The sequence below is a fragment of the Xanthomonas sp. NCPPB 2250 genome (assembly GCF_056725265.1).
The window spans coordinates 522,501-753,186 of sequence record NZ_CM161520.1; the positions used below are offsets into that span (position 1 = coordinate 522,501).

Consider the following 230,686-nt stretch of genomic DNA (forward strand, 5'->3'; position numbering starts at 1 on the left):
AACGGGGCTAAGCAGTGAACCGAAGCTTGGGGTGCATCGCGATAAGCGATGCGCGGTAGAGGAGCGTTCCGTAAGCCTGCGAAGGTGGATTGAGAAGTCTGCTGGAGGTATCGGAAGTGCGAATGCTGACATGAGTAACGACAATGCGGGTGAAAAACCCGCACGCCGAAAGCCCAAGGTTTCCTTGCGCAACGTTAATCGGCGCAGGGTGAGTCGGCCCCTAAGGCGAGGGCGAAAGCCGTAGTCGATGGGAAGCAGGTTAATATTCCTGCACCTCGCGTAAGTGCGATGGAGGGACGGAGAAGGTTAGGTGTACCGGGCGTTGGTTGTCCCGGGGAAAGGCGGTAGGTTTGGATCTTTGGCAAATCCGGGATCCTTTAAGACCGAGCACCGAGACGAGTCTTTTAGACGAAGTCACTGATACCACGCTTCCAGGAAAAGCTCCTAAGCTTCAGCTTACGCAGACCGTACCGTAAACCGACACAGGTGGGTAGGATGAGAATTCTCAGGCGCTTGAGAGAACTCGGGTGAAGGAACTAGGCAACATGGCACCGTAACTTCGGGAGAAGGTGCACCCTTTTTGGTGGCTCGTGCGAGCTATAGCTGAAGAGGGTCGCAGAAACCAGGCCGCTGCGACTGTTTATCAAAAACACAGCACTCTGCAAACACGAAAGTGGACGTATAGGGTGTGACGCCTGCCCGGTGCTGGAAGGTTAATTGATGGGGTCAGCCGCAAGGCGAAGCTCTTGATCGAAGCCCCAGTAAACGGCGGCCGTAACTATAACGGTCCTAAGGTAGCGAAATTCCTTGTCGGGTAAGTTCCGACCTGCACGAATGGCGTAACGACAGCGGCGCTGTCTCCACCCGAGACTCAGTGAAATTGAAATCGCTGTGAAGATGCAGCGTTCCCGTGGCAAGACGGAAAGACCCCGTGAACCTTTACTATAGCTTTACACTGAACGTTGAGTTCGTCTGTGTAGGATAGGTGGGAGGCTATGAAACTGTGGCGCTAGCTGCAGTGGAGCCATCCTTGAAATACCACCCTGTCGTGCTTGACGTTCTAACCTAGGTCCGTAATCCGGATCGGGGACCGTGTATGGTGGGTAGTTTGACTGGGGCGGTCTCCTCCTAAAGAGTAACGGAGGAGCACGAAGGTACGCTCAGCGCGGTCGGACATCGCGCACTGTGTGCAAAGGCATAAGCGTGCTTGACTGCAAGATCGACGGATCAAGCAGGTACGAAAGTAGGTCTTAGTGATCCGGTGGTTCTGTATGGAAGGGCCATCGCTCAACGGATAAAAGGTACTCCGGGGATAACAGGCTGATACCGCCCAAGAGTTCATATCGACGGCGGTGTTTGGCACCTCGATGTCGGCTCATCACATCCTGGGGCTGTAGTCGGTCCCAAGGGTATGGCTGTTCGCCATTTAAAGTGGTACGCGAGCTGGGTTCAGAACGTCGTGAGACAGTTCGGTCCCTATCTGCCATGGGCGTTGGAGATTTGAGAGGGGCTGCTCCTAGTACGAGAGGACCGGAGTGGACGAACCTCTGGTGTTCCGGTTGTCACGCCAGTGGCATTGCCGGGTAGCTATGTTCGGAAGCGATAACCGCTGAAAGCATCTAAGCGGGAAGCGCGCCTCAAGATGAGATCTCCCGGGACACAAGTCCCCTAAAGGAACCATGTAGACTACGTGGTTGATAGGTCAGGTGTGTAAGTGCAGCAATGCATTGAGCTAACTGATACTAATGATCCGTGCGGCTTGACCATATAACCTCAAGATGCTTCCTCGAAGCATCCCTTAGCGCGACACACGTCGATCGCTCTCACTCGCTCGCTACATCACACCCTATGAGAGGCTGGCGCCTGCCGTCCTCGGTCACACGACCGATCGACCGCACGGCGACACTCCAACCGTCTCCCTGGTGAAATTAGCGCTGTGGAACCACCCGATCCCATCCCGAACTCGGAAGTGAAACGCAGCTGCGCCGATGGTAGTGTGGCTCAAGCCATGCGAGAGTAGGTCATCGCCAGGGGCTTTACCCCAAATCCCCGTCCCACAAGGACGGGGATTTTTTATTGCGCGTGCGAAAAACCAAAGCAACGCGAGCAGGCGATCGGGGACGGGCGAAACCGCGTTCTTCCTTCTCCCGTCGGGACCATGGCCCTTTCTCGGGGGAAGGGGCCCCGCAGGGGCGGATGAGGGGGCCGGCGAAGCCTCGCAATGCCGGATCGGCGAAGCGCTGCGCGCGCCGTACCCTCACCCCAACCCCTCTCCCGAGGGGAGAGGGGCTCGGTTCTCCCTTCTCCCGTCGGGAACGGCTCCCTTTATCTGACGAAGCCTGGCCAAGCGTCAGAATCGGCCTTGCAGCTGGAGCCACATAGACCTGCACGCATTGAATGCCTGCACGCACGATCGCCATCGTGTCCGCTGCACGAGTTACGTCGTCTTCTGTACCGCGTGTTTTATCGATTGCTACAGGTCGATCGCCGCTTCCCAGCGAACACCGCTGAGCGAAGCGAGCGCCCTGATGGCGCTGTACGACCTAGTCCGTGCTCAAGCACGCGCTGAGCCACTGGGCGCGCCGGCAAGGTGCGCATGCGGCAAGGCATGCCACGGCTTCCTGGGCGTCGGTTGTCGAAAGCGGCAACGGGCATCTGCCAAGGCCTACTGCACTATCGAACCGACTCTGCGTCCAAAATGGGCGGAGTATGTAAGCGATCCTGCGACTGTCATCGGACACATTGCGCGCACTTCCTGGTTCGCGCTTCTCATCGATTGCAGATCCGCTCACGTGCAACCTGCCGATGAATGCCGGTCGGCGCGTCCACATGTCATCGTCAAGTGCATTGGCGTTCAGCCCAACATGTGCGCCAGTCCGCACTCGGCGACGCGTTTTGACGACGCGCATCGCACCGTTCCATGCGGCGATGCGTCTCTTTCATGGCCCGCCGCTTAGACTTTTCCCCCTCAGGCGACCGCGTAGGCATCGAGTGCTCTACATGCGCACCGCCCTTCGGCCCCTTTCACCCACCACGAGGCCTTTCCCCATGAGCCAAGCCAATGGATACGCCGCCAAGGCATCCGATCAGCCGCTGACCCCGTTCACCTTCGAGCGCCGCGCGCTTGGTGCGCACGACGTCAGTATCGAGATCCTCTACTGTGGCGTCTGCCACTCGGATCTGCACACCGCCCGCAACGAGTGGCACAACACCCAGTATCCGTCGGTGCCGGGCCATGAAATCGTCGGTCGCATCACCGCGGTGGGCGACCAGGTCAGTGCCTTCAAGGTCGGCGATCTTGCCGGTGTCGGCTGCATGGTCGACAGCTGCCGGCATTGCGCGTCCTGCGCCGATGGCGAGGAGCAGTACTGCGAGAACGGCTTCGTCGGCACCTACAACGGTCCGATGTTCGGCGGCGAGAACACGTATGGCGGCTACTCCGATCACATCGTGGTCGACGAGAAATACACGCTGCATATTCGCCACGATGCCGAGCAACTGGCGGCGGTGGCGCCGCTGCTGTGCGCCGGCATCACCACCTATTCGCCGCTGAATCACTGGAAGGTCGGCCCGGGCAAGAAGGTCGGCATCGTCGGGCTGGGCGGCCTCGGGCACATGGGCGTGAAGATTGCCCATGCCATGGGTGCGCACGTGGTGCTGTTCACCACCTCGGCCGGCAAGCGCGAGGACGCGCTGCGCCTGGGCGCGAGCGAGGTGGTGGTGTCGAAGAATGCCGACGAGATGGCGGCGCACACCAACAGCTTCGATTTCATCCTCAACACCGTCGCCGCGCCGCACGATCTGGATGCGTTCCTGACCCTGCTCAAGCGCGATGGCACCATGACCCTGGTCGGCGCGCCGGCCGAGCCGCATCCGTCGCCGACGGTCTTCAACCTGATCATGAAGCGGCGCCAATTGGCCGGTTCGCTGATCGGCGGTATTCGCGAGACGCAGGAGATGCTGGATTTCTGCGCCAAGCACGGCATCGTGTCCGACATCGAAACGATCGAGATGGCGCAGATCAACGAGGCCTACGAGCGCATGCTCAAGGGCGACGTGAAGTACCGCTTCGTCATCGACATGGCCAGCCTGGGGCAGGCCAAGCAAGCGGCCTGAGCGGCTGTTCGCGGTAGCAGTCGGCTACCGCGGGACACATCGCGCGTCGTGGCGTGACCATGGAAGCCCGGGCAGAAGCATGCCCGGGCTTTTTGTTATTGGAAGCGTACCGCTTGGATCGTGACGTGCCGCGAGGGCAACGAATCCATCGCCTCCAGGCGACAGGTCGCGGCATCTGAGGGACGCAGTCACCCAGGCACCGGATGATCGAGGCAGCCGATGCGTAGAGCAGTGCATGGACGCAGGGCTCGCCACGCGCCTTAGGGGCGATGCTCCGAGACGGCCGCGAATGCGGGTTGCCGCGGGCGAAGAAGATCGTAAAAAACGCCAATCCGATTCGTTACGTTACAGATGGACAGATAGACGGAGAGAGGGACAGCCTACGATTGCGCGTTGCACATCGATGGGGCCCCGGACATCCAAGCGACCGGTGCGCTATCCGCCGTTGTAGGAGCGGCTTCAGCCGCGACAAGATATATCGGTAGCCCGTCGCGGCTGAAGCCGCTCCTACAGATATGTCCTGTCGTTGTTCAAGGCGCCATGAAGCCACTCTGTAACGGCTCACATCGTAGCGCGCCGTCTGATTGCAGCCTGACAGCGGCGATCGAGATGCAATGCCGTCGTGTCCCGCACGCCGTACGCCGCACGCCGCACGCGTGACGGAGGCCACAGACGACAACGGCGCCGAAGCGCCGTTGCCATGGAACCGGAGGATGTGGAGCCGCTTACTTGCTGCTGGCAGGCTCCGCTGTCGGCAACGACGTCGGCCTGCCCATCATCTTGTCGCGTGCGGCCTTGAACGGATTGTCCGCGTACCAGTTCGGCCAGCTGTCGCCGGCGGCCAGTTCCTTGCCAACGCCGTACACCGCCTGCAGGTCGTCCATCACACCGTCGAGCTTCCAGGTCGCCGGGTCGTACTCGTCGGCTGGCGTGTGGTAGCGCTTGGCGTACTCGGCTGCCGCACGGCGTCCTGCTTCGATGCCGCCGTCGACCAGGTCTTCGCCGCCGTCGATGTACAGCGCGGGCACGCCCGCCTTGGCGAAGTTGAAGTGATCCGAACGGAAGTAGAACCCGCTCTGCGGCGCGTCTTCGGCGTGCAGCACGCGGCCTTGCGCGGCGGCGATCGGCTTGAGCAGGTCTTCCAGCTGCGAGCTGCCGAACCCGTTGACCACCAGGTCCTTGGCGCGCCCGGCCACCGGCATCGCATCCAGGTTGATGACGCCGGCAATCTTGTTCAGCGGAAAGGTCGGATGTGCCACGTAGTACTTGGAACCGAGCAGCCCCGATTCCTCGAGCGTCACCGCCAGGAACACCACCGAGCGCTCGGGCTTGGGCTGCTGGTGCGCGAACGCCTCGGCGATTTCCAGGATGCCGGCCACGCCGGTGGCGTTGTCGACCGCGCCGTTGTAGATGTTGTCGCCGGGCTCGCCCTCGTGCTTGCCCAGGTGATCCCAGTGCGCCATGTACAGCACCGCCTCGTCGGCACGGCTGCTGCCGGGCAGCACGCCGACCACGTTGCGCGAGGTCTTCTCGGCGATGGTGCTCTTCAGGTCCACCGAGAGCTTGGCTTTCAGCGGGATGGGCTTGAACCCGCGCTTGCTGGCGTCCTTGTAGGCCTGCGCCAGGTCCAGGCCGGCGTCGGCGAACAGTTGCTTGGCCGCCTCGGCGGTGAGCCAGCCCTGCACCGGAATGCGCGGCTCCGGATCGTCCTTCGCCGGCAGGTCGTACTGCGCGCCTGACCAGGAGTTCTTGACCACGTCCCAGCCGTAGCTGGCGCCGGGCGTGTCGTGCACGATCAATGCGGCGGCGGCGCCCTTGCGCGCGGCTTCCTCGAACTTGTAGGTCCAGCGCCCGTAGTAGGTCATGCGCTTGCCTTCGAACAGGCTGCCATCGCCGGTGTGGAAGCCGGGGTCGTTGACGAACATCACCACGGTCTTGCCCTTCCAGTCCTGGCCGGCATAGTCGTTCCACTTCTGCTCCGGCGCGTCCACGCCGTAGCCGACGAAGACCATGTCGCTGCCATCGAGCTTGACCTCGGGCTGGCCGGTGCGCGTGCCCACCACCATGTCGGTGCCGAAGGCGAGTTGCCGCGCCGCGCCGTCGTGGGCGATGGTGAGCGTGGTGCCGGGCGCCGCGGTGGTCTCGGTCATCGCCACGTCCTGGAACCAGCTGTCGCCGTTGCCCGGTTGCAGGCCGATGCGCTGCATCTGGTCGCGGATGTAGGCGACCGTCTTGTCTTCGCCAGGCGTGCCCGGACCGCGACCCTCGAAGGCGTCGGAGGACAGCGTCTTGACCAGTTCGGCGAAGTCGGCCGGCGCGATCCCGGTGGAAAACGTATGCGCGGGCGCCGCAGCGGGGGCCGGCGCAGCGGCCGGCGGCGCGGCGTTTGCCGCCGGGGCGGGCGCTTCGCGTTTGCACGCGGTCAACGCCGCCGCTGCGGCCAGGCACAGCACGAGCTTGCGGGACATGGGGGCTCCTGATGGCGAGGGAACCCCGGATTCTATAGGCAAGCCGCACGCGCCCGGGTGGGCGCGTCGCCGCGGCATGACTCAGTTGTTCGGCGCGGTGTCGCCGTCGAAGGGCAGCGCGGTGGCGCCGGTGATCGGCCCGGTCTTGGCGCTGCGGTGCACGTACAGGGTGACTTCGCGTTCGAAGCGCAGCGGACCGTCGATCACCGCACGCGGGCCGATGATGACCCGCGGCTTGCGCGCCGGCTTGAACGACATGCTGAAGCTGGGCTTGTTGATCGAGATGCCGCCGCCGACATGCGAATCGTGGCCGACGGTGATGTCGCCGTTGACTGTCTCGATGCCCTTGTCCAACTGCGTGGCGACCACGCCGATGCTGCCGTTGACGCTTTCGATGCCGCCGTCGACGCGGCCGCCGCGGTCGACGAAGATGCCGCCGTTGACGGTTTCGATGGAACCGGCGACCTGCGCGCGCTCGGCGATGGTGATGCCGCCGTTGACCGTGGACAGCCCCTTGGTCTGCGCGCCGTCGGCGACCTTGACGCTGCCGTTGACCGTTTCCACGCTGCCCACCTGGGCGCCGGACTGGACGGTGATGCTGCCGTTGACCGTTTCCAGATCGCCGTACTGCTTGCCGGCGTCGGCGGTGATGCTGCCGTTGACCTTGCTGATGCCCTCGCCCGCGAACGCCGGGCCGGCCGTCAGGGCCAGCGCCAGCACAACCGCCAGATGCATGCGTTTCATCCTTCACCTCCCGGGCGCCGGCGATGCGGCCGCAATCAATCGTGGGGCGATCACAACACGCTTCGCTACAATCCACACCTGCCTGAAGTCACTGGACCCTCGCTTGCCCGCAGCCGCTCCTGTCCCATCGCATTCCGCCGCGCCCCGCGCGGCCGGGCGGCGTGCGCCCGGGCACTGGCGCGGCCTTGTGCGCAGCCTGCTGGCGCTGACGTGGCTGCTGACCGCCGGAGTGGCCGCGGCGCAGAATCCGCGCGAGGCCGAGAAGCGCCTGGAAAAGGTGCGCAGCGAGCTGAAGAGCGTGGCCGAGGAGCGCCGGCAACTGGAAGGCAAGCGCGGCGACGCCGCACGCCAGTTGCGCGAGGCCGACGAAAAGGTCGCCGTCACCGGCCGCAGCCTGGCGCAGACGCAACAGGCGCTGCAGCGGCACCAGCAGACCCTGGCCGAGCTCGAACGCAAGCGCGATGGCCTGCGCAGTGGCTTGACGCGCCAGCGCGCCGAACTGGCGCAGCTGCTGCGCGCCGCCTATGCCATCGGCGGCAATGCGCCGCTGAAGCTGCTGCTGGCGCAGGACCGCGTGGCCGATGCCAACCGCCTGCTGGCCTATCACCGCTATCTGCAGCGCGAGCGCGCGCAGCGCATCGCGACCTTGACCCACGAGTTGCAGGCGCTGGAACAGGTGCAGCGCGAGGTCGTCGAACAGAAGCAGCAACTGAGCGAGGCCCAGCGCCGTCAGCAGGAACAGGCCCAGGCGCTGCAGCGCGACCGCAAGCAGCGCGCCAGCGTGGTCTCGGAACTGGACCAGCGCTACCAGGACCGCAGCGAACGCGAGAAGGCGCTGGGCCAGGACGCCAAGGCGCTGGAAACCCTGCTCGCCAACCTGCGTGCCGCCGCCGCCCGTGCCGAGGCCGAGCGCCGCGCCGCGGCCAGGCGTGAGGCGGCGGAACAGGCGGCGCAGGCCAAGGCCGCGGCGAAGGCCGGACGTGGCGGCGGCAAGATACCGCCCAAGGTGGTCGCTTCGGCACCGCCGCTGAAGGTCGGTGGCCTGGGCTGGCCGCTGTCGGGCGACCTGATCGCGCGCTACGGCGGGCGGCTGCCCGATGGGCGCACCAGCAGCGGCGTGCTGATCGCCGCGCCCGCCGGCAGCACCGTCACCGCGGTCGCCGACGGCACGGTGGTGTTCTCCGACTGGATGACCGGCTACGGCATGATCCTGATCGTGGACCACGGCAATGGCTACATGAGCCTGTACGCACACAACGACACCCTGCTGCGCGACGCCGGCGCCAAGGTCAAGCGCGGCGATGCGGTGGCCAAGGTCGGCAATTCCGGCGGCCAGGGGCGCCCGGCGCTGTACTTCGAACTGCGCCGCAACGGCCAGCCGGTGGATCCATCGTCGTGGCTGCAGCGCCGCTGAGCCACGCTGCTACGGCGCGTTCAACGCGAATTTAGCTCGGCTTCGCGCATAATCCGGACAACCGCGCCGTGCACGGTGCGGGTCTTCCCCAATCGGAGTGCTTCATGCGCGTAGTCCTGTCCGCAGCCCTGTTGCTCGCTCTGGCGCCGCTGCCGTCGATGGCGCAACGCGCCGAGGCGCAGACGCCCACGGCCCCGGCGGCCAGCGCCGACGATCCGGATTCCACCGAATCGGCCAGTGCCAAGGTGCCGCTGGACGAGATCCGCCGCTACGTGGCGGTCTACAACGCGGTGAAGGAAGCCTACGTCGATCCGGTCGACGACAAGAAGCTGATGCAGTCCGCCATCCGTGGCCTGCTGCTGGACCTGGATCCGCACAGCACGTATTTCAGCAAGGAAGACGCCGAAGCCTTCGACGAGCAGACCAGCGGCGCCTACGACGGCATCGGCGTGGAGCTGCTGCAGCTGCCGGACAACACGCTCAAGGTGGTGTCGCCGATCGACGACACGCCAGCCGCGCGCGCCGGCCTGCGTTCGGGCGACATCATCATCGCCATCGACGGCAAGCCGATCAGCGCGGTCAAGGCGATGGAGCCGCTGCGCGGCGAGTCGGGCAGCAAGGTCGTGCTGACCATCGCCCGCGACAAGGTCGCCAAGCCGTTCGACGTGACCCTGACCCGGCAGACCATCCGCGTGGCCAGCGTGCGCAGCCGCATGCTCGAACCGGGCTACGGCTACATCCGCATCAGCACCTTCCAGGCCGACACCGGCGCCGATTTCCACAAGCAGTTGCAGCAGTTGCAGGCGCAGGCCGGCGGCAAGCTGCGCGGCCTGGTGCTGGACCTGCGCAGCAATCCGGGCGGCCTGCTGACCGCGGCGGTGCAGGTGGCCGACGACGTGCTCGACAAGGGCACCATCGTCAGCACCCGCGGGCGCATCTCGGTCAGCGATTCCAAGTTCGACGCCACCCCCGGCGACCTGCTCAACGGCGCGCCGATGGTGGTGCTGGTGGATGCCGGTTCGGCCAGCGCTTCGGAAGTGCTGGCCGGTGCGCTGCGCGACAACAAGCGCGCGCGCATCGTCGGCAGCCGCACCTTCGGCAAGGGCTCGGTGCAGACCGTGCTGCCGCTGGACAATGGCGACTCGGTCAAGCTGACCACGGCGCGGTACTACACCCCCAGCGGCAAGTCGATCCAGGCCAGCGGCATCGTGCCCGACGTGGTGCTGCATCCGGAGGCCAGCGCGGACGATGCCGACAAGCCGGCGGCGATCGCCGACTACAGCGAAGCGACCCTGCCGGGCCACCTGCATGGCGACGACGAGGGCGCCGAGGGCTACACCGCCGGCGACGTGCTGCCGGGCGATGGTCCGATCGCGCAGGCGCTGGCCGAACTGAAGCAGCCCGGCGCGGTGGCGCGGGCGGCCGCGGCGGCACCGGCCGGCAAGGGCAAGGCCAAGCCGGCGCACAAGCCGGCGGGCGCGGCGCCGAAGGCCGCCCCGGCGAAGCCGCCGGCGGCGGAACCGGCCAAGCCCGAGCCCACCAGGTCCGAACCTGCCAAGACCGAGTCCGACAAGACCGGCTCCGACAAGACCGGCTCCGACAAGAACGCGCCTGCGCCGGCCTCGGGCACCTGAGCCGGCGGCGGCCCACCTCGCCATCGGGCGCGGCGTGGCCGCTGCGCGGTGGCGGCCAGCCGCTCAGTCGGCGACGGTAAGGACTTCGGGATTGGCCAGGCGCTGCGGCGTGCCGGCGGCGAAGGCCAGCACGTTGTCGAAGGCGGCGCCGAAATACAGCTCGTAGCTGTCCTGTTCGACGTAGCCCAGGTGCGGCGTCGCCAGCACCCGCGGATGCCGCAGCAGCGGATGCTGCGGATCCAGCACCGGCTCCTGTTCGAACACGTCCAGCGCTGCCTGTCCCGGGCGTCCGGCGTCCAGCGCGGCCAGCGCGGCCAGCAGCGCGCCGGGCGCGATGAGTTCGGCACGGCTGCTGTTGACCAGCAGCGCGTCGGGTTTCATCCGCAGCAGGTCGTCCAGTCCGATCTGGTGGCGGGTGGCCGCGACCAGGCGGCGATGCAGCGTCAGCACGTCGCTCTCGGCGAACAACGCCTCGCGGCTGGCGGCGACCGCGAAGCCGTCGGCGCGCGCCTGCGCACAACTGTCCTCGCCGCCCCACACCTGCACGCGCATGCCGAAGGCACGCCCGTAGGCGGCGACGCGGCGGCCGATCTTGCCGTAGCTCCAGATGCCCAGCGTCAACCCGTCTAGGCAGCGGCCCAGCTGCGCATCGCCGGTGGCCTGCCAGTGTCCGGCCCGCAGCGCATCGCGGTAGGCGGGCAGGCGCCGGCTGGCGGCCATCAGCAGCGCCCAGGTCAGTTCCGCCGGTGCCACCGGCGAACCGACGCCTTCGGCCACGGCCACGCCGCGCGCGGTGCAGGCAGCCAGGTCGATGTGCTCGCCGATCCGTCCGGTCTGGCTGATCAGGCGCAGCTCCGGCAGTTGCGCCAGCAAGGCGGCGTCGATGCGGGTGCGCTCGCGGATCAGCACCAGCGCCTCGGCCTCGGCGGCGTGCCGAACGAAGGCCTCGCGGTCGGGCGCCAGCGCGGTCAGCACCTGCACGCTGTGCGCCTGTAGCCGCGCGAAGCAGGGCAGGTGGCGCACCGCATCCTGATAGTCGTCGGCGATCAGGATGCGCATCGGCTCAGCGTGGCTTGCCGGGCATCGGGAACGGCGTGACCACCTTCTCGCCGGTGGCCGCGTCGCGGATCGTCGATTGGCCCTTCTTCTCCACTTCCTCGATGCGCACGATGCTCTGCATCGGCAGGTGCAGCGTCTTGGTGTCGCCGAACTCCTCGCGCAGGCGTTCCTCGGTGGGGTCGATCACCAGCCCGTCGTGCACGTCGAACACCAGCGTGCCGATTTCGGTGAAGCCCCACAGATGGCTGCTGCCGACGTGCTGGCAATACAGCTCGTAGACCTTGCCGTGGTTGAGGAAGGTCACTTTGTACAGGTGCTTGAACATGCGCGCAGTATACGGGCGCCGTTGCCGCAGGCGGCTCAGAAGCCCTTGCGCTTGCGCAGCCGCCGCGCGATCGCCGCGCGCACGTACAGCCCGTAGACCATGCCGAAGGCGAAGCCGGCCAGGTGCGCCGACCACGCCACCATGCCGAAGGCCGGGCCGATGTAGGCGAACACCACCTGCAGCGCGGCCCAGGTGCCGATCAGCAGCGAGGCCGGGGCGCGCACGAATTCCAGGAACAGCCCCAGCGGCAGCACCACGCCGAGCTTGGCTCGCGGGAACAGCGCCAGGTAGGTGCCGATCAGCGCCGAGACCGCGCCGCTGGCGCCGATGATCACCCGGTCCGGGGTGCCGACCGCGAAGACCGCGGCCAGGTTGGAGATGGCTCCGCCGCCCAGGAACAGCAGCAGGAACCGCCACGGCCCCAGCACGCGCTCGGCGGGCAGGCCGAAGATCAGCAGGAACACCAGGTTGCCGAGCAGGTGCGACCAATCGGCGTGCAGGAACAGGGCGGTGAACAGGCGCAGCACGCTGCCGTCCTGCACCGTCGCCAGCCAGTCGCGCGGGCTGCCGACCCCGGCCGAGAGCGCGCCCCAGTCCAGCCACAGGGTGGCGCGCGCCTCGTCGGGGCGGCTGATCGACCACAGGAAGGCCAGCCACATCGCCGCGAACAACAACGGCGTGGCCCAGCGCAGCGTGGTGCGTTCGCGGGAGGGAATGGAAACGAACATGCGAGGGAACGGGGGAGCCGGAGACCGCCAGGGACGCCACGATAACGGCTTCATCCGGCTGAACGCACGCCGACTCCACACGAAGCTGAACGCATCATGTCGTTATTGTTTAGTTAACGGTGCGGGGTATACTCGCATACGGCGTCGTATGTCGGGAGGGGACTCCGGCGCGCATTCCTGGGCTTTTGGGGCCCCGGGCTGCGCAGGCGCGAACACAGACAATTCGTCTTCCGGAGAAAAACTAGCCATGCAAAACGCAACCCAGTTCGTCCGTTTCACCGCTCTGGCCGTCGGCATCGTCGGCGCGCTGGCCATGGGCCAGGCGCACGGCGCCGCGTTCCAGCTCAAGGAGAACAGCGCCAAGGGTCTGGGCCGCGCGTTCGCCGGCTCCGGTAGCGCCCCCGGCGATGCCTCGATCATCGCCGTGAACCCGGCCGGCATGCGCCAGCTCGACGGCAAGGTGTTCCAGGCCGACGTCAGCGCCATCCAGTTCTCGGCCAAGTACCAGGGCAACGGCGGCACCTACGCCAACGGCCAGCCGATCTCCGGTGGCCGTGGCGGCGACGCCGGCATGATCGCGCCGGTCCCGGCCGCGTACTTCCACATGCCGTTCGGCGAAAACAACAACATGCACTTCGGCACCTCGCTGACCGTGCCGTTCGGCTTCAAGACCGAGTACGACCGCGACTGGGTCGGCCGCTACAACGGCGTGAAGACCGAACTGCAGGCGATCGACCTGAACTTCGCCTTCTCCTACGACGTCAACCCGTACGTGTCCTTCGGCGCGTCCGTGTTCGCCGAGCGCCTGGACATCGAACTGAGCAACGCCATCGACTTCGGCACCGTCCTGGCCTCGCGCCGCGTGCCGGGCTTCGCGCCGGGCAGCGCCGACGGTTTCTCGCGCATCAAGGGCGACAACACCGCGGTCGGCTTCACCCTGGGCGGCCTGTTCAGCGTCGACGAGCACACCCACATCGGCTTCAGCTACCGCTCGCAGGTCGAGCACAAGATCACCGACGGCGACGCCGACTTCACCGTGCCGGGCAATGCCGCCACCGTGCTGGCCTTCGCCGCGCCGGGGACCTTCGTCGACACCAAGGGCCGTGCCACGGTCAAGCTGCCGGCCAGCGCCACCGCCAGCTTCACCCACGACATCAACGAGCAGTGGACGGTGATGGCCGACGTCACCCGCACCGCCTGGAGCAAGTTCGACAAGGTCACCGTCGACTTCGCCTCCAACCAGCCCGACAGCGTGCTGGACTTCTCGTACCGCGACACCACCTTCGTGTCGCTGGGCGCCGACTACCGCATGAGCGACACGCTGACCCTGCGTGGCGGCCTGGCCTACGACCAGACCCCGACCACCGACCAGCACCGCGACGTGCGCGTGCCGGACGCGAGCCGCAAGTGGGTCTCGCTGGGTCTGACCTGGAAGCCGTCCGAGCAGACCGAGTACAGCTTCGGCTACACCCACCTGTTCACCAACGATCCGAGCATCGCCACCACCAGCGCTACCGGCAACCGCCTGGTCGGCGACTACGACGTGAGCGGCAACGTGCTGGCGGCCTCGGTCAACTACAAGTTCTGATCGCAGGCGCTTCGCAGTTCCACGAAAAAGCCCCGCTTCGGCGGGGCTTTTTTTTGCCTGTCCGCGGCGCATGGCGTGCGCTGCGGCAGGCTGCGCTCGGCGCAGGTTCCGGGCGGAACGCTGCGCCGAAGCGGGCCGGTCAGTCGCCCAGGGTCAGCAGCGAGGCGTTGCCGCCGGCGGCGGTGGTGTTGACCGTCACCACCTTCTCGGTGGCGAAGCGCAGCAGGTAGTGCGGGCCGCCGGCCTTGGGGCCGGTGCCGGACAGGCCCTGGCCGCCGAACGGCTGCACGCCGACCACCGCGCCGATCTGGTTGCGGTTGACGTAGACGTTGCCCACCGCCACGCGCGAGGCGATGCGCTCGATGGTCTCGTCGATGCGCGAATGCACGCCCAGGGTCAGGCCGTAGCCGGTGGCGTTGATCTGGTCGATCACCGCATCGAGCTGGTCGGCCTTCCAGCGGATCACGTGCAGCACCGGGCCGAAGATCTCGCGCTGCAACTGCGCCAGCGACTGCAGTTCGTAGGCACGCGGGGCGAAGAAGCTGCCGTGCGCGGTAGCGGCGTCGGTGGCGGCCACGGCGATCGCGCGCGCTTCGCGGTCCATGCGTGCGGCGTGGTCGGTGAGGATCTGCAGCGCGTCGGCATCGATCACCGGGCCGACGTCGGTGGACAGCAGGCCGGGGTCGCCGACCTTCAGCTCGGCCATGGCGCCGGCGAGCATGGTCATCACCTTGTCGGCGATGTCGTCCTGCACGAACAGCACGCGTGCGGCCGAGCAGCGCTGGCCGGCGGAGATGAAGGCACTGGAGATCGCGTCCTTGACCACCGCTTCCGGCAGCGACGAGGAGTCGGCGATGAAGGCGTTCTGGCCGCCGGTCTCGGCGATCAGCACGCCGATGGCGGCATCGCGCGCGGCCAGCGCGCGGTTGATCGCGCGGGCGGTGTCGGTGGAGCCGGTGAAGGCGACGCCGGCCACGCGCGGATCGCGGGTCAGCGCGGCGCCGACGGTGGCGCCGTCGCCGGGCAGGAACTGCACCACCGCCTCCGGCACGCCGGCTTCGTGCAGCAGCTTCACCGCGGCATGGCCGACCAGGTTGGTCTGCTCGGCCGGCTTGGCGATGACGCTGTTGCCGGCGGCCAGCGCCGCGGCGACCTGGCCGAGGAAGATGGCCAGCGGGAAGTTCCACGGGCTGATGCACACGAACACGCCGCGGCCGTGCAGCTGCAGTTCGTTGGATTCGCCGGTCGGCCCGGGCAGGCGCTCGGGCGCACCGAACTGCGCGCGCGCCTGGCCGGCGTAGTAGCGCAGGAAATCCACCGCCTCGCGCACTTCGGCGACGCCGTCGGGCAGGGTCTTGCCGGCTTCCTTGACGCACAGCGCCATGAACTCGGGCATGCGCGCTTCCAGCAGGTCGGCGGCGTGTTCGAGGATGGTGGCGCGGCTGGCGGCCGGGGTACGGTTCCAGGCCGGGTAGGCGGCTGCAGCGTTGCTCAGCGCCTTTTCCACGGTGGCGGCATCGGCCGGCTTCCAGTGGCCGACGATCTGGCGATGGTCTGCCGGGTTGGCGACCGGCAGGGCGTCGCCGGCGATCACCGCGCCGGGCACCAGCGGCGCGGCCTGCCAGGGCTTGAGCGCGGTGTTGAGCTGGTCGGCCAGCGCACGCAGATCGTTGTCGTTGGCGAGGTTGGCGCCCATGGAATTCTTCCTGTTGTGGTTCTGGCTGCGCAGCAGATCGACCGGCAGCGGAATCTTCGGATGCGGGATGGAGGCGAACGCGGACACGGCTTCGACCGGATCGCGGATCAGGTCTTCGATGGCCACGTCTTCGTCGGTGATGCGGTTGACGAAGCTGGAGTTGGCGCCGTTCTCCAGCAGGCGCCGCACCAGGTAGGGCAGCAGGTCCTCATGCGAGCCCACCGGCGCGTACACGCGGCAGGGCACGCCGAGGCGGTCGGCGGGGATCACTTCGGCGTAGAGGTCGTCGCCCATGCCGTGCAGCTTCTGGTGTTCGTAGTCGCGGCCGCCGGCGATGGCGCGCACCGCGGCGATGGTCTGCGCGTTGTGGGTGGCGAACATCGGATACAGCGCATCGCTGTGCGCGAACAGGCGCTTGGCGCAGGCCAGGTAGGACACGTCGGTGTTCTGCTTGCGGGTGAACACCGGGTAGCCCGGGTGGCCCTCGACCTGCGCGCGCTTGATCTCCGCGTCCCAGTAGGCGCCCTTGACCAGGCGCACCGGGATGCGGCGGCCGACGCGGCGCGCCAGGTCGGCGAGGAAGTCGATCGTGTACGGCGTGCGCTTCTGGTACGCCTGCACCGCCAGGCCATAGCCTTCCCAGCCGTCCAGCGAGGGATCGGAGAAGGTGGCCTCGATGATGTCCAGCGACAGTTCCAGGCGGTCGGCTTCTTCGGCATCGACCGTGTAGCCGATGCCGTAGGACTTGGCCAGTTGCGCCAGTTCCAGCACGCCCGGCACCAGTTCGGCCATCACCCGCGCGCGCTTGGCGTGCTCGTAGCGCGGATACAGCGCCGAGAGCTTGATCGAGATGCTGGGCGCGGCGAACACCGCGTCCTTGCCGCCGCCCTGCGGGCGCTGCGCGGCGAAATGCTTGCCGATGGCATGGATCGCCTGGCGGTAGGCATCGAGGTAGCGCTGCGCGTCCTTCATGGTCAGCGCGCCTTCGCCGAGCATGTCGAACGAGTAGCGGTAGTGGGCGTTGTCGCCCTTCTTCGAGCGGGTCAGCGCCTCGCCGATGGTCCGGCCCATCACGAACTGGTGGCCCATGATCTTCATCGCCTGGCGCACCGCCAGACGAATCACCGGCTCGCCGACGCGGCCGATCAGGCGCTTGAACGCGCCGGACACGTCGGCGCGGGTGAGGTCGTTGATCTGCACCAGCTTGCCGGTGAGCATCAGGCCCCAGGTCGACGCATTGACCAGGATCGAGTCGCTCTCGCCCATGTGCTTCTTCCAGTCCGCATCGCCGAGCTTGTCGCGGATCAGCTTGTCGGCGGTGTCCTGGTCGGGGATGCGCAGCAGCGCTTCGGCCACGCACATCAGCAGCACGCCTTCCTCGCTGCCGAGGTCGTACTGGCGCATGAAGGCCTCGATCGCGCCCTGGTCCTGGGCGCGGGCGCGCACCCGGGTGACCAGGTCGGCAGCCAGCGCCTGCACCCTGGCCTGGTCGGCCGCGGGCAGGCGCGCCTGCTCGAGCAGTTCGCGTACGTGTTCGGCTTCGTCCTTGAGCCAGGCGGCGGTGATCGCCGCGCGCAGGGCCTGTGGCGCGGGCGGGAGTTCGGGGGACAGCAAGGGCGAAGGAGACGCGGACGGCATCGCCGGGACAGAGCCGGCGCCAGGCAGAGCGTTCATGCGGGAAAGGCCAGGGACAGAGCCCGCTATTTTATGTCAGCGCCTGCACGCGCAGGGGGTTGCCGGCATCGCCATGGCGATGCCGGACGCGTCCAGGCTGAACGTAAATCTTGTTGCGCTACAGCATTTTTTGTGGTGAACGCGCGCTTGCCGCCGCGCAGGCCGGGGGCTACCATCCAGGCGTGCTCGCGGCTCGAGTACGAGCGGTTCGGAAGCGGCGGTTCGACATGATCGAAATGTTTCCGTTTTCTCCGGAGGGGTCGGGTACGCAGCTGCGGCTGCGACCGCCGCGGGCGTTGAATGCCCGGCAATTCGTTCTGTTGTTCGTCGCACTGGCCGGGGCGATGTGGGCCGTGGCTGGGCTGGGGTGGCTCGCCGGCAATGTGTTTGCGCCTGCGTTCGCCCTGTTGCACAGCATCGTGGTGGCGCTCGCGCTGCATTGCTCGTGGCGCGGCGGCGAGCGCGAAGAGGATATCCGGGTGGGTCCGGCCTGCGTGGAAGTGACCCGTCCGAATGCAGGAACGCCGGCGTTCCGCGCCCACCCGCATTGGGTGCGGTTGCGGATCGAAGGCGACGACAGGGTGGTGCTGGCATCCAGCGGCAAGCAGGTCCGGGTCGGCGAATTCCTCGGCCCCGACGAACGCCGGCAACTGGCGCAGACCCTGGAAGGCTTGCTCGCGGCCGTGACCGGCCGCAACCGATGACGCTCCAAGGGGTCTAGGCAATGAAGCAACGCGGCGGGTGGGTGCAACAGGCGGTCAGGGGCGGGATGGCGTTGGCGGCGGCGATGGCCGCACCGCTGGCGTGGGCACAATCGGCCGATCCCAAGCCGTGGCAGCTCAACATGGGCAGGGGCGTCACCCAGAGCGCGCGCAACGCCTACGACGCGCACATGGTCGCGTTGTGGGTGTGCGTGGTCATCGGCGTGCTGGTGTTCGGCGCGATGGCCTACGCGATCTTCAAGTTCCGCAAGTCCAAGGGCGCGGTGCCGGCGCAGTTCAGCCACAACACCAAGGCCGAGATCGTGTGGACGGTGATTCCGGTGCTGATCCTGATCGTGATGGCGTGGCCGGCCACCGCCAAGTTGATCGCGATGTACGACACCCGCGATGCCGAGATGACGGTGAAGGTCACCGGCTACCAGTGGATGTGGCGCTACGAATACCTGGGCGAGAACGTCTCGTTCACCAGCCGCCTGGCGCGCAGTTCCGACCGCCTGCGGCAGAGCGGCGCGGTGCCGACGGCCGAGCACGACCCGCACTACCTGCTGGACGTGGACAACCGGCTGGTGCTGCCGGTGAACACCAAGGTGCGCTTCGTCATCACCGCCGACGACGTCATCCACGCCTGGTGGGTGCCGGCGCTGGGCTGGAAGCAGGACGCCATCCCGGGGATCATCAACGAGGCCTGGACCAGCATCGACACGCCCGGGGTGTACCGCGGCCAGTGCGCCGAACTGTGCGGCAAGGACCACGGCTTCATGCCGATCGTGGTCGAGGCGGTGAGCAAGCAGGACTTCCAGAAGTGGCTGGCATCGCGCAAGCCGGCGCCCGCCGCTGCGCCCGCGCCGGCCACGCCGGCCACGCCGGCGGCGGCCCCGGCTGCTGCGCCGGCCACGGCCGAACCCGCTGCCGCGCCCGCCGACGCCCAGGCGCCGGCAGCGCCGCCGCAGGCGCGGCTGTCGCGTCCTCGTTCCGACTCGCACCTGACCGTGCAAGCCGCCTGATCTCCAGCATTCCTTTTCTGAGGTAGCCGCCATGGCCCATTCGGCAGTCGATCACCACGACGAGCACGGGCATCAGCAGAGCTTCGTCGAGCGTTGGTTCTTCTCGACCAACCACAAGGACATCGGCACGCTGTACCTGCTCTTCAGCTTCACCATGTTCGTCATCGGTGCGGCGATGAGCGTGGTGATCCGCGCCGAACTGGCGCAGCCGGGCCTGCAGTTCGTCAAGCCCGAGTTCTTCAACCAGATGACCACCGTGCACGCGCTGGTGATGATCTTCGGCGGGGTGATGCCGGCGTTCGTCGGCCTGGCCAACTGGATGATCCCGCTGCAGATCGGCGCGCCGGACATGGCGCTGCCGCGCATGAACAACTGGTCGTTCTGGCTGCTGCCGGTGGCCTTCACCCTGCTGCTGCTGACCCTGTTCCTGCCCGGCGGCGCGCCGGCCGGCGGCTGGACCATGTATCCGCCGCTGATGCTGCAGGGCGGCTACAACGTCGCCTTCTCGGTATTCGCCATCCACGTCGCCGGCATCAGCTCGATCATGGGCGCGATCAACATCATCGCCACCGTGCTCAACATGCGCGCGCCCGGCATCGACCTGCTGAAGATGCCGATCTTCTGCTGGGCCTGGCTGATCACCGCGTTCCTGCTGATCGCGGTGATGCCGGTGCTGGCCGGCGCGGTGACCATGCTGCTCACCGACAAGTTCTTCGGCACCTCGTTCTTCAGCGCCGCCGGCGGCGGCGACCCGGTGATGTACCAGCACATCTTCTGGTTCTTCGGGCATCCCGAGGTCTACATCATGATCCTGCCGGCGTTCGGCGTGATCAGCGAAATCATCCCGACCTTCAGCCGCAAGCCGCTGTTCGGCTACCAGGCGATGGTCTACGCGATCGCGGCGATCGCGTTCCTGAGCTTCATCGTCTGGGCGCACCACATGTTCACCGTGGGCATGCCGTTGGGCGGCGAGATCTACTTCATGTTCGCCACCATGCTGATCTCCATCCCGACCGGGGTGAAGGTGTTCAACTGGGTCAGCACCATGTGGCAGGGCTCGATGACGTTCGAGTCGCCGATGCTGTGGTCCATCGCCTTCGTCATCCTGTTCACCATCGGCGGTTTCTCCGGGCTGATGCTGGCGATCGTGCCGGCCGACTTCCAGTACCACGACACCTATTTCGTGGTCGCGCACTTCCACTACGTGCTGGTCACCGGCGCGGTGTTCGCGCTGATCGCGGCGGTGTACTACTGGTGGCCGAAGTGGACCGGGCGCATGTACAACGAGGCCTGGGCCAAGTTCCACTTCTGGTGGACGATGCTGTTCGTCAACCTGCTGTTCTTCCCGCAGCACTTCCTCGGCCTGGCCGGCATGCCGCGGCGCATCCCCGACTACAACGTGGTGTTCGCCGACTGGAACCTGGTCAGCTCGATCGGCGCGTTCGGCATGTTCGTGACCCCGTTCCTGATGGCCGGCATCCTGCTGGCGTCGCTGCGCAACGGCGCACGCGCCGAAGCGCGTTCGTGGGAAGGCGCGCGCGGTCTGGAGTGGACGGTGCCGTCGCCGGCGCCGGCGCACACCTTCACCCTGCCGCCGGTCATCAAGCCCGGCGACCTGGCCCACGACGACATCAGCCACTGATGACCGCGCAACCGCCGCTCGACGACCTGGTCCTGCGCCGCAAACGTGCGGTGCGCACCGCGCTGGTGGTCGGCGCGGTGGCGCTGGCGATCTACGTCACCTTCGTCCTCTCGGGGGTGCTGGGCCGATGAACGCGCCAGCGCCGCAGGTGCACAGCAGTGCCGGGCTGTTCAAGCTGGTCGGCGTGGCGCTGGCGGTGTTCGTGCTGACCTTCTCGCTGGTGCCGCTGTACCGCATCGCCTGCGAGAAGGTGTTCGGCGTGCGCCTGGAGCGCGGCCCCGGCGAAGGCCCGCAGGCCGGCAAGCCGCTGGCGGGCAAGCGCACGGTGACGGTGCAGTTCGATGGCGGGGTGAACTCCAAGCTGCCGTGGTCGTTCCATCCGGAGCAACTGACCATGCAGGTGGTGCCGGGCGAGCTCAACGAGGCGCTGTACTACGCGCACAACGATGGCGCGCACGCCATCGTCGGCAGTGCGGTGCCGTCGGTGGCGCCGGCACGCGCCTCCGGCTACTTCACCAAGACCGAGTGCTTCTGCTTCACCGCGCAGACCCTGCAGGCCGGCGAGAAACGCGACATGCCGGTGCGCTTCATCGTTGACCCGAACCTGCCCAGCGACATCTCCACCATCACCCTGTCCTATACCTTCTACAAGAACGATGCGCTGAGCGCGGAACTGGGATCGCCGAAACTGGCCGGTTCCGCGCGCGCGGCTCCCTGACCCGACCGGAATGCCTGCCATGGCCCAGCCCAGCACCGACGCCACCGCCAACGCCTACTACGTGCCCAGCCAGAGTCGCTGGCCGTTCATCGGCTCGATCGCGATGTTCGTGACTATGATCGGCGTGGCCAGTTGGCTCAACGACGCGTCCTGGGGCAAGTGGACCTTCTTCACCGGCATCGCGATGCTGGTGGCGACGCTGTTCATGTGGTTCGGCGACGTGATCCGCGAATCGATCGCCGGGCACTACAACCGCCAGGTCGACGTGTCGTTCCGCATGGGCATGGTGTGGTTCATCTTCTCCGAGGTGATGTTCTTCGGCGCCTTCTTCGGTGCGCTGTTCTACACCCGCACCTTCATCCTGCCGTGGCTGGGCGGCGAGGGCGACGGGGTGATGACCAACGCGCTGCTGTGGGACGGCTACTCCGCCGCCTGGCCGACCAACGGCCCCGGCGGCATCGGCGGCCAGTTCCAGACCATCCCGGCCTGGGGCCTGCCGCTGATCAACACGCTGATCCTGCTCAGCTCCGGCGTGACCCTGACCATCGCCCACCACGCGCTCAAGGCCGGCCAGCGCACCCGGCTGATGGTGTTCCAGGCGCTGACCGTCGCGCTGGGCTGCACCTTCCTGTACTTCCAGGCCGAGGAGTACATGCATGCCTACAAGGAGCTCAACCTGACCCTGGGTTCGGGCATCTACGGCTCGACCTTCTTCATGCTCACCGGCTTCCACGGCGCGCACGTGCTGCTGGGCACGATCATGCTGCTGGTGATGCTGCTGCGGATCAGCCGCGGGCACTTCAGCCGCGACAACCACTTCGCCTTCGAAGCGGCGGCGTGGTACTGGCACTTCGTCGACGTGGTGTGGCTGGCGCTGTTCCTGTTCGTCTATGTGCTTTGACGGCGGGGATTGGGGAGTCAGGATTGGGGATTGGTGGGTTCCTGCGCGTGCCGGCGTCTCTGGCGGCGGCATCGTTGTAGGAGCGGCTTTAGCCGCGATGCGTTACCGGTAAGGCGTCGCGGCTGAAGCCGCTCCTACAAGGAATAGCGATTTTTACTGGCGGCTTGCGTGCACGGTGCATATGCGGACGGCATGCTGCCATCCCGAATCCCGAATCCCGAATCCCGAAAGCAACGTCTACCGCCCGAGCCCATGGGGCTTGATCGTGCCCGTATAGATGCCCAGGATCACCAGCAGGATCAGGCACACCGATAGGCCGATGCGCCAGGTCAACGCGTTCACCGTGCGCTTGCTCTGGCCGCGGTCCACCAACAGGTAGTACAGGCCGGCGCCCAGGTTCCACAGGATGAGCAGCAGGAACGCGACGATCAGCAAAGTCTTCAGCGAGTCGTTCATGGGCGTCTCGGCACATGGTGTGTCCGCATTATGACCCTCGCCGCTGCCTCGCGCGTGGATGCGCGCCGGCGCATGCCGTTGTGGCTGGGCTGGAGCGTAGCGTTGGCGGTAGCGCTGGGCTTCTGCGCGCTGGGCCGCTGGCAACTGCAACGCATGCACGAGAAACAGGCGCTGCTGGCGCAGGCGGCACATGTGCGTGATCGCCCGCAGACGCTGGCCGATGCGCTGCGCGCGACGCCGCCGGGACAGTTGCGCTGGGTGCATGGCGCCGGCCGCTTCCTGCCTGGCCAGATCCTGCTCGACAACCAGCTGCGGCAGGGCCGCAGCGGGGTGAAGGTGTACCAGCCGTTCCTGGCCGACGGCGCGGCGGCGCCGCTGCTGGTGGAACTGGGCTGGCTGCCGCTGCCGGCCGATCGCGCGCTGCCGGCGCCGGCGCCACTGCAGGGCCGCTACACGCTGGTCGGCCTGCTCGGACCGGCGCCGTCGCATGGACTGGCGCTGGGTCCGGCGCTGGTCGCGGCGCCGTCGCCGCAGCGCTGGCTGGCGATGCGCATCGAGCCGGGAGCGATCGGCGAGGCGCTCGGCCGCCGCGACATTTTGTCGCAGGTGCTGCGGCTGGATCCGGCCCTGCCGCTGGGCTATCCGCGCGACCTGGACCTGCTGCCGAACACGCTGCCGCCCGAGCGCCACTTGGGTTACGCGGTGCAATGGTTCGGCCTGGCGCTGGCGGTGCTGGTCACCGCGGCGCTGCTCAGCTGGCGCGCGCGCAGGGGACGGGGCGGGCGCTGAGCGCGCGCGCATGAGAAAATCCCCGGCATGAATGCTCCCACCCCGGCCCCGCGCCCGGCGGCCGCACGCGGCCGCTGGCCGCTGATCGTGTTGTTCGTCCTGTTCTTCGGCTCGATGCTGGTCGCCGGCGCGTTGCGCTTTTCCGGCTGGCAGCCGGCCGCCAGCCGCAACCACGGCGAACTGCTGCAGCCGCCGGCCGATCTGCGCGCGCTGCAGCCGCGGCTGGCCGACGGCCGCGTCTACGCCTGGGAGCCGCAGCGGCGGCTGTGGCGCATCGCGCTGGCGCCGCCGGCGGACTGCGGCAGCGCCTGCGATGCGCTGGCGCGCGACCTGGACAAGGTCTGGCAGCTGTTCGGCCACGACGCCGACCACGTGCAGATCCTGTGGATCGGCACGCCGCCGGCCGCCGCCCAGGCCCTGCCGCAGGTGCAGGCGCTGCGCGCGGATCCGGCGCTGCTGGCGGCGCTGCCGCGGGTGCGCGATGCGGCCGGCGTGCCGGTCTACGTCATCGATCCGAACGGTTTCGTGGTGCTGCGCTATGCCCCCGGGTTCGACCCGGCCGGGCTGCGTGCGGACCTGGCGAAACTGCTGAAACTCCTGTGAGCCGCTCCCTATGACCTTGTTCGCGCGCCCGGCGCTGTTCCGGCATTTCCACCGCATGGCCTGGCTGGCGGCGCTGTTCACCGCCAGCACCATCATGTTCGGCTCGTTCGTGCGCCTGTCCGATGCGGGCATGAGCTGCCCGGACTGGCCGACCTGCTACGGCCGCATCACCTGGCCGCAGACCAGTGCCGAAGCCGACACCCATGCCGCCAGCAAGATCCGGCCGCTGGAGACGCACAAGGCCTGGCGCGAGCAGATCCACCGCTTCCTGGCCGGTGCGCTGGGCGTGGAGGTGCTGGTGCTGTCGCTGCTGGCGGCGCGGCGGCGCCGGCTCGGCATCGCCCAGATCGTCACGGCGGCGGCGCTGGTGGCGCTGTCGATCCCGCTGTACATGTCCGGCTGGCCGGGGCTGGCGATGCTGGTGGCGGTCGGCGGCGAGGCGATCCTGCTGCTGGCGGCGCTGCGCTGGTCCAACGACGACCTGGCCCGTGCCGCGGTGCTGACGCTGTCGGTGGTGATCTTCCAGGCCTTGCTGGGCATGTGGACGGTGACCCTGCTGCTCAAGCCGATCGTGGTGATGGGGCATCTGCTGGGCGGCTTGCTGATGTTCTCGCTGCTGGTGTGGATGGCCTGGCGCGCCACCCACCTGCCGATCACCCTGGCCGATGCGCCACGCCTGAAGTGGCTGCTGCGCCTGGGCGTGGCGGTGCTGGTGCTGCAGATCGCGCTGGGCGGCTGGGTCAGCGCCAACTACGCGGCGCTGGCCTGCGGCGGCGGCAGCTGGTCGGCCGACAACTTCCCGCGCTGCGTCAGCCAGTGGTGGCCGCCGCACGATTTCCGCGAGGGCTTCACCCTGTGGCGCGGCATCGGCGTGGACTACGAAGGCGGCGTGCTCGACGGCGCGGCGCGCATCGCGATCCAGATGGCGCACCGGATGATGGCGGTGGTGGTGGCGGCGTACCTGCTGTGGCTGAGCTGGCGCCTGAGCCGCACGCCGGGCATGCGCGGCTGGGCCGCGGCGCTGGCGCTGCTGCTGGTCGCGCAGGTGTGCCTGGGCATCCTCAACGTCAAGCTCGCGCTGCCCCTGCCGGTGGCGGTGCTGCACAACGCCGGCGCGGTGGCGCTGCTGTTCGTGCTGGTGTCGTTGCTGGCGCGCTTGCGGGCGCCGCAATGAGCGCGCACCGCGTCCATTGGCGCGACTACTGGGACCTGACCAAGCCCAAGGTCGTGGCGCTGATCGTGTTCACCGCCCTGGTCGGCATGTGCCTGGCGATTCCGGGGCTGCCGACCTGGGCGCAGGTGCGCACCGGCCTGCTCGGCTTCTTCGGCATCTGGCTGGCGGCCTCGGCGGCGGCGGCGATCAACCAGTTGCTGGACGCGCGCATCGACGCGCAGATGGCGCGCACCTCCTGGCGCCCCCTGGTGGTGGGCAAGGTGCTGCCGTGGCAGGTGCTGCTGTTCGCCACCCTGCTGACCGCGCTGTCGATGACCGTGCTGGTGGTGTGGGTCAACTGGATCACCGCGGTGCTGACCTTCGCCTCGCTGATCGGCTATGCGGTGATCTACACGGTGTTCCTCAAGCGCACCACGCCGCAGAACATCGTCATCGGCGGCCTGGCCGGCGCGGCGCCGCCGCTGCTGGGCTGGGCCGCGATCACCGGCATGCAGGGCCAGTGGGACTGGGCCTATGCCTCGCTGCTGGTGCTGATCATCTTCGTGTGGACGCCGCCGCACTTCTGGGCGCTGGCGATCTTCCGCCGCGCCGACTACGCCAAGGCCTCGATCCCGATGCTGCCGGTCACCCATGGCGTGGCGCATACCCGCCGGCAGATCCTGGTGTACACGGTGCTGCTGGTGGTGGTGACGCTGCTGCCGGTCGCGGTGGGCATGAGCGGGGTGTTCTACCTCGGCGGCACCCTGGTGCTGGACGCGGTGTTCCTCTGGTACGCCTGGCGCATGCTCGACCCGCCGGACGAGATGTTCTCGATGCGCATGTTCGGCTACTCCATCGTGTACCTGATGGCGCTGTTCGCGTTCCTGCTGGTCGATCACTGGATCGCCTGAACCGCGCGTTCAGCCCCCCGCTCAAGTGTTGTCGGTCGTGGTCGCTACCGTACGAACGACCAAAATCGGCAAAGCCGCGGAGACACGTATGTGGGGCAAGAGCAAGCAAGACGCGGCGAAGCTGCAGGCACTGACCGAGCGCCTGCGCGAGGCCGAGGCCGACCGTGACCGCGCCCGTGCGCAGGCCGACAGTGCCCTCGCCAATCTGGACGACATGCACGTCCGTTTCGACCTGGTCACCAAGGCGACCACCGACGGCCTGTGGGAAATGCGGGTGATCGCCGGCGATCCGATCAACCCCGCCAACGAATTCTGGTGGTCCTCGCAGTTCCGCGCGATGCTGGGCTTCTCCTCCGAGCTCGACTTCCCCAACGTGCTCGACAGCTGGGCCTCGCGCCTGCATCCGGACGACAAGCAGGCCACGCTGGACGCGTTCGCCAAGCACCTGGGCGACCGCAGCGGCCAGACTCCGTACGACGTGGACTACCGCCTGCAGCTGAAGAACGGCCAGTACCGCTGGTTCCGCGCGATCGGCACCACCCAGCGCGACGCCCAGGGCTTACCGCTGCGGGTGGCCGGCGCGCTCACCGACATCACCGAGCGGCGCGAGCGCGAGGCGTTCCTGGACGTAGTCCTGACCCGCTTCGAGCTGGGGGCGGACATGCTCAACGACGGCCTGTGGGACATGAGCGTGGTCGCCGGCGATCCGATCAATCCGTCCAACGAGTTCTGGTGGTCGGCGCAGTTCCGTTCGCTGCTGGGCTTCGCCTCCGAGGCCGAGTTCCCCAACGTGCTCGACAGCTGGTCCTCGCGCCTGCATCCGGAAGACGCGCAGCTCGCGCTCAACGCGTTCGCCGCGCACCTCAACGACCGCACCGGCCGCACCGGCTTCGACATCGAATACCGCCTGCAGCTGAAGAACGGCGAGTACCGCTGGTTCCGCGCGCGTGGCCTGACCAAGCGCGCCGCCGACGGCACCCCGCTGCGCGCGGTCGGCGCGTTGCTGGACATCCATGCCGCGCGCCAGCTCGGCGAAGCAGCGCACACCCTGCAGACGGCAGCGGCGGAGATGGTCGACGACAACAGCGACCTGGCCCGGCGCACCGAGCAGCAGGCCGCGGCGCTGGAAGAGGCGGCCAGCTCGATGGAAGAGATCACCGGCACCGTGCAGCGCAATGTCGAGCACGTCGGCCACGCCAACCGCCTGGTGGACGGCGCCAGCGACGTCGCCCAGCGCGGCGGCGACGTGGTGCGCGACGTGGTCCAGACCATGGCCGGCATCGAGAGCGCGTCGCGCAAGATCGCCGACATCATCAGCGTGATCGACGGCATCGCCTTCCAGACCAATATCCTCGCCTTGAACGCGGCGGTGGAAGCGGCACGCGCCGGCGAGCAGGGCCGCGGCTTCGCCGTGGTCGCCACCGAAGTGCGCAGCCTGGCCCAGCGCTGCGCCGATGCGGCCAAGGAAGTGCGCGGCCTGATCGCCGGCTCCAGCGAGCAGGTCGATCGCGGTTCGGCGCTGGTCGCACGCGCCGGCGCCACCATGGAGGAACTGCTCGGCTCGGTGCGCGAAGTGCAGCGCATCATGACCGACATCGCCGGCGCCAGCCGCGAGCAGAGCGCCGGCATCGGCCAGGTCAACCAGATCGTGGTGCAGATGGATACCGCCACGCAGCAGAACGCGGCGCTGGTGGAAAAGATGGCCGAAGCCGCACGTGCGCTGGAAGGGCAGGCGCAAGGCCTGAATGCGCATACCAGCAGCGGCCGACGCCCCGGCAGCCAGGGCGCCGCTCAGCCGGTGGCGCCGGTCCGCGTGGCGGCCTGACCGGAGCCGGCGGCGCGCGCGTTTCGCGCGCCGCCAACGCAAGGCGGTTGCGACCGCCTGCGCGCCGCGTTGCACTGTCGCAGTGCCGATGCCGGGACTGCGACGGCGCCGGTGCAGCGGTCTTGCTCGCGTGGAAGCGTGATGCGGCCGGTGGCGCGCCTTGCGCCCTCACCCCAACCAATGCTGGCAGGTGTCGCCTGCCTGGCTGCCGCAGCTCTGCTGCATCTTGTGCTGCAGCCGCGCGAGCACCGCGCTGCCGTCGTGGCCCTTGCTCCAGGCCTGCAGGGTCTTGGCCAGGGTGTCGAAGCGTTGCCGGGTGCGCTGGTGATAGCCATCCGGCTGGCCGGCCAGTTCTCCGATCACCTGGCCGGCGGCCGCCTCGATCGCCGCCGCATTGTCCGGCTGCAGCCGGACCAGCCCATCGACATAGAGCACGCCCCACTGCACGCGGGTGGCCGGGCCTTGCGCGCTCTCGTAGGCCTTCTTCAGCCAGAAAAGCGCCGTCTGCTTGTCGCCGCGCGCCTCGGCCAGGCCGGCCAGTTCCGGCATGTAGTAATACGGCGTCTTGCTGCGCTGGAGTTCGGCCAGCAGCAGTTGCTCGGCGCCGGCGCTGTCGCCGGCCTCGTCCAGCAGGCCGGCGGCGCTGCTGATCGTGGACTGGCGTTCGTAGTCGGTCGTGGCGGCCTGCTCGGCCCATTGCACACGCTGCTGCACCTTGGCGACCACCGCCGGCGGCAGCGGCGGATGCGGTCCGTCGCCGGCATCGGCCGGCTGGCCTTGCGCCAGGCGTGCCAAGGCGATGTCCGCGGCGGCGGTGTCCAGGCGATCGCTGATCGGCAAGCTGCTGTCGGCGTAGACCTGGTCCAGCGCATGGGTCAGTGCGGCGGACAGCGTGTTGCGCTCGGCGGCGTCGCTGGCCGCGGCCTGCACCAGCTCGCGCGCCGCATAGGTCAGTGTGCTGCGGTTGGCGCGCACTTCGGCCGGGTCGGCCAGCACCGCCTGCAGCAGTGCGCGGTCGGCGGCGCGGTGCTTGGCATCCACCTTGGCAGCCTTGGCCGGATCCTGCGCGGCCAGCGCCAGCAACGCGAAACGGCGCTGCAAGGCCGGCTGCGGCGCGGCCGCGGCCAGGCGCGTGAGCACGTCGGCCGCCTGACCCGGCTTGACCAGTTGGGCCGCATCCACCGCCCAGCCGTATTCGCCGAGCAGGGTCCAGTCGTCGGCGCCGAGCGTGGCCGGCGCCTTCAGCGCTTGCTGCAGCAACTGCGCCGAGGTGGTGGTGCGGGTCGCGGCCACGCGCAGGGCCTCGGCCAGGCGCACGGTATCGCTGTCGCCGGCCAGGCGGGTGATCTCGCTGCGGTCCGGGCGCAGCACGATGATGGTCGGATAGCCCTTGATGCCGAAGCGTTCGCCCCAGGCCTGCGCGCCTTCCGAATCGCCGTCCAGGTGCACCGCGACGAAGGCGCGGGTGCGGGCGATGAACGCCGGGTCCTTGAACAGCGTGGCCTTGAGCCGATTGCAGGGCGGGCACCAGGCCGCGCCCCAGTACAGCAGCACCGGCTTGTCGTGCTCGCGCGCTTCGGCGAAGGCGTCGTCGACGTCGCCCTCGCGCCAGGCGATGCCGGCGCTGTCGGCGGCAGGTGCCGCTGGGGCGGCCTTGGGTGCGGCAGGCGCGGGCGGTTGCTGGCAGGCGCTCAGCGCCAGCAGCGCGGCCAGGCTGGCGGAGATCGTCGCGGAACGGCGGAACATGCGGCTCATGGGGGCACCGGGTGGGGAGGGAGACACGGCGCCGGCCGTGCCGGCCGTCTACTGTACGCAGCCGCCGCCGTCATCGCACATGCCGGCTGCGCATCTGCATATGCCGCCCGCGCGGGTGCTGCGCGGCGCATGACACGCGTTTGCGGCCGCGTCGGCGCAGCGTGCCTGCAGCGCCCGCGACCGCCCCTTGCCGTTCGCCGCTAGCCGGTCGCTTCTGCCTTCGCCGCGCGCGCGTAGCGTTGCGCGATCACCGCGCAGACGATCAGCTGGATCTGGTGGTAGATCATCACCGGCAACACGATCGCGCCGAGGCTGCCGCTGGCGAACAGCACCTTGGCCATCGGCACGCCGGTGGCCAGGCTCTTCTTCGAGCCGCAGAACACGATCGGAATCTCGTCCTCGCGGGAAAAGCCCAGGCGCCGTGCGCCGAATGTGATCAGCGCCATCGCCAGCGCCAGCAGCACCGCGCCGACCACGGCGACGCCGAGCAGTGCCGGCAGCGGCGTCTTGCGCCACAGGCCTTCGACCACCGCGGCGCTGAACGCGGTGTACACCACCAGCAGGATGGTGCTCTGGTCGGTGTAGCGCAGCACCGCGCGGCGGCGTTCGACCCAGCCGCCGATCCAGCGCTGTAGCAGATGGCCGGCGACGAACGGTACCAGCAGCTGCAGCATGATCTTGCCCATCGCCTCCAGCGGATTGGACATGGCGTTCTGCGCGTCGGTCAGCACGCCCATCAGCAGCGGCGTCAGGAACACCCCGAGCAGGCTCGACAGCGAGGCGCTGCACACCGCCGCCGGCACGTTGCCGCCGGCCATCGAGGTGAAGGCGATCGACGACTGCACCGTGGACGGCAGCGTGCACAGGAACAGCACGCCGATGTACAGGTCCGGGGTCAGCAGCCAGTGCGACAGCGGCTTGAACAGCAGGCCCAGCAGCGGGAAGAGGATGAAGGTGGCGGCGAAGATGGTCAGGTGCAGGCGCCAGTGCAGCGCGCCGGCGACGATGGCCTCGCGCGACAGCCGCGCGCCATGCAGGAAGAACAGCGCGGCGATCGCCAGATCGGTGACCACGTCCATCACCGCCGCCGCGCGCCCCTGCACCGGCAGCAGCGAGGCCAGCAGCACCGTGCACAGCAGCGCCAGGGTGAAGGGTTCGATGCGCAGGCGCGCGAGCCAGGACTTGAGCATGGGGAAAAATCGAGCGGGGGAGTCGTGCATTTTAGAAAGCATGGCGCTCGCGCGCGAATCCGGACGCACCACGTAGACAACTCGCAGACATGTTGCGCTGCCGGGCGTTTCGGTCAAATGCGCGTACCGGCAGCTTGCTAGATTGCGGCCACCCGGTCGATGGGGAGCGCGCCGGGCACGCAGGCGCGTCGTGCACGCGTTTGTGCTTCCCGCTCCTCCAGGCATTGCCACGGATTAGGAGCTTGCACATGTCGTACGACCAGTATCAGACCGTTTTCGCGCTTTCGAGCCTGGCCAACTGGGTCAGCCGCCGGCATGGCGTCGCCTCGGCGATACAGGCCGACTATCAACGGGTGTTGCATGCAACGCTCGGTTCGGAGCCGGCAAAAACGGCGATCGGTACCTGGGACGTGGTGTGGGGACCGCAAATCTGGCAAGCGAAGGATTCGGTGCGCTCGGATAACGCGATGTTCGTCGCCAAGTCGAGCGACGTGAATGGCATTGCCGGCGATGTGTATGTGGTGGCGATCTGCGCGACCAATTCGTCTTCGCCCTACGATTGGTTGGTGGAGGATTTCGACGTCGCTTCCACGGTCGAATTCGCGAAATACGACCCGTTGGCGTCGTCTCGACCCGTTGCGGCGGGCAAGCTGATTCTGCCGAAGACCCCCGTCGTTTCCATGGGGACCGCCCTGGGTGTCTGGCACCTGCTCAATATGGTGAGTCCCGCCTCGGCGGCGGCCCCCGGCACAACGCTCGACGCGTTCCTGAAAACCGTGGAGCAAAGCGGCGCAACGGTGATCTTCACCGGGCATAGCCTGGGCGGCGCGTTGTCGCCGACCATGGCGACCTGGTTCAAGAGCAGAGGCCTGCTCGCAGGTTGCAAGGATGTGTACTGCTATGCCACCGCTGGCGCCACGCCGGGAAATGCGGCGTTCGCGGAAGTGTGCGCACAGATGCTGCCGCCGCCGACCATCGGCGAGAAGCCGTATCAGGCATGGAATCACGACATGTGGAATACGCTCGACGTGGTGCCGCATGCCTGGGTAACGGAGATGCTGAGCGAGATCCCTCACATCTACGACAACGGAATGATTCCGGGCGTGGAGGCGTTCGTCTTCCTGGCGCGGATCAATGCGCTGGCGTCCGGCATCACCTATAGCCAGATCGCGAATCAATCCTTGCAGGGGACACGCAGCGGCTCCCCGCCGACGGACACATTCGCGTTTCTCAAGCAGATGGCAATCCAGCACGGAACCGCATACCAAACGCTGATCGCCGATTGGCTGAAGCCGGTCGTGCCGTTGGGTTACGCGCTGCGCAGTGCGGAGATCGATACCGATGCGTTGTTGCAGGTGCAGGCGACCCGTCTGGACGAGGCTGCTGCCGGCATACGCGCGCTACAGGCAAAGGATCGTGCGGCGTTCACAGCGTCCACCGCTGCTGCGGGCGGCTGATGGTCTTGACCGACGGCTGGCTGCAGGGACGATGTTTGGCATCGCGCCGGCCACCTACATTGCGTGGCTGGCGCCGATGCTTGAAGCATTGGCGCATCGCAGCTAATGCAGCCCCGCACGCGCCTTCAACAGTTCCCGCAGCTCGTACTTGTCGGTCTCGTCCAAACCTTGCGCGCGCTGCTTGGCCTGCAGTTCGTCCAGGCGCTGCTGCAGCGTCTGCTTTTCCAACTGCACGACCACGTCATGCAGTTCCTGGCGCCAGCTGGCGGTCTCGCCGGCGATTTCCTGCACCGCCAGCTTCTGCAGCGCGGCCAGTTCCTCGCGTTCGTGGAAGTGTTCGAGCAGGGCGCCGGTGGTGATTTCCGGGCGCGCATGCACGATCTGCAGCAGTTCGATCATCAGCTCGATGCCGGGCAGGCGCAGGCCGGCGAACGGGTAGGGCGGCGGCAGGTCCAGCGCCAGCGACGGTGCCTGCAGCAGGCGCACGATCCCCTCGCGCACCAGGCTGCGCTTGTGCGCCGGGCGCGGCGCGCGCGGCGGCGGCCGGCTCGCCGCGGCCGTGGCGGCCGCCGGTGCGGCGGCGCCGATGCCGGTGAGTTCGGCCAGGCGCTGGCGCATCAAGTCGCCGAAGGCGCCGTCGGGAATCTGCGCCAGCATCGGCCGCGCGCGTTCGGCCAGGCGCGCCTTGCCGTCGAGCGTGCCGAGGTTGATCTCGCGCGAGAGTTCGTCGAAGAAGAACTGCGACAGCGGCGTGGCCTGGACCAGCCGCGCGTCGAAGGCGGCGGCGCCCTCCTTGCGCACGATGGTGTCCGGATCCTCGCCATCGGGCAGGAACAGGAAGAACGCCTGGCGCCCGTCCTTCATCCGCGGCAGCACCGATTCCAGCGCCTTCCAGCCGGCGCGGCGGCCGGCGGCGTCGCCGTCGAAGCAGAAGAACACGTCCGGTGCGTTGCGGAACAGCAGTTCGGCATGGTCTGGCGTGGTCGCGGTGCCTAGCGTCGCCACCGCCTGGGTGACGCCGAACTGGAACAGCGAGACCACGTCCATGTAGCCCTCGACCACGATCAGCCGCTCGATCTTCTGGTTGGCCTGGCGCACCTGCCACAGGCCGTACAGTTCGCGGCCCTTGTGGAACAGCGCGGTCTCCGGCGAGTTCAAGTACTTGGGGCCGTCGTCCTTGTCGAGCACGCGGCCGCCGAAGGCGATGACCCGGCCGCGGCGGTCGAAGATCGGGAACATCACCCGGTCGCGGAACTTGTCGTAGACGTGGCCGCGGTCGTTCTTGGAGAACAGCCCGGCGCGGTCCAGCAGCTTGAGCCGGCGCTCGTCGGTGCCCAGCGCGTCCTTGAGCGCGCCGTAGCCGTCCGGGGCGTAGCCGATCTGGAAGCGCGCGCGGTTCTCCGCGTCCACGCCGCGGCCGTCCAGGTAGGCGCGCGCCTTCTCGCTGCCGTCGAACTGGCGCTGGAAGAACTTGGCCGCCGCTTCCAGCGCGGAGTACAGGTCGCGGTGATCGTCGCCGGCGGCCTGGGCGGCGCCACGCTGCTGGGCGTCGCGCGGGATCTCCATGCCGGCGCGCTTGGCCAACTCGTCGACCGCGTCGAGGAATTCGAGGCGGTCGTAGTTCATCAGGAAGCTGATCGCGGTGCCGTGCGCGCCGCAGCCGAAGCAGTGGTAGAACTGCTTGGTCGGGGACACCGTGAACGAGGCCGAGCGCTCGTCGTGGAACGGGCAGCGCGCCGCGTATTCCTTGCCCTGGCGCTTCAGCGGCACGCGCGTGCCGATCACCTCGACGATGTCGGTGCGTGCAAGCAGGTCGTCGATGAATGCGTCGGGGATGCGGGCCATCCGCATAGGATGCCATGCGCATGCGCCGTCACGCTGGCCGCGCGCGGCCTGCGTGTGGTTCAGCGCCGTGCGGTCAGGGCGTCGGCGGTGCCTGCGCAGCGCTGCGCGGGTCGATCCCGGCAGCGACGAGCTTGCTGTGCGAGCGCAGGCGCTCGTCGATCACCGCGGTGATCAGCGCGCCGACGAAGAACACCACGGTGGCGTAGTAGATCCACACCAGCAGGATCACCAGCGCGCCCATCGAGCCGTAGGCGCTCCCCGGCGCGGCGGTGGCGATGTAAAGGCCGATCGCGTAGCGCCCGGCCACGAACAGGCAGGCGGTGATCGCGCCACCGATGATGGCCTGGCGCCATTCCACCCGGCGGTCGGGCAGGTAGTGGTAGAGCACGGCGAAGGCCAGCACGTAGATCGCCAGGGTCGAGACGTAGCCGACCGCCGGCAGCACCGACGGCATCCGTGCGAACACCACCTGCAGCACGGTGGTCAGGATCATCGAGATCAGCAGCAGGAAGCCCAGCCCCAGCACCACGCCGAAGGAGAACACGCGCTTCTTCAGCCAGGCCATGATGCCGTCCAGGCGCTGCTTGTCGGTGCGGAAGATCAGGTTCAGCGCGTTCTGCAGCTGCGCAAAGACCGCGGTGGCGCCGACGAACAGCAGCAGGGTGCTCCACAGCCCCGCCAGCGAGCCCACGCTGGGCTGGTTCTTGGCGTTGTCGATCACCGTCTGCGCGACTTCGCGCGCGCCGTGCCCGGCCAGTTGCCCGATCTGCGCGATCAACGCTTCCTGCGCCTGCGGATACAGCGAGGCGGTGAGCCACAGCAGCAGCACCAGCAGCGGCGCCAGCGACAGCAGGGCGTAGAACGACAGCGACGCCGCCTGGGTCATCACGTCGATCTCGACGAAGCGCCGCACCAGCGCAGCCGGCAGGCTCTGCTGCAGGCGGTCGAGATGTTTGTGCAGGCGATCGGACGACAGGGGCATGGACATGGGCGCGGGACCTTCGGCGCGCGGCGTCGCAACGCCGGTCCCGCACTGCGCGCAGAAGGGGGCGCGGGCTTGCCGGCGTTGTAGCAGCCCGTCGCCGAAAGGCGGGTGAAGCCCGTCGTACGCGCTAACGTATCGGTGCGGTCAGCCGGCCAACTGCTTCTTGACCAGTACCGAGACCTGGCCCATGTCGGCCTTGCCCGCGAGCATCGGCTTGAGCACGCCCATCAGCTTGCCCATGTCGGCCGGGCCAGCGGCGCCGGTCTGCGCGATCGCCGCCTGGATCGCGGCGACGATCTCGGCCTCGCCCATCTTGCTCGGCAGGTAGCGCTCGATCACCACGATCTCCTCGCGCTCCACCTGGGCCAGGTCGTCGCGGCCGGCGGCCTCGTACTGGCTCACCGAGTCCTTGCGCTGCTTGACCATCTTGTCCATCACCGCGATCACCGCGGCGTCGTCCATCTCCACGCGCTCGTCCACTTCCTTCTGCTTGATCGCGGCGTTGATCAGCCGGATCACGCACAGGCTGTGCTTGTCGCCGGACTTCATCGCGGCCTTCATGTCGTCGGTGAGCTGCTGCTTGAGGGTCATGAGGGGCTCCACAGGGAAGAGAACAGGGGGAAGGGCATTCTAGGCAAGCGCGCTGGCGCTGGCCGTGGCCGAGGCGGCACGCGGGTGCCGAGGAACAGGGATGGGGCCGATGCCCCGCGGGGGGCGGAGCGCCTGGCCCAGGCGGAAGACGCACAAAAAGCCGGCCACGCTTGCGCGTGCCGGCTTCGTGGGCTTACCGTAGCGGATGCCGAAACCGGCACACCCCGCTACCGCAGGCCGCGATCCTCAGTACAGACGCTGGCGCTTGGTGACGTCGCGCGAGGTGCGACGCAGCTGGCGCTTCACCGCGGCAGCGGCCTTGCGCTTGCGTTCCTGGGTCGGCTTTTCGTAGAACTCGCGCTTGCGGGTTTCGGCCAGCACGCCGGCCTTTTCGCAGGTGCGCTTGAAGCGACGGAGCGCAAACTCGAAGGGCTCGTTCTCGCGGACTTTAACGCTGGGCATGGAATCTCCGGGACACAATGGTGACCGGGTCACGCCCGGCGAGCCGCACATTATAGCGACAGTTTCCGCGGCTGCAAGCACCCCGTTTGGCCTGCCGCCGATTCGGCCGCACAATGCAGTCCATGAACGTTCTCGGCATCGAATCCAGTTGCGACGAAACCGGCGTCGCCGTCTACGACACCAGCCGCTCCGGGGCGGCCGCGCTGCGCGCCCACGCGCTGTACAGCCAGATCGCCCTGCACGCCGAATACGGTGGGGTGGTGCCGGAGCTGGCCAGCCGCGACCACGTGCGCAAGCTGCTGCCGCTGATCCGCCAGACCCTGGCCGAGGCCGGCCTGCAGGTGCGCGACCTGGACGGGGTGGCCTACACCGCCGGCCCGGGCCTGGTCGGCGCGCTGCTGGTCGGTGCCGGCGTGGCCCGGGCCCTGGCCTGGGCGCTGGAGGTGCCGGCAATCGGCGTGCATCACATGGAAGGCCACCTGCTGGCGCCGCTGATGGAGGATCCGGACCCGTTGCACGGCGCGCCGGCGCCGCCGTTCGTGGCACTGCTGGTCTCCGGCGGCCACACCCAGTTGATCGCGGTGGAGGCGATCGGCCGTTATCGCCTGCTCGGCGAGACCCTCGACGACGCCGCCGGCGAGGCCTTCGACAAGACCGCCAAGCTGATGGGGCTGCCGTATCCCGGCGGCCCGCAACTGGCCGCGCTGGCCACGCAGGGCACCTCGGGGCGGTTCCGCTTCGCGCGGCCGATGACCGACCGGCCCGGCCTGGACTTCAGCTTTTCCGGGCTCAAGACCCAGGTGCTGCTGGCCTGGCGCGACAGCGACCAGTCCGAGACGGTGCGCGCCGACATCGCCCGCGGCTTCGAGGATGCGGTGGTGGACACGCTGGCGATCAAATGCGAACGCGCGCTGGAGGCCGCCGGCAGCGACACCATCGTGGTCGCCGGCGGCGTCGGCGCCAACCTGCGCCTGCGCGCCAAGCTGCAGGCGATGGCGCAGGCCCGCGGCGGCCGTGCCTGCTTCCCGCGCCCGGCGCTGTGCACCGACAACGGCGCGATGATCGCCTTCGCCGGCGCCCTGCGCCTGCAGGCCGGCCTGCACGACGCCGCGTCGGCTGTGCAGGTGACGCCGCGCTGGGACATGGCGACGCTGCCGCCGTTGGCGGCGGCGCGGGAGTCGGGAGTCGGGATTGGGGATTCGTAAAGCGGCTCACGCGCCGCTTTTGCCGTTGCTCTTACCATTCCCGAATCCCCATTCCCCAATCCCTGCTCCTCATGGATAAAGTCTTCATCGAAGGTCTGGAAATCGACGCGCTGATCGGCATCTACGATTGGGAGCGGCGGATCCGGCAGACGCTGCGCTTCGATCTGGAAATGGGCTTCGACAACCGCAAGCCCGCGGCCAGCGACGACATCGCCGACACGCTCAACTACAAGGCGGTGAGCAAGCGCCTGGTGGAGCTGGTCGAGCAGTCCGGCTACGGCCTGGTCGAGACCCTGGCCGAGCGTTGCGCGGCGGCGGTGCTGGACGAGTTCGACGTGCAGTGGCTGCGGCTGAAGCTGAGCAAGCCGGGCGCGGTGCGCGGCGCGCAGGCGGTGGGGGTCATCATCGAGCGCAGCCGCGCATGACGGTGCAGGAGTTGCCTCCGTTCGCCAGCGCTTCGGTGTCGCTGCCCGGCGCACGTTTCTTCGCCGACCTGCAGCACACCCTGGCGCCGTATCCCTGGGCCTACGACGCGATGGTGATCGTGGCGCTGCTGCTGGCGGCGTGGCTGGCCAACTGGGTGACCAAACGCATCCTGCTGCGCGGGCTGCGGCGGGCGCTGCGCGCCACCGTGCTCAGCGACAAGGAAGTGAAGCTGAGCGTGATCCCGCGCCTGGCCAACGTGATCCCGGCGCTGGTGCTGTCGCTGGGCATCGGCGCGGTGCCGCACCTGCCGGCGGCGATGGTCAGCGTGGTGCGCAACGTCTGCGCCGCCTTCATCGTGCTGACCGTGGCGCTGGCCCTGTCGCGTGTGCTGGACCTGCTCAACCACGTCTACGAGCGGCGCCCCGACGCGCACAACAAGCCGATCAAGGGCTACATGCAGTTGCTCAAGATCGTGCTCGGCGTGGTCGCCGCGGTACTGATGGTGTCGGTGCTGGTCGACAAGTCGCCGGTGATCCTGCTGTCGGGCGTGGGCGCGATGATGGCGGTGCTGATCCTGGTGTTCCAGGACACGCTGCTGTCGCTGGTGGCCAGTGTCACCATCAGTTCCAACGACATGGTCCGCGTCGGCGACTGGATCGAGATGCCGCAGCAGAACGCCGACGGCGACGTGATCGACATCGCGCTGCATACGGTCAAGGTCCAGAACTGGGACAAGACCATCACCACCATCCCGACCAAGAAGCTGATCAGCGACTCGTTCAAGAACTGGCGCGGGATGAGCGAGGCCGGTGGGCGCCGGATCAAGCGCGCGCTGTACCTGGACCAGCACAGCGTGCGCTTCCTCGACGCCGCCGAGATCGAACAGATGCGGCAGTTGACCGTGCTGCGCGAGTACATCGACCGCAAGCGCGATGAACTCGGCGCCTGGAACGGGGCGCTGGCCGAACGCGGGGTGGCGCCGATCAACGGCCGCCGGATCACCAACCTTGGCACCTTCCGCGCCTACGTCGAGCACTACCTGCGCGCCAGCCCGCACGTGCGCCAGGACATGACCCTGCTGGTGCGGCAGTTGGAACCCGGCGCCAACGGCCTGCCGCTGGAGCTGTACTGCTTCGCCAACGACACCCGCTGGGCGATGTACGAGCAGATTCAGGCGGATCTGTTCGACCACCTGCTGGCGATCCTGCCCAATTTCGACCTGCGCGTGTTCCAGGCCTCCAGCGACGCGATGTTCATGGACAGCGCGCGGATCCGCCGCGCCCCGGACGCCATGCCGCCGCCAGTGGCTTGACGGCTGTCACGTCTGCGGGCATGTTGCGGGACAACATGCCGGCGCCTCTCGCCGCCGGCCCGCAGCAACAAGGGGCGCGATGGACTGGAGCAAGTACCGCACGGCCACCTTCGACGAGCTGATCCAGTCCGACGGGCAGCCACGTCCGGCCGCGCGCCGGGTCATCGAGTACCTGTCCAGCCTCAGCGGACGCGAATTGTCCGAACGCCAGCTCGCCGCCGACGTCGCCGCGCGGGTCATGGGCATCACCTTCACCGTCTACTCCGACGGCCGCAACGTCGACCGCACGCTGCCGTTCGACCTGATCCCGCGGGTGATCCCGCTGCACGAATGGCAGCGCACCGAGGCCGGGCTGAAGCAGCGCATGCGCGCGCTCAACCTGTTCATCGGCGACATCTACGGCGCCCAGCGCATCGTCAAGGACAAGGTGTTCCCGGCGATGCTGCTGGAGCACTCGGTGAACTTCCGCCCGCAGTGCGTGGGCATCACCCCGGCGCTGGGGGTGTGGGCGCACGTGTGCGGTTCGGACCTGGTGCGCGACGCCGACGGCACGCTGTACGCGCTGGAGGACAACCTGCGCATCCCCAGCGGCGTGTCGTACATGCTCGAGAACCGCATGGTCGCCAAGCGGGTGTTCCCGGAACTGTTCGAGACCAGTGCGATCCTGCCGGTGGACGACTACCCGGCGCAGCTCTACGACACCCTGGCCGCGCTGTCGCCGCGCCCGGGCGACCAGCCGGTGATCGCGCTGCTGACTCCGGGCATCTTCAACAGCGCCTATTTCGAACACGCCTACCTGGCGCAGGCGATGGGCATCGAACTGGTCGAGGGCGACGACCTGTTCGTGGCCGACGACGACTGCACCTACATGCGTACCGTGTACGGACCGCGCCGGGTCGACGTGATCTACCGCCGGGTCGACGACCTGTTCCTGGATCCGGAAGCGTTCCGCGCCGATTCGGTGCTGGGCGTGGCCGGGCTGATCCGCAGTTGGCGTGCCGGCAAGGTGGCGCTGGCCAATGCGCCGGGCGCCGGCGTGGCCGACGACAAGGTGGTGTTCGCCTACGTGCCGAAGATGATCCGCTACTACCTGGACGAGGAGCCGATCCTGCCCAACGTGCCCAGCTACCTGTGCCACGACGACAAGGACCGCCAGTACGTGCTCGAGCACCTGGACGAACTGGTGGTGAAGCCGGCCAACGAGTCCGGCGGCTACGGCATGCTGATCGGCCCGCGCTCGACCACGCGCCAGCGCGAGCAGTTCCGCAAGCTGATCCTGGCCGACCCGCGCAACTACATGGCGCAGCCGACCCTGGGCCTGTCCACCGCGCCGATCGTGACCGAGGCCGGGCCGGCGCCGCGGCACCTGGACCTGCGCCCGTTCATCCTGTCCCGCGAGGACGTCTACGTCACCACCGGCGGGTTGACCCGGGTGGCGATGGAGGAGGGCTCGCTGGTGGTCAATTCCTCGCAGGGCGGCGGCGCCAAGGACACCTGGGTGGTGGACCTGGACGAGGAGCTGGACTGATGCTCTCGCGCGTTGCCGACAACCTCTACTGGTTCAGCCGCTACGTGCGCCGCGCCGAGACCACCGCGCGGCTGGTCGGGGTGGGCAGCCTGCTGCAGCTGGACCTGCCGCGCTCGGTGCGCTTCGCCTGGCGGCCGATGATCGACACGGTCGGCGCCGGCGAGATCTTCGCGCTGTGGTTCCCCAATGCCGGCGACGACGTCGGCGACGCCGACGTGGTGCGCTTCCTGCTGCTGGACGAGCGCAATCCGTCCTCGCTGCGCAGTTCGGTGCAGTACGCGCGCGAACTGCTGCGCAGCATCCGCGACACCCTGCCGCAGGAGATCTGGGAGGCGGTCAACGACTTGCACCTGTACATCGACGCCAACGGCGAGCGCAGCGTCGGCCGCCGCTACCGCATGGAGTTCCTGGGCCACGTGACCGACGCCTGCCTGAAGGTGTCCGGGCTGCTGACCGCCAACGTCAGCCGCGACATCGGCTTCCAGTTCCTGCGCCTGGGCACGGCGATCGAACAGGCCGACATGACCACGCGCATCATCGATGCCGGCGCCTCGGGTCTGATCACCCCGCGCAAGGCCGACGACCGCGAGGCCTACCAAGCCATGCAGTGGATGAGCGTGCTGCGCGCGCAGGCCGCCTACCAGATGTACCGCCGGCACGTGCGCCAGCGCGTCACCGGCGAGCAGGCGCTGCGCTTCCTGCTGCAGAACAACGACTTCCCGCGCAGCGTGCAGTTCTGCCTGGTCCGCGCCCAGCACATCCTGCCGACCATGCCGCCGCGGCCGCCGGTGGAGCGCGCGCTGATGCGCATCAGCGGGCTGGTGCGCAACGCCGACCCGGCGTACCTGGCGCAGCACAACCCGGCCGGGTTCATGGACGAGATCCAGACCCATCTCGGCCACCTGCACAGCGCCATCGCCGAGGCCTACTTCAGCTCCTGAGCTGAGGCGGGTGGCCTGCGCGCCGCGCCAGCGGCCGGTCGCGGCGATCCGGGATCCACGCCGGGCCGGGCCGGGTCCGGCTTTCCCTCGAGTCCCCCTAGGCGGCGCCCCTTCGCCGGCGTATGGTGCGCGGCGGCCGGGCCGGACCCGGTCGGTAGACAGTTTTATGAATAGGCGATTCCGGCGCCGGAACTTGCCCCATCGACTGGCCGCAGAGCTAGAATTGGCGGCTATGTAAACGTTTTCTCAAAGGACCCCATGGCTTCGGATCGTATCGAATCGCTCATCGCCCGCATGACCGTCGAGGAGAAGGTCGGCCAGCTCGGCGTCTTCGCCGACATGGTGCGCCCGTTCGCCCCCGACGTGAATCCGGAAGCCAACGTCCGCAATGCCGACGAGGTGCTGCAGCAGGTGCGCGCCGGCCGGGTCGGCTCGCTGTTCAACGGCGTCGGCGCGGAACTGGGGCGGCGCATCCAGCAGGTGGCGCTGGAGGAGAGCCGGCTGGGGATCCCGGTGATCCTGGCCGCGGACGTGATCCATGGCATGCGCACGGTGTTCCCGATCCCGCTGGGCGAGGCCGCCAGCTTCGAGCCGGAACTGGCCGAGCGCACCGCGCGCGCCACCGCGGTCGAGGCCACCGCCGCCGGCATCCACTGGACCTACGCGCCGGCGGTGGACATCGCCCGCGACCAGCGCTGGGGCCGCGGCGCCGAAGGCGCCGGCGAGGACGTGGTGCTGGGCTGCGCCTTCGCTGCCGCGCGCGTGCGCGGCTTCCATGGGCCGGACCTGCGCGCCGACGACGCGCTGCTGGCCACGCCCAAGCATTTCGCCGCCTACGGCGCGGTCGCCGCCGGCATGGAGTACGCCAGCGTCGACATCTCCCCGCAGACCCTGCGCGACGTGCACCTGCCGCCGTTCCAGGCCGCCTTCGAGGCCGGCGCGCTGAGCGTGATGACCTCCTTCAACGACATCAACGGCGTGCCGGCCAGCGCCAACCATGAACTGCTGACCGAGATCCTGCGCGGCGAATGGAAATTCCCCGGCGTGGTGATCTCCGACTACACCGCCGACATGGAGCTGATCGCGCACGGCTATGCCGCCGACGAGCGCGACGCGACCAAGAAGGCGTTCCTGGCCGGCATGGACATGAGCATGCAGAGCGGCTTCTACGCCGCGCACCTGCCGTCGCTGGTGGAGGACGGCGAGGTGCCGATGGCGCTGCTGGATGCCTCGGTGCGCCGCGTGCTGGAACTGAAGGAGGCGATCGGCCTGCTCGACGATCCGTACCGTTCGCTGGACCCGGCGCGCGAGGCCGACCCGTCGCACATCGCCGCGCACGACGCGCTGGCGCGCGACGCGGCGCGGCGTTCGATCGTGCTGCTGAAGAACGACGGCCCGGTGCTGCCGCTGCGCAAGCAGGGCCAGAAGATCGCGCTCATCGGCCCGTTCGTGCAGGACCGCGACAATATCGAGGGCTGCTGGACCCTGTTCGGCGACAAGAGCCGCTACGTGACCCTGGAAGCCGGCGTGCGCGCCGCGCTGGACGACGCGCAGGCGCTGACCGTGGTGCCCGGTTGCGGCCTGGAAGCGCCGCTGGATGGCGGCATCGAGGCCGCGGTGGCCGCCGCGCGCGCCGCCGACGTGGTGGTGCTGGCGCTGGGCGAGCCGCAGCGCTACAGCGGCGAGGCGCAGTCGCGCACGCAGATCGTGCTGCCGCCGGCGCAGCAGGCGCTGGCCGAGGCGGTCGCCGCCACCGGCACGCCGCTGGTGGTGCTGCTGCGCAACGGCCGCGCGCTGGCGCTGCAGGGCGCGGTGCGCGACGCCGCGGCGATCGCGGTGACCTGGTACCTGGGCACGCAGACCGGCCCGGCGGTGGCCGACGTGCTGTTCGGCGACTACAACCCGTCCGCGCGCCTGCCGGTGAGCTTCCCGCTCGACGCCGGGCAGCAGCCGTACTTCTACAACCACCCGCGCACCGGCCGGCCGGAACTGCCGACGATGAGCGAGTTCAAGTCGCGCTGGCGCGAGGTGCCGAACGCGCCGCTGTATCCGTTCGGCCATGGCCTCGGCTACACCCAGTTCGCCTACGGCGTGCCGCAGCTCGACCGCACCCAGGTCGGCTGGGACGACACCCTGACCGTGACCACGCGCATCGACAACGTCGGCGAGCGCGAGGGCGAGGAAGTGGTGCAGTTGTACATCCACGACCGCGTCGCCAGCCGGGTGCGCCCGGTGCGCGAGCTGAAGGCGTTCCGCAAGGTGCGGCTGGCGGCGGGCGAGGGCATCGAGGTCAGCTTCACTCTCGACCGTCACGCGCTGGCCTTCACCGGCCGCGACGGGCACTGCACGGCCGAGCCGGGCCTGTTCGACCTGTGGGTGTGCGCGTCCTCGGCCAGCGGCGAGCCGGTCGCCTTCGAGCTGCTGCCCGGTTGAGCCGGGCGCAGTGACAGCCGTCGCCGACGTGGGCGTGACGCCGATGGTGACTCAGCCGCGCGGATTGCCCTGATCCGGAGGCAGCGCCATGCCGCCCGGAGGACGCGCGCTGGCTGCTCTTGCAGCCACTTTCATGGTCTGGCGTGCCCCAGTGGGGCCGCAATGGGCGCCTGTCGTGGGGGCGGGCGCTTGTGCTCGTCGCGACTGTGATCGGGTGCGTAACTCGCCGCTTTCCTCTACCTTATGCATTCAGGTTGCGTTGTCGGGATGCGCGCTGCGCCTCGCTCATGCGCCGATCCTGGTCTTCCCTCATCACAAGGAATTTCTCATGCAAGCTGCGCCCAAGACCTCCGCCGCCTTTATCGCTGCCTCCTGGGGGGCGTTGCTGCTGGGCACGGGCGGGTTCCTGATCGGCTTGTGGAATGCCGAAATGATGTTGAACGAGAAGGGGTATTACTTCACGGTCCTGCTGTTCGGCCTGTTCTCCGCGGTCTCGTTGCAAAAGAGCGTGCGCGACCGCGTCGAGGACATTCCGGTCAGCGGGTTGTATTACTCGATCTGCTGGTTCTCGGTGATCGCGGCGCTGGTGCTGTTGGCAGTCGGTCTGTTCAATGCAACCTTGTTGCTGAGCGAGAAAGGCTTCTATGCCATGGCCTTCGCGCTTAGCCTGTTCGGTGCAGTGGCGGTGCAGAAGAACACCCGCGATGCTGTGGGGGCCGGTCAAGGCGGCAAGCGCCACGTCGGGCAGACGCTGCCGCCTCCGCTGGAGTGATCCGGTCTGGCGCGCTGCCCCGGGCGGGCAGACCGCTGCCGTCGTGACCGCGACCACGGCTTGGCCGCGGCATGCTTGCCGTGCACGCGCGCTCTGCTAGGTTCGGGATTCGACCCCAACCGATAGGTGCACGTCATGCGAACTCCCCTGGGTTTGGCTTGCGCGCTGGCCATGGGCCTGGCGATCTCCGCGGCGCACGCCGCGCCCGCCGATACGGCCCCCGCCGCCGAGCGGCGCGGCGACTGGCCGTTCTCGGCGACGCCGGTCGCCACCTTCAACGAGCCGTGGGCGATGAGTTTTCTGCCCGACGGAACTGCCCTGATCAGCGAGAAGGGCGGCACGCTCAGGCGCATCGACCCGGTCAGCGGCCACACCGGCACGGTCAGCGGCGTCCCCACTGTGGCCTATGGCGGTCAGGGTGGCCTCGGTGACGTGCTGCCGCATCCGGGCTTCGCCAAGAACGGCTGGGTCTACCTGAGCTACGCCGAACCCGGCAGCGGCGACACCCGCGGCGCGGCGGTGATGCGCGCCAAGCTGACCCTGGACAGCAGCGGCGGCGGCACCCTGTCGCAGCAGCAGGTGATCTGGCGGCAGCAGCCCAAGGTGTCCGGCAACGGCCACTTCGGCCACCGGCTGGCGTTCGGCCCGGATGGCAAGCTGTGGATCAGTTCCAGCGAGCGGCAGAAGTTCGATCCGGCGCAGGACATGAGCGGCAACCTGGGCAAGATCGTGCGCCTCAACGACGACGGCAGCGTGCCGGCCGACAATCCGTTCGCGAACCGCGGCGGCGTCGCCGCGCAGGTGTGGTCGCTGGGTCACCGCAACGTGCTTGGTCTGGCCTTCGACGCCAATGGTCGGTTGTGGGAGCACGAAATGGGCCCGGCCGGCGGCGACGAACTCAACCTGATCCAGCGCGGCGCCAACTACGGCTACCCGATCGTGTCCAATGGCGACCATTACGACGGTCGCCCGATCCCCGACCACAGCACGCGCCCGGAATTCGCCGCGCCCAAGGTGAGCTGGACGCCGGTGATCTCGCCGGCCGGCTTCGTCATCTACAACGGCAGCCGTTTCCCGCAATGGCGCGGCAACGGCTTCATCGGCGGCCTGTCCTCGCAATCGCTGGTGCGGATCGAGTTCAACGGCGAGACCGCACGCGAGGCCGCCCGCTACGACATGGGCAAGCGCATCCGCGAAGTGGAGCAGGGGCCGGATGGCGCGCTGTGGCTGCTGGAGGACGGCGCCGGTGGGCGGTTGCTGAAGTTGCAGCCGCTGGAGAGTTGAGGAGTGCACCCCGCAGCGGCGGGTTACGCCGCTGCTGGGTGAGCGGCGTGGGTCTCGCGCGCCTGCCGATGCGTCGGTGCCGGCGGGCGTGGAGTGCGTCATGAACAACCCCGTGCTGCCCTCGTAGGAGCGGCTTCAGCCGCGACGGGCGTTACCGGGAAAGCCCATCGCGGCTGAAGCCGCTGCTACAACCCGCTCCTACAATCGTGGAACGCGGCGCGCTCGCCTTATTCGCCGTTGCCGGCCCGCTCCCAGGCGCGACGCACCGCGTGGCGGGCCTTGCTCCAGCTCAGCGTCTGCGAGCCCTTGTTCTGGTCCCAGTCGCGGTGCAGTTCCGCTTCCACCTGCTCGTAGGCGCGGTTGAAGTCGCGGATGCGCGCCTCGTGGCCGGCGTGGTAGGCGGGCTCGTAGTCCTCGAACCGCTCGCCTTCGCTGTAATAGGGCTCGTCGGCGAAGCGATCGCGCCAGTACCGCGAGACGCTGTTGCGGTCCTCGTCGTTGGGCGCACGGCCGGGAATCTGATACGGAACGCTCATCGTGGGTCTCCGTTGCGGTGAATACGCCCCACGCTAGTCAGACGCCCGTTAAGCCGGTCCCTGCGCGGCGTGATCGCGCTATGAAACATTCATGCCTTTTGGCAGGCTGCGCCGACGCTCACGGTGGCTTACGATCCGCCGCGACATCCCTCTCTTTCCGGCAGACCCATGGCCGCCACCGGCATCGCCTTGTTGACCCCGTACCTGGCCACGGCCGGCGTCGGCTGGCTGTATTACCGGCGCATCCGCCGCTACTTCGGCCGCCAGCCCTGGCAGCCACGGCGCACCAGCGTGCGGTTGGGGTTCCTGCTGCTGGTCGCGGCCTTGCTGGCGTGGCTGGCCGTGCACCTGCCCGCCGTGCGCCTGGGCATGGGGTTGGGCGCGGTGGGTGGCGCGGCGCTGGGCGCCTTCGCCCTGCACCACACGCGCATCGAGCTGCAGGACGGCGCGCGCTGGTACACGCCCAATCCGTGGATCGGCGCCGCGCTGAGCGTGCTGTTGCTCGGGCGCCTGGCTTGGCGCTGGGCGAGCGGCGCGTTCTCCGGCGGCAGCGCGGAAACCCTGCAGAACGCCAGTCCGCTGACCATGAGCATCGCCGCGGCGCTGATCGCCTATGGGCTGGTGTACGCCGCGGGCCTGTTGGTGCGCATGCGGTCGCTGGCGCCAGCCGCCTGACGAACGCGCCTGCCGATGACGACGCCATGGCGGCGGGTCTTCGGGCCGTGCAGCCGCGTTAGTACGGAACTGCGCAACGGAGCGCGTCTCGCGCCAGGCCTGGCCCTGCCGGCGTAATGTCAGTGTGCGGCAGCCGCCGCCTCGTAAGGCAAGGCCGTGGTGCCGGCTGCGCGCATCGGCGCATCGGCGGCGTCCAACTGTTCCGGCTCGCCTTCGATCACCACCAGGATGCGTCCGGCCTCGATTTCCTCTTCGAAGTTGCGCCGCACCGGGTCCGGCACGGTGGACCCGACCAGGGCCGAGGACCAACTGCCGACCAGGGCGCCGGCGATGGCCATGACCCCGGCACCGGCCAGGGTGATGCCCAGCGGCGGCACCGCGATCGCCGCCAGCCCGGCCAGCAGCCCGGCCGCACCGCCGCCCAGGGCGCCACGCGCCGCGGCCGGCACGGTGTCGGTCTTGCCTTCCTTGCGGTCGTCGGGGATCGCTTCCAGTTCGATGTCGCCGCGCGCGACCAGCGACAGATCGTCGTTGTCGAGACCGGCGCTGCGCGCGGCCTGCAGCGCACGCGTGGCGGTGGGCAGATCCGGAGCGCTGTAGACGCGGCGTCGTTTCATGGCGGGCGGCTCTCGCTGGTGGGTGTCCAGCGTCCGGGCGCCGCGGTTATCCGCGCGTGACCTGCGCGCAAGGCGGTGTGAAGGCGTTCACGCCGCGTCCTTGCGCGGGAACCGGTAGAACAGCGCGCCGATCAGCAGCGCCACGCCCGCGGCGGCCAGGTTCTGCCAGCTGGCGCTGAGCAGCAGCGCCAGCGCCAGCAACAACGCCGCCAGCGGAATCAGCGGCCCGCCCGGCAGCCGCAGCGCGCCGGGTCGATCGCGATAGCGCCGTGCCAGCACCAGCACCGCCGCGGCGGTGCCGATGTAGGCGAACAGGCGGGTGACCATCGACAGCAGCGCCAGTTGCACGAACGAGCCGGACAGGGCCAACGCCAGCGACAGCACGCCTTGCAGCAGGATCGCCGCGGCCGGCGTGCGGAAGCGCGGATGCACCCGCGCCAGGAACGCCGGGCCGTAGCCGTCCTTGGCCAGCGCGAACAGGAAGCGCGGCCCCAGCATCACCGTGTTGCTGGTGGTGCCGAGGATGGAGATGGTGGCGCCCACGGTGAGGATCAGCGCCAGCGCCTCGCCGCCGAAGCCGCTGGCGGCATCGGCCAGTGGCGTCGCCGATTGCGCCACGTTGGGCAGCGTGCCCTGCGCCACCACCTGCACCGCGGCATAGATCAGGGTGACGGTGACGATCATGGTGATCAGCGCGAACGGCACGTCGCGGCGCGGATTGCGGTATTCGCCCGCGGCGGCCGGGATGTTCTCGAAGCCGGCGTAGGCGAACAGCAGCAGCAACGCCGCCTCGCCGAGGTTGCCGACATCGCGCGGGTCCGGGGTCTTGCCCGAGAACGCCCACGACCAGTCCACGTAGAACACGCCGATCGCCACGAACAGCAGCAGCGGCACCAGCTTGCCGATCACCAGCGCCACGCCGGTGCGCGCAGCCGACTTCACCCCGATCACGTTGATCGCGGTGAGCAGGCCGAGCGAGCCGACCACGATGCCCAGGCGTGCACCGCCCCCAGCCGCGGCCGGCCAGAAGCGCACCACCGCATCGGCCAGGCCGTTGCTCAGCGCCGCTGCCGAACTGATCCGGGTCAGCCAGATCATCCAGCCGATCTCGAAGCCGGCGAAGCGGCCGAACGCCTCGCGCGCATACAGATAGCTGCCGCCGGGTTCGTCGAAGTAGCTGGCGGCCTGCGCGTAGCACAGCACCAGCAGGGCCACCGCCACACCAGCCAGCAGCACCGCCCACAGGCTCAGCGGCCCGAGCAGGGCGGCGGTGGCCGCGGGCAGCAGATAGATGCCGCTGCCGATCACGTCGTTGATCGACAGCCCGACGATCTGCCAGCGGCTGACCGCACGCACCAGCCCGGGTTGCGGCGCCTGGCTCACGGTGCCGGCTCCACGGCCGGCAATGCCCAGTCGGCCCGAAGGCGCTGGTAGGCACTGCGCGGCAACAGCACGAACATCGGCGGGGCGGACGGCCGCAGCCATGCCAGCAGCCGCTGCATGTCGGCCGGCTGCATCGCGGTGCAGCCGGCGGTGGGCGCGCCGGGCGCGCGCCACAGGTGGGCGAAGATGCAACTGCCGGCGCCGGGCGTGGCCTGCGCGTTGTGCTGGATCACGAAGCCTTCGCGGTAGCGCTGGTCGCCGGCGTGTTGCAGGTCCAGGCGCATCGGTTCGGTGGACCCGGCGACCGCGGCGCTGCCGACCTTGTCGGCATCGACGATCTGGTTGTACAACGGCGATTCGGGCACATCGATGCAGTAGTTGCTCTGCTGCATCGCCTGGTAGGGCATGGCGCTGTCGATGCGCGGCGCATAGCCGAAGGCCTCGCCGATGGTGAAGACGCCGGCTGGGCTGCGGCCATCGCCTTCGCGTTTCTGCGGGCCGTCGTCCTGCGCCGGATGCAGGCCCAGGCCCCAGGCGCTGCCGTGACTGCCGAGGCTCACGTCGAAGGCCTTGCCCTGCGCGCGCCAGCCTTGCGCGTCGCGCTCGAACGCCTGCAGTTTGCCCTGCGGGCTGTCCCAGTCCGGCGCCAGCACCAGGATCAGCTGCTGCGCGCGCTGCACGGCCGGCACGGCGGCGTTGTCGGCGGCCATGCCGGGCGCGGCGATCAGGGCACACAGCAGGGCCAGGCCGATGCGCCAGGCGCGGTGGCGGCTGGCGTGCAGTGGCGCGGCAGGGGACCGATGGAGCAGGGGCATGGGCATCTCCGGGGCGGCATGGGCGCGATGGACGCGCCATGGGTGAACGGTAGCGCAGTTGCGAGGCGGATGGCGTGCGCTGGTGCCGTTGGCTTGCCGGCAACTAGGCCGATGCAGTGGATGGTGGGTGATGTCTGTGCTGGTGACGTGTGGGCGGTGGTATGGGTGTTGTGTCGTGAGTGCCCGCGCTGCACCAGGGCAAGCTGATCCATGCCGTTGCCGTTGCCGTTGCCGTTGCCGTTGCGGTTGCGGTTGCGGTTGCCGTTGCCGTTGCTGTCGCTGTTGCTCCTGCTCTTGCTCTTGCTCTTGCTTCTGTTGTTGCTGTTGTTCTGGCTTTTGACTTACCGGGTTCCCTTCCGAAGCGGCGAACCAGGCGGGAAAAACCCGAAGGGCGGCGCACAGGGACGTGCGCCGTCCGCGGCAGGGGCAGGATGCCCCTTCCGCGGATCCCGTCTGGTTCGCGGACCCGGAGCGCGCAGCGCGGAGGGCGCGTAGGCAGGGCGCGCTTTCTTTTGGTTACCTTTTCTTTGCGCGAGCAAAGAAGCGCTTCTCAGCAGCCGAAGGCTGATCAAAGTAACTCGCCCGCAAGGGCGAAAGCCTTTAAAGCCTTTGCTGTTGCTGTTGCTATTGCTGTTGCTGCTACCGTTGCTTGAAGTTTGTCTGTCGGACGAGAAGATCTGTAGGAGCGGCTTCAGCCGCGACAGACACAACGGACTCTCGCTGTCGCGGCTGAAGCCGCTCCTACAATCCAGCCGCCGCCGTAGGAGCAGGTGCAAGAGCAAAGCTTTCGCCTGGCGGCGAGTCACTTTTCTTTGCTTGTGCAAAGAAAAGTAACCAAAAGAAAGCACACCCTGCCTCGCGCCCTCCGCGCTAACGCGCTCCGGGTCCGCGTCCATCCCGGGGATCCGCGGAAGGGGCATCCTGCCCCTGCCGCGGACGGCGCACGTCCTTGTGCGCCGCCCCTTCGGGGTTTTTCCCCGTGATGGCCGCCGCTTCGGAAGGGGACCCGGTAAGTCATAAGCAACAGCAACAGCCGAAGCAGCAAGAGCAGCAGCAACAGCGACGGCCGAAGCAGCAACAGCAACAGCAAGAGCAAGAGCAAAGCAATCGACGGCAGTAAGCTTTTGCGTAACGCCTAAGACGCAGGCGTCCCTCTGTCCCGCCCTTCCAGTCTCTCGCTCGACGGCGAGCAGCTAGCGAACCAGCAGCGGCCGCGACACGGAATCGCGCGTGATCAAGCGGTGCGGCACCACGTGATTGACGCTGACGCGCTCCACGCCAGCCCCCTGCCGGATCTCCCGCAGCAGCAGATCGATGGCCGTGTCGGTCATGTCCGCCACCGGTTGATGGATGGTCGTCAGCTCCGGCCACACCATCGTCGACGCTGAGGTGTCGTCGAACCCCACCACCGACAGATCCTCCGGCACCTTCAGGCGGCGGCGATGCGCTACCGACACCACCGCCGAGGCCATGTCGTCGTTGCTCGCGAAAATCGCAGTGGGGCGCGGCTGCAACGCCAACAGCCGTTCGGCGGCCTCGAGTCCGGCGCGATAGGTGAAGTCGCCCGGCTGCACGAGCGCGGCGTCGTAGTCGATGCCCGCATCCGCCAGGGCATCCCGGTAACCCTGCCAGCGGTGCGCACTGGCGGTCTGGTTCGGGTCGCCGGTGATGTAGCCGATGCGCGTATGCCCGTGCGCGATCAGGTGCGACACCATGTCATGGCTGGCACGGCGATCGTCGATGTGCACGCAGGACAGCCTGTCGCTGAACCGGCTCGACGCAATGGAGACGACGGGAATCCCGGCGTCGACGAACACGGCGACGATGGCTTTCGATTCGCACAAGGGCGCGGGGAGAATCACGCCGGCCACGCTGCTGCAGAGCGTGCGTGCGGCCTCGCGGCGTGCCCGCGGACCCAGTCCGTCCCACGTGGCGATCACCAGTTGCGCCGCCACGCGGGTGGAACCGCGCAGCGCGCCGACCAGCAGTTCGCGCAGATAGCTGGAGCTGGGGTTGGTGTAGATCAACGCGATGCAGGTGTGCTGCGCGGCGGCGAGCGCGCTGGCGGCCGGGTTGGGCCGGTAGTCCAGTGCGCGCACGCTGCGCATCACCCGCTCGCGCGTGCTCTCGCGCACGCCGGCGTGACCGTGGGTGACGCGCGAGACGGTCATCGGCGAGACGCCCGCATGCGCCGCGACGTCGTCGATGGTGATGGCGTTCCCTCTTCGACGCGTCGTTTTGGGGGTGTTCTTCAAGGAATGCCGTCCTTTGTTGCGACGCATGATGACAAGCGATGTCCCGGGTGCGTAGTCTGCGCCGTGACGCGATGATAGCGCTATCAATCAGCGGCAGTCGGGCTCGGGGGGAGCCTTTATCGCGCGTCGTCTGGCAATCCTGAAACGGAGTTTTGAGTCGCAGCGACCGTAGAGCGCGCTGCGATGTTCGGCGTGGAAGACGGGCATCGCCCGTGCGTGCCTCTTAGGGGAGGGGCGGTACATCCATCGATCGCATGTCAGAGGGGAGAGTCATGAGCGCTTCTATGTTTCGTCGTAGCCCAGACCTGGGGGCTCGTCCATGAGCCGCACGCTGGCGAAGTTCAAATCCAGGGCCATGTTCACCTTCGTCGGTGGCGTCCTGGTCATCAATCCCGCATTCGCACAGGACGCGTCGACGCCGGCGCCGGCGGCCGAGCAACAGGCGCAGAGCAGCCCGACGCAGCTGGACACGGTCCAGGTCACCGGCCTGCGCAACAGCCTCAGCCAGGCGATGGACATCAAGCGCGACGCCCCGGGCGTGGTGGATGCCATCAGTGCCGAAGACATCGGCAAGTTCCCCGATACCAACCTGGCCGAGTCGCTGCAGCGCATCACCGGCATCTCCATCGAACGGCGCGATGGCGAGGGCGCCCAAGTCACCGCGCGCGGCTTCGGCCCGCAATTCAACATGGTGACGCTCAACGGGCGGCAGATGCCGGGCGCCGATGCGTTCGGCGCTGCCGGGCAGGTCGCCATCGGCGGCGTCGACGGCGGTACCCGCGCCTTCAACTTCGCCCAGCTGGCTGCCGAAGCGATCAATGGCATCGAGGTCTACAAGACCAGCCAGGCCAACATGCCCAGCGGCGGCATCGGCGCCACCATCAACATCCTGACCGCGCGCCCCTTCGACCACCAGGGCATCGTCGCCAGTGCCGGCGCCAAGGCCGTCTCCGACCGCAGCCAGCCGTTCGACAACGACATCACCCCGGAACTGTCGGGCATCTTCAGCTACAGCAATCCGGACAAGACCTTCGGCGTCGGCGTGAGCGCGAGTTACCAGAAGCGCAAGGGCGGCTCGGTGCAGGCCACCGAGAACTACTGGAACGTACAGCCGTGGACCGGCTCGATGCCCGGCAATCCGACCGTGGTCAATGCGCCGCAGATCGGCGCGCTGTACGCCCGCCCGAACGACCTGCGCTATGCGTTCTCCGAGTTCGAACGCGAGCGCGTCAACGGCCAGGCGGTGCTGCAGTTCGCGCCCACCGACAGCCTGACCCTGACCCTGGACTACACCTACTCGACCAACGAGATCACCGAGAATCGCGGCGAGCAGGGCATGTGGCTGCAGAACAGCAATTACACCGATGTGACGTTCGATACCAGCGGCGCGGTGGCCGTGCCGACCTACATCCGCGAGATCGCCGGCACCAAGGATTTCGGCCTGGAACAGCAGCGCAGCATGCAGAAGTACAAGCTGGGCTCGCTCGGCCTGAATGCGGTGTGGAACGTGACCGACCGGCTCAAGCTCAGCTTCGACGCGCACGACTCGAAGAACGAGAGCCGTCCGAACGATCCGCTGACCGGCGGCGGCTCCATCTTCATGAGCATCGCCGGCACCAACAACTGCTCCACCGGGCCGCACTGCGGCGGCTCCTGGGTGCAGGAGCTGAACTTCAACAACGGCCTGCCGATCGGCACCCAGGTCTGGTATCCGAGCGACGCTGCTGCCGCGGCCAACGTCAACGGCGTGGTCAACCCGGGCTTCGTGCCGGGCGAGATCGGTTCGCAGGTGCTGCGGGTCAATTCGCAGAGCCAGATCAGCCAGATCAAGCAGGCCCGCATCGACGGCGAGTGGAGCTTTGATCAGGGCCGCTTCCAGTTCGGCGTGGACAGCAACAAGTCGACCACCCATCGCATCCAGGCCGCCGAGGCGTATTCCACGCTGGGCGACTGGGGCGTGGCCAACGTCGACCGCGATACCGCCGGCGGCCTGATGAACCTGATGCAGCCGGTCAACATCATCGGCCTGTTCCATGACTACAACGGCACGAGTTGGCCGGCATGGCGCGGCGATGCGGGCCGGCTGGCGGAATGGGCGGCCAGCCAGTACGGCGTCGGCCTGGGCGTGAGCCCGCAGCGCGCCGCCGACAACTTCGTGGAGGAGAAGACCCGCTCGGCGTATTTCCAGGTCGAACTGGATGGCGAACTGGCCGGTCGGCGCACCAATACCCGGCTCGGCGTGCGCTACGAAACCACCGATGTGGTGTCGACCTCGGTCATCGCCACGCCCGAAGCGATCGAATGGCAGTCCAACAACGACTTCCGCGTGGTGCTGTCCAACGAGCAGCAACCCTTCAGCGAGAAGACCACGTACAGCTACATCCTGCCCAACCTGGATTTCAGCATCGACCTCACCGACACGCTGAAGGGCCGCGTCTCGTTCGGCAAGAGCATCGCGCGCGCGCCGATCGGCAATCTGTATGCCGGCCCCGGGGCGCAGCAGCCGTTCGGCTCGGTGCTGATCGATCCGTCCTCGCGCGCCAGCGGCACGGCGCAGAATCCGTCGCTGAAGCCGCTGGAGTCCGACAACCTCGACCTGGCGCTGGAGTGGTACTTCGCCGATGCGAGCTACCTGTCGGTGACGTACTGGAACAAGTCGGTCAACAACTTCATCGGCAACACCGTCGTGCAGGAGAATCTGTACGGCCTGCGCGATCCCACCTCGGGTCCGGACGCGAAGTCGGCGCTGGCGTTCCTTACCAGCGGTGCCTGCCTCGCCCAGGTCGGCCCGGCCAATGCGGCGGCCTGCTCGGCCAACGACACTTCGCTGTTCACCGCGCTGGCCCTGCTGCGCAACAACCCGGCCGGCCTGGCCGCCTACAACGGCACCGGCGCGCAGGTGCTGGCGACCGAAGCGGCCTACGATCTGTACGGCGAGGCCGACGATCCGCTGTACGAGTTCAACGTCAACCGTCCGATCAACCAGAACCAGGCCAAGCTGCACGGCTGGGAGCTGGGCGGGCAGTACTTCCTCGGCGACACCGGGTTCGGCATCCTCGCCAACTACACCATCGTCAAGGGCGACGTCGGCTACGACAATGGCGGCGACCCGGGCATCGACCAGTTCGCGCTGACCGGCCTGAGCGACACCGCCAACGCGGTGCTGATGTACGAGAAGTACGGCTGGTCGGTGCGCCTGGCGTGGAATTGGCGCGACCAGTACCTGATCCTGGCCAACCAGGGCACCAGCCGCAATCCGTACTATGTGGAACCCTACGAGCAGTGGGATCTCAGCGTGAACTACACGTTGAACGATCACTGGTCGTTCGGCCTGGAGGCGATCAACCTGACCGGCGAGGACGTGCGCTGGCGCTCGCGCACCTCGAAGATGATCGTGAAGCTGGCCGACCAGAGCCCGCGTTATATGCTGGGTGTGCGTTACAAGTTCTGAAGAAGCGGGGAGTCCTTCTTCGCATGTCGCACGGGTGTCGCCGCTGTTGCGGCGGCACCTTGTGCCGGGCTCCAGAGGGGAGTGCGCATCACCATGCCGCGTTACGAGATGCTCAACAACATCGCCCATCGCGACCTGCGCGTGGCCACCGACTTCGGCCCGGAGTTCGGCGACGCGGTGGGCATGGTGCCGGCCTACCCCAGCGAGTACGCGGAGCTGCAGCGGGAATACCCGATTTTCCTGCGCAAGGATCCAGCGACGGGAGAGTGGCAGTCCGTTGCGTTGCTGGGGTTCGAGCAGCACGAGAACCTGTTCCTGCAGGACCGGCGCTGGATGGCCTCCTATCTCCCCGGCGCGGCGGCCAAGGGGCCGTTCCTGATCGGCTTCCAGGAGCAGCGCATCGACGGCGTGCTGACCCAGGACGCGGTGTTGCACGTGGACATGGAGCATCCGCGGGTGACGGCGATGCAGGGCGAGCCGGTATTCCTGCCGCAGGGCGGCAACACGCCCTATCTCGACCACATCGCCGGCGTGCTGCGCGGAATCCACGAAGGCCATGCATTCGGCGCGGAGATGTTTGCTGCGCTCGATGCACACGGCTTGATCCAGCCGGTCGCGCTCGACGTGCAGCTCGATGCGCAGCACCGCGTCGGCGTCAACGGCCTGCACGCGATCGACCGCGAACGCCTGGCCCAGTTGGACGGCGCCGCGCTGGCCGCGCTCAACCGCGCCGGCTATCTGGAAGGCGCGTACCTGATGCTGGCCTCGCTGCACAACATGCGCCGCCTGATCGCCGAGAAGCAGCGACGCCTGCGCCTGCAGGATGCCGCCGGCGCGGCAGGCAGGAACTGAGCGTGCCGGACGGCGCAGCCATGCGGACACTGGAAGGCGTGCAGCCCACCGCGCTGCCGCTGCATGAACTAGTGGCGGCCGGGGAGCCGGTGGTCTTGCGCGGCATCGCGCGCGACTGGGGACTGGTCCAGGCCGGCTTGCGCTCCACGCAGGACGCACTGGCGTACCTGCGCGGTTTCGAGACGGGCGTACCCGTTTCGTATTCCTTCGGCGAACCCGGGATCGAGGGACGCCCGTTCTACAACGCCGATTTCACCCAATTGAACTTCGAGGTCCGCCGCGGACCGCTGACGCAGGTGCTGGACGCGATCGCCGCCACCTTCGAGGATCCGCGGCCGCCCACCTACTATGTCGCGTCGCTGCCGGTCGAGCGGGCGCTGCCGGGGTTCGCGCAGGCCAACGACGCCGGACTGGCAAGGCAGCGCATCGATGCGCCGCCGAGCATCTGGATCGGCAACCGGGTGACGGCGTCCTGCCATTTCGACACGCCGGACAACCTGGCCTGCTGTGCGGTGGGCCGGCGCCGCGTCACCCTGTTTCCGCCGGAGCAGATCGACAACCTGTATCCGGGGCCGCTGGAGCCGACGCCGGGCGGCCAGGTGGTAAGCGTGGTGGATTTTGACCGCCCCGACTTCGCGCGTTATCCGCGTTTCCGCGATGCGCTGGCCAGCGCGCAGCATGTCGAGCTGGAGCCGGGCGATGCGCTGTTCATCCCCAGCATGTGGTGGCACCACGTGCGCAGCCTGGCGCCGTTCAACGTGCTGGTGAACTACTGGTGGCGCAGTGCGCCGGCGTTCCTGCCCTCGCCGCTGACGGCGTTGCAGCACGCCATGTGGGCGCTGCGCGATCTGCCGGCGCGCGAGAAACAGGCCTGGGCCAAGCTCTTCGACTACTACGTGTTCGGCCCCGGCGAACGTGCAGGCCAGCACCTGCCCGAGGCCGCCCGGGGCGAACTGGCGCCGTTCGACGAGGCACGCGCGCGCCGCACGCGTGCGCAGTTGCTGGCGCGGCTCAATCGCTGATGGGGAGCTTGCCGTGAACCTTGCCAACACGACGGACGGACGCATCCGCAAGGTCGTCATCGCCGGCGGCGGCACCGCGGGCTGGCTGGCCGGCTGTGCGCTGGCGCACCAGTTCCGCGATCGCCTGGACATCACCCTGGTGGAGTCCGAGCAGATCGGCACCGTGGGCGTCGGCGAGTCGACCGTGCCGCCGATCCGCACCTTCCACCGCTTCCTGCAGATCGACGAGCAGGAGTTCCTGCGCGCCGTGGCCGGCACGTTCAAGCTGTCGATCTCGTTCGAACATTGGCGCCGTCCCGGCGACCGCTTCATCCATCCGTTCGGCACCATCGGGCAGGGCACCTGGGCCACGCCGTTCCATCATTTCTGGCTGGACAGCCTGCGCCGCGGCATGCCGTCGGACCTGGGCGATTTCTGCCTGGAAAGCATCGCCTCGCGTGCGGACAGGTTCTCGCTGGAGACACAGCCGCAGGTCAACTACGCCTATCACTTCGATGCCGCGCTCTACGCCAAATTCCTGCGCAGGAAGGCCGAAGGCCATGGCCTGCGCCGGGTCGAAGGGCAGATCCGCGAGGTGCGGCAGCATGCGCACGACGGCTCCGTCGCGTCGCTGCTGCTGGAAGACGGGCAGCTCATCGAGGGCGACCTGTTCATCGACTGCACCGGCTTCCGCGGCCTGCTGACCGAGCAGACCCTGCACACCGGCTACGAGGACTGGCGCGACTGGTTGCCCAGCGATCGCGCCGTTGCGGTGCAGACCGAGGCGGTCGCGCCGCCGGTGCCCTATACCCGTGCCATCGCGCACGAGGCCGGGTGGCGTTGGCATATCGCCCTGCAGCACCGGGTCGGCTGCGGACTGGTGTTCTCCAGCCGCCACATGTCCGACGACGAGGCGCATGCCAAGCTGCTGCGCGACGTCGACGGCCCGCCGTTGCGCGATCCGTGGCTGGTGCCGTTCCGCAGCGGGCGCAGGCTGAAGGCCTGGAACAAGAACGTGGTGGCGCTGGGCCTGGCCAGCGGCTTCATCGAGCCGCTGGAATCGACCAGCATCCACCTGACCATCAGTGCCGTGGTGCGGCTGATCCAGCTGTTTCCAAGCGACGGCATCAGCCCGGCGCTGGTGGAGCTGTACAACACGGTCAGCCGCCAGGAGATGGAGCACGTGCGCGACTTCATCATCCTGCACTACCACGCCACCCAACGCGACGAGCCGATGTGGAAAGCCTGCCGCGAGATGGCGCTGCCCGAGTCGCTGGCGATCCGGTTGCGCGCCTGGCGCGAGCGCGCGCACGCCTGGCAGGACCCCGGCGAACTGTTCCGCGTGGACTCCTGGACCAGCGTGTTGCTGGGGCAGGGCATCCAGCCGGGGCCGCCGCACCCGCTGGCCGCCACCCTCGACGACGCCGATCTGCGCACGCTGCTGGCGCGGATCCGCCAGCCGCTGCAGCAGGCGAGTGCGGCGATGCCATCGCAGGCGGAGTTCATCGAACGCTATTGCAAGGCGTCGCCGGACGTCTGGCAGCGGAGCGTGTCCCTGGCGTAACAGCACACACGCTGTTGTCCAAAAATGATAGCGCTAACTAGAAGTGGAGGCGACGTGGAAGAGCGGGAACTGGTGGCCGGAATCGATGCGGGGACGCAGAGCCTGAAGGTCGTGGTCTACGACCCGGTCGGGCGCAGCGTCGTGGCCAGCAGCAGTGCGCCGCTGGAGTTGCATTCCGCCGCCGATGGCAGCCGTGAACAAAACCCGACCGACTGGGTCGCGGCCCTGCAGGCCTGCTTCCAGGCCATCGCTCCGTCGCTGCGCTCGCGCCTCGCCGCGTTGGCGGTGTCGGGCCAGCAGCATGGCTTCGTTCCGGTCGATGCGGCAGGCGAGGTGCTGGCACCGGCCAAGCTGTGGTGCGACACCAGCACCGCGGCCGAGTGCGGGCAGATCATGGACGCGGTCGGCGGCGTGGCGCGCACCATCGCACTGGCGGGCAATCCGATCCTCACCGGCTACACCGCCTCCAAGCTGCCCTGGACCAAGACGCACCGGCCCGAGGCCTATGCACGGCTCGCCACCATTCTGCTGCCGCACGACTACCTCAACTTCGTGCTGACCGGCCAGCGCTTCTGCGAATACGGCGATGCGTCGGGCACGGGCTGGCTGGACGTGCGCACGCGCACCTGGTCGACCGACCTGCTGCGCGCCACCGATCCGCAGCGCGACCTGGCGGACTGCCTGCCGCGCTTCGCCGCGCCGGATGCCTTGTTCGACATCGCACCGGCCGCGGCCAGCCTGTTCGGCCTGCCGACGACGCTGAAGGTCGCCGTCGGCGGCGGCGACAACATGATGGCGGCCATCGGCACCGGCTGCGTCGTGCCCGGTCGCCTGGCGATGAGCCTGGGCACCTCGGGCACCCTGTTCGCCTACTCCGACACGCCGGTGGTCGATCCGGACGGTGCGTGGGCCGCGTTCTGCTCGTCGACCGGCGGCTGGCTGCCGCTGATCTGCACGATGAACTGCACCGTGGCGACCGAACAGGTCGCCGCCGCATTCGGCTTCAGCACCCGCGATGGCGACACGCATCTGCAGGCCACCACGCCCGGTGCAGACGGCCTGGTGATGCTGCCGTTCCTCAATGGCGAGCGCACGCCGGACCTGCCGTTGGGCAAGGGCCTGCTGGCGGGCCTGGACACGGCCAACATGACCCCGGCCCACCTCTATCGCGCGGCGATGGAAGGGGCGACCTACAGCCTGAAGTACGGCTTCGACGCGTTCGTGCGCGCCGGCATGCAGTTCGAGCGCATCGTGCTGACCGGCGGCGGCAGCAACAGCGGCGCGTGGCGGCAGCTGGTGGCCGATGTGTTCGGCCTGCCGGTGGACGTGCCGACGCAGCCGGAAGGCGCGGCGTTCGGTGCGGCCTTGCAGGCGCTGTGGGCCGTCGGCCTGGCGCGCGGCGATGCCGCCTCGATCGCCGACATCGCGCAGCGGCACGTGGCGGTGGATCCGCAACGGTCCGCCCGCCCGGATCCGGCGCGCACCCAGGCCTATGCCGCGGCCTATGCGCGCTTCCTGCGCCATCTCGACGCCTGCCTGCCGCTGTTCCGCGGCTGATTTCCCGTTTCGCACGCCCTCCCACCACGACAGGAACCCGCACCATGCATACCCAGCCCTTTATCGGCGCCAAGGAATACTTCCCCGGCATCGGCTGCATCCCCTTCGAAGGCCGCGGCTCGGACAACCCGCTGGCCTTCAAGGTCTATGACGCGAACAAGGTCGTCGGCGGCAAGACCATGCAGGATCACCTGCGCTTCGCAGTCTGCTACTGGCACACCTTCTGCAATGCCGGGCAGGATCCGTTCGGCCCGGGGACGCGCCACTTCCCGTGGGAGGGCGGCGCGCCGATGGCCAGCGCCGAGGCGAAGGTGGATGCGGCGTTCGAGTTCTTCACCAAGCTCGGCGTGCCGTACTGGTGCTTCCACGACATCGACCTGGCGCCGGACGCCGACGATGCCGGACAGTACGAGAAGAACCTCAAGCACATGGTCGGCCTGGCCAAGGCGCGCCAGGATGCGACCGGGATGAAGCTGCTGTGGGGCACGGCCAATCTGTTCTCGCATCCGCGCTACATGAACGGTGCCGCGACCAATCCCGATTTCGCCGTGGTGGCGCGCGCCGCGGTGCAGGTCAAGGCGGCGCTGGAGGCGACGGTGGAACTGGGCGGCGAACACTACGTGTTCTGGGGCGGCCGCGAAGGCTACGCCTCGCTGGTCAACACGCAGATGAAGCGCGAACTCGAGCACTTCGCGCGCTTCCTCACCATGGCGCGCGACTACGGCCGCAGCATCGGCCTGAAGGGCAACTTCCTGATCGAGCCCAAGCCGATGGAGCCGATGAAGCACCAGTACGACTTCGACAGCGCGACGGTGGCGGGCTTCCTGAAGCAGCACGGCCTGGACAAGGACTTCAAGCTCAACATCGAAGCCAACCACGCCACGCTGTCCGGCCACACCTTCGAACACGACCTGCAGGTCGCCTCCGACCACGGCCTGCTGGGCAGCATCGACGCCAACCGCGGCAATGCGCAGAACGGTTGGGATACCGACCAGTTCCCCACCGACCTGTACGACACCGTCGGCGCCATGCTGGTGGTGCTGCGCCAGGGCGGCCTGGAAGGCGGCCTGAACTTCGACGCCAAGGTGCGTCGCGAGTCCACCGAGCTCGAGGATCTGTTCATCGCCCACATCGGTGGCATGGACGCGTTCGCCCGCGGGCTGGAAGTCGCCCATGCGCTGCTCAACGACTCGCCGTGGGAGCAGTGGCGCCAGGAGCGCTATGCCAGCTTCGACAGCGGCGCCGGCCAGGACTTCGCGCGTGGCGCGCTCGGCCTCGCCGAGCTCGCCGCATTGGGCGCGAAGGGCGGCGAGCCGCGGCAGATCAGCGGCCGCCAGGAGCGCTACGAGAACCTGATCAACCAGTACCTGCTGCGCTGAGCGCGGCGGCAAGGAGAGCGCCGTGACCGACACCCATTCCACACGCAACACCGGCGCGCTGCTGGCCGGGCTGCTGCTCGCGCTTGCGGTCTGCAAGGGCGACGTCCAGGCCGCGGCGCCTGCCAAGGCGAATGCCAGCGCCTGGCCCAGCGTGACCTGGCCGCTGCCCGAGGATCCCGCGCTGGAAAAGCGCCTCAGCGACCTGATCGCCACCATGACGGTGGAGGAGAAGGTCGGCCAACTGGTGCAGGGCGATATCGGCAGCCTCACTCCGGAGGATGTGCGCAAATATCGCCTGGGGTCGATCCTGGCCGGCGGCAATTCCGATCCCGGCGGCCGCTACGACGCCGCGCCGGCCGAGTGGCTGGCGCTGGCCGATGCGTTCTATGCGGCGTCGATGGACACGTCGCAGGGCGGCAAGGCGATTCCGGTGCTGTTCGGCATCGATGCCGTGCACGGGCAGAGCAACATCGTCGGCGCCACCCTGTTCCCGCACAACATCGGCCTGGGCGCGACCCGCAACCCGGAACTGCTGCGACGGATCGGCGAAATCACCGCACTGGAAACGCGTGCCACCGGCATGGAATGGACCTTCGCGCCGACCGTGGCGGTGCCGCAGGACGACCGCTGGGGGCGTACGTACGAGGGCTATTCCGAGTCGCCGGACGTGGTGGCCAGCTACGCGGGGGCGATGGTCGAGGGGCTGCAGGGCAAGGTGGGCACGCCGGACTTCCTCGATGGCCGCCATGTGATCGCCTCGGTCAAGCATTTCCTGGGCGATGGCGGCACCACCGACGGCCGCGACCAGGGCGACACCAGGATCGGTGAGGCCGACCTGGTCCGCATCCACGCCGCCGGCTATCCCCCGGCCATCGCCGCAGGCGCGCAGACCGCGATGGCCTCGTTCAACAGCGTCAACGGCGAAAAGATGCACGGCCACAAGGCCTACCTGACCGATGCGCTGAAGGGACGCATGCACTTCGGCGGCTTCGTGGTCGGCGACTGGAACGGCCACGGCCAGGTCAAGGGTTGCACGCCCACCGATTGCCCCGCCACCATCAACGCCGGCTTGGACATGGCCATGGCCTCGGACAGTTGGAGGGGGTTCTACACCACCACGCTGGCGGCGGCGAAGAACGGCACCATCTCGCAACAGCGCCTGGACGATGCGGTGCGCCGGATCCTGCGGGTCAAGATGCGGCTGGGCCTGTTCGAGGCGGGCAAGCCGTCGTCGCGTGCGGTCGGTGGCCAGTTCGCGCTGATCGGTGCGCCGGCGCATCGCGCGGTGGCACGGCAGGCGGTGCGCGAGTCGCTGGTGCTGCTGAAGAACCAGGGCGGCGTGCTGCCGCTGTCGCCGACGCAACGCATCCTGGTGGCCGGCGACGGCGCCAACGACGTCGGCAAGCAAGCCGGCGGCTGGACGTTGAACTGGCAGGGCACCGGCACCACCCGCAAGGACTTCCCGAACGCGGACACCATCTACGAGGGTTTCGCGCAGCAGGCCAAGGCCGCAGGTGGCGAGGCCATGCTGTCGGTGGATGGCACGTACACCACCAGGCCGGACGTGGCGGTGGTGGTCTTCGGCGAGAACCCCTATGCGGAGTTCCAGGGCGATCGGCCGACCCTGGCGTACAAGCCGGGCGACGACACCGACCTGGCGCTGATCAAGCGGCTCAAGGCCGATGGCATTCCCGTGGTTGCCGTGTTCCTCAGCGGGCGCCCGCTGTGGGTCAACCGCGAACTCAACGCCGCCGATGCCTTCGTGGCGGCGTGGCTGCCGGGTTCGGAAGGTGCGGGTATCGCCGACGTGCTGCTGCGCAACCCGCAGGGCGGCGTGCAGCACGACTTCAAGGGCAAGCTGAGTTTCAGTTGGCCGCGCACGGCCACGCAATACGCCAACAACGTGGGGCAGAAGGGCTACGACCCGCTGTTCGCCTTCGGCTTTGGCCTGCGCTATGCCGACAACGGCAATCTGGCCAGGTTGCCCGAGGTATCCGGCCTCACCGGTAACGAAGGTGCGGCCGGGGTGTTCTTCGTCCGCGGCGCGGCCGGCCCGGGCATGGCGCTGCGCCTGGAAGGCAGCACCGGCCAGGGCGTCACCGTCACCGGCGTGCCGGAATCGCTCGACGGCGCGCTGCTCAAGGTCACCGGCGTGGACCACCTGGCGCAGGAGGATGGCCGCCGCCTCGCCTGGGCGGGTGGGCGCGAGGCGGTGGTCGCGCTGCAGTCGCATACGCCGCTGGACCTGCAGCGCGAAAGCAACGGCGACCTGATGCTGGTGACCACGCTGCGCGTGGACGCCGCCCCGCAGGGCGAGGCGTGGCTGGCGGTCGGCTGCGGCAGCGGCTGCACGGCGCGGGTGGCGATCGGACCGACGCTGGCAGCCCTGCCGGTCGGCCAGTGGAAGCGCGTGGGCGTGCCGCTCAAGTGCCTGGCGGCGGCCGGCGCGGATCTGAGCAAGCTGGACCGCCCCTGGGCGTTGACCACGGCGGGCGCGATGACGCTGTCGGTGTCGCGGGTGGCGCTCGGCGCGTTGAACGAAGCGGAGAGCACCGTCGCATGCCCGAGCGCGTGAGCCTGCGTGCTGCGTCAGCGCCCCTTGGGTGGGCCGGCGACCGAACCGCGCAGCACCAGCCGGTGCGGGACCACGTGGTCGCTGGACACGCGTGCGTCGTCGCGCTTGCGACGGATGCTGCGCAGCAGGATGTCGATGGCGGCATCGGCCATCGAGGCGATCGGTTGGTGGATGGTGGTGAGCTCCGGCCAGACGGTGGTGGCGGCCGAGGTGTCGTCGAAGCCGACCACCGACAGGTCGCGCGGCACTTCCAGGCCGCGCCGGTGCGCGACGGAGATCGCCGCCGCGCCCATGTCGTCGTTGCTGGCGAAGATCGCGGTCGGCGGCCGTCGGTGCGACAGCAGCTTTTCGGCGGCGGCCAACCCCGAGCGGTAGGTGTAGTCGCCCTGCTGGACCAGGCCGGGTTCGACCTTCAGCCCGGCCTCCTGCAGCGCGGTGACGAAGCCCTCGTAGCGCCGCGCGCTGGCGCTGAGGTCCTGGCGCCCGCGGATGAAGCCGATGCGCCGGTGGCCGTGCTGGATCAGATGCTCGGCCATCTCCTTGCCCGCATGGAAGTCGTCGATGCGCACGCAGGAGATCGCGTCGCTGAGACGCCCGGCGGCGATCGCGATCACCGGGATGCCGGCCTTCACCAGTTCGCTCACCGCCGCCTGCGATTCGCACAACGGCGGCGGCAGGATCACGCCATCCACGCGCCCGCCCAGGGCACGTGCGGCCTTGCGCTCGGCGTCGGGGTCCAGGTCTTCCCAGTAGTGGATGACCAACTGGATGGCGGCGTTGGACGCGACGCGCAGCAAGCCGACCAGCAGCTCGCGCAGGTAGGCGCCGCTGGGATTGGTGTAGATCAGGGCGATGCGGGTGTGCTGCGCGGCGGCCAGCGAACTGGCGGCCAGGTTGGGCGTGTAACCCAGCTCGCGCACCGCGCGCATCACGCGCTCGCGCGTGGCATCGCGCACCTTGCCCTGGTTGATCGCGCGCGACACCGTCATCGGCGAAACCCCGGCCAAGGCCGCCACCTCGTCGATCGTCACCCCGCTGGTCTTGCGGCGGACCGCTTTCTTCGGCTTGTCCAAAACGCGTTCCCTTTGTTGTTCCTGACGCTGCCGCGCCGCGGGTACGCCGTCAGCTTACAAGGTTTGCTGGCGGCGCTTGGGCGCCGTCCGTATGTCATGCGGTGTCAGTGGATGGCGTGTGCTGCCATGGTGCTGATGGCCTGCGCGTGCAGCGTGCGCGCGGAGGACGGCGCTGCGCTATGGCTGCGTTACCTGCCCTCGCAAGGCGCCGCAGGTGCGGATGACGCCGCGCACCTGTACGAGGTGGTGGCGCCGGCGCGGACGCCGACGCAGCGTGTGGCGCGCGACGAGCTGGTGCGTGGCCTCACCGGCCTGCTGGGGCGCGCCCCGGCGACGCGTGCTTCCGCAAGCGGCGATCATGCGGTGGTGCTGGGCACGCCGCAGTCGTCGCCAGCGCTCGTGCCGTTCCGCGAGGAGATCGCGTCGTTGGGCGAGGAGGGCTACCTGCTCAAGCGCACCCGCATCGACGGGCACGCGGTGGTGCTGGTGGCGGGACGCCGGGACATCGGCGTGTTGTACGGGGTGTTCCATCTGCTGCGATTGCTGCAGACCGGCGCGCCGCTGGACGCACTCGCGGTGCATGAGTCGCCACGGATCCAACGGCGCGTGCTCGACCATTGGGACGACCTGGACGGCCATGTCGAGCGTGGCTATGCGGGGCGCTCCTTGTGGGACTGGCAAAGCCTGCCGGAATGGCGCGACCCGCGTTACACCGACTACGCGCGCGCCAACGCCTCGATCGGCATCAACGGCACCGTGCTCAACAACGTCAACGCCAACGCGCAGAGCCTGGCGCCGGTCTATCTCGACAAGGCGGCGGCGCTGGCGGACGTGTTCCGGCCCTACGACATCCGCGTCTACCTGAGCGCACGCTTCAGCGCCCCCATCGAGTTGGGCGGGTTGAAGACCGCCGATCCGCGCGACCCGGCCGTGCAGCGCTGGTGGCGCGACAAGGCCGATGAGATCTATGCGCGCATTCCGGATTTCGGCGGCTTCCTGGTCAAGGCCAATTCGGAAGGCCAGCCCGGCCCGCAGGACTATGGCCGTTCGCATGCCGACGGCGCCAACCTGCTGGCCGATGCGCTGGCGCCGCACGGCGGCGTGGTGATGTGGCGGGCCTTCGTCTACGCCCACGACGTGCCGGTGGACCGCGCCATGCAGGCGTATACCGAGTTCGTCGGCCTCGACGGCGCCTTCCGCCCGAGCGTGATCGTGCAGGTCAAGAACGGCCCCATCGATTTCCAGCCGCGCGAGCCCTTCCATCCGCTGTTCGGCGCCATGCCGCGCACGCCGCTGATGCTGGAATTCCAGATCACCAAGGAGTATCTCGGCTTCGCCACGCACCTGGTGTACCTGGGGCCGTTGTACGAGGAAGTGCTGCGGGCCGACACCCACGCGCGCGGCGCAGGTTCCACGGTGGCGGACGTGGTGGACGGCTCGCTGGAAGGCCATGCCCTGACCGGCATCGCCGGCGTCGCCAACATCGGCAACGACCGCAGCTGGAGCGGCTCGCACTTCGAGCAGGCCAACTGGTATGCCTTCGGTCGTCTCGCCTGGAATCCGCACCAATCCGCCCGCGCCATCGCCGCGGAATGGGCGGCGATGACCTTTTCGCCGGCGTCCGAGGTGGTGCAGCCCATCGTCGGGATGATGATGGGCTCGCGCGAGGCCGCGGTGAACTACATGACCCCGCTGGGCCTGCACCACCTGATGGCGCGCGGCCACCACTACGGCCCCGGCCCCTGGGTGGACGGCGGCCCGCGCGCGGACTGGACCTCGGTGTACTACCACCGCGCCGATCGCGACGGCATCGGCTTCGACCGCACCGCCCGCGGCAGCAATGCGGTGAGCCAGTACGCGCCGGACGTGGCGGCCGTGTATGGCGATCCGGCGCGGGTGCCCGAGTCGCTGCTGCTGTGGTTCCACCATGTGCCGTGGGACCACCGCATGGCCTCGGGGCGCCCACTATGGGACGAACTGGTCGGCCGTTATGCGCTGGGCGTGCGCCAGGTGCAGGCCATGCAGGCCACCTGGGACGGCCTGCGCGGCAAGGTGGACGACGAGCGGCATGCGCAGGTGGCGGCGTTCCTGCGCATCCAGTTGCGCGAGGCGCAGTGGTGGCGCGATGCCAGCGTGGCGTACTTCCAGTCGGTGAGCGGACGGCCGTTGCCTGCAGGCGAAGCACCGCCGCCGCATCCGCTGGCCTGGTACCAGGCGCTGCAGTTTCCTTCCGCACCCGGAGATGGACGATGAAGCCGACCATGTGGAGGGGCTGGCTGCTGGCGGCGGCCTTGGCAGGCTGCGCCACGCCCTGCATGGCGCAGCACGCGGTGCCACCGCTGTTGCATCCGCTGTTCCAGGACCACGCCGTGCTGCAGCGCGACCGGCCGCTGCCGGTGTGGGGCCATGCCGCGCCGGGTGCCACGGTGTCTGTGACCTTCGCGCGGCAGTCGGTCAGCGCACGTGCCGACGCCGGCGGCCGCTGGCGTGCCACGCTCAAGCCGGTCGCTGCCGGTGGGCCTTACGACATGACCGTGCGCGCGGGACAGGATCGCCAGGTCGTGCGCGATGTGCTGATCGGCGATGTCTGGCTGTGTTCGGGGCAGTCGAACATGGAGCTGCCGGTGTGACGCGCGCTGGATGCGAGCCGCGAACTGACCGCGGCCGCCCAGCCGAACATCCGCCTGTTCACCGTGCCGAAAGCCGCGGCGGTGACGCCGCAGGATGCATTCGCGGCCGCCTTCGCGTGGCAACCCGCATCGCCGGAGACGGTGCGGGAGTTTTCCGCCGCCTGCTTCTACTTCGCGCGCGAGCTGCAGAAGACGGTCAAGGTGCCGATGGGGCTGATCCAGGCGGCCTGGGGCGGCGCGCGGATCGAGGCCTGGACCAGCGCCGATGCGCTGCGCGCACAGGGCGGCATGGACGAGGCGCTGGACGTGCTGGCGCTGTATGCCACCGATACCGTCGCCGCGAGCGCACGCTGGGGCCGGCACTGGCAGCAGTGGTGGGCCACGCGCGCCGGTGCCACGCCGGGCGATACGCCCTGGCAGCCCGGCGCGGACCGCACCGGGTGGCAGGACGCGCCGGCCGCGCTCGGCGCCTGGGAGCGCTGGGGCGTGCCCGCGCTCGCCGACTACAACGGCATGGTCTGGTACCGCACGCAGGTCACCCTGACCGCCGCGCAGGCGGCGCAGGGTGCACGGCTGGTGCTGGGGCCGGTCGATGAGACGGACATGACCTGGGTCAATGGCGTGGCCGTGGGCAGCCAGAACGCACCGAGCGATCCACGCCGATATGCGCTCCCGCCCGGCCTGTTGCAGGCGGGCAGCAACACGGTGGTCGTCAACGTGCTGGATACCTACGGCGAGGGTGGACTGGCAGGCCCCGCGAGTGCCCACGCCGTGCAGTTGGACGATGGCACGCGGATCGTCCTCGATGGGCATTGGCAGTACCGTGTGGCACCCGATCCACAGGCCCCGCCGCTGGCGCCGTGGCACGCGGCCTCCGGCATGTCGACGCTGTACAACGGCATGATCGCGCCGCTGGGCAACGACGGCCTGCGCGGGATCGTGTGGTACCAGGGCGAATCCAACACCGGCGACGGCGCGGCCTATGCAACGCGGTTGCGTGGCTTGCGCGACGACTGGCGCCGTCAATTCGGTGCAAAGATGCCGCTGCTGGTGGTGCAGCTCGCCGGCTACGGCCTGCCGCCCCAGGCACCGACGGAGAGCGGCTGGGCGCAGGTGCGCGAGGCGCAGCGCCGCGTCGCGGCCGAAGGCCCGCACAGCGGGCTTGCGGTGGCCATCGACATCGGCGATGCCTACGACATCCATCCGCCCAACAAGCAGGAACTGGGGCGGCGCCTGGCGCGGGTGGCGCGCCACGTGGTCTACGGCGAGCGCGCGCTGGCGCCGTCCGGCCCGATCCCGCGCTCGGCAGCGCGCACGCAGGCCGGGGTGCGCATCGTGTTCGACGACGTCGACGGCCGCCTGGTCACGACCGGGGCGAGCGGCCCCATCGGCTTCGAACTCTGCGATGCCCAGGCGCAGCGCTGCACGTATGCCGACGCGGCGCTGGACGGGCACACCGTCGTCCTGCGCAGTCCTCAGGCCGCCGCCGCCGCCGCCGCCGCCGCGCGCGTGCGCTACTGCTGGGCCGACGGCCCGGTCTGCACGCTGCGCGACAGTGCCGGTGCGCCGGCAGGACCGTTCGAGCTCTCACTCTCCGAAGGAGTTCCCTGATGCGCCCGTTGCTCGCCACGGCCGTCCTGCTGTTGTCCGCTGCGCTGCAACCGCTGTGGGCGGCACCTGCGCCACCGGTCTACTTCGACTGGTTCGACTACGCCGGGCACGACGCGGCCTTCGATGCGCCGTTGCCTGCCGGGCATTACCGCAACCCGATCCTGGCCGGTTTCCACGCCGACCCGAGCATCGTCCGCGCGAACGGACGGTTCTACCTGGTCAATTCCAGCTTCACCTACTTCCCCGGCATCCCGGTGTTCGAGAGCGTCGATCTGGTGCACTGGAAACAGATCGGCAACGTGATCGACCGGCCGACGCAAGTCGACTTCGATGGCCTCAGCGTGTCGCGCGGCATCTTCGCGCCGGCCATCGCCCACCACGACGGCGTGTTCTACGTGGTCACCACCGCCGTGGACAGCGGCGGCAACTTCATCGCCAGCGCGCGCGATCCCGCCGGGCCCTGGTCGGATCCGCACTGGCTGCCGGGCATCGGTGGCATCGACCCGTCGCTGTTCTTCGACGCCGACGGTCGCGTCTATCTGCTCAACAACGACGTGCCGCCCGGTCCGCCGCGCTACGACGGCCATCGCGCGATCTGGATGCAGCAACTCGACCTGGCGACCTTCACCCCGGTGGGGCCGCGCAAGGTGCTGATCGACGGCGGGGTGGAGCCGGCGAAGAACCCGATCTGGATCGAGGGGCCGCACCTGTATCGCCGCGACGGCTGGTACTACCTCTCCGATGCCGAGGGCGGCACCGGGCCGCAGCACTCCCAGGTGGTGCTGCGCAGCCGCGACGTGTGGGGTCCCTACGTGCCGTACGCAGGCAATCCCATCCTCACCCAGCGCGACCTGCCCGACGAGCGGCCGCTGCCGATCGCCAATGCCGGGCATGCGGACATGCTGGAAGGGCCGGACGGTTCCTGGTGGGCCGTGTTCCTCGCCAGCCGCACCTACGACGTGCGCCACTACAACACCGGGCGCGAGACCTACCTGCTGCCGGTGCAGTGGCGCGACGGCTGGCCGGTGATCCTGCCGGCCGGGCAGGCCATCCCCTATGCGGTCAAGGCGCCGTCGTGGATGCAGGGCGAGGCGTCGCAGGCGCCGTCCACCGGCAACTTCGTCGAGCGCGACGAGTTCGATGCGCCGACGCTTGGCCGCGGCTGGTTGCGCGTGCGCGTGCCCAGGCAGGACTGGGCGGACCTGCGCACGCGTCCGGGCAGCCTGGCCGTGCATCCGCTGCCGGAGAACCTGGACACCTTGCGCAACCCCGCCTTCCTGGGGCGCCGCCAGCAGCATCTGCGCTTCGAGGCCAGCACCGCACTGACGCGGCCGGCGGCGGGCGTGGCGGCAGGGCTTGCGGCGTTCCAGAACGAGGATTGGTGGTACTTCCTTGGCGTGCGCCGCGTGGGCCGCGATCGCGTGACGGTCTTCCTCGAAGCGCGCGCGGGCAAGGGCGCAACCAGGACGCTGGCCAGCCGCGAACTGGACGCGTCCAGCGCGCTGCGCCTGAAGATCTCCGGTGACGAAGGAAAGTACGCGTTCGCCTTCGACGCCGGCACGGGGCAAGGCTGGCAGACCCTCGCCGATGATGTCGACGGGACGGTGTTGAGTACGGATCGGGCAGGCGGCTTCGTAGGCGCACTGCTCGGTCCTTTCGCGCGCGACGAGCGCGCCTCGAGGAGCAAATGATGATGCGCAGGTCTTCCTTTCGTCGCGGCGTTCGTGGCCGCCTGTTCCGCACGCTGGCCCTGTGCGCCGCCATCACCCTGGCCGGCGTCGGCCATGCCGCGGACACCCCGCCGTGGCAAGACACCTCCGCCAGCTTCGAGACCCGGGCGGCGGCGCTGGTCGCGCAGATGACCCTGGAAGAGAAAGCGGCGCAGATGCAGAACGCCGCGCCGGCGATCGACCGCCTGGGCGTGCCGGCCTACGACTGGTGGAACGAAGCGCTGCACGGCGTGGCGCGGGCCGGCCAGGCCACCGTGTTTCCGCAGGCCATCGGACTGGCCGCCACCTTCGACGTGCCGTTGATGGGGCAGGTGGCCACCACCATCAGCGACGAGGCGCGCGCCAAGCACCATCAGTTCCTCCGCGAGGGCGCGCATGGCCGCTACCAGGGGCTGACCTTCTGGTCGCCGAACATCAACATCTTCCGCGACCCGCGCTGGGGCCGCGGCCAGGAAACCTACGGCGAGGATCCCTATCTCACCGCGCGCATGGGCGTGGCCTTCGTGCAGGGGCTGCAGGGCGACGATCCGGTGTACCGCAAGCTCGATGCCACCGCCAAGCATTTCGCCGTGCACAGCGGCCCGGAGGCCGACCGTCACCACTTCGACGCCCGCCCCAGCAAGCGCGACCTCTACGACACCTACCTGCCGGCGTTCGAGGCGCTGGTGAAGGAGGGCAAGGTGGACGCGGTGATGGGCGCCTACAACCGCGTATACGGCGAGTCCGCCAGCGCCAGCCAGTTCCTGCTGCGCGACGTACTGCGCCGCGACTGGGGCTTCACCGGCTACGTGGTGTCGGACTGCTGGGCCATCGTCGATATCTGGAAGCATCACCATCTGGCGCCCAGCCGCGAGGCGGCCGCGGCACTGGCGGTCAAGAACGGCACCGAACTGGAGTGCGGCCAGGAATACGCCACGCTGCCGGCGGCGGTACGCCAGGGACTCATCCGCGAAGCGGAGATCGACGACGCGGTGACGCGCCTGTTCACCGCGCGCATGCGGCTGGGCATGTTCGACCCGCCCGAGCGCGTGCGCTGGGCGCGGATCCCCGCCTCGGCGAATCAGGCACCCGCGCACGATGCGCTGGCGCTGCAGGCCGCGCAAAAATCGCTGGTGCTGCTGAAGAACGATGGCGTGCTGCCGCTGTCGCGCGACCTCAAGCGCATCGCCGTGGTCGGCCCGACCGCCGACGACACCATGGCCTTGCTCGGCAACTACTTCGGCACGCCAGCGGCCCCGGTGACCATCCTGCAGGGCATCCGCGACGCGGCCAAGGGCATCGAGGTGCGCTATGCGCGCGGCGTGGATCTGGTCGAAGGGCGCGACGATCCGGGCGCCACGCCGCTGATCGAAGCGGCGTATCTGCGGCCTTCGGCGAATTCGCCGGAACGCGGCCTGCGTGGCGAATACTTCCGCACGCCCGATCTCTCTGGGACGCCGGCGCTGGTTCGCACCGACGCGCAGATCGGCTTCCGCTGGGACCGCGGCTCGCCGACCGACAACCTGCTGGCCCGCGGCGAAGCGGGGCCGGGGCAGGGCATTCCCAACGATCATTTCAGCATCCGCTGGAGCGGCCAGCTGCTGCCGCCGGTCTCGGGCCGCTACCGGATCGAGGCGGCCGCCGACGATGGCTTCCGTCTCTATGTGGACGGCAAGCTGGTGCTGGATCACTGGACCGACAGCGACCGCATGCGCGCCGACGGCGTGGATCTGGACCTGCAGGCGGACCGTGCCTATGCGGTGAAGCTGGAGTACTACGACGCCGAGCGCGACGCCGGCGTGCGCCTGGGCTGGCGCATGCCCGGGGCGAAGCCGCCGTTCGAGGAGGCGCTCGATGCCGCGCGCAACGCGGACGTGGTGGTGTTCGTCGGCGGCCTGACCGGCGATGTCGAGGGCGAAGAGATGAAGGTCGACTACCCGGGCTTCGCCGGCGGCGACCGCACCGACCTGCGCCTGCCTGCGCCGCAGCGCGCCTTGCTGGAAGCGCTGCACGCCACCGGCAAGCCGGTGGTGATGGTGCTGACCGGCGGCTCGGCGCTGGCGGTGGAGTGGGCGCAGGCGCATCTGTCGGCGATCCTAATGAGTTGGTATCCCGGGCAGCGCGGCGGCACCGCGGTGGGCCAGGCGCTGTTCGGCGAGGTCAATCCCGCGGGCCGCCTGCCGGTGACGTTCTACAGGGCGGATCAGGCGCTGCCGGCCTTCGACGATTACGCGATGGAAGGCCGCACCTACCGCTACTTCCGCGGCACCCCGCTGTATCCGTTCGGCCACGGCCTGTCGTACACGCGCTTCGACTACGGCAAGCTACGCGTGGATGCGCCGCGCATCGCCGACGACGGACGCCTCAAGGTGCAGGTGGAGGTGGCCAACACCGGCAAGCGCGCCGGCGACGAAGTCGCGCAGCTATACGTGCGGCGGCTGGCGGCCGCACCCGGCGACGCGCAGCAGGCGCTGCGCGGCTTCCAGCGCGTGCGCCTGGCCCCGGGCGAACGGCGGACCCTGACCTTCGAGCTGGACGCGCAACAGGCGCTGCGCCAGTACGACGATGCGCGCGGCACCTACGTCGTGCCGGCAGGGAGCTACGAAGTACGGATCGGTGGTTCCAGCGCCGATGCCCGCGTGCGTGGGCGCTTCACCTTGGAGGCACGCCGTGACTGAGCCCCGCAGTGCGGAGACCGCCGTGCACGTGCTGTCGGTGCGGGAGAAGCTGGGCTACAGCCTGGGCGACCTGGCGGCGAACCTGATCTTCCAGACGCTGATCACCTACCTGGCCTTCTTCTACACCGACGTGTACCGATTGCCGGCCGCCACGGCGGCAACGATCATCTTCGTGATCGGCCTGCTGGGCGCCTTCGTGTTCACCCCGCTGATCGGCATTGCCGCCGACCGCACGGCCACCCGCTGGGGCAAGTTCCGGCCCTGGATCCTGTGGACGGCGATCCCGTTCGGCGTGCTGTCGCTGCTCGCCTTCAGTACGCCGGAGCTGGGCGCGCGCGGCAAGGTGCTGTACGCCCTGACCACCTACGGCCTGCTGATGCTGGTGTACGCGGCCAACAACCTGCCGTACTCGGCGCTCAGCGGCGTGCTCACCGGCAACATGGCCCAGCGCAACAGCCTGTCGGCCTACCGCTTCGTGGCGGTGATGATCGCGCAGTTCATCATCCAGGTGCTGCTGTTGCCGCTGGTGCTGATCCTGGGCGACGGCGACAACGTGCGCGGCTTCGAGCGCCTGATGACGGTGTTCGCGGTGGTGGGCACGCTGTTCTTCCTGATCACCTTCGCCACCACCCGCGAGCGCATCGTCCCGGCCAAGGAACAGAGCGCCGGCGTGCTGCAGGACCTGTCCGACCTGCTGCACAACCGGCCGTGGAAGGTGATGCTGGCGCTGACCGTGCTGGTCTTCGTCAACCTGGCACTGAAGGGCGGCACCTACATCTACTATTTCCAGTACTACCTGAGCGAGGCCGCGCTGGCGGGCTTTCTCGACGCCTCCGGCTTCAACGGCTTCATCGGCGGCGTCAATGCGCTGCTCGGCGGCTGGGGCCTGTCCGGCTTCACCTGGCCACAGGATCCGGCGACCTCTGCCTTCAGCCTGTTCAACGCCTGCGGCATTCTGTGCATGATCCTGGGCATCGGCTTCTCCCGGCCCCTGGCCGACCGCTTCGGCAAGCGCGATGCCTTCGGCGGCGCGTTGCTGGTCTCCACCCTGTTCCTGCTGGCGTTCTACGTGTTTCCGCCCACGGCGATCGGCGTGGCCTTCGGCGCCTTCATGCTGCACGGCTTCTGCTACGGCATCACCATTCCCTTGCTGTGGGCGATGATCGCCGACGTCGCCGACTACTCGGAATGGAAGAACCACCGCCGCGCCACCGCGATCATCTTCTCGGCGATGCTGTGCGGGCTGAAGATCGGGCTCAGCATCGGCGGCGCGCTGGTCGCCGGCATCCTCGCGCACCACGGCTACCAGGCGGGCGCCGAACAGCAGCCGCAGGCCGTGGTGGACGGCATCCGCCTGACCGTGAGCGTGTATAGCGCCATTCCGTTCCTGGTCGCGGTGGCGCTGTTGTTCTTCTACCGGATCGACAAGCGCATGGAACGTCGCATCGAACACGATCTGCAGGCGCGGCGCCAGGGAAGCGACGTGAGTGACCTCAGCGACCTGGGCCACCTCGCGGCACGCGCCATCTCACAACCGCTGGTCACCCATATCTACACGGCCGATCCGTCGGCCCATGTGTTCGAGGGACGCCTGTACCTCTATCCGTCGCACGACATCGACAGCGGCGCGCCGTTCGACGACGACGGAGGGCATTTCGGCATGGAGGACTATCACGTGCTGCGCATGGACACGCCCGAAGGCGCGGTCACCGACTGCGGCGTCGCCCTGCATGTGCGCGACGTGCCCTGGGCCAGCAGGCAGATGTGGGCGCCGGACGCGGCTACCCGCGACGGCCGCTATTACCTGTACTTCCCCGCCAAGGACACGCAGGGTCTGTTCCGCATCGGCGTGGCGGTGGCCGATCGCCCGGAAGGCCCGTTCGCCGCCGAACCCGAGCCGATCGCGGGCACCTACTCGATCGACCCGGCCGTGTTCGAGGACGACGACGGCACGCACTACCTGTGCTTCGGCGGCATCTGGGGCGGCCAGCTGCAGAAGTACCGCGACGACCGCTACGACGCGGCACACACTGAACCCGAAGGCGATGCGCCGGCACTGGGTCCGCGCATCGCCAGGCTGGACTCGGGTATGACGCAGCTGGCGGAGCGCACGCGGGAAATCGTCATCCTCGACGAGCACGGACAACCGCTGCGCGCCGACGACCACGCGCGCCGCTTCTTCGAGGGACCGTGGCTGCACAAGGACCAGGGCCGGTATTACCTGTCGTACTCCACCGGCGACACGCACCTGCTGTGCTACGCCATTGGTGACAGTCCGTATGGCCCGTTCACCTATCGCGGCGTGCTGTTGAAGCCGGTAGTGGGCTGGACCACGCACCACTCCATCTGTGCGTTCCAGGGGCGCTGGTTTCTGTTCTACCACGACGCCCTGTTGTCCGGCGGCGTGACCCACCTGCGCTCGGTCAAGTGCACACCGCTGCACGTCGAGCCGGATGGGAGCATCCGCACTGTCGATCCCTATGGAGGCTGAAAGGCCGTGGTCTAGTGACATTGCGCCGCCTGCGGAGTTGGCGGGCGGCGCATTGGCCTCCTCTAGGCGTCGGCTGCCATGCAGCCGAGGCGAGCGAAGTGCTATGCGTTCCGATGGCGCGATGCGTCGGGACTGAAGTCCCTCCCACAGTGCACTCGATGTGTTCCCCGCGAGCCCCTGTGGGAGCGACTTCGGTCGCGACGAGTTAAGCCATCCAATGACCGATTGCGACAGCAGTCGGGACTGAAGTCCCTCCCACAGTGCACCCGGCAGGCTCCCCGCAAGCCCCTGTGGGAGCGACTTCAGTCGCGACCAGTGAAGCCATCCAATAACCGATTGCGACAGCAGTCGGGACTTAAGTCCCTCCCACAATTGCGACAGCCAGCCAGCCAGGCGCGGCGCCGTTACACCAACCGCGGCAACAGCTCCAACCCCCGGATCTCGCGAATCCCCAACCCCGGCGCCTCGCCGATGCGGATCTGCGCCTCGTCGAACTGCACGCCGCCCACCACCGGGTCGAACGCGCCCAGCGACGGCCCGTCCAGGTCCACCTTGGTGATGACGTCCGCGCGCGCCACCGCCAGGTGCGCCGCCGCGGCCACGCCGATGCTCGATTCGAGCATGCAGCCGATCATGCACGGCACGCCGTACACCGCCGCGATGTCGGCGATGCGCAGCGCGTTGGACAGGCCGCCGGCCTTCATCAGCTTGATGTTGACGATGTCCGCCGCGCGCCGCTGCAGCAGCGCGATCGCCTGCGCCGGCGAGAACACGCTTTCGTCGGCCATCACCGGGGTCTGCACGCGCTCGGTCACGTACTGCAGGCCGTCCACGTCGCCAGCCTTGACCGGCTGCTCCAGCAGTTCCAGCGTGACCCCGGCATGTTCCAGTGCGTGCATCGCCTGCACCGCCTGCTTCGGCGTCCAGCCCTGGTTGGCGTCCAGCCGCAGTTGCGCGCGATCGCCGACCGCGGCGTGGATCGCCTTGACCCGCGCGATGTCCTCGGCGAGATCGGTGCCGATCTTGATCTTCAGTGCCACGAAACCGCGCGCCAGCGCCGACAGCGCGTCGGCCACCATCGTGTCCACGGCATTCACGCTGATGGTCAGGTCGGTGGTCAGGTGCGGCGTACCGCCGCCGAGCAGCCGGTACAGCGGCGCGCCGTGCTGCTGCGCCCACAGGTCGTGCACGGCGATCTCCAGCGCCGCCTTGGCGCTGCTGTTGTGTTCCAGCGCGCCCTGGATCAGGCCGCGCAGGCGCTGCAGGTCGGCGATGTCCTCGCCGATCAGGCGCGGTGCCAGGCAGCGTTCGATCGCCGCGATGATCGATCCGTGGGTGTCGCCGGTGATCGGCGGGGTGGCCGGGGCGCTGCCATGGCCGATCCGGCCATCGTCGGTGTGGACCATGACCACCACGTCCTCGATCGCCTGCACGGTGCGCAGCGCGGTCTTGAACGGGGTCTTCAGCGGCACGCGCAGCATGCCCAGGCGGATCTCGGTGATCTTCATTCGGCGGTCGGCGCGTGCAGGCGCTGGATGCGGGTGATGCGGTCGATGAAGGGCGTGCCGTCGCCGAGCAGCAGCGGTTCCAGCGGCGTCACCGACACACCGTTGAGGCGCACGCGTTGCACCTGCCCGGCGGCGTCGCGGTAGCTGGCGCCGGCCACGTCGTGGATCACCCAGGTCTGGCCGTCTTCGTGGCCGATCACCAGCATCACGTGGCCGGGGATGTAGACCAGGTCGCCGACGCGCAGTTGCGCCAGCGCCTGTTGCCGCTGCGGCAGCGGGTCGGTCGCGGCGTAGGGCACGGGCGCAAGCGCCGGGCTGCGCGCCTGGTCGCCGGTGTTGCGCGGCAGCTCGATGCCGAGGCTGCGATGCAGATCGACGACGAAGCCGCTGCAGTCGCGCGCGTCGTAACTGTTGCCCCAGCCGTAGCGCTCGCCGAGGAACTTGAACGCCTGCTGCAGCAGCATCTGCGGCGTGGCCGGCAGCGGCGCCTCGGCGACGTCGGCGCTGCGCGGCACCAGCGCCGGCACCAGTTGCAGGCGTCCGTCGCGGTCGCGCAAAGGCAGCTGCACCACGTAGGCGGCCAGCGGCGACTGGCCGTTGATTACCTGCTGCGGTGGCCAGTCGCGCAGCAGCGGCAGCACGCTGCCCATGTCCAGGGCCACCTGCGAGGCGGCCGGCAGCTCCGGGGTGAACACGGTGGCCGCGCGCGCACCGGTCACCAGCAGCCGCGGTGTGCGCTGCGCGTACGCCAGCACGCTGGTGCGGTCACTCTCGGCCACGCGGTCGCGGGCGATCCACGCGGCATAGTTGTTCGCCAGCACGAACAGCCACTGCCCATCGGCGCTGGCGTGCAGGATCGCCACCGGGCTGCCCGGATACAGCGCCGATTCCTGGAAGCGGTCGATGTCGCGATCGGCGCGGTCGCTGAACACACGCTCGGCGGTCGGGAAGCGCCGCAGGTCGGCGCGTTGCACCACCAGCGCGTAGCGCGGCTGCACCTGCGTCGGCAGCGCATCCAGCGCCAGCGCGCGCTGCAGCGCCTGCAATCGCGCGGCGTCGAGTGCGCCGCCCTGGATGTCGTAGAGCGTGCGCGTCGGCGGCGCCGACAGCGCCAGGATCCGCGCGCGCACCTGCGCGCCGGGCAGTTGCGCCGGCAGAGCCGCCAGATCGTGCATCGACGGATCGTCGCGCAGCAGTCGGGCGTTGAACGCGGCGCGCTGCGTCGCCTCCAGCAGCGGGGGCGACGCCGCCGGCAGCCGCGCGATCCAGTGCGCGGCCTGCAACTGCGCCGGCTGTGCCTGCAGCGGCATGGCCTCGGTGGCGCGTGCCGTGGCGAAGGCGCCGCTCGCCGCCGCGGCGAGCAACAGGCACAGGCCGCGCATCGTGATCATGGGATCCCACTGTCTGGAAAGAAGGCCGGCGCTTGCTGCGCGCCGACGCCAGGATCTTCGATTCCCGGTTTTTTCCTGTCAAGGCGCTGCGTTGACAGGTTTTGCGAGCGCGTGTTACATCCGAATGCGCGGGGGGCGCGTGGCGATAGCGCTGGGGAACGTGCAAGCACCGCACGGCAGCGCCGCGTCCGCTCGGCAGCATGCAGGAACCCGCAACACGATGGCCGCGTACCGCGCACGGGTCATCGCCGTGTGCGTGGACGCCAGGGACAGGCGCTCGGCCGTGGCCGCGCCCGCGGCGTTCGCGCCATCCACCCGCGCCATGCAGGAGAGCCGCGTGCCCATGCGAATCGTTCGTCGTCCTTTTCCCTTGTGGTCCGTGCGCGTGGCGCTGGCGTCGCTGACGACGCTGGTCGCGGCGTTGCCGGCCGCGGCGCAGGAACAGGCGGCGACGCCGCGCGATCTCGATGCGGTGCTGGTCACCGGCTCGCGCATCGCCCGCGCGCAGGTGGAAGGTCCGGCGCCGGTCACCGTCATCACCGCCGAGGACATCCGCAAGCAGGGTTTCGGCACGGTGTGGGAATCGCTGGGCACGCTGACCCAGTTCAGCGGCAGCACCTTCAACGAGAGCGACCAGACCGGCAGTTCGCCCAACGGCCAGTACCTCAACCTGCGCGGGCTGGGGCCGGGCTATCAGTTGATCCTGCTCAACGGCAAGCGCATGGCCGACTACCCGCAACCCTACGGCGCCAACGGCACCGCGGTCAGCCTGGGCAGCATCCCCGCGGCGGCGGTGGAGCGCATCGAGGTGATGAGCGGCGGCGCCTCGGCCATCTACGGCTCCGACGCGGTGGCCGGCGTGGTCAACATCATCACCAAGCGCGATTTCCAGGGCGACAGCCTACGCGTGCGTGCCGGCACCACCACCCGCGGCGGTGGCGACAGCGGGCAACTGCAGTGGACCGGCGGTCGCCGCGGCGAGGGCTGGAGTGTCACCTACGCCTTCGAGCGGCTGGATCGCGAACCCATCGTCGCCCGCCAGCGCGACTTCATGGATTCCTACGACGACCATCCGGCCAACAAGGCCGACCCCAGCTCGCCCAACGTGTCCATCTCCGGCGTCTACCTGCGCCGCGGCACCACCTATCTGTGGCCGCAGGCGGGCACGCTGTCGACCTCGCCGCAGGCGCTGGCCGCGGCCTGCACCGCGACCAATCCGGCCTTCCGGGCCTACCGCACCAGCGACAGCCTGCCCGCGCCCAACCGCTGCGGTGCGTTCGACTACTACGCCGGGCGCTCGGTGCAGAACGGCTACGGCAAGACTTCCGCCTACTTGGCCGGCGATGCCGAGCTCGGCCACGACGTCACCGCCTACGCGCAACTGCTGGCCAACCGTTCCGAGGACAAGAGCTCCAGCCAGACCCACTACTACATCGGCGAAGGCGCGTTCACCGCCTACGATCCGGACCTGGGCCTGGTCACCGCGCAGCGCATCTTCCTGCCGGACGAGGTCGGCGGCATCAAGACCATCGACTACGACGAGCGCAGCTGGAATCTCAATGCCGGCGTCCGCGGCAAAGCGCTCGGCGGGCGCTTCGACTGGGACGCCAGCGTGTCGCTGTCGCGCTACGACATCACGACGCGGCGCCCGCGCTTCCTCACCAATGCGGTGCGCGATTACTACTTCGGGCCTGTGCTGGGCTATCGGCCGGACGGCACCGAAATCCGCCGCGTGCGCCCGGACCGGCTGTTCGCGCCCGGCAGCCCGGGGCTGTACCAGCAGCTCACCACCGAGGTGGTCAGCCGCGGCGAATCGGCCACCGACCAGGCCCAGTTCGTGGTCAGCGGCGACCTGTTCGAACTGCCGGCGGGCATGGTGCAGATCGCCACCGTGCTGGAAGCGGCGCGGCAGACCTACGACCTGCAGCCCGACCCGCGCACCACCGTCGACTACACCGGCAGCGAGCGCATCTACAACCTCACCCAGACCCCGGGCGGCGGCCCGCGCAAGCGCTACGCCGCCGGCCTGGAGCTGCGCGTGCCGATCGCCAGCCGGCTCAGCGCCACCCTGGCCGCGCGCTACGACGCCTACGACGACATCACCGCCGTCGATGGCGCGGCCACCTGGCAGGCCGGCCTGGAGTGGCGTCCGTTCGACACCCTGCTGCTGCGCGGCAGCCACGCCACCAGCTTCCGCGCGCCGGACCTGCTGTGGATCTACGCCGGCACCAGTGCCAACAACCCCACTGTGGTCGACGAATACCTGTGCCGTCGCGACGGCCTGGATCCGTTGTCGGCGGCCTGCGCGAGCGCGCACGAGTACCAGACCTTCTCCACCCAGGCGTCCAATCCGCTGCTGCGCGAGGAGACCGGCAAGTCGACCACGCTCGGCGCGGTGTGGGATGCACTGCCGACGCTGTCGCTGAGCCTGGATTACTACCGCATCGAACTCAAGGGCCGGGTCGAAGCCATCTCCAGCGAAACCCTGCTGGAGAACAACGCCAACTGCCTGCTCGGCCGCGACCGCGCCGGCGCCGCGGTGGACACCGCCTCGGCGGCCTGCCGCTTCTACCTGGACGCGGTCACGCGCAGTCCCGGCACCGACCTGACCAGCGAAGGCCAGATCACCGCGTTCAAGACCTTCCCCATCAACCAGTCGCTGATGCGCACAGACGGCGTCGACGCCAGCCTGCGCTACGACCTCGACCTCGGCGCCTGGGGCACGCTCGGCCTGCAGGGCGGGCTGACCCGGGTGCTGCGGATGGAGGTGGCGCAGTTCGCCGGCGCGCGTCCGGTGGACGTGATGAACGACGTCGACTACCTGGCGTTCCGCACGCGCAGCAACTGGCGCGCGAACTGGAGCCGCGGCGACTGGTCGGCCAGCGTGTACGGCTACCGCTACGGCTCGCGGCCCGACTATGCCGAGCGCGGCCGGGTCGCGCCCTACCTGGTGTGGAACCTCGACCTCGCCAAGCAGATCACCGACAAGGCCACCGTGGGCCTGAGCGTGCTCAACGTGTTCGACGCGCTGCACCCGCGCGACGACACCTACACCACCTGGCCGTACTTCCCGCGCGTGTACAGCGCGATCGGCCGGCAGTGGTATGTCAACTTCAACTACCGCTTCTGAGCGTGCGCGTGGCCGTCGACGCGCGCTTGCACGCCGCCGACGCGCCGATTGCGTACGCTTGTGCGTCCCCGACCAGGAAGTGTCCATGACCCGCGTTCCCGTGCCGTCCCTGTCCGCCGTGCGCCGGCTGCTGCTGCTGGGCACGCTCGCGTTGCTCGGGGCCTGCGCGCACGCGCCGCAGCGCAATCCGCTGGCCACCTGGGTGCCGTCGCCGAACTACGACGCGCGCCGGCCGATCCTGATCGTCATCCACTACACCGACCAGCACTCGGTGCAGCAGAGCCTGGATACGCTGCGCTCGCACAACAGCAAGGGCAAGGTCAGCGCGCACTACCTGATCGGCCGCGACGGCACGCGCTACCAGCTGGTCGCCGACCAGGACCGTGCCTGGCACGGCGGCGCCGGGCGCTGGGGCAGCATCACCGACATCAACTCCGCCTCGATCGGCATTGAACTGGACAACGACGGCAAGACCCCGTTCGCGCAGGAACAGATCGCCAGCCTGCTGGTGCTGCTCGAGGACCTGTGCACGCGCCTGCGCATCCCGCGCACCCAGGTGGTCGGCCACGAGGACTTCGCGCCCTCGCGCAAGGTCGACCCGGGTCCGCTGTTCCCGTGGAAGCGCCTGGCCGACGCCGGCTTCGGCCGCTGGCCGGCCGCCGACACGCCGCCGGCGCCCCCCGGCTTCGATCCGTGGCAGGCGCTGGCGCTGATCGGCTACCCGGTCGACGACCGTGCGGCGACCCTGCGCGCCTTCCATCACCACTACCGCGGCAACGACGCTACCGCCTTCGACGACGAAGACCTGCGGATCCTGTACGCGCTGACCCAGCCGCTGCTGGCGCGGCCGCAGCCGGTGCCGGCGATGGAGCCGGACGCGCCCTGAGCCGGGGCGCTGCGGCGTCGGCGCCGGTCTCGGCGGCGTGCACGCCTGTCACTTGGCGTCGCCGTGGTTCTTGGTAGCATCGCGCGCCAACGGACTCCAAAGGATGCAGTGCGATGAGGCGAGGAACCACGGCCCTGTGGGCGGCAACCTTCCTGCTGTTGGGCGGGTGCAAGGACAAGGCCGCCGATGCGCCGGCCGCGGCGCAGACCCCGGCCACGGCGAGCGCGCCCGCATCCGCCGCGCCCGCCGACGCGAGCGCCGCGGCGCAGCCGGCCGCCGCCGAGGTGCCGGCGCCGGGCCAGGTGCTGGCCGACATCTACGGCGTCAAGGGCGACGGCTCGGCCTCCTACGCCATCGACAACGGCGCGGTGGCCAGCTTCTGGTACGGCTACCGCTTCGACCTCGGCGGCAAGCAGTACTACACCGGGTTCGCCAATGCCACCGGCGGCAAGTACGACAAGCCCGGAGACCCGGCCGGCGACCAGGACCTGCCCGACCCGGCAGCGACCGTCAGCATCAGCCAGGCCACCTACGTGCTCGACAGCGCCGGCGGCAAGCCGGCCTGGACCCTGTTCCACGCGCAGCGCTGGGCCGGCGACTTCGGCTCCGACGGCAAGGCCGACACCCTGGACGAGCAGCGCAAGCCGCAGAGCACCGAGACCAAGGACGGCCACCTGCTGCTGGCGCTGCCGACCACCCGTTTCGCCGACGGCATCACCAGTACCGGCTTCGCGGTGTTCACCTTCGACCCGAACAAGAACGATCTCGGCGACTACAAGGGCTGGGTCTACCTGGGCACGGTCGCCGCCGGCGAGGACAACAGCGCCGCCTGCGACGACCAGGGCACCATGAAGTGCGCCACCAGCACCGGCACGCTGAGCTTCGTGCCGCCGACCAGCGGCAGCGTGCCGTCGCTGCGGGTGGCCCTGCAGGGCACGGCGGTGGAGGGGCCGGGCAAGGTCCGCACGCTGGGCCCCGCCGACGCCGTCACCTACACCTACGACCCCGCCAAGCAGCGCTACACCCCGCCGCTGGACCGCTGAACGGGCGGCGCGGGGAGGCGACGCGGCGCGTACGGCGGCGGTGGTTTCGGGCGTAGGACCTGGTTTAAGATGCGCCCCACGGGGCCTGATGATCAGGCGAGTCATTCGCGAGCGGCATGGGATGCTGCACTCGCCCGAAATGCCGGCGTGGATTGCCGGCGTGCGGTTCGCCATGCGCGACCGCCATCACCGCCCCTGCTCGGGGCCGCAGTGCACGTCACCGTCGTTCCGTCCGCAACCGCGCCCGCGGGGAGTCTTCGTGCTCCGCGTCAGGCGTCGCGTCCGCGTCGTGCGTCGCCCATGCCAGGGCGGACGCGGCGGCGGTGCGCGTCGGAATGTGCAGGTGGGTTCTTCCGGCTTCTTCACCGAATACAGGATGTTCTGGACATGTCGAACGACAACAAGCGCGCCGCTCCCGAAGTGCCACCCGATGCGGGCAGCGTGCTGTACCTGATCTACGGCTGGGACGGCGATGGCGCCGTGTCCTACGAGATCGACAACGGTGCCGTGGTGAATTTCTGGGGCGGCCGGCATTTCGAGCTGGACGGCAAGCAGTACTACACCGGTTTCAGCTATGCCACGCCGGGCCAGTACGGCATCGACGATGCGGAAACCTTTCCGAACCCGGGCGAGGGCGTCTCGCTCGGTGCCGCCACCTTCCAGCTGACCACCCCGGGCGGCGAGCGGCCGTGGATGGTGCTGCATGCGCAGCGCTACGTCGGCAGCTTCGGCGCGTATGCGCGTGCCGATGCGTTCGATACCACGCGCGCGCCGCAGCAGCATGCGCTGGGCGACGGCCGGCTGCTGCTGGCCTTGCCGACCACCCGCTTCGGCAACGGCATCACCGAGGCCGGCTTCGCGCTGTTCGTCTTCGATCCCAACCGGCACGACCTCGGCGATTACCGCAGCTGGGTCTACTGCGGCACGGTGGCGGCCGGCGAGGACAACGAGGCGGCCAGCGACCCGGACGGCGTGGTGCCGCACGTGTCCAGCACCGGCACCCTGGAATTCCAGGCGGTGCCCGGCCAGGGCATGCCGGCGCTGCGGGTGGCGCTGCACGGCACCGCGATCGCCGGTCCCGGCCGCGCGCGCCTGCTCGATGGCAGCGACGTCCTGCAGTACGCCTACGACCCGGACAGCGGCCAGTACCAGCCGACGCCCGACGCATGACCCCACGGCGCGCGGCGGCGCGCCGGTGGACGCAGCACCCGATGTTCCGCAGTACGCAATCGTTCTGTTGACCGCGCACTAACAAGCTCATGGACGAGCTCGGTTGACCCAGGCGGCCGCGATGGCCGTACCTCAACCTCAAGGAGTTACACGAGATGGCACGCGATACCACCAAGGCAGAGAATCTCGACATCATCGAGCGGGAAGCCAAGCAGCGGCAGATTCCGGTCGACGATTTCATGCGTTTCGCCTACATCGAAACCGGCGGCCGCTTCGACGAGCAGGCCAGCCGCGGTCCCAACAGCGCCAAGGGCCTGTTCCAGTTCACGCCCGGCGCCGCCAGCGCCTACGGCATCCGCGGTCGCGAGCTCGACGCGGTGGCCAACACCGATGCCGCCGCGCGCATGTACCAGGACAATCGCAACAGCCTGACCCGCCAGCACGAGCGCGACGGCCGCGCTTACCTGTCCGGCAAGGCGCAGCCCGACGGCCTGGACATGTACATGGCGCACCAGCAGGGCGCCGGCGGCTATCGCTCGATCCAGGCCGCGATCGCCACCGGCCACTTCGAGCTGAAGGGCACCCGCGCCAACATCCTCAACAACGTCCCGGGCGAAAAGGACGCGCAGGGCGCGCGCCAGTTCCAGGCCTACACCGGCACCTCGCTGGCCGACTTCAAGAAGCTGTCCGACCAGGACATGGCCAAGGCCTTCGTGAAGTACTGGGACGCCAAGTACGACCACATCGCGATCCCGGAAAAGGGCATCAAGCCGCTCGCCGAGGGCCAGAACGCGCCGGCGCCCGCGCGCACGCCGGCACCGGCCGGCGGCAAGCAGGGCGGCCACGACGGCATCGCGCTGACCGCCGCCTACGACCTGGGCGTCAAGCACGACGACGTGAAGTACGCGATCAACGTCAGCAGCAGCAAGTACTACCACCGCGGCGTGGACGGCAAGCACCTGTCGCAGGGCTACATCGACTGTTCCGGCTGGGTGACCGAGCTGCAGAACGCGACGATGAACGAGATCAACCGCAAGGCCGGCCGCGACGTGTTCACCCAGAAGGACATGCTGGTGCAGGGCATGTCCGGCTCCGGCGAAATCGTCAAGAAGGCCTTCGACAACTCCGGCGTGCTGCTGCAGGGCAAGGACGTGTTCAAGCCCGGCGCGCTGAAGGAAGGCATGGTCATCGGCGTGGATTCGGGCAAGACCGCGCACGAGCACTGGAAGGGCATCGACCACATCATGATGGTCGTGCGCGATCCCAAGAGCGGCGAACTGCTGGTCAGCCAGTCCACCGGCAGCAAGGGCGTCAACACCATGCCGCTGGACGACTACCTGGCCACGCACCAGAACGCCAAGCTGTTCGCCTCCGATCCGCTGGCCAAGGGCCGCGACCTGTTGCAGGACCGCCAGCAGACCCAGGCGCAGAGCCAGGGCACGCAGGAGCCGCGCACGGCGCTGAAGCCGGGCGAGCAGGGCGCCGACGTCAAGGCGATGCAGCAGCGCCTGATCGAACTGGGCGTCAAGGACGACCAGGGCAAGCTGCTCAGCGGCACCGGCTACTACGGCGAGCGCACCCAGCAGGTGGTCGCCAACCTGCAGCGCGAGAAGGGCCTGGCGCCGACCGGCATCGCCGACAAGGCCACCCTGGAGGCGATCGCCAAGCAGCCCGCGCCGGCCAAGGCCGACGCGGCGGCGCTGGCCGACAACCCGCTGTACAAGCAGGCCATGGACCACCTGCAGAAGCAGGGGCCCAACGGCGGCTTCAAGAGCGCCGACGAGATGCAGCGCGCCGCCGGCCAGGTCGCGTTCGAGGCCAAGGTCAGCGGCATGAACCGCATCGACGACCTGGTGCTCAGCGGCGACCGCCGCGGCCTGATCGCCGTGCAGCGCAATCCCGACAATCCGCACGACGTCAATCGTGCCTACGTGGACAGGCAGCAGGCCGCGGCGGTGCCGCTGGAGCGCAGCCAGCAACAACTGGCCGCCGAAACCCAGCGGCAGGCGCAAGAGCAGCAGCAGCCGGATCCGCAGCGCGAGAAGACCCAGACGCCGCGCTGATCGGTCTCGCGGCAACGGCCGCCGTCGCGCGTTGCGCGGCGGTGGTCGTGCGTGGAGATGCCGAGCGCTGCGCAAGACCGCCGTGCATGCGCCGGCGCGACATTGCCCAACGCCGGCCAAACACGATCACCTGCCATCGCGACGTGCGATGGACAGGGTGCACGACGATCGATTAGAACCTCGCCTTCCCGCTCGCGCAAACGACAAGGACGCAATCCGACCATGGCCATCGCCAAGGCGTTTCAACGCTCTTCCCTGCTGCTGTTGTGCGTGGCCGCCGCCGCGTGCAGTGCGCCGTCTTCCAGCCCCAGCCAGACGCAGGCACCGGCCGCTCCGGCGGCGGACACGGCGGCCGCCGCCTCCCCTGCCGCCGCGCACGATGCCGGTACCCAGGCCGATGCGGGCGCGGCCACGCCGGCTGCAGCGGCCGCGGCGCCCACCCCTTCCACCGCTTCAGGAGATTCCCCCGTGCTGCGACCGTCCTACGACACCTGCATCACCGCCGCCGGCGGCGCGACCCCGGCGATGCTGGACTGCATTTCCGACGAACACGCCTACCAGGACCAGCGCCTCAACACCGCCTACAAGGCGGCGATGGCCAAGCTCGGCGAGGCCGAGCAGCACGCGCTGCGCGAGCGGCAGCGCAAGTGGATCGCCGAGCGCGACGAGAAGTGCGTCGCCGATCCGGACGGCGGCCAGGCCGAGCGCGTGGATGCGGCCGAATGCCGGCTGGAAATGACCGCGCACCGCGCCGACGAACTCGAAGCGCACTGATTTCACCCCTGTATCGAACCCGACGCGCGGCGCTTTCCACGCCGCGCGTCCAGCCAAGGAGATAGCGATGAGCGACAAGGATTGGGAACTGGGCCAGACCTCCAAGCACTACGAGACCGGCGGCCGCGGCGCGTCGACCGTGTCCTCTGGCGTCGACGACCCGGGCGGCGTGTCCTACGGCTCGTACCAGATGACCTCGCAGACGACGACCCGTGAGGGCAAGGTCATCAACGGCGGCACCGTTGCCGCGTTCGTCAAGGACAGCAAGTACAGCGACGACTTCGCCGGCCTCAAGCCGGGTTCGGACGCGTTCAGCGCCAAGTGGAAGGAACTGGCCAAGACCGACCCCGGCTTCGGCCAGGAACAGCACGACTACATCAAGCGCACCCACTTCGACAAACTGGTCGACCGGCTCAAGGACAAGGGCATGGACCTGTCCGACCGCGGCCCGGCGGTGCAGGACGCGATGTGGAGCACCGCGGTCCAGTACGGCCCGGGCAGTGACAAGAAGCCGGGCGGGTCCGGCGTGTTCCTGCGCGCGATGGAAGAGAAGTTCGGCAAGCAGGCGGATCTGTCCAAGATTTCCGACAAGGAGATCGTCAGCGCGGTGCAGGACTACAAGGCCGAGCACGTCAAGGAGCTGTTCCCGCGCGTGCACAAGCAGAAGACCCTGGACTCGCTGGAGAACCGCGCCGAGAACGAGAAGGCCGACCTGCTCAAGCTGGCCGACCTCGGCAAGACCGTGGCCAAGCCCGGCGAGCAGCGCGACGGGCACACCGCGCCGAAGCCGCACGACGGCCAGCGCGAGCCGGCCGCGCACAACGGCGTGCTGGCGCGCAATGCGCAGGGCGAGGCGGTGAAGGGCCTGCAGGAGAAACTGGCCACGCTCGGCTACCTGGAGGCCAAGGATGCGATCGGCACCTATGGCCCGAAGACCGAAGCGGCGGTGGAGAAGTTCCAGCAGGACCAGCACCTGAAGGGCGTGGACGGCAAGGCCGGCCCGGAGACGCTGGGCGCGATCGACCGTAGCGTGCAGCGGCAGCAGGGCGTGGAGCAGATGCGGCGCGACAGTCCGCTGTTCGACCAGGCGGTCGCGCAGCTGGAAAAGCAGGGGCGCAACGGTGGCTACGGCGATCGCGAGTCCATGCAGCGTGCGGCCGGGCAGTTGGCGTTCGAGGCCAAGGTCAGCGGCATGTCGCGCATCGACGACCTGGTCGCCAGCACCGATGGCCGCGGCATGATCGCGGTGCAGCGCAATCCGGAGAATGCGCACGACGTGCATCGCGCCTATGTCGACCGCCAGCAGGCGGCGACCGTGCCGCTGGAGCAGAGCCAGCAGCAGCTGGCGGCCGAGACCCAGCGCCAGGCGCAGGAGCGGCAGGTGCAGGACCAACAGCGCACCCAGACCCAGGCGCAAGCCCCCGGGCGCTGACGCGCGCCGCGCAGGGCGGCCATCGGCACGGGCCGGTGGCCGTCCTGCATCCCGCGACCGCGCATCCAGTTGCAAACGCGTCGCGACAGGACAGTGGCGACGGCCATGGCCTATGCTGCGCACATGCCGCATGACCGCCGCTCCCGCCACCGCAGTCCGTCGCGCCCCTGGCGCCGGCATGGCGCGTTGCGCGCGGTCGGCCTGGCGCTCGCGCTCGTGATCGCGGCTGTCGCGCCCGCCGCAGAACCGACCACCTCGCCGGCGACCACGCCGGCGCAGGCGGGACTGGTCGACGTGCACACGCTGGCGCCGGACATCGCGATGGACATCCGCTACGCCGGCCACGACAACTTCACCGGGCGTCCGGTGCCGGGCTACGACGCGCCCAAGTGCTATCTGCTGGCGCCGGCCGCGCAGGCCTTGGCGCAGGTGCAACGCGACCTGCAGGCCAAGGGCTACCGCCTGCAGGTGTTCGACTGCTATCGGCCGCAGCGGTCGGTGCGCGCCTTCGTCGCCTGGGCGCGCGATCCGCAGGATCAGGTCGCCAAGGCGCGTTACTACCCCAAGCTGGAAAAAAGCGTGCTGCTCGGCGACTACATCGCCGAGCGCTCCGGCCACAGCCGTGGCGCCACCGTCGACCTGGGCCTGCTGGACTGCCGCCACGGCGCTTGCCGGGCAGTGGACATGGGCACCGGCTTCGACTTCTTCGACCCCAGCGCGCATACCGACACGCCCACCATCGACGCCAACCAGCGCGCGCATCGTCAGCAGCTCCTGAAGGCGATGGCCGCGCGCGGCTTCGTCAACTATCCGATGGAATGGTGGCACTACACCTTCCAGCCCGAGCCCAGCCCCGGCGTCGCCTTCGACGTGCCGGTGCGCTAGCGCCTCCTCGCCTTCGCTACGGACCATCCATGACCGGCACGCACCAGTTCGTCGACCTGCAATGCCCTTATTGCGGCGAGTGGATCGATGTCGCGCTGGATCCGTCGGTGGACGTGCAGCAGTACGTCGAGGACTGCCAGGTGTGCTGCAAGCCGATGCTGATGACGGTGCGCTGGGACGAGGACGGCGCGCCGGTGGTGAGCGCGATCGCCGAAAACGCCAGTTGATCCGGGCGCCGGCGCGGTGCCTCGTACGCCGATGCGCGACACCCTCTAGACTTGCGGCCTTGCCGACCGAGGACACCCGATGAACCTGCCGCTGCATTTCGGCCTGCTGGGCTCGCTGGAAGCCGGGCTGATCGCCTTGGCGGTCGGCTTCCTGGTGTATGCGCTGTGGCAATGGCTGGGCCGGCGGCTGGGCTGGTCCGAGGGCCAGCAACTGGGCGGCGCCTGCCTGATCGCGGTGGCGGTGTCGGCCGGGATCGACTGCTGGAACCTGTTCTACACCAGCATCGTGCGCCTGGAGTCGCCGCTGTACGCGCGCATCGCCCTGGCCAGCATCCACGATCCGGACGAACTGGGCTCGCGGGTGGTGCTGGAAGTGGCCGGCGCACTCTCCGGCGTGGCCCTGGCGTGGGTCGTATTCAGGGCGCGTTCAAGCGAAAGCGCCGACGACGGCGGTCACGAAACACGCTGAAACAGACATTTTCTTTCTGCAATCCAAACGTCTCGAATGGACGCCTTACTGCTTGCTGACGGAATCCTAACCAGTGCGGTAGCGCGCTGCGCGGACGCCGTGGTTAACGAAGCGTTTTGCGGCAAATTTCGACAGGGAATGGATTCAGTCTGAGACCGGCACGGTAGCGTCGTGTTCCGGAATCGACCGGACATGCCACACCGAGAGAGCCAAGGAGAATCCACCCATGAACATTCGCACCCGCACCCCGCTGATCGGTACCGTCGCCATTCTCGCCGCCGCGCTGGCCCTGCCGGCGTTCGCCCAGGACGCACAGGCCGATGCCGCCGCGCAGGCGCAGACGCAGTCGTCCACCAGCGCCACCGGCCAGAGCGGGCAGGCCGGCGCGGCCTCGGGCGGTGCCCAGACCTGGGCCGACGTGGACGCCGACAAGGACGGCGCCATCAGCAAGCAGGAGGCGCAGGTCAACGCCGGTCTCAGCCAGATCTTCGCGCAGGCCGACGCCAACCACGACGGCAAGCTGACGCCGGACGAATACAAGGCCTACGTCGCCAAGCAGCAGGGCGGCGCGGCGACCGGCAGCGACAGCAACGGCGGCCAGTAACGGGAGCGGTACCGGCACGGCGGTCGCGCGGCGATGAGGACGCGCGCCGCCTGGCCGGGACCGATCCTGGTGCACCACGGGCATCGTGTTGCACGCTGACGCTCCACCACGACGGCGGCCTTGGGCCGCCGTCGTGCGTTGTGCCTTCGGGCAGTGTCTGTCGTCTATTGGTCGGCGACCCGCTGCTATGCTTGGCGGATGACGCCGACACCTACCGCCTTGCGTTCCTCTCCCATCGCCCTGGTCGGTTTCGACGGCGACGACACCCTGTGGAAGAGCGAGGACTATTACCGCGACGCCGAGGCCGCGTTCGAAGCCATCCTCGGCCAGTACCTGGACCTGCAGGACGCCGGCACCCTGCAGCATCTGCTGGCGGTGGAGCGCCGCAACCTCGCGGTGTTCGGCTACGGCGCGAAGGGCATGACCCTGTCGATGATCGAGGCGGCGATCGAGTTGACCGACGCGCGCATTTCCGCGCACGACATCGGGCGCATCGTCGAGATCGGCCGGGCCACCCTGCAGCATCCGGTGGAGGTGATCGCCGGCGTGCGCGAGGCGGTGGCGGCGATCGCCGCCGAGTTCGAGATCGTGCTGATCACCAAGGGCGACCTGTTCCATCAGGAAGCCAAGATCGAACAATCCGGCCTGGGCGAGCTGTTCCCGCGCATTGAAATCGTGTCGGAGAAGGATCCCAAGACCTACGCCAAGGTGCTGTCCGAGTTCGGTATCGGTGCCGAGCGCTTCGTGATGATCGGCAACTCGCTGCGGTCGGACGTGGAGCCGGTGATCGCGCTCGGTGGCTGGGGCATCCACACGCCGTACACCACCACCTGGGCGCACGAGGCCGAGCACGGGCTGTCGGCCGACGAACCGCGCCTGCGCGAAGTGGCCGCGGCCGCGGACTGGCCGCAGGCGGTGGCCGATCTCAACCGGCATGCGGCGAGCCTGCAGCAGGGATGAGCGACTCCGCTGCCTGGCGGAGTTGGTGTGCCGGCCTGGTCGTGTCTCGTAGGAGCGGCTTCAGCCGCGACCAGGCCTTCCCGGTGCAGCCCGGTCGCGGCTGAAGCCGCTCCTTGTATCTGGACATGTCGCCCCTAAACAGGCGTCATGTCTTCCGACTGATCATCGGAGGAGGTGTGGGAGGTCCAGTCGCTCCTAAAGCTTCGAGCTTGCATCGTAGATCGGCTCCGCCCTCCACATGCTGGCCCTTGGGTGTCCGAACGGTATCCAGAGTCCGCCCCCCCGGGCGTGAACTCGCATCGACAAGGCAGGACCGGGCCCAGCGCCGATCATGACCCTGACACGATGGAGGAATCGCACATGTCTCCCGTCATCGGCATCGACGTCGCCAAACGCAGTTTCGATGTGGCCATCGAGCTGACCAATGGCAAGCACCGTACCAAGGCCAAGTTGTCCAACGATGCCAAGGGCTTCCAGGCCCTGCAGGCATGGCTGCAGACGCATGCCCAGTCCGATAGCTGGATCGCCATGGAGGCCACCGGCACCTACCACCAGGCGCTGGCCGAGTTCCTCCACGCACGAGGCTATCGGGTGTGCGTGCTCAACCCGGCACAGACGGCCGCGTACGCACGCAGCCAACTCAGCCGGGTCAAGACCGATCGCAGCGATGCCAAGCTGATCGCCAGCTATGCCCTGCGTCACCGCGAGCAGTTACGCCGTTGGTCCCCTGATCCGCCGGCGCTCAAGCAGCTTAAAGCGCTGGTGCGCCGGCGCCAGGATCTGCAACAGATGCTGCAGATGGAGCGCAACCGGCTGGACGTCGCTCCGGCCCAGGTGAAGGACTCGATCCAGGTCCATCTGGCCGATCTGCAACACCACATCGCCCAGATCGAGCAGGCCATCGATGACCATATCGACCAGGATCCGACCTTGCGTGGGCAGCGCGAGCTGCTGGTGAGCATCCAGGGCATTGCCGACACCAGCGCGGCCTTGATGCTGGCCGAGCTTGGCGATGTGAGGCGCTTCGCCGATGCCTCGGCGGTGACCGCCTTCGCGGGCCTGAATCCGTGCCTGCAGGAGTCGGGCGAGCGCAAAGGCCACGTCTGCATCTCGCGTACCGGCTCGTCCCGCCTGCGCGCGGGCCTGTTCATGCCGGCCCTGGTGGCCATGACCCACAACCCGATCATCCGGGCGCTGAAACAGCGGCTGAGCGAACGCGGCAAAGCCGGCAAGCAGATCGTGTGCGCCGCCATGCGCAAGCTCCTGCACCTGGCCTACGGCGTTCTCAAATCGGGCACGGCGTTCGATCCGAAAAGGGGCCTTGCCTGCTAGGGGGTAAGACGGTATCTACAAAAGCCCGCGATTGCGCCCCGTCGTGCTCTCTTGCTTGGTTCAAACGTTTTGTTGATCCCTGCGCTAGCCGGCCGCAGTCAGTAACACCATGTCCACGCGGTGCTGCCGACAACGGTCTGTCGGTGAGCAGGGGCGCGCTTGCGTCGATGCGCCGCGTGCGCGTGGCCGCGGTGGGCACCACACTGCCGGTCGCCGTGTCACCGAGGCCGCAGTGCGCAGCTGCCGGTTGACCTGCTCCGTCACGCGCGCTGACAGCGCCCGCCGCCTCCGGCAGAATCGGCGCATGCGCCTGCCTCCGTCTCCTGCCGGTCTGTTCCTGTGCGTCGCGCTGTGCATTGCCGGCCCGGCCATGGCGCAGAGCACGGCGGCGTCCGCGCGCGCTCCTGCCGCTGACACTACGGACGCCAAACCGGTGGAGGTGCCCGGCACCGAGGATGCCTGGATCGATCGGCAGTTGCTGGACATCGACCGCTACGCCGCGCGCTACCCCGACAGCTTCCTGGACGAGGTGGCGCGCTACGCGCAGATGCCGCGCGGCTATGCCGAGGTGCTGCTGCGCGATCGGCGCTGGCCGCCGCGCGATGTCTATGTCGCCGCGTTCCTCGCCAAGGCGGCGGGACGGCCCTACCGCGAGGTGGTGCGCGCACGCACGGCCGCCGGCGTCCCGGCCGGCTGGGCGACCGTGGCGAGCGACATGGACGCGCCGCCCGGTTCGCTGGCCTACCGCGCGCTGCGCCATGCCATCGTCGCCAGCTACGACCACTGGGACCGGCCGATCGTGCTGGACGCGCTGTTGCGCCGGCAACTGGGCGACCGCGCCGCACGCGACCGCGCCGCGGCGCAGCCGCAGGACGGGTCGACGCGCACGCAATAAGCGCGGTGCAGCACGACGACACAGAGCGGCCGCCTGCACGTGCGCCCATGTCGTTGCGCGAACGTCCCGTTGCCTGCACGGCATGCAGGCAACGTTATTCATCCACTTCAGCGCGCACGAGCCCCTCTCCCCCCGGGAGAGGGGTTGGGGTGAGGGTCGGGGCGCGCAGCGCCTCACGCAGTTTGGATGCACGAGGCTGCGCCCGGACCCTCATCCGCCCCTGCGGGGCACCTTCTCCCGGCGGGAGGAGGAGACAGCGGTGCCGGCCACTCCCGTGCTGCACCGGTACGCACCGCCCATTCATCCACACTGGCCGCGCGGCGGCCGCGGCGCGAGAATAGGCGTTCTGCCGGCCCTGCTGCCGGCGCCACCGCCGCTCCGGACCGCCCGATGACCAACGCCTTCGTTTCGCCCGACGCTATCCGCAGCCTGTTCGCGCAGGCCATGTCCGACATGTACCGCACCGAGGTGCCGCTGTACGGCACGCTGATGGAGCTGGTGGCGCAGGTCAATGCGCAGACCCTGGCCGCGGACCCGGCACTGGAGGCGCAGTTGCAGCGCAACGACGAACGCGCGCGCCTGGACCAGGAGCGGCACGGCGCGATCCGCGTCGGCACCGCCGAGGAACTGGCCACGCTGCGCCGCCTGTTCGCGGTGATGGGCATGGCGCCGGTCGGCTACTACGACCTGTCGGTGGCCGGCGTGCCGGTGCACTCCACCGCGTTCCGCCCGCTGGAGGCTGCGGCGCTGGCGCGCAATCCGTTCCGCGTGTTCACCTCGCTGCTGCGGCTGGAGCTGATCGAGGACCCGGCGCTGCGCGAACAGGCCGCGCAGATCCTCGCCAAGCGGCGCATCTTCACCGACGGCGCGCTCGCGCTGATCGCGCAATGCGAACGCGACGGCGGCCTGGCCGACGCCGACGCGCAGCGCTTCGTCGCCGAGGCGCTGGAGACCTTCCGCTGGCACAGCGACGCGACCGTGAGCCTGCCGACCTACCGCGCGCTGAGCGAGGCGCACAAGCTGATCGCCGACGTGGTCAGCTTCCACGGCCCGCACATCAACCACCTGACCCCGCGCACCCTGGACATCGACGCGGCGCAGGCGGAAATGCTGCGCCGGGGCATCGACGCCAAGGCGGTGATCGAAGGCCCGCCGCGTCGCGCCTGCCCGATCCTGCTGCGCCAGACCAGCTTCAAGGCGCTGGAGGAAACCGTGCGCTTCCCGGCGGGCGCGGACGGCGCCGAGGCCGGCACCCACACCGCGCGGTTCGGCGAGATCGAACAGCGCGGCCTGGCCCTGACGCCGAAGGGCCGCGCGCTGTACGACGCGTTGCTGGAACGTGCACGCGCCGCCGATGGCAGCGCCAGTGCCGACTACGCCACGCGCCTGCAGGCCGCGTTCGCCGATTTCCCCGACGACTACGCCACCCTGCGCCGCGAGGGCCTGGGTTATTTCCGCTACGCCCTGACCGATGCCGGTCGCGCCGCCGGCGCTGCGGCCCTGGCCGGCAAGCCGGCCGAAGCGCTGATCGCCGACGGCCTGGCCAGCGCCGACCCGATCGTCTATGAGGACTTCCTGCCGGTCAGCGCCGCCGGCATCTTCCAGTCCAACCTCGGCGGCGGCGAACAGCGCGCCTACGCCGCGCACGCCAACCGTGCCGCGTTCGAGCAGGCGCTGGGCGCGACGGTGCACGACGAGTTCGCGATCTACGCCGGTATCGAGCGCGATTCGCTGGAGGCGTTGGCGGGTTGAGGCGGGGATTGGGGAATGGGGATTGGGGAATCGCAACAGCGGTTTCCCATCGTCGTGTCGCCACACGCACACGACTGATGTGGCGGTGCGTTGTGAGTGGGCTGCAGTCCCGATGGTGTCCGAAGCCGAAGACAACAACGCTGCTCACACCACCGCGCGTCGCGGCTGAAGCCGCTCCTACCAGGGCGCGGTCGGCGCGACGGAGACGCTGTGGGAGGGACTTCAGTCCCGACTGCATCCGAAGGCGACCAAACAGCACATCGCCGCATCGCAGCCGAAGTTGCTCCTGCATGAGATGCATGCGCGGTAATGAACCGCGTGCTGTTGCCTAGCCACCGGCGCAGCAGCGCCAGCCTGCGCGATCTCGGCCGCGCAGCCGCATCGAACGCGACTTACCCCGCGTAACGCGCCTTCAGCATGGCATACGCCGAACGCAGCGCCAGTGCTTCGCCACCCGCCGGGCGGCCGGGGCGGTCGCTGTCGTTCCAGGCGTACACGTCCAGGTGCGCCCAGGCCTGCCGTGCCGGCACGAAGCGCTCCAGGTACAGGGCCGCGGTGACTGCGCCGGCCATGCGCGAGCCGGCGTTGGCCAGGTCGGCGACCGAACTGGTGAGGTAGCGCAGGTAGGGGCGCCACAGCGGCATGCGCCAGACCGGGTCGCGGGTGCGCTCGCCGGCGGCGATCCAGGCCTGCGCCAGCGTGTCGTCGTTGCTGAACAGCGCGGGCAGGTCCGGACCCAGGGCGATGCGCGCGGCGCCGGTCAACGTGGCGAAATCCAGGATCGCGTCGGGGCGCTGCTCGCTGGCGTAGGCCAGCGCATCGCACAGCACCAGGCGGCCTTCGGCGTCGGTGTTGTCGATCTCCACGCTGGTGCCCTGGCGGGTGGCGATCACCTCGCCGGGGCGGAACGCGTTCGGGCCGACCGCGTTCTCCACCGCCGGCAGCAGCACGGTCAGCCGCAGCGGCAGCCGCTGCGCCATCACCAGTCCGGCCAGCGCCAGTGCGTGCGCGGCGCCGCCCATGTCCTTCTTCATGTTGCGCATGCCGTCGGCCGGCTTCAGGTCCAGGCCGCCGGTGTCGAAACACACGCCCTTGCCGACCAGCGCCACGTGCGGGTGCGCCTCCTCGCCCCAGCGCAGCACCAGCAGGCGCGGCGCGCGGTGCGAGGCGCGGCCGACCGCGTGGATCGCCGGGAAGTTCTGCTCCAGCAGCGCGTCGCCGACGATGCTCTCGAACTGCGCGCCGTGGTCCTGCGCGATCGCGCGTGCGGCCTCTTCCAACTGCTCCGGCCCCATGTGCTCGGTCGGCGTGTTGACCCAGTCGCGCACGCGCAGGCTGGCGGCGATCAGGTCGCACACTTCGGCCTGCGGCGTGGCCAGCAACTGTGCCGGCAGCCGCGGCGGTTGCTTGTAGCGGGCGAAGCGGTAGCTGCCCAGGCCCCAGCCCAGGTGCAGCGCCGCCAGCGTGTCGGCGTCCAGCGGGCTGTCCACGCGCCAGGTGCTGCCGGCCGGCAGCGCGAACGGCGCATGCGCATAGGCATAGGCATCGCCGCGATCGCCGACGCCCAGCACCGCCGCGGCCACGCCGTCGGCGCCCGGCAGCAGCAGTACGCTGCCCGGCGCGGCCATGAACTGCTGGGTGTCCATCCACGCCACCCACGCCGGCGATTGCGCCGCGCGCCATTCGGCCAGCTGCTCGCGGTCGAGCACGTACAGCGGCAGCGCGTGGGTGGAGGTGTCGGTGAAGCCGGTCGGCAGGGACATCAGCGGATCCTTGGAAGAGGGAGAAGACCGGTGGGCGAGAGGGCGCGGATCAGGCGCGCGCCGCGTCGGCCGGCTGGGTCGCGTCCAGCCAGTCGGCCAGGCCGGTGAGGGTGTCGAAATGCAGGTCGGGTGGGGTCGGCGGATGCCAGGCCTGCGCCTCGCGGTTGATCCAGCAACCGCGCAGGCCAGCCTGCATCGCACCGACCACGTCGATCTCGATATGGTCGCCCACGTGCAGCACCTGTGCGCAGGGCAGGCTCAGGCGCGCGCAGGCGGCGCGGAAGATGCCCGGGTCCGGCTTGGCCGCGCCGTGTTCGCGGGCACTGAGCTGGAAGGCGAAATGGTGGTCCAGGCCGATCGTGGCCAGATCGGCGTTGCCGTTGCTCAGCGCCACCACCGGTACGCGCGCGGCGATGCGCTCCAGCGCGGCGATGCTGTCCGGGTAGCACTCCACCTGGTTGCGCGCGGCATGGAACACCGCATACGCAGGTTCCAGCAAGGCCTCATCGGCGTCGCTGTCCTGCAGCGCACGGCGCAGGGTCAGCCGGCGCAGTTCGCTGAGGTCGTGGTGCAGGTGCGGATGCGCGGCGAACACTTCTTCGCGCAGTTGCCGCATCGCCGCGACCGGGAAGCGCGCGGCGGTGGCCGGGCTGTGCTGCAGCAGCCAGTCGTGCAGCACCTGCTCGATGCGCGCGCCGATCGGCGCGAACGGCCACAGGGTGTCGTCCAGATCCAGCGTGATCGCGCGGACGGGGAAGGTGGGCATGGAAGTCACCGGCGCATTTTACGCCAAGCGCCGCCGCCGCCGCGGGCCGGGCCCGGTAGACAGCACTCGCGCGCTTCCGCCAATCCCCAATCCCGACTCCCCAATCCCGGCCTCACTCCAGCAAGCGCGCCCAACGCTGCATGCCTTCGACCCGCGCCAGCACCATCTTGATGCACACCAGCAGCGGCACCGCCAGCAGCAGGCCGATCATGCCCCACAGCCAGCCGAACAGCATCAGCGCCAGGATCAGCATCAGCGGCGAGATCGCCATGCGCCGGCCGAGCACGATCGGCGTTACCACCTGGCCTTCCAGCGTGTGCAGGGCCAGGTACAGGATCGCCGGCAGTGCCGCGCTCAGCGGTTCGCGGAAGGCGACGAAGCCCATCAGCAGCATCAGTACTGCGCCGATCAACGGCCCCACGTACGGCGCGAAGTTCAGCAGCGCCACCACCGTGCCCCACAGCAGCGCTTCCTGCGGCGGAATGCCCAGGAGGATCAAAATGCCGGCGAAGATCAGGCCGACCAGCGTATTGATCACGGTGATGGTCAGGACGTAGCGCGAGACCTCGCGTTCGATCGAGCGCAGGATCTCGGTAGTGAATTTCTGTTGCTGGCGGCTGGGCAGCAGCGCGATCGCATGGCGCTGCAGATTCTCGCCGAACACCATGAAGAAGAACGTCAGCAACACCACCGCCAGCGCCGAGGCGGCCACCCGCGGGGTCCGCACCAGCGCCTTGTACGGGTCGTCCATCTGCGTGCGGATCACCTGCACGCGGCGTCCGCTCTCGCCGCCGGCGGCGCGGGCGAAGTTCTCCGCGGCCTGGTTGGCCTGCTGCATCGGCTTGGTCAGGTCGCGCACCTGGGTGGCCAGATGGCGCAGCTGTGCCGGCGCCTGCTGCGCCCACTCGGCGGCGGGGCCGGCCAGTTGCACGGTCAGCGTCGTCGCTACCGCTATGCCCGACAGCAGCACCAGCAGCGCGGCCAGGAAGCGCGGCAGGTACAGCCGTTGCAGCATGCGCAGGATCGGGTTGCCGACCAGGGCGAAGAAGGCGGCGAGCAGGATCGGCAGGATCACGTCCTGCGCGGCCCACAGGGTGTAGCAGACCGCCAGGGTGGCCAGCACCACCAGCGAGACCGGTCCGCGCGGGCGCGGTGCGGGGGGGGGCGGCAGGGTGCCGTGCGGCGTGTCGTCGGCGACGGCCGCGGGATCGGGAACTGTGCTCATCGGACCTGCGATGCAGTGGCCGCGGCGCGCGCCGCAGTGCACGCGCCGAACGGCGTCGAAAAGGAAGCGAAGTGTAGGCCGGATCGTGGCCGGCGCGATATCAAGGCGGCGTGGCCGCCGCGTGCGCGCGGCGTGGCGGCCCAGGCCAGCCACGCGCGGATCCCAGGAACGTCAGTCCTGGCCCTGGCGCTCGGACAGGTCGGTCGCCGCTTCGGCCGCGGCGGGTTGCCCGGGGCGGGAGGCCATCGGCGGCCGCGGCGGCTGCGGGCGGGCAGCGGATGGGGGAACGGGTGCAACGGGTGCAACGGGGGGCGGGGCCTGGGTGGCGGCATCCACGGCCGCATCCTGTGCGGTGTCCGCCGCTTCCTCGGCATCGTCGGAGGCGCGCTCGGCGTCGTCGGACGCGCTCTTGGCGGTGGTGGCGTTGATCAGGCTGGAGACCGCGCTGAGCATCTGCAGCCAGCGCGCGCCGCCGAGCTTGCCGACCACGGCCGCCGGTTCGGCGCGACCGACCAGGAAGCCGGTGCCGAGGCCGACGATCACGATCCGCCACGGCGTCCAGCCTTCGCGCCAGACCTGCTGCAGGGTCGTCCAGTGCGTGCGCACTTGCTCCTGGCGTCCTTCCAGCACCGCTTCGGCGCGGGCGATGCGGTGCTGCAATTGCCGCAGGGTCATGGCGTGGCCTCGCGCTTGGCGACATCCTCGTCGCCGTCCTCGTCGTCGCCGCCGATGCCCAGCTTGGCCAACTGGCGGCGGGTGGCGTCGAGCTTGCTCATGTCGAAGTAGCGCAGCGCCTGCCAGGCGCCGAGCGCTGTGACCACCAGGCTGAAGGCCGCGGTCGCCGAGATCGACGCCAGCCACGACCAGCCCATGCGCTGCAGCAGGGCGATCATCGCGCCCATCAGCAGCATCCACGCCGACGCGCCGAACGCCACCGACACGGTCAGCCACACCAGCGCCCGCGCCAGGGCGGCGCGGGCCAGGGCCAGGTCCGCGGCCACCAGCTTGCGCAGCGCGCGGCCGGTATCCAGGGTGGCATTGAGTCCTTCGCGCCCGGCCGTGCCGAGCGCGCGGAAGGATTCCTCCAGCGACGGTGCGGCCGCGGCGTCCGCCGCGGCGCCGTCGGTGCGGGCCTGCTCCTCGCTCACGCGCGGCTTACTTGTCGCCGCCGCTGCGCGCCAGCTTGGCGATGATCCAGCCGGTGGCGAAGGCCACGCCAAACGAGGCCAGCGGACGCTCGCGGATCAGTTCGGCAGCGCTGTCGATCAGGTCGCGGCCTTTGTCCAGCAGCACGTCCACCTGCTCCTTCGCCGCCGCGCCGCCGAACTCGGCCGCCGCCAGCCCGGACAGCGCGCTGTCGGACAGTTCGGCCTTGACGTTGGCCTTGCCCAGCTTCAGTTCTTCGCCGGCGGCACCGGCAGCGCCCTTGATCGCATCGCCGGCGTAGCTGGCCGCGGACTTCAGGTGCGCGCCGGCTTCGCTCAGGTTGTCCTTGAGGTTCTCGGTATTGGTCGGGCTGGCATTCATGGGCATGTCTCCTCTGGGGTTTGGGGGCCTGCCGTCCGCCATCGCGGACGCTGCGCAGAACGGGGCGACACCAATACCATCGGCGGGGTGTACGGGGTGTTAGCTCGTCGCCGCACGCGGTGCGCCATAGTGTCGGCGCTCGCCGGCGAGCAGCCAAGCCCCGGAGGAACTGTCATGCACGCGTACGGCAACCGGAGCGGCCATGCCGGCGTGGTCGCCTACGACAGCGGCCCGGACTGGATCGTGCTGCGCTTCGCCGACGGCGCCACCTACCGCTACGACCGCCAGCATCCCGGCCTGCTGCACGTGATGGAGATGCAGCGCCTGGCCGCGGCCGGGCGCGGCCTCACCACCTATCTCAACCAGCACGTGCGCGACGACTACGCCGCGCGCCTGGCCTGAGCGGCTGGCTCACTGCATGACCAGGTCGGCCTGCGCGCCGCCGCGCACCACGCGCAGCACCAGTTGCGCCGGCTTGCGCGCGAAGTTGGCGCGGTAGCTGGCCAGGTCGGCGAACTCGCCGACCGAGGCGGCCACCACGATGTCGCCGCTGGCCAGGCCGTTGCGCGCCGCACGGCTGCCGCGCGCCACGTTGCCGATCAGCACGCCGGAGATGCCGGACTGGCGCAGCGATTCGGGCAGGTCGGCGAAGGTGGCGCCGCTCAGCCGCGGATCCAGCGACTCGCCGCTGATCGCGCGCGGCTGTTCCTTGAGCGTGGCCTTGAGCTGCAGCGGCTTGCCGTCGCGGCGCACGTCCAGGGTCACCGTGCTGCCCACCGGCTGCAGGCCCTCGTAGTTGTGCAGCGCCTCGGCGCTGTCCAGGCGCTCGCCGTTGGCGCCGGTGATCACGTCGCCCGGCTGCAGCCCGGCGGCCGCGGCCGCCGAGCCGGCCAGCACCCGCGTCACCAGCGCCCCGCGCGGCGCCGACAGGCCCAGGCCCTGCGCCATCTGCGTGGTCAGGTTCTGCGTCTCGATGCCGAAGGTGCCGCGGATCATCACCCCGTTGTTCTTGATCAACTGGTCGACCACCGCGCGCGCCAGGTTCGACGGGATCGCCAGGCCCAGGCCGATGTTGCCGGCCATGCTGCCCTGCGGGTTGAAGCTGGCGGTGTTGATGCCGACCAGTTCGCCGCGCAGGTCCACCAGCGCGCCGCCGGAGTTGCCCGGGTTGATCGAGGCGTCGGTCTGGATGAAGTTCTGGTAGCCCAGGCCGCGGATGCCGTTGCGGCCCATCGCCGAGACGATGCCGGAGGTGACGGTTTGGGTGAAGCCGAACGGGTTGCCGATGGCCGCGACGAAATCGCCCACCCGCAGCTTGTCGCTGTCGCCCAGGCGGATCTCGGTGAGGTTGTCGGCCTTGATCCGGATCAGCGCGATGTCGGTGTCCGCGTCCGAGCCCATGAACTCGGCCTTGAAGCTGCGCCCGTCGGCCAGGGTCACCTGCACGTCGTCGGCGTTCTCCACCACGTGGTGGTTGGTCAGCACGTAGCCGTTCTTCGCGTCGATGATCACGCCCGAACCCAGCGATTCGTTGATGCGCTCCTGCGGGATGTCCGGGAACAGGCGGCGCAGGATCGGGTCGTTGAAGAACGGATTGCGCACCCGCACCACCTGCTTGGTGTTGATGCTCACCACCGCCGGCATCACCTTCTGCAGCATCGGCGCCAGCGATGGCAGCGGCTCGCCGGCCACCGTGGAGGGCAGGCGCGCGGCCCCGGACAGCGGCGGCGCCGCGACCGGCGCGGCCTCGGCGCGGTTGTCCAGTTGCGCATTGAGCGCGGTGGCGGCGAAACCGCCGAAGGCAGCGGCGGCGGTCAGGGTCAGCAGCGTGGGCAGCGGTCGCATGGGGTCGGTTTCCGGGGAGCGCGGGAGACGTGGGGCAGATGGGCGCGCGTGCGCGTAAATCAAGATGAACGCGCGGCGTTTAACCGCCAGTGAAAGCGTTCCGACGCCACCTGCGCAAGGCCGCCAAGGCGCCCCGCGTGCACAGCCGCTCGACGGCGTGTGATCGGCGCGCGACGACGTTGACAGTCGGCCTGCCCGGCGTTAGCGTTCACGCTTGCATTAGCCACTACATGTAGCGGTATCGATTCGGTACGGCACTAGAACTAGGGCTTTCTTCACCAGGACTTCACATCCAGGGGCACGCTCGGCGGTGCATGACGGGACGGTGACAGGGGACGTCGCGAATTCGGGGAATTTCGGTCGGTCGAGGGCTGGCGCCGCGTGCGCTGCCGCGACCGTCGCTGCCGTGCAGCGCAAGTGCGATAGAGACAAGACACACGGCGGATGACCACCCATCCGCCCCATCGGGACAGGTTCGAGGAGAACACAGCAGAATGAGTACGGTGCGCCTGGAAGTCGTCCAGACCGGATCCAAGCACGACCCCATCCCGATGCAGCCGGCGTCGCAGGACATCTGGGACAAGAAGTATCGGCTCAAGACCAAGCAGGGCGAGCCGCTGGATGCCGACATCGACGGCACCTACCTGCGCGTGGCCCGTGCGCTGGCCGACGCCGAGGTCGGCGAGGAGCAGCGCGCCTACTGGTTCGAGCGCTTCGCCTGGGCGCTGCGCCGCGGCGCGATCCCGGCCGGGCGCATCACCTCCAATGCCGGCGCGCAGGAACACAAGCCGGCCACCAGCACGATCAACTGCACCGTGTCCGGCACCATCACCGACTCGATGGACGGCATCCTGGAAAAGGTCCACGAGGCCGGGCTGACCCTCAAGGCCGGCTGCGGCATCGGCTACGAGTTCAGCACGCTGCGCCCGCGCGGCGCGTTCGTGGCCGGCGCCGGCGCCTACACCTCCGGGCCGATGTCGTTCATGGATATCTTCGACAAGATGTGCTTCACCGTGTCCTCGGCCGGCGGCCGCCGCGGCGCGCAGATGGGCACCTTCGACGTGTCCCACCCGGACGTGAAGGACTTCATCCGCGCCAAGCGCGAGGACGGGCGCCTGCGCCAGTTCAACCTGTCGCTGCTGATCACCGACGGCTTCATGCAGGCGGTGGAGCAGGACGCCGACTGGCCGTTGGTATTCCCGGTCAACCGCAAGGAAGAGGCCGACGTCGACCTGGCCGACGCCAGTGCCGTGGTGTGGCGCGACTGGCCCACGCACAAGGACTACATCGTGCGCGACGACGGCCTGGTCGCGTGCAAGGTGTACGGGCACATCCGCGCCCGCCACCTGTGGGACATGATCATGGTCTCCACCTACGACTACGCCGAGCCGGGTTTCATCCTGATCGACCGCGTCAACGAAATGAACAACAACTGGTGGTGCGAGAACATCCGCGCGACCAACCCGTGCGTGACCGCCGATACCTGGGTGCAGACTGCCGAGGGGCCGCGTCAGGTCGCCGATCTGCTGGGAACGCCGTTCCTGGCGCGGGTCGATGGCGGCGACCATGCCACCGGGGCGGAGGGTTTCTTCAAGACCGCGCACAAGCAGGTGGTCCGACTGCAGACGCAGGAAGGTTACGCGCTGCGCCTGACCGCGGACCACCGCGTGCGGCGCGTGGTGCGCCAGACCCGTTGGTCGCTGGACACCCAATGGTGCCAGGCGGACCAACTGGTCGCAGGCGACCGCGTGCTGCTCAACAATCACCGTGCCGGTGCCGAGTGGGGCGGCGCGCGCAGCTACGAGGAAGGGTTCCTCCTCGGCATGCTGGTGGGCGACGGCACGCTCAAGCAGGACGCCGCCGTGCTGTCTGTCTGGTCGCAGGCCGCCGCCGTCAATGCCGGGCCGCAGGCGCCGGTGGCGCTGATGGACGAAGCCCTGCGCTGCGCGCGCAGCCTGCCGCACCGTGCCGACTTCGCCGGCTGGAGCGAGGTGCGCGACCGTGGCGAGTACCGCCTGAAGTCGGCCGCATTACGCGATCTGGCCCTGGAGCTGGGCCTGCGTCCGGGCGACAAGGCGATCACCCCGGCCGTCGAGAAGACCTCCAGCGATTTCCATCGCGGCTTCCTGCGTGGCCTGTTCGACACCGATGGCTCGGTGCAGGGCAGCCAGGAGAAGGGCGTCAGCGTGCGCCTGGCACAGTCCGACCTGGCGCGGCTGGAGGCAGCGCAGCGCATGCTGTTGCGGCTGGGCATCGCCTCGCAGATCTACCGCGACCGGCGTCCCGCCGGCACCGCGTTGCTCCCCGACGGGCATGGCGGCACGCGCGCCTACGCCACCAAGGCGCAGCACGAACTGGTCGTCAGCGGCGACAACCTCGATGCCTTCGCCCAGCGGGTGGGCTTTGCCGACACCGCCAAGGCCAACCGCCTCAAGGCGCTGCTGTCCGGCTACCGGCGCCAGTTGAACCGCGAGCGCTTCGTGGCGACCGTGCAGTCGGTGGCCGCCGATGGCATCGAAGACGTCTACGACGTGCAGGTCCCTGGCATCAACACCTTCGACGGCAACGGCCTGCACGCCCACAATTGCGGCGAGCAACCATTGCCGCCCTACGGCGCCTGCCTGCTCGGCTCGATCAACCTCACCACCTTCGTGCGCGAGCCGTTCACCGAGCGCGCCCGCTTCGACTGGGAGGAATACAAGGAAGTGGTGCGGGTGTTCACCCGCATGCTCGACAACGTGGTCGAGGTCAACGGCCTGCCGCTGCAGCAGCAGCGCGACGAGATCATGCGCAAGCGCCGCCACGGCATGGGTTTCCTCGGCCTGGGCTCGACCATGACCATGCTGCGGATGAAGTACGGCAGCGCCGAGTCCTGCGAGTTCACCGAGTCCATCGCCCGCGAGATGGCCGTGGCCGGCTGGGAGACCGCACTGTCGCTGGCCAAGGAAAAGGGCCCGGCGCCGATCATGCAGGAGACCTTCGAGGTCACCGCGGCGATGCTGCGGCAGCGCCCGGAGATGGCCCGCGACGGCTGGCGCGTCGGTGAGCGCATCGAGGGCCGGCTGCTGCACGCCAGGTACAGCCGCTACATGCAGCGCATCGCCGAAGTGGCGCCGGCGCTGGTCGAGGAACTGGCCGAAGTGGGCGCGCGCTTCACCCACCACAGCTCCATCGCCCCCACCGGCACCATCTCGCTGAGCCTGGCCAACAACGCCTCCAACGGCATCGAGCCGAGCTTCGCCCACCACTACAGCCGCAACGTGATCCGCGAGGGCAAGAAGAGCAAGGAGAAGGTGGACGTGTTCTCCTTCGAGCTGCTGGCCTATCGCCACTTGGTCAACGCCAAGGCGATGCCGTTCGCCGAGGACGCCGCCGCGCGCCTGCCGGACTACTTCATCGCCGCCGACGACATCCACCCCAAGGAACACGTGGACGTGCAGGCCGCCGCGCAGAAGTGGGTGGACAGCTCCATCTCCAAGACCGCCAACGTCCCCACCGACTATCCCTACGAGCAGTTCAAGGACATCTACCGCTACGCCCACCAGCAGGGGCTGAAGGGCTGCACCACGTTCCGCTTCAACCCGGCCGCCTTCCAGGGCGTGCTGGTCAAGGAGGCGGACCTGGAGAACACCACCTACCGCTTCGAACTGGAAGACGGCAGCGTGGTCGAGGTCAAGGGCAACGAACAGATCGAATACGACGGCGAGATGCATACCGCCGCCAATCTGTTCGATGCGCTGAAAGAAGGGTATTACGGCAAGTTCTGACGCCGTCCCGTCTCCCCTTTCGCGCCGGCGGAGGGGAGGGCGGCGGTGGGAGCCCCGGAAGTGCGGCGCGCCGCGCTTCCCCAACGCTTCCCCACCGTCCGCCGAATGTCGCCGTTTCCGGCTCCCCGCTTCGCTGCAATCGGTATAGCATCGCCCGCGTTACATAAACACTGACACCCTGAGGAGGGTTTTATGAGCAATGGGAATGGCGTCACGGCGACGCTGACGCAGGTCGCCGAGAACGTGAAAGAAACCGCCACCAACGTGGGCGAGACCATCGCGGCCACCGCCAGCGAGGCCGTCGCCAGCGTCAAGCAGACCGCCGAGAACGTGCAGAAGCGCGTGCAGGACCAGGTCGCCAAGACCCGCAAGGCGGTGAAGAAGGCCGAGAAGGCCGTGGCCAAGCGCGCCGAGAAGGCCGGCAAGGCGGTCAAGAAGACCGTCGCCAGCGCGCGCCAGAAGCTGGAAGCGGCCAAGGCCAGCGCCCAGGCCGAAGCGGCCGCGCTGACCAAGGGCGGCAAGAAGACCGCCAAGAAGGCGCCGGCGAAGAAGGCCGCTGCCAAGAAGGCCGTTGCGAAGAAGGCCGTCGCCAAGAAGGCCCCGGCCAAGAAAGTGACCGCCAAGAAGGCCGCGCCGAAGAAGGCGGTCAAGAAGGTCGCCGCCAAGAAGGCCGTGACCAAGAAGTCGGTGGTCGCCAAGAAGAGCGCGGTGAAGAAGAGCGTGGGCGCCCGCAAGGCCGTCGCCAAGAAGGCCGTGGGCAAGGCCGCCAAGGCGGTCAAGAAGAGCACCGCCAAGGTCGCCAAGAAGAGCGCCGCGGTGAAGAAGACCGCCGTGCGCAAGGCCGCCGGCAAGAAGGCCGCGGCTACCCGCGCCAAGAAGTAAGCCGTCCCGTCGCACCCTCTCTCCCGTGCGCGGGAGAGAGGCCGGGCCCACGCCCGTCCCGCTCCGCATTCCAGGAACGCACGCCTCATGGCCATCAAGATCGACCAGAAAATCAAGGGCTACGCCGTCGTCACCCCCGAGGACAAGGCGCGCGACGCCGCCGCCGCGGTGCCCGCCTCGTCGATCGACCGTGCCACCGCCGAGGCCGAAGCGCCTGCCGACAACATCATCCACATGCACGAGCGCATCGAGCGCCCGGACGTGCTGATCGGCAGCACCTACAAGATCAAATCGCCGTTGGTGGAACACGCCATGTACGTGACCCTCAACGACATCGTGCTCAACGCCGGCACCGAGCACGAACTGCGCCGCCCGTTCGAAATCTTCGTCAACTCCAAGTCCATGGAGCATTTCCAGTGGATCGTGGCGCTGACCCGCATCATGTCCGCCGTGTTCCGCAAGGGCGGCGACGTCACCTTCCTGGTCGACGAGATGAAGGCCGTGTTCGACCCCAAGGGCGGCTATTTCAAGGCCGGCGGCGTGTACATGCCGTCGCTGGTCGCCGAGCTGGGCAGCATCGTCGAAGAGCACATGAAGTCGATCGGCCTGCTGCACGACCCGGAAATGAGCGACCACCAGCGCGCGCTGATCGCCGAGAAGCGCAAGCAGTACGAAGAACGCTCAAAAAAAAACAGTGAAGTAGGCAAGGCGGTTTCTTCTCCTGCGGGAGAAGGTGCCCGCAGGGCGGATGAGGGTGCGGTGTCCGCCGACTCCACCGCCGACCACGAAGAGGACATCGCCGTCACCGGCGACGGTGCGAGTTTCCCGCCGTCGGCCACGATGTGCCACAAGTGCAATACCAAGGCGCTGGTCATTATGGACGGGTGCGCGACTTGTTTGAATTGTGGTTATTCGAAGTGCGGGTGAAGGGCTGGGTTTGTGGGATGGTGGGGCCTGTATGTAAAAGCACCTGTAAGACGACAACTCAGCACACATAAGGCGCTAGCTAAAACTTTCAATTGGTGCTCCACCCTCGCGGATGAACCCTTTCCGGCCCGCTGAGCTATCAGCTTTTGCGCCAAGGCCGTAGGGAACTGGTGCTTTATGAGCCCTGATCGATAGTCCGCTGCAGGTCGCCGGCACCCAAGTCATTGTTTTATTGGGAGCGCTAGGGGATGTGCAAGCTCAAGGTAAACAGGTATCGATAGAAATGGATTTTTGTTGCACAGCTACATCAGAACTCTGCGGGCTCTTGCTTTGTGTGTTCCACCATGCTAAACATGTGACGCCCGCCTAATTTTAGAAGGTGGGGGTGCAGTTAGCACGCCAGAGGCGTGTCCGCAGCATGCTGCGGACGCCCACCGGAGTGAGGATGCGATGAGGTTGGACAATAGTTCGACTGTGATCGTGACCATAAGTTCCTCCGTAACTTGGCAATACAATGATCTTGTATTTTTGCGGTCAAGTCCGGTAATCGACTGGATGGGTAGGGCACTCTTAGATGGGGCCTGTGCAATAAAAATCAGGGGGGGCAAAGGTCGCCGCAGCCTGCCCCGCCCTGTAGATTCATAGCAGGATTAATTATGAGAAAGGAATCTCCTAAGTCTGCGCTAGAAGCTGCCCAGATCGTCCGCAAGTATGTGCACTTCGACGTTCCTCTTTCAAAGGTCGCATGCGCAAAATTAGTTGCTGATCCTGTCGCTGTGAGTCGACATGCTTTCTATCCATTTCTTCGTCATGACATTATTAGAAAGAAATTAAAGCGTGGCGGATCTGGAAAAGTAGTAAAAAGCTCAAAGATTCGTGAAATTAGGTATGCAGCGCATGCTGACGCAGCTATATATAGCTACTACAATTTTCTCTTGATGGAAAACTACGAGAGGTGCCTTAAAGCCTCACACCTATCGGAGAATGTTACCGCATTTCGTTCTCTATCTAAGTCTAATGTTGATTTTGCAAAAGAAGTTTTCGATTGGATAAGTAGTCACCGGCCTTGTATTGCATTGGGATTTGATGTTCGTGACTTTTTTGGCACTTTAGATCATTTGCTTCTCAAGAGGTCGTGGTGTTCGATACTAGGAACACCTTCATTGCCTCAAGATCACTTTGCGGTTTTTAAATCATTAACGAAGCACGCTTCGGTTGAGCTAATTGCGGCTAGAAAAGCGCTAGGCATAACCCGTAGTCGTTTGGATAAAATAAGTCGACTCTGTGATTCGTCGCATTTTCGCAGCATTATTCGCGGCAATAATCTTGTTTTTGTTAATAATTCCGCGTGCGGAATCCCTCAGGGCTCGCCTATTAGTGCTGCGCTTTCAAATATTTACATGTTTGAATTTGATAAAAAAATAAATGCTGTCGTTGAGTCGCTGGGCGGAGTGTATCGCCGCTATTGCGACGACATTTTGGTTGTGATGCCTGATGTGGAAAATATAGAGCGGCAGGTCTCCCAGCTAATAGAATCAAGTTTGAAGGACTTAAATCTATCAATCCAGGAATCAAAAAACCTGATTTGTCGCTTTGACTCAGAGGGGTGTGATGTTCCTTTGCAGTATCTTGGTCTGGTTTACGACGGAAGGCGTATTTTTCTAAGGTCCTCAGGTGTTGCAAGGTTCTACATTAAAATGCGGAGGGGGGTGAATCAGTTTAAGTGCGCTAAACGTATGGATGGTGGTACAGCCTTGTTGGTGCAAAGGCGTCGCAAGTTGATTAATCGTTATACCGAGCATACTCCTTCTCGGGGAAGGAGCTACTTCAAATATGTGAAGATGGCCGCCAAGAAGACAAATTCGGCCGCCATCAGAAGTCAGCTGAAATCAAGTAGGAAGCGACTCAAGGCACTCATTGAAAAGTAAGTGGCGCTAGTGATGCTGGTGTCAGAATAGAAACATCGAATGTCGGCCTCAGTTCCTGACAGGGGGCATATATGGATCAGCGCCGCTGCCATACGTGCACTGGGATAGGGCGCCAAGATGGACTATCACACCCTCACTCTTGACGCCGTCCAAGCCCTGTACGGCCAACCCGCCGAGCGCGCCGTACGCAAGCAACTCGACCACCTGAACGCCGACTACCAAGCGTTCGTGCAAGCATCGCCGTTCGTGGTGCTGGCTTCTGCCGGTGCCGAGGGACTGGACTGTTCGCCGCGCGGCGATGCGCCGGGATTCGTGCAGGTGCTGGATGCGCGCACGCTGGCGCTGCCGGATCGGCCGGGCAACAACCGCGTCGATACGCTCCGCAATCTACTGCAGGATCCGCGGCTGTCGCTGTTGTTCCTGATTCCTGGCATCGGCGAAACCTTGCGCGTGAACGGCCGTGCCGAGATCCGCGTCGATCCTGATCTGCTGGCGCGGTTCGCGGTCGGCGAGCGCTTGCCGCGCAGCGTGATCGTGGTGCATATCGACGCGGCGTACTTCCATTGCGCCAAGGCGATCGTGCGCTCGCAGCTGTGGGATCCGACGCGGCACTTGCCGCGCGATCGCCTGCCCAGCCCCGGCACCATGCACGCGCATCTGGCCGACGGCGCGTTCGACGGCGAGGCCTACGACCGGGAATTGCCGCAGCGCACCCGGGACGCGCTGTACTAGCTTGACGGGATTGGTATGCGCGCAGCACCGCGCGCATCACGCCGCGCCGGGTTGAACTGCGCGCCGTCGCGTGACGCCGCCACCGATGTCCCTGGTCATGCCACCCTGCTACGGTGCGCCCCTGGTGGGAAGCGGCGGCGACGCCGTTCCGGCGCGCAGCGAACGACAGGGGAGTGTGGATGCGGGAACGTGGGGAACCCTCAGGCGGTTGGGGCGAGTTGCTGCTGGTGATGGCAGTGGCATTCGGGTTGCCGATCTATTGGAGTGCGCTGGCGGTGTTGGCGCCGGTGGTGGAGCCGTCGTTTTCCGACGCGAACCTGTGGGGCATGGTGTTCTACGAGCTGCTGGTGCTGGCGTTGTTGCTGCCGACGCTGTGGTTCCGCGGCTGGACGCCGCAGGCGCTGGGGCTGCAGTGGCAGGCGCGCGACATCGGCGTTGGCCTGGCGCTGTTGGCCGCCTGTCTGGTGGCGACCTATCCGTTGAATCTGTTGAACGACAGCGTGGCGGCCGAGGTGAATCCGTCGATGGACGCGTTGGTGGCCGGGCCGCTGTCGGCGGGCGTGGTGGTGCTGGTCTCGCTGCTCAATCCGATCTTCGAGGAGGTGTTCGTCTGCGCCTATGTGATCCGCGCGCTGGAACGGCGGCATAGCCCGGCGTTCGCGGTGAACGTGAGCGTGGCGATCCGTGCGTCGTACCACCTGTACCAAGGGCCGGTCGGCGCCATCGGCATCGTGGTGGTCGGGCTGATCCTGGGTTGGTGGGTGGCGCGCACCGGGCGGCTGTGGCCGGCGATCGTGGCGCATGCCGCGCTGGATTTGCTGGGATTGATGGTCTACGTCTGATGCGCTGGGCGCGCGCGCCGGCAGGCGGGCGTGCGCCTGCTGATCGCAGCGTCGGCGTGCGAGAGGCAGGCCGCCCATTCCATCGACGACATGCCGCCGGCCACCATGCCTGACCACTCCGGCGACGGTGGCCGTTCGTTAGCTGAATTCGCGGCGGCAGCCTCACTGGCGTGGTCGCTGGCGTAGACAGTTACATTCCTGAACAAGTCGGCGCTTTCGCCGCTGTACGCCACGGCTTACAGTCGAACGACAAGGACGTGTCGCCCGCTGGACAAACGGGGGAAGGTCCGGGGTTCCCCGCTGCCCGATCGCGTCGTCACGGCGCGCGCCGCGCGGGTCGCAACGCTTTCAGGGGAGAAGCGGGATGGCGTCGACCGAGGATCTGCCAGAACCTCATCCGTTGTTCGAGCTGCTGTCGGGCGAGATCAGCGACCGCGAACTGCGCCGCTGCCTGCGTGTGGTGCGCCTGCACCTGGGCATGGACGTGGCGTTCCTGTCGCGCTTCCGGGAAACCGACCGCGTGCTGGATCACGTGGACGGGCCGCCCGATGGGCCGATCCACGAGGGCCAGATTCTGCCGTTCGCCGATGGCTACTGCATGCGCGTGGTGCAGGGCGAGTTGCCGCAACTCATTCCGGATACCTCGTTGGTGCCGGCGGCGCAGTGCATTCCGGCGACGTGGCAGATTCCGATCGGCTCGCACATGAGCGTGCCGATCCAGGTGGGCGGGCGGATCTACGGCACGTTGTGTTGCTTCAGCTTCCTGCCGCGGCACGACCTGGGCGAGCGCGACATCGGCATGCTGCGTGCGTTCGCCGAGATCTTCGCGCTGCGCCTGCACGAGGTGGAGGCGCACAAGCTGGAACGGCAGGCGATGATCGACGAGATCGACGGCGCGCTGGCGGCGGGCGCGCCGCGCATCGTGTTCCAGCCGGTGTTCGCGCTGCAGGGGCTGCGCCTGCATGGGTTCGAGTGCCTGTCGCGTTTCGACGTCGCGCCGCAGCGTGGGCCTGCGCAGTGGTTCCAGCAGGCCGAGCTGGCCGGCGTCGGCATTCGTCTGGAATTGCACGTGCTGGCCAAGGCGCTGGCGTATCTGCGGCGCTTCCCGCCGCAGTACCGGCTCAGCGTGAACATGTCGCCGGAGCTGATGATGTCCGCGTCCCTGGCGGGCCTGCTCGGCGACGACACCGAGGTGACGCGCCTGACCCTGGAGATCACCGAGCACGCCATCGTGCGCAACTACCAGGCCCTGGCGCAGGCACTGGCGCCGCTGCGCGAGCGCGGCGCGCAGGTGGCGGTGGACGATGCCGGCGCCGGCTACGCCAGCATGCGCCACATCCTGCAGCTGCAGCCGGACGTCATCAAGCTCGACATGAGCATCACCCAGTGCATCCATTCCGACCGTAGCCGCCGCGCGCTGGCCAAGGGGCTGACCAACTTCGCCCACGAGATCGGCACGCGGGTGGTGGCCGAAGGTGTGGAGACGGCGCAGGAACTGGACGCGCTGCGCGAGCTGCAGGTCGACCTGGTGCAGGGGTATTTCCTGTCACGGCCGCTATCGGAGGATGCGGCGCTGGACCTGGCGCTGTCCGACGCCGGCTGAGCCGCGGCGCGTCGTTGCGGGCGTGGCGCGATCGATGGGCAGCCTGGCCGATGCAGGCCTGCGGCCCATGCACGCGGCGTCCTCTACCACGGCACCACGCGGCCCAGGTAATCCAGGTAGTGCAGGCCGCCGCGGCCGTGGGCGGCATCGATGGTGTCGAGCAGGGGCGGGATGCTGTCGTCGATGGACAGGCGCGCCTGCGGCCCGCCCATGTCGGTGCGTACCCAGCCGGGTGCCATCAGCAGCAAGGTGTGCGCACTGTCGCGGTGGCGTGCGGCGTAGCTGCGCATCAGCATGTTCAGCGCCGCCTTGCTGCTGCGGTAGATCTCGTACTGGCCATTGCTGTTGTTGGCGATGCTGCCCTGCCCGGACGACATCACGCCGATGCTGCCGGTGTCGCGCACCAGGTCGCGCAAGGTTTCGATGGCGCGCATCGGGCTCAGCGCGTTGGTGACCATGACCCGGACGAACTCGTCGGTGGCGACATCGGCGACGGTCTCGCGATCGTCGTTCTTGACGCCGGCGTTGACGAACAGCAGGTCCAGGATCTCGCCGGCCAGGCGCGCACGCAGCGCGGCCAGCTGCGCCGGGACGGTGATGTCGACGCATTCGATGCGCAGCGTTTGCGGATATTCGGCGGCGAGGCGGTGCAGCGCACTAGGCGTGCCGGCGCGCTCGGTGGCGATGACGCGCCAGCCGCGTCTCAGGTAGCCTTCGGCCATCGCCAGGCCCAGGCCGCGCGAGGCGCCGATCAGCAGGACGGTGGTGTGTGCAGGGGTGTGGGTCATGGTGGTCTCCTCGAGGCCGGCGCGGCCTCGGCACGCGAGGCCCACCAGCGGTCTGCGCACTCTAGGCGCGCATGCCGCCAGGCGGAACGCGCGCCGGATGCATTGAGGCCTTGCATGGGACGCCTGTGTCCGTTCGCCACTGTCGGGAAGCGCGTATGCCGGAACCGGATCTGAATCTGTTGATCGCCCTCGACGCCTTGCTGGCGGAAGCCAGCGTGGCCGGCGCCGCGCGGCGGCTGGGGCTGAGCGCGTCGGCAATGAGCCGGACATTGACCCGGCTGCGCGAAGCGACCGGCGATGCGCTGCTGGTGCGGGCGGGCGGCACGATGGTGGCGACACCGCACGCTCTGCAGCTGCGCGAGCGCGCCCGCGACGCGGTGGAGGCCGCCCGCGCCGTGCTGCGCCCGGCGCCGGCCGATCTGGATCCGGCGACGTTGCAGCGCACCTTCACCGTGCGCGCCAACGACGCCTTCGTGGAGGCGTTCGCGGCCATCCTGGTCGCCGCGGTGGCGGCGTCGGCGCCGCAGGTCCGCCTGCAGTTCGTCGCCAAGGCGCAGAAGAGCGCGGGGCCGCTGCGCGATGGCCTGGCCGATCTGGAAATCGGGGTGCTGGGCGCGATGGGGCCGGAGGTACGCGTGCAGGGCCTGTTTCGCGATCGCTTCGTGGGCGCGGTGCGTAGCGGCCATCCGCTGGCGCGCGACAAGGAGGTGAGTGCGCAGCGCTATGTGGCGTTCGGCCACGTCGTGGCCTCGCGGCGCGGACGGGCGCACGGGCCGGTGGACGCGGCGCTGCAGCAGCTGGGCCTGGTCCGCCATGTCGCGACCGTGGTGCCGAGTTTTTCCGCGGCGCTGGCGGTGGCGCGCGGCTCGGACTTGATCGCATTGGTGCCGGCCTCGTTCATGGCGGCGCAGCCCGACATGCTGCGCGAGCCCGCGCATACGTTTGCGCTCCCCGTGGTCACCGAGCCGATCACGGTGTCGATGCTGTGGCATCCGCGCCTGGAGCACGACGCAGCGCATCGCTGGCTCCGTGGGTTGGTGCTGGCCGAGTTCCGCAGCCGGATGCCGCTACGCTGAGCTGGATGGGCGGCGATGGTCGCAACAGGCAGGGGCAAGGGCGGACACCTGCAACGGCCCGTGCGGCGGCATGCATGCGTACGCTACCGCGGTGATCGCGCAGATCGCGCACTGCCTGCATGCCTCAATCCGCGCCATCGCGTCCTGCGGCGTCACGCACGTCCTGGCGTCGTTGCGCCAGGACGTACGCATCGGCGTACACCGCCGCGTCGTGGCCAGGACTGTACCAGGCACGCCTGCCGTCGCCTCCATGCCGGGTGCGATTCGGCCGAGCGCACAGGCGGTCGCTGCGGGATGCAACATCGGCACTGGCCCGCCGCCGCGGCGATGCCGCACACTTGCCGGCTCTGATCGAAGGCAGGAACAGGCGATGGCACGGCGATACGGATGGAGCGCGATGCTGGTGGGGCTGGTGGCGTTCGCCGCGGCAGCGGCCGGCCCCGCACCCGGCGAATACAGCACCAAGGAAGGCTGGGGCAGCATGCGGGTCACCGAGAAGGGCGGTGCGCGCCAGTTCGACCTGTTGTCGGTCGGCGCCAACGGCCACACCTGCTCGCTGTCGGGCACGCTGCAGGGCGACAAGGCGGAGGTGAACGATGCCGGCGACGTGCCGTGCAAGCTGGCGTTCAAGCCGGTGCCGGGCGGGTTCAACGTGGCCGCGCTGACCGAGGAAAGCTGCCGCGACTATTGCGGCATGCGCGCCAGCTTCGAGGGCGACTACCTGCGGTTGCCGGCCGGCTGCACCGCCGCGGCCAGCAGCCGGCGGCGCGAGGCCTATCTGCAGGACTACCGCGGCAAGCGCTATGACAAGGCGCTGGCCGGCATGCAGGCGTTCGCAGGCGAGTGTGGCGGCTTCCTCAACTGGCTCGATCGCGACCGCTTCGCCAACGACCGCGCCATCACGTTGCTGCGCCTGGGCCGGCCGCAGGAATGCCTGGCGACGCTGGACGGCACCATGGCCGGCCGCAGCCGCGACGAGGCCTCGTTCCAGGCAGAACTGGAAAAGCAGAGCACCATGCTGCCGCCCAGCGACTGGGACGCCTACCTGCCGATCGCCAAGTCCACCTGGTTCAACCGCAAGCTGTGCGAGGCAGCCAAACGCTGACAGACGCTGTGTCGGTGCGGCGCGCGGATGGCCGCTGCACCGGGCGCTGTCTGCCGCTGCGAGACCCGGCGCGGTGGCCGTGGACGTGCCTGCGCTTGGCGTACGGCGCGAGAGACACCGAGGCACCTGGCGCCGTCTTATGGCTCGCTGGTCGCCGGGGCGGCGTGGCGTCGCCGGTTGCCGTGGCCGCGGGCGACTGCGCATACTTCCGGCGACCGATTGCGCATTGGCGCCCTGGAGCAAGGATGATCGATCGACTGCGACGCCTGTTGTCCCGCACCTCGCCGCGCGGGGTCGATACCGCCCACGAGGCTGCAGGGTCGGAGCCCGCGCCCGACGCGCAACCGCGCCATGCACTGCAGCAGCTGTTGCTGCAGGTGCTGCAGCGCGAGGGGCATGCGGCGACCCTGCACGACGAGGTGGTCGTGCTCGGCAACGGCTTGCAACTGCTCACCGAATTGGTGGATCTGGCCGAGCTGCGCAGCGGCGTGCGCACGGCCAGCTGCATTCGCGTGCATCACCGCAGCCTGTTCCCCGACGGGATCGTCGAGTTCCAGCATTCCATCGGCGAGGACACCGACGCGAGTCTGGCCTCGGGCTTCACGACCTGGGCGCGCACCGATCTGGTGGCGCTATCGGAGGCGGTGGCCGCGCCGGCCGATGCGCGCTGCATGACGCTGCAGATGGAGTTCCCGGCCTCGGCCACGGCCGAGGCCGCGGTGCGGCGCACGGTGGTGCTGGGGCCGGTGGCGCACATGAATGGCGACGCCGCGCGGGCCGCGGCGGGCGAGGACACCGAACACGCGTTCTGCCCGTGTTGCCTGTTCACCAACAGCCTGGACGCCTTGATGCCGCTGCTGCAGCGGGATCAGCGCATGCTCGGGATCCGCCTGTTCGCCTCGCGCGACGCCGACGGCGAGGTCGCGGCCGACTGCCGGGTCAACGGCGAGGACTTTCCGGACGGCGTGGCCTGCCTGCGCCGCTACGCCGAGACCTGGCCGGCGCTGGGCGCCATGGAGTTCCGCAAGCAGTATGCGGTGGTGCGCCTGCCGGAGCCGGTGGCGACGGACACCTCGCACTGACGCGTCATCGCGCGCTGCCCGAGTGCGCGCCAGGTGTTGGGTAGCGGCGGTCTAGGCCGCCGCCGCGGCATCCGCCGGCGCGCTGGGCAGTGCCGACGCCACGATGCCGTGCAACTGCGCGGCCAGCGCCTTGCGGTCGCTGCCCGGCGCCACCGCGAGCGGTGCGTGGAAGGTCACCCTGACCACCGCGCCGGACAGGCGCAGGAAGTGCGCGACGTGCGTACCGGCCTGCATCTCGCCGTAGAAGGCGTAGACATCGCGATCGCCGCCTTGCGCGATGGGGTGCCCGTCGACGCTGCGCACCTCCAGCGTGAACGGCTGCAGCGTCCATTGTCGCGCGCCCGGGTCGGCACTGAGGAACAGCGAGAACAGGCTGGACTTGAACGGCGCCACCCGCTCGCCGGAGGAGGTGGTGCCCTCGGCGAACAGCACCACGTCGTGATCCGGGCGCAGTTGCGCGGCCACGGCGGCGGCCACCGCGGCCGCATCCTGGCGGCGCCGGCTGATGAACACGGTCTGCGCCAGCGCGCCGATGTGGCGCATGCCCGGCCAGCGTTCCATGTCGTTCTTGGCGATGAAGCGCGCGCGCAGCAGGCTGCCCAGCACCACGATGTCGAAGTGGGAGATGTGGTTGCCGACGAACAGCGTCCCGCCCGCGTCGCGCGGCGTGCCCACCACCTCGACGCGAATCCCCAACGCGCGCCGCAGGCAGCCGAACCACAGCCGCGGCAGCACGAACGCGGCGCGGCCGCGGGTGAAACGCATCAGCAGCCACTGCGGCGGGATCAGCAGCAGGCTGGCCGCGATGCAGACGGCCAGCCGGACGATGGCGCGCACGCGGCCGATCGGGGTGTCTGCAGCATGTAGGGGCGAAGCGGAAGGCATCGGGATCGCAGGTGAGGGCACGGTCGGCACGCGCGGCGGCGCGCCCGCGGCGATGGTAGCCGAGGCATGTGTACTTGAGCATCCACGGGCGACCTGCCGGCGGTTCGGCGTGCTGTCTGCTCCGCGCGTCGCGGCTGAAGCCGCTCCCACAGGGACTGGCGATGTGCTGGCCGGGGGCACTGTGGGAGGGACTTCAGTCCCGACTGTTTCCAGGAACGGATGGCCTGTCTGCTTCGCTCGTCGCGGCTGAAGCCGCTCCTACGGGAGCTTGCGGTGTGCTGGGCGGGGGCAGTGTGGAGGGACTTCAGTTCCGACTGCTTGCAGGAACGGATTGCTGGTTTGCCTTGCTCGTCGCGGCTGAAGCCGCTCCTACCGGAGCTTGCGGTGTGCTGGCTGGGTGCGTTGTGGGAGGGACTTCAGTCCCGACTGCTTCCAGGATCGGATGGCCGGTCTGCTTCACTCGTCGTGGCTGAAGCCGCTCCTACGGTGATTTGCGGTACGTTTGTCGGGTAGGAGGGCGGTTGCTTGGTCGATGCCCAGCGGTGCTGGGGTCGTCGGCGCTGAAGGGAACCCCATCACCCCCGGGGAGGTGCGCCGTAGGAGCGGCTTCAGCCGCGATGAGGCGTTAGGGGGAAAGTCTGTCGCGGCTGAAGCCGCTCCCACAAGTCAACCTCGCTCACCGAGCCATGGCAAGTGACTAGCGGTGCGCCGATGGCGCGCCTGCAGAGTCTGCTGAGGTCGCCGGCTCAGCGCGCGCTGTCGCCTGTGTGCAGTCCGCACGCTGTGAGATGGCGAACGACGTCAGCGTCCAGTCATGCATGGACGCTTCCTCAACGCCGTAAATCCACGATTGGCGCAGACCGTCGATGCAGCTGGCGATGGCGATGCTGTCGCCGGGCGCGCCCTGGTCGGGCAGCGGCAACGCTACCGGCGCCTGGGTCGGCACGCCGTGCAGCGCACGTGCGTAGGTCAGCATCAGCGGGCCGAGTCGCTCCAGGTTCTGGGCCCGTGCCGGGCCGGCGTCCGATGGCCGATGCTGCGCCAGCCAATCGCGCACCTGCCGCCATTCGGGCGTGCCCGCGGCGTAGGTGTCGGTACTGGACACGCGCAGGCTGTCCGGCACGTCCGGCGCGGCGCAAGCCGCCAGCGGCAGCAGGGCGAGCAGCAGCGTGCCCATGCCCCATCGCGCGTGCCGGGAGCGCGTCTGCCCATTTTCGAACGCATCATCGCCGCACTTGTGCATCCGCCCGCTCCCTGCTGGTTGCCGATGGCGCGACGATAGCACCATCGGTGGCCATGCCTGCCCGCGTGGCCCGGGCATGTCGCCGGCCGCGCTCGCGCTCAGCGTTTGCCGGGGCGATCGGCCAACGAGGCCTGCAGCGCGGTGGCCAATGCCGCGTCGCCGCTGACCAGTGCGCTCCAGCGCAATTCCAGGCCCTTGCGCCGGCCCTTCTCGGTGAGCTTCAGGCCATCCGGGTCCACGGTCAGGGTGTAGTGCACGCCGTCGATCTCCAGTTCGCGACGCAAGGGTTTGTCGAGCGGGGTCATGCGGTGGCTCCCGTTTTCACGATGCGACGAGGGTAGCGGGGCGAAGGTGATGGCAGGTTCTGCAGGCGCGCCGGATGAAGACGCTCAAGATCGCCACCTACAACGTCAACGGCATCCGCAGCCGCTTGCCGCAGCTGCTGCAATGGTTGCAGCGCGAGGCGCCGGACATCGTCGGATTGCAGGAGCTCAAGCGCGTGGATGCGGGCTTTCCGCTCGCCGAGCTGCATGCCGCCGGCTACGGCGCGGTGTGGATGGGGCAGTCGAGCTGGAACGGCGTGGCGCTGCTGGCCAGGGGCTGCGATCCGGTCGAGAGCCGGCGCGGCCTGCCCGGCGATCCGCGCGACACCCAGAGCCGCTACATCGAGGCGATGGCGCACGGCGTGCTGGTCGGTTGCCTGTACCTGCCCAACGGCAATCCGCGCCCGGGTCCGAAATTCGACTACAAGCTGGACTGGTTCGCGCGGCTGCAGCGGCATGCGCAGCAGCTGGTGGCGCTGCCGCATCCGGTGGCCCTGATCGGCGACTTCAACGTGGTGCCCACCGATGCGGACATCTACAACCCGTCCTCGTGGCGGCGCGATGCGCTGCTGCAACCGGAGAGCCGCCAGGCCTATGCCGAGCTGCTGGCGCAGGGCTGGACCGACAGCCTGCGCGAAGTGCACGGCGAGCGTCGCGTGTACACCTTCTGGGATTATTTCCGCCAGCACTGGCAGCGCGATGCCGGGCTGCGCATCGATCACCTGCTGCTGAATCCGCCGCTGGCCGCGCGCCTGCGCGACGCAGGGGTCGACCGCTGGGTACGCGACCTGCCGCATGCCAGCGACCATGCGCCGACCTGGGTCGCGGTGACCGCGTCGCCGGGCCGCGGTGCAGCCGAATCATTGGCCAAGCCGAGGCGCGGCGTCGAGGGCGCTGGAAGCAAGACCACGCGCGGCGCTGCGAAGAAGTCTGCACGTACATCCGCGTCTGGCGCGACGTCGCCAGCGGCGAAGGCGGCAGCGCGGAGCAACGGCAAGACGACGGCCAGGACCGCAGCGAAATCGACTAAGCCAACGCCGGCAGCAAAGGCGACAAGCGCAAAGGCGACAAGCGCAAAGACGACAAGCGCAAAGACGACAAGCGCAAAGGCGACAAGCGCAAAGGCGACAAGCGCAAAGGCGACAAGCGCAAAGGCGACAAGCGCAAAGGCTACAAGCGCAAAGGCGACAAAAGCGAACACGCCGAAAGCGCGCACGCCACGTGTTGCCGCCACGGTGCCGCGGACGCCCGCGCGCGGCGGCAAACGCCGCAAACCATCCCTTCTCCCACCGGGAGAAGGTGGCGCGTAGCGCCGGATGAGGGTACGGCAGAATCGGAAAGACGCAGTCCCGCTATGCCGCCGCGCGGTGTGACCGACGCGGCGGCACGTCGTCCCTTACTTCAACATCTCGGTAAACGCGCGATCGGCCTCGATCACGTCCGGCAGCGCGGCGAACAGCGCGTCCAGGTCCACGTCGTCCAGCAGCGGGCCGGTCACCGCCTGCCGCGCCTGGTCGTTGGCGCCACCGTGGCGTTCCAGCGCGTCGGCGACCAGCGCCGCCTGGGCGACGACCTTCGGCATCGGCTCGCCTTCCGGGGCCTGCAGCGGCCGCGCCTGGAAGGCGATGGCGGTCTGGATCACCTGCGGCAGGTGCCAGCGCCGCGCCAGCTCGGCGCCCACTTCCGGGTAGCCGAAGCCCAGTTGCACGGTCTCGTCGGCGGCGCGGCCGCTGGACGAGGCGTCCGGGTGCAGTTGCGCGGCGTAGTCGGGCGCGCCGGTCTGGATCAGCAGTTCGCCGATGTTGTGCATCATGCCGCAGGTGAAGGCGGTCTCCGCGTCCAGGCCCTTCTGCCGCGCCAGCAGCCGGCACACGCCGGCCACTTCGAAGCTGTGCAGCCAGAACGCGCGCAGGTCGAAATGCGCCGGGGCATGGAACGCGCCGGTCACCGAGGAGGCCAGCACCAGGGTGCGCAAGGTGTTGAAGCCCAGGCGCAGCGCCGCGTCTTCCACCGTGGTGGAATCGCGCGCGCCACGGAAGCGCGCCGAATTGGCCAGCCGCAGCACCTTGGCCGCGATCACCGGGTCCCGCTCGATGTTGCGCGCCACCGCGTCCAGGCTAGTGCCCGGCGCATCGAACTGCAGGATCAGGTCCTGCGCCACCTGTGGAATGGTCGGCAGGGTGTGCAACTGGTCGAACAGCGCCTCTAGCTTCATGGGACCCTCGAAACGGAACGGGAGGCGGGCAGGGCCGGCATCCGGCCACGCCGCCACGGTGGCGGAATGCGCGCATCCTACCGATTCGCGATGGCCGGCGTGTGGATGGCCGGCGTCGCGGCGACGGCCGCGCCCTGGTGCAGCGGTGCGCGCGGCTCAGCCGGCGGTGCGCACGCGCAGGGTCAGGCCCTTGAGGAAGTTGCGCAGCAACTGGTCGCCGCACAGGCGGAAATTCTTGTGCTCCGGCTGCCGGAACAGCGCCGACAGTTCCGGCTTGGACACCGGGAAACCGGCGGCGTCGAAGATCTGGTGCATGTCCACGTCCTTCAGCTGGAACGCCACGCGCAGCTTCTTCAGCACCACGTTGTTGGTGATGCGCGCCTCCACCGGGCGCGGCGGCAGGCTCTCGTCGCGGCCGCGGTAGTGGAACACCAGCCCGTCCAGCACATGCGCCAGCACCGCGTCGCTGCATTCGACGAAGCCGTCTTCGTCCTCCTTCTTCAGCCACGCCGGGATCTGCGCCTTGTCGATCGGGAACGCGGGATCGGCGAGGTGCGCCAGATCGACGATCTTCTGGTCGCTCAGGTCGAGCATGTAGCGGATGGAGCGCAGGATGTCGTTGTTGAGCATGATCGGTGCGGGAGTGCCGGCAGGCCCGGCGAGGGGCGCTAGTCTAGGCGCTGGTCCGCATCAGTGCGTAGACCGCGCAACCCCGGGCCATGGCTGCGGTTCACCGAGGGTGTGCACGCGGCGCGGTTGCATCCGCGGGCGCATGCGCCATCATCGGCGCATGGACCATTCGATTCCCAAGCCGAGCGCGGTGTCCGCGCTGAATCCCCGCCAGGAGCAACTGGTGGCGCTGGTGCGCCAGCAGGGCTATGCAGAGGTGGAAGGGCTGGCGGCGCGCTTCGAGGTGACGCCGCAGACCATCCGCCGCGACCTGACCCTGCTGTGCGAGGCCGGCGTGCTGCGCCGCTACCACGGCGGGGTGAGCCTGCCGTCCAGCGTGGAGAACCTGGCCTACACGGCGCGCAAGTCGCTGCAGGCCCAGGAGAAGCGGCGCATCGCCACGCTGCTGGCGCAGCACATTCCCGACGACGCCTCGCTGTTCATCAACATCGGCACCACCAACGAGGACGTGGCGCGCGCGCTGATGGGCCACAGCGGCCTGCGCGTGATCACCAACAACCTCAACGTCGCGGTGATGATGAGCGCCAATCCCAGCTTCGAGGTGATGGTGGCCGGCGGGCGCGTGCGCGGCCGCGACCAGGGCGTCACCGGCGAGGCCACCATCGAGCTGATCCGCCAGTTCAAGGTGGACTTCGGCGTGATCGGCATTTCCGGCATCGATCCGGACGGCACCCTGCTGGATTTCGACTTCCACGAGGTGCGGGTGGCGCAGGCGATCATCGAGCACTCGCGGCAGGTGTTCCTGGCCGCCGACCACAGCAAGCTCGGCCGCAACGCGATGGTCCGGCTGGGACCGATCGGGCGGGTGCATGCCTGGTTCACCGACCGCGCGCCGCCGGACGAGCTGGCCGCGGTGCTGGATGCGGCCGGCACCCGGGTGTTCGTCGCCGAGGGCGATGCGGCCGACCAGGGCGTGCCGGACCTGGACGCGGCTGCGGATTAAGGGCGCCTCTAACAACCACGCAGGCCATTTGTAGGAGCGGCTTCAGCCGCGAGGCCTTACCGGGAATGCCCGTCGCGGCTGAGCCGCCCCTGCAATCAATCGAGCCAAGACATCCCGCCGCGCTCCGGCAATACGCGTTGTTGGAGGTGTCCTTGAGTCGGCCCGCCGGCCCTGGCGCCGACGCCAGCAGCGGACGGGGCTTATGTTCGAATTATTTCGTTAATGTTGTGTGATGTTGTCTATTCGACACGCCGTACCGCCCCCGTGTGCGCATTTGGCTGTCTACAGTCTAAGTCAGGGAGGGCCTTCGGCCTGTGCTCCGGGGCGCTGTCGACGCCACGCTGCAGTGCAGCGTGATATGTTCGGAAATGTTCGTTTACGATCTTTTCGTCCTCAGTCCTGCGCTCGGCCGCTGTTGCCGAGCCGGACACGACACTTCCGGAGTCGGCTATGCGTGAGACCTACGATGTGCTGGTGGTCGGTGGCGGCATCAACGGCGTGGGCATCGCCCGCGACGCGGTGGGCCGCGGCCTGTCGGTGTGCCTGTGCGAGCGCGACGACCTGGCCGCGCATACCTCCAGCGCCAGCACCAAGCTGATCCACGGCGGCCTGCGCTACCTGGAGCAGTACGAGTTCGCCCTGGTCGGCAAGGCCCTGGCCGAGCGCGAGGTGCTGCTGCGGCTGGCCCCGCACATCATCTGGCCGCTGCGTTTCCTGCTGCCGCACCAGCCGCACCTGCGCCCGGCGTGGATGATCCGCACCGGCCTGTTCCTGTACGACCACCTCGGCCGCGGCCGCCGCACCCTGCCGGGCTCGCGACGCCTGGCGCTGCGCACGCATCCGGTGGGCGCGCCGCTGCGCGATGAGTTCCGCACCGGCTTCGTCTATTCCGATGCCTGGGTGCAGGACGCGCGGCTGGTGGTGCTCAATGCGATGGACGCCGCGCAGCGCGGCGCGCGCATCCTCACCCGCACCCGCTGTGTCGGCGCGCGCCGGGTCGATGGCCTGTGGCAGGTGCAGCTGCAGCACGCCGACGGCCACCGCGAGGAGCTGCGCGCGCGGTCGCTGGTCAATGCCGCCGGGCCGTGGGCGGTGCAGTTCCTGGACGAGGTGGCGCACGTCGGCCACGACCACGCGCTGCGCCTGGTCAAGGGCAGCCACATCGTGGTGCCGCGGCTGTTCGAACACGACCATGCCTACATCTTCCAGCAGCCGGACCGGCGCATCGTCTTCGCCATTCCGTACGAGCAGGACTACACCCTGATCGGCACCACCGACGTCGACTACCACGCCGACCCGGCCGCACCGCGCATCGACGGCGAGGAGACGCGCTACCTGTGCGAGGCGGCCAATCGCTACTTCCGCAAGCAGATCGCCCCGGACGACGTGGTATGGAGCTACAGCGGCGTGCGCCCGCTGCTCGACGACGAGGAGGACAACGCCGCCGAGGTCACCCGCGACTATCTGCTGGAACTGGACGCGCGCGACGGCGCGGCCCTGCTCAACGTGTTCGGCGGCAAGCTCACCACCTACCGCAAGCTGGCCGAGGAGGCGGTGGACCGGCTGACCGCGCATGCCGGGCGCAAGGCGCCGGCCTGGACCGCGCACGGCGCGCCGCTGCCCGGCGGCGAGCGCAACGACATCGCCACGCTGGCGCGCGAGCTGCGCGCGGCGCGGCCGTGGCTGGCCGAGGCCACCGCGCAGCGGCTGGCGCGCAACTACGGCACCCGCGCGGAAACGCTGCTGGGCGACGCCGCCTCGCTGCAGGACCTGGGCCAGCACTTCGGCGCCGACCTGTACCAGGCCGAGGTCGACTACCTGCGCCAGCACGAGTGGGTGGTGGAGGCCGAGGACCTGCTGTGGCGGCGCAGCAAGCTTGGCTTGCGGGTGGACAACGCCGGCCGCCAGCGCCTGGTCGCCTACCTGCAACAGGCGCCGGCCACGCTGGCCGCGGCACCGGCGTGACCAAAACGCTGCCGCCGGCCCGGTTCGGGCCGCGGCGGCACGTGCACAATCGCGCTGCGCCCGGCCCCCGCCGTGGCGCACGAACCTGGACGCAACCGTGGAGGGTAGCAGGCATGGGTGGATCGACAGCGGCAACGACGGCAGGCCGGGAGGCATGGGCATGAGCCGGCAACTGATGGGCGAATTGATTTCCGAGGCGATCGCGATGCTGATCATCATCGCCTTCGGCTGCTCGGTGGCGTGCATGTACGTGCTCTACGACCCCAGCCCCTACCAGCACGCCTACTGGGGCGTGTGCATCGCCTGGGGCCTGGCGGTGACCATCGCCATCTACGTCACCGGCTCGGTGTCCGGCACCCACGCCAATCCGGCGGTGACCCTGGCGCTGGCGCTGTACCGCGGCTTTCCCTGGCCCAAGGTGCTGCCGTACTGGGTGGCCCAGGTGATCGGTGCGTTCCTGGGCGCGTGGATCGTCTACCTGCTGTTTGCGCCGGTGATCGACCACTACAACCAGGCCCAGCATCTCACCCGCGCCGGCGGTGGCGCGGCCGGGGTGTTCTTCACCGCGCCCGGCCTGGCGATCACGCCGATGCACGCGCTGCGCGACCAGGTGATCCTGACCGCGTTCCTGATCTTCGGCATCTTCGCCATCACCGAGCGCTACAACGAGGCCGCGCCCACCGCCAATTCCGGTGCGCTGATCATCGGCCTGCTGGTGGCCACCATCGGCGCGTCGATGGGCTACCTGGAAGCCTGGGCGATCAATCCGGCCCGCGACTTCGGCCCGCGCCTGTTCGCCTACGTCGCCGGCTGGGGCTCCTCGGCGCTACCGTCGGCCGACAACTACTGGTGGATCCCGATTGTTGGCCCGCTGATCGGCGGCGTGATCGGTGGCGCCGCCTACCAGCTGCTGATCTATCCGTTCCTGCCGGCGCGGGTGAAGGCGCTGGAAGAAGAACAGGCTGCCGCGCGCCGCGCCTAGCGCGCTGGCAGCGCCTTCGTTTCCGCGCGCGGCGTGCGCGCCTCCCTAATTCCCCGTTGGCGCCGCGCCCGTGCGCGCGGCGTGCATCCTGCAGGAGTCTCCGATGGAAAAGCAGTTCATCCTGGCCATCGACCAGGGCACCACCAGTTCGCGCGCGATCCTGTTCGACCGCCAGGGCCGCATCGTCGGCATGGCCCAGCGCGAGTTCTCGCAGATCTTTCCGCAGCCGGGCTGGGTCGAGCACAACCCGCGCGAGATCATGACCAGCGTCTACACCACGATCACCGAACTGCTCAACAACCACCAGGTGGACGCCAGCGCGATCGCCGGCATCGGCATCACCAACCAGCGCGAGACCGCGGTGGTTTGGGACCGTGCTACCGGCCAGCCGATCTACAACGCCATCGTCTGGCAGTCGCGGCAGACCAAGGACATCTGCGACCAGCTCAAGGCCGACGGCCACGAGGACATGGTGCGGGCCAAGACCGGCCTGCTGATCGATGCCTATTTCTCCGGCACCAAGGTCAAGTGGATCCTCGACCACGTCGAGGGCGCGCGCGAACGCGCGCAGCGCGGCGAACTGGCCTTCGGCACCATCGACAGCTGGCTGATCTGGAACCTCACCGGCGGCAAGGTCCACGTCACCGACTACACCAATGCCTCGCGCACGCTGCTGTACAACATCCACGAACTGCGCTGGGACGAGGAACTGCTGCAGTTGCTGGACATCCCCGCCTCGATGCTGCCGGAGGTGCGTTCGTCCAGCGAGATCTACGGCAACACCCAGGGCCAGTATTTCTACGGTCACGCGGTGCCGATCGCCGGCATCGCCGGCGACCAGCAGGCGGCGCTGTTCGGCCAGGCCTGCTTCGAACCGGGCATGGCCAAGAACACCTACGGCACCGGCTGTTTCATGCTGATGAACACCGGCGAGAAGGCGGTGGCGTCGAAGAACGGGCTGCTCACCACCATCGCCTGGGGCGTGGACGGCAAGGTGGAGTACGCGCTGGAAGGCGCGATCTTCGTCGCCGGTTCGGTGGTGCAGTGGCTGCGCGACGGCCTGCGCATGCTCGGCAAGGCCAGCGATTCGCAGGCCTACGCCGAGCGTGCCGGCGACAACGATGGCGTGTACTTCGTGCCGGCCTTCGTCGGCCTGGGCGCGCCGTACTGGCGCAGCGACATCCGCGGCGCGGTGTTCGGCCTGACCCGCGGCACGACCAAGGAGCACTTCATCCGCGCCGCGATCGAGTCGATGGCCTACCAGACCCGCGACGTGCTGACCGCGATGCAGGTCGATTCGGGCATCGAACTGAAGGAACTGCGCGCCGACGGTGGCGCCATCGCCAACGACTTCATGGCGCAGTTCCAGAGCGACATCCTGGACGTGCCGGTGCTGCGCCCGGAGGTGGCCGAGACCACCGCGCTGGGTGCGGCCTACCTGGCCGGCCTGGCCACCGGCTTCTGGAAGAATCGCGACGAGATCGCGCAGCAATGGGCGGTGGACCGCCGCTTCGAGCCGGACATGCCGGCCGAGCGCCGCGAAGCGCTGTACGCCGGCTGGCAGCAGGCGGTGGAGGCGACGATGGGGTTCCGGATTCGCTGAGGCGAGCAAGACACGTAGGCGCGGTTTCAATCGCGACCGGGCGCTCCTGGGAAGGCCTGGTCGCGGCTGAAGCCGCTCCTACGACGGTGGGGTGCCTTGCGTCTGTCGGCAGCAAGACCGCTTCATTGTTCGTGCTGCCGCGAAGCTGGCAGCCGCGACTTGAGTCTCGTAGGAGCGGCTTCAGCCGCGACGGGCGTGCCAGCGAAAGCCCGGTCGCCGTGCTTCAATCGCGACCGTCGCCATTCCCGCCAGCGCTTCCCGCACCGCAATCCGCTCGGCGATGGTTCAAACGTACTGCGTCGGCCCACGCGGACCTGGCACCGGGGAGTCGACGTCGCCGACCGGGTCCTGGATCGGCGGGATGGTCGGATCGGTCGGCTGGTCGGGGATCGGATCGATCGGGCGGTCCGGGGTCGGGTCCACGCCCGGATTCGGCACCTGGCCCGGCACCTCGTTCGGTGGCTGCTGCGGGTCCTGGCCAGGATTGGGGGATTGCATGTGCATGAGCCTCTCCGTGCGATGGCGTTCCAGCGTGCGCGCCATGGCAGCGCGTGCGGGTGAAGCGCATGCCAAGGACGGATGAAAGGCGGGCAGATCCGTGCGCCTCGCCGCCGCGATCGGAGTGCCCGCCGCTGGCGCGGACTCCGACGCTCCGGCATGCTGGCGCCGCATGCACCGCTACGATTTGGTCATCTTCGATTTCGACGGCACTCTGGCCGATTCGTTCCCCTGGTTCCTGGCCACGATCAATGGCGTCGCCGACGCGTTCGGTTTTCGCCGCTTCGACGTGGAGCGGCTGGACGAAATCCGTAGCCTGAGCGCGCGCGAGCTGATGGCGCGCAGCAGCCTGCCCTGGTGGCGGGTGCCGGCGGTGGCGCAACGCATGCGCACGCTGATGAGCGCGCAGATCGAGCGCATCGCCCTGTTCGACGGCGTCGCCGAGCTGCTTGCGCAGCTGGCGCAGGCCGGGGTGCAGCTGGCCCTGGTCACCTCCAACAGCCACGCCAACGTCGAGCGCGTGCTCGGCCCCGCGCTGCTCGCGCAGTTCCGCGACGTGCGCTGCGGCGCGGCGGTACTGGGCAAGCGCCGCAAGCTGCGCGCCAGCCTGCGCGCCTGCGGCGTTCCCGCCGCGCGGGCGCTGTGCGTGGGCGACGAGATCCGCGATGCCGAGGCCGCGCGCCAGGCCGGCATCGCCTTCGCCGGTGTCGCCTGGGGCTACACCTTGCCGGCCGCCTTGCAGCCGCACACGCCGCTGCCCTTGCTGCAGCGGCCGGAGGCGCTGCTGGCGCTCGTGCTTGGTCCTGATGACCGCACGCAGCCGCCTGCGCTGCAGGCCGATGCGTGCGGTACCTGCGCGGCCATGGGCCGCGACGCCTGATGTGGCTGCCCGAGGCGATCGGTGCGGTGATCGCGATCGTTTTCCTGGGCAGCGCCGCCCTGTCGATCGGCGCGCTGTATCGCATGGGGCGCAGCCAGGTGACGGATCTGCTGGAGGCTTCGTTCCGCGAGCAGGCGTTCCCTGGCGCGCATGGCCCGTTGCGTGGCAGCGACCTGACCGTGGTCAAGCGATCCAGACAGACCATCGAGGGCAGCTATGGCCATGTGTATTCGATCGCGCCGGGTGCCGCGCTGCAGACCGCCGATGCGTTCTGGTACTGCGTCGGGCCGGGACCGAGCTGGTTCCTGGCCATTCCGGTGGTGACCTCCGGCTTCGGCCAGGCGCAGGTGCAGTGGATCGTGCGGCCGATGACCGAGGGGCGCATGCGCGTGGCGCTGCAGTTCGACCGCAAGGCGACCCGGCTGGCCTTCGGCGCGCGACCGGCCGCGCGCTGAGTCCGCCGACCCGGGCGAGGCAGCCAGGCGCGCGCGGCGCAAAGGCAACTGCTCATCGCGTCGTCGCGCCGTCCATTCTTCCCCGGCGTGCCCAGTGGCATGTGCCGCGACCGACGCTGCGGCATCCAGGGGGCGCACCGGGTGCCTTCGTATTCGGCCACGCCATGCGCCGGCTGGCGCGGCCGGACGCCGAGCGGCATTGCTGCACTGCAGGTTGATTGTTCACTTGTGATTGCTATATTCATATGCGAACAGTCGCGGTGCCCGTTGCCATCCCGGACGTGCATGCTGCGGCCATAACCCACCGCGCCCGATCCCGGGCAGAGGCGTGCCATGCGTAACCCCAGCAATTCCCGTCCCTCGCGCGTCCGTGGGCGATCTGCTGTGGCCGTCATGCCGGGCGTACGCGCATGGCGCTGAGCGCTGTCGCCGCCGACGCCACCCTGGCGCCGCGCGCGCTGGGTCGCAGTGGCGTGCAGCTGTCCACGCTTGGCTTCGGTGCCGCGCCGATCGGCAATCTGTACGCCGAGGTGGACGACGCGGTGGCGCTGGCTGCGGTGGCCGACGCCTATGCCGCCGGCATCCGCCATTTCGACACCGCGCCTTACTACGGCTACGGGCTGAGCGAGCAACGTGTGGGGCAGGGCCTGCGCGGGCTGCCGCGCGCCAGCTACACGCTCTCGACCAAGGTCGGGCGCTGCGTCTACGACGATGCCGCGGCCGCGCCGGGACGCGAGGGCTTCGCCGTGGCCGGGCGCCGCGCCGAATTCGACTACAGCCGCGACGGCGTGCTGCGCGCGTTCGACAGCAGCCTGCAACGGCTCGGCACCGATCATATCGACGTGCTGCTGCTGCACGACATCGGCCGCCTGACCCACGGCGAGCGCCATCCGGCGATGCTGCGGCAGGCGTTGGACGAGGCGCTGCCGACGATGGCCGCGCTGAAGGCGCAGGGCGCATGCCGGGCGATCGGCATCGGCGTCAACGAGGAAGACGTGGCGGTGGAGCTGATGCCGCTGTTCCCGCTCGATTGCGTGATGCTGGCCGGCCGCTACACCCTGCTCGAACAGCACGCCGCGCAGCGGATCATGGCGCAGGCGCTGCAGCGCCAGATCGGCATCCTGGTCGCCGGGCCGTACAGCTCGGGCCTGCTGAGCGATGCGCGCGGGCCGGGCGACACCTACAACTACGCACCGGTGGATCCGGCCACGCTGCAGCACGCGCAGCGCCTGTTCGGGGCCTGCGCGGCGCACGGCGTGGACGTGGGCGCGGTGGCGCTGCAGTTCCCGCTGGCCCATCCCGCGGTGAGCGCGGTGGTCGCGGGCATGCGCACGCCGGCCGAAGTGGCCAGCGCCGCCGCGCGCCTGCGCGCGCCGATTCCCGCTGCGCTGTGGCAACAGTTGCGCGACGACGGCCTGCTGCGCGCGCCGGTGCCGACGCCGTGAACATCGTCGACGCCCATGTGCATTTCTGGCGCCTGGCGCGTGGCGACTATGCCTGGCTGACCCCGGACCTGGGCGTGCTGTACCGCGATTACCTGCCCGAGGACCTGGCCGCGACGTTGGAGGCGCAGGGCGTGACCGCGCTGGTGGCAGTGCAGGCGGCGCAGAGCGAGGCGGAAACGCGCTACCTGCTGCAACTGGCGCAGGCCGAGCCGCGCATCGTCGGCGTGGTCGGCTGGGTGGAGTTCGAGGCCGCCGACGTCGCCGCACGCATCGCCGCGCTGTGCGCCGAAGGCGCAGGCCTGCTCAAGGGACTGCGGCCGATGGTGCAGGACCTGGCCGATCCGCAGTGGCTGGCGCGGCCGCAGCTGGATGCGGCGTTCGACGCGCTGCTGCAGCACGATCTGGCCTTCGACGCGCTGGTGCGGCCGCTGCATCTGCCGGCGCTGCTGGCACGGCTGCAGCGCCATCCGCAGTTGCGCGTGGTGCTGGATCACGCCGCCAAGCCGGCCATCGGCGGCGTCGATTTCCAGGCCTGGGCCGACGGCGTGGCGCAACTGGCGCAGCACCCCAACGTGGTGTGCAAGCTGTCCGGCCTGCTCACCGAACTGCCGGCCGACGCCGCCATCGACGATCCCGCGCTTGCTCCCTACGTGGCGCACCTGTTCGCCTGCTTCGGCGCGCAGCGGCTGCTGTGGGGCAGCGACTGGCCGGTGCTGACCCAGCGCGCCGACTACGCCGCCTGGATGGCGCTGGCGCAGGCCTGGGTCGCGCAGCACGCCGGCGATGATGCCGAGGCGGTGTTCGCAGGCACCGCGCGGCGCGTGTATCGCCTGTCCGATCCGATTGCTTCCTCCCCCACCTGGAGTCCCGCCCCATGACCACGTTCGCGTTCGTTTCCGGGAGCCGCGCATGAGCGGCCGTCTGCAAGGCAAGCGCTGCCTGATCACCGCCGCCGGCGCCGGCATCGGCCGCGAGAGCGCACTGGCCTGCGCGCGCGAAGGCGCGCAGGTGCTGGCCACCGACATCGACGCCGCCGCGCTGCAGGCGCTGGCCGCCGAGGCCGATGGCATCGTCACGCAGACCCTGGACGTCACCGATGCCGCCGCGATCCAGGCGCTGGTGGCGGCGCAGCCGACCTTCGACGTGCTGTTCAACTGCGCGGGCTACGTGCACCAGGGCAGCATCCTCGACTGCGACACGCCGGCGTGGAAGCGCTCGTTCGCGATCAACGTCGATGCGATGTACTACCTGTGCCAGGCGGTGCTGCCGGGCATGCTCGCGCAGGGCCGCGGCAGCATCGTCAACATGTCCTCGGTGGCGTCCAGCATCAAGGGCGTGCCCAATCGCTTCGCCTATGGCGTGACCAAGGCGGCGGTGATCGGCCTGAGCAAGGCCATCGCCGCCGACTACGTGGCCAAGGGCATCCGCTGCAACGCGATCTGCCCGGGCACGATCAAGACGCCGTCGCTGGGCGAGCGGGTCAAGGCACTGGGCGGCGACGAGCAGGCGGTGTGGAAGAGCTTCACCGACCGCCAGCCGATGGGCCGCCTGGGCGACCCGCGCGAGATCGCGCAGCTGGTGGTGTACCTGGCCTCGGACGAATCCTCGTTCACCACCGGCCAGACCCACATCATCGACGGCGGCTGGTCGAACTGACCGCGCCTTCCCCTTTTCGACAGAGGATTTCCCCATGAAACTGCTGCGTTACGGCGAACCCGGCCACGAACGCCCGGCCCTGCTCGATGCCGACGGCCACCTGCGCGACCTCTCGGCGGTGATCGACGACGTCGCCGGCGAACATCTCACCGCCGCCGGCCTGGCCAGGCTGCGCGCGCTCGATCCGACCACGCTGCCGCAGGTGGATGGCGAAGTGCGCTACGGCGCCGCTGTGGGCCGCGTGGGCAAGTTCATCTGCGTCGGGCTGAACTACGCCGACCACGCCGCCGAGTCGGGCATGGCGGTGCCGGAGATGCCGGTGCTGTTCATGAAGGCCACCAGCGCGATCAGCGGTCCCAACGACACCGTGACGATCCCGCGCGGTTCGCTCAAGACCGACTGGGAAGTGGAGCTGGGCGTGGTGATCGGCGATACCGCGCGCGACGTGTCGGTGGAGGACGCGCTGGCGCACGTCGCCGGCTATGCGGTGATCAACGACCTGTCCGAGCGCGCGTTCCAGCTCGAACACGGCGGGCAGTGGGTGAAGGGCAAGAGCTGCGACGGCTTCGGCCCGATCGGCCCGTGGCTGGTCACCGCCGACGAGGTGGCGGACCCGCAGAACCTGTCGATGTGGCTGGAGGTCAACGGCCACCGCTACCAGAACGGCAGCACCCGCACGATGGTGTTCGGCGTGGCCGAGCTGGTCAGCCACATCAGCCGCTACATGACGTTGCTGCCGGGCGATGTGATCAGCACCGGCACGCCGCCGGGCGTGGGCCTGGGGCAGAAGCCGCAGGTGTACCTGAAGCCGGGCGACGTGATGCGGCTGGGCATCGAAGGCCTGGGCGAGCAACGCCAGGCCGTCGTGGCGCATCCGCGCGACGCGCAGTAAACAACGCGCGAGATGCAAAGCCCCTCTCCCCCTGGGAGAGGGGTTGGGGTGAGGGTACGGGGCGAAGCCACCTCGCATTGCATGTGGCTGTCGCTTCCGCGCGAGCGCCACGTCCGCGTGCTGTTACTTCGTTCTTGTTTTTGCAGGGTCGGTGACATCACTGCAGCGCCGCACCCTCACCCCAACCCCTCTCCCGGGGGGAGAGGGGCTGCTTCACCGCTTTTTTGACTTTCCCACCGCCTCACCCACCAGGATCCCCATGAGCAAAATCGTCGCGCTCGAGACCTTCGACGTCCGTTTCCCCACCTCGCGCGAACTGGACGGTTCCGATGCGATGAATCCGGATCCGGATTATTCGGCCGCCTATCTGTGCCTGCGCACCGACGCCGACGACGGCCTCGCCGGCTACGGCCTGGCCTTCACCATCGGCCGCGGCAACGACGTGCAGAGCGCGGCGGTGGCGGCGCTGGCGCATCACGTGGTCGGCCGCGACGTGGAGGCGGTGATCGGCGATCTGGGCGGCTTCGCGCGCAGCCTCACCGACGACTCGCAGCTGCGCTGGCTGGGCCCGGAAAAGGGCGTGATGCACATGGCCATCGGCGCCGTGGTCAACGCCGCCTGGGACATGGCCGCGCGCCGCGCCGGCAAGCCGCTGTGGCGCTTCATCGCCGAGCTGTCGCCGGAGCAGTTGGTGGCCGCGATCGATTTCCGCTACCTGAGCGACGCGCTGACTCCGGACGAGGCGCTGGCCATGTTGCGCGACGCCGAACCGCTGCGCACCGAGCGCATCCAGACCCTGCTCGAACAGGGCTATCCGGCCTACACCACCTCGCCCGGCTGGCTCGGCTATTCCGACGAGAAGCTGGTGCGCCTGGCCAAGGAAGCGGTGGCCGATGGTTTCCGCACCATCAAGCTCAAGGTCGGCGCCAACGTCGAGGACGACATCCGCCGCTGCCGCCTGGCGCGCGCCGCGATCGGCCCGGACATCGCCATGGCGGTGGACGCCAACCAGCGCTGGGACGTGGGCCCGGCGATCGCCTGGATGCGCCAGTTGGCCGAATTCGACATCGCCTGGATCGAGGAGCCGACCAGCCCCGACGACGTGCTCGGCCACGCCGCGATCCGCCGCGGCATTGCCCCGGTGCCGGTGTCCACCGGCGAGCACACCCAGAACCGGGTGGTGTTCAAGCAGTTGCTGCAGGCCGGTGCGGTGGACCTGATCCAGATCGATGCCGCGCGCGTCGGCGGCGTCAACGAGAACCTGGCGATCCTGCTGCTGGCGGCCAAGTTCGGCGTGCGCGTGTTCCCGCATGCCGGCGGCGTGGGCCTGTGCGAACTGGTGCAGCATCTGGCGATGGCCGATTTCGTCGCCATCACCGGCAAGATGGAAGACCGCGCGATCGAGTTCGTCGACCACCTGCACCAGCACTTCGTCGATCCGGTGCGGATCGTGCACGGTCGCTACCTGGCGCCGACCGCACCGGGTTTCTCGGCCGAGATGCATGCGACTTCGGTCAGCGAGTTCCTGTATCCGGATGGCCCGTTCTGGAGCGCGGATCTGGCCGCGCAGGACGGCTGAGGTTTGCAGTGCAGGTGCGTTTCCGCTGACGGAAGCGCACCTGCGGCGTCAAAGCGGTCGCGGCTGAAGCCGCTCCTACGACAGCGCCAGTGGCCCCGGATCGCTTTCCGTAGGAGCGGCTTCAGCCGCGACGAGCGAAGCGGCGATTTAACCGGCTGCACCAGCGGTCAGGACCGACATCTCGAACACAAACGCCTCAGCCCGCGCCCTTGCGCTCCTGTTCCGCCACCGCCGCCTGCAGCGAAAAGATCTGCAGCGCCTCGCGCCATTTTTCGCCGGGCGCCGAGCCGGGCAGGGGTTTCTGGAAGCGCCACATCAGCTCCTCCCACGCCTGCACCCGCGGATCGGCGGCATCGGCGGCGGCCTTGGCCGCGGGCGAATAGTCCTCGTCCACCTCCATCAGCATCACCAGGCGGTCGCCGCAGCGATGGATGTCCAGCGCGCGGATGCCGGCGGCGCGCAGCGAGGCGACGATCTCCGGCCAGACGGTGTCGGGACGGTGCCAGCGTTCGTATTCGGCGATCAGCGCCGGGTCGTCGTGCAGGTCCAGCAGGTAGCAGTGGCGCGGCATGGCTCAGGCTCCGCGGGCAGAGGGAAGGGGCGCCACGCGGTTTCGCGACGCATGCAGCGCGAAGCCGAGGATCACCGCGAAGCCGATCGCAGGCACCGCGAGCGCCCAGTGGATGCCGGCATGGTCGGACACCGCGCCCATCACCGCGGTCAGCGCGGCGCCGCCGATGATCGCCATGACGATCAGCGACGCGCCCAGCTTGCGCGCGTCGTCGTCCAGTCCGTCCAGGCCCAGGGCGAAGATGGTCGGGAACATCACCGACATGAACAGGCTGCTGGCCACCAGCGCATACAGGCCGATCCAGCCGGGCAGCGCCACCGCCACCGCGCACAGCAGCAGGTTGAGCAGGGCGAATACGCCCAGCAGCCGCGCCGGCGCCAGGAAGCGCAGCAGCGCGGTGCCGATGAAGCGGCCGGCCATGAACAGCACCAGCGACAGGGTGAGGAAATCGGCGGCGGTCTTCTCCGGGGTGCCGGGCACGCCGTCCTGCAGGTAGCGGATCAGGTAGCTCCAGATGCCGACCTGCGCGCCGACGTAGAAGAACTGCGCGACCACCGCGAACACGAAGCGGCCATTGCGCCGCAGCTGGCCGAAGCCGCCGGCGCGCGCGCCATCGCCGCCGGCGCGGGTGGCGGGGAAGCGGGTCAGCCCGATCAGCAGCGCCCACAGCAGCACCACCGCACCGATGATCAGGTACGGCGTCTGCACCGCCAGCGACTCGGTGGCGAAGAACGCCTCGCGCGCGGCCGGCGCCATCGCCGCCAGCTCCTGCGGCGTGTGCTCCACGCCGGACAGGATGAAGTGCTGGCCGACCAGGATGCCGGTGATCGAACCCAGCGGGTTGAACGCCTGCGCCAGGTTCAGCCGCCGCGCCGCGCCCTCGGCGGGGCCGAGCACGGTGACCAGCGGGTTGGCGGTGGTTTCCAGGAACGCCAGGCCGCTGGCGATGACGAACAGCGCCAGCAGGAACAGCCAGTAGGTGTGCACCTGCGCGGCGGGGTAGAACAGGAACGCGCCGACCGCGTACAGCAGCAGGCCCAGCACCACCGCCGCCTTGTAGCTGTAGCGGCGCATGAACATCGCCGCCGGGATCGCGAACACGAAGTAGCCCAGGTAGAACGCGCTCTGCACCAGCCCGGCCTGCAGGTCGGTCAGCTCGAAGGCCTTCTTGAACTGCTTGATCAGGATGTCGTTGAGGTTGTTCGCCATGCCCCAGAGAAAGAACAGGCTGACGATCAGGACCAATGGCGCAAGCGCGGTCCGGGTGAGACTGGCGGACGCCGGTGTGGCGGATTCGCTGCTGTAGTGCATTGCCGCCTACCCCTCCCAAGGTGTGCCGAGTCGCGTTCGGATTGTCGGCGGAGCGTACTGCGCCGGCGAGTGCCATGCAAATATAAAATTTGAGTTCATATGTGGATGGCGGTGCGGTGTCGACCTATGCGCTGCAGGCCGCAGGCGGTGCGAGCCGGTGCGGCGTCCCTGTACCCTAGTCCTCTTCACCTGCTGCCGGGTCCTCGACGGAATGACCACCCCCTTGCCCAAGTACCGCGCGCCCGCCCTGGACAAGGGGCTGGACATCCTGGAGCTGCTGGCGCGCGACGGGCGGCCGATGAGCATGGGCGAGATCTCGCAGGGCATCGGCCGCTCGCGCGGCGAGATCTTCCGCATGCTGCAGGTGCTGGAAGAGCGCGGCTACCTGACCCGCACCGCAGGCGAAGGCGGCTACACGCTGACCAACCGCCTGTTCATGCTCGGCATGCAGCAGCCGCGGGTGCAGAACGTCACCGAGGTGGCGCTGCCGGTGATGCGCGCGCTGGCCGATGCGATCCGCCAGCCCTGCCACCTGGTGGCGCCGTCGGACGACCAGATCGTGGTCATCGCGCAGATGGACGTGCCCAGCGACCTCGGCATGGTGGTGCGCCCCGGCCACCGCCGCCCGTTCGCGCATTCCACCTCCGGCCTGGTGCTGTTCGCGTTCCAGCCGGCCGACGCGCAGGCGCAGTTGCTGCAGCGCCTGGACGCCAGCGAGGTGGCCTACGACCGCGCCGCGTTCCTGGCTGCGGCGCAGGAAGTGCACGCGCTGGGCTACAGCATCCATCCCAGCGAGGCGGTGGTCGGCGTGATCGACCTCACCGCGCCGATCCTGCAGCACGGCGTCGCCCGCTACACCCTCACCGTGCCCTTCATCGAACGCCGCCCGCAACCGATCGACGCGCAGGCGGCGATGCGCGCGGTGTGCGATGCCGCGGCGCAGATCAGTGCGGCGCTGGCGTAGGCATCGTGTTCTTGCAAGCCCAAGCCGCTTCGCGGGTCGGCTTGATGCTGGTGCTAGGCCCCCAGATAGGAGACTTCATGGCTATTTTCGGAATCGGCGCCTACTACGACCGCGACATGAGTGGAGAATTCGTCTCTTCAGGAGTCGCCGGTCCCGGTTGGTCCAAAGCTGATGCACCGGAACTGCATCAGTTCATTCAATCGCTGAAGGTCGGCGACATCGTTTATTTGAAATCGTTTGCACCGTCCAGCCAAGACATTCTGATCAAAGCGATCGGCCTAGTGGCAGACCAGCACCTTGTACAAGACAGTCCAGTGGTGTCCGCGGGCAGGAACATCAGATGGGTGGTTACCAAGGAGTTCCGCATCCCCAAACCGAGCGAGCGCCTCAATGTCCGACTCAACACTATGTACGAGGAGTTCAATCCGATCGTACAAGCCGCGATTATCGATCGCTTGCTTGGGGCCAATAGTAGTTAGGCCTTACAGTTCATCCAAGCGTTAGACATCGACATGGATCAACGGAAGCTCGTTCTATACCTTGAGGCTCCGTTTGCTGCGTATGACGCGACTCTCGCACCACCGCGAGATGTCGTTCTTGCTGGCTTGAGTACAGTCTGGCCTTCTGACTACTGGGCAGGACTCGCTATCGGCTGGCTTGAACAAGGGGCGCCAATCGACAGTGAAATAGCTCGGGTACTCGACGCCACGGTCAAGCGACCTTTCTCGCAAAGTTTTCGCCATCGAGCATTCGCATTGGCTAGGTGCTGGTATCGAGCGCGCAATGTCTAGCAACTCGTTCAAGGCTGACGCGCGTATGGCCCGGCACTTTTAGCCGTTTAGCATGTGGGCTAACAGCGTATTCGATCCGCGCTGCTCCGTGGCTCGGCTCAATTCAAACGTTCGAAGGCCTGACTTGGCTGTGGAGATGCTGCGCGCAGGAGACGTCATGAATGACGTACCGCCACCCGTGTGTCGACCATGCGATGCATCCCTCGTGCCGCTGTTCTCGCGCCGCGTACTGTGTACGCGGCAAGGTTAGCGCATACCCGCGCCTGCGCTGCATGCCCACATGTGCGCCACATCGCTGGAATGCGCGCCCATGGTGCGCGTGACTCGATCCCCAGCCTGATCACGTAGTCGCTGCGCGTGCGCGCAAAGCGTTGACCATCGCGCCACCGCTGCGCAGCCTGCAGGGAACACGGCGACACGGACACACGGCATGGCACGGCGGTTTCCCTGGAGTTGGTTGGCGGTGCTGGCGGCCTGCGCGTTGGTGCTGGTGCTGGCCTGGCAGAACCGCGGTCTGCGCGAAGAACGGCGCTGGTTCGTCACCCGCACCACCGAGCCGTATTTGGGCATGTATGTGCCGCGCATCGCCGCTACTACCTTGGACGGTGCGCCGCTGACGCTGGGTGAGCCGGCGGCCGAGCGGCAGGTCCTGTTCTTCTTCACCACCACCTGCCCGTACTGCAAGCGCTCGGCGCCGCAGATGGTGCAGGCCGCACAGCGTCTGGCCGCGCAGCAGCCCGACGTGCAGGTGCTGGGCGTGTGCCAGTGCAGCCCCGCGCAGGCGCGGCGCTACGCCGCCGAGCACGGCTTTACGTTTCCGTTGACCACGTTGACCGACCGCCGCGCGCTGATGCTGTTCCGCGCGCGCAATGTGCCGACGCTGCTGGCGCTGGATCACGAAGGACGCGTGCGCTACGCGCGCGTCGGCGTCTTCGATACCACGGAGCGGATGCAGGACCTGATGGCCGCAGTGGGCCGCACGGATGCGCCACCGGCCTTGGCAACCATCGAGGAGTAAGCCATGAAACAGCGTTGGACAGCGTTACGCAACGGGATGCTTGCGGCCGTGTTCCTGGCCAGCATGGGCTTCGGCGCGGTGCAGGCGACCGCCGGCGACGGCATCGAGAAGGAGGCGGCCTGCAGCGCCTGGGCGTGCCAGCAGGAGTGCGCACCGTTCGGCGGTGAGCTGGGGCCGGGCGGGCCCGGAAAGCCGCTGGTCTGCTACTGCTGCGGCTGAGCCGTGTCCGGAGCCGGCCGCGCCAGGCCGGCTCCGGCATCGGGGCTGCGATGGCGGCGATCACGGATCGCAGTGAGCATCTGCCGCGTTGCGACTCCGTCATCACTCCGCCAACCTGCAAGTCGCTCCCGGTACGCGCGATTGCGCCCTGCATCCTGGCCAGCCGCCGCCGATTCACGCAGGTTTGCGCGCTGGCTGGGCATGGTGGAACGCAGACCAACCAGGAGCGTTCCATGACCTCACCTCTTCATCCCGTCCGCCTGACCATGCTCGCCGCGCTCACCGCCGCGGCGCTGAGCGGCTGCGGCAAGCCTGGCGACCAGGCCTCGCGCACCGCACCTGCCACCTCGCCGGCGCCGACCGCCGCGCCGGTTGGTGGCGAAAGCGGGCGCGCGCCGATCGGTGGCGACGCCTCGGCCAAGGCGATGCTGCAGGTGCTGGAGGGCAATGTGGTGGCGCTGTCCAAGCAGGCGCTGTCGCGCAACGTCAGCAAGACCGTGGCCGACTTCGCCCGCGAGACCATCGCCGTGCACCACGATGCCGACCCGGCCACGGCCGGCAAGGGCGGCCCCGGCGATGCGGAGAAGATCGACGCGCAGGTGGCCAAGGGCCGTGCACAGCTGCAGGCGCTGGGCGATGAAAAGGACAACTCCGCCTACATGAACGCCTACGCGGCGGCAGTGGTGCGGCAGTACTCCGATGCGCTGTCGGTGATCGATGCCGAACTGGTGCCGGCGGCCAAGGAAGACGCCACCCGCCAGGAACTGCAGCAGGCGCGCAAGCGCATCGCCGAGCAACTGGAGCGCGCGCAGGCGCTGGCCTCGGCCCGCTATTGAGCACCTAGCCCCTCTCCCGTCGGGGCGACAGGGTGCGGCCTGCGCGCCACTGGCGCGCGCACCCTGGAGCGCCCGCGCCGCAAGCGCGGGCCGGGGCGCGGAGCGGGGGTTGGAGTGAGGGTACGGCGCGAAGCGACTCGCAGCGTTCTGGGCGCACGAGGCTGCGCCAGTACCCGCATCCGACCCTACGGGGCACCTTCCCCGACAATGAGGGCCTCGCTCCCGAGGGGAGAAGAAACAGCCGCTAGGGCGTGCCATCGATCCCCGCGCATGCCGCAACAAGGAAGGTATCCCGGCGCGCGTGGAGCGGATTGAATACGCCGCGATTGCGTACGCCTGTGCCAAGGACGACTGAGAGCGCATAGCCCCTCTCCCATCGGGAGAGGGGTTGGGGTGAGGGTACGGAGCGAAGCGACTCGCAGAGTTTAAGGCGGACGAGGTGACGCCAGCCTCCTCATCCACCCTGGCGGGCACCGACCTTGAAAATGAGGGGCATGCTCCCGGGCGGGAGAAAAAGCAGCCGCTGAGGCGCGCCATCAATCCCTGAGCATGCCGCGCCGCGATTGCGTGCGCCTGTGGCTAGGAAAAGCGAGGCCGAGCGATGACGCGCCCATGGCGCGTCCACCTACCAAGCCCAACGCGGCATCCCCGGCAACCGGCGACACGCCCTAGCCGTCGGCGGCGATCGCCTTCAACGCCGGCCGCTCCTCGCGCCCATCCGGATGCCGCGCGAAGCGGGTCGGGTCGCTGCCGTGCACCGGCGCCTCGTCCCGCCATGGCCAGCCGCCGAACTGGGTGCGGCGATAGTCGGCCATGGCCTGGGCGATCTCGGCCTGGGTGTTCATCACGAACGGACCGTGTTGGGCCACCGGTTCGGCGATCGGTCGGCCTTGCAGCACCAGGAACTCGCTCGCCTCGCTGTCGCCATTGACCAACTCGACCGCCTGATCGGCGCGCAGCTCGATCGCCGCGTGGCGGGTCACCGAGCGCCCGCCCACGGTCACCGCTGCGCCCTTGAAGAAGTACAGGCTGCGGCGCGTGCCGCGGCCTTGCGCGGCGGGCAGGGTCCAGCGTGCGCCGGGTGCCATGCGGATCGTCCAGATGGCCACATCGGCATCGTCCTGCGCGGCCCACGAATCCGGTGGCGGCGCGAGCGGGCCGCCGGCGCTGCCGGGCGCGGCGTCGACCGGGCCGATGCGGCCGGCCACGCAGGCCACCTCGGTGGTGCGACCGGCGTCGTCGGTGGCGGTGAAGCGCGGCAGGTCTTCCGACCAGAACATGGTGAAGTGCGGCGCGGCCAGCTTGTTGCGCGCCGGCAGGTTCAGCCAGATCTGGAACAGTTCCAGCGGGTTGGGCGCCGCCGTGTCCAGCAGCGGGAACATCTCCGAATGGACGATGCCCGCGCCGGCCGTCACCCACTGCACGTCGCCGGCGCCGAAGCGCGCCGCCGCACCGAGCGAATCGGCATGGTCGATCAGGCCCTTGCGCACGATGGTCACGGTCTCGAAGCCGCGGTGCGGATGACCGGGAAAGCCGGGAATCTCCTCGCCGTGATACATGCTCCAGCCGTCCTTGCGGCTGAAGTCCTGGCCGATGGCGCGGCCGTGCAGGGACGCCGCCGGCCCCATCGCGCCGTTGCCGGCGGGGTAGGCATCGTCGTGGTAGACGCAGAACAGGAACGGGTCGATCGTTTCCCAAGGGAAGCCGAGCGGCTTGATCTGGACGATGGGGTCGGTCATGGAGAGATCCTTCGTGCGAACGCCACCCGAGGTTGAAGGCGGCAACCCTCACGATATGGGGCGATGCCGACGGAACGGAAGGCCAGTCCGAAAGACATCCTGTCCCGCACGGGAAACACTGGGATGCGCCGCCGCCGCGTCCGTGGCGATGGCGCCGGCGCGGTGGCCGGCCGCGTCGCATGCGCCGAGCGAGCGAACCCGGCAGTCAGCGGGGCGCACTGAATGCCTGCTGGGGCGCAACCGCTGATCTGCGCCTGCACGACCCGTGCGTCATTGCACTGTCATCTGCCGCGACCAGCATCGCAGGCTTTTCCGATCCTGCGAGCGCCTGGTGCGTCCCGAACCCTTGCCGGCCCTGTCGCGGCTGTTCCTGCAATGGCGGCCGTCGCTGAGCCGCTATTTCCGCAAGCGCCGCGCCGCGGCCTGGGATGCCGACGACCTGCTGCAGGAAGTGTGGCTGCGGCTGCAGCGCAGCGAGGCGCATGCGCCGGAGATCGCCAATCCCGAAGCCTACCTGTTCACCATCGCCGCCAACCTGATGCGCGAGCACGCGCTGCTGCATCAGCGCAGCAGCCAGCGCGACACCTGCCTGGACGATGTGCTGGAGCGGCTGGCGGTGCCCTGCGAGGCCGATGCACAGGTGCACCGCGCGCAGCGCCGGCAGCGCCTGGCCGAGCTGATGGCGCGGCTGCCGCCGAAGTGCCGCGCGGCGATGGTGCTGCGCTATCGCGACGAACTGGGCTACCAGGAGATCGCCGAGCAGCTGCAGATCTCCAGCCACATGGTCAAGAAGTACATCATCAAGGGCCTGGCGGTATGCCGGCAGGGCATGGCGCGCTATGCGTGAGGATCCGCAGCGCGTCGCCGAGGCGGCCGCGGACTGGTACCTGGCGCAGCGCGAGTCCACGCTGCCGCCGGCGCGGCAGGCCGAATTCCTGGCCTGGCTGCGGCAATCGCCGGCGCACGTGGCCGCCTATCTCGACATCGCGCGGATGCATGGCGACCTGCCGTCCGCGGCGCAGGCGCAGCAGGCCAGCAGTGCGCAGCTGCGCGCGCATGCCTTGCGCAGCGGGGCAGTGGTGGTGCCGTTGCGCCCGGATGTGGACACGCCGACGTTGGTGTCCAACCCGCGCCGTGTCCTGCCACGGCGCAGGCGCTGGCCGCTGGCGGCGGCCGCCGTGCTGGCGCTGGCCGCCGCGGGCGTGGCGTTGCGCCTGAGCGCGCCGGACCCGGTGCAGGCGACGGTGTACCAAGCACCAGCGGACGCGGCGCGCAGCGTCGCCCTGGACGACGGCAGCGTGGTGCAACTGGAGCGCGGCGGCGCGATCGCGGTGCGCTACGGCACGCAGCGTCGCGACATTGCCCTGCTGCGCGGCAAGGCGGTGTTCGATCTCGGCCACGATCCGGCGCGGCCGCTCCGGGTCAGCGTCGGCACGCTGGTGCTGCGCGACGTCGGCACTGTGTTCGGGGTCGACCCGCAGGCCGGCGGCGCGCGCGTCACCGTGCTGCAGGGGCGGGTGCAGGTGTCGCGCGATACCCCGGCGTGGTGGCGCCGCAGCGACCTGCCGTCGGAAGGAGCGACGCTGGCGGACCTGGGCGGCGGCCAGCAGGCGCGGGTGGATGCGCAGGGCCGCGTGCTGGCGCGGCGCGACCACGCCGACATCGCCGACGCCACCGCCTGGCTGCCGGCGCAGGTCGGCGTGCACGATCGCAGCCTGGGCGAGGTGGCGCGGCTGTTCAACGCCTACACCACGCAGCCGCTGCGCATCGCCGACCCGGCGCTGGCGGCGCGGCGGGTCAGCGGCGTGTTCCACCTGCGCGATCCGGAGGCCTTCGTCGCCTATCTGGGCAGCCTGCCGGACGTGCAGGTGCAGCGCGATGCGCACGCGGTGACCATCCGTCACGCACCGGCCCCGCTGTAAGAAAAAATTCATGCAATCGACGGTAGCCGCACGGCGCACCGGGGCACTCCTAGGAAGCATGGCCGTCGCGCAGCACGCGCGGGGCCGCCCTTCCTCCCCTCCGGTGTGATCGTCATGCGCAAGCCTCTCGTCGTCTCCATCGCCCTGCTGTTGGGCAGTCTGTCTTCGCTGCCGGCCTGGTCGGCGCCCGCCGCCACGGCCCAAGCCATCGCGCCCATGCCGCTGGCGCAGGCGCTGGACCAGTTCGCGCGCAGCAGCGGCCTGCAACTGATGTACGACCCGGCGCTGGCCGAAGGCCTGCGCAGCAGCGGCGCGCCGGCCGGCCTGGCGCCGCCGCAGCAGTTGCATGCGCTGCTCGCCGGCACCGGCCTGGACTACCGCATGCTGACGCCTGGCTCGGTCGCCATCGTGCGCAGCAGCGTCGCCGCCGCGCCGGCCGCCGCCCCACGGGCGCCGCGCAGCGCCGCCCCGGCGCATGCCGAGGCCGACGGCGAACACGACGGCCCGCGCGAACTGGCGCCGATCAACGTCACCGCCAACAGCGTCGACACGCTGGCGCCCAGCGCCGCGCCGCTGGAAGCGAGCCAGCCGACCTCGGTGATCGACGAGCGCTTCATCCGCGACGGCCTGCGCCTGAACTCGAACTACGACGACATCATCAAGTACGCGCCCAGCGTGGTCACCACCTCGCCGGAAGGTCCTGGCCTGGGCAAGAACGAAGGCGTCAGCATCCGCGGCTTCCAGGACGGCCAGTTCAACATCACCTTCGACGGCATCCCGTTCGGCGATGCCAGCGATCTGCACCACACCACCTCGGCCTACTTCAACAACCACGTGCTCGGCCAGGCCGAGATCGACCGCGGCCCCGGCGGCGGCGCCACCATCGGCAACGCCACCTTCGGCGGCACCCTGGCGCTGCGCACGCGCAATCCCAGCGAGGTGGACGGCGTCACCGTCTACGGCACCGGCGGCAGCTGGAACACCTGGGCCGGCGGCGTCAGCGCCGACGAGCACATCGGCAACACGCGCGTGTTCGCCGACCTGTCCAAGGAAGCCAGCGATACCTACCTCAAGGGCACCGACGACCGCCGCGAGCACGCCTTCCTCAAGACCGTCAGCGACCTCGGCGAGGCGACCACGCTGACCTTCGTCAGCAGCTACAACCAGGAGCACCAGAACACCGTGCAGGGCGCCACCCGCGCGCAGATCGCGCAGCATGGGTGGCGCTACGGCCTGGGCAACGATCCGACCCTGCAGAACTACACCGGCTACAACGCCGCCGCCTACTACTCCAGCTTCACCTACCTGGGCCTGAGCACGCGCCTGGGCGACTGGGACCTGGACAACAAGGTCTACTACAACAGCTTCGACCACACCGCTTCCAAGACCAGTATCCCCACCAGCGAGAGCGCTGCCGACAACGGCGTGACCTTCTACGGCGCCACCGGCAAGAAGCTGTCCAAGGCCGCCAAGGACGTGCCGGGCAAGCTCTCGGACAACGATTTCCGCGCCTTCGGCGACGTGCTGCGGCTGGCGCGCGACCTCGGCCCGGGCCAGCTGCAGACCGGCGTGTGGGTGGAGCGCAACCTGGACGAGCGCCAGCAGTTGCCGGTGGACATGACGACCGGCGCGGCCAGCGGCACCAAGTACGGCCCGCTGTACAACTACAACCTGCACGACCGCACCGACACCCTGCAGCCCTACCTGCAGTACGACTGGAAGCTCAGCGACAGCCTGACCCTCAGCCCGGGCCTGCGCTACGCGCGGGTGCAGCGCCAGCTCGATGCCGAGCTCAACAAGAGCACGCCGCCGGCGCCCGCGCACAGCACGGCCAGCTACGACGCCACGCTGCCGTCGCTGAGCCTGCACCAGGCCTTCAACGAGCACTGGAGCGGCTACGTGCAGGCCGCGCGCGGTTTCCTGGCGCCGCCGATCGACGTGATCGAACTCAACGGCACGCGCGGACTGCGCCCGGAACTGACCAGCAACTACCAGCTCGGTACCAGCTATGCCGCGCGCGGCCTGACCTTCGGCGCCGACGTCTACTACATCGACTTCAGCAACTACATCAGCCAGACCCTGATCAATACCGACAGCGGCACCGAGAGCGCCTTCGTCAACGGCGGCGGTGCGGTATATCGCGGCGCCGAGGCCGAGGCCACCTACGCGCTGACGCCGATCCTGAGCCTGTACGCCAACGCCAGCTACAACGAGGCCACCTACAAGCACAGCAGCACCCAGGTCGCCGGCACGCCGCGGGTAACCGCCGCCCTGGGCCTGCTGTACAACAGCGGCACCGGCTACTTCGGTTCGTTGATGGAGAAGGTGGTGGGCGCGCAGTACGGCGTGGACAACAGCACCGCGGCCAACGGCACCACCGTGTTCGGCAACGACCAGCGCCTGGGCGGCTACGCCAGCCTGGATGCGGCGCTGGGCTACCGCAGCACGCACGGGCCCTACGGGTTGAAGGGCTACTCGATCAGCATGGACGTCAACAACCTGCTGAACCGGCATGCGCTGATCGGTTACGCCGGCACCCGCTCCTCCGACAACCAGCCGCTGTACTTCGGCCTGGCCGGGCGCGGCGTGTTCCTCGACCTGTCGCTGAAGTTCTGAGGCCCGCCATGTCCGCTTCCCGATTCACATGCGTGCGCAGCGCATGGCGCCTGGCCGCGTTGCTGTACGTCGCCAGCGCCGCCTGGCCGGCGGCCGCATCGCCCAAGCCTGCCGCGGCACCGAACGCGGCGCAGGTACGCCTGACGATCGTGGTGATGCGCCACGGCGTACGTGCACCGACGCAATCGCCAGAAGACCTGGCCAAGTACGCCGCGCAGCCCTGGCCGCAATGGCCGGTGGCGCCGGGCCAGCTCACGGCGCACGGCGCCGCCGGCATGCAGGCGCTGGGTGCACGCTACCGGCAGCGCTGGCTGTCCACGGCGGCACTGGCGCCGGACTGCGCCGCGTCCGGCGCGGTGGTGATCGCCGACAGCACGTCGCGCAACCACGACAGCGCCGCCGCCTTTACCGAAGGGTTGCTGCCGGGATGCCAGGCGCGCTACCTGGCGTTGCCGACGACGCAGAACAATCCGCTGTTCCATTTCGGCAAGGACGAGGACAAGGACGACGATGCGCCCGCACCGCCGCTGCACCTGGACATGGCCACGCGCACGCGGCTGCGCGCGCTGCAGCGTGTGCTGTCCGGCTGTGCGGGTTCGGCCTGCGCTGCGCAGGCTTCGCCGCGCCTGGACGATCCGCAGCGGCTGCAGGATCCGGCGCAGGCGGCCAAGGCCTTGAAGACCGCCGGCAGCCTGTCCGAGAACCTGATGCTGGAATACGCGCAGGGCCTGCCGTTGCCGCAGGTGGCCTGGGGGCGTGCCGATGCCGCGGCGCTGCAGCGGCTGGTCGGCCTGCACAACGCCTCCTTCGCCTACAGCAAGCGGGCGCTGCCGGCGGCGCGTGCCGGCGGCTCCAACCTGCTCGCGCACCTGTTGGCGACGCTGCAGGTGGCGGCCGGGCAGACCCCGGCGGTGGCGCCGCTGGCGCCGGCGGACACGCGCGCGCTGGTGCTGCTCGGCCACGACACCAACCTGGCGCACCTGGCGGGCCTGTTCGGCATCGATCCCGTCGTGCGCGGCCAGCCGGACGCGTATCCGCCAGGCGGTGCGCTGCTGCTGGAGCTGGTGCGGCAGGACGGCGAGGACTTCCTGCAACTGCGCAGCGTGGTGCCGACCCTGCCGGCGCTGCGGGCCAACCGCTTCGACGGTCGCAGCCTGCGCGAGCGGCGCTGGCCGCTGCCCGGCTGCGGCGGCCGCCTGCGCTGCCCGCTCGCGATCGCCCTGCCGGCGTTGCAGGCGCGGCTGGATCCGCAGCGGGTCGAGGCTGCCGTGCCGTCGATGACCGAGTGGCCGGCGCAGGCGGCGCCGGTGGGCGACTAGTTGGCGCCAGCGCTTGACGGCACCGTAGGAGCGGCTTCAGCCGCGACCGGGCGTTCCTGGGTAACGCCTGTCGCGGCTGAAGCCGCTCCTACGCGTGCCACGGGGCCGGGATAAATGCCGCCCGCCGTCACGGACCACTCAGCGCGGAAGGTCGATCATCGCGGTTCCCCCACGCGCCTGCGCCTGCGTGCGCCGCGCTCTTTGCCAGGACCCCGCCATGTCCCCGACCCACGCCGCCGCGCTGCCCGACACCATGACCGCGATCGAAATCCGCCAGCCCGGTGCGCCCGAGGTGCTGGTGCCGGTGCGTGTGCCGCTGCCGCACCCCGGGCGCGGCGAATTGCTGGTGCGGGTGGCCGCGGCCGGCGTCAACCGGCCCGACGTGATGCAGCGCCAGGGCAGCTATCCGCCGCCGCCGGGCGCCTCGCCGCTGCCGGGGCTGGAGTTCGCCGGCGAGGTGGTGGGCCTGGGCGAGGGCGTGGAGCGCTACCGGCTGGGCGACCAGGTCTGCGCGCTGGTCGCCGGCGGCGGCTACGCCGAGTACGCGGTGGTGCACGAGCGCAACGCCCTGCCGGTGCCGGCGGCGCTGAGCCTGACCGAGGCTGCGGCGGTGCCGGAAACCTTCTTCACCGTGTGGACCAACGTGTTCCAGCGCGGTCGCCTGCAGTCCGGCGAAACCTTGCTGGTGCACGGCGGGACCTCCGGCATCGGCAGCGTCGCCACGCTGCTGGGGCGGGCGTTCGGTGCGCGGGTGATCAGCACGGTGGGCTCGGCCGACAAGCGCGCCGCCAGCCTGGCGCTGGGCGCGGAGGCGGCGATCCTCTACCGCGAGGAGGACTTCGTGGCCGAGACCATGCGCCTGACCGAGGGCCGCGGCGCCGACGTGATCGTGGACCTGATCGGCGGCGACTACCTGGCGCGCAACTACCAGGCCGCGGCGCTGGACGGGCGCATCGTGCAGATCGGCATCCAGCAGGGCAAGGTGCGCGAATTGGACCTGATGCCGCTGCTGGCCAAGCGGCTGACCCATACCGGCTCGACCCTGCGTCCGCGTTCGGTGATGGAAAAGGCGGCGATCGCGCGCGAACTGGAGCAGCAGGTGTGGCCGCTGCTGGCGCAGGGCCGCATCAAGCCGCAGGTGGACCGTTGCTTCCCGCTGCAGGAGGCGGCACAGGCGCATGCGCTGATGGAGTCCAGCGCGCATATCGGCAAGATCGTGCTGGTGACTGACGCGCGGTGAACCGGGTATCGGTCGCGGCGACCCGCCTGCCGTGGTAGGAGCGGCTTCAGCCGCGACGGGCTCCACCGGGACGGCCCTCGCGGCTGAAGCCGCTCCTACGCGCGGTTTCGGTCGTGATGGGAGGCCACCCTCGGTCGCCCTCGAGCGCACAGGCGTTCCGCGCCCTCACAGCTGCGCCCACCACTAGCCTTGTAGGAGCGGCTTCAGCCGCGATGGGCTTTACCGGGAACGCCCATCGCGGCTGAAGCCGCTTCGACACCCGGTTCCGGTCGTGATGAGCGGCGCGCTTCGGTCGCGACAGGCAGCCGGCGCATGCGCCGGCGCGCCCATACGGCACGCGGGCCCGCGCCCGCTGCTGGCCCGGTTCAAGCACCGCGCCGTATAGTGCGCCGCACGCGCGGTGGTCCGCGCTTGCCCGTGCCGGTCCCTGCGTGCGCCTGCTGCCCCGTTCCGCGTCGTCTTCTTTCCTATTGCGCTACGCCCTGCTGCTGTTGTGGCTGTGCGCGGCGGTGGCGTCGGCCCAGCCGCAGGACGCCGCCGACGCGCCGCCGGACCCGCAGACCCTGCTGGACAACGCCGCCAAGTCGCTGAAGGACGCGCGCGGCAAGGAAGTGGATGCCGGCAACCAGACCGCCTTCCAGGACCTGGTCACGCAGGTCTCGGACGCCTCCAACGATGCGCAGACCGCCGCCGATGCGCTCTCGCAGCAGTTGGCGCAGGTCAATGCGCGCCTGCAGCAGCTCGGTCCGGCCGCCACCGGCGATTCGCCCGACATCGCCGCACAGCGCAAGGCGCTGACCAAGCAGCGCGACGCCCTGGACTCGGGGGTCAAGCGCGGCAAGCTGATGGTGGTGGAGGCACGGCAGCTGGCCGACGAGATCGAACGCGCGCGCGCCGAGCATTTCAGCCAGGAGCTGTCGCTGCGTTCGCCCTCGCCGCTGTCGCCGGCGCTATGGAAGCAGATCGCCGCCGATTTCCCCGACGACCAGGCCAAGCTGCTGGCGCTGTACACCCTCGGCATGCAGTCGCTGCAGGACGCGATCGCCGAGCATGGCAGCGGCGCGCTGGGCGTCGGCATCGCCATCGCGGTGATCCTGCTGTTCCCGCTGCGCTACCTGCTGCGCTGGCTGGGCAAGCGCTATGCGGTGTCGCGCGCGCCGGGCAGCCGCCTGCGCCGGTCGGGTCTGGCGATCTGGTTCCTGCTGCTGGGCACGTTGACCCCGGGCCTGGCCGCGCTGGCCCTGGCCGAGGCGCTGCGCAGCATCGATGCGGTGCCGGAGCGCCTGGAAGCAGTGCTCAACGGCTTCGTGGTGGTCAGCTTCGCCGCGGCCTTCATGGGTTCGCTCGGCGCCAGCGTGCTGCTGCCGAACCAGCCGAGCTGGCGGCTGTTCCCGATCGACGACGCCACCGCGCGGCGCCTGCGCAAGTACACCTGGGCCACCGCGGCGCTGGCCTGGCTCAGCAGCATGCTGCTGGTGATCAACCAGGCCGCGCGCACCAGCGACTCGGCCACCGTCGCCGCCGACGGCGTGATCGCGCTGGTCTACGGCGTGCTGATCCTGGCCACCCTGACCAGCCTGTCGCGGCTGCGCCGGCGCCAGTACGCCGAAGCGGCGGCGCAGGCCCTGGCCAATGCGCAACCGCCGCCGCCCGGGCAGCACGGCGGCGCGCTGGCGCTGATCGGCGTGCTGGTCAAGGTCGCGGTGGTGGTGGCGCTGCTGGCGGCGCTGCTGGGCTATCTGCACCTGGGCCTGTTCATCACCCGGCAGATCATCTGGATCACCATGATCGTCGGCGCGATCCGCCTGCTGATGACCTTCGCCGACGACTTCGCGCTGTGGCTGTTCGCCAGCGAAGGCCGCATCGGCCGCGCCGCCAATGGCGCGTTCGGGGTGCGCTCGAGCAGCCTGGAGCAGGCCGGGGTGCTGACCTCGGCACTGCTGCGGGTGGTGCTGTTGCTGATCGGCGTCGGCGCGCTGTTGATGCCGTTCGGCACCAACGTCTCGATCGTCTCGGACTGGTTCTCGCTGCTGTCCGATGGCATCCGCCTCAGCGACAAGGTGGTGGTGTATCCGGGCGCGATCGCCCGCGCGGTGCTGGTGCTGCTGCTCGGCCTGGGCGTCATGCAGTACCTGCATCGCTGGCTGACCCAGACCTACCTGCCCAAGACCGAACTGGACGACGGCTCGCGCAACTCGATCAGCACGGTGGCGCGCTATGTCGGCATCATCCTGGCGGCGTTGTGGGCGCTGGCCGCGCTGGGCATCGGCCTGGAGCGGATCGCGCTGGTGGTCAGCGCGCTGTCGGTGGGCATCGGCTTCGGCCTGCAGTCGATCACCCAGAACTTCGTGTCCGGCCTGATCCTGCTCGCCGAGCGCCCGGTCAAGATCGGCGACTGGATCAAGATCGGCGACCAGGAGGGCGACGTGCGCCGGATCAGCGTGCGCGCCACCGAGATCCAGGTCGGCGACCGCTCCACCCTGATCGTCCCCAACTCCGAACTGATCACCAAGACCCTGCGCAACATGACCCTGGCCGGGCCGCTGGGCCGGGTGCAGATCCAGTTCGCCGTGTCGCTGGGCACCGACGTGACCAAACTGCGCGCGCTGCTGCTGGAGCTGTACGCGGCGCACCCGGGCGTGCTGGACGACCCGGCGCCGTCGGTGTTCATCGACTCCATCGCCAACGGCCACGTCACCCTCAACAGCTTCGCCTACGTGGCCTCGCCGCGGCTGACCTACGGCACCCGCAGCGAACTGTTCTTCGCCCTGCTGCAGCGCCTGGCCGAGGAGGGCATCGCCCTGGAGTCGCCGCAGGAAGTGAAGCTGGTGCGTCAGTAGCGGGGATTGGAGATTGGGGATTCGGGATTGGTGGAGCGCAAAGCGGCTTTGGCCGCCAACTGCCGGCGCTGCAGGTCGCGGCTGAAGCCGCTCCTACGCTCTAGCGAATCCCCATTCCCGATTCCCCAATCCCGGCCGTTCAGCGCCTCCCGCGCTCCTCGCGGGCGCGGATGCGTCGGTCGAACAGCACGGCGCTGACCACGATACCCAGGCCCAGGATCACGCCGAGCAGGAACAGCACCATCGCGATCGCCGGGTAGCCGAACAGCTTGCTGCCGGTGTCGATGCGCATCATCTGCGTGGAGGCCAGGATCAATGCGGCGGTGACGATGCCGGCGGCGACGCGGTTGGCGATCTTCTGCAGGCTCTCCATCAGCCGCGACTCTTCCAGCCCGGCCACGCGCACCTGCAGGCGGTTCTCCGCGGCCAGGGTGAGGATGTCCGAGAGCCGGCGCGGGCCTTCGCGCAGCAGCGCCTGCAGTTCCATCGCCTCGCTGGCCAGGTTGGCCGCCGACAGCGACTTCTTCAGGCGCGCGCGCATCACGTGCTGCAACTGGTCCTCGACCACCACGCGCGTGTCCAGGTGCGGCGACAGCGCCCGGCACACCGCTTCCAGGTTGAGCAGGGTCTTGCCCAGCAGGCTCAGCTCGGGCGGGGTGCGCAGGCCGTAGGCGGTGGCGATGCGCACCAGGTCCAGCACCACCCGGCCTTCGGACATGGCATCGTGCGCCGCGTAGCGGGCGATCATCTGCCCGGTCTCGCGCTGGTAGCGCTCCTCGTCGAAATCCTCCAGGCGCGTGCTGAGCGCGATGGTTTCCTCGGCCACTTCCTCGCCGCGGCCGTCGACCGCCGCGAACAGCAGCTTGAGCAGGCGCTCGCGCAGCTTCGGCGGCACGTGCGCGACCATGCCCAGGTCGAAGATCGCCAGGCGTCCGTCGGCGAGCACGCGCAGGTTGCCTGGATGCGGGTCGGCGTGGATCTCGCCGTGCACGAACATCTGGTCCAGGTAGCCGCGCACCAGCGCCGCGGCCAGGTCGTCCATCGGCTGCTCGGTGCGGCGCAGTCCGGAGATCTTGTCCACGCGCACGCCTTCGGCCAGCTGCATGGTCAGCACGCGGCGGCTGCTCAGGTCCCACACCGGTTGCGGCACCCACAGCTGCGGGAACGGGCGCAGGTGCTCGCCGAAGCGCGCCAGGTTCTCGGCCTCGGCCTCGTAGTTCAGTTCGGCCAGCAGCGCCTTACCGAACTCAGCCAGCCAGTCGGCGAAACGGATGCGCCGGCCCAGCCCGGTGAGCTTGTCGGCGGCGCTGGCGAAGCTGCGCAGCACCTCCAGGTCCGAGCGCACCTGCGCGGCCACCTCGGGTTTCTGCACCTTGATCGCCACCGGCGTGCCGTCGCGCAGCGCGGCGCGGTGCACCTGCGCCAGCGAGGCGCTGCCCAGCGGGGTGTCGTCGAAGGCGGAGAACGCCTTGTTGATGCCGACGCCGAGCTCGGCCTCGACGATCTCGCGAATGCGCTCGCTCGGAATCGGCGCGGTGTTCTCCTGCATCCGCTCCAGGGCGGTGGCGAACTCCGGCGGCACCACGTCCGGGCGGGTGGACAGCATCTGCCCGAGCTTGACGAAGGTCGGGCCCAGCGCTTCCAGGTCGGTGACGAACTGTTCCGGCGTGCCTTCCGGCGGCAGCTCGTGCTCGCCCTGGGCAGTCTCCATGTCCATGCCGGAAAACACCCCGGAGCTGCGGTAGCGCAGCAGCAGGCGCAGGATCTGGGTACGGCGGCTGAGGCCGCCGATCACGTGCGGTGCGTCCGCAGCGTCGGGCGTCGCGCTCAAGGTGGACTCCGGGCAAGGATGGGCGCGATCGAGTGTGGCGACGGCCGGGTCATCGCGCGGTGAATCCTGCTGCGCGCATCGCCCGTGCGCCGCTGCCGGGAGGGGAGGGGGCGACGATGGTCGCTGCCTGTGCGACAGGCGCGATCCCGCGCCTCGGGCGCCACGCAGATGGTCTGCCGTCGTCGGCGCGACGCCCGGCGCTGGCGCTGGCGTCCTGGTCATGGTGATGCGTCGTATCCTGCAGCGTTGCGATAGCGAGGGTCGGAGGAAGCGGAATGCGGTGGAGTGAACGGACGGGATCGCTCGGGGCGCGGCGGTGCTCCGGCTTGCGGCGCGGTCGTCGGTGCGATGCGCCGGAGACCGCGCCATGGCACGGCGCGCTGCGCGCACAGGCAAGCGGTGTCGGCATGGCCGTGGCCCGATGAGCCGACGTCGGCTCGCGCTGCTGGCGGCGGTGGTGGTGCTGGCGCTGCTGGTCATGGCCTGGTTGGGCGACGACGGGGCCGGCGTCGCCGCCGAGGTGCGTAGCGCCCTGCGGGCCTTCGCGCGCGCGCTGTTCTGAGGCCACAGGCGGTCGGCCGCCCCTGTTCCGGTGCCGCGGCCCGGCTTACCCTGGGCGCTCCCCGTCACCTGCCCGGAGCGCTGCCATGTCCGTCGTCGTTTTGCCCGCCGTCCGTCGTGCCGCTGTCCTTGCCGCGTGCGCGCTGCTGGCGGTGCTGCTGTCGGCGAATGCGACCGCCGCGGCTGCGCCTCAGCGCTATGCCGGCGAGGATTTCGACGCCAAGGCCTTCGCCGCCAGCAAGCGCCGCAGCTACGCGCTGCAGGACTTTTCCGACCGCTACCGCGCAACGCTTGAAGTGGAGGACAACGACGGGGTGTTCCGGCCCGGGATCGTGCGCGTGTTTGACCGCGGCAATGCCACGCCGCTGCTCGAAGTGGCCTCGCCGGAGCTGGTGCTGGACACCGATGCGAAGAGCGGCAAGGTCAAGGCCAACGTGCACGAGTTGCCATACGGCGAGCAGAGCGTGCTGATCTACGCCGACTTCAATTTCGACGGGATCAAGGATCTGGCGGTGATGGACGGGCAGAACAGCTGCTATCACGGCCCGTCCTACCAGGTGTACCTGGGCACCGCCGACGGCTTCGAGGCCAGCCCCGGTTTCACCGAACTGGCGCAGAGCAACTGCGGCCTGTTCCAGGTGGATGCCAAGGCCCGCGAGATCCACACCATGACCAAGGATGGCTGTTGCTGGCACCAGTACGCGACGTATTCGGTACGCGACGGCGCGCCGCTGCTGGAGCGCGAGGTGGTGGAGGATGCGCGCAGCGAGGGACCGGGCCTGGCGCAGGAGACGGTGTACCGCGACCGTGCCGGCAAGCGCGTGGCCGACACGCACTACCTGTGGGACGAGCAGGGCGGCACCACCGCGGGCGAGCGCAAGATCCTGCTCGAGTTTCGCCTGGCGCCGGCCGGCAAGCGCATCGTGGTGTTCGCCAATGTCGGCGACGGCGGCAGCAGCAAGCCGTTCTATGCGGCGATCGGCGCGCAGCAGCGGGTGGACCTGCTGTATCCGGACGCGCAGGGCGAGGCGATGGACTACGACGCCGACCGCCATCTGCTCAGCTTCGCGCGTGGCGACACCACCTACCGCATCGTCGGCAACGCGCAGGGCGTGCCGCAGCGCATGGATGTGGTGGTGCGCGGCAAGACCCAGCCGCTGGCGCTGCAGCCCGGTTCGGTGCATGGCTCGCTGCAGGCGGTGGCGCAGGTGCTGGAGGCGGCGTCGGCGGAGTAGGGAGCGACGGGGCATTGCTCCGAAGCAGCTGGCGATTCCGGCTTGCGCGCGTCGGGACTGACGTCCCTCCCACAGTGCACCCGGACAGCCCATTGCAGCCCCGATGGCGCCATCTGTAGGAGCGGCTTCAGCCGCGACCGGTGAAGCCTGTCGCGGCTGAAGCCGCTCCTACAACGAGGGGGGCGACACGGCCATCGATCCCTTGTTGCAGCGCATACGGATCTGCCTGCCTGTGCGGTGATGACGCTACGCATGCCATGTGCTGGCTTGTCGTAGGAGCGGCTTCAGCCGCGACAGGCGTTCCCGATAACGCCTGCCGTCCCGGGTGACCCAGGCCTGCCTTGAACCGCGTTGGCCGACATGACCGGCTGCTTCAACGCCAAGCCGCGAACGCGCGCGCCACCGCTTCGGCGCCGGGGTCGATCACGCCGCGCAGTGCGTCCGCGGGTACCGCGGCGGCACGGCCGGCGCCGGCGCGGGTGAGCTGGGCGGTGGCATCGGCGCCTGCGCGGGCGGCGTGCGCGGCGGCCTCCACGTCGGCGCCCTGTGCCAGGGCGTCCAGTGCCGGCAGCAGGGCATCGAGCAGGGTGCGGTCGCCGCGTTGCGCGCCGCCGTAATGCTGCATCCGCGCCACGCCGGCCTGCAGCGCCTGCACCCAGTCGCGTCCGTCCGCCAGTGCACCGGCGGCGGTGGTGAACAGGATCGACAGCAGCACGCCGCTGGAGCCGCCCATGCTGTGTTCGATCGTCGCCGCGAGGCCGCGCGCCAATGCCGCGGCGTCGCCGGTGGCCAGCGCATCGGTGTCCAGCGCCTGCTGCAGGGCGCGCGCGCCGGCGGCGAAGGTGCTGCCGGCGTCGCCGTCGCCGCTGCGCGCATCCAGCGCGTCCAGCTCGGCCTGCGCGGCGATCAGGGCTTGCGCCACCCGGCCCAGGGCCGCTGCGCACCGCGCATCGCGCGCGCCATCGCGGTGGCTGTCGTCGCGCTTCAGTGCCGGCGCAAAGGTCTGCACCGCACGCGGCACACGCACGCCGGGCCAGCCCAGGGTCTGCACCGGTGCCTGCAGCGCGGCCAGCACGTCGGCATCGGCCGGGCCGAGGGTGATCGAGAAACCGTGCATGTCCATCGAGGTCATCAGCGCCGCCGGCACCGGCATCAGCGCGACCCGCGCGACGCCGATGCGCTGCAGCGCCAGCCGCGTCAGCACGCCCAGTTCCTGCGTCGAGCAGCCGCCGAGGTCGTTGAGCATCAGCACCAGCGGCGCGTCGGCGCCGAGGCGGACATCGGCCTGCGCCAGCAGCGGGTCCAGCACCAGCGCCAGCGCCTCTTCCACCGTGCCCGGCTGCACCGGTCGCGCCCCCGGCTCGTTGTGGATGCCCAGCCCCAGTTCCGGTGCGCGACGGCCGGCGTGCTGGCCGGGCACGCTGCAACTGGACAGCGCCATGCCCAGCGACAGCAGGCGGTCGGCGAAGGCCTGGCCGCGCTGCGCCAGTTCGGCCAGCGCCACGCCCTCGCGCGCCAGGTGGCCCACGTACTTGTGCACCAGCACCGTGCCGGCGATGCCGCGCGGCTGCGCGGCGTCGGGCAGGGCGATGTCGTCGGCGACCAGCACGCTGGCCACGTCGATGCCCTCGGCGCGGGCGCGCTCGGCGGCCAGGCCGAAGTTGAGCCGGTCGCCGGTGTAGTTCTTGATCACCAGCAGCACGCCGGGCGCGTCGGCGCAAGCGCGGATCGCCGCCAGCACCGCTTCCACGCCGGGCGAGGCGAACAGGTCGCCGGCGATGGCGCCGCTGAGCATGCCCGGGCCGACAAAGCCGGCATGCGCCGGTTCGTGCCCGGCGCCACCGCCAGACAGCACCGCGACCCGGCGTGGATCGCGCGCGGCCTGCAGCACGATGCGGGTGCCGCTGCCGGTTTCCGAGAGCAGCAGCGGTTGCAGCATGGCCGCGGCCGCGAGGACGTCGTCGACGATGGCGCGGGGGGCGGTGAGGAACTGGTCCATGCGGGTGTCCTGTGCAGGCCGTGCGGCGGTGTGGCGCACGATAGCCGGGCCGGCGTTACGCGCGGTTGAGGCCGGCCTGCTCACGCACCTGGTCGGCGGAATCGGCGAGAATCGCCGCTCACCCCGAATGGAATCCCCGCATGGCCGGCGCCAGCCTGTTCACCCTGCTCGACGACATCGCCACCCTGCTCGACGACGTGTCGCTGCTGACCAAGGTCGCGGCCAAGAAGACCGCCGGCGTGCTCGGCGACGACCTGGCGCTGAACGCGCAGCAGGTGACCGGGGTGAACGCCGACCGCGAACTGCCGGTGGTGTGGGCGGTGGCCAAGGGATCGCTGTTGAACAAGGCGATCCTGGTGCCGGCGGCGCTGGCGATCAGCGCCTGGCTGCCGTGGGCGATCACCCCGCTGATGATGATCGGTGGCGCGTTCCTGTGCTTCGAGGGCGTGGAGAAGCTGGCGCACCGCTTCCTGCATTCGAAGGAGGAGGATGCGGAACGTCACGCGCAGCAGGTGCAGGCGCTGGCCGACCAGCAGGTGGACGTGGTCGCGCTGGAGAAGGACAAGGTCAAGGGCGCGATCCGCACCGACTTCATCCTCTCGGCGGAGATCATCGTGCTGTCGCTGGGCGTGGTCGCCGGCGTGCCGTTCGTGCAGCAGCTCGCGGTGTTGGTGGCGATCGCGCTGGCGATGACCGCCGGCGTCTACGGGCTGGTCGCCGGCATCGTCAAGCTCGACGACCTGGGCCTGTACCTGAGCCGCAAGGGCGCCGCCGCCGCGACGATCGGCCGCGGCATCCTGTGGCTGGCGCCGTGGCTGATGCGCACCCTGTCGATCGCCGGCACCGCGGCGATGTTCCTGGTCGGCGGCGGCATCCTGGTGCACAGCATCGGCCCGCTGCACCACGCCATCGAGGGCATCGTCCCAACCGGCGGGCTGGGCAGCCTGGTGCTGGCCTTGGGGAATGCCGTGGTGGGAATCGTGGCCGGCGCCGTGGTGCTGGCGGTGGTATTGGGCGTGCAGAAGGTGCGGCATAGGGATTAGGGATTGGAGAGTCGGGATTCGTAACAGCGGCGCGCATTCCCGCTTTTGCGAATCCCCAATCCCGACTCTCCAATCCCGAAACACCGACTCCCCAATCCCGCGCCGGCAAAGCCGGCGCTAGTCGGCCGACACCACCCGGTTCTTGCCGGCCTTCTTGGCCTCGTACAGCGCACGGTCGGCGCGGCGGATCAGCGCGTCCTGCGCTTCGCCGGGCTGGCGCAGGGCGACGCCGGCGCTGAAGCTGACGAACACGCGCTGGTCTTCGTGCACTACTGCGCGCTGCGCCAGGGCGCGCTGTACCCGGGTCACCGCTGCGCTGGCCTCGAAGATCGTGCAGTCCGGCATCAGCAGCACGAACTCCTCGCCACCGAAGCGGGCGATGGCATCGCTGGCGCGCAAGGTGGTACGCGCCACCTCCACCACGTGGCGCAGCGCGCTGTCGCCGCCGGGGTGGCCGTAGGTCTCGTTGAGCTGGCGGAAATCGTCCAGGTCCAGCATCGCCACGCACAGTGGCTGCGCGCTGCGCTCGGTGCGCACCAGTTCGCGCACGAACAGGTCGTCCAGGCCACGGCGGTTGAGCGCGCCGGTGAGTTGGTCGACCCGGACCAGGCCGCTGACGTCCTGCAGTTCCTGCTCCAGGCGCAGGATGCGCTGTTCGGCCGCATCCACTTCCTGGCGTGCCGCGATCAGGTGGTCGCGCGCCCGTAGTGCCTGTTCCTGGACGTGGCTGGTGTCCTGCAGCACTTCCTGCAGCAGGCGGTTGAGGTCGGCGATGCTGCGCGCGTCGCGGATGGTCTGCGAATAGTCGGCGATGCGGTCGTGGAATTCGCCGGTGCTGGCGGCCATCCCGTCCAGGTCCGCGACGAAGCTCAGCATCAGGTCCTTCATCGCCTCCTTGGATTCGGCGATGCCCTGCTTGAGCAGGCCCTGCTTGTAGATCACCTCGCGCAGGCTGCCGCGCGCCTCCTCGATCGAGTAGCGGTCCAGCGGCCCGGCGATCAGATCGCGCACCACCGCGATCTGACCCTGCAGCCAACTGGTGTCTTCGAGCAGTTCGCCGACGTTCTCCAGGAGCAGGTCGAACAGGCTCAGCAACAGCGCCTGTTGCTCCTGGCTGTCGTTGGCGCGCAACGCGATCTGGTGGCACAGCTCGCGCACCTGCTGCGCCACCGGCTCCAGCGGTTGCCCGGGACGCCATTGGCGCAGCGCCTCGCCGCTGGCTTCGGCCTCGCCGGCGAGCTCGGGCAGGGTGTGCAGCAGCGCCGCCAGCGCGCCGGCCACGGTCTGCCGCAGCAGGTCGCGCAGGCGCTCGCTGTCGCTGGGCCCGGCCAGCGGGTCGTCGACGTCGATGGTGCGGATGTACTTGTCGATCAGCTGGCGCAACGCGCGGCCGTAGCTGGGCCAGTCGCCGCTGCTCGCCGCCGACTGCAGGCGCCGGCCCATGTCGCCCAGTTCGCCGTGCAGCGAGGCCATGCCGTCGGCGAAGGCGCCGAGCAGGCCCTGCGGCTCGTGCGCCTGCTGGAACAGGCGGATCAGCGCGGCGGTGGCCGCAGCCGGATCGGTGGCCGCCTCCGCGGGCGTCGCCGCAGGGCCGTGCGCGTGCCCATGGCCGTGCCCCTTCGCGCGCGCCGGCAGCCCCGCGGCCGTCGTCGGCGCGGGATCGCGCCGACGTGGCGACAGCAGCTTGCGCAGTCCGCTGATCGGCGGCTCGTCGCGTTGATCCGACATGCCAGCCGGCTCCTCCCCAAGGTCAAGGCGCCGCCCATGCTGGCGCTCAGGAACTGGATATCGGCGCTGGCGGCGCGCGCTTGAGCCGGCGGACGGCGGCTCTGTGAAGCGCACTCCATGGCGGCCGTACCCTCACCCCCGGCCCCTCTCCCGGTGGGAGAGGGGAGCGGCTTGGTCAGGTGGCGCGGTCGCCCTTTCCTTCTCCCTCCGGGACCATGGCCCCCTTTTCGGGGGAAGGTGCCCCGAAGGGGCGGATGAGGGTTGGGGCGCTAGGGAGGTGTCTGGGGGAAGAGGTTCCCTAGCCGTCGCACCCTCACCCCCAACCCCTCTCCCGGTGGGAAAGGGGAGCAACGTGGTCCCTCGGCGCCGGTGCCTTTCCTTCTCCCACCGGGACCATGGCCCCCTTTTCGGGGGAAGGTGCCCCGAAGGGGCGGATGAGGGCGCGAGTTGCTGGGGAGGTGTCTGGGGAAGAAAGCTCCGCGGCGGTCGCACCCTCACCCCCAGCCCCTCTCCCGGAGGGAGAGGGGAGCGCGTGCCGCGGCGCTGTGCAGAACGCGCACGACGCTGGCACTCTGGCGGCCGCGCCTGGCGCCGGCGCGCACACTTCCACGGAGACTGAGCATGGCCGATCCCCGCGAACCGCTGTTGCACCCTGTCCCGATCCTGTCCCTGCGCCCCACGCAGATGACCGTGGGCATGCGCGAGGTGAAGGAGAAGCGCAAGCGCTGGCGCGCGCAGGCCTCCAAGCACAAGCAGGCCGAGCTGCTCGGCAAGCATATGATCCCGGTGGTGCTGGGACCGGACGGCCGCTACTACGTGGTCGATCACCACCATCTGGCGCGGGCGCTGCACGACGAAGGGGTGGAGGACATCCTGGTCACGGTGATCGCCGACCTCAGCATGGTCGACAAGGCCGCGCTGTGGAGCGTGCTGGATCATCGCCGCTGGGCCTATCCCTACGACGCCAAGGGCGAGCGCCGCCCGTTCAAGGACATGCCCACGTCGATCGCCGATCTGAAGGACGATCCCTACCGCAGCCTCGCCGGCGAGGTGCGCCGCGCCGGTGGCTACGCCAAGGACACCACGCCGTTCAGCGAGTTCCTGTGGGCCGACCTGTTCCGCCGCCGGCTGCGGCGCCGCGACGTCAAGGAGGATTTCGCCCGTTCCATGGAGACCGCGCTCGCGCTCGCCAAGAGCAAGGAGGCGAGTTATTTGCCGGGCTGGTGCGGGCCGTTGTCCGACGACTGATCCGGCGTGGCGTCATGCATCGGCCTGCCGCCCAGAAGCGCGTGCAAGGCGCGTTCGACGCGGCCGCCGAACAGCAGGATGACGAAGGCGATGGCCAGCGACACGACCACGATCTGCCACTGGCCGGCGCCGCACATGATGCCGACGCAGGCGGTGAGCCAGACGCAGGCGGCGCTGGTCAGGCCATGCACCCGCACATGTTTCTGGGTGTGATAGATGACGCCGGCGCCGAGGAAACCGATGCCGGTCAGGATGCCCTGGATGACGCGGCTGCCGGCATCGGTGAAGCCGCCCTTGCCGAGCGGGTCGGCCAGCAGCACCACCATCGCGGTGGCCAGGCCGACCAGGCCCAGCGTGCGGATGCCGATCGGCTTGCCGTGCAGGTCGCGGTTCAACCCGATCGCCGCGCCGGCGAGGGCGGCGATCCCCAGGCGCACGGCGATCTCGGACAGGTCGGTCAAGGCAGGTCTCCCGGTGGGTGTGTCGCCGCAGGCGGCCGGCCCATCATAGGCAACCCGTTCGCGGGCACTGCGTGCATGCCGTGGGCCGGCCTCAGAGCGCGGCGCGGACGTCGTCCAGGCTGGGCGGGTTGGCGCCGGCGCGGGTGCAGTTGATCGCCGCGGCGGCCACGCAGAACTGCAGCAGGCGCTCCAGCGCGGCCGGCTCGCTGCCCAGCGCCGCCAGTGCGGCCGGGTCGGGCAACTGCTGCAGCAGCGCCGCCTGGAAGCTGTCGCCGGCGCCGACCGTATCGACCACCTGCACCACGCGGCCGGGCACGCGCGCTTCGCTGTCGCCGCGCCACGCCACCGCGCCGTCGCCGCCGAGGGTCATCACCACCAGCGACGGCCCCTGCTGCAGCCAGCTGCGGGCGATGGCGAACGGATCCTGCTGCGGATAGAGCAGTTCGATGTCCTCCTGGCTGACCTTGACCACGTGCGCCAGCGCGATCCAGCGCGCCAGCCGCGCGCGCCACACCGCCATGTCCGGCTCCACCGTCGGCCGTACGTTCGGGTCCAGCGAGATCAGCCGCTGCCCGCGCTCGCGCTCGGCCAGTGCCTGGAAGGTGCTGGCGGTGGTCTCGGCGACCAAGGTGTAGGAACCGAAATGCAGGCCGCCGACGCGCGCGTCCAGCGCCGGCAGGTCGGCCTCGGTCAGCGCGCGATCGGCGCAGCCGGTGCCGTAGAAGGCGTAGTTGGGCACGCCGCCGGCGTCGAGCGCGACCATCACCAGGGTGGTGGCCTCGCGCTTGTCGATGCAGTAGTCCAGGGCCACGCCCTCACCTTCGAGGGTGGCGCGCAGCTGGCGGCCGAGCGGATCGGTGGACAGGCCGGTGAACAGCGCCGACGGCGCGCCCAGGCGGGCCAGGCCGATCGCCACGTTGAACGGCGAACCGCCCTGGCGCGCGGTCATCCCGACCGAGGTGCCGGCGTAGCCGTCGATGAAGATGTCGTACAAGGCCTCTCCGCACACCACGAACATCGAACCGCTCCTCATAGGTTGCAGCGCGCCGGCCGGCGCGATGGGGCGGCTATTGTGGCGTACCTGCTGCGGCGCGGCGACCGGGTGGGGTGGACTGCTGGGCTGCCATGTGGGATGGGCGCCTGGATGGGCCGCCGTACCCTCATCCGCCCCTGCGGGGCACCTTCTCCCGGTGGGAGAAGGGAAAAGCCAAAGCCCCTCTCCCGTCGGGAGAGGGGTTGGGGTGAGGGTACGAGCGCGCAGCGCCTCATGGTTCCTGGAGACGAGCGGCCGGCGCTGTGCTGGCGCGCTTGGCTGCATGCTGGCGTTCAGGAGTGATGCCTGGCTGGCACCCGTACCCTCATCCGCCCCTGCGGGGCACCTTCCCCCGAAAAGGGGGCCATGGTCCCGGTGGGAGAAGGGAAAAGCCAAAGCCCCTCTCCCCCCGGGAGAGGGGTTGGGGTGAGGGTACGGGCGCGCAGCACCTCATGGTTCCTGGAGACGAGCGGCCGGCGCTGTGCTGGCGCGCTTGGTTGCATGCTGGCGTTTAAGAGCGATGCCTGGCTGGCGCCCGTACCCTCATCCGCCCCTGCGGGGCACCTTCTACCGGTGGGAGAAGGGAGCAGCCAAAGCCCCTCTCCCGTCGGGAGAGGGGTTGGGGTGAGGGTACGGGCGCGCAGCGCCTCATGGACCGCACACCCCACCCACAACGCCTTGCCGCCGCCCCTGCGATAGTCGCCACCTCCCCCCGCCAGCCTCCAAGGACGCCCCATGAACATCCTGCTCGCCGGCGCCACCGGCCTGGTCGGTGGCCATGCGCTGCGCCAGTTGCTGGCCGCCCCTGCCTGCAGCGCGGTGATCGCGCCGACCCGGCGCGCGCTGGCGCTGGTCCATCCGAAGCTGCTCAACCCGGTGCTCGACTTCGACGCGCTGCCGGCGCAGGCGCCGTGGTGGCAGGTACAGGCAGCGATCTGCGCGCTCGGCACCACGATGCGCCAGGCCGGCTCGCGCGAGGCGTTCCGCCGGGTCGATCACGCCTATCCGCTGGCGATCGCGCGGCTGCTGCGCGAGCACGGCGCAGCAGCGTTCGCGCTCAACTCGGCGCTGGGGGCGGATCCGCAGTCATGGGCCTTCTACAACCGGGTCAAGGGCGAGTTGGAACACGACCTGCGCGCGCTCGGCTTTCCGTCGCTGACCCTGGTGCGGCCGGGCCTGATCGGCGGCGAGCGTGCGCAACGGCGCCGCGGCGAGCATGCCGCCAGCGTGGTGTTGCGTGCGCTCGGGCCGCTGCTGCCGCGACGCTACCGGATCAATCCGGCCGAACGCATCGCCGCGGCGCTGGTCGCGGCCGCGCTGCAGCCGCGCCCGGGCGTGCAGGTCGTCGATGCGGCGCAGTTGGTTTAGGAGCTGGGATTGGGGAGTGGGGATTCGGGATTGGAGTGGCGTTCGCGAGTCCGCAGCGTTGCCTGCCAATTGACGTTTAGGCGACTTCTCTGTGCGGTCGTCCGCGGCGTGACGCCGGCGCCAGGCCACATCACAGCTGCATCGCGTGCAGCCCACGCTCGCCGCAGCGCGCTCGCGCGCACTGGACGCGGCCGCAAACCGAGCCTCCTCAGGCGCCCAGCGACTGCCCGCCGTCCACCGCCAGCACCTGGCCGGTGATCCAGCGTGCCTGCGGCGAGGCCAGGAACAGCGCCGCGTTGGCGACATCGTCGATCGCGCCGAAGGCGCCGAACGGAATGCTGGCGCGGATCTGCCGGTACAGCTCGGGCTGCTGCTGGCGGCGTTGCTCCCACAGGCCGCCAGGGAACTCGATGGAGCCGGGTGCGATCGCATTGACCCGGATCCGCTCGCGCGCCAGCTGCGTCGCCAGCGTGGTCGTGTAGTAGTTCAGCGCCGCCTTCGCCGCCGAGTACGCCGGCACCCGCGGCGTCGGGCGCAGGCCGTTGATCGAACTGATGTTGAGGATGCAGCCACGGCCGCTGGCGCGCAGCTGCGGCAACGCGGCGCGGTTGCAGCGCACCGCGGCCATCAGGTCGATGTCGAAGCCGGCCTGCCAGCTCGCATCGTCGTCGCCATGGCCGTAGCCGGAGGCGTTGTTGATCATCACGTCGATGCCACCCAGTGCGTCCGCGGCCTGCGCCACCCAGGTCTGGATCTGCGCGGCGTCGGCCAGGTCGCAGCACTGCGCCGCGACCGGGTGGCCGTGGCGCTGCAACTGCGCGGCGGCGTCGGCCAGCGGCGCGGAACTGCGCGCGCAGATCGCCACGGCGGCGCCATGGCGGGCGAAGGCATCGGCGATCGCCAGGCCGATCCCGCGGCTGGCGCCGGCGACGAGCACGCGGTATCCCGCGAAAGCGGACGGATCGGTCATCGGTGGCTCCTGCATGCCGTGGGGCGTGCGCCGATTATCCGCGCAATCCGCAGCGCGTGGCCGCTTCTGGCACCATGGCGGCCGTCGTACGCGCCGTAAGTCGGTGCGCCCGCCGCGCCGTCGCCCTGCGATGACCGCCGCATTCCCTTTCCAGGATTTCCCGCAGTGAAGAAGACCTACCGGCTCCGCATCGAAGGCAAGCATCCCGACCGCCTGCTCGACGCCGCCAAGCACGACATCCGCAAGTACATCCGCCGCGAGCGCCGCAAGACCTTGCCGGCCGGTGCGGACTACTGGGATTTCGACACCCTGTTCGGCACCGAGGAAGCCACCGCCGCGGTGCTGCCGCCGGCCGAGCTGCTGCGTGCGGTCGACGCGCTGGTCGCCGCCGGCGGCGAGCAGTTCTACGTGGAAATCCGCAGCCGCGCGTGCACGCGGCCGCCGCGGGCCAAGGGTGGCCAGGACGAAAGCGAGCACGATCCCTTCGAGGACTGAGCGCGATCCGGCGCGCCTGTCGCGCCTGGGGCGGCGCCGTGGCAGCGACGTGCGACGCCACGCCACTGCCCGCGCCGTCTGGCATCGCCGCAGCGCTTGCCGCGGTGCTGCAGGCCTTCCAGGCGTTTCTGGCCGGCGGGCTGACTGAGGCACGCGTTGGCGCGGACGCTCCTGGCGTTCTTGGTCGGATCCGTCCGACAAGCCTGCGTCGCATGGCGACACGGTCGTCCTGATGTTCCGGTCGAGAACTTGTCTGATCTCAGCACGCGTCTGTGTCGCGACGGATGCTGCAGCAAAGCGTGGTACAGCCCACGCGGCGCCGCTCAGCCGCTCGCGGGCGGCTCCCCGTCCTGCGCACGCGCCGCGCGCAGCCGGTCCTTCTTGCTCGGTCGCTTGCCCTTGATGCCGCCGGTGGAAGCGGTCGCCTCCGTGGCCACCGCGGTGGCCGGTACCGGCGCAGGCGTCGGCTCGAAACCGGGAATGCGTTCGCGCGGCACGCGCACGCCTTGCCGCTTTTCGATCAGGCGCAGATGCGTCGCGCTGGCCGCGTCGACGAAGCTCAGCGCCTGGCCCTCGGCGCCGGCGCGCGCGCTGCGGCCGATGCGATGGGTGTAGTCCGCGGTGGACCGCGGCAGATCGTAGTTCACCACCACCGGCAGCGCGGCGATGTCGATGCCGCGCGCGGCCAGGTCGGTGGTCACCAGCACCCGCACCTGCTGCTGGCGGAACGCGTCCAGGGTGCGCAGGCGCCGCCCTTGTGCGAGGTCGCCGTGCAGTGGCTGCGCGGCGATGCCGGCCTTGGCCAGCGCCGTGGCGACCTGCTCGGCGCTGCGCCGGCTGGCGACGAACACCAGTGCGCGTGGCCACGCTTCCTGTTCCAGCAGATGCTGCAGCAAGGCCAGGCGACGCCCGTCGTCGACCTCGATGGCGCGCTGGCGCAGCGTCGCCGGGATCGGCGCGGCATCGGTGTCGTCGCCGATTCGCCGCGGCGCGCGCAGCAGGTGCGTGGCCAGCGCCGCGATCGGGGCCGGCAGGGTGGCCGAGAACAGCAGGGTCTGCCGCGTCTGCGGCAGCAACTGCAGCAGCCGCTCCAGCTCGGCGCCGAAGCCCAGGTCAAGCAGGCGATCGGCCTCGTCCAGCACCAGGTGCGCCACCGCGTCCAGTTGCAGCGCGCGCTGCGCCAGCAGGTCGAGCAGGCGCCCGGGCGTGGCCACGACCACGTCGGCGCCGCCGCGCAGCGCCAGCATCTGCGGATTGATCGAGACGCCGCCGACCGCCACCACCACCCGCGGCCGCCGCGGCAATTCCAGGCCCAGCGCGACGAAGGTATCGGCGACCTGCACCGCCAGTTCGCGGGTCGGCACCAGCACCAGCACGCGGGTGGAGCGCGCCGGTCTGGCCGCCTGCGCGCAGGCCTGCAGCAGCGGCAACGCGAACGCCGCGGTCTTGCCGGAACCGGTCTGCGCCATGGCCAGCACATCGTGGCCGGCGACGACGAGCGGTACGGCCTGCTGCTGGATCGGCGTGGGTGTCTGCCAGCCGGCGCGCGCGAGCGCGGCGGCGAAGGCGGGATACAGCGCGGGCGACAGACCGAGGGAAGCGAACGGCATCGGGAGGGGCAGCGAAGGTGAGACTGGACAGTATCGCCGACCCGGCGTACGCGCGGCTTCCGTCGTGACGCGTCTGACGATCGCGCGTCGCGGCTGAAGCCGCTCCCAAAAGGGCTTGCGGCGAACTCGCCGGCTACGCTGTGGGAGGGACTTCAGTCCTGACGCATTGCGCCATCGGAAAGCACGCCGCTTCGCCCGTCGCGGCTGAAGCCGCTCCTACAAGGGCTTGCCGCGAGCTTGCCGGGTGCACTGTGGGAGGGACTTCAGTCCCGACGCATTGCGGCATCGGAAAGCACACCGCTTCGCCCGTCGCTGCTGAAGCCGCTCCTACAAGTGCTTGCGGCGAGCTCGCCGGGTGCACTGTGGGAGGGACTTCAGTCGCAACGCATTGCGCCATCGGAAAGCACGCCGCTTCGCCCATCGCGGCTGAAGCCGCTCCCACAAGGGCTTGCGGCGAGCTCGCCGGGTGCACTGTGGGAGGGACTTCAGTCCCGACGCATTGCGGCATCGGAAAGCACGCCGCTTCGCCCGTCACGGCTGATTCCGAAAAGGGGACAAGAGCCGCTCCTGCGCGACGATCGGCGAGAACAGCTGTTGCCAATCCCCAATCCCCAATCCCCAATCCCCAATCCCGAACTGCAACGCACGGCCATCCACGCGGATGGCCGTGCGCGAGCGGGTACGTTACTGCGGGCAGCTCACGCCGACCGCGGCGAAGGCATTGCGCACCGCGGTCACCGAGCGGCTCAGGTCGCTCGCTGCGGTCTGCACGCCGCAGGCGCCGCTGTTGAAGCTGGTGCTGGGCGTCCAGTACAACTGGTTGGCGCGGGCGAACACTTCGAAGGCGCTGCGCGTGTTCCAGCCGGAGGTGGTGGCCAGGGTGTAGAACGCCTTGTTGTAGACGCCCGAGGAGTAATGCACGTCCAGGCCGCTGCGGTAGTTGGCGGCGTTGTCGATTGAGCTGCCGTCCTGCGTCGGGTTGGCCATGTAGCGCAGCGCACCGTTGGCCTTGAAGATCTCGGTGCCCACCTTGAAGTCGTTCGTGCCCTTGAGGTAGTACTCGGTAGCCTCGCCGGCCATGTCCGAGAACGCCTCGTTGATGCCGCCGGACTGGCCCGAATAGGTGAGGTTGGAATGCTGCTCGGTGAAGCCGTGCGAGACCTCGTGGCCGGCGACGTCGGCACTGACCAGCGGATAGAAGCGCGTGTTGCCGTCGCCGAAGTTCATCGTCGAGCCGTTCCAGAACGCGTTCTCGTAGCGCGTGCCGTAATGCACCCGCATCACCAGTTGGAAGGTCAGCGGTGCCACGCCGACGTAGCTGCGGTACATCTTCTCGATCACGCCGCCGAAGTAGTGCGCGTCGTTGATCGGCGAGTAGCCGCCGTTGATGGTCTTGTAGGTGTTGCGCGGGCAGGTGAATTGGTACGCGGTGGTGCCGGAGCTGCCGCCGTTGAGGTTCACCGACTTGACGTTGCTGTTCTGCATGCGGCAGTTGTCGTCCACCTCCAGGAAGCCGTGGATGCTGTCGCTGCCGTACTCGTACTGGCCGGTCTTGGCGTTGCCGCCGGGGCCGGTGGCGTCGCGCGTGGTCAGCGCGTCCCACTGCTTGAGGATGGCGCCGCTGCGCGCATCCACGATGACGAACGGCCGGCTCGGCGCGCCGCCGTTCGGCGCATCGGCGAAGAACGACACCACGTAGGCCAGGTGCGCGCGGTCGCTGTCGTCGAGGTAGATCATCTGCGGCGCCTGCGCGCGTTCGATGCGGCGCTCGGCCTGCGCGGTGCCCAGCGCGACGCGCTGCGCCAGCAGCAACGCACGGTCGGCCGTCAGCGTGGCGCTGGGCGCATTGGCGGCAGTCGCCGGCAACTCGCTGGCCAGCCCGGCCACCGAACGCCCGAACAGGCTGCGCACGCTGCCGTCGGCGCGCTCGCTGACGATCACCTGCTCGCCCCACACCGGAATGCCGCGGAAGGTCTGCTGGTAGCGGCGGTGCACGGTGCCGTCGGCATCTTCGCTGCTGCCGAGCAACGTGAGCGCGGACTCGGCGTCCAGCCCGATCAGTTCGGCATGGCGCACCGCGGCCGCGGCCGGAATGCCGCCCACGCGCGCGGCGGCGCTGCGGTACTGGGTACCGAGCGTGTCCGGATTCTTGGCGTGCAGATCCACGCGTTGTGCGGCGCTGGCGGAGGTGGCGGCGAGCGCGAGCAGCAGGGAGGGCAGCAGCACCGACGGACGATGACGACGTGGCAGAGTCATGAGCGGAAATCCTCGAACGCAAGAAGGAAGGGCGCGCCGTCGCGGCAGCGGAGCGGCCGTGGCGCGATGCGTGGCATGACGTTCAGGGCAGTGCGGCCGATCGGCGCAGTGCCTCCCCCTGTGCAGCGACCATAACGGCGGCGATGCGTCGCGTGGTAGACAGGTTTTGTTCAGAATTTTGTGTCTACCGAATGCGCGCTGCACGCCGGCGTGATGCGGGATGTGTCGTCGCGGCAGATCGGTGTGTGCTATCCGCGCATGACGCCTGAAACCTGACGTCGCCATGCGCGCGATGCAATGCCGCTCCGTGCAGCGAGGCGTCGAAGCGGCCGATAGCGGCAATCCCAGATCGCCCCGTAATGCGCGGTCGTTGCACTGTGGGAGGGGCTTCAGCCCCGACGCGCTGTGCTGGAGTTGCTCGGGGAATCATTCCGCGATTTGTAGAAGATCGCGGAGAACATGCCCCGTGCCGTGACCTCCTGGGTACCCGCTGCAGAAGGGCTTGAGCCCACCGCTTTTTTGTTCGTCGCGTCGGGACTGAAGTCCCTCCCACAATGGTGGTGCTTCCCACCAGGGTCGTGCATCTACTGCGGCAGGGGCAGCAGATGCACGGCCTGTGTCAGGGCAGTCGGTTGATCTGGACGGTGGGCGCTGCTCAGCCCGGCAGCGCCAGGTCGTCGATCATCGCGCGCAGGAAGCGCGCCGCTTCGCCGCCGGTGCAGGCGCGGTGGTCGAAGCTCAGCGACAGCGGCAGGATTTTGTGCGTCTCCACGCCGCCCATCACCGGTACCAGTTGGTGGCGGGCGCGACCGGCGGCGACGATGGCCACGCACGGCGGCACCACGATCGGCGTGGCGTAGCGGCCGGCGAACATGCCGAAGTTGGAGAGCGAGATGGTGTAACCACTCAGCTCCGAGGCCGGAATGCTGCGCGCTTCCACCTGCTGGCGCAGGCGGTTGATGCCTTCGCGCACGCCGCGTGCATCGAGCATGTCGGCGTTGCGCAGGGCCGGCACGAACAGGCCGTCGTCGGTGTCCACGGCGATGCCGATGTCCACGTGCGCGTGCAGGGTGCGGGTCAATGCCTCGCCGTCGAACCAGGCGTTGAGCGCCGGCACCGCCTGGCAGGCGGCGACGATCGCGCGCACCAGGCGCCCGGTGGTGTCGTTGCCCGGGGCCCATGCGTGCAGGTCGGCATCGTCGTTGAGCGTGGTCAGCACCACCTGGCGCTGCGCCTCGGCCATCACACGCGCCATGTTGCGGCGCACGCCCTTCAGCGGCTCGGGCTGGCCCTGCACGGCCACGCCCGGCGGCTGCGTGCGCATCGGCTTGCCGGCGGCGGAGAGCGGGGTGCGCGCAGGTGCGGCGTGGGGTGTGCGGGCTGGCGCAGGAGCGGCTTCAGCCGCGACGGCAGGACGGCGTGGGGTCGCGGCTGAAGCCGCTCCTACGACGGCGCCGGCCTTCGCCGAACCATCGGCTGCGGCCTGCTTGACGTCGGCCAGGGTGACTGCACCGTCGGCGCCGCTGGCACGTACGCGGCCCAGGTCCACGCCCAGCTTCTTGGCCAGGGCGCGTACCGCCGGCATCGCGCGCACGCCGCCGACCGACACGGCCTGCTCGCTGTGCACGGTGTTGGAGCTCTGCATCGCACCGACCACGGTGCCGGCATCGTCGCGCTCGCCCGCGGCCTGCGCGTTGTCGGAGTCGTGCAGTTCGCCGCCGTCGTCGGAGGCGACCACGCGGTCGTCGGCCGCGGCGGTGTCGGCGCCGGCACCCTTGCCGGACGCGGCCGGCGCCGCGCCGCCGTGGTGATGGCCGGTGTCCTGGCCTTCGGCGCGCTGCGGCAGGTTCGGGTCGGGCGCGAACTGCGCCAGCATGCTGCCGGTGACGACGATGTCGCCCGGCGCGCCGGCCAGCTTCAGCACCTTGCCGGAGACCGGCGAGGGCACTTCGACCACCGCCTTGGCGGTTTCCATCGAGACCAGCGGTTCGTCCAGCCGGATGGTGTCGCCTTCCTTGACGAACCACTCGACGATGGTGGCGTCGGGCAGGCCTTCGCCCAGGTCGGGCAGATTGAAATTCTTGGTTTGGCTCATGTGGTCTCTTCCAGCAGTTCCAGGTCGCGTGCCGGCAGCCAGCCCTGCGTGCCGTCGGCGCGCTCGGCCCACCACCAGTCGCCGTATTCGTGATGCAGGACGACGGTGTCGCCCTGCGCGGCATCGAGTTCGCGCGCGTCGTAGTCGCGCATCGCCACGGCATGGCCGTCGCCGGTCGGCTGCAGCCAGGCCAGCGGCGCCCAGCCGGCGCTGCCGGCGGCGCCGGTGATCCAGACGAACGCCGGCCACTCTTCGTCGCGCACGCCCAGCGCGACCCGCTCGCCGGCGGCGATGCGGATCGGATGCGGATAGGCGGCGCGGTAATCGCTGATCAAACGTGCCTGCATATCAACCCGCGGCCATCGCCCGCTTGGCCGCCGCGACGATCTTGTCGGTGCTCGGCAGGTACTTCATTTCCAGCCGGAACAGCGGGATGTGGGTGTCGTAGCCGGTCACGCGCTGCACCGGCGCGACCAGGTCGTACATCGACTGTTCGGCCAGGCGCGCGGCGATCTCGGCGCCGAAGCCGGCGCTGCGCGGGGCTTCCTGCACGATCACGCAGCGGCCGGTGCGCGCCACCGATTCGGCGATGGTGTCGAAGTCCAGCGGGCGCAGCGTGGCCACGTCGATCACTTCGGCGCTGATGCCGTCGGCGGCGAGCCGGTCGGCGGCCTCCAGCGCTTCCTTGACCTGCGCGCCCCAGGCGACCAGGGTCACGTCGGTGCCGTCGCGCAGCACGAAGCACACGTCCAGCGGCAGCGCCTCGCCGTCGTCGGCGACCACTTCCTTGTACTGCCGGTAGATGCGCTTGGGCTCCATGTAGATCACCGGATCCGGCTCGCGGATCGCCGCCAGCAGCAGGCCGTAGGCGCGCTGCGGCGAGGACGGCAGCACCACGCGCAGGCCCGGCACGTTGGTGAAGATGGATTCGTTGGCTTCGCTGTGGTGTTCCGGCGCGCGGATGCCGCCGCCCCACGGCACGCGCAGCACCATCGGGCAGTGCAGGCGGCCGCGGGTGCGGGTGCGCAGGCGCGCGGCGTGGCAGATCAGGTGATCGACCATCGGGTAGACGAAGCCGTCGAACTGCGCTTCGGCCACCGGCTTCATGCCCTGCGCGGCGAGGCCGACGCTGAGCCCGGCGATGGTGGTCTCGTCCAGCGGGGTGTCGAGCACGCGCTGCGCGCCGAAGCGCTGCTGCAGGCCGGCGGTGGCGCGGAACACGCCGCCGTTGACGCCCACGTCCTCGCCCAGCACCAGCACCGACGGGTCGTGCTGCAGTTCCCAGGCCAGCGCCTGGGTCACCGCTTCGATCAGGGTAATGGGCGTGCTGGTCATCGGGCTGTCTCCGCGCGCGGTGGCGGCGCTGTGGGCGGTGCCGGCCGCAGACGCGGCCGTGTGGTCGGCGAGGCGGGGGCTCAACTCATCCATGGCGCTGCTCCAGGGCGATGGCCTCGGCGCGCTGCGCGAGCAGGTCCGGCGGCGGGTCGGCGTACAGGTAGTCGAACATGGCTTCCACCGGCTGCACCGGGGTTTCCAGGTAGGCGTTGAGTTCGATGTCGGCCAGGCGCGCGCATTCCTGCTTCCACGCCGCTTCCTCGTCCTCGCTCCACAGGCCCTGCGCGCTCAGCCAGGTGCGCAGGCGCAGCAGCGGTTCGCGTTCCCAGGCCTGCTTGACCTCGGCGTCGTCGCGGTAGCGGCGCGCGTCGTCGGCGGTGGTGTGGTCGGACAGGCGGTAGGTCATGAACTCGATCACCGTGCCGCCCTGGCCGGCCAGCGCGCGCTCGCGCGCCTGGCGCATCGCTTCGAGCACGGCGATCAGGTCGTTGCCGTCCACCTGCAGGCAGTGCAGGCCGCCGGCCAGGCCCTTCTGCGCCAGCGTCTGCGCACCGGTCTGCGCGTTGCGCGGCACCGAGATCGCCCAACCGTTGTTGATCACGCACAGGATCAGCGGCAGCTGGTAGGCGCCGGCGGAGTTGAGCGCGGCGTAGAAGTCGGTCTTGGACGAGCCGCCGTCGCCGCAGGTGGCCACCGCCACCTGGGGTTCGCCGCGCAGCTTGAACGCCAGCGCGGCGCCGGCGGCGTGCAGGCACTGGGTGGAGATCGGTACGCAGATCGGAAAGTCGCGGGCGGCGTCGGAATCGCGCTGGAAGTCGCTGCCGCGCTCGTCGCCGCCCCAGTACAGCAGGATCTCGCGCGGGCGCACGCCGCGCATGAACATGGCGCCGTACTCGCGGTAGCTGGGCGCCAGCACGTCGCCGCGGCGCATCGACGCGCCGATGCCGATGTGGGTGGCCTCGTGGCCCAGGCAGGAGGCGTAGGTGCCCAGCTTGCCGGTGCGCTGCAGGGCCACCGCCTTGCTGTCGAAGGTGCGCACGTAGAGCATCTGCTTGAACAGCGCCAGCAGCGTCTGCGGGTTGGCCGAATCGGCCGGAAGCGCGTCGCGGACCGGCTGGCCGCCCGCGTCGAGGTACTGCAGGAACTCAATTTCGAACTGGGCGGCGATGCTCATGGCGATGGCGCTCTCGACAACAAGTTTCAAATGATATGAGTCGGCATGTTAAGGAAGCCGTGCGCAAAAGCCGTCGTGCACCGCAGCACGCGGCGATGCCGTATCGCACAAGAAAAGCGTGGTCGCGCCGCGTTGCCGATTGATGGCGTTGGGTATCGCCGATGTTGCACTGCGATGCATGCCGTTCATGTGCGCGTGGGTGTCCACCGGTGGCGGTGGTAAAGGCCCGCGCTGCGGTGCGCGCGTTGGAGAAGAAATCATCGGGCAAGCACGCAAGGCGCACACGTGCAGGCGCGGCGCGAGAGCGCCTCCCCATCAAGCCGAACAACATTGTCGCGTAGGAGCGGCTTCAGCCGCGATGGGCTTTACCGGGAACGCCCATCGTGGCTGAAGCCGCTCCTGCGTGCGCAAAGAAAAAGGGCGTGGCCTCGCGGCCACGCCCTTCCGGTTGCAGCGGTCGCCGCGATCAGCGGCCGAACAGACGCAGCCCCTCCACGCGGGTGCTCAAGCGCGCGCTGTTGTCGCTGGGGTCGGCATCGGCCGAGGTCGAGCTGGCGCTAGCGCCGATCACGATCTGGCGGTCGGCCGGCAGCGGCCGTGTCGCCAGGCTCAGGCGGAACGCGGCGCTGGCGCCCGGCGCCAGGTCGGCGCCGCTGCGGCACTGGAAGCGCGCGCTGCGCAGGCCGTGGTTCTGCCGCACGCACTGCCAGCCGCGTGGCGGCACCAGCGCGGTCAGGGCGGACAGGGTGCTGCCGTCGATCTCCAGGCTGGCGCCCTGCACCGGCGCATTGCCGTGGTTGCGCACGTCGATGCGGTAGTCGGCGAAGAAGGCGAAGAACGGCAGGGTGGCCGGGCCGTCGATCGACACCGCCAGGTCGCCGGCCGGACGCGCCTGCACCGCCACCGTGGCGCCGCCGCCGTTGTCGCCGGGGTTGGGATCCTCGGTCTGCGAGGCCACCGACGCGGCCAGGCTCAGGCTGCGCCCGACCAGGGCGGTGCCGGCCGGTACCGCCAGTTCGAAGCGCGGCGTGGTGCCGGCGGCGAACTGCGCGGTGCTGCAGGTGACCACAGTCTGCGCAGCCACCTCCGGCGCGGCGCAGTCCCAGCCCGGGGCGGCGGTCACGCTCGGGGCCACCGCCGCGTCCAGGGCGAAGGCGACTGCCGCCGCGCGCGCCGCGTCCGGACCGGCGTTGGCCAGGGTGACGCTGTAGCGGATGGTGTCGCCGGCGTAGACCGAGGCGTTGGCGGCGCTCACGCGCAGGCTCAGGTCGGCGCGCTCCAGCGGCTTGAGCTTGATCAGCACCACCGCCGGGTCGTGGTCGGACAGCCGCGCCGGCGAGTTGGCGTCGTTGCGGGCCACGGCCGGGAAGTCGGCGTTGAGCCGCGCATGGGCTTCGCTGAGACCGGCGATCTGCGCCGAGCGCATCAGCGCACGGTTGGCCAGGATGTGGTCCAGCGATTGCACGTTGCCGTCGTAGGCGTAGGAGTAGCTCTGGTCCGGCGTCGACAGCAGGGTGAGGTTGTACAGCGCCGGATCGACCAGGGTGGCGCCGTCGCCGCCGACCACGGTCTGCGCATCGGGTGCCGGCAGGCCAGTGATGGTGCCCATCGCATCGACGTAGCCGTCGTTGAACTCGAAAGCGTTGAAGTCGCCCATCACCAGCAGCTGCTCGGTCGGATCGGCGGCCTGGCGCGCCTGCAGCAGGTTGGCCAGGAACACCGCCTGCGCCTGGCGCTTGGCGCGGATGCGCTGGCCGCTGGCGTCGTTGGTCTCGGCGCCGTTGAGCGAACGCTGGTGCACCTCGACCACGGTCAGCGGCAGCGCGCGGCCGTCGGCGAAATGCACCACCGCCTTCAGCAGCAGCGGCGGGCGGTCGTTGAGCAGGCTGACGGTGCCGCTGGGCTCGGTCCAGGTGGCGGCCTTGCCTTCCTGGCTCACCGAGACCACCTCGACGCGGGCGATGCCGGCGCCGACCTGCGCGGTCTTGACCAGGAAGCCGACGTCGATGCCGCCCACGTCGTTGCCTTCCTGCAGGTAGGCCACGTACTGCGGATCGGGCTGGCCGGCGGCCACCGCGTCGCGGTTGACGCGGTCGGCCAGGGTCTGCAGCACGCTCAGGTTCTCGATCTCCACGGTGCCGAGGATGTCGGGGGTGTTGAGGTAGTTGCGGATCGCCAGCGAGGCCTTGTTGAGCCGCGCCTGGTAGGCGGCCGCGGTCAGCACCGGTTCGCCGATCGCCGGATCGTTCTGGTCGTCGAAGAAGCGCTCCATGTTGTAGGTGGCGATGTTGACGTCGTCGGCCTGCGGCGCGGGGGCGGCCTTGGGCTGGTCGGCGCCGTCGCACTGCACGGTGGGCGCGGTTTCCGGGTAGATGGTGTAGCGGCGGAAGCTGTAGTCCAGCGGGCCGCTGACGCCGAGCACGGTGCAGCCGGCGGCCACGTCGATGCGCTGGCCGCCGAGACCGGCGCTGCCGACCGCGATCACCTGCGGGCTGGTGTTCCAGCGCGGCACGTCGGCCGGCGAGCCGGCCGGCAGCGCGTCGGGCTGCTGCACGCCGGCGGTGCGCCAGGCGCGCGGCAGGCCGGTGACCACGGCATGGAACACGCCATTGCTGGTGGCGCTGGCGTTGGTCTCGTTGACGTTGCCCAGGGTCGGCGTGTTGACGGTCAGGCTGGGCACGGTGACGCGCATGCCTTCCAGGCGCTCGAGCTGGTCGTAGGCGCCGTTCGGGTCGGGGAAGCGGGTGGTCAGCTCGACCGCGGCCGGCAGCGGATTGCCGGTGGACTGCAGCAGCACCGTCGGCGAGGTCAGCTCGGTCAGCGGCGGCTGGCTGGGGTCGGTGCTGGGCACGTATTCGACCACCGTGGCCTGCACCCGCACCGAATTGCCCACCGCGGCCTCGGCCGGCGGCGCACTGCCGGTGTAGACGTAGATGCCCTCGGAGGTGAGCGGGTCGGCATCGGCCTGGGCGTCGGGCGTCTGCAGGAAGAAGCCGGCGCTGCGCCGTGCGGTGACGATGCCGCTGGTGGCGACCACCTGGCCGACCAGCGGCGAGCGCGCGCCGCTGCCCTGGATGCTGTGGATCGGCACCAGGTTGAAGTCGTCGTTGAGGATCACCCCGCTGGCGGTCAGCGTGGACGGCAGCGCACCGCTGATGCCGGTGATGTCGAGGTAGAAGGTCTCGTCGGGTTCGTTGCTGGTGTCGCCGTTGACCAGCACGCGCACCTCGGCGCTGCTTTCGCCGGCCGGGATGGTCACCTGGGTCGCGGCCAGTGCCTGGTAGTCGCTGCCGGCAGTGGCGGTGCCGTCGCGGGTGGCGACGGTGAAAGTCACACCGGCGCTGCCGGCCGGCTGGCTCAGCGTCACCGTGAACACGAATGCGCTGCTGCCGCTGTCGCCTTCGGCGCGGCTGACGTTGGCCACGCTGGCCACCGGCTGGTTGCCGCCGCCGCACAGGCTGACCGGCGCGGCGCTGTTGCGCGGGGTCGGCGCGCCGGTGGCGAAGTCGGCGTTGTTGTTGTCGCTGTCGGTGCAGCCGCCGTTGCCGCGCAGCACCGCCAGGGTGTTGCTGGGCGCGGCGGTCGGGGCGCTGCCTTCGGCGCAGCTGGCGCTGCTGCCGTAGCCGACGAAGTCGGCGTTGCCGGCCGGGCAGGCGCCGCTGAGTGCGGCGCTGCTCTTGCTCAGCGCGATCTTGCCGGCGCTGCCGCTCATGGCGATGGTGCCGGTGGCGTCGGGCGTGGGCAGCGCGGTGCTGCCGCCGCTGCCGTCGGCCTGCTTGACCAGGTAGTAGCCGCCCGGCGCGATGCTGCCGCTGAGCGTGGTGACCTGCCAGCTGCTGCCGGCGGCCGAGGCGTACTGCACCGACCAGCCGGCCAGGCTCACCGCCTCGCTGCCGTTGTTGTGCAATTCGACGAAATCGCTTTTGTAGGTGGCGCCGCTGTTGCCGCCACCGCCATAGACCTGGCTGATGACCACCTGGGCCTGGGCGTACCCGGCACAACCCAGCGCGCACGACAACACTGCAGCTCGAAGCAGCATGGTTCGCATGAACAAGATCTCCCCAATCCTTGAAGACGTGGACTAACGCACATGACTTGACGGCACCCCCCAGGCGCCGCCGACGATTGTGCCGGAGTTTGTCAGCCGGTGCTGACGAATGTGTGACATTCGTCGCTGCGGTACCCTTGCCGGCCCGGAATGCCCACGCCGCCCATGCCCGTCGAACAGAACCAGCGCCCGCTCGAAGCCGGCATCCACACCGACCTGGAAGGCCGCCTGACCTATGGCGGCTATCTGCGCCTGGACCGGCTGCTGTCGGCGCAGCAGCCGCTGTCGAACCCGCCGCACCACGACGAACTGCTGTTCATCGTCCAGCACCAGACCTCCGAGCTGTGGCTGAAGCTGCTGGCGCACGAACTGCGCGCGGCGATCGGGCACCTGCAGCGCGACGAGGTGTGGCAATGCCGCAAGGTGCTGGCGCGCAGCAAGCAGGTGCTGCGCCTGCTCACCGAGCAGTGGTCGGTGCTGGAGACCCTGACCCCGTCCGAGTACATGGGCTTCCGCGACGTGCTGGGCCCGTCCTCCGGGTTCCAGTCGCTGCAGTACCGCACCATCGAGTTCATGCTCGGCAACAAGAACGCGCAGATGCTGCCGGTGTTCGACCACGACCCGCAGGGCCAGGCGGCGCTGCAGGCGGTGCTGGAGGCGCCCAGCCTGTACGAGGAGTTCCTGCGCTACCTGGCCCGCTTCGGCCATGCGGTGCCGGCGCCGTACCACGCCCGCGACTGGCGCCAGCCGCACGTCAGCGACCCGCTGCTGCGCCCGGTGTTCGAGCGTATCTACGAGAACACCGACCGCTACTGGCGCGAATACGCGCTGTGCGAGGACCTGGTGGACCTGGAGACCCAGTTCCAGCTGTGGCGCTTCCGCCACATGCGCACGGTGATGCGGGTGATCGGCTTCAAGCGCGGCACCGGCGGTTCCAGCGGCGTCGGCTTCCTGCAGCAGGCGCTGGCGCTGACCTTCTTCCCGGAACTGTTCGAGGTGCGGACGTCGGTGGGGCTGGAGAGCCGGGACCCGGGACTTGGGACCCGGGACCCGGGTGGGGCGCCGCAAGCGCCGTAGTGGAGCGCGCGGGCAGGCGCCGCTCGGCCTTGCTGCGCTGCGTCGTGGTCGGAGGCGTTGGTCTTTCCGCGTGGCGTGCCGCATGGACGCGGGCTTGCCGCGTGCGCATCCCGTCTTCTCGCCCGGAATCCCTGGTCTTCGAGGTCCCGCCTTTCCGGGTCCCGGGCCCCGAGTCCCGTCCCCACCACGCATTTGACGCCACGCCGTCGCTCGGTGATCCTCGCCCGTTGCCCGGCCTGGCCGGACGCATCGCCCCAGCCCATCCTGAATACGCAAGGGAACACCGCATGAGCGTTGACGTCGTCGCGTCGAACCACCCCGCCTCACCGCAGCCGCCGTCAGCGCAACCGCCCGAATTCAAGACCCTGCTGGGGCATCCGCGTCCGCTGTGGATGCTGTTCATGACCGAGTTCTGGGAGCGCTTCGCGTTCTACGGCATCCGCTGGGCGCTGGTGCTGTACATCGTGGCGCAGTTCCATGGCGGCCAGGGTTCGGGCCAGGCCTCGGCCAGCGCCACCTACGGCGCCTACCTGGCACTGGTGTACGCGGCGGCGATCTTCGGCGGCTACATCGCCGACCGGGTGCTCGGCTACCAGCGTTCCATCCTGGTCGGTGCGGCGGTGATGTCCACCGGCCTGTTCCTGATCTCCGTGCCCAACCCGCAGATCTTCGAACTGGGCCTTGCCACCGTGGTGGTCGGCAACGGCCTGTTCAAACCCAACATCTCGACCATGGTCGGCAAGCTGTACAGCGCCGCCGATCCGCGTCGCGACAGCGGCTTCACCATCTTCTACATGGGCATCAACCTGGGCGCGATGATCGCGCCGTGGCTGACCCAGCAGCTGGCCGAGAAGGTGTTCGGCACCGAAGCGATGCCGTCCTACAAGATGGTGTTCATCGCCTCGGGCATCGGCATGCTGATCAGCCTGGTGTGGTTCTGGTTCGGCCGCCGCCAGCTCAAGGGCATCGGCGCGCCGTTGCCGGGCGGTGCCGGCGGCATGCGCGTGGTCTACGTGCTGCTGGGCATGCTGGTGGCGGTCCCGGCGGTGTACCTGGCGCTGGCCGCCGGCGCCGAAGTGCTGCAGTGGATCCTCAGCACCATGTTCGTGGCCCTGGCGATCATGTTGCTGGTGGAAGGCATCCGCAACGGCAAGGTCGCGCGCGACAAGGTCATCGCGATGCTGATCATCTTCGCCTTCAACGTGCTGTTCTGGATGTTCTTCGAGCAGGCCGGCAGTTCCTTCACCTTCCTCGCCGACGAGATCGTCAACCGCCAGTTCGGCGACTGGACCTTCCCGACCGCGTGGTTCCAGTCGGTCAACTCGCTGGCGATCATCACCCTGGCGCCGGTCATCGCCTGGATCTGGGTCAAGGCCGGCCGCTTCAATCCGTCGATCTCGCGCAAGTTCGCGCTCGGCCTGGCGTTCAACGGTCTGGCCTTCCTGCTGCTGATGTTCGCGCTGTCGAGCCTGGTCAACGACGCCGGCAAGATCCCGTTCTGGACCCTGTTCATGGTCTACGTCATCCAGTCGGTGGGCGAGCTGTGCCTGTCGCCGATCGGGCTGTCGATGGTGACCAAGCTGGCGCCGGTACGCCTGGTCGGTTTCGGCATGGGCGGCTGGTTCCTGTCCACTGGCATCGGCAACAACCTGTCCGGCATCTTCGCCAGCCATGTCAGCGGCGAAGGCGGCATGACCGTGTCTTCCGCGCTGGGTGGGTATACCTTCGGCTTCTGGGCGCTGCTGGGCGCCGGCGTGGTGCTGTTCCTGATCGCGCCGCTGATCAGCAAGCTGATGCACGGTGTGAAGTAACCTGAGGACGACGCAATGGCGATGAACAAGACGATCTGCGCTGCCCTGGCGGCGATGCTGGCGCTGAGCGCGTGCGGGCAGACCGCGGCGCCGCCCGACGCGCAGGCGCCGGCCAAGCCGCTGGACACCTCGGTGCAGAAGCCGCCGGTGGCCGACCCCAACCAGCCGGTGGCCTCGGGCAATACCCCGGCCGCCGCCGACGTGGCCGCGGCCAAGGCCCTGGGCGCGCAGTTCGATCCGCAGCGCAATCCGGCCGACGACCTGGACACCGCCATGGTCGAGGCCAAGCGCGGCGGCAAGCGCATCCTGCTCGACGTGGGCAACGAGGCGTGCGACTGGTGCCACACCCTGGACACCTTCATCGAGGGCGATGCGGAACTGCGCAGCTTCCGCGACGCCAACTTCGTCTGGGTCAAGGTCAACGTCAGCGACGCCAACAAGAACGAGGCGTTCATGGCGCAATACCCGAAGATCGTCGACTTCCCGCACCTGCTGGTGCTCGACGCCGACGGCAAGCTGCTGCACTCGCAGGTGCTCGCCGACCTGCAGAAGGGCAAGGACTACGACCGCAGGAAGTTCTCGGATTTCCTCAAGGAATGGGCGCCGCCGAAGGCCTGAGCGGCCACGAAGCGCGATTTCCGTGATTTCGTAGGAGCGGCTCTTGCCCCCTTTTGTGGGATCAGCCGCGACTGGGCCTTCAGAGTAATGCCCGGTCGCGGCTGAAGCCGCTCCTACGAGGTCAAAGGCCCGCAGTGCGCGGGCCCCGGCGCCTCAGCGCCCGGTCATGCTCGGCAGACCCTCGGCCGCCAGGCGGTCGATCAGCCGGTTCAGCAGCCGCTGCTCGTCCTCGCTGAAGGGCGCCAGCAGGCGCCGCTCGCATTCCAGCACCATCGGCGCCACCACCTGGTACACCTCCACCCCGGCCGCGGTCAGGTGCAGCACCGAGCGGCGGCGGTCGTCGCCGTGGGTCTCGCGCTGGATGAAGCCGCGCTCCAGCTGCCGCGCCACCGCCCGGCTCACCGCCACCTTGTCCATCGCGGTGCGCTCGGAGACCTCGCCGGCGGACAGCCCCGGATACAGCGCCAGCACCGCCATCACCCGCCACTCGGTCACCGCCATGCCGTAGCGCTCGCCGTAAACGCGGGCGATGTTGCTGCTGATGCGGTTGGACAGCACGCTGATCCGGTACGGCAGGAACCGTTCCAGATCCAGGGAGGGCGAGTCGGGCGTCGGGGCGGGCGTGGCGATCGTCATGCTGCATTGCACCTTGCTGGTGGTTTCACTTGTAACTACAACGGAGGATACTACGGCCATTCTCGCGAGTCTGGCGTCCGTCCGCACCCGAAATTTCGGCCCGGCCGCCGCACCCCGCCCTCCAGGAGACGCGTCATGAGTGCACAACCGCAACATCCGTCGCAGCCGGCCAACCTCGGCATGCAGGTCACCACCTTCGAGAACCCGATGGGCATCGACGGTTTCGAGTTCGTGGAATTCGCCGCGCCGGCCGGGCAGGGCGAGCAGTTGCACGCGTACTTCCGCAGCATGGGCTTCACCGCGGTACTGCGCCATCGCCAGCGCGCGATCACCGTGTACCGCCAGGGCGGGGTCAACTTCCTGGTCAACGAGGAACCGGATTCCTTCGCCGCCGATTTCGCGGCCGCGCACGGCCCCTGCGCCTGCGGCTTCGCGATCCGCTTCCGGCACCCGGCCGACGACGTGTTCGCCAAGGTGCTGGAGAACGGCGGCGAAGCCATCGCCGACAAGGCCGACACCCGCGCGGTACCGGCACCGGTGGTCAAGGGCATCGGCGACTGCATGCTGTACCTGGTCGACCAGTACGGCGAGAAAGGTTCGGTGTACACCGAGTTCGAGCCGGTGCCCGGTGCCGAACAGCACCCGGCCGGCTTCGGCCTGACCTTCATCGACCACCTGACCCACAACCTGTACTTCGGCAACATGCAGCGCTGGTCGGACTACTACGAGCGCCTGTTCAACTTCCGCGAGATCCGCTACTTCGACATCAAGGGCGCCAAGACCGGGCTGGTGTCCAAGGCGATGACCGCGCCGGACGGCGTGGTGCGCATCCCGCTCAACGAGTCGTCCGATCCGAAGAGCCAGATCAACGAGTACCTGGACGCCTACCGCGGCGAAGGCATCCAGCACATCGCCTGCTTCACCGACGACATCTACGAAACGGTCGAGCGCATGCGCGCGGCCGGCGTCGAGTTCCTGGACACGCCGGATACCTATTTCGAGGTGATCGACCAGCGCATCCCCAATCACGGTGAGGACGTGGCGCGGCTGGCGCGCAACAAGATCCTGATCGACGCCGACCTGGAAACCAAGCAGCGCAAGCTGCTGCAGATCTTCACCCAGAACTGCATCGGCCCGATCTTCTTCGAGATCATCCAGCGCAAGGGCAACGAGGGCTTCGGCGAAGGCAACTTCCAGGCGCTGTTCGAGAGTATCGAGCGCGACCAGATGAAGCGTGGCGTGCTCTGAGGGCGGAACGCGGGCGGCGCGCGGAGGCTGGCAGACAGCGGATGCTTGACGCGAGTGGACGCGCATGGCGAGCAGATCCTGACAGCGCGTCGCGGAGACTTCCGACAGCCGCTGTAGCCCCTCTCCCACCGGGAGAGGGGTTGGGGTGAGGGTACGGTGGGGTCATGACGATCAAACCGCCTTTAGCCACCGCCACGCTGACTCACGCACGTCAGCTACGTCGCACCATGACCGACGCCGAGCGCGCACTGTGGAGTCATCTGAGAAGCGGGCAGTTGCAAGGCTTCAAGTTCCGGCGGCAGTACCCGATCCCTCCCTACATCGCTGATTTATGCTGCGTATCAGCGAAGCTGATTATCGAAATCGACGGCGCGCAACATACCGAACCATGCGATGCCACAAGAACGCGTTGGCTGGCATCGCAAGGCTGGCGGGTCATGCGCTTCTGGAACAATGACGTACTGCTTTCGATAGATGCCGTGATCCAGGTGATTTGCGACGCCACTGGGTCGCCGTACCCTCACCCCAACCCCTCTCCCGGTGGGAGAGGGGCTTGATATCCAAGGCTCAAGCATATGCATGACCATCATCGCTACATGTCCGGCTTCGGCAACGAATTCGCCACCGAGGCGGTGCCCGGCGCGTTGCCGGTCGGGCAGAACTCGCCGCAGCGCGTGGCCCACGGCCTGTATGCCGAGCAGTTGTCGGGCACCGCGTTCACCGCGCCGCGCGGCGCCAACCGGCGCAGCTGGCTGTATCGCATCCGGCCGGCGGTGATGCACGGCGGCTTCGTCGCCTACGACCGTGCCGGCGCGTTCCACAACGACTTCCAGCGCGGTCCGGTGCCGCCGGACCAGTTGCGCTGGAGCCCGTTGCCGCTGCCGGAGACGCCGGTGGATTTCGTCGACGGCCTGTACACCATGGCCGGCAACGGCTCGGCCGAAGCGCAGCATGGCGTGGCGGTGCACCTGTATGCGGCCAATGCGTCGATGCAGGGTCGCTTCTTCTACAACGCCGATGCGGAAATGCTGTTGGTCCCGCAGCTCGGCCGACTGCGCCTGTGCACCGAACTTGGCACGCTGGAGGTCGCGCCGCAGGAGATCGCGGTGATCCCGCGCGGCGTGCGCTTCCGCGTGGAACTGCCGGACGGCCCCGCGCGCGGCTACGTGTGCGAGAACTTCGGCGGCCTGCTGCGGCTGCCGGACCTGGGGCCGATCGGTGCCAACGGCCTGGCCAACCCGCGCGACTTCCTGACCCCGGTGGCGGCCTACGAGGAAGACGAGGGCGCGTTCGAGCTGATCGCCAAGTTCCAGGGCCATCTGTGGCGCGCGCCGATCGGGCATTCGCCGCTGGACGTGGTCGCCTGGCACGGCAACTACGCGCCGTACAAGTACGACCTGCGCCGCTTCAACACCATCGGCTCGATCAGCTTCGATCATCCCGATCCCAGCATCTTCACCGTGCTGACCGCGCCCAGCGACACGCCCGGCACCGCCAACATGGATTTCGCGATCTTCCCGCCGCGCTGGCTGGTGGCGCAGCACACCTTCCGGCCGCCGTGGTTCCACCGCAACGTGGCCAGCGAGTTCATGGGCCTGGTGCACGGCGTCTACGACGCCAAGGCCGACGGCTTCGCTCCGGGCGGCGCGTCGCTGCACAACTGCATGAGCGGGCACGGCCCGGATGCGGCCACCTTCGACAAGGCCTCGCAGGCCGACCTGTCGCGGCCGGACGTCATCGCCGACACCATGGCCTTCATGTTCGAGACCCGTGCGGTGCTGCGCCCGACCGCACAGGCGCTGGACGCCGCGCATCGCCAGCGCGACTACCAGCAGTGCTGGCAGGGCCTGCGCCGGCACTTCCGCGCGCCCTGAGCGGGCGCAGCCGCGGCCGCGCCGCTCAGGCTGGTGCCGTGACTGCCGCCGTCACGCACGGCGGCGCTGCGCGTCAGGCGGCCTCCGCCGCGGCCGTCAGCGCGCCGTGCAGCGATGCCGGCAGGATCTCCAACACGCGCTCGCGGATGCGCTGCGCGTAGCGCTCGGAGGTCATCTCCGGCATGGTGCGCAGCGCCAGCGCGATCGCGCGCAGGGTGTCCTGCTCCTCGCGCGCGGCGCGCAACTGCTGCTGCAGGGCAGGCGAGGCCGGATGCCGCTGCAGTTGCAGCAGGTCCAGCAGATACATGCGTGCATTGAGCAGGGCGCGCCGCGGGTCGGCCGGTGGTGGGGGCGCGCTCGCGGCCACCGGTGCGGCGGCGACGCTGCGCCCGTCGTCCAGGTAGCCCTGCTCCAGCAGCCCCTGCACGATCGCATCGGCGCCGCGGCCGCCCAGCGTGGCCAGTTCCTCGACGCTGCGCTGGCCGTCGGCCAGGATCAGCACGCGTCGCTGGCGCATGTCCAGCGGCGCATCGTGCGATTGCAGTGCCGCAAGGGCGAGGGCGGTCTTGCGCGGGTGCATGGCGGCGGGGTCGGTAGGCGCGCAGCGTGGCGCAGCGCGGTGAAATGCCGATGACAGGGGCGATGCGTCGGCGTGTCGGTGCCTGCAGCCGCCTTGTCATCGGCGTGGTCGAACGCCTGGTTCGGGACGCTGTGCCGCGCCGCGCCGCGGCTGCGCGCAGCGTGTCGTCGCCGCCGCGCCGTGCAGCGCAAGCGCATGCACGCTAGCCTATGCGCTGGTCCAGTGAGGAAGTGCGATGAAGCCGATTCAACCAGGCGTGGCGGTGTTGCTGCTCGCGCTCGCCGCCTGCGACCGGCAGCCGCCCGCGCCGCCGGCCGCGCCTCCCGCACCGTCTGCGCCGGCGCAGGCGCCGACCCCGGCACCCGCCACGGCCGACGACGGCGCCTTGCCGCCCCCGGACATCGACCAGCCCGATAGCGACGTGCCGCCGGCACAGGCGCCGGCCTCGGCGCTGCCGCCGGAACTGGCCGCGGACGACCGGCAACTGGCACGCATCGACGGCTACGGCGACCTGCGCCTGGGCATGCCGGCGGCGCAGGCACGCGCCGCCTGGGGCGGCGAGCTCGACGGCCAGCCCAGCGCCGGCAGCAGCTGCTACGTGCTGCGTCCGCGCTGGGCCAAGGGCAACAACCGGTTCGGCCTGATGATCGAAGACGACAAGTTGGTGCGCTACGACGTGCGCACCCCCAAGGAGACCGCGCCCGGCGGCGGCAAGGTCGGCATGGACCTGGCGCAACTGCGCGCGCTGTACGCCGGTCGCGTGGAAGAGCAGCCGCACAAGTACGTGGAGGGCGCCAAGGTGCTGCGCGTGCGCGGCGAGTCCGGCCAGCCTGGCGTGCTGGTGTTCGAGACCGACGCAGCCGGCAAGGCCGTCGCCTGGCGCGTGGGCCTGCCGCCGCAGGTGGATTATGTGGAGGGATGTGGCTGAAGGGCCGGGATTGGGGATTGGGGATTAGGGATTCGCAAGAGCAGCTTTACCGAGCGCCTGAAGGACAAGGGCTTTACATCAGCCATCATGCTGCCTGCCTCCCGCTTTTACGAATCCCCAATCCCGACTCTCCAATCCCGGCGCAGCTCCCCAATCCCTAATGCCGAATCCCTGCCGCAGCAAGCTGCCGCCGCTCGCGCCGCCGCGCACGCCGGGCGTACCAGCGTTCGCGCAGGCAGGAGAAGATCACGTACAGCGCCGGGGTGCTGAGCAGGGTCAGGCTCTGCGAGATCAGCAGGCCGCCGATCATCGCGATGCCGAGCGGGCGGCGCAGCTCCGAGCCTTCGCCCAGGCCCACCGCCAGCGGCACCGCGGCCAGGATCGCCACCATCGTCGTCATCATGATCGGGCGGAAGCGCACGATGCAGGCTTCGCGCGCGGCCTCCAGCGGGGTCTTGCCGTGCTCGCGCTCGGCGACCAGGGCGAAGTCGATCATCATGATCGCGTTCTTCTTGACGATGCCGATCAGCAGCACCAGCGCGATCATCGAGATCACCGACAACTCGGTGCCGGTGACCCACAGCGCCAGCAGCGCGCCCATGCCGGCGGCCGGCAGGGTGGAGAGGATGGTCACCGGGTGCACCAGGCTCTCGTAGAGCATGCCCAGCACGATGTAGACCACCACGATCGCGGCCAGCACCAGCACCAGCATCGAGTTCGGCTGCAGCTGCACGCCGAAGCCGCCGCCGTCGGCGATGCGGATGTCGCCGGGCATGCGCAGCCCGGCCACGGTGGCGGCGATGATCGCGTCGCCCTCGCCGGTGCTGACGCCCGGCGCCAGGTTGTAGCTCAGGTCCATCGTCGTGTACTGGTTCATGTGCGTGATCTGCGACGGCGCCAGCCCCGGTACCTGGTGGGCGACCGCGGTCAGCGGGATCATCGTGCCGTTGCGCGTGGGCACGTAGATGCGGTCCAGTGCTGCCGGCGTGGCGGTCTGGTCCGGCAGCGCGTTGACCACCACGCTGTACTGGTTGAGGTCGGAGTAGATGGTGGAGATCTGGCGCTGGCCGAACGCGCCGTACAGCGCGCCGTCGATGGCGCCGATCGACACGCCCAGGCGCGCGGCCAGGGCGCGGTCGATGACGATGTTCTGGCGCAGGCCGGCGTTGTCCACGTCGGTGCCGACGTCGCGCAGCTTGGGGTTCTGCTTCAGCGCGGCCTGCAGCTTGGGCAGCCACTCCTGCAGCTGCGCGTTGTCGTTGCCCTGCAGCGAGACGCGGTACTGCGCGCCCTGGCTGGTGCCGCCGCCGCCGTCGCTGGGCAGGTCCTGGATCGCGCGCAGGCGCAGCTGCAGGTCGGGGTAGCGGTCGGCCTTGGCGCTGAGCCGTGCCAGCACCTCGGCCGTGGTGTCGGTGCGGCCTTCGTCGCGGCGCTTGAGTTCGATGTTGAAGCTGGCGCTGGAGCCCTGGCGGCTGCTGCCCAGGCGCGCACCGACGATCTTCACCGCCGGGTCGGACATCAGCATGTCGGTGATGCGGCGCTGGCGGTTGACCATGTCGGCGAAGGACACGGTGGCGCTGGAGGTGGCGCGGCCCCAGATCAGGCCGGTGTCCTGCGCCGGGAACGAGCCCTTCTTGACCGCGCCGGCCAGGAACACCGTGGCCGCGATCAGCAGCAGCGGGGTCAGCGCCAGCAGCAGCGCGTGGCGCAGCGAGAAGTCCAGGGCCACGGTGTACACGCGCAGCATGCGATCGTGCATGCGCTCCAGCCAGGCGCCGAAGCGGCCGGGTTGTTCCGGCTCGGCGTGCGCGGACAGGAAGCGGCTGCACAGCGCCGGGGTCAGCGTCAGCGAGACCACCGCCGAGACGCAGATCGCCGCGACCAGGGTGACGGTGAACTCGCGGAAGAACACCCCGATCATGCCGCTGGCGAACAGGATCGGGATGAACACCGCCACCAGCGAGGCGGTGATCGAGACGATGGTGAAGCCGATCTCGCGCGCGCCGGCCAGCGCCGCATCCAGCCGCGACATGCCCTCGTCGAGGTGGCGCATGATGTTCTCGATGACCACGATCGCATCGTCGACGACGAAGCCGATCGCGATCACCAGCGCCAGCAGGCTCAGGTTGTTGAGGGTGAAGCCCATGACGTACATCGCCAGTGCCGCGCCGGCCAGCGACAGCGGCACGGTGGCCGCGGCGATCAGCGTGGGCGCCAGCCGGCGCAGGAACAGCGCCATGGTCAGCACCACCATCGCCAGGCTGATCATCAGCGTGGCCTGCACTTCGTTGAGCGAGGCGCGGATGGTCGGGGTGCGGTCGAAGTACGCCGTCATCCTGGTGCCCGGCTGCAGGTAGGTGCGCAGCATCGGGATCTCGGCCTTGACCCGGTCCACCGTCTCCACGATGTTGGCGCCGGCGCGGGTGAACACGTACATCACCACCGCCGGCTTGCCGCCGAACCAGGCCGCCTGGTAGGCGTCCTGCTGGCCGTCGTAGACGTTGGCGATGTCGCGCAGGCGTACCGCGCGGCCCTGCTGCTGGCTGATCACCACCTGGCCGAAGTCGGCGGCCTTGGCCACCGCGTCGTTGGCGACGATGGCGGTGGTGGTGGCGCCGTCGCTGAGGAAGCCGGTGGGCGAGGTGACGTTCGCCGCGCGCACCGCGTTGCGCAGGTCGTCCGGGGTCAGGCCCATGGCGTTGAGCGCGCGCAGGTTCACGTCCACCCGCACCGCCGGCGTGGAGGCGCCGCCGATGTCCACCGAGGCCACGCCGGTGATCTGGCGCAGGCGCTGCGCGAGCAGCGAATCGGCGACGTTGTACAGCTCGTCGGCCGACTGCGTGTCCGAGGTCAGGGCGATGGCGATGACCGGGTCGTCGTTGGGATTGGCCTTCTGGTAACGCGGGGTGGCCAGGCCGGAGGGCAGGTCGGCCTGCGCGGCGTTGATCGCGGTCTGCACGTCCTGCGCCGCCGAATCGATGTTGCGGCTGCTCTGGAACACCATGAACACCTGGCTGTTCCCCTCCGAACTGGAGGAGCGCATGGTGTCGATGCCGGGCACCTGGCCCAGGTGCCGCTCCAGCGGCGCGGTGACCGTGGCGGCCATGGTCGAGGCATCGGCGCCGGCCTGGCTGGCCTGCACGAAGATCACCGGGATCGAGATGTTCGGCAGCGCCGCCACGCCCAGGCGCAGGTAGCACATCATGCCGATCACGAACAGGCCGATGGCCAGCAGCGCGGTGCCGATGGGGCGGCGGATGAAGGGCGCGGAGATGTTCATGGGGCCGGGACCAGGAGAGCCGGGACCCGGGACTCGGGACCCGGGTCCCGTGCGAATTGGTCGCTTTGTTGTTCAGTGGCAAGCGCGGAGGCATCGTTGTTTTGCGGGCGTGCGCGGAGCCCGCTTTGCGGGTCCCGGGTCCCGGGTCCCGAGTCCCGGCTTCTCAACCCCCTCATGCCGGCCGCTCCATCGACACCCGCGCCGCACGCCGCTCGCGCCAGGCACGCACGCGCTCGGAAGCGCGTTCCATGTACAGGTAGATCACCGGCGTGGTGTACAGGGTGACCAGTTGCGACAGCAGCAGGCCGCCGACGATGGAGATGCCCAGCGGGCGGCGCAGTTCCGAGCCGATGCCGTCGCCCAGCGCCAGCGGCAGTGCGCCCAGCATCGCCGCGGCGGTGGTCATCATGATCGGGCGGAACCGCAGCAGGCAGGCGCGGCGGATCGCGTCGTGGGCGTTGGCGCCCTCGCGGCGCGCGTCGATCGCGAAGTCGATCATCATGATCGCGTTCTTCTTGACGATGCCGATCAGCAGCACGATGCCGACGATGCCGTCCACCGACAGGCTCAGCCCGCACAGCATCAGCGCCAGCAGCGCGCCGACGCCGGCCGGCGGCAGCGTGGAGATGATCGTCAGCGGGTGGATGTAGCTCTCGTAGAGCACGCCCAGCACGATGTAGATCAGCACCACCGAGGCCAGCAGCAGCCACACCACGTCGGTCTGGCTGCCGGTGAACTCGGCGGCCTTGCCGATGAACTCGGCATGCAGCTGCGGCGGCAGCTGCAACTGCGCGCGTGTTTCCTCGATCGCCGCCACCGCCTGCGACAGCGAATAGCCCTGCGCCAGGTTGAACGACACGGTGACCGCCGGCAGCTGCTGCTGGTGGCTGACCACCAGCGGCGTGGTCGACTGCTTGGCCTCGGCCACCGCCGCCAGCGGCACGGTGCCGCCGCTGCCGACGGTGATGCCGGTGTTCTGCGCGCCGATGCCGGTGGCGGTGGAGGAGTTGCTGGAAGTGGTCTGGCCGAAGCTGGTGGCGTTGCTGGCGGTCAGCGCGCCGCTGCCGTTGCTGGCCACCGCCAGCTGGTTGAGCAGCGCGGTGCTGGTGCGGAACTCCGGCGCCACTTCCAGCACCACGCGGTACTGATTGAGCTGGGTGAAGATGGTGGAGATCTGGCGCTGGCCGAAGGCGTCGTACAGCGTGTCGTCGATGGTCTGCATCGGCACGCCGAGGGTGCTGGCCTTCTCGCGGTCCACGTGCAGTTCCAGCGCACGGCCCTGGTTGGCCAGGTTGTTGTCCACGTCGGCCAGTTCCGGGCGCTTGCGCAGCGCCTCGGTCAGGCGCGTGGCCTGGGTGGCCAGCTCGGCGCTGTCCACGTCCGAGAGCGAGTACTGGTACTCGGTGGCGGCCACGCGGGTGTCCAGGGTCACGTCCTGCACCGGCTTCAGGTACAGGGCGACGCCGGGCAGCCCGGCCACCGCCTTCTGCAGCCGCGGCAGCAGGTCTTCCAGGCTGTCGCGGTCGCTGCGCGGCTTCAGCACGATGCTGAGCTGGCCCTGGTTGAGGGTGGGGTTCATCGAGCCGGCGCCGATGAAGGCGGCCACGCCGGTCACCGCCGGGTCGCGCCGCAGCGCCTCGGCCACCGCCTGGGTGCGCTGCTCCATCTGCGGGAACGCCACGTTCTGGTCGGCCTGGACCACGCCGGTGATCAGCCCGGTGTCCTGCTCGGGCAGCAGACCCTTGGGGATCACCACGTACAGCAGCACGGTCAGCACCATCGTCGCCAGCGCCACCAGCAGGGTCAGTTTCTGGTGGCCCAGCACCCAGTCCAGGCTGCGCTCGTACACGCCGACGGTGCGCGACCACAGCGTGGTCTTGCCGGCCGCCGCGGTGCGCTCGTGCGCATCCTCGCCCTCGGGCAGGGCGTCGGGCTTGAGCAGGTAGGCGCACATCATCGGCGTGAGCGTCAGCGACACCAGCATCGAGATCACCACCGCGATGCTCAGCACCCAGGCGAACTCGTGGAACAGGCGGCCGGTGACGCCGGGCATCAGGATCAGCGGCAGGAACACCGCCACCAGCGACACGGTCAGCGACAGCACGGTGAAGCCGATCTGGCGCGCGCCGATCTCCGCCGCCTCGCGGCCGCTCTTGCCCTGTTCGATGTAGCGCACGATGTTCTCGATCATCACGATCGCATCGTCGACCACGAAGCCGGTGGCCACCACCAGCGCCATCAGCGACAGGTTGTCCAGCGACATGCCGGCGAAGGCCATTACCGCGAAGGTGCCGGCCAGCGACAGCGGCACCGCCACCGACGGGATCACCGTGGCCCACAGCCGGCGCAGGAACACGAAGATCACCGCCACCACCAGGCCGATGGTCAGGATCAGGGTGAACTTGACCTCGTGCACCGAGGCGCGGATGGTCTCGGTGCGGTCGGAGAACACGTCCAGGTGCACGCCTGCCGGCAGCACGCCCTGCAACTGCGGCAGGATCGCGCGGATCTGCTCCACCGTCTGCACGATGTTGGCGCCGGGCTGGCGGCGCACTTCCAGCAGCACCGCCGGCTTGCCGTCGGCCCAGGCGGCGAGCTGGTCGTTCTCCACCCCGTCCACCACCTTGGCCACGTCCGACAGCCGCACCGGCGCGCCGTTGCGGTAGCTGATCACGGTGTCGCGGTACTCGGCGGCGCTGGACAGCTGGTCGTTGGTGCCGATGCTGTAGGACTGGGTCTTGCCGTTGAGCGAACCCTTCGGTGCGTTGACGTTGGTCTGGGTCAGCGCGCTGCGCAGCGCCTCCAGGGTCAGGCCCATGTTCGACAGCTGCGCCGGATTGACCTGGATGCGCACCGCCGGGCGCACGTTGCCGGCGATCGACACCAGGCCCACGCCCGGGACCTGCGACAGGCGCTGGGCCAGGATCGAGTCGGCGTAGTTGTTGACCTCGCGCAGCGGCAGCGTGTCGGAGCTGAGCTTGAGGGTGAGGATCGCCGCGTCGGCCGGGTTCACCCGGTTGTAGACCGGCTGGTAGGGCAGCGAGGAGGGCAGGGTGGACTGGCGGATCGCCGCCTGCACGTCCTGCGCGGCGATGTCGATGTCGCGGTCCATCGCGAACTGCAGCACGATCGTGGACAGGCCGGCCGACGAGTCGGAGGTCATCATCTGCAGCCCGGAGATCTGCCCGAGCTGGCGCTCCAGCGGCGTGGTCACCAGCGAGGCCATGGTGCTGGCGTTGGCGCCGGGATACTGCGTGGTCACCACCAGGCTGGGCGCGTCGATTTCCGGCAGCGCCGACACCGGCAGCTGCCGGTAGCCGAGGATGCCGAGCAGCAGCACGCCTGCCATCAGCAAGGTGGTGGCGATCGGGCGGCGGATGAAGATCGTCGAAAAGCCCACGGGGAAGATCCTTGCTGGTGAGAGTCCGGCGCGGCCAGGCCGGCGCCGGGAAAGACGGCGGAATCAGCGGGGGCCGTGGCCCCGTGCCGCGATCGCGACGCCGGGCGGGAACGCCGCCGCCTGCGCGCGATCCGGCCGACGCCTGCCACGCAGGCGCGGCAGGGCCGTTGCCGCAACGCGCCGCGTGCGCGGCACGCTCAGCGCGGCCCGCCGCCGCGGCGTCCGCCGCCGCGCTGCTGCTGCTTGCCCTCGGCCGCCTTCAGTTCGGCCTCGGTCGGCTCCGGCGGCGCCTCGCCCGGCTTCAGCGCGTTCACCTTGGTGCCGGGCTTGAGCCGGAACTGGCCTTCGGTGACCACCCGCTCACCGGCCTTCAGGCCTTCGGTCAGCTGCACGTGGCTGTCGCCCACTTCCGCGCCCTGCTTGACCGTCTGCATCTTGACCGTGTTGTCGGCCTGCACCACGTACACGTAGTCGCCGTTGGGGCCGCGCTGCACCGCCTGGGTCGGGACCACCACGCCGTCGGCCACGGTGCGCAGGGTCAGGCGCACGTTGACGAACTGGCCCGGCCACAGCGCACGGTCCTCGTTCGGGAACACCGCGCGGACCTTGAAGGTGCCGGTGTCGGCGCTGATCTGGTTGTCGATCACGTCGACCTGGCCGTCGCTGGCGATCGGATGCGCGTCGGTGCGGTCCAGCGCGGTCACCGGCAGCGGCGCGGCCGCCTGCGCCTGGCGCACGTCCTGCAGCTGGATCTCGGGCAGGTTGAAGGTCACGTAGATCGGGTGCACCTGGGTGATGGTGACGATGGTGCTGCTGGTGCTGACGATGTTGCCCACGTCCACGCCGCGGATGCCGGCGATGCCGTCGCTGGGGGCGAGGATGCGGGTGTACTGCAGCTGCACCTGCGCCGCACGCATCTGCGCGTCGTTGGCGGCGACCGCCGCTTCGTACTGCGCCACCTGGTTACGCTGGGTGTCCAGGTCGGTCTTGGCCACGTACTGGCGGTAGGCCGGCGAGTCGGAGCGCTGGAAAGTGGAACGCGCGGTGGCCAGCAGCGCCTGGTTCTGGCGCTTGCTCGCCGCGGCCTGGTCGTAGCTGGCCTGCAGCGAGCGCGGGTCGATCTGCGCCAGCAGTTCGCCCTTCTTCACTTCCTGGCCTTCGCGGAAATTCAGGCTCATCAGCTGGCCGCCGACCTGCGGGCTGACGGTGACGGTGCTCAGCGCGGTCACCGTGCCGGTGGCGGTGGCGTAGATCGGCACCGCCTGGTGGGTGGCGGCGACGACCGTCACCGGGACCGGCGTGTTGTCGCTGTCGTCGCCCATGCCGTCGCCGGGGCCGCCGCCCTTGTGATGCCCGCCGCGCATGACACGCATGCCCACCACCACCACGGCCACCGCTGCGAGGATCAGCAGCGCAATCTTCCAGAAACGCGACATCCGGGGAAACTCCTGTGGCGAGGCGGGGTGGAGGGCCCTCCCGCAGTGGCTGGTGACGAGCGAGAAAGCATATCGCCGGCGCGTTGCGATTGGACCATGACTGAAGGGACAGACCCCGCGGGCGGGCAAGGCCGGTCGTCCGCTCTCGCAACGCGCAGGCGGCGCATCGGTTGACACGGATTCGCAAGGGTTTTTTGTCCGCAGCGGGATCCGTGGCCGCCCCTCGCCGGCGGCCGATGCACTACAGTGACTGAACGCCCGTTGCGTCCCGATCTGGAGCCTTGCCATGCCGCGCCTGTCCCGCCTGCTGTCCGCGATGCTGTTCGCCGTCCCCGCCCTGGCCTGGGCGCAGAGCGCCGAGCGCCCGGAAGTGACGGCCGCCGCGGCCAAGCTGCAGGCCAAGGTGGTGGAGTGGCGGCGCGACTTCCACCAGCACCCGGAGCTGTCCAACCGCGAGGAGCGCACCGCCGCCAAGGTCGCCGAACGGCTGCGCGCGCTGGGCCTGAAGCCGCAGACCGGCATCGCCCACCACGGCGTGGTGGCGATCGTCAAAGGCGCGCTGCCGGGGCCGAAGATCGCCCTGCGCGCGGACATGGACGCGCTGCCGGTGACCGAGCAGACCGGCCTGCCGTTCGCCTCCAAGGCCACCAGCGAGTACCGCGGCGAGACCGTGGGGGTGATGCACGCCTGTGGCCACGACGCGCACACCGCGATCCTGCTCGGCGTGGCCGAGGCCCTGGTGGCGATGCGCGCGCAGTTGCCGGGCGAGGTCATGCTGGTGTTCCAGCCGTCGGAGGAGGGCGCGCCGGGCAACGAGGAGGGCGGCGCCTCGCTGATGCTCAAGGAAGGCCTGTTCCGCGACTTCAAGCCGCAGGCGATGTTCGGCCTGCACGTGTTCTCCAGCGTCCAGGCCGGCAAGATCGCGGTGCGCGGCGGCCCGCTGATGGCCGCCTCGGACCGTTTCAGCATCAAGGTGATCGGCCGCCAGACCCACGGCTCGGCGCCGTGGAACGGCATCGACCCGATCGTGACCAGCGCCGACCTGATCGGCGCGGCGCAGACGGTGATCAGCCGCCGCGCCAACCTGTCCAGGCAGCCGGCGGTGCTCAGCTTCGGCGCGATCAAGGGCGGCATCCGCTACAACATCATCCCCGACGACGTGGAGATGGTCGGCACCATCCGCACCTTCGACGAGGGCATGCGCCAGCAGATCTTCGCCGACCTCAGGACCGTGGCCGAGCACACCGCCGCCGCGCACGGCGCCAAGGCCGAGGCGCATGTGCCCGACCAGGACGGCAACCCGGCCACGGTCAACGACCCGGCGCTGACCGCGCGCATGCTGCCCAGCCTGCAGGCGGTGGTCGGCGCCGGCAACGTCTACGAACCGCCGCTGCAGATGGGCGCGGAGGATTTCTCGTTCTACGCGCAGCAGGTGCCGTCGATGTTCTTCTTCGTCGGCGCCACCGCGCCCGGCATCGACCCGGCGACCGCGCCCAGCAACCACTCGCCGCAGTTCCTGCTCGACGAGACCGCCCTGGACGTCGGCCTGCGGGCCATGCTGCAGGTGACGCTGGATTACTTGAAGCAGTGATTGGGGAGTCGGGATTGGGGATTCGTAAGAGCATGGGCGCGGCGGCGTAGGGGGAATCGCCTTAGGTCCTACTCCGATGGTCGTTTGTAGGAGCGGCTTCAGCCGCGACAGGCATGACCGGGAAGGCCATCGCGGCTGAAGCCGCTCCTACAACAGCGGCGCTAGATCGCTCCTGTAGGAGCGGCTTCAGCCGCGACGCGCGAAGCACAGAATCGACGCAATGACGTCGACGCACGCAAGCCCGTTTTTGCTCCTGCCACTCCCGAATCCCCACTCCCGAATCCCAGCCCCATACACCTCCCAGCCAGAACGCGCCCGCTACACTGCACGGCATGAACACCCCCCAGGATTCCAGTCTCGGCCGCGAGGTCGCCTACCCGTCGCAGTACGATCCCGCGCTGCTGTTTCCCATCCCGCGCGCTGCGGCGCGCACCGAGATCGGTCTCGACCCCGCGGCGCTGCCGTTCTTCGGCGTGGATCGCTGGCACGCCTACGAACTGAGCTGGCTCGATGCGCAGGGCAAGCCCTGTGTCGCCACCGCGACCCTGCAGGTGCCGTGCGCCTCGCCCAATCTGATCGAATCCAAATCGCTCAAGCTCTATCTCAACTCGCTCAACGCGATGCGCTTCAACAGCGCCGAAGCGCTGCGCAGTTGCATCGTCACGGATCTGTCGGCGCGCGCCGGCGCCGACGTGGCGATGGAATTCGGCCTGCCGCCGATGGACACGCTGGGCGAGGGCGAGTCGCTCGACGCGCTGGACATCGCCATCGACTGCTACGGTCCGCCGCGTCCGGACTTCCTGTCCGCTGCCGATGGCGACGTGGTCGAGGAAACCCTCACCAGCGCCTTGCTCAAGTCCAACTGCCCGGTCACCGGCCAGCCAGACTGGGCCTCGCTGCATGTGCGCTACCGCGGCGGCCGCATCGACCGCGAAGGCCTGCTGCGCTACCTGATCAGTTTCCGCGAGCATGCCGGCTTCCACGAGCAGTGCGTCGAGCGCATCTTCCATGACCTGATGACCCGCTGCCGTCCGCAGTCGCTGCAGGTGGAGGCGCGCTACACCCGCCGCGGCGGGCTGGACATCAATCCCTGGCGCGCCACCGCGGACGTGGCCGAGCCGCTGAGCTTCCTTCGCGATCTGCGTCAGTAGGGCAGCGTTGACACCGCGATTGCGCCATCGGCCGCGACGAGCGGAAGCGTCGATACGTTCGACCGTACTGCAGTCGGGACTGGAGTCCCTCCCACACGAGCGCCGGAAGCGCAGCGCGGCCGTCGACACCCGTACGGCAGGCCGGGGTTCTCGCAATGGTCGCCTGGACGACGCGCCCACGCTGCAATGGTGCCGCGCGCGCTTTGCGGGCGATTGCAGCGTGCCGGCGATCCCGCTGTCATGCACGGTCCCGATCGTTCAACCGACACATCTCGCCGCGTTGGCATGCGCGCGGCGCGCCTGAACCGCAGCCGCGCGGTTCACGGCCGCGCGATCCTTTTTTAACAAATCCTGTGACACCGTGGCCGCGTCCCATCACGCAGGAAGCCACGCGATGAACAGTGACAAGCGCGCCGATTTCTCGGCGGTCACCGCCAAGGTGGACACCACCGCCGACGTCGTACAGAAGGCGGATTTTTCCGCCGTGCAGAGCAAGGTCGACAGCACCGCCGAGCAGGTGCAGCAGGTGTACGTGGTCAAGCCTGGCGATTCGTTGTCCAAGATCGCCAAGCTGCATTACGGCGACGGCAACGCCTGGACGCGCATCTTCGAGGCCAACCGCGATGTGCTGGCCGACCCCGACAAGATCTACCCCGGCCAGACGCTCAAGCTGCCGGCCGGCGCCTGAGGCGTCGCCACCACCACCTTTCGTTATTCCGACAGGAGTCCCCACGATGAAGACCCGCTCGATCTCCACGTTTTCGCCCTTGATGATCGCCCTGGTCGGCGCGTTGGCGCTGGCCGGCTGCAAGAAGCAGGAGCAGCAACAGACCGTGTCGCCCGATCCCACCTCGTCCGCGCCGACCGAGCAGATACCGGGTCCGGCCGCGGCACCGTCGGAGCAGCCGGCGCCGGCCGCCGCAGGCGCCAACGCGGTGAACGTCGCCGCGGTCGCTGTCGGCAATACTGCCGCCGCGGACAAGTCCGTTGCGCCGCTGACCACGCTCGCCAGCAAGGACAAGATCATCGTCTCGGTGAAGACCGAGGGCTCGGCGACCAATGCCAACGTCGGCGCCAAGCTGGTGTTCCAGGACGGCCAGGCCGCCGGTGAGCGCACCGAGACGCTCAATACCAGTGGCGCCGACACCACCAACTTCGAGTTCACCAACCCCAAGGGCTGGCCGGCTGGCCAGTACAAGGCCGAGGTCACCGTGAACGGCCAGGCGGCGGGCACGCCTCAGACGTTCGAGGTGAAGTGATCCAGGGCTAAGGCCCGATCACGGGTCGCACGCGCCGCCTCTCTCCCGGCACGTGCGACACGCTGGCGCAGCCGCGAGGCTGCGCCTTTTTTTTGCGTGGCCCGATGCTCCGGCAGCACGGCCAACGCGGTGGATCAAGAAGGTGTGGGGGACTGCAGGGCGCTCCCATGCCCCGGAAACCCGTAGGAGCGGCTTCAGCCGCGACCGGTCTTACCGGGAACGCCCGTCGCGGCTGAAGCCGCTCCTACGACAGAAGCGCATGCTGCATCCGGCGGTCAGCGGCGCCCTTCCATCCCGACGCACGTCCTGGGCGATGCCCTGCCGTCCACTCGGCGGCGTCTGCGCGCACTACCATTGGCCAGTACCGCCCGTGCGCGCAGCCGCACACGGCGATCACTACGGCGCGTGCAGATCCAGCATGCGCCCGCCCGCCACCACCTGCCGCAGGCGCAGGTCGCTGTCCAGCACCACCAGGTCGGCGCGGGCGTCGGGGGCGATGCGGCCGCGGTCGCCCAGGCCCAGGTAGTCGGCCGGGAAGGTGGACACGCGCTGCGCGGCATCGGCCAGCTCCAGACCCACCTGCACCAGGTTGCGCAACGCCTGGTCCATGGTCAGTGCGCTGCCGGCCAGCGAGCCGCTGGCCAGGCGCACGCAGCCGCCGCACTTGTGCACGCGCTGCTCGCCCAGTGCGTATTCGCCGTCGGGCATGCCGGTGGCGGCGGTGGCGTCGGTCACCGCGTACAGGCGCGGGATCGCGCGCGCGGCAAGGCGAATCACGCCGGGATGCACATGCTGCAGGTCGGGAATCAGTTCGGCGTACTGCGCATGCGCCAGCGCCGCGGCGGCGATGCCGGGGCGGTAGTGGTCCACGCCGGTCATGCCGTTGAACAGGTGGGTGAAGCCGGCCGCGCCGGCCTGCAGCGCCGCCACGCCGTCCTCGTAGCTGCCGGCGCTGTGGCCGAGCTGCACGCGGATGCCCAGTGCGGTCAGCGCCGGAATCAGCGCGGTGTGCGCGCCGATCTCCGGCGCCAGGGTCAGTACCCGGATCGGCGCCAGCGCCTGCCACTGCTGGACCAGGGCGAGGCTGGCCTCGATCGTGCGGTCGGGCTGCGCGCCCAGCCGCTGCGGGCTGATGAAGGGGCCTTCCAGGTGCACGCCGGCGATGCAGGCCGCGTCGGCATCGGGCGCGGCCATGGCCGCGGCGACGCCGCGCAGTGCGTGCGCGATCTCCTCGACGCCGGCGGTCATGGTGGTCGCCAGCAGGGTGGTGGTGCCGAAGCGCAGGTGGGTGCGGGCGATGCGCCGCGCCGCGTCGCCGCCCTGCATCAGGTCCACGCCGGAGGCGCCGTGCACATGCAGGTCGACGAAGCCCGGCAGGATCAGCGGCAATTGCGGATCGTCGCCGCCGCTGTGGTCGTCCACCTGCAGCCGGCGCACGTGGCTGTCGAAGTGGACGTGGCCGCAGCGCCAGCCCAGCGGGGTGAGCAGGCGGCCGTGCAGGGAACGTGTGTCGGTCATGGTGCGGGCTCGGCGATGATCACCTCGATGCCCAGCCGCTGCAGCCCCTCGCGGGTGGCCTCGTCGATGCCGGCGTCGGTGATGATGGCGTGGATCTGGTCCAGGCGGGCGATGCGGTGCAGGCTGACCCGGCCGAACTTGGAGGCGTCGGTCAGCACCACGATGCGCCGCGCGCGCTCGACCATGCGGTGGTTGAGCCGCGCTTCGGCCTCGTCGTGGGTGGTCAGGCCGAACTGCAGGTCCAGGCCGTCCACGCCCAGGAACAGCGTGTCGAAGCCGTAGGCGTTGAGGCTGGCCTCGGCCTGGCTGCCCTGCAGCGACAGCGATTGCTGGCGCAGCTGGCCGCCGGTGAGCAGCACATTGATGCCGGGCGCGTTGGCCAGTTCCCAGGCGATGTTGAGGCCGTTGGTCATCACTGTGACGTCGCGGTGCGCGCGCAGGTGCCGGGCCAGGGTCATCGTGGTCGAACCGGAGTCGATGATGATGTTGGCGCCGGGCTGCACCATGCGCGCCGCGCAGGCGCCGATCGATTCCTTCAGCGGCAGGTTCAGCGCGTCCTTTTCATGGATGTCCTGCTCCTGCGGCGGCGTGCGCACCAGCGTGGCGCCGCCGTGGGTGCGGGTGGCCAGGCCCTGCGCCTCGAAATGGTTGAGATCGGCGCGAATGGTCACCGCCGACACGTCGAAGCGTTCGACCAGATCGGCAACCTGCACCGTGCCGTGTTCGAGCAGCGACTGCAGGATCTGCTGGCGGCGGGAGCGGGTGTTGCGCATGGCCATTCTCGGATTCGCGGGCGACCGGGAAGATTAGCCGTTCGCCGCGACGCCGGCAGCCGCTTCGGCGTGTGGCCTGCGCGCGCCGGCGCGGTTGGCGCTGCAGGCGCGGGCGTATTCGCCCAGGCACAGGCCGATGCGGTGCTGGACCAGCGCCGCCGGGGTAGTGGCGAGCTGGCCGGTGCGCACCGCGCGGTACTGCTCGGGCAGGAACTGGCTGAGCAGCACCAGCGGCGGCGCATGCCGTTCCAGGTTGGCGAACAAGGTGTCCACCGCCGCGCGCACCGTCGGCTCGCCCCAGTAGTAGCGGCAGCGGTCGCTGAAGGAATGGCGGCGCAGCAGGCGTTGCGCGGCGGCGTCGCCCGGATAGTAGGACTGCCAATATCCGGGTTGCGCCTGCATCGCCGCGTCCAGCACCTGCGGCAGTTGCGAGCACTGCGCCGCGGGGAGCAGTTCGGCTTCGATCGCGGCCAGCGCACACAGCGCCTCGCGATAGGCGAAGGTGGCGGCGGGGCCGACCTTGAGGATGGCGAAGTGGTCGCGCACCAGCGCGTGCAGCGCGTCCTCGCGCTGGTAGTCGGTGGAGTGCGCCTCGAACACGATGCGCGGCTGCTGCTCGAGGAAATCGGCCAGCGCGGCGGCCGCCGCCGGGTCGTAGTCGTGCACGCTACTGTGGTCGAAATCGACACCCGGCTGCACCACCAGCGCGATCACCCGCTGCCACGCGGCGCGCAGCGGCGGCGTGTCGAAGGCCTGCCGGTGGATGGCCAGGGTCTGCGCGGCCGCGGCCGGCGTGGTCACCTGCAGGCCGCCGGCCAGCGAGGCTTCGCCGCCGGGAATCGGCACCTCGGTGCCGATCACGTACACCGGCGGCGGCAGCCCATGTGCGGCGGCGGTGCGCTCGGCGATCTCGGCCAGTTCGGCCGACCGCGCGGCGACGACGGCATCGGGCAGCGGCACCGGGTCGTCGGCGCAGGCCATGCTGCAGTCCAGGTGGATCTTGTGGAACCCCGCGGCGACGTACTGCGCGATCAGCACGCGTGCGTGCGCCATCGCCTCGGCGGCCGGCCCCTTCTGCCAGGCGTTCGGGCCCAGATGATCGCCGCCCAGGATCAGCCGCGCGCGCGGGAAGCCTTCCGTCTCGGCCAGTGCGCCGACGTAGTCGCGGTACTGCGTCGGGGTCATGCCGGTGTAGCCGCCGAACTGGTCGACCTGGTTGGAGGTGGCCTCCACCAGCAGCAGCGTGTCGTGGGCCAGCGCGACCTGCATCGCCGCGCGCAGCACCTGTTCGTTGCTGCAGCAGACGCTGTACAGGCCGACGTTGGCGCCGGCGCGATGGGAGGCGAGCAGGGTCTGCAAGGGCGACATGGGAACTCCGACGGCTCAGGAAAACGCGGGATGGCAGGCCAGCAGCGCGGCACCGCGGGCGCCGCCGGCATCGCCGAAGTGCGGCGGCACGATCGGCGGCACCTGCACGCCGGCGAACAGGTGCGCGGCGATGGCGTCGGGCAGTTGCCGGTACAGCGGCGGGTATTGCGACAGCCCGCCGCCAAGCACGATCACGTGCGGGTCCAGCGCCAGCACCACCGCGGCCAGGCTGTGGCCGAGCAGGTCGCGGTGGATGTCCAGCGCCTGCTGCGCGCGCGCATCGCCGGCCTCGGCCAGGGCGATCACCGCACTGGCGTCGGCGGCGTCGCTGCCGAGATGGCGCGCGATCGCCGCCACGCCGCTGCCGGACACGTAGCGCTCCACGCAGCCCTGCAGGCCGCAGCCGCAGGCGAGCAACGGCAGGCGATGGCGCTGCAGCAGGTGCCCGGGCACGCTCCAGTGGCCCCATTCGCCGGCGATGCCGTTGCAGCCGGCGAGCAGGCGGCCCTGCACGCAGAAGCCGCCACCGGCGCCGGTGCCGAGGATGGCGCCGAACATGCTGGGGTAGCCGTCGGCGGCACCGCCATGCGCCTCGGACAGCGCGAAGCATTGCAGGTCGTTGCCGATGCGCAGCGGACGCGGCAGCCGCGCCTGCAGATCCTGCGCCACGCACTGGCCGGTCAGCGCCGGCACGTTCGCGCTCAACTGGCGGCCGCTGCGGCGGTCGCGCACGCCGGGCAGGGCGATGCCGAGCGCGCTGTCGTGACGGCCGAGCGCGGCATCGGCCGCGGCCACCAGCGCCACCACCGCCTGCAGGAAGCCGGCGTAATCGCCCTGCGGCGTGGCCACGCGGCGCCGCCACACCACCTGCAGCGCGGCATCGCAGGCCACCAGCTCGATCTTGGTGCCGCCGACGTCGAGGCCGTAGCAGATGGGCGCGCCGGTCTCAGCCATGGTGGATGGTGACGCCCTGGACCACGCGGTTGACGGTGCCGTCGGGGAACGGATTGTCCGGGGTCAGGCCGAGCGCGGCCGAGCGCTGCAGCGCGAACAGCTGCGCGAAGCCCAGCCACAGCGGCGCCAGCCACGGATCGTCCAGGCCGGCGACGGCAAGCGTGTGGTCGTCGCCTGCGCCGATGTCCGCATGCGGGCCGATCGCCAGCACCTGGCCGGCCACGCCATCGCGACGCAGTTCGTCGAGCAGGTCCTGTTCGTAGCGACGCGCCAGCGGCTGCACGCTGCGCAGCATCACCACCAGGGTGCTGCGGTCGAGCGTGGACTTGGGGCCGTGGCGGAAGCCCAGCGGCGTGTTGGCCAGCGCCAGCACGCGGCCGGCGGTGAGTTCCAGCACCTTCAGCGCGGCCTCGCGCGCCAGCGCTTCCAGCGGGCCGCTGCCGAGATAGATCACCCGTGCGAACGGGCGCTGCGCCAGCGCCGCCACCGCGCCATCCCATTGCGCCAGGCCGCGGTCGGCCAGTTCGGCCAGCCGCTGCAGGCGCGCGCTGCGCGTTTCCCACGGCGCACGGTCGAACACGCTCAGCGCCGCCAGCAGCATGCAGGTCAGGCTGCTGGTCATGGCGAAGGCGCGGTCGCAGCTGGCCGGCGGCATCAGCAGGGTGCAGGTGTCGGCGCGGCCGGCGCCGCGGCGCGCCAGTTCGCCGTCGGCGTTGCAGGTGATGTCGAGGAAGCGCGCGTCGTCCACGTCGCTGCGCACGCGCTCCACCGCGGCCACGCTTTCCGGGCTGGAGCCGCTGCGCCCGAACGACACCAGCAGGGTCGGCCGCGCGCGCTGCAGGTACAGCGCCGGATGGGTCAGCAGGCTGGTGGTGTGCACCGCCCGCACCTCGGCCGGCCACTGCGCATTGATCGCGTCGGCCACCATCTCGGCGATGAAGCCGGAACTGCCGGCGCCGGTGAACAGCACGCGCTGGTTCGGATCGGCGAGGCGGTCGCCGAGGAAGGCCTGCACGCGGTCGCCGGCCTGTGCCAGATCCTGCGCCAGGGTCTGCCACAGCGCCGGCTGCTGGGCGATCTCGCGGGCGGTATCGGCGCCGCCCAGGCGCTGCCAGGCGGATGCATCGGAAAGCGGAAGGAGGTCCATGCGGTGGTTCCTGTTGGGCCAGCGCACCATCCGGCTTTTCTTTCGAAATGTCAAACATCGAAAGAAAAAAGAAAGTATTTGCCTGTGTCGAATGTGTCTGCGGATCGCCCGAACTAAAACGAAAGGTACAAGTGGATGTCGCTATCGTAAGCCGGATCAGCCGATTTTGCCGAGATAAAGCAAAGTCATGTGAGGCAATATCTTTCGTTTTGCCAAAATAAATCTTGTTTTTTACTTTCAATTTATTGACATCTTTCAAATCCCTGGCCTAGAGTCGGCGCAACGCTTTCGAAACGCCCGGGGAAACGGGTTTGGGGGTCGTGTGGAGAACCGCGTTCGTCGCTCGTCGCTGTTGCCGGCGATCGCGCTGCCGGCCCTGCTGCTGGTGGCGGCCACCGTCGTCGCCGAGCCGGTCGGCAACCTGCGCACGGTCGCCGCCAGCACCAGCCGCGACGGCGTGCAAGGCTGGGACCTACAGACCGACCGCGGCGTGCGCCTGCGCATCGAACTGCCGGCGGCCGACATCGTCCGCGTGCAGGCCGGGCGCCACGGCACGCTGACCGGCGCCGGCGACAAGGCCACGCCGATCGTGCTGCCGCAGCCCAAGGCCGCGGTGCAGGCGCAGCTGGAAGACGATGCGCAGGAGCTGCGCGTGCGTACCAACGCGCTGGTGCTGCACGTGCAGCGGCAACCGCTGCGGTTGCGCCTGGAGCGGCTGGAACAGGGCCGCGCCGTCGCGCTGTGGCAGGAACTGCAGCCGCTGGATCTGGATGCCGCGCAGAGCGTGCAGGTGCTGTCCTCGCAGGCCGACGAAGCCTATTACGGCGGCGGCCAGCAGAACGGGCACTACCAGTTCAAGGGCCGCGAACTGGAGGTGTCGTATTCCGGCGGCTGGGAGGAGGGCGATCGCCCGAGCCCGGCGCCGATGCTGCTCAGCAGTCGTGGCTGGGGCATGCTGCGCAACACTTGGAGCGACGGCAGTTACGACCTGCGCCAGCCCGACCAGGCCACGCTGCTGCATCGCGAAGACCGCTTCGACGCCTACTACTTCGTCGGCGCCGACCTGCCGGCCCTGATCGAGCGCTACACCCGGCTGACCGGCCGCCCGAGCATGCTGGCGCGCTGGTCGCTGTCCTACGGCGATGCCGATTGCTACAACGACGGCGACAACGCCAAGAAGCCGGGCACGGTGCCCGACGGCTGGCACGACGGCCCCACCGGCACCACCCCGGACGTGGTCGACAGCGTGGCCCGGCAGTACCGCGAGCACGACATGCCCGGCGGCTGGATCCTACCCAACGATGGCTACGGCTGCGGCTACACTCAGCTGCCGGAGACCGTGCAGGGCCTGGCCCGCTACGGCTTCCGCACCGGCCTGTGGACCGAGAACGGCGTGGACAAGATCGCCTGGGAAGTCGGCAAGGCCGGCAGCCGCGTGCAGAAGCTGGACGTGGCCTGGACCGGCAAGGGCTACCAGTTCGCGATGGACGCCAACCACCAGGCCTACGACGGCATCCTCGACAACTCCGATGCGCGCCCGTTCCTGTGGACGGTGATGGGCTGGGCCGGCATCCAGCGCTACGCGGTGGCCTGGACCGGCGACCAGAGCAGCAGCTGGGACTACATCCGCTGGCACGTGCCGACCCTGATCGGCTCCGGCCTGTCCGGCATGGCCTACGCCGCCGGCGACGTCGATGCGATCTTCGGCGGCAGCGCCGAGACCTTCACCCGCGACCTGCAGTGGAAGGCGTTCACCCCGGTGCTGATGGGCATGAGCGGCTGGTCGTCGAACGCGCGCAAGCATCCGTGGTGGTACGACGAGCCGTACCGCAGCATCAACCGCGATTACCTGAAGCTGAAAATGCGCCTGACCCCGTACATGTACGGCCTGGTGCACGATGCCGCGCAGACCGGCGCGCCGCCGGTGCGCGGGCTGATGTGGGAAGACCCGCGCGATCCGCACGCGCAGGACGAGACCTACAAGACCCAGTTCCTGCTCGGCCGCGACCTGCTGGTGGCGCCGGTGTACCGCAGCCAGGCGGCCAGCCGCGGCTGGCGGCGCGACATCCATCTGCCGGCCGGCGGCTGGATCGACTATTGGGACGGCCGCCGCGTGCAGGCCGGCGCCGACGGCCGCCAGCTCGATCGCCAGGTCGATCTGGCCACGCTGCCGCTGTTCGTGCGCGCCGGCGCGATCCTGCCGATGTACCCGGCGATGCTGTTCGACGGCGAGAAGCCGCTGGACGAGGTCACCTTCGACCTGTATCCGCAGGGGGCCTCGCAGTACACGCTGTACGAGGACGACGGCAACACCCGCCGCTACCAGCAGGGCGAGTCCAGCACGCAGGCCGTGCGCGTGCAGGCGCCGGCGCAGGGCAGTGGCCCGGTGCAGGTGTGGATCGATCCGGTGCAAGGCCGTTACGACGGACAGCTGCCGCAGCGCCGCTATGCCTTGCGCGTGCTCGCGCGGCAGGCGCCGCGGTCGGTGCAGGTCGGCGAGCGCGCGCTGCCGGCGGTCGCCGACGCCGCGGCCTTCGCCCAGGCCAGCGAAGGCTGGTACTTCGACGCCAGGGAGCGCCGTGGCACCGTGCACGTGCGCACCGCCGTGCAGGACATCCGCCAGCCGCTGCAGCTGCGGCTGGACTTTCCGGTCGCCGCCGCCGCGGCCGACGACGCCTATCCGCCCGCGCCGGAGCTGGGCCGCGCGCTGCCCGCCGACAGCCTGCTGGTGGTGAACCGCCCGGCCGAGGAACCCGGGCACCCGCTGGAGAACGCCTTCGACGACGACCCGGGCACCTGGTTCCGCAGCGTGCGCAACCAGGCCGTGCGCACCGGCGCGCACGAATGGGTGATCGGCTTCGGCGAGCGCAAGATGATCGACGGCATCGAGCTGGCGCCGCGCAACGACAAGAACTGGAAGCACGGCCAGGTGCGCGACTACGAGGTCTACCTGGGCGACAGCAACGGCGAGTGGGGCGAGCCGGTGGCGCGCGGCCACCTGCGCCTGCAGGAAGGCGTGCAGCGCATCGACTTCCCGGCGCATGCCGGCCGCCTGCTGCGCTTCCGCGTGCTGAGCGTGCAGAACCCCGAGGGCGACGGCGCCGACAGCAACGACCCGATGGTCGTCGCCGCGCAGCGCCGCCCGCGCGCCTTCGACGCGCTGCAGCCGCGCGACGTCGGCCCGATCGCGCTGTCCACCTTCCACATCCTCGAGCACCCGGCGCCGGAACGGCCGGCGCAGCAGCGTTACCTGTCCGAACTGGCGTTGCCTGCCGCGCTGGATGGCCGCGCGCAGGCCGACCGCGCCTTCCGCGGCGATGCCGGCATGCGCATGAACGGCCTGCAGTTCCGCCGCGGCCTGGGCGTAGGCGCCGACAGCCGCCTCGACCTGCGCCTGCACGGCGACTGGCGCCTGCTGCGCGCCGACCTGGGCATCGACGACGCCTGCCGCAGCGCTGGCGGCCTGCAGTTCCAGGTCTGGGGCGATGGCCGCCTGCTCTACGACAGCGGCCTGGTCAGCGCGCCCGGCGTGGTCAAGCCGGAGCTGGACATCCGCGGCCTGTCCACGCTGAGCCTGCGCACGCTCGGCGCGCAGGGGCCGCAGCCTGCCCAGGTCTGCGCCAATTGGGCCAACGCCGTCCTGATCGGCCAGGAGGGCGACACCGCCAGCTTCGTCGCCCCATGACCGCCCCGTAACACCGCTCCTCCCCCGCCTTTCCCGACTGCGGCCGCCTGGCCGTGGCCCGGGAGCGCTTTGCCCGCCGATTCCGCGTTCGCGCCGCACCCTGCCAGGAGAGAACCCCGATGTTGCCCGCCCGTCACCGCCATCCCCGCTGTCGCCCGCTCGCTCCGTTGACCCTGGCCATCGCCGGTGTCCTGCTCGCCGCCCTGCAGCCCGCCGCCGCGCAGGACAGTCAGGCCGCCACCGACCTGGCCCGGGTCGAAGTCACCGGCTCCAACATCCGCCGCACCGACGTGGAGACCGCCTCGCCGGTGCAGGTGATCAGCAAGCAGGACATCCAGGCGATGGGCGCGCGCACCCTGCTGCAGGTGCTCGACAACCTGCCCGCGGCACGCCCGGCGCAACAGGACGCGCGCTCGCTGTTCACCGGTTCCGATGGCGCCTCGCAGGCCAATCTGCGCGGCCTCGGCGCGCAGGGCACGCTGGTGCTGTTGAACGGCCGCCGCCTGTCGTACTACGGCGCGCCGGCCGGCTTCCAGACCCAGTTCGTCAACATCGATGCGATCCCGGCCGCGGCGATCGAGCGCATGGAAGTGCTCACCGACGGCGCCTCGGCGGTGTACGGCACCGACGCGGTGGCCGGCGTCATCAACGTGATCACCAAGCGCAACTTCCAGGGCGCGGAGATCAATTTCAGCAACGACACGTCCAGCCGCATCGATTCCTACGGCGAACACCAGGCCAGCATCACCGCCGGCTTCGGCGACCTCACCGAGAACCGCTTCAACGTCTACGGCGCGGTCAACGTGTACCGGCGCGATGCGATCCCGCTGCGCGATTTCTACGACAAGCGCCCGGCGCAGTACTACGTCAACAATCCCAACTACCTGACCAACCTGCGCCTGGGCGTGGGCAGCAAGCCGGGCCAGTTCAATCCGGGCAGCTACTTCGCCTTCGACCCGGCCACCGGGCGCCGCGTGCAGGAAGCCGCACCGGGCTGCCAGAACGTGCTGACCAGCGAGGCCGCCGGTCCGCGTTGCGTGTGGGAGACCTGGTTGAACAACGAGATCGACGCCGGCGCCAAGTCCGAACGCAACACCGCCTACCTCAACGGTACCTTCCTGGTCGGCGCCAGCACCGAACTGTTCGCCGAGGCCACCTACACCGACATCGACCTGCGCGCCAACGGCGGCACCCCGCGCGCGTTCAACACCACCACCGGCAACCCCACCAGCTGGTTCTCGCGCAACACCGGCAACACCGTCAACCAGTTCCTGTATCCGTTCCTCGGGCCCAACAACGAGTACAACCATGCCAGCCCACAGTTGAAGGCGATGATGGGCGGGGTGGTCGGCCTGCAGTACCTGCTGCAGGACGCCGGCCCCGACTACTTCGGCCAGCGCAACACCGACAAGAGCTACCGCGTGCTCGGCGGCGCGCGCGGCAGCCTCGGCGACTGGAACTGGGAAACCGCCTTCGCCACCGCCGGCACCCACTCGGTCACCTACCAGACCGTCAACGTCAACGTGAAAGGCTTCGAGAAGGCGTTCGGCCCGTTCACCATCGACCCGGGCACCGGCCGGGTGATCATCTCCGACCACCCGGCGTACAGGTTCGGCGAGATCAGCGCCGCCAACGCCGCGCTGATCCGCGAGGCATTCCCCACCTTCGACATCGAATCGTGGACGCGCCTGCACACCCTCGACGGCAAGATCGAAGGCCCGCTCTTCCAGCTGCCGGCCGGCGAGATGCGCGCCGCATTCGGCTTCAACGCCAGCCGCGAGACCTTCTACACCCCCGGCAACCCGGACGCGGCCAACGGCCTGATCACCCAACAGGGCGGCTCCTGGTTCGATGGCAAGCGCAACACCTATGCGCTGTTCGCCGAGACCGTCGCGCCGATCACCGACAAGCTGGAACTCGACGCCGCGTTGCGCGCCGACAAGTATCCGAACTTCAGCACCAACCTGGCGCCCAAGGTCGGTTTCAAATACCAGGCCTTCGAGCAACTGCTGCTGCGCGGCACCTATTCCACCGGCTTCCGCGCGCCGAGCCTGGCCGAGTCCGGCAGCGGCGGCGTCTATGCGCAGCTGGGCGGCTACCGCGACGAGGTGCGCTGCGGCGAGACCAATGCCATCGCAAACCTGCTGCTGCAGTCGCGCCGCAGCGGCGACGTGGACCTGGGCAAGAGCCTGCTCAACGCCGACTGCAGCCGCACCGTGGCGCGCATGACCCAGCCGAACCCGGACCTGAAGCCGGAGAAGGCCAAGATCGCCACGCTCGGCTTCGTCTACGAGCCGGCCAACTGGCTGTCGGTCTCGGCCGACTACTGGTTCATCTACCGCGACAACGAGATCGTCGCCCCGGACTACCGCCGCGCCGGCGACATCACCGCCATGACCCGCTCGCCGATCACCGACAGCGACCGCGCCAACCTCGCGCAGCTGGCGGCGATGTGCGCCGATCCGGCCAGCGGCGTGGCCTGTCCGGGCACGCTGCCGGGCTACAGCGTGGGCAATGTCGCCAGTGTGGTCGGGCAGTACCGCAACCGCGGCAAGACCCTGGTCGACGGCTTCGACATCGACGCGCGCAGCCGCTTCTCGCTCGGCCAGTGGGGTGGGCTGAACATCGGCCTGGCCGCCACCATCGCCAACCGCAACCGCTTCTACATGGACCAGGACAGCGGCTGGTACTACGGCGACGTGGTCGGCTACTACAACAACCCGCGCCTGCGCGCCACGCTCAACGCCGACTGGACCTACCGGCAGGTCACCACCAGCATGTTCGTCAACTACGTCGGCGGCACCAAGTGGGCCACCGACCGGATCGACGCCGAGGACAACAACTCGCAGACCTGCACCGCCGGCTACCTCAAGCTGCAGCCGAGCAAGTGCGATGGCGCGCCGTCGTGGTGGACCGCCAACCTCAGCGTCATCTGGCGCCCGGACGACGCCTGGAACCTGAGCTTCACCGTCAAGAACCTGTTCGACCGCCTGCCGTTCTACGATCCGAACAGCTTCCTGGGCGATTCCAGCGACTACGCCACCATCTTCGGCCGCGGCTACAGCGTGACCATCGGCTACCGCTTCAAGTGATCGCACCCGCAGCAGCCTGCGTGCCGGCCGGTGCCGACGCGCATCCAAGAGGAGACCGCACCACATGAAACGACGCGACTTCATCGCCGCCGGTGCCGCCATCGCCGCCAGCAGCCTGCTGCCGCAGACACCGGCCTGGGCGCGCAAGCGCACCCTGCGCCTGGCCATGATCGGCACCGGCATGCGCGGCCAGGTGCTGCTGACCGAACTGCTGCGCCGCGACGACGTGGAACTGGTCGCCCTGTGCGACATCGAGCCGATCATGCTCGGCCGCGCCATGGACAGGGTCGCCAAGGCCGGCAAGCCCGCGCCCGCCGCCTACGGCCAGGACCGCGACGCCAGCGCCTGGAAGCGCGTGCTGGCGCACAAAGGCCTGGATGGCGTGATCGTGGCCACGCCCTGGGAGTGGCATGCGCCGATGGCGATCGCGGCGATGCAGGCCGGCGTGCCGGTCGGCTGCGAGGTGGTGGCCGGCATCACCCTGCAGGACCACTGGGACGTGCTCAACGCCCAGCTCGCCACCGGCACCCCGTACATGCTGCTGGAGAACGTCTGCTACCGCCGCGACGTGATGGCCGCGCTGCAGATGGTGCGGCAGGGCCTGTTCGGCGAACTGGTGCACCTGCAAGCCGGTTACCAGCACGATCTGCGCGGGGTGAAGTTCAACTCCGGCGACCCGGACCAGCCCTACGACAGCGGCGTGGAATTCGGTGCCAAGGGCTGGAGCGAAGCGCGCTGGCGTACCGCGCATTCGGTGCAGCGCAACGGCGAGCTGTACCCCAGCCACGGCATCGGCCCGTGCGCGATGTACGCCGGCATCAACCGCGGCAACCGCTTCACCCACCTCAACGCCTTCGCCAGCAAGGCCCGCGGCCTGCACGACTACACCGTGGCCAAGAGCGGCGGCAACACCCATCCCAGCACCAAGGTGGCGTTCAAGCTGGGCGATGTCGTCACCACCACCCTGGCCTGCGCCAACGGCGAGACCATCCTGCTGCAGCACGACACCTCGCTGCCGCGTCCCTACTCGATGGGCTTCCGCGTGCAGGGCACCAAGGGCCTGTGGATGGACCTCAACCAGTCGATCCATCTCGAAGGCCGCAGCCCGCCGCACCAATGGGAAGCCTTCAAGTCCTATCAGGACCAATACGAGCACCCGCTGTGGACGCGCTACGTCGCCACCGCGGCCGGTGCCGGCCACGGCGGCATGGACTGGTTCGTCATCCACGCCTTTGTCGAAGCACTGAAGGCGAGGGCACCGATGCCGATCGACATCTACGACGCCGTGACCTGGAGCGCGATCACCCCGCTCTCCGAACAGTCGATCGCCAGCGGCTTCCAGACCGTCGCATTCCCGGATTTCACCGCGGGCGCGTGGCGCCAGCGCACGCCGATCTTTGCGTTCGACGGCACGTATTGAGCGCGGTCGCCACGGTGCTCCACGCCTTGCATCCGTGCCGGGTGGCGGCCGGCGTGTTCCGCTCCACGGACACTTGCGTGTCAAACACCAGCGGCTATAGTGCCGCGCGTGGTGCGCTCCGGCGCGCTTTTTTCCTCGTGTCCAGCGGTGCGGTCGAGCCGATTCGCCTTGGGTGGATGGCCGGCCTGGGCTGGGCGTCGATCATCCTTTAGCCGTCAGTGAGCGCAATGAACGCACCCCTCCTGGAACTCGTCGAGCTTCTTTCTTCCGGCAGCACCGAACCCGACGAACGCAGCGAGATCGTTCGGGACATCGAAGCCTTCCTGCCGGAACTGGAATGGACCGATTGCGAGGAACAGGCGTATGCAATCGCGATCACCTCGACGCTGGAGCGTTACTCCGCCAACGGAGACAAGATGGTCGATGTCCACGACGAGCTCCGCCAGATGATGGGCGACGGATTCCCTGCCTATCCCGAGAACGTGAAGACGCAGCCGGAGTACTTCACCTGGCTGGACCGCCACCTTGCCGAGTGGACGGACGAAGGCGACGGCTACGACGTGGTGGACATCGACGATATGACCACCGAAGACCAGCACCTGTTCGTGGTCTACCGCCGCGACGTGCCGCGCATTCTCGAGATTGCGGCGTCGTTGGGCGTGCCTGCCAAGCGTCCGCTGGACTACTGGCGCGGGCTCGGGTACGTCTGAGGTCTGGCACCTTGTCAGGGGGATGCCGCAAAGCGGAGAGTCGAGCTTCCGGCTCGGGATGCGGATTCAAAGCTGGAAGGGAGAGGTTTTAACCCAAGCGCCCGTGAGGGTGCGACCGGGCCGCACGGCGCGCATCATCACAAGCTAGCAGTTTCCACTCGCGCACCCGTGAGGGTGCGACATGTTGACAAGGTCGTTGGTGGGTTCGATCCGAGCGTTTCAATCCACGCACCCGTGAGGGTGCGACGCCCGAGAGGGCGCGAAGTGGCCCATCTACAGCAAGTTTCAATCCACGCACCCGTGAGGGTGCGACAAGGTCCGCGTGATCAGCACGCACGACGGCGACCAGTTTCAATCCACGCACCCGTGAGGGTGCGACTGTCGCGCTGACGCTCGCGCTCCAGCTTGGCTGGGTTTCAATCCACGCACCCGTGAGGGTGCGACTGGCGCGAGCGCGCACTGCCGAACTGGAGCTCGGCGTTTCAATCCACGCACCCGTGAGGGTGCGACCATCTGAGCGAGGCCGCCATGCCCAGCAAGGCCCAGTTTCAATCCACGCACCCGTGAGGGTGCGACGCTGCAGGGCGATCAGATCCTGGCTCAGCGGCGAGTTTCAATCCACGCACCCGTGAGGGTGCGACCAAATAGTCCCCCATGATTTGATATTCGCCCCAGGTTTCAACCCACGCACCCGTGAGGGTGCGACCACGACTCATGATGCGTGGCACGTTTTCGAACACGTTTCAATCCACGCACCCGTGAGGGTGCGACGACTGGCGCGCCCACTTCCGCGACGCGGTCCGGCGGTTTCAATCCAACCGTGAGGGTGCGACACGGCGCCGGCCGGTCTGCTCACCGAAGTACGGGTAGTTTCAATCCACGCACCCGTGAGGGTGCGACGACAGGTTCTATGAGAACGTGGAGCGCGACGGCAAGTTTCAATCCACGCACCCGTGAGGGTGCGACCGCGGATGTCGCGGTAGAGCTGCAGGTCGTCCTTGTTTCAATCCACGCACCCGTGAGGGTGCGACCCCTCCTGCCCGCCGACGACAGCCTGGTCGAGCTAGTTTCAATCCACGCACCCGTGAGGGTGCGACACAATGGTTTTTGTGGCGCATGACGTGGGATGCAGTTTCAATCCACGCACCCGTGAGGGTGCGACCTACAAGCTGTGGCCTACTGCCCAAGGCGCTGCTGGTTTCAATCCACGCACCCGTGAGGGTGCGACAGGCCTCCTCGAATGCGGCGCGGACCATGGCGCCGCTTCAATCCACGCACCCGTGAGGGTGCGACTGCTTCTGCTGGGCAATCTCGCCGCACATGGCGTGGTTTCAATCCACGCACCCGTGAGGGTGCGACACACCATCAAGACCAAGCTGCCCAGGGCGGCACAGGTTTCAATCCACGCACCCGTGAGGGTGCGACCTGCTGCTGCTTGCATTGATGTATGCCGCAGTCAGTTTCAATCCACGCACCCGTGAGGGTGCGACTCAATCGTGTCGGCCTGGCCGGCGAACTCGGACCAGTTTCAATCCACGCACCCGTGAGGGTGCGACATGCAGCCCGGCGGCCTGCTGGCGCCCAAGAGCGTGTTTCAATCCACGCACCCGTGAGGGTGCGACCAGCGCGAGCATGCCCGGCGCGAAGCCGAGCGCGAGTTTCAATCCACGCACCCGTGAGGGTGCGACGGTCGGGGCCGCACAGCCAGCCGGCGATCAGCAGGTTTCAATCCACGCACCCGTGAGGGTGCGACGCGCGCTGGCCACGTTGATGACGACGGTATAGCCGTTTCAATCCACGCACCCGTGAGGGTGCGACAACATCGACTATTACGCCTGCGGCCAGGACGAAGTGTTTCAATCCACGCACCCGTGAGGGTGCGACCGGGCAGGGGCAGGGAGACAGAGATGGCAAGCAGGTTTCAATCCACGCACCCGTGAGGCTGCGACACGAACGACGATGGCCCGGAGGCCGCTTGACCATGTTTCAATCCACGCACCCGTGAGGGTGCGACCTGCACCTGCTGAAGGGTCCAGCCGGACTGGCGCAGTTTCAATTCACGCACCCGTGAGGGTGCGACCTTGGCGCGGATGGCCGGCCCCGCCTCAATTGCGCGTTTCAATCCACGCACCCGTGAGGGTGCGACGACCAAGACGCTCGCGCCCTTGAATGATTCCCGTGGTTTCAATCCACGCACCCGTGAGGGTGCGACACACCTTGCACTGCAGCTTGTGGATGCGGGCCTGAGTTTCAATCCACGCACCCGTGAGGGTGCGACCTCCGCGGTCCCGAGGCAAATCGGTTCCTCATGAGGTTTCAATCCACGCACCCGTGAGGGTGCGACCTGCGCGGACGCGCTGAGGCGATCGCCTCAGCCCAGTTTCAATCCACGCACCCGTGAGGGTGCGACCTCCAAACCGAGACCGACCCGGCAGAGCGAGCGTTGTTTCAATCCACGCACCCGTGAGGGTGCGACGCGGTCAGCGCGGCTTGCCTTCGCGCAGTAGAAGTTTCAATCCACGCACCCGTGAGGGTGCGACGGGTAGTGGTGTTCCACCTCGCGCTTCTTCAGGCGGTTTCAATCCACGCACCCGTGAGGGTGCGACACACCTTGCACTGCAGCTTGTGGATGCGGGCCTGAAGTTTCAATCCACGCACCCGTGAGGGTGCGACGTGCGCTGCGGTCGGCGTGGGATTCATGGCCGTGTCGTTTCAATCCACGCACCCGTGAGGGTGCGACGGTACCGCCCGCTCGGTACCGACTTCGATTTCGACGTTTCAATCCACGCACCCGTGAGGGTGCGACCGTTGCCGATGGGGATTTCGATGTTGTCTTCGGCGTTTCAATCCACGCACCCGTGAGGGTGCGACCCGCTGCTGAACTGGCGGCCATGCCCACCGTGGAGGTTTCAATCCACGCACCCGTGAGGGTGCGACGACCCGGGTCGCCGGCTGTGGGTGCGGGTCGAATGTTTCAATCCACGCACCCGTGAGGGTGCGACAAGCTCGACCCGAAGGCGGCCAACGTCGTGCTGACGTTTCAATCCACGCACCCGTGAGGGTGCGACACCATCGCGTCCTCGACGCCAGTCAGCGCGTTCGAGTTTCAATCCACGCACCCGTGAGGGTGCGACGTCCTTGTGGATGTCGCCGGCCGCCTCGACCACAGCGTTTCAATCCACGCACCCGTGAGGGTGCGACCTATTTGACCGCTGCGCAATTGGTCGCCAGGTGGTTTCAATCCACGCACCCGTGAGGGTGCGACTGCCCCAGCATAAGTGCAGAGACGCGTTGGAGGAAAAGCGGCATTCGCGCGAACCGGCGCCGGGGAGGCGCCGCGCGACCGTGTTGATGTCGGTGTCCAGCGCGGATGGCGAGCGCTTTCCTTCTGCATCAATGGCTTGCGAAATGCGCGAACCTCCCCGGGATGTGCCGGTCGCTTGCGGTTCGCGTCAGAAGATCAGCGGCCCCTTGAGGTCCAGGCTGGGTTTGGCGCCGACGTGTTCGACGCGGGCTTCCCACTTGGCGCCGAGATGGTAGAAGCGCAGGCTGTCGATGCCGGGATCGATCAGGTCGCACAGGCGCTGCCGAAGTTCGGCCCATTGCGCCGGGTCGACTTCGATATCGAAGACCGAGAGCTGGACGCGCTGGCCACGGTCCCTGCAGGCCTTGGCGACCTTGCGCAGGCGCTTCTCGCCGCCAGGGGAGCTGGTGCTGACATCGTAGCTGACCAAGACCATCATGCGGCGCGTGTCCCTGTCATTTCCAGAAGAAGGCGGGGTAGCCGTCCAGGTCGCCCCGCAAGTGCCGGGCCAGCAACTGCGCCTGCACGAAGGGCAGCAGGCCGATCTCCACCTTCTCGCCGAGGAAGGCGTGGTGCAGTTGTTCGCGCTTGCGTTCCTGGTAGGCCACCAGCACGGTCTTGCGGGCATCGTCCTTCAGCAGAACCGCGCCGTTGTCGAACACCTGGAAGTCGCGTGCATGCAGCTGCCGGCGGTTGATCAGCGACAGCGCCAGGCGTTCGCCCAGGAGCGGGCGGAACTCTTCGGCCAGGTCCAGTGCCAGGCTGGGACGTCCTGGGCGGTCCCGGTGCAGGAAGCCCACCGCCGGGTCCAGGCCCACGGTTTCCAGGGCCGAGCGGCAGTCGTGGGTGAGCAGTGTGTAGAGGAACGAGAGCAGGGCGTTGAAGGCGTTGCGTGGCGGACGCCGGTTGCGGCCGCCGAAGCGCAGCAGCGGGTGGTCGGCGCGTACCAGTTGGTCGAACACACCGAAATACGCTTGCGCCGCTTCGCCCTCCAGGCCGCGCAGCACGTCCACGTCGGTCTCGACGAGCACGCGTTGCGGAATGCGCTTGAGCCGCTTCAGCGCGTGCTGGAATGCCGCGGTGTCGGTCAGCCGGTCGCCGTGGTCGCGCCAGCCGCGCGCCAGGACGGCGCGCTGGTTGTGGATCTTGCCTGCCAGCAGGTGGCGGACGATGGCGGCGCAGCCGGCAGGGTCGTCGCTGCGCCGGTACTGCGCGCGACGCAGCAGCACGTTGCCGGAGACCGGCCCTTCGACCCTCGCCAGGAAACGGCCCTGCGGCGTCAGGTAGCAGATGCTGATGCCCTGTTCGGCGCAGAAGCCCAGCAACTGCGGGGAGACGGCGACGCGACCGATGCAGACCAGGCTCTCCAGCATGTGCACGGGCAGGCGGGCGCGCTCCTGCCGCTCGACCTCCAGGACCACGTTGGCGCCATCCTTGCGAAGCCAGGCGCCGTCGGTGGTGGCGTACAGCGTATTGAGTTGGCGGCGCATGCTCAGTCCTCCTCGGCATCGAGTTGGTCGTGCACCCAGTGCGCGACGCTGCCGCGGTCGAGCAGGCGCGGCTGGCACAGGTCGATCAGGGAGCAGGCATCGCAGCGCTTGGCCTCGTAGCGTGCGGCAGGGGTCAGGCCGGCGCGCAGCAGCGCGCGGGTTTCAGCGATGGTGCGCAGGGTGAGTTCGCGTAAAGCCGCGTCGAAGTCCACTTCCTTGCGCCGCCGCGTCTGCCCGTAGAACAGCGCACCGGCCGGCACCACGCGTCCCAGCATGTGCTCCAGGCACAGCGCCTGCGCGCACAGTTGCACTTCGTCGGCGCGATGCGCCTTGGGGCGCCCGCGCTTGTACTCGACCGGATAGGCGATTTCGCCATGATCGGCGTCGGCGTGGTGGAACTCCACCACGTCGGCCTTGCCGGTGATGCCCAGCTCCAGCGCCAGCAGCGGCATCGCGGTCACGGTACGCACGCCGCGCCGGCGTTCGGCCTGTGGCGCGTCGGCGCGCTGGTGCAGCAGGCGTCCCTCGGCCGTCTGCCGGTTCTCAGCCCATTGCTGCTCCACATGGATGAGCGCGCACTGCCGCGGGCAGTACAGGTAGTGCTGCAGGGCGGAGAGCGGGATCAGGTCGGCATCGTCCATGTCCCGCTCCCGTTTGCCTCAGAACAGATCCGTCACGCTGACGCCGGCCGGCAGGTCGCGGTCGATCGTCACCCGGTAGTCGGCGAAGCTGCGTGCCGGGCCGGCGTCGCTGTCGGCGACGCGTTCGACCTTCACCTTGTCGAACAGCACGTGCGCCGGCGCGTTGCCCATCGGATGCTCGTGCTTGAACACGATCAGCTTGCGCGCCGACATCTCGCCGCGCGCGGCGGAGCGGTCGTGCTCGAACAGGTTGGTCAGTGCCCGCCACAGCAGTTGCAGGTCGTCCTCGGAGAAGCCGGTGCGCTCGGCCAGCTTGGCGGAGATGAAGCCATGCGCGCGGTACAGCCCATAGGGCAGGATGTGCTTGCGCCCCATGGTGCGTTCCTTTTCCAGGTCCTTCTCGTTGGTCACCGCCACGCGGGTGATCGACACTTCCAGCGGCAGCACCGGTTCCACCGAGCTGGCGAAGGCCAGTTGCACCGGGCCGCGGACCTGCCCGGAATTGACTTCGGTGGTCATCACCGCGCCGAAGGTGCGCACGTCGAAGAAGTTCTTGCACATCCAGGCCGTCAGTTCGCGCGCCTTGGCTTCATCCTTGGGCAGCTTCTTGGCTTCCGGTTCGATCTTCAGTGCGGCGTAGGCTTGCTTGTGCTGATTGTTCAGCACCGACTTCTCCTGCATGTAGATCGCATGGCCGGGTTGACCTTCCTGCTCGAGCGCCACGTAGTTGCGGATCTTGCGCTTGAGCGCCACGTCGGTGACCAGGCCGCGGTTGGTTTCCGGATCCAGACGCGGCAGGTTGCCGGCATCGGGGTCGCCGTTGGGATTGCCGTTGGTGACGTCGAACAGGTAGACGAATTCGTAGCGATTGGCGATGGCGCTCATGCGGTCTCTCCTTCGGAAGCGGTGTCGGGGGTGTCCTGGCCGTCGTTGCGGGCGAAGCGCGCCTGGGTCTGGTGGTAGTAGCCGATCGCGAAGCGGCCTTGTTCCTGGATCGGCAGGCTGCGGGGAAAGCTGGGCGGCAGCGCATCGACGATCAGGCGGATCTCCTTTTCCAGGTTCACCGCAAGGCCGGCCTTGTCCTTGCGCAGCTTGCCGAAGTGGTTCTGCGCGCTGCGCAACAGCACCGGGAAGATGCTCGCCGGCGTGGCCGAGGCGGCGCCGTAGTAGCGGTCGCGGATGGTGGCGTTGATGCGGTCGCCCAGCGCGGCACGTTGCAGGTTTTCCAGCGATGCGAACAGCCGCCCCAGCAGGTAGCCGGGGTCGGTATTGCCGGTGTCGAGACTCATGGGTGGTTCCTTGTGGTCGATGGACAGTCCTTGTTGCGTGTTCAAGCGCGCCGCGCGTGCCAGGACCGCCCGGCACAGTGCGATGCGCAAGGGGGTCAGTTGCCCGTCGGCACGGAAGCGCATCACCACGCCGCCGAGCAGGCTCTGCGGATAGCGACCGCCGGTGAGGATCGCCCGGCTGAGTTCGCCCGCCAGCAACGGCGAGACGTCCTCGGCCTTGGGCTTGCCGTGTTCGCCGTAGACCGGGGCGGTCTGCACAGCCAGGGATTGTGGCGTCGGCGGCCGGCGCTTCCAGGCCGGTGGCTTCAGCGCGAGGTCGTCGTAGTGGTCGGCCAAGCGCTTGGCGAACCCCGCCAGCGTTTGCGTTTCCCAGAAACGGATCGACAGGCGCGAGGCGTTCGGCGCCAGTCCGAGCACGAAGATGTGCGCGTCGTCGTCCAGGGTCTCGTCCAGGTCGCGCAGCGGCCGCGCCTGCCGCACTTGCTTGAGGATCAGTTCGAGGCGCCGGGTGGCGCGACCGTCGGCGATGGCGGGATCGTCGGCATCGCTGCCGCGCATGAACTCGGCGAAGACGTCCTCGGCGTTCGTCGCTTGTACGGGGGTGCCGGCCTGCGCCCAGAACACCACGGTGGTATCGCCGATCTGCACGCGCTGGCGATTGTGCGCGTCGCGGCGCAGCAGATGGTTGAGCGCCGTGGTATAGGCGGAGGCCGCCTGTTCGGAGATGGGGGCGTTCTCGCCCTGGCGCTTGCCGTAGGAGGTGAAGGCATCGAGATTGAACGAGACGATGGACGCGCCGGAACTCTGTGCGCCGTTCACGCCCTTGATGGCCGGATGCAGTCGGGCCAGTGGCGCCCGCTTGCCGCTGACCAGGCAGACGCCCTGTTCGCCGTCGGTGCCTTGGCCTTGCTGCCGGTCCCAGGCCGCACGCGCGGCGGCACGTTCATGCAGATGGACGGCATCGCCCTCCAGCCGGAACACCAGGTTGGCGTCCAGCAGCGCCTCGCCGTGCGGAGCGAACGCCGGGTGGTCGGCGTACTGTGCCGGCGTCCAGGCCGCCAGAAACGCCAGCAGTGCCTGCAGGCCAGGATCGTCGATGCCGGCCAGCGCCTGCTGGTGCAATGCCTTGAACGCGGCATGCTCCTGTTCGCTGCGCTTGCTGGTGGCGCTCACGCCGAGCACGTAGCTGGTCTTGTCCCACAGGAAGTTGGACTTGATTCCCGCGGTGCGCTTTTCCGGCTGCGGGACGCGCATGGCCTTGGCGAGACGCTTCTTGCCCTCGACGCGGTGTTCGTCCTCGACCGAAACGACGCTGCCGTCGGCGGCCAGCACCACGGTGTAGCCGATGTTCTGCTGGCTGTAGCCGGGTGCGGCGATCCCCGAGGCAGGGTCGTTGAGCAGGCGCTGGTAGTAGTCGGCGAGGGCGGACAGGATCATGCGCACACCCCGCCGTCGTGGGGCGGCGGGACCGCGACCTGGCCATCGACCATCCGCGCGCGGAAGAAGCGCGGCGTCATGCCGTTGGCGAAGTCGATGTCGTGCAGCATCCAGCCCAGGTCGCGTTCCCCTGACAAGCCGGGGTCGCTGGCCGGAGGCGGGTCGTCGTCGCCGAGCAGGGCAAAGCTGGCGGGGAACTCGCGGGTACCCAGGCAGGGTGCCTGGAAGCACTGCCCGCGCCGCGCGCGGCGGTTGAAGATGTCCAGATGCTTGCCGACGTTGTCGTCCGGGCCGGCCTTGTCGGTCAACTCGAAATGCGCGGCGATCACGTAGCCGACGTCGCGCAGCAGCGTGGCCGCACGTTGCTGACGGTCCTCCTCTACGTAGTTCACCAGGCCATCGGTGCGCCCGGCGTTGATCGCCTTGCCGACGCTGGCAGCGGACAACTTGCCGCCGACCTCGTTGCGGCGGATCGACTCGAAGCGGATCGGCTTGAGCACCTGGATGCCATCGATGACCCAGCGGATCGCCGGTTTCCAGTGGATCGCTTCGAGAATCCCGCGTGCGGCCGAGGGCGTGATGATGTCGTAGGACACCCGCTCGACCTTCATTTCCGGGCGCGTGAACAACGCCCGCTCGCCCCAGACATGGAGCTTGATTCCGTAACTCATCCTTGTTTCCCCCTGCCTACATGCGGTGTTTCCACGGTTGCGGCAACCTCATTTTCAGAAGTTGAGGTGCGTTCAATGCTTCGATCCATCAAAGACACAGGCTCTCCGGGTCCAGGAACTGCGGGTCCTCCCAATGCAACCCGAACCGCGCGTCGTAAAGGCGCGGGTTGCACAGGCGCACGAACTGCTCGCCGTAGCGATCGGGCGAAATGGGAGCGATTGCCGAGGCCTGCCAGAGCGCCTTGTAGGCCTGCTCGGGCACCTGCACCAGCCACGGTTGCAGGCGGCGGGCGGCGCCGGCCACGCCGATCCGTTCGGCATGTTCCAGTTGTCGCAGTACCTCGTTGACGTCGGCCATCTCGCGTTCCGCGGCGCTCTTGTCGGCCGCGTACGGCGCATATGGCACGATCAGCGGGCGCATGCTGGTCTGGATCACCTTGAATTTCTGCGCCAGCGTGTCGAAGGGCAGGTCGTCGATGCTGGCTGCGCGCAGTTGGGTCAGGATCGCCGCGTTGTCCAACAGTTCGTCGCCCAGGCGCCGATACAGCGCCCTGAAATAGGCATGGATGGCATCCATCGCCAGCAGGTCGTCGCGGTGGGCGCGCTCGACCTCGCGGAAGACCTCGGTGAACAGCTTCAGTTCCTGCGGCGGCTGCCACTGCACAGGGGCGAACACCAGAACCTCGCGGGCATCGGCCGGATGCCGGCCTTCGCGGTTGCAACGTCCTGCTGCTTGCGCCACCGAATCCAGGCCGGCTTCCGCGCGCAGAACGGTCGGAAAGTCGACGTCCACGCCTGCTTCGATCAGGCTGGTCGCGACCAGCCGGCACGGCCTGCCCGCTTTCAGGTCATCGCGTACCTGCGCCAATGCCACACTGCGATGCCGCGCATGCATCAGCGTGGTCAGGTGGCGCGCGCCGGGCTGTTCGGCGATGGCGTCGAACAGGGCGCGGGCATGGCGACGATTGTTGACGATGCACAGTACCTGCGCGCGTTGCCGCAACTGCTCGCCCAGCGCGTCGTCGTCCAGCGTGCCGACATGGCGCACTCGCACGCGGCGCAACTGCGCATACAGCGTCTCCGGTTCCGCCACCAGTTCCTCGACGTGTTCCAGTCCGTCGGGGAAGCCCTGGTCCTGGCGCAGCGCGGGCTGGGTGGCGGTGCACAGCACCGGGCTAACCCGGTAGTTGCGGGCCAACTCTTCCAGCAGCGCGACACACGGACGCAGCAGTTTCTGCGGAAGCGTCTGCGCTTCGTCCAGGATCACCACGCTGCCGGCGATGTTGTGCAGCTTGCGGCAGCGCGCGGGGCGATCGGCGAACAGGCTCTCGAAGAACTGCACGGAGGTGGTGACCACGATCGGCGCATCCCAGTTCTCCATCGCCAGTTTGCGCTTGTCGATCGATTGCAGTTCCTTGGACGGATCGTCGAAGAACGCACTGTGATGCTCCAGCACCACGTCGTCGCGGTCGTGGACGTCGAGTGCGTTGCGAAACACCGCGGCGGTCTGATCGACGATGCTGGTGAACGGAATCACGTAGATCACCCGGCGCAAGCCATGCGCCAGGGCGTGATCCAGCGCGAATGCCAGCGAAGCCAGGGTCTTGCCGCCGCCGGTCGGGACGGTGAGCGAGAACAGGCCGGCAGGCATGCTGGCTTTTGCACGCACTTCGTGCAGGATCCTTGCGCGGATCGGGTTGATGCCGCCTTCGCTCGGCAAGCTGGCCAGATGGGTGTCGAGCCGTTCGCGCAGTTCCTGCAGCGTCGGTTGGATGCCGGCTTCTTCGGCGCGGGACCTGCGGCTCTCGATGCGCCGATAGAAGTCGTCGGTATCGACGAAATCGGCGTCGACCAGGCAGGAGAAGATCATCCGTGCCAGCACCGTCATCTGGAAGGCGCGACGGTCCGGGCGGGGATGGGCAGTGAAGCCTTCCGGCAGTTCCAGCCTCGCGGGGAGTGCCAGTTCCCGCTCCCACTCCGGCGCCAGGGGAGGCAGCTTTAGCTCGCGGTACTCATCCGATAAGCGCTCTTGCAGCGAACTGCGCGAAGAGGCTTCATCCCTGCGTCCGTCCGCAAGCCCGGCATGATGGCCGGCGATGCCGTAGGCCAGCAGCATGCCGCCTTCGCCGTAACGCTCCCGCGCGATGCGGGCGCCCCAGGTGGCGTGATCCACGCTGGCGGGGTCGCCATCGAGACGTCCCTGGAACCTGAGGGTGAACTTGCCGACGTCATGCAGTTTTCCGGAGACGCTGCCCAGCACGCGCGCTCCAAACACGGCAGCGCGATCCCCGGCGCCATCCCCGACACCGTTCAGATGCTCGGCCAACCCCTGCCAATCGCCACGATCCCGACGCCCGGTCGAGTGCGCATAGAACGCCACGTTGTCCCCCTGTCTCCATTCCTTATGGACAGCGCGTCAGCATTGCTGACGTCGCGGCAGACCATGCGCCATCGGCAGACGGAAGTCGTAGACAAATTGATGGCGGGGGAGGGGCGCCGGTGGTCGTCCGCAGTCGCCCGGGTTCAGCGCTTTTCGGCCACCGGCGGCAGGTGCGCGTCCAGTAGTTCGATGAAGGTGCATTTTCGGTGGTAACGCTGGCGCAGGCGGTCGCAATAAGCGACGAAACCTGTCGCGTCGCCCAGGGCATGACTCAGTCGCTGCAGCGTCTGCAGCAGCTCAATCGCCGTCAGGTAGCCCCGGCGGTTGTTCCGCGTGATGGCGGTTTCGATCAAGCTGTCGCAGATGGTCAAGGCTGTCGTTGGCTCAAACGTCTCGGCTTGCGGCAGCAGGCAGTCGAGGGTGTCGGGGGCGAGGGCGTGCAGGTGATCTCGCGCCAGATCCAGAGCGCGTTGCGTCTGCTCCTCGGCGAGTAGCAGGACGATGCGCAGGTCGCGCGCGTTGGCCGGGTTGAGGGAGGTGCCGCCATCCAGCGCCTGCAGGGCGCGTTCGCGCCATTGTTCCCAGCACCCGAGCGTTTGCGCCGCGTCGCGCAGGGCTAGATACGTCTCTTCGAACGGCTGCAGGAGGTAGGCCTTCCAGCGCAGTTGCAGTGCGTCCTCTGGAAAACCCTCGCGCATGTAAGCGTCCGCGAGCGCGCCGAGCAGAGTTGCTTCGTCAGGATGGGCCTTAACGCCGCGTTCGAGCCATTCGATGGCCTGCCGCGTGCGGCCGTGTTCGGCGCAGCGCCGCGCCATCTCCAGGTAGCTCCAGCTGCTGCTGCAGCGCTGGGCGAACCAGTCCAGCATGCGCTGCACGTCGCCGCCGCAGTGCGCGATCTCTTCGAGCAGCGCTTCGGCCGCCACGCGCACGCTGTGGTCGCGCGCATCGGCGTCGCGCAGCGCATGCAGGGTGTGGTGTTCCAGGGAGGCGATACCCGCAGGACCCAGCAGCGTGGCGTAGTCGCGCAGCGGCGGCAGCAGGCCCCACTGATCGCACATGCGCAGGTCGAACAGGCGCTTCGCCAGATTGCGCGGATTGGCGCTGCGCAAGAACTGCGGATGCAACTGCGCCAGCGCGCGCAGGCGCTCGCCGATGCGGCCGCTTGAATCGTCGCTGTCCGCGTAGATCGTCAGCAGACGGTTGAAGGCGTATTCGTGCAGGTCGAGGGCGGCCTCCGGGTCGCGTTGCCGGGCCTGTTCGAGCAGGGTGTTGAGTGGATGCAGGCGTCTGGCGTAGTCGATGCTGTCGTAGTCGTGCCTGAAGCGCTTGCGCCCGATCAGCGACGACACTGCCTTGCGCCAGTCCCGAGGCGACGCACTGGCCAGTTGTGCCTGGCTCAGGAGCCGCTCGTGCAACGCCGGGTCGTATTCGGCGGCGTCCAGCAGCAGTGCTTGCAGCATCTGCGGCGTCTGTTCGGACAGCCATTGCCGCAGTCTCTGCTCCGAGGCGTGCATTGGCGTTGCGCTGTTGTCAGACGGCGCGCAATCATCGGCTGCCCTGCGTGCCCAGACCAGCGCAGTCGCCACCTGGTGCTTGCAGAACTCCCCCTGCATGCCGATCGGGCAGTCGCATTCCCCGTGCAGAGTGTCGTCGCGCCACTGAAGACGCACGCGGTAGACCTCGCCGCCGGCGACCTCGGCTTCCGCAGTATGCCTGGTCACGGCGAGCAGGATCACGCGCTCGTCCTCGGCGTAGGCGAGGCCGCGTTGGTAGTGGCCGATTTCGGTGATCGTCAGCAGCATGCGCCGATCGATCCGTGCGGGTGAGAAAGCGGTCATCGGCGCATTTTAGAACCGCTGCGCCGAGCATGATGCACCCCGCGCTTTGCCCGCAGCCGGCAGACACGCGACAATGGACGGCCGGTGCCGGGCGGTTGGCGGCATCGCGAAACTACAAGAAACAATACGCCGCCGTACTGTCGGTGCTGCCTATTTCCCCCTGCCAGAGGTCATCCGTCGCGTCATGTCGAATACGCCCAAGATCCTGTACACGCTCACCGATGAAGCCCCGTACCTGGCGACGCAGTCGCTGCTGCCGATCGTCGCCGCGTTCGCCGGCACTGCCGGTATCGCCGTGGAGACCCGCGACATCTCGCTGGCCGGCCGCCTGATCTCGCAGTTCCCCGAATACCTGCGCGAGGA

The 230,686-nt window shown here is 69.1% G+C and carries 176 protein-coding genes, 2 rRNA genes, 2 pseudogenes and 2 CRISPR repeat arrays (2 of these 182 only partly in view); of the genes and pseudogenes, 111 read left to right on the forward strand and 69 right to left on the reverse strand.

Annotation, left to right across the window (positions count from 1 at the left end; genetic code table 11):
* The 3 genes from AC1PMG_RS02310 to AC1PMG_RS02320 form a co-directional block, all read left to right on the forward strand.
* A 23S ribosomal RNA gene (locus tag AC1PMG_RS02310) occupies positions 1-1,767 on the forward strand (it extends 1,113 nt beyond the left edge of the window).
* Between the two features lie 151 nt (positions 1,768-1,918).
* Positions 1,919-2,033 (forward strand): 5S ribosomal RNA (gene rrf / locus AC1PMG_RS02315).
* 1,015 nt (positions 2,034-3,048) lie between these two features.
* Entirely contained in the window at positions 3,049-4,116 is a 1,068-nt protein-coding gene (locus tag AC1PMG_RS02320) for an NAD(P)-dependent alcohol dehydrogenase (protein WP_481110516.1), read from the forward strand.
* A gap of 725 nt (positions 4,117-4,841) precedes the next feature.
* On the opposite strand, the gene AC1PMG_RS02325 is transcribed toward AC1PMG_RS02320, so the two are convergent.
* Positions 4,842-6,584 carry a M28 family metallopeptidase gene (locus tag AC1PMG_RS02325; RefSeq protein ID WP_481110517.1) on the reverse strand — a complete coding sequence of 581 codons (1,743 nt, stop codon included), beginning with the start codon at positions 6,582-6,584 and terminating at the stop codon, positions 4,842-4,844.
* Positions 6,585-6,665: 81 nt separating this feature from the next.
* A complete protein-coding gene (locus AC1PMG_RS02330; protein ID WP_481110518.1) occupies positions 6,666-7,328 on the reverse strand; it encodes a hypothetical protein in 663 nt (220 codons plus the stop codon).
* 103 nt (positions 7,329-7,431) lie between these two features.
* Between AC1PMG_RS02330 and AC1PMG_RS02335 the strand changes: the two genes are divergently transcribed.
* Positions 7,432-8,742 (forward strand): murein hydrolase activator EnvC family protein, encoded by a 1,311-nt coding sequence (locus AC1PMG_RS02335; RefSeq protein WP_407137098.1) that lies wholly within the window; start codon positions 7,432-7,434, stop codon positions 8,740-8,742.
* 104 nt (positions 8,743-8,846) lie between these two features.
* A complete protein-coding gene (locus AC1PMG_RS02340; protein ID WP_481110519.1) occupies positions 8,847-10,376 on the forward strand; it encodes a S41 family peptidase in 1,530 nt (509 codons plus the stop codon).
* A gap of 63 nt (positions 10,377-10,439) precedes the next feature.
* Here the strand turns inward: AC1PMG_RS02340 and AC1PMG_RS02345 are convergent, their stop codons facing one another.
* The 3 genes from AC1PMG_RS02345 to AC1PMG_RS02355 are packed head-to-tail and all read right to left on the reverse strand — an operon-like array spanning position 10,440 to position 12,488.
* A complete protein-coding gene (locus AC1PMG_RS02345) occupies positions 10,440-11,435 on the reverse strand; it encodes a D-2-hydroxyacid dehydrogenase family protein (protein ID WP_481110520.1) in 996 nt (331 codons plus the stop codon).
* Between the two features lie 4 nt (positions 11,436-11,439).
* A complete protein-coding gene (locus tag AC1PMG_RS02350; RefSeq protein WP_017908048.1) occupies positions 11,440-11,760 on the reverse strand; it encodes a DUF1820 family protein in 321 nt (106 codons plus the stop codon).
* A 35-nt stretch (positions 11,761-11,795) separates the two neighbouring features.
* A complete protein-coding gene (locus tag AC1PMG_RS02355) occupies positions 11,796-12,488 on the reverse strand; it encodes a rhomboid family intramembrane serine protease (protein ID WP_017908049.1) in 693 nt (230 codons plus the stop codon).
* 247 nt (positions 12,489-12,735) lie between these two features.
* On the opposite strand from AC1PMG_RS02355, the gene AC1PMG_RS02360 reads away from it, so the two are divergent.
* Positions 12,736-14,076 (forward strand): outer membrane protein transport protein, encoded by a 1,341-nt coding sequence (locus AC1PMG_RS02360; RefSeq protein ID WP_342074841.1) that lies wholly within the window; start codon positions 12,736-12,738, stop codon positions 14,074-14,076.
* 139 nt (positions 14,077-14,215) lie between these two features.
* Here AC1PMG_RS02360 and putA read toward each other — a convergent pair whose 3' ends face one another.
* Positions 14,216-17,410: a bifunctional proline dehydrogenase/L-glutamate gamma-semialdehyde dehydrogenase PutA gene (gene putA / locus AC1PMG_RS02365; protein WP_481111590.1), complete on the reverse strand. Its 3,195-nt coding sequence runs from the start codon at positions 17,408-17,410 to the stop codon at positions 14,216-14,218.
* 263 nt (positions 17,411-17,673) lie between these two features.
* On the opposite strand from putA, the gene AC1PMG_RS02370 reads away from it, so the two are divergent.
* From AC1PMG_RS02370 to AC1PMG_RS02395, 6 genes are read left to right on the forward strand one after another with little or no spacing between them, the layout of a single operon-like run.
* On the forward strand, positions 17,674-18,150 hold the full coding sequence (locus AC1PMG_RS02370) for a DUF2244 domain-containing protein (protein WP_481111591.1): 477 nt from the start codon (positions 17,674-17,676) through the stop codon (positions 18,148-18,150).
* A 20-nt stretch (positions 18,151-18,170) separates the two neighbouring features.
* The gene (gene coxB, locus AC1PMG_RS02375; protein ID WP_481110521.1) at positions 18,171-19,172 is read left to right on the forward strand and encodes a cytochrome c oxidase subunit II; all 1,002 of its coding nucleotides are present in this window, start codon (positions 18,171-18,173) and stop codon (positions 19,170-19,172) included.
* A 31-nt stretch (positions 19,173-19,203) separates the two neighbouring features.
* A complete protein-coding gene (gene ctaD / locus AC1PMG_RS02380) occupies positions 19,204-20,814 on the forward strand; it encodes a cytochrome c oxidase subunit I (protein WP_017908421.1) in 1,611 nt (536 codons plus the stop codon).
* Positions 20,814-20,945 (forward strand): hypothetical protein, encoded by a 132-nt coding sequence (locus tag AC1PMG_RS02385; protein WP_481110522.1) that lies wholly within the window; start codon positions 20,814-20,816, stop codon positions 20,943-20,945. The genes ctaD and AC1PMG_RS02385 overlap by 1 nt, the downstream gene beginning before the upstream one ends.
* Entirely contained in the window at positions 20,942-21,532 is a 591-nt protein-coding gene (locus AC1PMG_RS02390; RefSeq protein WP_160968820.1) for a cytochrome c oxidase assembly protein, read from the forward strand. The genes AC1PMG_RS02385 and AC1PMG_RS02390 overlap by 4 nt, the downstream gene beginning before the upstream one ends.
* 19 nt (positions 21,533-21,551) lie before the next feature.
* On the forward strand, positions 21,552-22,433 hold the full coding sequence (locus AC1PMG_RS02395) for a cytochrome c oxidase subunit 3 (RefSeq protein WP_010341611.1): 882 nt from the start codon (positions 21,552-21,554) through the stop codon (positions 22,431-22,433).
* A gap of 237 nt (positions 22,434-22,670) precedes the next feature.
* Here the strand turns inward: AC1PMG_RS02395 and AC1PMG_RS02400 are convergent, their stop codons facing one another.
* The gene (locus AC1PMG_RS02400; protein ID WP_160968816.1) at positions 22,671-22,889 is read right to left on the reverse strand and encodes a twin transmembrane helix small protein; all 219 of its coding nucleotides are present in this window, start codon (positions 22,887-22,889) and stop codon (positions 22,671-22,673) included.
* A gap of 30 nt (positions 22,890-22,919) precedes the next feature.
* On the opposite strand from AC1PMG_RS02400, the gene AC1PMG_RS02405 reads away from it, so the two are divergent.
* From AC1PMG_RS02405 to AC1PMG_RS02425, 5 genes are all read left to right on the forward strand, one after another.
* Entirely contained in the window at positions 22,920-23,678 is a 759-nt protein-coding gene (locus tag AC1PMG_RS02405; RefSeq protein ID WP_481110523.1) for an SURF1 family protein, read from the forward strand.
* Positions 23,679-23,705: 27 nt separating this feature from the next.
* Positions 23,706-24,281, forward strand: a complete 576-nt coding sequence (locus tag AC1PMG_RS02410) for a hypothetical protein (RefSeq protein ID WP_481110524.1) — start codon at positions 23,706-23,708, stop codon at positions 24,279-24,281.
* Between the two features lie 10 nt (positions 24,282-24,291).
* Positions 24,292-25,455, forward strand: coding sequence for a COX15/CtaA family protein (locus AC1PMG_RS02415; protein ID WP_481110525.1), 1,164 nt, complete (start codon positions 24,292-24,294; stop codon positions 25,453-25,455).
* Complete coding sequence (gene cyoE / locus AC1PMG_RS02420; RefSeq protein ID WP_017907662.1) at positions 25,452-26,345, forward strand: heme o synthase; 894 nt, start codon at positions 25,452-25,454, stop codon at positions 26,343-26,345. The genes AC1PMG_RS02415 and cyoE overlap by 4 nt, the downstream gene beginning before the upstream one ends.
* 88 nt (positions 26,346-26,433) lie before the next feature.
* The gene (locus AC1PMG_RS02425) at positions 26,434-28,170 is read left to right on the forward strand and encodes a methyl-accepting chemotaxis protein (protein ID WP_481110526.1); all 1,737 of its coding nucleotides are present in this window, start codon (positions 26,434-26,436) and stop codon (positions 28,168-28,170) included.
* A 168-nt stretch (positions 28,171-28,338) separates the two neighbouring features.
* Here the strand turns inward: AC1PMG_RS02425 and AC1PMG_RS02430 are convergent, their stop codons facing one another.
* Positions 28,339-29,925, reverse strand: a complete 1,587-nt coding sequence (locus AC1PMG_RS02430) for a thioredoxin family protein (protein WP_481110527.1) — start codon at positions 29,923-29,925, stop codon at positions 28,339-28,341.
* A 200-nt stretch (positions 29,926-30,125) separates the two neighbouring features.
* A complete protein-coding gene (locus AC1PMG_RS02435; RefSeq protein ID WP_481110528.1) occupies positions 30,126-31,115 on the reverse strand; it encodes a bile acid:sodium symporter family protein in 990 nt (329 codons plus the stop codon).
* Between the two features lie 248 nt (positions 31,116-31,363).
* Between AC1PMG_RS02435 and AC1PMG_RS02440 the strand changes: the two genes are divergently transcribed.
* Entirely contained in the window at positions 31,364-32,572 is a 1,209-nt protein-coding gene (locus tag AC1PMG_RS02440) for a lipase family protein (RefSeq protein WP_481110529.1), read from the forward strand.
* A gap of 102 nt (positions 32,573-32,674) precedes the next feature.
* Here the strand turns inward: AC1PMG_RS02440 and dnaG are convergent, their stop codons facing one another.
* The 4 genes from dnaG to rpsU form a co-directional block, all read right to left on the reverse strand.
* The gene (gene dnaG / locus AC1PMG_RS02445) at positions 32,675-34,417 is read right to left on the reverse strand and encodes a DNA primase (protein ID WP_342074827.1); all 1,743 of its coding nucleotides are present in this window, start codon (positions 34,415-34,417) and stop codon (positions 32,675-32,677) included.
* Between the two features lie 73 nt (positions 34,418-34,490).
* On the reverse strand, positions 34,491-35,405 hold the full coding sequence (locus AC1PMG_RS02450; RefSeq protein ID WP_342074826.1) for a YihY/virulence factor BrkB family protein: 915 nt from the start codon (positions 35,403-35,405) through the stop codon (positions 34,491-34,493).
* 141 nt (positions 35,406-35,546) lie between these two features.
* Complete coding sequence (locus AC1PMG_RS02455) at positions 35,547-35,993, reverse strand: GatB/YqeY domain-containing protein (RefSeq protein WP_481110530.1); 447 nt, start codon at positions 35,991-35,993, stop codon at positions 35,547-35,549.
* Between the two features lie 246 nt (positions 35,994-36,239).
* Positions 36,240-36,455 (reverse strand): 30S ribosomal protein S21, encoded by a 216-nt coding sequence (gene rpsU / locus AC1PMG_RS02460; RefSeq protein ID WP_003465342.1) that lies wholly within the window; start codon positions 36,453-36,455, stop codon positions 36,240-36,242.
* Between the two features lie 122 nt (positions 36,456-36,577).
* Here rpsU and tsaD point away from each other — a divergent pair, with 122 nt between their 5' ends.
* From tsaD to AC1PMG_RS02500, 8 genes are all read left to right on the forward strand, one after another.
* Entirely contained in the window at positions 36,578-37,660 is a 1,083-nt protein-coding gene (gene tsaD, locus AC1PMG_RS02465) for a tRNA (adenosine(37)-N6)-threonylcarbamoyltransferase complex transferase subunit TsaD (protein ID WP_481110531.1), read from the forward strand.
* Between the two features lie 71 nt (positions 37,661-37,731).
* Positions 37,732-38,085, forward strand: a complete 354-nt coding sequence (gene folB / locus AC1PMG_RS02470) for a dihydroneopterin aldolase (protein ID WP_160957823.1) — start codon at positions 37,732-37,734, stop codon at positions 38,083-38,085.
* A gap of 110 nt (positions 38,086-38,195) precedes the next feature.
* Positions 38,196-39,398, forward strand: a complete 1,203-nt coding sequence (locus AC1PMG_RS02475; RefSeq protein WP_481111592.1) for a mechanosensitive ion channel family protein — start codon at positions 38,196-38,198, stop codon at positions 39,396-39,398.
* Positions 39,399-39,477: 79 nt separating this feature from the next.
* Positions 39,478-40,926 carry a circularly permuted type 2 ATP-grasp protein gene (locus AC1PMG_RS02480; RefSeq protein ID WP_010341631.1) on the forward strand — a complete coding sequence of 483 codons (1,449 nt, stop codon included), beginning with the start codon at positions 39,478-39,480 and terminating at the stop codon, positions 40,924-40,926.
* A complete protein-coding gene (locus AC1PMG_RS02485) occupies positions 40,926-41,867 on the forward strand; it encodes an alpha-E domain-containing protein (RefSeq protein WP_017908619.1) in 942 nt (313 codons plus the stop codon). Before AC1PMG_RS02480 ends, AC1PMG_RS02485 begins: the two co-directional genes overlap by 1 nt.
* 258 nt (positions 41,868-42,125) lie before the next feature.
* Positions 42,126-44,300, forward strand: coding sequence for a glycoside hydrolase family 3 N-terminal domain-containing protein (locus AC1PMG_RS02490; RefSeq protein ID WP_481110532.1), 2,175 nt, complete (start codon positions 42,126-42,128; stop codon positions 44,298-44,300).
* A gap of 328 nt (positions 44,301-44,628) precedes the next feature.
* Positions 44,629-45,072: an inner membrane protein YiaA gene (gene yiaA / locus AC1PMG_RS02495; protein ID WP_017908676.1), complete on the forward strand. Its 444-nt coding sequence runs from the start codon at positions 44,629-44,631 to the stop codon at positions 45,070-45,072.
* Between the two features lie 135 nt (positions 45,073-45,207).
* Entirely contained in the window at positions 45,208-46,356 is a 1,149-nt protein-coding gene (locus AC1PMG_RS02500) for a PQQ-dependent sugar dehydrogenase (protein WP_481110533.1), read from the forward strand.
* A gap of 227 nt (positions 46,357-46,583) precedes the next feature.
* On the opposite strand, the gene AC1PMG_RS02505 is transcribed toward AC1PMG_RS02500, so the two are convergent.
* Complete coding sequence (locus tag AC1PMG_RS02505) at positions 46,584-46,892, reverse strand: hypothetical protein (protein ID WP_481110534.1); 309 nt, start codon at positions 46,890-46,892, stop codon at positions 46,584-46,586.
* 168 nt (positions 46,893-47,060) lie between these two features.
* Between AC1PMG_RS02505 and AC1PMG_RS02510 the strand changes: the two genes are divergently transcribed.
* Positions 47,061-47,567 carry a CcdC protein domain-containing protein gene (locus AC1PMG_RS02510; protein WP_481110535.1) on the forward strand — a complete coding sequence of 169 codons (507 nt, stop codon included), beginning with the start codon at positions 47,061-47,063 and terminating at the stop codon, positions 47,565-47,567.
* Positions 47,568-47,686: 119 nt separating this feature from the next.
* Here the strand turns inward: AC1PMG_RS02510 and AC1PMG_RS02515 are convergent, their stop codons facing one another.
* From AC1PMG_RS02515 to AC1PMG_RS02530, 4 genes are all read right to left on the reverse strand, one after another.
* A complete protein-coding gene (locus AC1PMG_RS02515) occupies positions 47,687-48,184 on the reverse strand; it encodes a hypothetical protein (protein ID WP_481110536.1) in 498 nt (165 codons plus the stop codon).
* An 87-nt stretch (positions 48,185-48,271) separates the two neighbouring features.
* Complete coding sequence (locus AC1PMG_RS02520; protein WP_481110537.1) at positions 48,272-49,567, reverse strand: APC family permease; 1,296 nt, start codon at positions 49,565-49,567, stop codon at positions 48,272-48,274.
* A complete protein-coding gene (locus AC1PMG_RS02525; RefSeq protein ID WP_481110538.1) occupies positions 49,564-50,382 on the reverse strand; it encodes a L,D-transpeptidase family protein in 819 nt (272 codons plus the stop codon). The genes AC1PMG_RS02520 and AC1PMG_RS02525 overlap by 4 nt, the downstream gene beginning before the upstream one ends.
* A 1,193-nt stretch (positions 50,383-51,575) precedes the next feature.
* A complete protein-coding gene (locus tag AC1PMG_RS02530) occupies positions 51,576-52,553 on the reverse strand; it encodes a LacI family DNA-binding transcriptional regulator (protein ID WP_481111593.1) in 978 nt (325 codons plus the stop codon).
* Positions 52,554-52,956: 403 nt separating this feature from the next.
* Between AC1PMG_RS02530 and AC1PMG_RS02535 the strand changes: the two genes are divergently transcribed.
* From AC1PMG_RS02535 to AC1PMG_RS02565, 7 genes are all read left to right on the forward strand, one after another.
* Complete coding sequence (locus tag AC1PMG_RS02535) at positions 52,957-56,088, forward strand: TonB-dependent receptor (protein ID WP_481110539.1); 3,132 nt, start codon at positions 52,957-52,959, stop codon at positions 56,086-56,088.
* Positions 56,089-56,181: 93 nt separating this feature from the next.
* The gene (locus AC1PMG_RS02540) at positions 56,182-56,940 is read left to right on the forward strand and encodes a SapC family protein (RefSeq protein ID WP_295974709.1); all 759 of its coding nucleotides are present in this window, start codon (positions 56,182-56,184) and stop codon (positions 56,938-56,940) included.
* Positions 56,941-56,960: 20 nt separating this feature from the next.
* Positions 56,961-57,962, forward strand: a complete 1,002-nt coding sequence (locus AC1PMG_RS02545) for a cupin-like domain-containing protein (RefSeq protein WP_481110540.1) — start codon at positions 56,961-56,963, stop codon at positions 57,960-57,962.
* A gap of 13 nt (positions 57,963-57,975) precedes the next feature.
* Positions 57,976-59,505: a tryptophan halogenase family protein gene (locus AC1PMG_RS02550; protein ID WP_481110541.1), complete on the forward strand. Its 1,530-nt coding sequence runs from the start codon at positions 57,976-57,978 to the stop codon at positions 59,503-59,505.
* Between the two features lie 24 nt (positions 59,506-59,529).
* Complete coding sequence (gene xylB, locus AC1PMG_RS02555) at positions 59,530-61,062, forward strand: xylulokinase (RefSeq protein ID WP_481110542.1); 1,533 nt, start codon at positions 59,530-59,532, stop codon at positions 61,060-61,062.
* Positions 61,063-61,106: 44 nt separating this feature from the next.
* A complete protein-coding gene (gene xylA, locus AC1PMG_RS02560) occupies positions 61,107-62,441 on the forward strand; it encodes a xylose isomerase (RefSeq protein ID WP_481110543.1) in 1,335 nt (444 codons plus the stop codon).
* Between the two features lie 22 nt (positions 62,442-62,463).
* Positions 62,464-65,016: a glycoside hydrolase family 3 protein gene (locus tag AC1PMG_RS02565; RefSeq protein WP_481110544.1), complete on the forward strand. Its 2,553-nt coding sequence runs from the start codon at positions 62,464-62,466 to the stop codon at positions 65,014-65,016.
* Between the two features lie 14 nt (positions 65,017-65,030).
* Here AC1PMG_RS02565 and AC1PMG_RS02570 read toward each other — a convergent pair whose 3' ends face one another.
* Positions 65,031-66,089 carry a LacI family DNA-binding transcriptional regulator gene (locus AC1PMG_RS02570; protein ID WP_481110545.1) on the reverse strand — a complete coding sequence of 353 codons (1,059 nt, stop codon included), beginning with the start codon at positions 66,087-66,089 and terminating at the stop codon, positions 65,031-65,033.
* A gap of 111 nt (positions 66,090-66,200) precedes the next feature.
* Here AC1PMG_RS02570 and AC1PMG_RS02575 point away from each other — a divergent pair, with 111 nt between their 5' ends.
* The 6 genes and pseudogenes from AC1PMG_RS02575 to AC1PMG_RS02600 all read left to right on the forward strand — a co-directional run bounded on the left by AC1PMG_RS02575 (position 66,201) and on the right by AC1PMG_RS02600 (position 77,208).
* Entirely contained in the window at positions 66,201-68,342 is a 2,142-nt protein-coding gene (locus AC1PMG_RS02575) for an alpha-glucuronidase family glycosyl hydrolase (RefSeq protein ID WP_481110546.1), read from the forward strand.
* A pseudogene (locus tag AC1PMG_RS02580) lies at positions 68,339-70,330 on the forward strand (sialate O-acetylesterase). Before AC1PMG_RS02575 ends, AC1PMG_RS02580 begins: the two are co-directional and overlap by 4 nt.
* The gene (locus tag AC1PMG_RS02585) at positions 70,330-72,021 is read left to right on the forward strand and encodes a glycoside hydrolase family 43 protein (RefSeq protein WP_481110547.1); all 1,692 of its coding nucleotides are present in this window, start codon (positions 70,330-70,332) and stop codon (positions 72,019-72,021) included. Before AC1PMG_RS02580 ends, AC1PMG_RS02585 begins: the two are co-directional and overlap by 1 nt.
* A gap of 2 nt (positions 72,022-72,023) precedes the next feature.
* Positions 72,024-74,717, forward strand: a complete 2,694-nt coding sequence (locus AC1PMG_RS02590) for a glycoside hydrolase family 3 C-terminal domain-containing protein (RefSeq protein ID WP_481110548.1) — start codon at positions 72,024-72,026, stop codon at positions 74,715-74,717.
* A gap of 22 nt (positions 74,718-74,739) precedes the next feature.
* Positions 74,740-76,206, forward strand: a pseudogene (locus AC1PMG_RS02595) (MFS transporter); the annotation flags it as partial.
* A complete protein-coding gene (locus tag AC1PMG_RS02600; protein ID WP_481111594.1) occupies positions 76,201-77,208 on the forward strand; it encodes a glycoside hydrolase family 43 protein in 1,008 nt (335 codons plus the stop codon). The pseudogene AC1PMG_RS02595 and the gene AC1PMG_RS02600, both read left to right, overlap by 6 nt.
* Positions 77,209-77,612: 404 nt before the next feature.
* On the opposite strand, the gene AC1PMG_RS02605 is transcribed toward AC1PMG_RS02600, so the two are convergent.
* Positions 77,613-78,716: a dipeptide epimerase gene (locus AC1PMG_RS02605; RefSeq protein WP_481110549.1), complete on the reverse strand. Its 1,104-nt coding sequence runs from the start codon at positions 78,714-78,716 to the stop codon at positions 77,613-77,615.
* Positions 78,713-80,107 carry a C40 family peptidase gene (locus AC1PMG_RS02610; protein WP_481110550.1) on the reverse strand — a complete coding sequence of 465 codons (1,395 nt, stop codon included), beginning with the start codon at positions 80,105-80,107 and terminating at the stop codon, positions 78,713-78,715. The genes AC1PMG_RS02605 and AC1PMG_RS02610 overlap by 4 nt, the downstream gene beginning before the upstream one ends.
* Positions 80,108-80,450: 343 nt before the next feature.
* Here AC1PMG_RS02610 and AC1PMG_RS02615 point away from each other — a divergent pair, with 343 nt between their 5' ends.
* From AC1PMG_RS02615 to hglS, 15 genes are all read left to right on the forward strand, one after another.
* The gene (locus tag AC1PMG_RS02615; protein WP_481111595.1) at positions 80,451-83,237 is read left to right on the forward strand and encodes a TonB-dependent receptor plug domain-containing protein; all 2,787 of its coding nucleotides are present in this window, start codon (positions 80,451-80,453) and stop codon (positions 83,235-83,237) included.
* Positions 83,238-83,322: 85 nt separating this feature from the next.
* Entirely contained in the window at positions 83,323-84,123 is an 801-nt protein-coding gene (locus AC1PMG_RS02620) for an N-acetylmuramoyl-L-alanine amidase (protein WP_481110551.1), read from the forward strand.
* A 113-nt stretch (positions 84,124-84,236) separates the two neighbouring features.
* Positions 84,237-85,166 carry a hypothetical protein gene (locus AC1PMG_RS02625; RefSeq protein WP_481110552.1) on the forward strand — a complete coding sequence of 310 codons (930 nt, stop codon included), beginning with the start codon at positions 84,237-84,239 and terminating at the stop codon, positions 85,164-85,166.
* A gap of 387 nt (positions 85,167-85,553) precedes the next feature.
* On the forward strand, positions 85,554-86,336 hold the full coding sequence (locus tag AC1PMG_RS02630) for a hypothetical protein (protein WP_481110553.1): 783 nt from the start codon (positions 85,554-85,556) through the stop codon (positions 86,334-86,336).
* Between the two features lie 155 nt (positions 86,337-86,491).
* Positions 86,492-88,399, forward strand: a complete 1,908-nt coding sequence (locus AC1PMG_RS02635; RefSeq protein WP_481110554.1) for an XVIPCD domain-containing protein — start codon at positions 86,492-86,494, stop codon at positions 88,397-88,399.
* 222 nt (positions 88,400-88,621) lie between these two features.
* Complete coding sequence (locus AC1PMG_RS02640) at positions 88,622-89,173, forward strand: lysozyme inhibitor LprI family protein (protein ID WP_481110555.1); 552 nt, start codon at positions 88,622-88,624, stop codon at positions 89,171-89,173.
* Positions 89,174-89,240: 67 nt separating this feature from the next.
* A complete protein-coding gene (locus tag AC1PMG_RS02645) occupies positions 89,241-90,605 on the forward strand; it encodes a VgrG-related protein (RefSeq protein WP_481110556.1) in 1,365 nt (454 codons plus the stop codon).
* Positions 90,606-90,728: 123 nt separating this feature from the next.
* Entirely contained in the window at positions 90,729-91,490 is a 762-nt protein-coding gene (locus AC1PMG_RS02650; RefSeq protein ID WP_481111596.1) for a M15 family metallopeptidase, read from the forward strand.
* A 29-nt stretch (positions 91,491-91,519) separates the two neighbouring features.
* Positions 91,520-91,717: a CPXCG motif-containing cysteine-rich protein gene (locus tag AC1PMG_RS02655; protein ID WP_010340161.1), complete on the forward strand. Its 198-nt coding sequence runs from the start codon at positions 91,520-91,522 to the stop codon at positions 91,715-91,717.
* A 79-nt stretch (positions 91,718-91,796) separates the two neighbouring features.
* On the forward strand, positions 91,797-92,186 hold the full coding sequence (locus AC1PMG_RS02660; protein WP_481110557.1) for a hypothetical protein: 390 nt from the start codon (positions 91,797-91,799) through the stop codon (positions 92,184-92,186).
* A gap of 226 nt (positions 92,187-92,412) precedes the next feature.
* On the forward strand, positions 92,413-92,790 hold the full coding sequence (locus AC1PMG_RS02665) for an EF-hand domain-containing protein (protein WP_481110558.1): 378 nt from the start codon (positions 92,413-92,415) through the stop codon (positions 92,788-92,790).
* A 198-nt stretch (positions 92,791-92,988) separates the two neighbouring features.
* Positions 92,989-93,750 (forward strand): HAD family hydrolase, encoded by a 762-nt coding sequence (locus AC1PMG_RS02670; protein ID WP_481110559.1) that lies wholly within the window; start codon positions 92,989-92,991, stop codon positions 93,748-93,750.
* Between the two features lie 360 nt (positions 93,751-94,110).
* Positions 94,111-95,082 (forward strand): IS110 family RNA-guided transposase, encoded by a 972-nt coding sequence (locus AC1PMG_RS02675; protein WP_481109034.1) that lies wholly within the window; start codon positions 94,111-94,113, stop codon positions 95,080-95,082.
* A gap of 304 nt (positions 95,083-95,386) precedes the next feature.
* A complete protein-coding gene (locus AC1PMG_RS02680; protein ID WP_481110560.1) occupies positions 95,387-95,977 on the forward strand; it encodes a hypothetical protein in 591 nt (196 codons plus the stop codon).
* A 390-nt stretch (positions 95,978-96,367) separates the two neighbouring features.
* Positions 96,368-97,729 carry a 2-oxoadipate dioxygenase/decarboxylase HglS gene (gene hglS / locus AC1PMG_RS02685; protein ID WP_481110561.1) on the forward strand — a complete coding sequence of 454 codons (1,362 nt, stop codon included), beginning with the start codon at positions 96,368-96,370 and terminating at the stop codon, positions 97,727-97,729.
* A gap of 392 nt (positions 97,730-98,121) precedes the next feature.
* Here hglS and AC1PMG_RS02690 read toward each other — a convergent pair whose 3' ends face one another.
* The 6 genes from AC1PMG_RS02690 to AC1PMG_RS02715 form a co-directional block, all read right to left on the reverse strand.
* The gene (locus AC1PMG_RS02690) at positions 98,122-99,492 is read right to left on the reverse strand and encodes a leucyl aminopeptidase family protein (protein WP_481110562.1); all 1,371 of its coding nucleotides are present in this window, start codon (positions 99,490-99,492) and stop codon (positions 98,122-98,124) included.
* A gap of 49 nt (positions 99,493-99,541) precedes the next feature.
* Positions 99,542-100,258 carry an HAD family hydrolase gene (locus AC1PMG_RS02695; RefSeq protein WP_481110563.1) on the reverse strand — a complete coding sequence of 239 codons (717 nt, stop codon included), beginning with the start codon at positions 100,256-100,258 and terminating at the stop codon, positions 99,542-99,544.
* Positions 100,259-100,370: 112 nt separating this feature from the next.
* Positions 100,371-101,483 (reverse strand): AI-2E family transporter, encoded by a 1,113-nt coding sequence (locus tag AC1PMG_RS02700; protein WP_481110564.1) that lies wholly within the window; start codon positions 101,481-101,483, stop codon positions 100,371-100,373.
* 171 nt (positions 101,484-101,654) lie between these two features.
* Entirely contained in the window at positions 101,655-102,158 is a 504-nt protein-coding gene (locus AC1PMG_RS02705) for a hypothetical protein (protein WP_481110565.1), read from the reverse strand.
* Positions 102,155-102,631, reverse strand: coding sequence for a phage holin family protein (locus tag AC1PMG_RS02710; protein WP_279361759.1), 477 nt, complete (start codon positions 102,629-102,631; stop codon positions 102,155-102,157). The genes AC1PMG_RS02705 and AC1PMG_RS02710 overlap by 4 nt, the downstream gene beginning before the upstream one ends.
* Before the next feature lie 7 nt (positions 102,632-102,638).
* The gene (locus AC1PMG_RS02715; protein WP_010340149.1) at positions 102,639-103,010 is read right to left on the reverse strand and encodes a hypothetical protein; all 372 of its coding nucleotides are present in this window, start codon (positions 103,008-103,010) and stop codon (positions 102,639-102,641) included.
* Positions 103,011-103,184: 174 nt separating this feature from the next.
* On the opposite strand from AC1PMG_RS02715, the gene AC1PMG_RS02720 reads away from it, so the two are divergent.
* A complete protein-coding gene (locus AC1PMG_RS02720; protein WP_160957736.1) occupies positions 103,185-103,412 on the forward strand; it encodes a hypothetical protein in 228 nt (75 codons plus the stop codon).
* A gap of 9 nt (positions 103,413-103,421) precedes the next feature.
* Here the strand turns inward: AC1PMG_RS02720 and AC1PMG_RS02725 are convergent, their stop codons facing one another.
* Entirely contained in the window at positions 103,422-104,855 is a 1,434-nt protein-coding gene (locus AC1PMG_RS02725) for a Do family serine endopeptidase (RefSeq protein WP_481110566.1), read from the reverse strand.
* 494 nt (positions 104,856-105,349) lie between these two features.
* Between AC1PMG_RS02725 and AC1PMG_RS02730 the strand changes: the two genes are divergently transcribed.
* The 7 genes from AC1PMG_RS02730 to AC1PMG_RS02760 all read left to right on the forward strand — a co-directional run bounded on the left by AC1PMG_RS02730 (position 105,350) and on the right by AC1PMG_RS02760 (position 115,536).
* Complete coding sequence (locus tag AC1PMG_RS02730; RefSeq protein ID WP_481110567.1) at positions 105,350-108,622, forward strand: LAGLIDADG family homing endonuclease; 3,273 nt, start codon at positions 105,350-105,352, stop codon at positions 108,620-108,622.
* Between the two features lie 192 nt (positions 108,623-108,814).
* Entirely contained in the window at positions 108,815-109,504 is a 690-nt protein-coding gene (locus AC1PMG_RS02735) for a hypothetical protein (protein WP_481110568.1), read from the forward strand.
* 87 nt (positions 109,505-109,591) lie between these two features.
* Positions 109,592-110,431 carry a TSCPD domain-containing protein gene (locus AC1PMG_RS02740; protein WP_481110569.1) on the forward strand — a complete coding sequence of 280 codons (840 nt, stop codon included), beginning with the start codon at positions 109,592-109,594 and terminating at the stop codon, positions 110,429-110,431.
* Between the two features lie 656 nt (positions 110,432-111,087).
* Positions 111,088-112,359: an antiviral reverse transcriptase Drt2 gene (drt2, locus tag AC1PMG_RS02745; RefSeq protein ID WP_481110570.1), complete on the forward strand. Its 1,272-nt coding sequence runs from the start codon at positions 111,088-111,090 to the stop codon at positions 112,357-112,359.
* A gap of 117 nt (positions 112,360-112,476) precedes the next feature.
* A complete protein-coding gene (locus tag AC1PMG_RS02750; protein WP_481110571.1) occupies positions 112,477-113,091 on the forward strand; it encodes a pyridoxamine 5'-phosphate oxidase family protein in 615 nt (204 codons plus the stop codon).
* A 179-nt stretch (positions 113,092-113,270) separates the two neighbouring features.
* Positions 113,271-113,933 (forward strand): CPBP family intramembrane glutamic endopeptidase, encoded by a 663-nt coding sequence (locus tag AC1PMG_RS02755; RefSeq protein ID WP_481110572.1) that lies wholly within the window; start codon positions 113,271-113,273, stop codon positions 113,931-113,933.
* Between the two features lie 364 nt (positions 113,934-114,297).
* Complete coding sequence (locus AC1PMG_RS02760; protein ID WP_481110573.1) at positions 114,298-115,536, forward strand: sensor domain-containing phosphodiesterase; 1,239 nt, start codon at positions 114,298-114,300, stop codon at positions 115,534-115,536.
* Positions 115,537-115,619: 83 nt separating this feature from the next.
* Here AC1PMG_RS02760 and AC1PMG_RS02765 read toward each other — a convergent pair whose 3' ends face one another.
* Positions 115,620-116,324: an SDR family NAD(P)-dependent oxidoreductase gene (locus tag AC1PMG_RS02765; RefSeq protein ID WP_481110574.1), complete on the reverse strand. Its 705-nt coding sequence runs from the start codon at positions 116,322-116,324 to the stop codon at positions 115,620-115,622.
* 155 nt (positions 116,325-116,479) lie between these two features.
* Here AC1PMG_RS02765 and AC1PMG_RS02770 point away from each other — a divergent pair, with 155 nt between their 5' ends.
* The 3 genes from AC1PMG_RS02770 to AC1PMG_RS02780 all read left to right on the forward strand — a co-directional run bounded on the left by AC1PMG_RS02770 (position 116,480) and on the right by AC1PMG_RS02780 (position 119,587).
* The gene (locus AC1PMG_RS02770) at positions 116,480-117,400 is read left to right on the forward strand and encodes a LysR family transcriptional regulator (protein WP_481110575.1); all 921 of its coding nucleotides are present in this window, start codon (positions 116,480-116,482) and stop codon (positions 117,398-117,400) included.
* A 370-nt stretch (positions 117,401-117,770) separates the two neighbouring features.
* Positions 117,771-118,505, forward strand: a complete 735-nt coding sequence (locus AC1PMG_RS02775) for a hypothetical protein (protein ID WP_481110576.1) — start codon at positions 117,771-117,773, stop codon at positions 118,503-118,505.
* 245 nt (positions 118,506-118,750) lie between these two features.
* Positions 118,751-119,587, forward strand: a complete 837-nt coding sequence (locus AC1PMG_RS02780; protein ID WP_481110577.1) for a DUF6348 family protein — start codon at positions 118,751-118,753, stop codon at positions 119,585-119,587.
* Positions 119,588-119,638: 51 nt separating this feature from the next.
* Here AC1PMG_RS02780 and AC1PMG_RS02785 read toward each other — a convergent pair whose 3' ends face one another.
* From AC1PMG_RS02785 to AC1PMG_RS02795, 3 genes are all read right to left on the reverse strand, one after another.
* Positions 119,639-120,424 (reverse strand): lysophospholipid acyltransferase family protein, encoded by a 786-nt coding sequence (locus AC1PMG_RS02785; protein ID WP_481110578.1) that lies wholly within the window; start codon positions 120,422-120,424, stop codon positions 119,639-119,641.
* 745 nt (positions 120,425-121,169) lie between these two features.
* Positions 121,170-121,649 (reverse strand): hypothetical protein, encoded by a 480-nt coding sequence (locus AC1PMG_RS02790; protein ID WP_481110579.1) that lies wholly within the window; start codon positions 121,647-121,649, stop codon positions 121,170-121,172.
* Between the two features lie 164 nt (positions 121,650-121,813).
* Positions 121,814-122,020, reverse strand: a complete 207-nt coding sequence (locus AC1PMG_RS02795) for a hypothetical protein (RefSeq protein ID WP_160945654.1) — start codon at positions 122,018-122,020, stop codon at positions 121,814-121,816.
* A 74-nt stretch (positions 122,021-122,094) separates the two neighbouring features.
* On the opposite strand from AC1PMG_RS02795, the gene AC1PMG_RS02800 reads away from it, so the two are divergent.
* Complete coding sequence (locus AC1PMG_RS02800; RefSeq protein WP_481110580.1) at positions 122,095-123,348, forward strand: exodeoxyribonuclease III; 1,254 nt, start codon at positions 122,095-122,097, stop codon at positions 123,346-123,348.
* Positions 123,349-123,434: 86 nt separating this feature from the next.
* Here the strand turns inward: AC1PMG_RS02800 and AC1PMG_RS02805 are convergent, their stop codons facing one another.
* Entirely contained in the window at positions 123,435-124,253 is an 819-nt protein-coding gene (locus tag AC1PMG_RS02805; protein WP_017907477.1) for an HDOD domain-containing protein, read from the reverse strand.
* A gap of 156 nt (positions 124,254-124,409) precedes the next feature.
* On the reverse strand, positions 124,410-124,883 hold the full coding sequence (locus AC1PMG_RS02810) for a YehS family protein (protein ID WP_152238671.1): 474 nt from the start codon (positions 124,881-124,883) through the stop codon (positions 124,410-124,412).
* Positions 124,884-125,025: 142 nt separating this feature from the next.
* On the opposite strand from AC1PMG_RS02810, the gene AC1PMG_RS02815 reads away from it, so the two are divergent.
* The 4 genes from AC1PMG_RS02815 to glpK all read left to right on the forward strand — a co-directional run bounded on the left by AC1PMG_RS02815 (position 125,026) and on the right by glpK (position 130,436).
* Positions 125,026-125,886 (forward strand): DeoR/GlpR family DNA-binding transcription regulator, encoded by an 861-nt coding sequence (locus tag AC1PMG_RS02815; RefSeq protein ID WP_481110581.1) that lies wholly within the window; start codon positions 125,026-125,028, stop codon positions 125,884-125,886.
* Positions 125,887-126,336: 450 nt separating this feature from the next.
* Positions 126,337-127,851 carry a glycerol-3-phosphate dehydrogenase gene (glpD, locus tag AC1PMG_RS02820; protein WP_481110582.1) on the forward strand — a complete coding sequence of 505 codons (1,515 nt, stop codon included), beginning with the start codon at positions 126,337-126,339 and terminating at the stop codon, positions 127,849-127,851.
* A 160-nt stretch (positions 127,852-128,011) separates the two neighbouring features.
* A complete protein-coding gene (locus tag AC1PMG_RS02825) occupies positions 128,012-128,833 on the forward strand; it encodes an MIP/aquaporin family protein (RefSeq protein WP_481110583.1) in 822 nt (273 codons plus the stop codon).
* Between the two features lie 103 nt (positions 128,834-128,936).
* On the forward strand, positions 128,937-130,436 hold the full coding sequence (glpK, locus tag AC1PMG_RS02830; RefSeq protein ID WP_148829561.1) for a glycerol kinase GlpK: 1,500 nt from the start codon (positions 128,937-128,939) through the stop codon (positions 130,434-130,436).
* Positions 130,437-130,721: 285 nt separating this feature from the next.
* Here glpK and AC1PMG_RS02835 read toward each other — a convergent pair whose 3' ends face one another.
* Positions 130,722-130,940: a hypothetical protein gene (locus AC1PMG_RS02835; protein ID WP_026143701.1), complete on the reverse strand. Its 219-nt coding sequence runs from the start codon at positions 130,938-130,940 to the stop codon at positions 130,722-130,724.
* A 166-nt stretch (positions 130,941-131,106) separates the two neighbouring features.
* Here AC1PMG_RS02835 and AC1PMG_RS02840 point away from each other — a divergent pair, with 166 nt between their 5' ends.
* The 7 genes from AC1PMG_RS02840 (at position 131,107) to AC1PMG_RS02870 (ending at position 137,841) form a co-directional block, all read left to right on the forward strand.
* Positions 131,107-131,814, forward strand: coding sequence for an HAD-IA family hydrolase (locus AC1PMG_RS02840; protein ID WP_481110584.1), 708 nt, complete (start codon positions 131,107-131,109; stop codon positions 131,812-131,814).
* Entirely contained in the window at positions 131,814-132,269 is a 456-nt protein-coding gene (locus AC1PMG_RS02845; RefSeq protein WP_481110585.1) for a hypothetical protein, read from the forward strand. The genes AC1PMG_RS02840 and AC1PMG_RS02845 overlap by 1 nt, the downstream gene beginning before the upstream one ends.
* Positions 132,270-132,679: 410 nt before the next feature.
* A complete protein-coding gene (locus AC1PMG_RS02850; RefSeq protein WP_481110586.1) occupies positions 132,680-133,714 on the forward strand; it encodes an aldo/keto reductase in 1,035 nt (344 codons plus the stop codon).
* Complete coding sequence (locus tag AC1PMG_RS02855; RefSeq protein ID WP_481110587.1) at positions 133,711-134,592, forward strand: amidohydrolase family protein; 882 nt, start codon at positions 133,711-133,713, stop codon at positions 134,590-134,592. Before AC1PMG_RS02850 ends, AC1PMG_RS02855 begins: the two co-directional genes overlap by 4 nt.
* A 31-nt stretch (positions 134,593-134,623) precedes the next feature.
* Positions 134,624-135,370, forward strand: a complete 747-nt coding sequence (locus AC1PMG_RS02860) for an SDR family oxidoreductase (RefSeq protein WP_342072483.1) — start codon at positions 134,624-134,626, stop codon at positions 135,368-135,370.
* Positions 135,371-135,404: 34 nt separating this feature from the next.
* Positions 135,405-136,262, forward strand: a complete 858-nt coding sequence (locus AC1PMG_RS02865) for a fumarylacetoacetate hydrolase family protein (RefSeq protein ID WP_342072484.1) — start codon at positions 135,405-135,407, stop codon at positions 136,260-136,262.
* A gap of 259 nt (positions 136,263-136,521) precedes the next feature.
* Positions 136,522-137,841: an L-fuconate dehydratase gene (locus AC1PMG_RS02870; RefSeq protein WP_481110588.1), complete on the forward strand. Its 1,320-nt coding sequence runs from the start codon at positions 136,522-136,524 to the stop codon at positions 137,839-137,841.
* Positions 137,842-138,037: 196 nt separating this feature from the next.
* Here the strand turns inward: AC1PMG_RS02870 and AC1PMG_RS02875 are convergent, their stop codons facing one another.
* Together AC1PMG_RS02875 and fucP are read right to left on the reverse strand one after the other, a co-directional pair.
* Positions 138,038-138,412, reverse strand: coding sequence for an L-rhamnose mutarotase (locus tag AC1PMG_RS02875; protein ID WP_481110589.1), 375 nt, complete (start codon positions 138,410-138,412; stop codon positions 138,038-138,040).
* A gap of 3 nt (positions 138,413-138,415) precedes the next feature.
* Positions 138,416-139,723: an L-fucose:H+ symporter permease gene (gene fucP, locus AC1PMG_RS02880; RefSeq protein ID WP_481110590.1), complete on the reverse strand. Its 1,308-nt coding sequence runs from the start codon at positions 139,721-139,723 to the stop codon at positions 138,416-138,418.
* 211 nt (positions 139,724-139,934) lie between these two features.
* Between fucP and AC1PMG_RS02885 the strand changes: the two genes are divergently transcribed.
* From AC1PMG_RS02885 to AC1PMG_RS02905, 5 genes are all read left to right on the forward strand, one after another.
* On the forward strand, positions 139,935-140,687 hold the full coding sequence (locus tag AC1PMG_RS02885; RefSeq protein WP_481110591.1) for an IclR family transcriptional regulator: 753 nt from the start codon (positions 139,935-139,937) through the stop codon (positions 140,685-140,687).
* 77 nt (positions 140,688-140,764) lie between these two features.
* Positions 140,765-141,166 (forward strand): hypothetical protein, encoded by a 402-nt coding sequence (locus AC1PMG_RS02890; protein WP_481110592.1) that lies wholly within the window; start codon positions 140,765-140,767, stop codon positions 141,164-141,166.
* A 769-nt stretch (positions 141,167-141,935) separates the two neighbouring features.
* Positions 141,936-142,496, forward strand: a complete 561-nt coding sequence (locus AC1PMG_RS02895; RefSeq protein ID WP_481111597.1) for a peroxiredoxin family protein — start codon at positions 141,936-141,938, stop codon at positions 142,494-142,496.
* Positions 142,497-142,499: 3 nt separating this feature from the next.
* Positions 142,500-142,715, forward strand: a complete 216-nt coding sequence (locus AC1PMG_RS02900; protein WP_026143700.1) for a hypothetical protein — start codon at positions 142,500-142,502, stop codon at positions 142,713-142,715.
* Positions 142,716-142,948: 233 nt separating this feature from the next.
* Positions 142,949-143,551 carry a DUF305 domain-containing protein gene (locus AC1PMG_RS02905; protein WP_481110593.1) on the forward strand — a complete coding sequence of 201 codons (603 nt, stop codon included), beginning with the start codon at positions 142,949-142,951 and terminating at the stop codon, positions 143,549-143,551.
* Positions 143,552-144,219: 668 nt separating this feature from the next.
* Here the strand turns inward: AC1PMG_RS02905 and AC1PMG_RS02910 are convergent.
* Positions 144,220-145,290 (reverse strand): pirin family protein, encoded by a 1,071-nt coding sequence (locus AC1PMG_RS02910; RefSeq protein ID WP_481110594.1) that lies wholly within the window; start codon positions 145,288-145,290, stop codon positions 144,220-144,222.
* 331 nt (positions 145,291-145,621) lie between these two features.
* On the opposite strand from AC1PMG_RS02910, the gene AC1PMG_RS02915 reads away from it, so the two are divergent.
* The 6 genes from AC1PMG_RS02915 (at position 145,622) to AC1PMG_RS02940 (ending at position 155,227) form a co-directional block, all read left to right on the forward strand.
* Positions 145,622-146,137: an RNA polymerase sigma factor gene (locus AC1PMG_RS02915; protein WP_043094463.1), complete on the forward strand. Its 516-nt coding sequence runs from the start codon at positions 145,622-145,624 to the stop codon at positions 146,135-146,137.
* Positions 146,130-147,212, forward strand: a complete 1,083-nt coding sequence (locus AC1PMG_RS02920) for a FecR family protein (RefSeq protein WP_481110595.1) — start codon at positions 146,130-146,132, stop codon at positions 147,210-147,212. The genes AC1PMG_RS02915 and AC1PMG_RS02920 overlap by 8 nt, the downstream gene beginning before the upstream one ends.
* Before the next feature lie 114 nt (positions 147,213-147,326).
* The gene (locus AC1PMG_RS02925; RefSeq protein WP_481110596.1) at positions 147,327-149,828 is read left to right on the forward strand and encodes a TonB-dependent receptor; all 2,502 of its coding nucleotides are present in this window, start codon (positions 147,327-147,329) and stop codon (positions 149,826-149,828) included.
* Positions 149,829-149,836: 8 nt separating this feature from the next.
* On the forward strand, positions 149,837-151,147 hold the full coding sequence (locus tag AC1PMG_RS02930) for a histidine-type phosphatase (RefSeq protein ID WP_481110597.1): 1,311 nt from the start codon (positions 149,837-149,839) through the stop codon (positions 151,145-151,147).
* Positions 151,148-151,364: 217 nt separating this feature from the next.
* Positions 151,365-152,387 (forward strand): NAD(P)H-quinone oxidoreductase, encoded by a 1,023-nt coding sequence (locus AC1PMG_RS02935; protein ID WP_481110598.1) that lies wholly within the window; start codon positions 151,365-151,367, stop codon positions 152,385-152,387.
* Between the two features lie 470 nt (positions 152,388-152,857).
* Positions 152,858-155,227, forward strand: coding sequence for a DUF3772 domain-containing protein (locus tag AC1PMG_RS02940; RefSeq protein ID WP_481111598.1), 2,370 nt, complete (start codon positions 152,858-152,860; stop codon positions 155,225-155,227).
* A 139-nt stretch (positions 155,228-155,366) separates the two neighbouring features.
* Here AC1PMG_RS02940 and AC1PMG_RS02945 read toward each other — a convergent pair whose 3' ends face one another.
* Positions 155,367-157,058: an ABC1 kinase family protein gene (locus AC1PMG_RS02945; protein ID WP_481110599.1), complete on the reverse strand. Its 1,692-nt coding sequence runs from the start codon at positions 157,056-157,058 to the stop codon at positions 155,367-155,369.
* A 421-nt stretch (positions 157,059-157,479) separates the two neighbouring features.
* Here AC1PMG_RS02945 and AC1PMG_RS02950 point away from each other — a divergent pair, with 421 nt between their 5' ends.
* Positions 157,480-157,620, forward strand: coding sequence for a hypothetical protein (locus tag AC1PMG_RS02950; RefSeq protein ID WP_481110600.1), 141 nt, complete (start codon positions 157,480-157,482; stop codon positions 157,618-157,620).
* An 85-nt stretch (positions 157,621-157,705) separates the two neighbouring features.
* On the forward strand, positions 157,706-158,854 hold the full coding sequence (locus AC1PMG_RS02955) for an XAC2610-related protein (RefSeq protein WP_481110601.1): 1,149 nt from the start codon (positions 157,706-157,708) through the stop codon (positions 158,852-158,854).
* 373 nt (positions 158,855-159,227) lie between these two features.
* Here AC1PMG_RS02955 and AC1PMG_RS02960 read toward each other — a convergent pair whose 3' ends face one another.
* Positions 159,228-160,853: a dihydroxyacetone kinase subunit DhaK gene (locus AC1PMG_RS02960; protein WP_481110602.1), complete on the reverse strand. Its 1,626-nt coding sequence runs from the start codon at positions 160,851-160,853 to the stop codon at positions 159,228-159,230.
* A gap of 140 nt (positions 160,854-160,993) precedes the next feature.
* On the opposite strand from AC1PMG_RS02960, the gene AC1PMG_RS02965 reads away from it, so the two are divergent.
* Positions 160,994-161,896 carry a DUF808 domain-containing protein gene (locus AC1PMG_RS02965; protein WP_481110603.1) on the forward strand — a complete coding sequence of 301 codons (903 nt, stop codon included), beginning with the start codon at positions 160,994-160,996 and terminating at the stop codon, positions 161,894-161,896.
* 117 nt (positions 161,897-162,013) lie between these two features.
* On the opposite strand, the gene AC1PMG_RS02970 is transcribed toward AC1PMG_RS02965, so the two are convergent.
* Complete coding sequence (locus AC1PMG_RS02970) at positions 162,014-163,624, reverse strand: diguanylate cyclase (protein WP_481110604.1); 1,611 nt, start codon at positions 163,622-163,624, stop codon at positions 162,014-162,016.
* A gap of 621 nt (positions 163,625-164,245) precedes the next feature.
* Here AC1PMG_RS02970 and AC1PMG_RS02975 point away from each other — a divergent pair.
* On the forward strand, positions 164,246-164,872 hold the full coding sequence (locus AC1PMG_RS02975) for a ParB-like protein (protein ID WP_481110605.1): 627 nt from the start codon (positions 164,246-164,248) through the stop codon (positions 164,870-164,872).
* On the opposite strand, the gene AC1PMG_RS02980 is transcribed toward AC1PMG_RS02975, so the two are convergent.
* Both AC1PMG_RS02980 and AC1PMG_RS02985 read right to left on the reverse strand, forming a co-directional pair.
* A complete protein-coding gene (locus tag AC1PMG_RS02980) occupies positions 164,833-165,333 on the reverse strand; it encodes an MgtC/SapB family protein (protein ID WP_481110606.1) in 501 nt (166 codons plus the stop codon). The two genes, AC1PMG_RS02975 and AC1PMG_RS02980, sit on opposite strands and share 40 nt — an antisense overlap.
* Before the next feature lie 91 nt (positions 165,334-165,424).
* On the reverse strand, positions 165,425-166,351 hold the full coding sequence (locus AC1PMG_RS02985; RefSeq protein ID WP_148828758.1) for a carbohydrate kinase family protein: 927 nt from the start codon (positions 166,349-166,351) through the stop codon (positions 165,425-165,427).
* A 750-nt stretch (positions 166,352-167,101) separates the two neighbouring features.
* Between AC1PMG_RS02985 and AC1PMG_RS02990 the strand changes: the two genes are divergently transcribed.
* Positions 167,102-167,734 carry a Rossmann-fold NAD(P)-binding domain-containing protein gene (locus AC1PMG_RS02990; protein WP_481110607.1) on the forward strand — a complete coding sequence of 211 codons (633 nt, stop codon included), beginning with the start codon at positions 167,102-167,104 and terminating at the stop codon, positions 167,732-167,734.
* A gap of 208 nt (positions 167,735-167,942) precedes the next feature.
* Here the strand turns inward: AC1PMG_RS02990 and AC1PMG_RS02995 are convergent, their stop codons facing one another.
* Positions 167,943-168,704 carry an SDR family NAD(P)-dependent oxidoreductase gene (locus AC1PMG_RS02995; RefSeq protein ID WP_481110608.1) on the reverse strand — a complete coding sequence of 254 codons (762 nt, stop codon included), beginning with the start codon at positions 168,702-168,704 and terminating at the stop codon, positions 167,943-167,945.
* A gap of 165 nt (positions 168,705-168,869) precedes the next feature.
* Between AC1PMG_RS02995 and AC1PMG_RS03000 the strand changes: the two genes are divergently transcribed.
* Positions 168,870-169,199 (forward strand): DUF6172 family protein, encoded by a 330-nt coding sequence (locus AC1PMG_RS03000; RefSeq protein WP_017909718.1) that lies wholly within the window; start codon positions 168,870-168,872, stop codon positions 169,197-169,199.
* A gap of 323 nt (positions 169,200-169,522) precedes the next feature.
* Here the strand turns inward: AC1PMG_RS03000 and AC1PMG_RS03005 are convergent, their stop codons facing one another.
* The 7 genes from AC1PMG_RS03005 to AC1PMG_RS03035 form a co-directional block, all read right to left on the reverse strand.
* Positions 169,523-170,809, reverse strand: a complete 1,287-nt coding sequence (locus AC1PMG_RS03005; protein WP_481110609.1) for a DEAD/DEAH box helicase — start codon at positions 170,807-170,809, stop codon at positions 169,523-169,525.
* Positions 170,810-171,493: 684 nt separating this feature from the next.
* A complete protein-coding gene (locus tag AC1PMG_RS03010; RefSeq protein WP_481110610.1) occupies positions 171,494-173,065 on the reverse strand; it encodes a M4 family metallopeptidase in 1,572 nt (523 codons plus the stop codon).
* Positions 173,066-173,720: 655 nt separating this feature from the next.
* A complete protein-coding gene (locus AC1PMG_RS03015; protein ID WP_481110611.1) occupies positions 173,721-175,160 on the reverse strand; it encodes a dihydrolipoamide acetyltransferase family protein in 1,440 nt (479 codons plus the stop codon).
* Complete coding sequence (locus AC1PMG_RS03020) at positions 175,157-175,507, reverse strand: SH3 domain-containing protein (protein ID WP_152236758.1); 351 nt, start codon at positions 175,505-175,507, stop codon at positions 175,157-175,159. Before AC1PMG_RS03020 ends, AC1PMG_RS03015 begins: the two co-directional genes overlap by 4 nt.
* Before the next feature lies 1 nt (position 175,508).
* Positions 175,509-176,588, reverse strand: coding sequence for an alpha-ketoacid dehydrogenase subunit beta (locus AC1PMG_RS03025; RefSeq protein ID WP_342072510.1), 1,080 nt, complete (start codon positions 176,586-176,588; stop codon positions 175,509-175,511).
* On the reverse strand, positions 176,581-177,669 hold the full coding sequence (gene pdhA, locus AC1PMG_RS03030; RefSeq protein WP_481110612.1) for a pyruvate dehydrogenase (acetyl-transferring) E1 component subunit alpha: 1,089 nt from the start codon (positions 177,667-177,669) through the stop codon (positions 176,581-176,583). The genes AC1PMG_RS03025 and pdhA overlap by 8 nt, the downstream gene beginning before the upstream one ends.
* Before the next feature lie 466 nt (positions 177,670-178,135).
* Positions 178,136-181,717, reverse strand: coding sequence for a lamin tail domain-containing protein (locus AC1PMG_RS03035; protein WP_481110613.1), 3,582 nt, complete (start codon positions 181,715-181,717; stop codon positions 178,136-178,138).
* A 165-nt stretch (positions 181,718-181,882) separates the two neighbouring features.
* On the opposite strand from AC1PMG_RS03035, the gene AC1PMG_RS03040 reads away from it, so the two are divergent.
* The 3 genes from AC1PMG_RS03040 to AC1PMG_RS03050 all read left to right on the forward strand — a co-directional run bounded on the left by AC1PMG_RS03040 (position 181,883) and on the right by AC1PMG_RS03050 (position 185,223).
* Positions 181,883-182,794, forward strand: a complete 912-nt coding sequence (locus AC1PMG_RS03040; protein ID WP_481110614.1) for a tryptophan 2,3-dioxygenase — start codon at positions 181,883-181,885, stop codon at positions 182,792-182,794.
* A 287-nt stretch (positions 182,795-183,081) separates the two neighbouring features.
* Complete coding sequence (locus AC1PMG_RS03045) at positions 183,082-184,605, forward strand: peptide MFS transporter (protein ID WP_267105168.1); 1,524 nt, start codon at positions 183,082-183,084, stop codon at positions 184,603-184,605.
* A gap of 15 nt (positions 184,606-184,620) precedes the next feature.
* Positions 184,621-185,223 (forward strand): thioredoxin family protein, encoded by a 603-nt coding sequence (locus AC1PMG_RS03050; RefSeq protein ID WP_017911302.1) that lies wholly within the window; start codon positions 184,621-184,623, stop codon positions 185,221-185,223.
* Between the two features lie 153 nt (positions 185,224-185,376).
* Here the strand turns inward: AC1PMG_RS03050 and AC1PMG_RS03055 are convergent, their stop codons facing one another.
* A complete protein-coding gene (locus AC1PMG_RS03055; RefSeq protein WP_010341302.1) occupies positions 185,377-185,859 on the reverse strand; it encodes a MarR family winged helix-turn-helix transcriptional regulator in 483 nt (160 codons plus the stop codon).
* 135 nt (positions 185,860-185,994) lie between these two features.
* On the opposite strand from AC1PMG_RS03055, the gene hppD reads away from it, so the two are divergent.
* From hppD to hmgA, 3 genes are all read left to right on the forward strand, one after another.
* Positions 185,995-187,107, forward strand: a complete 1,113-nt coding sequence (gene hppD / locus AC1PMG_RS03060) for a 4-hydroxyphenylpyruvate dioxygenase (protein ID WP_481110615.1) — start codon at positions 185,995-185,997, stop codon at positions 187,105-187,107.
* Between the two features lie 164 nt (positions 187,108-187,271).
* The gene (locus AC1PMG_RS03065) at positions 187,272-187,664 is read left to right on the forward strand and encodes an endonuclease domain-containing protein (RefSeq protein ID WP_481110616.1); all 393 of its coding nucleotides are present in this window, start codon (positions 187,272-187,274) and stop codon (positions 187,662-187,664) included.
* An 18-nt stretch (positions 187,665-187,682) separates the two neighbouring features.
* Positions 187,683-188,981, forward strand: a complete 1,299-nt coding sequence (gene hmgA / locus AC1PMG_RS03070) for a homogentisate 1,2-dioxygenase (protein ID WP_481110617.1) — start codon at positions 187,683-187,685, stop codon at positions 188,979-188,981.
* A gap of 73 nt (positions 188,982-189,054) precedes the next feature.
* Here the strand turns inward: hmgA and AC1PMG_RS03075 are convergent, their stop codons facing one another.
* On the reverse strand, positions 189,055-189,561 hold the full coding sequence (locus tag AC1PMG_RS03075; RefSeq protein WP_481110618.1) for a hypothetical protein: 507 nt from the start codon (positions 189,559-189,561) through the stop codon (positions 189,055-189,057).
* 235 nt (positions 189,562-189,796) lie between these two features.
* On the opposite strand from AC1PMG_RS03075, the gene AC1PMG_RS03080 reads away from it, so the two are divergent.
* A complete protein-coding gene (locus tag AC1PMG_RS03080; RefSeq protein ID WP_481110619.1) occupies positions 189,797-190,489 on the forward strand; it encodes a lectin in 693 nt (230 codons plus the stop codon).
* Between the two features lie 157 nt (positions 190,490-190,646).
* On the opposite strand, the gene AC1PMG_RS03085 is transcribed toward AC1PMG_RS03080, so the two are convergent.
* From AC1PMG_RS03085 to AC1PMG_RS03095, 3 genes are all read right to left on the reverse strand, one after another.
* Entirely contained in the window at positions 190,647-193,769 is a 3,123-nt protein-coding gene (locus AC1PMG_RS03085) for an efflux RND transporter permease subunit (protein ID WP_481110620.1), read from the reverse strand.
* 172 nt (positions 193,770-193,941) lie between these two features.
* Positions 193,942-197,169 (reverse strand): efflux RND transporter permease subunit, encoded by a 3,228-nt coding sequence (locus tag AC1PMG_RS03090; RefSeq protein ID WP_481110621.1) that lies wholly within the window; start codon positions 197,167-197,169, stop codon positions 193,942-193,944.
* Positions 197,170-197,366: 197 nt separating this feature from the next.
* The gene (locus AC1PMG_RS03095) at positions 197,367-198,605 is read right to left on the reverse strand and encodes an efflux RND transporter periplasmic adaptor subunit (protein ID WP_481110622.1); all 1,239 of its coding nucleotides are present in this window, start codon (positions 198,603-198,605) and stop codon (positions 197,367-197,369) included.
* A 286-nt stretch (positions 198,606-198,891) separates the two neighbouring features.
* Here AC1PMG_RS03095 and AC1PMG_RS03100 point away from each other — a divergent pair, with 286 nt between their 5' ends.
* The 4 genes from AC1PMG_RS03100 (at position 198,892) to AC1PMG_RS03115 (ending at position 202,606) form a co-directional block, all read left to right on the forward strand.
* Positions 198,892-200,196 (forward strand): M20 family metallopeptidase, encoded by a 1,305-nt coding sequence (locus tag AC1PMG_RS03100; RefSeq protein ID WP_481110623.1) that lies wholly within the window; start codon positions 198,892-198,894, stop codon positions 200,194-200,196.
* A 332-nt stretch (positions 200,197-200,528) separates the two neighbouring features.
* Positions 200,529-201,347: an NADPH-dependent 7-cyano-7-deazaguanine reductase QueF gene (gene queF / locus AC1PMG_RS03105; RefSeq protein WP_481110624.1), complete on the forward strand. Its 819-nt coding sequence runs from the start codon at positions 200,529-200,531 to the stop codon at positions 201,345-201,347.
* A gap of 394 nt (positions 201,348-201,741) precedes the next feature.
* A complete protein-coding gene (locus AC1PMG_RS03110) occupies positions 201,742-202,035 on the forward strand; it encodes a LysM peptidoglycan-binding domain-containing protein (protein WP_017911040.1) in 294 nt (97 codons plus the stop codon).
* A gap of 46 nt (positions 202,036-202,081) precedes the next feature.
* Positions 202,082-202,606 (forward strand): hypothetical protein, encoded by a 525-nt coding sequence (locus tag AC1PMG_RS03115; protein WP_481110625.1) that lies wholly within the window; start codon positions 202,082-202,084, stop codon positions 202,604-202,606.
* Between the two features lie 396 nt (positions 202,607-203,002).
* Here the strand turns inward: AC1PMG_RS03115 and AC1PMG_RS03120 are convergent, their stop codons facing one another.
* From AC1PMG_RS03120 to AC1PMG_RS03140, 5 genes are read right to left on the reverse strand one after another with little or no spacing between them, the layout of a single operon-like run.
* Positions 203,003-204,124 (reverse strand): N-acetylglucosamine-6-phosphate deacetylase, encoded by a 1,122-nt coding sequence (locus AC1PMG_RS03120; RefSeq protein ID WP_481110626.1) that lies wholly within the window; start codon positions 204,122-204,124, stop codon positions 203,003-203,005.
* Positions 204,121-204,897, reverse strand: coding sequence for a DeoR family transcriptional regulator (locus AC1PMG_RS03125; RefSeq protein ID WP_150410263.1), 777 nt, complete (start codon positions 204,895-204,897; stop codon positions 204,121-204,123). The genes AC1PMG_RS03120 and AC1PMG_RS03125 overlap by 4 nt, the downstream gene beginning before the upstream one ends.
* A gap of 33 nt (positions 204,898-204,930) precedes the next feature.
* A complete protein-coding gene (locus tag AC1PMG_RS03130; RefSeq protein WP_481110627.1) occupies positions 204,931-206,265 on the reverse strand; it encodes a D-tagatose-bisphosphate aldolase, class II, non-catalytic subunit in 1,335 nt (444 codons plus the stop codon).
* Between the two features lie 15 nt (positions 206,266-206,280).
* A complete protein-coding gene (locus AC1PMG_RS03135) occupies positions 206,281-207,219 on the reverse strand; it encodes an ROK family protein (RefSeq protein ID WP_481110628.1) in 939 nt (312 codons plus the stop codon).
* The gene (locus AC1PMG_RS03140; RefSeq protein WP_481110629.1) at positions 207,212-208,366 is read right to left on the reverse strand and encodes an SIS domain-containing protein; all 1,155 of its coding nucleotides are present in this window, start codon (positions 208,364-208,366) and stop codon (positions 207,212-207,214) included. Before AC1PMG_RS03140 ends, AC1PMG_RS03135 begins: the two co-directional genes overlap by 8 nt.
* Positions 208,367-208,688: 322 nt before the next feature.
* Here AC1PMG_RS03140 and AC1PMG_RS03145 point away from each other — a divergent pair, with 322 nt between their 5' ends.
* From AC1PMG_RS03145 to AC1PMG_RS03160, 4 genes are all read left to right on the forward strand, one after another.
* Positions 208,689-212,051, forward strand: coding sequence for a TIM-barrel domain-containing protein (locus tag AC1PMG_RS03145; RefSeq protein WP_481110630.1), 3,363 nt, complete (start codon positions 208,689-208,691; stop codon positions 212,049-212,051).
* Between the two features lie 119 nt (positions 212,052-212,170).
* Positions 212,171-215,143, forward strand: a complete 2,973-nt coding sequence (locus AC1PMG_RS03150) for a TonB-dependent receptor domain-containing protein (RefSeq protein WP_481110631.1) — start codon at positions 212,171-212,173, stop codon at positions 215,141-215,143.
* A gap of 64 nt (positions 215,144-215,207) precedes the next feature.
* The gene (locus AC1PMG_RS03155) at positions 215,208-216,563 is read left to right on the forward strand and encodes a Gfo/Idh/MocA family protein (protein ID WP_481110632.1); all 1,356 of its coding nucleotides are present in this window, start codon (positions 215,208-215,210) and stop codon (positions 216,561-216,563) included.
* Between the two features lie 227 nt (positions 216,564-216,790).
* Entirely contained in the window at positions 216,791-217,273 is a 483-nt protein-coding gene (locus tag AC1PMG_RS03160) for a hypothetical protein (protein WP_481110633.1), read from the forward strand.
* Positions 217,274-217,358: 85 nt separating this feature from the next.
* A CRISPR array of direct repeats spans positions 217,359-218,045; the repeat unit is 31 nt; unit sequence GTTTCAATCCACGCACCCGTGAGGGTGCGAC.
* A gap of 97 nt (positions 218,046-218,142) precedes the next feature.
* A CRISPR array of direct repeats spans positions 218,143-220,538; the repeat unit is 31 nt; unit sequence GTTTCAATCCACGCACCCGTGAGGGTGCGAC.
* Between the two features lie 187 nt (positions 220,539-220,725).
* On the opposite strand, the gene cas2 is transcribed toward AC1PMG_RS03160, so the two are convergent.
* From cas2 to AC1PMG_RS03200, 8 genes are all read right to left on the reverse strand, one after another.
* Positions 220,726-221,016, reverse strand: a complete 291-nt coding sequence (gene cas2, locus AC1PMG_RS03165; protein WP_481110634.1) for a CRISPR-associated endonuclease Cas2 — start codon at positions 221,014-221,016, stop codon at positions 220,726-220,728.
* A 16-nt stretch (positions 221,017-221,032) separates the two neighbouring features.
* Positions 221,033-222,067 (reverse strand): type I-C CRISPR-associated endonuclease Cas1c, encoded by a 1,035-nt coding sequence (cas1c, locus tag AC1PMG_RS03170; RefSeq protein ID WP_481110635.1) that lies wholly within the window; start codon positions 222,065-222,067, stop codon positions 221,033-221,035.
* A gap of 2 nt (positions 222,068-222,069) precedes the next feature.
* The gene (cas4, locus tag AC1PMG_RS03175) at positions 222,070-222,708 is read right to left on the reverse strand and encodes a CRISPR-associated protein Cas4 (RefSeq protein ID WP_481110636.1); all 639 of its coding nucleotides are present in this window, start codon (positions 222,706-222,708) and stop codon (positions 222,070-222,072) included.
* An 18-nt stretch (positions 222,709-222,726) separates the two neighbouring features.
* The gene (gene cas7c, locus AC1PMG_RS03180; protein ID WP_267092874.1) at positions 222,727-223,593 is read right to left on the reverse strand and encodes a type I-C CRISPR-associated protein Cas7/Csd2; all 867 of its coding nucleotides are present in this window, start codon (positions 223,591-223,593) and stop codon (positions 222,727-222,729) included.
* Positions 223,590-225,434, reverse strand: coding sequence for a type I-C CRISPR-associated protein Cas8c/Csd1 (cas8c, locus tag AC1PMG_RS03185; protein ID WP_481110637.1), 1,845 nt, complete (start codon positions 225,432-225,434; stop codon positions 223,590-223,592). The genes cas7c and cas8c overlap by 4 nt, the downstream gene beginning before the upstream one ends.
* Entirely contained in the window at positions 225,431-226,105 is a 675-nt protein-coding gene (gene cas5c / locus AC1PMG_RS03190) for a type I-C CRISPR-associated protein Cas5c (protein WP_481110638.1), read from the reverse strand. Before cas5c ends, cas8c begins: the two co-directional genes overlap by 4 nt.
* A gap of 88 nt (positions 226,106-226,193) precedes the next feature.
* Entirely contained in the window at positions 226,194-228,485 is a 2,292-nt protein-coding gene (gene cas3, locus AC1PMG_RS03195) for a CRISPR-associated helicase Cas3' (RefSeq protein ID WP_481110639.1), read from the reverse strand.
* A gap of 143 nt (positions 228,486-228,628) precedes the next feature.
* Positions 228,629-230,287 (reverse strand): SWIM zinc finger family protein, encoded by a 1,659-nt coding sequence (locus tag AC1PMG_RS03200; protein ID WP_481110640.1) that lies wholly within the window; start codon positions 230,285-230,287, stop codon positions 228,629-228,631.
* A gap of 220 nt (positions 230,288-230,507) precedes the next feature.
* Between AC1PMG_RS03200 and AC1PMG_RS03205 the strand changes: the two genes are divergently transcribed.
* A protein-coding gene (locus AC1PMG_RS03205) for an NADP-dependent isocitrate dehydrogenase (protein ID WP_481110641.1) crosses the window boundary here: on the forward strand, positions 230,508-230,686 show its 5' end (the start). The gene runs 2,053 nt beyond the window's last position; 179 of the gene's 2,232 nt are visible here — the first part of the coding sequence; the start codon lies at positions 230,508-230,510; its stop codon lies off the right edge, out of view.

Bases quoted from the DNA above. Each gene is read 5' to 3' on its own strand.
- AC1PMG_RS02320 (WP_481110516.1), top strand. From the start codon at position 3,049: ATGAGCCAAGCCAATGGATACGCCGCCAAGGCATCCGATCAGCCGCTG.
- AC1PMG_RS02325 (WP_481110517.1), bottom strand. From the start codon at position 6,584: ATGTCCCGCAAGCTCGTGCTGTGCCTGGCCGCAGCGGCGGCGTTGACC.
- AC1PMG_RS02330 (WP_481110518.1), bottom strand. From the start codon at position 7,328: ATGAAACGCATGCATCTGGCGGTTGTGCTGGCGCTGGCCCTGACGGCC.
- AC1PMG_RS02340 (WP_481110519.1), top strand. From the start codon at position 8,847: ATGCGCGTAGTCCTGTCCGCAGCCCTGTTGCTCGCTCTGGCGCCGCTG.
- AC1PMG_RS02345 (WP_481110520.1), bottom strand. From the start codon at position 11,435: ATGCGCATCCTGATCGCCGACGACTATCAGGATGCGGTGCGCCACCTG.
- AC1PMG_RS02350 (WP_017908048.1), bottom strand. From the start codon at position 11,760: ATGTTCAAGCACCTGTACAAAGTGACCTTCCTCAACCACGGCAAGGTC.
- AC1PMG_RS02355 (WP_017908049.1), bottom strand. From the start codon at position 12,488: ATGTTCGTTTCCATTCCCTCCCGCGAACGCACCACGCTGCGCTGGGCC.
- AC1PMG_RS02360 (WP_342074841.1), top strand. From the start codon at position 12,736: ATGCAAAACGCAACCCAGTTCGTCCGTTTCACCGCTCTGGCCGTCGGC.
- putA (WP_481111590.1), bottom strand. From the start codon at position 17,410: ATGCCGTCCGCGTCTCCTTCGCCCTTGCTGTCCCCCGAACTCCCGCCC.
- AC1PMG_RS02370 (WP_481111591.1), top strand. From the start codon at position 17,674: ATGATCGAAATGTTTCCGTTTTCTCCGGAGGGGTCGGGTACGCAGCTG.
- coxB (WP_481110521.1), top strand. From the start codon at position 18,171: ATGAAGCAACGCGGCGGGTGGGTGCAACAGGCGGTCAGGGGCGGGATG.
- ctaD (WP_017908421.1), top strand. From the start codon at position 19,204: ATGGCCCATTCGGCAGTCGATCACCACGACGAGCACGGGCATCAGCAG.
- AC1PMG_RS02385 (WP_481110522.1), top strand. From the start codon at position 20,814: ATGACCGCGCAACCGCCGCTCGACGACCTGGTCCTGCGCCGCAAACGT.
- AC1PMG_RS02390 (WP_160968820.1), top strand. From the start codon at position 20,942: ATGAACGCGCCAGCGCCGCAGGTGCACAGCAGTGCCGGGCTGTTCAAG.
- AC1PMG_RS02395 (WP_010341611.1), top strand. From the start codon at position 21,552: ATGGCCCAGCCCAGCACCGACGCCACCGCCAACGCCTACTACGTGCCC.
- AC1PMG_RS02400 (WP_160968816.1), bottom strand. From the start codon at position 22,889: ATGAACGACTCGCTGAAGACTTTGCTGATCGTCGCGTTCCTGCTGCTC.
- AC1PMG_RS02405 (WP_481110523.1), top strand. From the start codon at position 22,920: ATGACCCTCGCCGCTGCCTCGCGCGTGGATGCGCGCCGGCGCATGCCG.
- AC1PMG_RS02410 (WP_481110524.1), top strand. From the start codon at position 23,706: ATGAATGCTCCCACCCCGGCCCCGCGCCCGGCGGCCGCACGCGGCCGC.
- AC1PMG_RS02415 (WP_481110525.1), top strand. From the start codon at position 24,292: ATGACCTTGTTCGCGCGCCCGGCGCTGTTCCGGCATTTCCACCGCATG.
- cyoE (WP_017907662.1), top strand. From the start codon at position 25,452: ATGAGCGCGCACCGCGTCCATTGGCGCGACTACTGGGACCTGACCAAG.
- AC1PMG_RS02425 (WP_481110526.1), top strand. From the start codon at position 26,434: ATGTGGGGCAAGAGCAAGCAAGACGCGGCGAAGCTGCAGGCACTGACC.
- AC1PMG_RS02430 (WP_481110527.1), bottom strand. From the start codon at position 29,925: ATGAGCCGCATGTTCCGCCGTTCCGCGACGATCTCCGCCAGCCTGGCC.
- AC1PMG_RS02435 (WP_481110528.1), bottom strand. From the start codon at position 31,115: ATGCTCAAGTCCTGGCTCGCGCGCCTGCGCATCGAACCCTTCACCCTG.
- AC1PMG_RS02440 (WP_481110529.1), top strand. From the start codon at position 31,364: ATGTCGTACGACCAGTATCAGACCGTTTTCGCGCTTTCGAGCCTGGCC.
- dnaG (WP_342074827.1), bottom strand. From the start codon at position 34,417: ATGGCCCGCATCCCCGACGCATTCATCGACGACCTGCTTGCACGCACC.
- AC1PMG_RS02450 (WP_342074826.1), bottom strand. From the start codon at position 35,405: ATGTCCATGCCCCTGTCGTCCGATCGCCTGCACAAACATCTCGACCGC.
- AC1PMG_RS02455 (WP_481110530.1), bottom strand. From the start codon at position 35,993: ATGACCCTCAAGCAGCAGCTCACCGACGACATGAAGGCCGCGATGAAG.
- rpsU (WP_003465342.1), bottom strand. From the start codon at position 36,455: ATGCCCAGCGTTAAAGTCCGCGAGAACGAGCCCTTCGAGTTTGCGCTC.
- tsaD (WP_481110531.1), top strand. From the start codon at position 36,578: ATGAACGTTCTCGGCATCGAATCCAGTTGCGACGAAACCGGCGTCGCC.
- folB (WP_160957823.1), top strand. From the start codon at position 37,732: ATGGATAAAGTCTTCATCGAAGGTCTGGAAATCGACGCGCTGATCGGC.
- AC1PMG_RS02475 (WP_481111592.1), top strand. From the start codon at position 38,196: ATGGTGATCGTGGCGCTGCTGCTGGCGGCGTGGCTGGCCAACTGGGTG.
- AC1PMG_RS02480 (WP_010341631.1), top strand. From the start codon at position 39,478: ATGGACTGGAGCAAGTACCGCACGGCCACCTTCGACGAGCTGATCCAG.
- AC1PMG_RS02485 (WP_017908619.1), top strand. From the start codon at position 40,926: ATGCTCTCGCGCGTTGCCGACAACCTCTACTGGTTCAGCCGCTACGTG.
- AC1PMG_RS02490 (WP_481110532.1), top strand. From the start codon at position 42,126: ATGGCTTCGGATCGTATCGAATCGCTCATCGCCCGCATGACCGTCGAG.
- yiaA (WP_017908676.1), top strand. From the start codon at position 44,629: ATGCAAGCTGCGCCCAAGACCTCCGCCGCCTTTATCGCTGCCTCCTGG.
- AC1PMG_RS02500 (WP_481110533.1), top strand. From the start codon at position 45,208: ATGCGAACTCCCCTGGGTTTGGCTTGCGCGCTGGCCATGGGCCTGGCG.
- AC1PMG_RS02505 (WP_481110534.1), bottom strand. From the start codon at position 46,892: ATGAGCGTTCCGTATCAGATTCCCGGCCGTGCGCCCAACGACGAGGAC.
- AC1PMG_RS02510 (WP_481110535.1), top strand. From the start codon at position 47,061: ATGGCCGCCACCGGCATCGCCTTGTTGACCCCGTACCTGGCCACGGCC.
- AC1PMG_RS02515 (WP_481110536.1), bottom strand. From the start codon at position 48,184: ATGAAACGACGCCGCGTCTACAGCGCTCCGGATCTGCCCACCGCCACG.
- AC1PMG_RS02525 (WP_481110538.1), bottom strand. From the start codon at position 50,382: ATGCCCCTGCTCCATCGGTCCCCTGCCGCGCCACTGCACGCCAGCCGC.
- AC1PMG_RS02530 (WP_481111593.1), bottom strand. From the start codon at position 52,553: ATGACCGTCTCGCGCGTCACCCACGGTCACGCCGGCGTGCGCGAGAGC.
- AC1PMG_RS02535 (WP_481110539.1), top strand. From the start codon at position 52,957: ATGAGCCGCACGCTGGCGAAGTTCAAATCCAGGGCCATGTTCACCTTC.
- AC1PMG_RS02540 (WP_295974709.1), top strand. From the start codon at position 56,182: ATGCCGCGTTACGAGATGCTCAACAACATCGCCCATCGCGACCTGCGC.
- AC1PMG_RS02545 (WP_481110540.1), top strand. From the start codon at position 56,961: ATGCGGACACTGGAAGGCGTGCAGCCCACCGCGCTGCCGCTGCATGAA.
- xylB (WP_481110542.1), top strand. From the start codon at position 59,530: ATGATAGCGCTAACTAGAAGTGGAGGCGACGTGGAAGAGCGGGAACTG.
- xylA (WP_481110543.1), top strand. From the start codon at position 61,107: ATGCATACCCAGCCCTTTATCGGCGCCAAGGAATACTTCCCCGGCATC.
- AC1PMG_RS02575 (WP_481110546.1), top strand. From the start codon at position 66,201: ATGGCGTGTGCTGCCATGGTGCTGATGGCCTGCGCGTGCAGCGTGCGC.
- AC1PMG_RS02585 (WP_481110547.1), top strand. From the start codon at position 70,330: ATGCGCCCGTTGCTCGCCACGGCCGTCCTGCTGTTGTCCGCTGCGCTG.
- AC1PMG_RS02590 (WP_481110548.1), top strand. From the start codon at position 72,024: ATGCGCAGGTCTTCCTTTCGTCGCGGCGTTCGTGGCCGCCTGTTCCGC.
- AC1PMG_RS02605 (WP_481110549.1), bottom strand. From the start codon at position 78,716: ATGAAGATCACCGAGATCCGCCTGGGCATGCTGCGCGTGCCGCTGAAG.
- AC1PMG_RS02610 (WP_481110550.1), bottom strand. From the start codon at position 80,107: ATGATCACGATGCGCGGCCTGTGCCTGTTGCTCGCCGCGGCGGCGAGC.
- AC1PMG_RS02615 (WP_481111595.1), top strand. From the start codon at position 80,451: ATGCGAATCGTTCGTCGTCCTTTTCCCTTGTGGTCCGTGCGCGTGGCG.
- AC1PMG_RS02620 (WP_481110551.1), top strand. From the start codon at position 83,323: ATGACCCGCGTTCCCGTGCCGTCCCTGTCCGCCGTGCGCCGGCTGCTG.
- AC1PMG_RS02625 (WP_481110552.1), top strand. From the start codon at position 84,237: ATGAGGCGAGGAACCACGGCCCTGTGGGCGGCAACCTTCCTGCTGTTG.
- AC1PMG_RS02630 (WP_481110553.1), top strand. From the start codon at position 85,554: ATGTCGAACGACAACAAGCGCGCCGCTCCCGAAGTGCCACCCGATGCG.
- AC1PMG_RS02635 (WP_481110554.1), top strand. From the start codon at position 86,492: ATGGCACGCGATACCACCAAGGCAGAGAATCTCGACATCATCGAGCGG.
- AC1PMG_RS02640 (WP_481110555.1), top strand. From the start codon at position 88,622: ATGGCCATCGCCAAGGCGTTTCAACGCTCTTCCCTGCTGCTGTTGTGC.
- AC1PMG_RS02645 (WP_481110556.1), top strand. From the start codon at position 89,241: ATGAGCGACAAGGATTGGGAACTGGGCCAGACCTCCAAGCACTACGAG.
- AC1PMG_RS02650 (WP_481111596.1), top strand. From the start codon at position 90,729: ATGCCGCATGACCGCCGCTCCCGCCACCGCAGTCCGTCGCGCCCCTGG.
- AC1PMG_RS02655 (WP_010340161.1), top strand. From the start codon at position 91,520: ATGACCGGCACGCACCAGTTCGTCGACCTGCAATGCCCTTATTGCGGC.
- AC1PMG_RS02660 (WP_481110557.1), top strand. From the start codon at position 91,797: ATGAACCTGCCGCTGCATTTCGGCCTGCTGGGCTCGCTGGAAGCCGGG.
- AC1PMG_RS02665 (WP_481110558.1), top strand. From the start codon at position 92,413: ATGAACATTCGCACCCGCACCCCGCTGATCGGTACCGTCGCCATTCTC.
- AC1PMG_RS02670 (WP_481110559.1), top strand. From the start codon at position 92,989: ATGACGCCGACACCTACCGCCTTGCGTTCCTCTCCCATCGCCCTGGTC.
- AC1PMG_RS02675 (WP_481109034.1), top strand. From the start codon at position 94,111: ATGTCTCCCGTCATCGGCATCGACGTCGCCAAACGCAGTTTCGATGTG.
- AC1PMG_RS02680 (WP_481110560.1), top strand. From the start codon at position 95,387: ATGCGCCTGCCTCCGTCTCCTGCCGGTCTGTTCCTGTGCGTCGCGCTG.
- hglS (WP_481110561.1), top strand. From the start codon at position 96,368: ATGACCAACGCCTTCGTTTCGCCCGACGCTATCCGCAGCCTGTTCGCG.
- AC1PMG_RS02690 (WP_481110562.1), bottom strand. From the start codon at position 99,492: ATGTCCCTGCCGACCGGCTTCACCGACACCTCCACCCACGCGCTGCCG.
- AC1PMG_RS02695 (WP_481110563.1), bottom strand. From the start codon at position 100,258: ATGCCCACCTTCCCCGTCCGCGCGATCACGCTGGATCTGGACGACACC.
- AC1PMG_RS02700 (WP_481110564.1), bottom strand. From the start codon at position 101,483: ATGAGCACAGTTCCCGATCCCGCGGCCGTCGCCGACGACACGCCGCAC.
- AC1PMG_RS02705 (WP_481110565.1), bottom strand. From the start codon at position 102,158: ATGACCCTGCGGCAATTGCAGCACCGCATCGCCCGCGCCGAAGCGGTG.
- AC1PMG_RS02715 (WP_010340149.1), bottom strand. From the start codon at position 103,010: ATGAATGCCAGCCCGACCAATACCGAGAACCTCAAGGACAACCTGAGC.
- AC1PMG_RS02720 (WP_160957736.1), top strand. From the start codon at position 103,185: ATGCACGCGTACGGCAACCGGAGCGGCCATGCCGGCGTGGTCGCCTAC.
- AC1PMG_RS02725 (WP_481110566.1), bottom strand. From the start codon at position 104,855: ATGCGACCGCTGCCCACGCTGCTGACCCTGACCGCCGCCGCTGCCTTC.
- AC1PMG_RS02730 (WP_481110567.1), top strand. From the start codon at position 105,350: ATGAGTACGGTGCGCCTGGAAGTCGTCCAGACCGGATCCAAGCACGAC.
- AC1PMG_RS02735 (WP_481110568.1), top strand. From the start codon at position 108,815: ATGAGCAATGGGAATGGCGTCACGGCGACGCTGACGCAGGTCGCCGAG.
- AC1PMG_RS02740 (WP_481110569.1), top strand. From the start codon at position 109,592: ATGGCCATCAAGATCGACCAGAAAATCAAGGGCTACGCCGTCGTCACC.
- drt2 (WP_481110570.1), top strand. From the start codon at position 111,088: ATGAGAAAGGAATCTCCTAAGTCTGCGCTAGAAGCTGCCCAGATCGTC.
- AC1PMG_RS02750 (WP_481110571.1), top strand. From the start codon at position 112,477: ATGGACTATCACACCCTCACTCTTGACGCCGTCCAAGCCCTGTACGGC.
- AC1PMG_RS02755 (WP_481110572.1), top strand. From the start codon at position 113,271: ATGCGGGAACGTGGGGAACCCTCAGGCGGTTGGGGCGAGTTGCTGCTG.
- AC1PMG_RS02760 (WP_481110573.1), top strand. From the start codon at position 114,298: ATGGCGTCGACCGAGGATCTGCCAGAACCTCATCCGTTGTTCGAGCTG.
- AC1PMG_RS02765 (WP_481110574.1), bottom strand. From the start codon at position 116,324: ATGACCCACACCCCTGCACACACCACCGTCCTGCTGATCGGCGCCTCG.
- AC1PMG_RS02770 (WP_481110575.1), top strand. From the start codon at position 116,480: ATGCCGGAACCGGATCTGAATCTGTTGATCGCCCTCGACGCCTTGCTG.
- AC1PMG_RS02775 (WP_481110576.1), top strand. From the start codon at position 117,771: ATGGCACGGCGATACGGATGGAGCGCGATGCTGGTGGGGCTGGTGGCG.
- AC1PMG_RS02780 (WP_481110577.1), top strand. From the start codon at position 118,751: ATGATCGATCGACTGCGACGCCTGTTGTCCCGCACCTCGCCGCGCGGG.
- AC1PMG_RS02790 (WP_481110579.1), bottom strand. From the start codon at position 121,649: ATGGGCACGCTGCTGCTCGCCCTGCTGCCGCTGGCGGCTTGCGCCGCG.
- AC1PMG_RS02795 (WP_160945654.1), bottom strand. From the start codon at position 122,020: ATGACCCCGCTCGACAAACCCTTGCGTCGCGAACTGGAGATCGACGGC.
- AC1PMG_RS02800 (WP_481110580.1), top strand. From the start codon at position 122,095: ATGAAGACGCTCAAGATCGCCACCTACAACGTCAACGGCATCCGCAGC.
- AC1PMG_RS02805 (WP_017907477.1), bottom strand. From the start codon at position 124,253: ATGAAGCTAGAGGCGCTGTTCGACCAGTTGCACACCCTGCCGACCATT.
- AC1PMG_RS02810 (WP_152238671.1), bottom strand. From the start codon at position 124,883: ATGCTCAACAACGACATCCTGCGCTCCATCCGCTACATGCTCGACCTG.
- AC1PMG_RS02815 (WP_481110581.1), top strand. From the start codon at position 125,026: ATGCGCCATCATCGGCGCATGGACCATTCGATTCCCAAGCCGAGCGCG.
- glpD (WP_481110582.1), top strand. From the start codon at position 126,337: ATGCGTGAGACCTACGATGTGCTGGTGGTCGGTGGCGGCATCAACGGC.
- AC1PMG_RS02825 (WP_481110583.1), top strand. From the start codon at position 128,012: ATGAGCCGGCAACTGATGGGCGAATTGATTTCCGAGGCGATCGCGATG.
- glpK (WP_148829561.1), top strand. From the start codon at position 128,937: ATGGAAAAGCAGTTCATCCTGGCCATCGACCAGGGCACCACCAGTTCG.
- AC1PMG_RS02835 (WP_026143701.1), bottom strand. From the start codon at position 130,940: ATGCACATGCAATCCCCCAATCCTGGCCAGGACCCGCAGCAGCCACCG.
- AC1PMG_RS02840 (WP_481110584.1), top strand. From the start codon at position 131,107: ATGCACCGCTACGATTTGGTCATCTTCGATTTCGACGGCACTCTGGCC.
- AC1PMG_RS02845 (WP_481110585.1), top strand. From the start codon at position 131,814: ATGTGGCTGCCCGAGGCGATCGGTGCGGTGATCGCGATCGTTTTCCTG.
- AC1PMG_RS02850 (WP_481110586.1), top strand. From the start codon at position 132,680: ATGGCGCTGAGCGCTGTCGCCGCCGACGCCACCCTGGCGCCGCGCGCG.
- AC1PMG_RS02860 (WP_342072483.1), top strand. From the start codon at position 134,624: ATGAGCGGCCGTCTGCAAGGCAAGCGCTGCCTGATCACCGCCGCCGGC.
- AC1PMG_RS02865 (WP_342072484.1), top strand. From the start codon at position 135,405: ATGAAACTGCTGCGTTACGGCGAACCCGGCCACGAACGCCCGGCCCTG.
- AC1PMG_RS02870 (WP_481110588.1), top strand. From the start codon at position 136,522: ATGAGCAAAATCGTCGCGCTCGAGACCTTCGACGTCCGTTTCCCCACC.
- AC1PMG_RS02875 (WP_481110589.1), bottom strand. From the start codon at position 138,412: ATGCCGCGCCACTGCTACCTGCTGGACCTGCACGACGACCCGGCGCTG.
- fucP (WP_481110590.1), bottom strand. From the start codon at position 139,723: ATGCACTACAGCAGCGAATCCGCCACACCGGCGTCCGCCAGTCTCACC.
- AC1PMG_RS02885 (WP_481110591.1), top strand. From the start codon at position 139,935: ATGACCACCCCCTTGCCCAAGTACCGCGCGCCCGCCCTGGACAAGGGG.
- AC1PMG_RS02890 (WP_481110592.1), top strand. From the start codon at position 140,765: ATGGCTATTTTCGGAATCGGCGCCTACTACGACCGCGACATGAGTGGA.
- AC1PMG_RS02900 (WP_026143700.1), top strand. From the start codon at position 142,500: ATGAAACAGCGTTGGACAGCGTTACGCAACGGGATGCTTGCGGCCGTG.
- AC1PMG_RS02905 (WP_481110593.1), top strand. From the start codon at position 142,949: ATGACCTCACCTCTTCATCCCGTCCGCCTGACCATGCTCGCCGCGCTC.
- AC1PMG_RS02910 (WP_481110594.1), bottom strand. From the start codon at position 145,290: ATGACCGACCCCATCGTCCAGATCAAGCCGCTCGGCTTCCCTTGGGAA.
- AC1PMG_RS02920 (WP_481110595.1), top strand. From the start codon at position 146,130: ATGCGTGAGGATCCGCAGCGCGTCGCCGAGGCGGCCGCGGACTGGTAC.
- AC1PMG_RS02925 (WP_481110596.1), top strand. From the start codon at position 147,327: ATGCGCAAGCCTCTCGTCGTCTCCATCGCCCTGCTGTTGGGCAGTCTG.
- AC1PMG_RS02930 (WP_481110597.1), top strand. From the start codon at position 149,837: ATGTCCGCTTCCCGATTCACATGCGTGCGCAGCGCATGGCGCCTGGCC.
- AC1PMG_RS02935 (WP_481110598.1), top strand. From the start codon at position 151,365: ATGTCCCCGACCCACGCCGCCGCGCTGCCCGACACCATGACCGCGATC.
- AC1PMG_RS02950 (WP_481110600.1), top strand. From the start codon at position 157,480: ATGAGCCGACGTCGGCTCGCGCTGCTGGCGGCGGTGGTGGTGCTGGCG.
- AC1PMG_RS02955 (WP_481110601.1), top strand. From the start codon at position 157,706: ATGTCCGTCGTCGTTTTGCCCGCCGTCCGTCGTGCCGCTGTCCTTGCC.
- AC1PMG_RS02960 (WP_481110602.1), bottom strand. From the start codon at position 160,853: ATGGACCAGTTCCTCACCGCCCCCCGCGCCATCGTCGACGACGTCCTC.
- AC1PMG_RS02965 (WP_481110603.1), top strand. From the start codon at position 160,994: ATGGCCGGCGCCAGCCTGTTCACCCTGCTCGACGACATCGCCACCCTG.
- AC1PMG_RS02970 (WP_481110604.1), bottom strand. From the start codon at position 163,624: ATGTCGGATCAACGCGACGAGCCGCCGATCAGCGGACTGCGCAAGCTG.
- AC1PMG_RS02975 (WP_481110605.1), top strand. From the start codon at position 164,246: ATGGCCGATCCCCGCGAACCGCTGTTGCACCCTGTCCCGATCCTGTCC.
- AC1PMG_RS02985 (WP_148828758.1), bottom strand. From the start codon at position 166,351: ATGTTCGTGGTGTGCGGAGAGGCCTTGTACGACATCTTCATCGACGGC.
- AC1PMG_RS02990 (WP_481110607.1), top strand. From the start codon at position 167,102: ATGAACATCCTGCTCGCCGGCGCCACCGGCCTGGTCGGTGGCCATGCG.
- AC1PMG_RS02995 (WP_481110608.1), bottom strand. From the start codon at position 168,704: ATGACCGATCCGTCCGCTTTCGCGGGATACCGCGTGCTCGTCGCCGGC.
- AC1PMG_RS03005 (WP_481110609.1), bottom strand. From the start codon at position 170,809: ATGCCGTTCGCTTCCCTCGGTCTGTCGCCCGCGCTGTATCCCGCCTTC.
- AC1PMG_RS03010 (WP_481110610.1), bottom strand. From the start codon at position 173,065: ATGACTCTGCCACGTCGTCATCGTCCGTCGGTGCTGCTGCCCTCCCTG.
- AC1PMG_RS03015 (WP_481110611.1), bottom strand. From the start codon at position 175,160: ATGAGCCAAACCAAGAATTTCAATCTGCCCGACCTGGGCGAAGGCCTG.
- AC1PMG_RS03020 (WP_152236758.1), bottom strand. From the start codon at position 175,507: ATGCAGGCACGTTTGATCAGCGATTACCGCGCCGCCTATCCGCATCCG.
- AC1PMG_RS03025 (WP_342072510.1), bottom strand. From the start codon at position 176,588: ATGGATGAGTTGAGCCCCCGCCTCGCCGACCACACGGCCGCGTCTGCG.
- pdhA (WP_481110612.1), bottom strand. From the start codon at position 177,669: ATGAGCATCGCCGCCCAGTTCGAAATTGAGTTCCTGCAGTACCTCGAC.
- AC1PMG_RS03035 (WP_481110613.1), bottom strand. From the start codon at position 181,717: ATGCGAACCATGCTGCTTCGAGCTGCAGTGTTGTCGTGCGCGCTGGGT.
- AC1PMG_RS03040 (WP_481110614.1), top strand. From the start codon at position 181,883: ATGCCCGTCGAACAGAACCAGCGCCCGCTCGAAGCCGGCATCCACACC.
- AC1PMG_RS03045 (WP_267105168.1), top strand. From the start codon at position 183,082: ATGAGCGTTGACGTCGTCGCGTCGAACCACCCCGCCTCACCGCAGCCG.
- AC1PMG_RS03050 (WP_017911302.1), top strand. From the start codon at position 184,621: ATGGCGATGAACAAGACGATCTGCGCTGCCCTGGCGGCGATGCTGGCG.
- AC1PMG_RS03055 (WP_010341302.1), bottom strand. From the start codon at position 185,859: ATGACGATCGCCACGCCCGCCCCGACGCCCGACTCGCCCTCCCTGGAT.
- hppD (WP_481110615.1), top strand. From the start codon at position 185,995: ATGAGTGCACAACCGCAACATCCGTCGCAGCCGGCCAACCTCGGCATG.
- AC1PMG_RS03065 (WP_481110616.1), top strand. From the start codon at position 187,272: ATGACGATCAAACCGCCTTTAGCCACCGCCACGCTGACTCACGCACGT.
- hmgA (WP_481110617.1), top strand. From the start codon at position 187,683: ATGCATGACCATCATCGCTACATGTCCGGCTTCGGCAACGAATTCGCC.
- AC1PMG_RS03075 (WP_481110618.1), bottom strand. From the start codon at position 189,561: ATGCACCCGCGCAAGACCGCCCTCGCCCTTGCGGCACTGCAATCGCAC.
- AC1PMG_RS03080 (WP_481110619.1), top strand. From the start codon at position 189,797: ATGAAGCCGATTCAACCAGGCGTGGCGGTGTTGCTGCTCGCGCTCGCC.
- AC1PMG_RS03085 (WP_481110620.1), bottom strand. From the start codon at position 193,769: ATGAACATCTCCGCGCCCTTCATCCGCCGCCCCATCGGCACCGCGCTG.
- AC1PMG_RS03095 (WP_481110622.1), bottom strand. From the start codon at position 198,605: ATGTCGCGTTTCTGGAAGATTGCGCTGCTGATCCTCGCAGCGGTGGCC.
- AC1PMG_RS03100 (WP_481110623.1), top strand. From the start codon at position 198,892: ATGCCGCGCCTGTCCCGCCTGCTGTCCGCGATGCTGTTCGCCGTCCCC.
- queF (WP_481110624.1), top strand. From the start codon at position 200,529: ATGAACACCCCCCAGGATTCCAGTCTCGGCCGCGAGGTCGCCTACCCG.
- AC1PMG_RS03110 (WP_017911040.1), top strand. From the start codon at position 201,742: ATGAACAGTGACAAGCGCGCCGATTTCTCGGCGGTCACCGCCAAGGTG.
- AC1PMG_RS03115 (WP_481110625.1), top strand. From the start codon at position 202,082: ATGAAGACCCGCTCGATCTCCACGTTTTCGCCCTTGATGATCGCCCTG.
- AC1PMG_RS03120 (WP_481110626.1), bottom strand. From the start codon at position 204,124: ATGACCGACACACGTTCCCTGCACGGCCGCCTGCTCACCCCGCTGGGC.
- AC1PMG_RS03125 (WP_150410263.1), bottom strand. From the start codon at position 204,897: ATGCGCAACACCCGCTCCCGCCGCCAGCAGATCCTGCAGTCGCTGCTC.
- AC1PMG_RS03130 (WP_481110627.1), bottom strand. From the start codon at position 206,265: ATGTCGCCCTTGCAGACCCTGCTCGCCTCCCATCGCGCCGGCGCCAAC.
- AC1PMG_RS03135 (WP_481110628.1), bottom strand. From the start codon at position 207,219: ATGGCTGAGACCGGCGCGCCCATCTGCTACGGCCTCGACGTCGGCGGC.
- AC1PMG_RS03140 (WP_481110629.1), bottom strand. From the start codon at position 208,366: ATGGACCTCCTTCCGCTTTCCGATGCATCCGCCTGGCAGCGCCTGGGC.
- AC1PMG_RS03150 (WP_481110631.1), top strand. From the start codon at position 212,171: ATGTTGCCCGCCCGTCACCGCCATCCCCGCTGTCGCCCGCTCGCTCCG.
- AC1PMG_RS03155 (WP_481110632.1), top strand. From the start codon at position 215,208: ATGAAACGACGCGACTTCATCGCCGCCGGTGCCGCCATCGCCGCCAGC.
- AC1PMG_RS03160 (WP_481110633.1), top strand. From the start codon at position 216,791: ATGAACGCACCCCTCCTGGAACTCGTCGAGCTTCTTTCTTCCGGCAGC.
- cas2 (WP_481110634.1), bottom strand. From the start codon at position 221,016: ATGATGGTCTTGGTCAGCTACGATGTCAGCACCAGCTCCCCTGGCGGC.
- cas1c (WP_481110635.1), bottom strand. From the start codon at position 222,067: ATGCGCCGCCAACTCAATACGCTGTACGCCACCACCGACGGCGCCTGG.
- cas4 (WP_481110636.1), bottom strand. From the start codon at position 222,708: ATGGACGATGCCGACCTGATCCCGCTCTCCGCCCTGCAGCACTACCTG.
- cas7c (WP_267092874.1), bottom strand. From the start codon at position 223,593: ATGAGCGCCATCGCCAATCGCTACGAATTCGTCTACCTGTTCGACGTC.
- cas8c (WP_481110637.1), bottom strand. From the start codon at position 225,434: ATGATCCTGTCCGCCCTCGCCGACTACTACCAGCGCCTGCTCAACGAC.
- cas5c (WP_481110638.1), bottom strand. From the start codon at position 226,105: ATGAGTTACGGAATCAAGCTCCATGTCTGGGGCGAGCGGGCGTTGTTC.
- AC1PMG_RS03200 (WP_481110640.1), bottom strand. From the start codon at position 230,287: ATGCTGCTGACGATCACCGAAATCGGCCACTACCAACGCGGCCTCGCC.